The 226,404-nt window shown below is 63.7% G+C and carries 212 protein-coding genes, 1 tRNA gene and 1 other RNA gene (2 of these 214 only partly in view); 69 read left to right on the plus strand and 145 right to left on the minus strand.

The window, feature by feature from the left end:
* The 5 genes from prpR to CLU94_RS06530 all read left to right on the plus strand — a co-directional run.
* Nucleotides 1–9, plus strand: the final stretch of a protein-coding gene (prpR, locus tag CLU94_RS06510) for a propionate catabolism operon regulatory protein PrpR (protein WP_099665044.1). It extends 1,617 nt beyond the left edge of the window; 9 of the gene's 1,626 nt are visible here — the last part of the coding sequence; its start codon lies beyond the left edge, outside the window; the stop codon is at nt 7–9.
* Between the two features lie 25 nt (nt 10–34).
* Entirely contained in the window at nt 35–961 is a 927-nt protein-coding gene (locus CLU94_RS06515) for a phytanoyl-CoA dioxygenase family protein (protein ID WP_099665045.1), read from the plus strand.
* 90 nt (nt 962–1,051) lie between these two features.
* On the plus strand, nt 1,052–1,924 hold the full coding sequence (locus CLU94_RS06520; RefSeq protein ID WP_099665046.1) for an alpha/beta fold hydrolase: 873 nt from the start codon (nt 1,052–1,054) through the stop codon (nt 1,922–1,924).
* 3 nt (nt 1,925–1,927) lie between these two features.
* Entirely contained in the window at nt 1,928–2,992 is a 1,065-nt protein-coding gene (locus tag CLU94_RS06525; RefSeq protein WP_099665047.1) for a sensor histidine kinase, read from the plus strand.
* Nucleotides 2,989–3,708 (plus strand): LytR/AlgR family response regulator transcription factor, encoded by a 720-nt coding sequence (locus tag CLU94_RS06530; protein WP_099665048.1) that lies wholly within the window; start codon nt 2,989–2,991, stop codon nt 3,706–3,708. Before CLU94_RS06525 ends, CLU94_RS06530 begins: the two co-directional genes overlap by 4 nt.
* Before the next feature lie 5 nt (nt 3,709–3,713).
* Here the strand turns inward: CLU94_RS06530 and CLU94_RS06535 are convergent, their stop codons facing one another.
* From CLU94_RS06535 to clpS, 3 genes are all read right to left on the minus strand, one after another.
* A complete protein-coding gene (locus CLU94_RS06535) occupies nt 3,714–7,067 on the minus strand; it encodes a S41 family peptidase (RefSeq protein ID WP_099665049.1) in 3,354 nt (1,117 codons plus the stop codon).
* Nucleotides 7,068–7,274: 207 nt separating this feature from the next.
* Complete coding sequence (gene clpA / locus CLU94_RS06540; protein ID WP_035825884.1) at nt 7,275–9,575, minus strand: ATP-dependent Clp protease ATP-binding subunit ClpA; 2,301 nt, start codon at nt 9,573–9,575, stop codon at nt 7,275–7,277.
* Complete coding sequence (gene clpS, locus CLU94_RS06545; protein WP_034751577.1) at nt 9,572–9,874, minus strand: ATP-dependent Clp protease adapter ClpS; 303 nt, start codon at nt 9,872–9,874, stop codon at nt 9,572–9,574. The genes clpA and clpS overlap by 4 nt, the downstream gene beginning before the upstream one ends.
* Before the next feature lie 321 nt (nt 9,875–10,195).
* On the opposite strand from clpS, the gene cspE reads away from it, so the two are divergent.
* On the plus strand, nt 10,196–10,399 hold the full coding sequence (gene cspE, locus CLU94_RS06550) for a transcription antiterminator/RNA stability regulator CspE (RefSeq protein ID WP_010395943.1): 204 nt from the start codon (nt 10,196–10,198) through the stop codon (nt 10,397–10,399).
* A 92-nt stretch (nt 10,400–10,491) separates the two neighbouring features.
* Here the strand turns inward: cspE and icd are convergent, their stop codons facing one another.
* Nucleotides 10,492–11,745: an NADP-dependent isocitrate dehydrogenase gene (gene icd, locus CLU94_RS06555; protein ID WP_099665050.1), complete on the minus strand. Its 1,254-nt coding sequence runs from the start codon at nt 11,743–11,745 to the stop codon at nt 10,492–10,494.
* A 292-nt stretch (nt 11,746–12,037) separates the two neighbouring features.
* On the opposite strand from icd, the gene CLU94_RS06560 reads away from it, so the two are divergent.
* The 3 genes from CLU94_RS06560 (at nt 12,038) to CLU94_RS06570 (ending at nt 13,641) form a co-directional block, all read left to right on the plus strand.
* Nucleotides 12,038–12,601, plus strand: a complete 564-nt coding sequence (locus CLU94_RS06560; protein WP_099665051.1) for a pseudouridine synthase — start codon at nt 12,038–12,040, stop codon at nt 12,599–12,601.
* A 110-nt stretch (nt 12,602–12,711) separates the two neighbouring features.
* Nucleotides 12,712–13,035 carry a hypothetical protein gene (locus tag CLU94_RS06565; protein ID WP_099665052.1) on the plus strand — a complete coding sequence of 108 codons (324 nt, stop codon included), beginning with the start codon at nt 12,712–12,714 and terminating at the stop codon, nt 13,033–13,035.
* Between the two features lie 162 nt (nt 13,036–13,197).
* Nucleotides 13,198–13,641 carry a DUF192 domain-containing protein gene (locus tag CLU94_RS06570; protein WP_099665053.1) on the plus strand — a complete coding sequence of 148 codons (444 nt, stop codon included), beginning with the start codon at nt 13,198–13,200 and terminating at the stop codon, nt 13,639–13,641.
* 162 nt (nt 13,642–13,803) lie between these two features.
* Here CLU94_RS06570 and rpsT read toward each other — a convergent pair whose 3' ends face one another.
* A complete protein-coding gene (gene rpsT, locus CLU94_RS06575) occupies nt 13,804–14,070 on the minus strand; it encodes a 30S ribosomal protein S20 (RefSeq protein ID WP_010395935.1) in 267 nt (88 codons plus the stop codon).
* 308 nt (nt 14,071–14,378) lie between these two features.
* Between rpsT and murJ the strand changes: the two genes are divergently transcribed.
* The gene (gene murJ, locus CLU94_RS06580) at nt 14,379–15,926 is read left to right on the plus strand and encodes a murein biosynthesis integral membrane protein MurJ (RefSeq protein WP_099665054.1); all 1,548 of its coding nucleotides are present in this window, start codon (nt 14,379–14,381) and stop codon (nt 15,924–15,926) included.
* Between the two features lie 160 nt (nt 15,927–16,086).
* Here murJ and CLU94_RS06585 read toward each other — a convergent pair whose 3' ends face one another.
* From CLU94_RS06585 to gspG, 12 genes are all read right to left on the minus strand, one after another.
* Entirely contained in the window at nt 16,087–16,584 is a 498-nt protein-coding gene (locus CLU94_RS06585; protein WP_077401053.1) for an FxDxF family PEP-CTERM protein, read from the minus strand.
* A 222-nt stretch (nt 16,585–16,806) separates the two neighbouring features.
* Entirely contained in the window at nt 16,807–17,448 is a 642-nt protein-coding gene (locus CLU94_RS06590; RefSeq protein ID WP_099665055.1) for a type II secretion system protein, read from the minus strand.
* 5 nt (nt 17,449–17,453) lie between these two features.
* Nucleotides 17,454–17,837, minus strand: a complete 384-nt coding sequence (locus CLU94_RS06595; RefSeq protein WP_099665056.1) for a type II secretion system protein — start codon at nt 17,835–17,837, stop codon at nt 17,454–17,456.
* Between the two features lie 3 nt (nt 17,838–17,840).
* Nucleotides 17,841–18,332, minus strand: a complete 492-nt coding sequence (locus CLU94_RS06600; protein WP_099665057.1) for a type II secretion system protein — start codon at nt 18,330–18,332, stop codon at nt 17,841–17,843.
* Entirely contained in the window at nt 18,329–20,344 is a 2,016-nt protein-coding gene (locus CLU94_RS06605; protein ID WP_099665058.1) for a secretin N-terminal domain-containing protein, read from the minus strand. Before CLU94_RS06605 ends, CLU94_RS06600 begins: the two co-directional genes overlap by 4 nt.
* Complete coding sequence (locus tag CLU94_RS06610) at nt 20,344–20,865, minus strand: hypothetical protein (protein ID WP_099665059.1); 522 nt, start codon at nt 20,863–20,865, stop codon at nt 20,344–20,346. Before CLU94_RS06610 ends, CLU94_RS06605 begins: the two co-directional genes overlap by 1 nt.
* Entirely contained in the window at nt 20,862–21,458 is a 597-nt protein-coding gene (locus CLU94_RS06615) for a hypothetical protein (protein WP_099665060.1), read from the minus strand. The genes CLU94_RS06610 and CLU94_RS06615 overlap by 4 nt, the downstream gene beginning before the upstream one ends.
* Nucleotides 21,455–22,003, minus strand: coding sequence for a hypothetical protein (locus tag CLU94_RS06620; RefSeq protein WP_099665061.1), 549 nt, complete (start codon nt 22,001–22,003; stop codon nt 21,455–21,457). The genes CLU94_RS06615 and CLU94_RS06620 overlap by 4 nt, the downstream gene beginning before the upstream one ends.
* Nucleotides 22,000–22,833: a hypothetical protein gene (locus CLU94_RS06625; protein ID WP_143451358.1), complete on the minus strand. Its 834-nt coding sequence runs from the start codon at nt 22,831–22,833 to the stop codon at nt 22,000–22,002. The genes CLU94_RS06620 and CLU94_RS06625 overlap by 4 nt, the downstream gene beginning before the upstream one ends.
* Nucleotides 22,826–24,532, minus strand: coding sequence for a GspE/PulE family protein (locus CLU94_RS06630; RefSeq protein WP_257218701.1), 1,707 nt, complete (start codon nt 24,530–24,532; stop codon nt 22,826–22,828). The genes CLU94_RS06625 and CLU94_RS06630 overlap by 8 nt, the downstream gene beginning before the upstream one ends.
* Nucleotides 24,529–25,734: a type II secretion system F family protein gene (locus CLU94_RS06635; RefSeq protein ID WP_099665063.1), complete on the minus strand. Its 1,206-nt coding sequence runs from the start codon at nt 25,732–25,734 to the stop codon at nt 24,529–24,531. The genes CLU94_RS06630 and CLU94_RS06635 overlap by 4 nt, the downstream gene beginning before the upstream one ends.
* 36 nt (nt 25,735–25,770) lie before the next feature.
* Nucleotides 25,771–26,214: a type II secretion system major pseudopilin GspG gene (gene gspG / locus CLU94_RS06640; protein WP_034751618.1), complete on the minus strand. Its 444-nt coding sequence runs from the start codon at nt 26,212–26,214 to the stop codon at nt 25,771–25,773.
* Between the two features lie 262 nt (nt 26,215–26,476).
* Between gspG and CLU94_RS28335 the strand changes: the two genes are divergently transcribed.
* A complete protein-coding gene (locus tag CLU94_RS28335) occupies nt 26,477–26,842 on the plus strand; it encodes a protease inhibitor I9 family protein (protein WP_180278605.1) in 366 nt (121 codons plus the stop codon).
* A 6-nt stretch (nt 26,843–26,848) separates the two neighbouring features.
* Here CLU94_RS28335 and CLU94_RS06650 read toward each other — a convergent pair whose 3' ends face one another.
* From CLU94_RS06650 to CLU94_RS27950, 5 genes are all read right to left on the minus strand, one after another.
* Nucleotides 26,849–27,532, minus strand: coding sequence for a LuxR C-terminal-related transcriptional regulator (locus CLU94_RS06650; protein ID WP_099668189.1), 684 nt, complete (start codon nt 27,530–27,532; stop codon nt 26,849–26,851).
* On the minus strand, nt 27,532–28,242 hold the full coding sequence (locus tag CLU94_RS06655) for a winged helix-turn-helix domain-containing protein (protein ID WP_099665065.1): 711 nt from the start codon (nt 28,240–28,242) through the stop codon (nt 27,532–27,534). Before CLU94_RS06655 ends, CLU94_RS06650 begins: the two co-directional genes overlap by 1 nt.
* A gap of 194 nt (nt 28,243–28,436) precedes the next feature.
* Nucleotides 28,437–29,075, minus strand: a complete 639-nt coding sequence (locus tag CLU94_RS06660) for an NF038129 family PEP-CTERM protein (RefSeq protein ID WP_143451359.1) — start codon at nt 29,073–29,075, stop codon at nt 28,437–28,439.
* A 10-nt stretch (nt 29,076–29,085) separates the two neighbouring features.
* Nucleotides 29,086–32,100 carry an ExeM/NucH family extracellular endonuclease gene (locus CLU94_RS06665; protein WP_099665067.1) on the minus strand — a complete coding sequence of 1,005 codons (3,015 nt, stop codon included), beginning with the start codon at nt 32,098–32,100 and terminating at the stop codon, nt 29,086–29,088.
* 124 nt (nt 32,101–32,224) lie between these two features.
* Nucleotides 32,225–32,551: a hypothetical protein gene (locus CLU94_RS27950; RefSeq protein WP_143451360.1), complete on the minus strand. Its 327-nt coding sequence runs from the start codon at nt 32,549–32,551 to the stop codon at nt 32,225–32,227.
* On the opposite strand from CLU94_RS27950, the gene CLU94_RS28650 reads away from it, so the two are divergent.
* Nucleotides 32,550–33,272, plus strand: a complete 723-nt coding sequence (locus CLU94_RS28650) for a PEP-CTERM sorting domain-containing protein (protein WP_257218702.1) — start codon at nt 32,550–32,552, stop codon at nt 33,270–33,272. The two genes, CLU94_RS27950 and CLU94_RS28650, sit on opposite strands and share 2 nt — an antisense overlap.
* Nucleotides 33,273–33,337: 65 nt before the next feature.
* On the opposite strand, the gene CLU94_RS06675 is transcribed toward CLU94_RS28650, so the two are convergent.
* The 9 genes from CLU94_RS06675 to CLU94_RS06715 form a co-directional block, all read right to left on the minus strand.
* Nucleotides 33,338–34,378, minus strand: coding sequence for a TIGR03790 family protein (locus tag CLU94_RS06675; protein ID WP_257218703.1), 1,041 nt, complete (start codon nt 34,376–34,378; stop codon nt 33,338–33,340).
* A gap of 74 nt (nt 34,379–34,452) precedes the next feature.
* The gene (locus CLU94_RS06680; RefSeq protein WP_099665069.1) at nt 34,453–35,907 is read right to left on the minus strand and encodes a mannose-1-phosphate guanylyltransferase/mannose-6-phosphate isomerase; all 1,455 of its coding nucleotides are present in this window, start codon (nt 35,905–35,907) and stop codon (nt 34,453–34,455) included.
* Nucleotides 35,908–35,927: 20 nt separating this feature from the next.
* Complete coding sequence (locus CLU94_RS06685; RefSeq protein ID WP_099665070.1) at nt 35,928–37,082, minus strand: sugar phosphate nucleotidyltransferase; 1,155 nt, start codon at nt 37,080–37,082, stop codon at nt 35,928–35,930.
* A 49-nt stretch (nt 37,083–37,131) separates the two neighbouring features.
* Complete coding sequence (locus tag CLU94_RS06690) at nt 37,132–38,394, minus strand: glycosyltransferase family 4 protein (protein WP_099665071.1); 1,263 nt, start codon at nt 38,392–38,394, stop codon at nt 37,132–37,134.
* Nucleotides 38,375–39,685, minus strand: a complete 1,311-nt coding sequence (locus tag CLU94_RS06695) for a nucleotide sugar dehydrogenase (protein ID WP_077400992.1) — start codon at nt 39,683–39,685, stop codon at nt 38,375–38,377. Before CLU94_RS06695 ends, CLU94_RS06690 begins: the two co-directional genes overlap by 20 nt.
* Nucleotides 39,682–41,697, minus strand: a complete 2,016-nt coding sequence (locus CLU94_RS06700) for a heparinase II/III family protein (RefSeq protein ID WP_257218704.1) — start codon at nt 41,695–41,697, stop codon at nt 39,682–39,684. Before CLU94_RS06700 ends, CLU94_RS06695 begins: the two co-directional genes overlap by 4 nt.
* A gap of 7 nt (nt 41,698–41,704) precedes the next feature.
* Complete coding sequence (gene asnB, locus CLU94_RS06705; RefSeq protein ID WP_099665072.1) at nt 41,705–43,573, minus strand: asparagine synthase (glutamine-hydrolyzing); 1,869 nt, start codon at nt 43,571–43,573, stop codon at nt 41,705–41,707.
* 26 nt (nt 43,574–43,599) lie between these two features.
* Nucleotides 43,600–44,634, minus strand: a complete 1,035-nt coding sequence (locus CLU94_RS06710) for a glycosyltransferase family 4 protein (RefSeq protein ID WP_180278606.1) — start codon at nt 44,632–44,634, stop codon at nt 43,600–43,602.
* Between the two features lie 231 nt (nt 44,635–44,865).
* Nucleotides 44,866–46,077 carry a glycosyltransferase gene (locus tag CLU94_RS06715; protein ID WP_143451361.1) on the minus strand — a complete coding sequence of 404 codons (1,212 nt, stop codon included), beginning with the start codon at nt 46,075–46,077 and terminating at the stop codon, nt 44,866–44,868.
* 305 nt (nt 46,078–46,382) lie between these two features.
* On the opposite strand from CLU94_RS06715, the gene CLU94_RS06720 reads away from it, so the two are divergent.
* Nucleotides 46,383–47,369 (plus strand): glycosyltransferase, encoded by a 987-nt coding sequence (locus CLU94_RS06720; protein WP_099665075.1) that lies wholly within the window; start codon nt 46,383–46,385, stop codon nt 47,367–47,369.
* Between the two features lie 49 nt (nt 47,370–47,418).
* Here CLU94_RS06720 and CLU94_RS06725 read toward each other — a convergent pair whose 3' ends face one another.
* The 31 genes from CLU94_RS06725 to CLU94_RS06875 form a co-directional block, all read right to left on the minus strand.
* Nucleotides 47,419–49,650, minus strand: coding sequence for a heparinase II/III domain-containing protein (locus CLU94_RS06725; RefSeq protein ID WP_099665076.1), 2,232 nt, complete (start codon nt 49,648–49,650; stop codon nt 47,419–47,421).
* A gap of 205 nt (nt 49,651–49,855) precedes the next feature.
* A complete protein-coding gene (locus CLU94_RS28525; protein WP_218965277.1) occupies nt 49,856–50,800 on the minus strand; it encodes a glycosyltransferase family 2 protein in 945 nt (314 codons plus the stop codon).
* Nucleotides 50,800–52,218: an O-antigen ligase family protein gene (locus tag CLU94_RS06735; protein ID WP_099665077.1), complete on the minus strand. Its 1,419-nt coding sequence runs from the start codon at nt 52,216–52,218 to the stop codon at nt 50,800–50,802. The genes CLU94_RS28525 and CLU94_RS06735 overlap by 1 nt, the downstream gene beginning before the upstream one ends.
* Nucleotides 52,211–53,749, minus strand: a complete 1,539-nt coding sequence (locus CLU94_RS06740) for a lipopolysaccharide biosynthesis protein (protein WP_099665078.1) — start codon at nt 53,747–53,749, stop codon at nt 52,211–52,213. The genes CLU94_RS06735 and CLU94_RS06740 overlap by 8 nt, the downstream gene beginning before the upstream one ends.
* A 64-nt stretch (nt 53,750–53,813) precedes the next feature.
* The gene (gene epsI, locus CLU94_RS06745) at nt 53,814–54,500 is read right to left on the minus strand and encodes an exosortase-associated protein EpsI, B-type (protein ID WP_099665079.1); all 687 of its coding nucleotides are present in this window, start codon (nt 54,498–54,500) and stop codon (nt 53,814–53,816) included.
* On the minus strand, nt 54,497–55,405 hold the full coding sequence (xrtB, locus tag CLU94_RS06750) for an exosortase B (protein ID WP_218965278.1): 909 nt from the start codon (nt 55,403–55,405) through the stop codon (nt 54,497–54,499). The genes epsI and xrtB overlap by 4 nt, the downstream gene beginning before the upstream one ends.
* Nucleotides 55,405–56,283: a chain length determinant protein tyrosine kinase EpsG gene (epsG, locus tag CLU94_RS06755; RefSeq protein WP_077409017.1), complete on the minus strand. Its 879-nt coding sequence runs from the start codon at nt 56,281–56,283 to the stop codon at nt 55,405–55,407. Before epsG ends, xrtB begins: the two co-directional genes overlap by 1 nt.
* Nucleotides 56,284–56,296: 13 nt before the next feature.
* The gene (gene epsF / locus CLU94_RS06760; RefSeq protein ID WP_077400960.1) at nt 56,297–57,694 is read right to left on the minus strand and encodes a chain length determinant protein EpsF; all 1,398 of its coding nucleotides are present in this window, start codon (nt 57,692–57,694) and stop codon (nt 56,297–56,299) included.
* 41 nt (nt 57,695–57,735) lie between these two features.
* Nucleotides 57,736–58,524, minus strand: a complete 789-nt coding sequence (epsE, locus tag CLU94_RS06765) for a polysaccharide export protein EpsE (protein WP_077400957.1) — start codon at nt 58,522–58,524, stop codon at nt 57,736–57,738.
* Nucleotides 58,525–58,580: 56 nt separating this feature from the next.
* Entirely contained in the window at nt 58,581–59,519 is a 939-nt protein-coding gene (locus tag CLU94_RS06770) for an EpsD family peptidyl-prolyl cis-trans isomerase (RefSeq protein ID WP_257218705.1), read from the minus strand.
* Nucleotides 59,520–60,046: 527 nt separating this feature from the next.
* On the minus strand, nt 60,047–61,429 hold the full coding sequence (locus tag CLU94_RS06775; RefSeq protein WP_099665081.1) for an undecaprenyl-phosphate glucose phosphotransferase: 1,383 nt from the start codon (nt 61,427–61,429) through the stop codon (nt 60,047–60,049).
* A gap of 8 nt (nt 61,430–61,437) precedes the next feature.
* A complete protein-coding gene (gene epsL / locus CLU94_RS06780) occupies nt 61,438–62,676 on the minus strand; it encodes an XrtB/PEP-CTERM-associated polysaccharide biosynthesis outer membrane protein EpsL (protein WP_099665082.1) in 1,239 nt (412 codons plus the stop codon).
* A 40-nt stretch (nt 62,677–62,716) separates the two neighbouring features.
* Complete coding sequence (locus CLU94_RS06785; protein WP_180278607.1) at nt 62,717–63,379, minus strand: CAAX prenyl protease-related protein; 663 nt, start codon at nt 63,377–63,379, stop codon at nt 62,717–62,719.
* A gap of 176 nt (nt 63,380–63,555) precedes the next feature.
* Nucleotides 63,556–65,448, minus strand: a complete 1,893-nt coding sequence (locus CLU94_RS06790) for an ATP-binding cassette domain-containing protein (protein WP_077400945.1) — start codon at nt 65,446–65,448, stop codon at nt 63,556–63,558.
* Between the two features lie 172 nt (nt 65,449–65,620).
* Nucleotides 65,621–65,695 (minus strand) — tRNA-Arg (locus tag CLU94_RS06795).
* Between the two features lie 71 nt (nt 65,696–65,766).
* Complete coding sequence (locus CLU94_RS06800; protein WP_099665084.1) at nt 65,767–66,834, minus strand: hypothetical protein; 1,068 nt, start codon at nt 66,832–66,834, stop codon at nt 65,767–65,769.
* An 8-nt stretch (nt 66,835–66,842) separates the two neighbouring features.
* Complete coding sequence (locus CLU94_RS06805; RefSeq protein WP_306558296.1) at nt 66,843–68,210, minus strand: MBOAT family O-acyltransferase; 1,368 nt, start codon at nt 68,208–68,210, stop codon at nt 66,843–66,845.
* 340 nt (nt 68,211–68,550) lie between these two features.
* Nucleotides 68,551–69,324, minus strand: coding sequence for a PEP_CTERM-anchored TLD domain-containing protein (locus tag CLU94_RS06810; RefSeq protein WP_257218706.1), 774 nt, complete (start codon nt 69,322–69,324; stop codon nt 68,551–68,553).
* Between the two features lie 119 nt (nt 69,325–69,443).
* On the minus strand, nt 69,444–69,836 hold the full coding sequence (locus CLU94_RS06815) for a RidA family protein (RefSeq protein WP_099665086.1): 393 nt from the start codon (nt 69,834–69,836) through the stop codon (nt 69,444–69,446).
* Nucleotides 69,837–69,853: 17 nt separating this feature from the next.
* Entirely contained in the window at nt 69,854–71,014 is a 1,161-nt protein-coding gene (locus CLU94_RS06820) for an acyl-CoA dehydrogenase family protein (protein WP_099665087.1), read from the minus strand.
* 1 nt (nt 71,015) lies between these two features.
* Nucleotides 71,016–71,870 (minus strand): enoyl-CoA hydratase family protein, encoded by an 855-nt coding sequence (locus tag CLU94_RS06825; RefSeq protein ID WP_099665088.1) that lies wholly within the window; start codon nt 71,868–71,870, stop codon nt 71,016–71,018.
* A gap of 10 nt (nt 71,871–71,880) precedes the next feature.
* Nucleotides 71,881–72,384 (minus strand): MarR family winged helix-turn-helix transcriptional regulator, encoded by a 504-nt coding sequence (locus CLU94_RS06830; protein ID WP_099665089.1) that lies wholly within the window; start codon nt 72,382–72,384, stop codon nt 71,881–71,883.
* Between the two features lie 13 nt (nt 72,385–72,397).
* Entirely contained in the window at nt 72,398–73,186 is a 789-nt protein-coding gene (locus CLU94_RS06835; protein WP_099665090.1) for an SDR family NAD(P)-dependent oxidoreductase, read from the minus strand.
* A 1-nt stretch (nt 73,187) separates the two neighbouring features.
* The gene (locus CLU94_RS06840; protein WP_099665091.1) at nt 73,188–75,587 is read right to left on the minus strand and encodes a bifunctional salicylyl-CoA 5-hydroxylase/oxidoreductase; all 2,400 of its coding nucleotides are present in this window, start codon (nt 75,585–75,587) and stop codon (nt 73,188–73,190) included.
* The gene (locus tag CLU94_RS06845) at nt 75,584–77,203 is read right to left on the minus strand and encodes an AMP-binding protein (protein ID WP_099665092.1); all 1,620 of its coding nucleotides are present in this window, start codon (nt 77,201–77,203) and stop codon (nt 75,584–75,586) included. The genes CLU94_RS06840 and CLU94_RS06845 overlap by 4 nt, the downstream gene beginning before the upstream one ends.
* 93 nt (nt 77,204–77,296) lie before the next feature.
* Nucleotides 77,297–78,007 carry a response regulator gene (locus tag CLU94_RS06850; RefSeq protein WP_077400918.1) on the minus strand — a complete coding sequence of 237 codons (711 nt, stop codon included), beginning with the start codon at nt 78,005–78,007 and terminating at the stop codon, nt 77,297–77,299.
* Nucleotides 78,008–78,093: 86 nt separating this feature from the next.
* The gene (locus CLU94_RS06855) at nt 78,094–82,323 is read right to left on the minus strand and encodes a hybrid sensor histidine kinase/response regulator (RefSeq protein WP_257218707.1); all 4,230 of its coding nucleotides are present in this window, start codon (nt 82,321–82,323) and stop codon (nt 78,094–78,096) included.
* 54 nt (nt 82,324–82,377) lie between these two features.
* Entirely contained in the window at nt 82,378–83,547 is a 1,170-nt protein-coding gene (locus CLU94_RS06860; protein ID WP_034751717.1) for a patatin-like phospholipase family protein, read from the minus strand.
* A gap of 41 nt (nt 83,548–83,588) precedes the next feature.
* Nucleotides 83,589–85,364 carry a gamma-glutamyltransferase gene (gene ggt, locus CLU94_RS06865; RefSeq protein WP_099665093.1) on the minus strand — a complete coding sequence of 592 codons (1,776 nt, stop codon included), beginning with the start codon at nt 85,362–85,364 and terminating at the stop codon, nt 83,589–83,591.
* An 84-nt stretch (nt 85,365–85,448) separates the two neighbouring features.
* Entirely contained in the window at nt 85,449–86,207 is a 759-nt protein-coding gene (locus CLU94_RS06870) for a 3-hydroxyacyl-CoA dehydrogenase (protein WP_099665094.1), read from the minus strand.
* A gap of 152 nt (nt 86,208–86,359) precedes the next feature.
* On the minus strand, nt 86,360–86,797 hold the full coding sequence (locus CLU94_RS06875; protein WP_099665095.1) for a hypothetical protein: 438 nt from the start codon (nt 86,795–86,797) through the stop codon (nt 86,360–86,362).
* Nucleotides 86,798–87,075: 278 nt separating this feature from the next.
* Between CLU94_RS06875 and CLU94_RS06880 the strand changes: the two genes are divergently transcribed.
* A complete protein-coding gene (locus tag CLU94_RS06880) occupies nt 87,076–89,136 on the plus strand; it encodes a TonB-dependent receptor domain-containing protein (RefSeq protein ID WP_099665096.1) in 2,061 nt (686 codons plus the stop codon).
* A 4-nt stretch (nt 89,137–89,140) separates the two neighbouring features.
* Here CLU94_RS06880 and CLU94_RS06885 read toward each other — a convergent pair whose 3' ends face one another.
* The 10 genes from CLU94_RS06885 to CLU94_RS27955 all read right to left on the minus strand — a co-directional run bounded on the left by CLU94_RS06885 (nt 89,141) and on the right by CLU94_RS27955 (nt 97,366).
* The gene (locus CLU94_RS06885; protein ID WP_257218708.1) at nt 89,141–89,491 is read right to left on the minus strand and encodes a glycine zipper family protein; all 351 of its coding nucleotides are present in this window, start codon (nt 89,489–89,491) and stop codon (nt 89,141–89,143) included.
* 13 nt (nt 89,492–89,504) lie between these two features.
* Nucleotides 89,505–89,891 carry a hypothetical protein gene (locus CLU94_RS06890; protein WP_099665097.1) on the minus strand — a complete coding sequence of 129 codons (387 nt, stop codon included), beginning with the start codon at nt 89,889–89,891 and terminating at the stop codon, nt 89,505–89,507.
* 190 nt (nt 89,892–90,081) lie between these two features.
* Nucleotides 90,082–92,205, minus strand: a complete 2,124-nt coding sequence (locus CLU94_RS06895; protein WP_099665098.1) for a sodium-translocating pyrophosphatase — start codon at nt 92,203–92,205, stop codon at nt 90,082–90,084.
* 180 nt (nt 92,206–92,385) lie between these two features.
* Nucleotides 92,386–93,042 carry an adenylate kinase gene (gene adk / locus CLU94_RS06900; RefSeq protein WP_077400901.1) on the minus strand — a complete coding sequence of 219 codons (657 nt, stop codon included), beginning with the start codon at nt 93,040–93,042 and terminating at the stop codon, nt 92,386–92,388.
* A gap of 244 nt (nt 93,043–93,286) precedes the next feature.
* Entirely contained in the window at nt 93,287–94,042 is a 756-nt protein-coding gene (kdsB, locus tag CLU94_RS06905; RefSeq protein ID WP_099665099.1) for a 3-deoxy-manno-octulosonate cytidylyltransferase, read from the minus strand.
* A 2-nt stretch (nt 94,043–94,044) separates the two neighbouring features.
* Nucleotides 94,045–94,221, minus strand: a complete 177-nt coding sequence (locus CLU94_RS06910; protein ID WP_010395789.1) for a Trm112 family protein — start codon at nt 94,219–94,221, stop codon at nt 94,045–94,047.
* Nucleotides 94,202–95,257 (minus strand): tetraacyldisaccharide 4'-kinase, encoded by a 1,056-nt coding sequence (lpxK, locus tag CLU94_RS06915; protein ID WP_099665100.1) that lies wholly within the window; start codon nt 95,255–95,257, stop codon nt 94,202–94,204. Before lpxK ends, CLU94_RS06910 begins: the two co-directional genes overlap by 20 nt.
* A 74-nt stretch (nt 95,258–95,331) precedes the next feature.
* Entirely contained in the window at nt 95,332–95,772 is a 441-nt protein-coding gene (locus CLU94_RS06920; RefSeq protein WP_035825768.1) for an ExbD/TolR family protein, read from the minus strand.
* Entirely contained in the window at nt 95,769–96,371 is a 603-nt protein-coding gene (locus CLU94_RS06925) for a MotA/TolQ/ExbB proton channel family protein (RefSeq protein WP_099665101.1), read from the minus strand. Before CLU94_RS06925 ends, CLU94_RS06920 begins: the two co-directional genes overlap by 4 nt.
* A gap of 521 nt (nt 96,372–96,892) precedes the next feature.
* Nucleotides 96,893–97,366: a hypothetical protein gene (locus CLU94_RS27955; RefSeq protein WP_143451363.1), complete on the minus strand. Its 474-nt coding sequence runs from the start codon at nt 97,364–97,366 to the stop codon at nt 96,893–96,895.
* Nucleotides 97,367–97,700: 334 nt separating this feature from the next.
* On the opposite strand from CLU94_RS27955, the gene xseA reads away from it, so the two are divergent.
* Nucleotides 97,701–99,062, plus strand: coding sequence for an exodeoxyribonuclease VII large subunit (gene xseA, locus CLU94_RS06930; RefSeq protein WP_099665102.1), 1,362 nt, complete (start codon nt 97,701–97,703; stop codon nt 99,060–99,062).
* An 81-nt stretch (nt 99,063–99,143) separates the two neighbouring features.
* Here the strand turns inward: xseA and CLU94_RS06935 are convergent, their stop codons facing one another.
* The 6 genes from CLU94_RS06935 to CLU94_RS06960 form a co-directional block, all read right to left on the minus strand.
* Nucleotides 99,144–101,606, minus strand: a complete 2,463-nt coding sequence (locus tag CLU94_RS06935; RefSeq protein WP_099665103.1) for a TonB-dependent receptor — start codon at nt 101,604–101,606, stop codon at nt 99,144–99,146.
* A gap of 107 nt (nt 101,607–101,713) precedes the next feature.
* On the minus strand, nt 101,714–102,766 hold the full coding sequence (locus CLU94_RS06940; protein ID WP_099665104.1) for an ABC transporter ATP-binding protein: 1,053 nt from the start codon (nt 102,764–102,766) through the stop codon (nt 101,714–101,716).
* 1 nt (nt 102,767) lies between these two features.
* Nucleotides 102,768–104,141, minus strand: coding sequence for a GH1 family beta-glucosidase (locus CLU94_RS06945; RefSeq protein WP_099665105.1), 1,374 nt, complete (start codon nt 104,139–104,141; stop codon nt 102,768–102,770).
* Nucleotides 104,142–104,168: 27 nt separating this feature from the next.
* Nucleotides 104,169–104,987: a carbohydrate ABC transporter permease gene (locus CLU94_RS06950; protein WP_034751746.1), complete on the minus strand. Its 819-nt coding sequence runs from the start codon at nt 104,985–104,987 to the stop codon at nt 104,169–104,171.
* Nucleotides 104,984–105,973, minus strand: coding sequence for a carbohydrate ABC transporter permease (locus CLU94_RS06955; protein WP_251349986.1), 990 nt, complete (start codon nt 105,971–105,973; stop codon nt 104,984–104,986). Before CLU94_RS06955 ends, CLU94_RS06950 begins: the two co-directional genes overlap by 4 nt.
* A 7-nt stretch (nt 105,974–105,980) precedes the next feature.
* On the minus strand, nt 105,981–107,270 hold the full coding sequence (locus CLU94_RS06960) for an extracellular solute-binding protein (RefSeq protein ID WP_099665107.1): 1,290 nt from the start codon (nt 107,268–107,270) through the stop codon (nt 105,981–105,983).
* Nucleotides 107,271–107,691: 421 nt separating this feature from the next.
* On the opposite strand from CLU94_RS06960, the gene CLU94_RS06965 reads away from it, so the two are divergent.
* The 5 genes from CLU94_RS06965 (at nt 107,692) to CLU94_RS06985 (ending at nt 114,035) form a co-directional block, all read left to right on the plus strand.
* Nucleotides 107,692–108,711 (plus strand): LacI family DNA-binding transcriptional regulator, encoded by a 1,020-nt coding sequence (locus tag CLU94_RS06965; protein ID WP_099665108.1) that lies wholly within the window; start codon nt 107,692–107,694, stop codon nt 108,709–108,711.
* 212 nt (nt 108,712–108,923) lie between these two features.
* Nucleotides 108,924–109,502, plus strand: coding sequence for a superoxide dismutase (locus tag CLU94_RS06970; protein WP_099665109.1), 579 nt, complete (start codon nt 108,924–108,926; stop codon nt 109,500–109,502).
* 118 nt (nt 109,503–109,620) lie between these two features.
* On the plus strand, nt 109,621–112,593 hold the full coding sequence (locus CLU94_RS06975; RefSeq protein WP_099665110.1) for a sensor histidine kinase: 2,973 nt from the start codon (nt 109,621–109,623) through the stop codon (nt 112,591–112,593).
* A 116-nt stretch (nt 112,594–112,709) separates the two neighbouring features.
* Nucleotides 112,710–113,081: a lysozyme inhibitor LprI family protein gene (locus CLU94_RS06980; protein WP_099665111.1), complete on the plus strand. Its 372-nt coding sequence runs from the start codon at nt 112,710–112,712 to the stop codon at nt 113,079–113,081.
* Nucleotides 113,082–113,159: 78 nt separating this feature from the next.
* Nucleotides 113,160–114,035, plus strand: a complete 876-nt coding sequence (locus CLU94_RS06985; RefSeq protein ID WP_099665112.1) for a Kdo hydroxylase family protein — start codon at nt 113,160–113,162, stop codon at nt 114,033–114,035.
* Between the two features lie 49 nt (nt 114,036–114,084).
* On the opposite strand, the gene CLU94_RS06990 is transcribed toward CLU94_RS06985, so the two are convergent.
* Entirely contained in the window at nt 114,085–115,665 is a 1,581-nt protein-coding gene (locus CLU94_RS06990; protein ID WP_180278608.1) for a CYTH and CHAD domain-containing protein, read from the minus strand.
* Between the two features lie 121 nt (nt 115,666–115,786).
* Between CLU94_RS06990 and mgrA the strand changes: the two genes are divergently transcribed.
* Nucleotides 115,787–116,827 (plus strand): L-glyceraldehyde 3-phosphate reductase, encoded by a 1,041-nt coding sequence (gene mgrA, locus CLU94_RS06995; protein WP_099665114.1) that lies wholly within the window; start codon nt 115,787–115,789, stop codon nt 116,825–116,827.
* A gap of 84 nt (nt 116,828–116,911) precedes the next feature.
* Entirely contained in the window at nt 116,912–117,394 is a 483-nt protein-coding gene (locus CLU94_RS07000; RefSeq protein WP_099665115.1) for a hypothetical protein, read from the plus strand.
* A gap of 13 nt (nt 117,395–117,407) precedes the next feature.
* Here CLU94_RS07000 and CLU94_RS07005 read toward each other — a convergent pair whose 3' ends face one another.
* The 3 genes from CLU94_RS07005 to CLU94_RS07015 form a co-directional block, all read right to left on the minus strand.
* Nucleotides 117,408–117,872 carry a DUF2244 domain-containing protein gene (locus tag CLU94_RS07005; RefSeq protein WP_099665116.1) on the minus strand — a complete coding sequence of 155 codons (465 nt, stop codon included), beginning with the start codon at nt 117,870–117,872 and terminating at the stop codon, nt 117,408–117,410.
* Nucleotides 117,873–117,946: 74 nt separating this feature from the next.
* A complete protein-coding gene (locus CLU94_RS07010) occupies nt 117,947–118,264 on the minus strand; it encodes a hypothetical protein (protein ID WP_099665117.1) in 318 nt (105 codons plus the stop codon).
* 96 nt (nt 118,265–118,360) lie between these two features.
* Nucleotides 118,361–118,666, minus strand: a complete 306-nt coding sequence (locus tag CLU94_RS07015; protein ID WP_099665118.1) for a hypothetical protein — start codon at nt 118,664–118,666, stop codon at nt 118,361–118,363.
* Between the two features lie 284 nt (nt 118,667–118,950).
* Between CLU94_RS07015 and CLU94_RS28340 the strand changes: the two genes are divergently transcribed.
* The 7 genes from CLU94_RS28340 to CLU94_RS07050 all read left to right on the plus strand — a co-directional run bounded on the left by CLU94_RS28340 (nt 118,951) and on the right by CLU94_RS07050 (nt 125,595).
* On the plus strand, nt 118,951–119,268 hold the full coding sequence (locus tag CLU94_RS28340) for a DUF4148 domain-containing protein (protein ID WP_180278609.1): 318 nt from the start codon (nt 118,951–118,953) through the stop codon (nt 119,266–119,268).
* Between the two features lie 131 nt (nt 119,269–119,399).
* On the plus strand, nt 119,400–120,812 hold the full coding sequence (locus tag CLU94_RS07025) for an efflux transporter outer membrane subunit (RefSeq protein ID WP_099665120.1): 1,413 nt from the start codon (nt 119,400–119,402) through the stop codon (nt 120,810–120,812).
* Nucleotides 120,813–120,885: 73 nt separating this feature from the next.
* On the plus strand, nt 120,886–121,392 hold the full coding sequence (locus tag CLU94_RS07030) for a MarR family winged helix-turn-helix transcriptional regulator (RefSeq protein ID WP_034782299.1): 507 nt from the start codon (nt 120,886–120,888) through the stop codon (nt 121,390–121,392).
* Between the two features lie 10 nt (nt 121,393–121,402).
* Nucleotides 121,403–123,547 (plus strand): FUSC family protein, encoded by a 2,145-nt coding sequence (locus tag CLU94_RS07035; RefSeq protein ID WP_257218709.1) that lies wholly within the window; start codon nt 121,403–121,405, stop codon nt 123,545–123,547.
* Nucleotides 123,537–123,737: a DUF1656 domain-containing protein gene (locus CLU94_RS07040; RefSeq protein WP_070224633.1), complete on the plus strand. Its 201-nt coding sequence runs from the start codon at nt 123,537–123,539 to the stop codon at nt 123,735–123,737. The genes CLU94_RS07035 and CLU94_RS07040 overlap by 11 nt, the downstream gene beginning before the upstream one ends.
* Before the next feature lie 38 nt (nt 123,738–123,775).
* Entirely contained in the window at nt 123,776–124,681 is a 906-nt protein-coding gene (locus CLU94_RS07045) for an efflux RND transporter periplasmic adaptor subunit (RefSeq protein WP_099665121.1), read from the plus strand.
* Entirely contained in the window at nt 124,678–125,595 is a 918-nt protein-coding gene (locus CLU94_RS07050) for a LysR substrate-binding domain-containing protein (RefSeq protein ID WP_099665122.1), read from the plus strand. The genes CLU94_RS07045 and CLU94_RS07050 overlap by 4 nt, the downstream gene beginning before the upstream one ends.
* Before the next feature lie 10 nt (nt 125,596–125,605).
* Here CLU94_RS07050 and CLU94_RS07055 read toward each other — a convergent pair whose 3' ends face one another.
* The 5 genes from CLU94_RS07055 to CLU94_RS07075 all read right to left on the minus strand — a co-directional run bounded on the left by CLU94_RS07055 (nt 125,606) and on the right by CLU94_RS07075 (nt 129,696).
* Entirely contained in the window at nt 125,606–126,142 is a 537-nt protein-coding gene (locus tag CLU94_RS07055) for an ester cyclase (protein WP_099665123.1), read from the minus strand.
* Between the two features lie 121 nt (nt 126,143–126,263).
* Nucleotides 126,264–127,010, minus strand: coding sequence for an SDR family oxidoreductase (locus CLU94_RS07060; protein WP_099665124.1), 747 nt, complete (start codon nt 127,008–127,010; stop codon nt 126,264–126,266).
* 92 nt (nt 127,011–127,102) lie between these two features.
* Nucleotides 127,103–127,327 (minus strand): hypothetical protein, encoded by a 225-nt coding sequence (locus CLU94_RS07065; protein WP_099665125.1) that lies wholly within the window; start codon nt 127,325–127,327, stop codon nt 127,103–127,105.
* Nucleotides 127,328–127,341: 14 nt separating this feature from the next.
* The gene (locus CLU94_RS07070; RefSeq protein WP_099665126.1) at nt 127,342–128,013 is read right to left on the minus strand and encodes a thiol:disulfide interchange protein DsbA/DsbL; all 672 of its coding nucleotides are present in this window, start codon (nt 128,011–128,013) and stop codon (nt 127,342–127,344) included.
* Nucleotides 128,014–128,160: 147 nt separating this feature from the next.
* Nucleotides 128,161–129,696 (minus strand): TonB-dependent receptor domain-containing protein, encoded by a 1,536-nt coding sequence (locus tag CLU94_RS07075; protein ID WP_099665127.1) that lies wholly within the window; start codon nt 129,694–129,696, stop codon nt 128,161–128,163.
* Between the two features lie 245 nt (nt 129,697–129,941).
* Between CLU94_RS07075 and CLU94_RS07080 the strand changes: the two genes are divergently transcribed.
* Both CLU94_RS07080 and CLU94_RS07085 read left to right on the plus strand, forming a co-directional pair.
* On the plus strand, nt 129,942–132,230 hold the full coding sequence (locus CLU94_RS07080; protein ID WP_218965279.1) for a M1 family metallopeptidase: 2,289 nt from the start codon (nt 129,942–129,944) through the stop codon (nt 132,228–132,230).
* The gene (locus CLU94_RS07085) at nt 132,227–133,111 is read left to right on the plus strand and encodes a hypothetical protein (protein ID WP_099665129.1); all 885 of its coding nucleotides are present in this window, start codon (nt 132,227–132,229) and stop codon (nt 133,109–133,111) included. Before CLU94_RS07080 ends, CLU94_RS07085 begins: the two co-directional genes overlap by 4 nt.
* Here CLU94_RS07085 and CLU94_RS07090 read toward each other — a convergent pair whose 3' ends face one another.
* Nucleotides 133,112–134,002 carry a LysR family transcriptional regulator gene (locus CLU94_RS07090; protein ID WP_099665130.1) on the minus strand — a complete coding sequence of 297 codons (891 nt, stop codon included), beginning with the start codon at nt 134,000–134,002 and terminating at the stop codon, nt 133,112–133,114. It abuts the gene before it with no gap.
* A gap of 114 nt (nt 134,003–134,116) precedes the next feature.
* Here CLU94_RS07090 and CLU94_RS07095 point away from each other — a divergent pair, with 114 nt between their 5' ends.
* Complete coding sequence (locus tag CLU94_RS07095; RefSeq protein ID WP_099665131.1) at nt 134,117–134,920, plus strand: DODA-type extradiol aromatic ring-opening family dioxygenase; 804 nt, start codon at nt 134,117–134,119, stop codon at nt 134,918–134,920.
* A gap of 69 nt (nt 134,921–134,989) precedes the next feature.
* Here the strand turns inward: CLU94_RS07095 and ylqF are convergent, their stop codons facing one another.
* Nucleotides 134,990–135,910, minus strand: a complete 921-nt coding sequence (gene ylqF / locus CLU94_RS07100) for a ribosome biogenesis GTPase YlqF (protein ID WP_373609982.1) — start codon at nt 135,908–135,910, stop codon at nt 134,990–134,992.
* Nucleotides 135,911–136,137: 227 nt separating this feature from the next.
* On the opposite strand from ylqF, the gene CLU94_RS07105 reads away from it, so the two are divergent.
* On the plus strand, nt 136,138–136,935 hold the full coding sequence (locus CLU94_RS07105; protein WP_099665133.1) for a hypothetical protein: 798 nt from the start codon (nt 136,138–136,140) through the stop codon (nt 136,933–136,935).
* A 169-nt stretch (nt 136,936–137,104) separates the two neighbouring features.
* Nucleotides 137,105–137,491, plus strand: coding sequence for a hypothetical protein (locus CLU94_RS07110; RefSeq protein WP_143451364.1), 387 nt, complete (start codon nt 137,105–137,107; stop codon nt 137,489–137,491).
* A gap of 14 nt (nt 137,492–137,505) precedes the next feature.
* On the opposite strand, the gene CLU94_RS07115 is transcribed toward CLU94_RS07110, so the two are convergent.
* Entirely contained in the window at nt 137,506–138,432 is a 927-nt protein-coding gene (locus tag CLU94_RS07115) for a histone deacetylase family protein (RefSeq protein WP_099665135.1), read from the minus strand.
* Between the two features lie 244 nt (nt 138,433–138,676).
* Here CLU94_RS07115 and CLU94_RS07120 point away from each other — a divergent pair, with 244 nt between their 5' ends.
* The 5 genes from CLU94_RS07120 (at nt 138,677) to CLU94_RS07140 (ending at nt 144,556) form a co-directional block, all read left to right on the plus strand.
* Complete coding sequence (locus CLU94_RS07120; RefSeq protein ID WP_099665136.1) at nt 138,677–139,585, plus strand: AAA family ATPase; 909 nt, start codon at nt 138,677–138,679, stop codon at nt 139,583–139,585.
* Nucleotides 139,586–139,590: 5 nt separating this feature from the next.
* The gene (locus tag CLU94_RS07125) at nt 139,591–140,589 is read left to right on the plus strand and encodes a DUF58 domain-containing protein (RefSeq protein WP_099665137.1); all 999 of its coding nucleotides are present in this window, start codon (nt 139,591–139,593) and stop codon (nt 140,587–140,589) included.
* Nucleotides 140,586–142,616 carry a transglutaminase TgpA family protein gene (locus tag CLU94_RS07130; protein ID WP_099665138.1) on the plus strand — a complete coding sequence of 677 codons (2,031 nt, stop codon included), beginning with the start codon at nt 140,586–140,588 and terminating at the stop codon, nt 142,614–142,616. Before CLU94_RS07125 ends, CLU94_RS07130 begins: the two co-directional genes overlap by 4 nt.
* Nucleotides 142,607–143,785 (plus strand): lytic murein transglycosylase B, encoded by a 1,179-nt coding sequence (gene mltB / locus CLU94_RS07135; protein WP_099665139.1) that lies wholly within the window; start codon nt 142,607–142,609, stop codon nt 143,783–143,785. The genes CLU94_RS07130 and mltB overlap by 10 nt, the downstream gene beginning before the upstream one ends.
* Before the next feature lie 438 nt (nt 143,786–144,223).
* Nucleotides 144,224–144,556 carry a hypothetical protein gene (locus CLU94_RS07140; RefSeq protein ID WP_034751784.1) on the plus strand — a complete coding sequence of 111 codons (333 nt, stop codon included), beginning with the start codon at nt 144,224–144,226 and terminating at the stop codon, nt 144,554–144,556.
* 100 nt (nt 144,557–144,656) lie between these two features.
* On the opposite strand, the gene cysM is transcribed toward CLU94_RS07140, so the two are convergent.
* Nucleotides 144,657–145,559: a cysteine synthase CysM gene (gene cysM, locus CLU94_RS07145; protein WP_035825682.1), complete on the minus strand. Its 903-nt coding sequence runs from the start codon at nt 145,557–145,559 to the stop codon at nt 144,657–144,659.
* A 252-nt stretch (nt 145,560–145,811) separates the two neighbouring features.
* On the opposite strand from cysM, the gene CLU94_RS07150 reads away from it, so the two are divergent.
* The 4 genes from CLU94_RS07150 (at nt 145,812) to CLU94_RS07165 (ending at nt 151,188) form a co-directional block, all read left to right on the plus strand.
* Nucleotides 145,812–147,581 carry an FAD-dependent oxidoreductase gene (locus CLU94_RS07150; RefSeq protein ID WP_099665140.1) on the plus strand — a complete coding sequence of 590 codons (1,770 nt, stop codon included), beginning with the start codon at nt 145,812–145,814 and terminating at the stop codon, nt 147,579–147,581.
* A 125-nt stretch (nt 147,582–147,706) separates the two neighbouring features.
* Complete coding sequence (locus tag CLU94_RS07155) at nt 147,707–149,272, plus strand: phospholipase D family protein (protein WP_099665141.1); 1,566 nt, start codon at nt 147,707–147,709, stop codon at nt 149,270–149,272.
* A 232-nt stretch (nt 149,273–149,504) separates the two neighbouring features.
* Nucleotides 149,505–150,263: a PEPxxWA-CTERM sorting domain-containing protein gene (locus CLU94_RS07160; protein WP_099665142.1), complete on the plus strand. Its 759-nt coding sequence runs from the start codon at nt 149,505–149,507 to the stop codon at nt 150,261–150,263.
* 145 nt (nt 150,264–150,408) lie between these two features.
* The gene (locus tag CLU94_RS07165; RefSeq protein ID WP_257218711.1) at nt 150,409–151,188 is read left to right on the plus strand and encodes a sterol desaturase family protein; all 780 of its coding nucleotides are present in this window, start codon (nt 150,409–150,411) and stop codon (nt 151,186–151,188) included.
* An 86-nt stretch (nt 151,189–151,274) separates the two neighbouring features.
* Here the strand turns inward: CLU94_RS07165 and CLU94_RS07170 are convergent, their stop codons facing one another.
* From CLU94_RS07170 to gyrA, 15 genes are all read right to left on the minus strand, one after another.
* Complete coding sequence (locus CLU94_RS07170) at nt 151,275–151,982, minus strand: ComEA family DNA-binding protein (RefSeq protein WP_099665143.1); 708 nt, start codon at nt 151,980–151,982, stop codon at nt 151,275–151,277.
* Nucleotides 151,983–152,146: 164 nt separating this feature from the next.
* Entirely contained in the window at nt 152,147–153,100 is a 954-nt protein-coding gene (gene rfaE1, locus CLU94_RS07175) for a D-glycero-beta-D-manno-heptose-7-phosphate kinase (RefSeq protein WP_077400769.1), read from the minus strand.
* Complete coding sequence (locus tag CLU94_RS07180) at nt 153,097–154,464, minus strand: UDP-glucose dehydrogenase family protein (RefSeq protein WP_099665144.1); 1,368 nt, start codon at nt 154,462–154,464, stop codon at nt 153,097–153,099. The genes rfaE1 and CLU94_RS07180 overlap by 4 nt, the downstream gene beginning before the upstream one ends.
* A 102-nt stretch (nt 154,465–154,566) precedes the next feature.
* Nucleotides 154,567–155,742 carry a lipopolysaccharide assembly protein LapB gene (gene lapB, locus CLU94_RS07185; RefSeq protein ID WP_077400762.1) on the minus strand — a complete coding sequence of 392 codons (1,176 nt, stop codon included), beginning with the start codon at nt 155,740–155,742 and terminating at the stop codon, nt 154,567–154,569.
* A gap of 46 nt (nt 155,743–155,788) precedes the next feature.
* A complete protein-coding gene (locus tag CLU94_RS07190; RefSeq protein ID WP_077400759.1) occupies nt 155,789–156,091 on the minus strand; it encodes a LapA family protein in 303 nt (100 codons plus the stop codon).
* Nucleotides 156,092–156,339: 248 nt separating this feature from the next.
* Nucleotides 156,340–156,645, minus strand: coding sequence for an integration host factor subunit beta (locus CLU94_RS07195; protein ID WP_008446215.1), 306 nt, complete (start codon nt 156,643–156,645; stop codon nt 156,340–156,342).
* Between the two features lie 17 nt (nt 156,646–156,662).
* Nucleotides 156,663–158,375, minus strand: coding sequence for a 30S ribosomal protein S1 (gene rpsA, locus CLU94_RS07200; RefSeq protein ID WP_071650172.1), 1,713 nt, complete (start codon nt 158,373–158,375; stop codon nt 156,663–156,665).
* A 141-nt stretch (nt 158,376–158,516) separates the two neighbouring features.
* Complete coding sequence (cmk, locus tag CLU94_RS07205) at nt 158,517–159,185, minus strand: (d)CMP kinase (RefSeq protein ID WP_099665145.1); 669 nt, start codon at nt 159,183–159,185, stop codon at nt 158,517–158,519.
* Between the two features lie 15 nt (nt 159,186–159,200).
* Entirely contained in the window at nt 159,201–160,556 is a 1,356-nt protein-coding gene (aroA, locus tag CLU94_RS07210) for a 3-phosphoshikimate 1-carboxyvinyltransferase (RefSeq protein WP_099665146.1), read from the minus strand.
* An 18-nt stretch (nt 160,557–160,574) separates the two neighbouring features.
* Entirely contained in the window at nt 160,575–161,480 is a 906-nt protein-coding gene (locus CLU94_RS07215) for a prephenate dehydrogenase (RefSeq protein ID WP_180278610.1), read from the minus strand.
* 4 nt (nt 161,481–161,484) lie between these two features.
* Complete coding sequence (gene hisC, locus CLU94_RS07220; RefSeq protein ID WP_099665147.1) at nt 161,485–162,591, minus strand: histidinol-phosphate transaminase; 1,107 nt, start codon at nt 162,589–162,591, stop codon at nt 161,485–161,487.
* A gap of 44 nt (nt 162,592–162,635) precedes the next feature.
* Nucleotides 162,636–163,706, minus strand: a complete 1,071-nt coding sequence (gene pheA / locus CLU94_RS07225) for a prephenate dehydratase (protein ID WP_077400751.1) — start codon at nt 163,704–163,706, stop codon at nt 162,636–162,638.
* Nucleotides 163,707–163,789: 83 nt separating this feature from the next.
* Nucleotides 163,790–164,881, minus strand: a complete 1,092-nt coding sequence (serC, locus tag CLU94_RS07230) for a 3-phosphoserine/phosphohydroxythreonine transaminase (protein WP_099665148.1) — start codon at nt 164,879–164,881, stop codon at nt 163,790–163,792.
* 27 nt (nt 164,882–164,908) lie between these two features.
* Complete coding sequence (locus CLU94_RS07235) at nt 164,909–165,493, minus strand: DUF2059 domain-containing protein (RefSeq protein ID WP_099665149.1); 585 nt, start codon at nt 165,491–165,493, stop codon at nt 164,909–164,911.
* 107 nt (nt 165,494–165,600) lie between these two features.
* Entirely contained in the window at nt 165,601–168,285 is a 2,685-nt protein-coding gene (gyrA, locus tag CLU94_RS07240) for a DNA gyrase subunit A (protein WP_099665150.1), read from the minus strand.
* A 656-nt stretch (nt 168,286–168,941) separates the two neighbouring features.
* Here gyrA and ompA point away from each other — a divergent pair.
* The 5 genes from ompA (at nt 168,942) to CLU94_RS28655 (ending at nt 172,643) form a co-directional block, all read left to right on the plus strand.
* Nucleotides 168,942–169,652 (plus strand): outer membrane protein OmpA, encoded by a 711-nt coding sequence (gene ompA, locus CLU94_RS07245; protein ID WP_034782001.1) that lies wholly within the window; start codon nt 168,942–168,944, stop codon nt 169,650–169,652.
* A 127-nt stretch (nt 169,653–169,779) separates the two neighbouring features.
* Nucleotides 169,780–170,475, plus strand: coding sequence for a bifunctional 2-polyprenyl-6-hydroxyphenol methylase/3-demethylubiquinol 3-O-methyltransferase UbiG (gene ubiG, locus CLU94_RS07250; protein ID WP_077400739.1), 696 nt, complete (start codon nt 169,780–169,782; stop codon nt 170,473–170,475).
* A gap of 68 nt (nt 170,476–170,543) precedes the next feature.
* The gene (locus CLU94_RS07255; RefSeq protein ID WP_099665151.1) at nt 170,544–171,248 is read left to right on the plus strand and encodes an HAD family hydrolase; all 705 of its coding nucleotides are present in this window, start codon (nt 170,544–170,546) and stop codon (nt 171,246–171,248) included.
* A gap of 83 nt (nt 171,249–171,331) precedes the next feature.
* Nucleotides 171,332–171,692, plus strand: a transfer-messenger RNA (tmRNA) gene (ssrA, locus tag CLU94_RS07260).
* Between the two features lie 273 nt (nt 171,693–171,965).
* Entirely contained in the window at nt 171,966–172,643 is a 678-nt protein-coding gene (locus tag CLU94_RS28655; RefSeq protein ID WP_257218712.1) for a tyrosine-type recombinase/integrase, read from the plus strand.
* Nucleotides 172,644–172,843: 200 nt separating this feature from the next.
* Here CLU94_RS28655 and CLU94_RS07270 read toward each other — a convergent pair whose 3' ends face one another.
* Genes CLU94_RS07270 through CLU94_RS27960 form a run of 3 tightly spaced genes read right to left on the minus strand, consistent with a single transcriptional unit; the run spans nt 172,844 to nt 174,364 of the window.
* Nucleotides 172,844–173,320 carry a protein-export chaperone SecB gene (locus tag CLU94_RS07270; protein WP_099665152.1) on the minus strand — a complete coding sequence of 159 codons (477 nt, stop codon included), beginning with the start codon at nt 173,318–173,320 and terminating at the stop codon, nt 172,844–172,846.
* 11 nt (nt 173,321–173,331) lie between these two features.
* Nucleotides 173,332–173,952: a type II toxin-antitoxin system MqsA family antitoxin gene (locus tag CLU94_RS07275; RefSeq protein WP_180278611.1), complete on the minus strand. Its 621-nt coding sequence runs from the start codon at nt 173,950–173,952 to the stop codon at nt 173,332–173,334.
* A gap of 4 nt (nt 173,953–173,956) precedes the next feature.
* Nucleotides 173,957–174,364 carry a hypothetical protein gene (locus CLU94_RS27960; RefSeq protein WP_143451365.1) on the minus strand — a complete coding sequence of 136 codons (408 nt, stop codon included), beginning with the start codon at nt 174,362–174,364 and terminating at the stop codon, nt 173,957–173,959.
* A gap of 633 nt (nt 174,365–174,997) precedes the next feature.
* Between CLU94_RS27960 and CLU94_RS07280 the strand changes: the two genes are divergently transcribed.
* A complete protein-coding gene (locus tag CLU94_RS07280) occupies nt 174,998–175,711 on the plus strand; it encodes a site-specific integrase (RefSeq protein ID WP_257218713.1) in 714 nt (237 codons plus the stop codon).
* Between the two features lie 312 nt (nt 175,712–176,023).
* Here CLU94_RS07280 and CLU94_RS27965 read toward each other — a convergent pair whose 3' ends face one another.
* Nucleotides 176,024–176,932, minus strand: coding sequence for a hypothetical protein (locus CLU94_RS27965; RefSeq protein ID WP_143451366.1), 909 nt, complete (start codon nt 176,930–176,932; stop codon nt 176,024–176,026).
* 826 nt (nt 176,933–177,758) lie between these two features.
* On the opposite strand from CLU94_RS27965, the gene CLU94_RS07285 reads away from it, so the two are divergent.
* Nucleotides 177,759–178,178, plus strand: coding sequence for a hypothetical protein (locus CLU94_RS07285; protein ID WP_099665155.1), 420 nt, complete (start codon nt 177,759–177,761; stop codon nt 178,176–178,178).
* A gap of 13 nt (nt 178,179–178,191) precedes the next feature.
* On the opposite strand, the gene CLU94_RS07290 is transcribed toward CLU94_RS07285, so the two are convergent.
* The 6 genes from CLU94_RS07290 to CLU94_RS07315 all read right to left on the minus strand — a co-directional run bounded on the left by CLU94_RS07290 (nt 178,192) and on the right by CLU94_RS07315 (nt 182,774).
* On the minus strand, nt 178,192–178,578 hold the full coding sequence (locus CLU94_RS07290) for a hypothetical protein (RefSeq protein WP_099665156.1): 387 nt from the start codon (nt 178,576–178,578) through the stop codon (nt 178,192–178,194).
* A complete protein-coding gene (locus CLU94_RS07295) occupies nt 178,572–178,940 on the minus strand; it encodes a hypothetical protein (RefSeq protein ID WP_143451367.1) in 369 nt (122 codons plus the stop codon). The genes CLU94_RS07290 and CLU94_RS07295 overlap by 7 nt, the downstream gene beginning before the upstream one ends.
* Nucleotides 178,941–179,324: 384 nt before the next feature.
* Nucleotides 179,325–179,777 carry an HD domain-containing protein gene (locus CLU94_RS07300; protein ID WP_099665158.1) on the minus strand — a complete coding sequence of 151 codons (453 nt, stop codon included), beginning with the start codon at nt 179,775–179,777 and terminating at the stop codon, nt 179,325–179,327.
* Nucleotides 179,778–179,790: 13 nt separating this feature from the next.
* A complete protein-coding gene (locus CLU94_RS07305; RefSeq protein ID WP_143451368.1) occupies nt 179,791–180,627 on the minus strand; it encodes a hypothetical protein in 837 nt (278 codons plus the stop codon).
* A 105-nt stretch (nt 180,628–180,732) separates the two neighbouring features.
* Nucleotides 180,733–182,334, minus strand: a complete 1,602-nt coding sequence (locus CLU94_RS07310; RefSeq protein WP_099665160.1) for a sensor domain-containing diguanylate cyclase — start codon at nt 182,332–182,334, stop codon at nt 180,733–180,735.
* Nucleotides 182,335–182,531: 197 nt separating this feature from the next.
* Nucleotides 182,532–182,774: a hypothetical protein gene (locus CLU94_RS07315; RefSeq protein WP_099665161.1), complete on the minus strand. Its 243-nt coding sequence runs from the start codon at nt 182,772–182,774 to the stop codon at nt 182,532–182,534.
* Nucleotides 182,775–183,046: 272 nt separating this feature from the next.
* Here CLU94_RS07315 and CLU94_RS07320 point away from each other — a divergent pair, with 272 nt between their 5' ends.
* From CLU94_RS07320 to CLU94_RS07330, 3 genes are all read left to right on the plus strand, one after another.
* Nucleotides 183,047–183,805: a hypothetical protein gene (locus tag CLU94_RS07320; RefSeq protein ID WP_099665162.1), complete on the plus strand. Its 759-nt coding sequence runs from the start codon at nt 183,047–183,049 to the stop codon at nt 183,803–183,805.
* Nucleotides 183,802–184,044 carry an Imm32 family immunity protein gene (locus tag CLU94_RS07325; protein WP_099665163.1) on the plus strand — a complete coding sequence of 81 codons (243 nt, stop codon included), beginning with the start codon at nt 183,802–183,804 and terminating at the stop codon, nt 184,042–184,044. The genes CLU94_RS07320 and CLU94_RS07325 overlap by 4 nt, the downstream gene beginning before the upstream one ends.
* A gap of 76 nt (nt 184,045–184,120) precedes the next feature.
* Nucleotides 184,121–185,137 carry an SMP-30/gluconolactonase/LRE family protein gene (locus tag CLU94_RS07330; RefSeq protein WP_257218714.1) on the plus strand — a complete coding sequence of 339 codons (1,017 nt, stop codon included), beginning with the start codon at nt 184,121–184,123 and terminating at the stop codon, nt 185,135–185,137.
* Here the strand turns inward: CLU94_RS07330 and CLU94_RS07335 are convergent.
* Nucleotides 185,124–186,191, minus strand: a complete 1,068-nt coding sequence (locus CLU94_RS07335) for an SDR family oxidoreductase (protein WP_099665164.1) — start codon at nt 186,189–186,191, stop codon at nt 185,124–185,126. The genes CLU94_RS07330 and CLU94_RS07335 overlap by 14 nt on opposite strands.
* A gap of 97 nt (nt 186,192–186,288) precedes the next feature.
* On the opposite strand from CLU94_RS07335, the gene CLU94_RS07340 reads away from it, so the two are divergent.
* The 3 genes from CLU94_RS07340 to CLU94_RS07350 all read left to right on the plus strand — a co-directional run bounded on the left by CLU94_RS07340 (nt 186,289) and on the right by CLU94_RS07350 (nt 189,472).
* On the plus strand, nt 186,289–187,203 hold the full coding sequence (locus tag CLU94_RS07340) for a LysR family transcriptional regulator (protein ID WP_099665165.1): 915 nt from the start codon (nt 186,289–186,291) through the stop codon (nt 187,201–187,203).
* An 87-nt stretch (nt 187,204–187,290) separates the two neighbouring features.
* On the plus strand, nt 187,291–188,325 hold the full coding sequence (locus CLU94_RS07345) for a MerR family transcriptional regulator (protein WP_099665166.1): 1,035 nt from the start codon (nt 187,291–187,293) through the stop codon (nt 188,323–188,325).
* 67 nt (nt 188,326–188,392) lie between these two features.
* Nucleotides 188,393–189,472 carry a hypothetical protein gene (locus tag CLU94_RS07350; protein WP_099665167.1) on the plus strand — a complete coding sequence of 360 codons (1,080 nt, stop codon included), beginning with the start codon at nt 188,393–188,395 and terminating at the stop codon, nt 189,470–189,472.
* On the opposite strand, the gene CLU94_RS07355 is transcribed toward CLU94_RS07350, so the two are convergent.
* Together CLU94_RS07355 and CLU94_RS07360 are read right to left on the minus strand one after the other, a co-directional pair.
* Nucleotides 189,447–190,670, minus strand: a complete 1,224-nt coding sequence (locus CLU94_RS07355) for a D-amino acid dehydrogenase (RefSeq protein ID WP_099665168.1) — start codon at nt 190,668–190,670, stop codon at nt 189,447–189,449. The genes CLU94_RS07350 and CLU94_RS07355 overlap by 26 nt on opposite strands.
* Nucleotides 190,667–191,119, minus strand: a complete 453-nt coding sequence (locus tag CLU94_RS07360; RefSeq protein WP_099668197.1) for a winged helix-turn-helix transcriptional regulator — start codon at nt 191,117–191,119, stop codon at nt 190,667–190,669. The genes CLU94_RS07355 and CLU94_RS07360 overlap by 4 nt, the downstream gene beginning before the upstream one ends.
* A gap of 91 nt (nt 191,120–191,210) precedes the next feature.
* On the opposite strand from CLU94_RS07360, the gene CLU94_RS07365 reads away from it, so the two are divergent.
* A complete protein-coding gene (locus CLU94_RS07365) occupies nt 191,211–192,401 on the plus strand; it encodes an MFS transporter (protein ID WP_099665169.1) in 1,191 nt (396 codons plus the stop codon).
* On the opposite strand, the gene CLU94_RS07370 is transcribed toward CLU94_RS07365, so the two are convergent.
* The 4 genes from CLU94_RS07370 to CLU94_RS07385 form a co-directional block, all read right to left on the minus strand.
* Nucleotides 192,398–193,093, minus strand: coding sequence for a Crp/Fnr family transcriptional regulator (locus CLU94_RS07370; RefSeq protein WP_034781930.1), 696 nt, complete (start codon nt 193,091–193,093; stop codon nt 192,398–192,400). The genes CLU94_RS07365 and CLU94_RS07370 overlap by 4 nt on opposite strands.
* Before the next feature lie 155 nt (nt 193,094–193,248).
* Complete coding sequence (locus tag CLU94_RS07375; protein ID WP_170846465.1) at nt 193,249–193,926, minus strand: response regulator; 678 nt, start codon at nt 193,924–193,926, stop codon at nt 193,249–193,251.
* A 3-nt stretch (nt 193,927–193,929) separates the two neighbouring features.
* On the minus strand, nt 193,930–195,162 hold the full coding sequence (locus CLU94_RS07380) for a GAF domain-containing sensor histidine kinase (protein ID WP_099665170.1): 1,233 nt from the start codon (nt 195,160–195,162) through the stop codon (nt 193,930–193,932).
* A 64-nt stretch (nt 195,163–195,226) separates the two neighbouring features.
* Entirely contained in the window at nt 195,227–195,808 is a 582-nt protein-coding gene (locus CLU94_RS07385) for a DJ-1/PfpI family protein (protein ID WP_099665171.1), read from the minus strand.
* Between the two features lie 195 nt (nt 195,809–196,003).
* Between CLU94_RS07385 and CLU94_RS07390 the strand changes: the two genes are divergently transcribed.
* Together CLU94_RS07390 and CLU94_RS07395 are read left to right on the plus strand one after the other, a co-directional pair.
* Nucleotides 196,004–196,342, plus strand: coding sequence for a hypothetical protein (locus tag CLU94_RS07390; RefSeq protein WP_099665172.1), 339 nt, complete (start codon nt 196,004–196,006; stop codon nt 196,340–196,342).
* A 68-nt stretch (nt 196,343–196,410) separates the two neighbouring features.
* Nucleotides 196,411–196,710, plus strand: coding sequence for an antibiotic biosynthesis monooxygenase family protein (locus CLU94_RS07395; protein WP_099665173.1), 300 nt, complete (start codon nt 196,411–196,413; stop codon nt 196,708–196,710).
* Nucleotides 196,711–196,752: 42 nt separating this feature from the next.
* On the opposite strand, the gene pncB is transcribed toward CLU94_RS07395, so the two are convergent.
* From pncB to CLU94_RS07410, 3 genes are all read right to left on the minus strand, one after another.
* The gene (gene pncB, locus CLU94_RS07400; RefSeq protein ID WP_099665174.1) at nt 196,753–197,943 is read right to left on the minus strand and encodes a nicotinate phosphoribosyltransferase; all 1,191 of its coding nucleotides are present in this window, start codon (nt 197,941–197,943) and stop codon (nt 196,753–196,755) included.
* A gap of 77 nt (nt 197,944–198,020) precedes the next feature.
* Complete coding sequence (locus CLU94_RS07405; protein ID WP_099665175.1) at nt 198,021–198,884, minus strand: cysteine hydrolase; 864 nt, start codon at nt 198,882–198,884, stop codon at nt 198,021–198,023.
* Between the two features lie 122 nt (nt 198,885–199,006).
* Nucleotides 199,007–199,261: a hypothetical protein gene (locus tag CLU94_RS07410; RefSeq protein ID WP_099665176.1), complete on the minus strand. Its 255-nt coding sequence runs from the start codon at nt 199,259–199,261 to the stop codon at nt 199,007–199,009.
* A 139-nt stretch (nt 199,262–199,400) separates the two neighbouring features.
* Between CLU94_RS07410 and CLU94_RS07415 the strand changes: the two genes are divergently transcribed.
* Nucleotides 199,401–199,700: a hypothetical protein gene (locus CLU94_RS07415; RefSeq protein ID WP_099665177.1), complete on the plus strand. Its 300-nt coding sequence runs from the start codon at nt 199,401–199,403 to the stop codon at nt 199,698–199,700.
* Nucleotides 199,701–199,718: 18 nt separating this feature from the next.
* Here CLU94_RS07415 and CLU94_RS07420 read toward each other — a convergent pair whose 3' ends face one another.
* Nucleotides 199,719–200,225, minus strand: a complete 507-nt coding sequence (locus CLU94_RS07420) for a nuclear transport factor 2 family protein (RefSeq protein WP_099665178.1) — start codon at nt 200,223–200,225, stop codon at nt 199,719–199,721.
* 153 nt (nt 200,226–200,378) lie between these two features.
* A complete protein-coding gene (locus CLU94_RS07425; protein ID WP_099665179.1) occupies nt 200,379–200,984 on the minus strand; it encodes an FMN-dependent NADH-azoreductase in 606 nt (201 codons plus the stop codon).
* Nucleotides 200,985–201,118: 134 nt separating this feature from the next.
* Between CLU94_RS07425 and CLU94_RS07430 the strand changes: the two genes are divergently transcribed.
* Both CLU94_RS07430 and CLU94_RS07435 read left to right on the plus strand, forming a co-directional pair.
* The gene (locus tag CLU94_RS07430; protein WP_099665180.1) at nt 201,119–202,033 is read left to right on the plus strand and encodes a LysR family transcriptional regulator; all 915 of its coding nucleotides are present in this window, start codon (nt 201,119–201,121) and stop codon (nt 202,031–202,033) included.
* Nucleotides 202,034–202,207: 174 nt separating this feature from the next.
* A complete protein-coding gene (locus CLU94_RS07435) occupies nt 202,208–202,435 on the plus strand; it encodes a hypothetical protein (RefSeq protein WP_099665181.1) in 228 nt (75 codons plus the stop codon).
* A 3-nt stretch (nt 202,436–202,438) separates the two neighbouring features.
* Here the strand turns inward: CLU94_RS07435 and CLU94_RS07440 are convergent, their stop codons facing one another.
* From CLU94_RS07440 to CLU94_RS07465, 6 genes are all read right to left on the minus strand, one after another.
* Nucleotides 202,439–202,750 (minus strand): MerR family transcriptional regulator, encoded by a 312-nt coding sequence (locus CLU94_RS07440; protein WP_099665182.1) that lies wholly within the window; start codon nt 202,748–202,750, stop codon nt 202,439–202,441.
* A gap of 3 nt (nt 202,751–202,753) precedes the next feature.
* Nucleotides 202,754–203,680 (minus strand): DnaJ C-terminal domain-containing protein, encoded by a 927-nt coding sequence (locus CLU94_RS07445; protein ID WP_099665183.1) that lies wholly within the window; start codon nt 203,678–203,680, stop codon nt 202,754–202,756.
* A gap of 130 nt (nt 203,681–203,810) precedes the next feature.
* Nucleotides 203,811–204,494: a beta/gamma crystallin-related protein gene (locus CLU94_RS07450; protein ID WP_099665184.1), complete on the minus strand. Its 684-nt coding sequence runs from the start codon at nt 204,492–204,494 to the stop codon at nt 203,811–203,813.
* 159 nt (nt 204,495–204,653) lie between these two features.
* Nucleotides 204,654–205,649, minus strand: a complete 996-nt coding sequence (locus CLU94_RS07455; RefSeq protein ID WP_180278612.1) for a beta/gamma crystallin-related protein — start codon at nt 205,647–205,649, stop codon at nt 204,654–204,656.
* Nucleotides 205,650–205,751: 102 nt separating this feature from the next.
* Entirely contained in the window at nt 205,752–206,615 is an 864-nt protein-coding gene (locus tag CLU94_RS07460) for a beta/gamma crystallin-related protein (protein WP_099665186.1), read from the minus strand.
* Nucleotides 206,616–206,794: 179 nt separating this feature from the next.
* Nucleotides 206,795–207,460 carry a beta/gamma crystallin family protein gene (locus CLU94_RS07465; protein ID WP_099665187.1) on the minus strand — a complete coding sequence of 222 codons (666 nt, stop codon included), beginning with the start codon at nt 207,458–207,460 and terminating at the stop codon, nt 206,795–206,797.
* Between the two features lie 189 nt (nt 207,461–207,649).
* On the opposite strand from CLU94_RS07465, the gene CLU94_RS07470 reads away from it, so the two are divergent.
* Complete coding sequence (locus CLU94_RS07470; protein ID WP_099665188.1) at nt 207,650–209,044, plus strand: MATE family efflux transporter; 1,395 nt, start codon at nt 207,650–207,652, stop codon at nt 209,042–209,044.
* A gap of 214 nt (nt 209,045–209,258) precedes the next feature.
* Complete coding sequence (locus CLU94_RS07475; RefSeq protein ID WP_099665189.1) at nt 209,259–211,469, plus strand: S9 family peptidase; 2,211 nt, start codon at nt 209,259–209,261, stop codon at nt 211,467–211,469.
* A 72-nt stretch (nt 211,470–211,541) separates the two neighbouring features.
* Here CLU94_RS07475 and CLU94_RS07480 read toward each other — a convergent pair whose 3' ends face one another.
* From CLU94_RS07480 to CLU94_RS07490, 3 genes are all read right to left on the minus strand, one after another.
* Nucleotides 211,542–211,727: a CsbD family protein gene (locus CLU94_RS07480; RefSeq protein ID WP_077400637.1), complete on the minus strand. Its 186-nt coding sequence runs from the start codon at nt 211,725–211,727 to the stop codon at nt 211,542–211,544.
* A 174-nt stretch (nt 211,728–211,901) separates the two neighbouring features.
* Complete coding sequence (locus CLU94_RS07485; protein WP_099668198.1) at nt 211,902–212,534, minus strand: class I SAM-dependent methyltransferase; 633 nt, start codon at nt 212,532–212,534, stop codon at nt 211,902–211,904.
* A 73-nt stretch (nt 212,535–212,607) separates the two neighbouring features.
* On the minus strand, nt 212,608–214,677 hold the full coding sequence (locus CLU94_RS07490; protein ID WP_099668199.1) for a M13 family metallopeptidase: 2,070 nt from the start codon (nt 214,675–214,677) through the stop codon (nt 212,608–212,610).
* A 138-nt stretch (nt 214,678–214,815) separates the two neighbouring features.
* On the opposite strand from CLU94_RS07490, the gene CLU94_RS07495 reads away from it, so the two are divergent.
* Entirely contained in the window at nt 214,816–215,643 is an 828-nt protein-coding gene (locus tag CLU94_RS07495; protein WP_099668200.1) for an HDOD domain-containing protein, read from the plus strand.
* A gap of 223 nt (nt 215,644–215,866) precedes the next feature.
* Nucleotides 215,867–216,118, plus strand: a complete 252-nt coding sequence (locus CLU94_RS07500; protein ID WP_257218715.1) for a flagellar protein FliT — start codon at nt 215,867–215,869, stop codon at nt 216,116–216,118.
* A 431-nt stretch (nt 216,119–216,549) separates the two neighbouring features.
* Here the strand turns inward: CLU94_RS07500 and CLU94_RS07505 are convergent, their stop codons facing one another.
* On the minus strand, nt 216,550–217,692 hold the full coding sequence (locus CLU94_RS07505; protein ID WP_099665191.1) for a hypothetical protein: 1,143 nt from the start codon (nt 217,690–217,692) through the stop codon (nt 216,550–216,552).
* Nucleotides 217,693–217,864: 172 nt separating this feature from the next.
* Between CLU94_RS07505 and fumC the strand changes: the two genes are divergently transcribed.
* The 3 genes from fumC (at nt 217,865) to CLU94_RS07520 (ending at nt 219,987) form a co-directional block, all read left to right on the plus strand.
* Nucleotides 217,865–219,259, plus strand: a complete 1,395-nt coding sequence (fumC, locus tag CLU94_RS07510; protein ID WP_099665192.1) for a class II fumarate hydratase — start codon at nt 217,865–217,867, stop codon at nt 219,257–219,259.
* A gap of 96 nt (nt 219,260–219,355) precedes the next feature.
* The gene (locus CLU94_RS07515) at nt 219,356–219,577 is read left to right on the plus strand and encodes an RNA-binding S4 domain-containing protein (RefSeq protein ID WP_035825476.1); all 222 of its coding nucleotides are present in this window, start codon (nt 219,356–219,358) and stop codon (nt 219,575–219,577) included.
* 125 nt (nt 219,578–219,702) lie between these two features.
* Nucleotides 219,703–219,987: a hypothetical protein gene (locus CLU94_RS07520; protein WP_034759786.1), complete on the plus strand. Its 285-nt coding sequence runs from the start codon at nt 219,703–219,705 to the stop codon at nt 219,985–219,987.
* A 4-nt stretch (nt 219,988–219,991) separates the two neighbouring features.
* Here the strand turns inward: CLU94_RS07520 and bufB are convergent, their stop codons facing one another.
* The 7 genes from bufB to CLU94_RS07555 all read right to left on the minus strand — a co-directional run.
* Nucleotides 219,992–221,614, minus strand: a complete 1,623-nt coding sequence (bufB, locus tag CLU94_RS07525; RefSeq protein ID WP_099665193.1) for an MNIO family bufferin maturase — start codon at nt 221,612–221,614, stop codon at nt 219,992–219,994.
* 15 nt (nt 221,615–221,629) lie between these two features.
* Nucleotides 221,630–221,932, minus strand: a complete 303-nt coding sequence (locus CLU94_RS07530) for a BufA1 family periplasmic bufferin-type metallophore (protein ID WP_077400619.1) — start codon at nt 221,930–221,932, stop codon at nt 221,630–221,632.
* Nucleotides 221,933–222,186: 254 nt separating this feature from the next.
* Nucleotides 222,187–222,387: a YjfB family protein gene (locus CLU94_RS07535; RefSeq protein ID WP_034781856.1), complete on the minus strand. Its 201-nt coding sequence runs from the start codon at nt 222,385–222,387 to the stop codon at nt 222,187–222,189.
* A gap of 57 nt (nt 222,388–222,444) precedes the next feature.
* Nucleotides 222,445–222,969, minus strand: coding sequence for a molybdopterin-guanine dinucleotide biosynthesis protein B (gene mobB, locus CLU94_RS07540; protein WP_099665194.1), 525 nt, complete (start codon nt 222,967–222,969; stop codon nt 222,445–222,447).
* 106 nt (nt 222,970–223,075) lie between these two features.
* The gene (locus tag CLU94_RS07545; RefSeq protein WP_099665195.1) at nt 223,076–224,563 is read right to left on the minus strand and encodes an alkaline phosphatase family protein; all 1,488 of its coding nucleotides are present in this window, start codon (nt 224,561–224,563) and stop codon (nt 223,076–223,078) included.
* A gap of 100 nt (nt 224,564–224,663) precedes the next feature.
* Nucleotides 224,664–225,359 (minus strand): general secretion pathway protein GspB, encoded by a 696-nt coding sequence (locus CLU94_RS07550; RefSeq protein WP_099665196.1) that lies wholly within the window; start codon nt 225,357–225,359, stop codon nt 224,664–224,666.
* A 1-nt stretch (nt 225,360) separates the two neighbouring features.
* Nucleotides 225,361–226,404, minus strand: partial view of an AAA family ATPase gene (locus tag CLU94_RS07555; protein ID WP_099665197.1) — the 3' portion only. 591 nt of this gene lie beyond the right edge of the window; only the last 1,044 of its 1,635 coding nucleotides appear in the window; the start codon falls outside the window, past its right edge — the gene reads right to left on this strand; its stop codon occupies nt 225,361–225,363.

Consider the following 226,404-nt stretch of genomic DNA (forward strand, 5'->3'; position numbering starts at 1 on the left):
GCCGGCTGATTTTTCCAACCAGACAAAAAACACCATGGACGACTGGACTCACTTGCACGATTTATGGCAGCGCTGCACGGGACAAGGCGCCGCGAGCGGCAACCTGGGACTGGCGCGCGACCACAGCGACATCAAGGCGCTGTACGCACGCGGCATTTCGATGGAAGACGCGCTGCACTTCCTGTATCAGCAACGGCCGACCCTGCAAGCCTACACGGACTGGATCGCCGCACGCACGCGCCCACGCCCGGCCCATGCCGCCAGTCCGCACGAGGACGTGCTGTCCGCCGCCGAGCTGCGCCATTTCGAGGAACACGGCTACCTGGTGCTGCGCGGCGCCGTGCCGCGCGCGCAGTGCGCCGCCGCCCGGGCGGCCATCTGGGACTACCTGGGCGCCTCCCCGGACGATGCGGCATCGTGGTACCAGCCGCACCCGGGCAAGCGGGGCCTGATGCTGCAGTTTTCCGACCACCCGGCCCTCGAGGAAAACCGCCACGTCGCGCACATCCGCCACGCCTACCAGCAGCTATATGGCACTGGCGCCGGCATCTACGCCAGCATCGACAAGGTGAGCTTCAATGCTCCGGAAACGCCGCAGCACCGTTTCCTCGGCAGCGCCCTGCACTGGGACGTCAGCCTGCAGCAGCCGATTCCGTTCAAGCTGCAAGGCATGCTGTACCTGAGCGACTGTCCGGCGCAGCACGGCGCATTCCACTGCGTGCCCGGCTTCCAGCACCGCATGGCCGGCTGGCTGCGGCAAGTGCCGCCAGGGCGCCAGCCGCGCGAATGGGCCGTCGACGACTTGCGGCCCGTGCCCGTCGAAGGCATGGCCGGCGATTTCATCATCTGGCACCAGGCCCTGCCCCATTGCGCCACGCCCAACCGCGGCCCGGCGCCGCGCATGGTGCAATACCTGACCTACCATCCGGACCACTGCCAGGACCACGATGGGTGGATCTGAACCGCTCATCCCGTCCTGGCGCCGCTCATCCCGCGGCGCTGGCCGCGCGTTCCCGGCGCCGCTAGCATGGTCGTCAAGGAGGAGTACCCCATGAAACGAACACTGCAAACATTGATCTTGCTCAGTACCGCGCTGCTGGCGGGCGCCAGCCAGGCCGCCGCGCCCCAGGCCTTCACGGTCGAGGTCACCGGACAAGGCCGTCCCCTGATCCTGATTCCCGGCCTCGCATCCTCGGGCGAAGTGTGGCAAGCCACGGTGGCGCGCCTGTGCGGCCCGCAAGCCGCGCGCCAATGCCACGTGCTGACATTGGCCGGCTTTGCCGGCGTGGCGCCCATCGAAGGCGACTTGCTGGCGCAGGCGGAACAGCAGCTGGCCGACTACATCGGCACCCGCAAACTGGGCCAGCCAACCATCATCGGGCATAGCCTGGGAGGCTTCCTGGCCCTGAAAATGGCCATCGACCATCCGGCGCAAACGGGCAAGCTGGTGATCGTCGATTCGCTGCCGGCGCTGGGCGCGACGCAGCTGCCCACCATCACGCCGGAGCAGCTGCAAGCCATGTCGCAGCAGATGCAGGCGGCCATGCGGGCCCAGGATGCGGCGGCCGCCAGCGCCAGCCAGCGCCGCACCGTCACGGCCATGGCCAGCGCGCCGGCCGACGTGGAACGCATCATCGGCTGGGGCCAGCGCTCGGACCGCGAAACGGTGATCAGGGCCATGGGCGCCCTGATGGCCAGCGATTTGCGCCAGGACGTGGCAAAAGTGCAGTCGCCCACCCTGGTGCTGGGCACCTGGATCGCCTACAAGGACTACGCGCCGCGCGCCGCCATCGAGGCCACGTTCCAGCAGCAGTACCGCCAGCTGCCCGGCGTGCAGATCGCGCTGGCCGACACGGCGCGCCACTTCATCATGTACGACCAGCCGGACTGGATGTTCGGCCAGATCGAGCAATTCCTGCGTTGAGCCATGACGCCACCCCACCGCCCCCCGCTGCTGGCTAGGATCGACTGGTACTGGACCTTCCAGCTGGCCGGCTGGGGCGCGCTGGCCCTGTTCAACAGCGTGTACGGCGGCTCCTCGCAACTGCGCATCGTCGCGACCATCGCCTGCTGGGGATCGCTGGGCGGCTTGCTGCTGTCGCACCTGTGGCATGGCGTGCTGCGCCGGCGCGGCTGGGCGGCAAACGGCTTGCGCTGGAAACGCATCGTGCCGTCGCTGATCCTGCTGGCCACCATCCAGACGGCCAGCGTGACGGCCGCCTTCCACGTCATGTATCCGCCCGACATCCTGCGCGGCATCGCCTGGCTGCCTGGCGCGCTGCTGTTCTGGTTCGGGGTCTTCCTGACCTGGACGGTGTTCTACTTCACCGCGCTGTCGCTGCGCCGCGCCGCTCGCCTGGAAGCGGAAACCCTGCGCCTGCAGCTGCACGGACGGGAGGCCGAACTGCGCGCCCTGCAGGCGCAAGTCAATCCGCATTTTTTCTTCAACAGCCTCAATAGCGTGCGCGCCCTGATCTTCGAAGACCGCGAAGCGGCCGCGCACATGATCGACCAGCTGGCCGGCCTGATGCGCCACGCGCTGCAATCGGGCCAGCACGCCACGGTGCCGCTGGCGGCCGAACTGGACGCCGTGCGCGCCTACCTGGCCATCGAACAGATACGCTTCGAGGAACGCCTGCGCGTCAGCTTCGCGATCGAGATCGGCACTCCCGACGTGGAACACGTGCGCGTGCCGCCCATGGCCCTGCAGACGCTGGTGGAAAACGCCGTCAAATACGGCGTCGAAGCGAGCGCCGAGGGCGCCGACATCCGCATCGAGGCGCGCCGCACCAGCCCCGCCGACGGCGTGGCCATGCTGCAGATCGACGTGGCCAACACGGGCGCCTTGCGCGAACCGGGCAACTCCACCTGCGTCGGCCTGCGCAATGCGCGCCAGCGCCTGCAACTGGCTTGCGGCGAGCGCGCCAGCCTGGAATTGCGCGAACAGGCGGGCTGGGTGCATGCCACCATCCACCTGCCGGAGCAGGCATGAACGGCCAGCCGCTCAAGGTACTGCTGGTCGATGACGAACGCCTGGCGCGCGCCGAGCTGCGACGGCTGCTGGCGCCGCATGTGCAGCGCGGTGCCGTGGAGATCGTGGGCGAGGCGGCCAGCGCGGCCGACGCCGTCGCGCAGATCGGCAAGCTGCAGCCCGACCTGCTGCTGCTCGACGTGCAGATGCCGGGGGGCTCCGGCTTCGACCTGCTGGCCGCGCTCGATGATGCGCCCGACGTCATCTTTTGCACGGCCTTCGACCAGTACGCGCTGCAGGCATTCGAGGTCAGCGCCCTCGACTACCTGCAAAAACCCGTGCAGGCGGCACGCCTGGCCACGGCGCTGGCACGCGCCGGCGCGCGGGCGCAAGCCGTGCCGCCTCCCGCGCCGCGCAAAGTCTTCATCAAGGATGGGGAACGCTGCTGGTTCGTGGCGTTTGACGATATCCGCCTGCTGGAATCGGAAGGCAACTACACGCGCGTGCATTTCGGCGCGCAGCGTCCGCTGATGCTGCGCACCCTGAACCAGCTGGAAGAAAAGCTCGATCCCGCCCTGTTCCTGCGCGCCAACCGGCGCCAGATCGTCAACCTGGAGCAGGTGGCGCAAGTGGCGCCGAATGCGGCCGATGGCCTCGACCTGCACCTGCTGGACGGCAGCGTGGTCGAGGTGTCGCGCCGCCGCGCGCAACAGTTCAAGGCCGCCTGCGGCCTGTAGCGGGACTACTTCAGCGCGGGGATCGGCCGCGCCTGGAAGGCGGGGCGCGGCTGTTCCTTGAGCTTTTTCGCCAGCATGTCGAGCGCCACTTCCAGCTGGCGGTCGGCGCCATTGAAGGTGGCGTGCGGCGGATTTTCCACCTCCACGTCCGGCACCACGCCCACGCCTTCGATCAGCCACTGGCCGTCGATGCCGAACTGGCCGTTTTCCGCCACGCGCGCCATGCCATTGTCGGCCAGGCGCGTATTGTCGCTGAGCCAGACGCCCGCGCCGGCCGTGCGCTTGCCCACCAGCGGCGCCAGGCCCAGGGCCTTGATGCCGGCAGCGAAGGTCTCGCCATCCGAATACGTGAGTTCGTCGACCAGCACGACCAGGTGGCCGCGGAAGGTATTCTGCATGTTCGACGACGGCTGCACGCCCGGCGGCGCCCAGTAGGCCCAGGCCTTGCGCAGCAGTTTTTCGATGATCCAGCTGTCGATATTGCCGCCGTTATTGCGCCGCACGTCGATGACCAGGCCTTCGCGGTTGACGTTCGCATAAAAATCGCGCGCGAACGAGGCGATGTCGTTGGGCCCCATTGCACGCAAATGCAGGTAGCCGATGCGCCCCTGCGAGGCGGCCGCCACCTGCTCGGCGCGGCTCAATTCCCAGTCGCCATAGCGCAGCGCCGTCTGTTTCGCCATGTTGACGGGCGTGACGATGACGGCGCGCGGCGCGCCTTTTCCCCGCCTGACCTGCAGCAGCACCTGCTTGTCGGCCTGGTTCAGCAGCAGGTCGCTGATGTCGCGCGCGCCCAAGACGTCCTTGCCGTTGACGGCCGTGATCACGTCGCCCGCCTGCACCTCCACGTCGGGCCGCGACAGCGGGGCGCGCGCCGAGGGCAGCTCCGCTTCGCTGCGGTAGACATGCTCGACCCGGTAGCCGTCGCTGGTGCGCGCCAGCACGGCGCCCAGGCCCGCCGGCGTACCCTCCTGCTCCGTGCGGCGCAATTCGCCGGGACGGATCTGCGAATGCAGGGCGCCCACTTCGGCCACCATCATGCCGAGCACGTCATTGAGTTCGGCGCGGTCCGTGACCCGCTCGACCAGCGGCGCATATTTGTCGCGCGCCGCCTTCCAGTCCACGCCGCGCATCTTCGCGTCGTAGAGAAAATCGCGGTGCAAACGCCAGGCGTCGTTGAACATCTGCTTCCATTCCAGGCGCGGATTCGACACGAAAGTCCAGTCGTCGACCTTGACCTTGGCCTTCGACAGGTCGGCCGGCAGCTTGGCGCCCGCCTCGATCACCAGCATCTCGCCCGGTCCCGTGGCCGCCGCCGTGCGGTAGTACAAATGCTTCTTGTCCTGCGCCAGGTCGAATTCGCGCACATTGGCCACCAGCAATTCCGGCTTGGAGCCGGTGTTGCCAATTGCCAAGGTCTTCAGGCTGGACTTGTTTTCGCCGCTGTCCCGCTCGAGGAAATACAGGCGCTTGTCATCGGCGGCCAGCGCGCTGTAATTGCCCGCCGCCAGCGGCACTTCATACAGGCGTTCGGCCAGGCCCTGGCTGACGATGGCCGGCAATGCGGCCGGCGCCTTTTTCACAGCGCCCTTGCCGCCCGCCTTTTCCAGCGCTTTTTCCGCCGCCGATTCGGCCGCCTTTTCATCGTCCGTCTCGGGCGGTTTCACTCCCGGACGGCTCAGCTCATCGTCGGGCTGGAACGGGAAACGGTTGCCCGGCTGCAGCGCCAGCGCATACACGCCGGTGCGCTTGTCGAACACGGGACCCATGTTGCGGTCGCCCCATGGCGAACCGTTGGCCAGCTGAAAATTGCGCGCCGACAGGAAATACAACCACTTGCCGTCCGGCGAAAACACGGGCGAAGCGGACGTGTAGCGATCGCTGGTGACGAATTGCAGCTGCTTCGACGCGAGGTTGTACAAGCCGATCTGCTCGCGCTGCTCGTTGCTGGCCACGCGCACGATGGCCAGGTTGCGGCTGTCGGGCGACCATTGCACTTCGTCATGCTTGTCCACGCCCGCCTTGCCCGCGTCGTCGATCAGCGCGTTGCCCCTGGTCGCCAGGTCCAGCAGCCAGAAACGGCCCTTTTTATCCGTGTGGGCCAGCCAGCGACCATCCGGCGACGGATACAGTTTCCAGCGGTGATTATCGCCCTGCGTCGTCAGCTGCTCGCCCTTGCCCGAGCCATCGGCGGCGTACTTCCAGATTTCATTCTCGCCGCTCGTGTCGACGATGGCGAAGACGGATTTCTCGTCGCTGGAAAAGACGGCGTCGCGCGCCCGCGCCCCTTCCGGAATGGCGATGTCGACGCGGCGCAGGCTGCCCGTGCCGGCGACGCTGACACGGCCCCTTGCAGTAAGGATGATGCGCTCATCCTTGCCCGACACCTGGACATTGCTCAAGGTATCGAGCGGTGAGCGGATCTGGCGCGCGCGCTGCTGGTCGAAATCGGACACGAGGCTGATGGCCAGCGGCTGCGAGGCGCCCGTTGCCGGGACGTTCAGGTCCAGCACGTGCAAATCGGCACCCAGCTGGTAGACGATCTTGCCATCGCCCAGGGCAGCATTGCGCACGTCCCACTGCATGTGGCTGGTCAAGGCACGGCGGTCGGAGCCGTCGGGCAGCATGCTCCACAGATTATCGCTGCCGCCCGCGTCGCTGATATAGTAGACACGGCCCTGCCACCACATGGGGCGCTTGTTGTTGCCAGCCAACACAGCGGGTTCCGCGTGCATGCGCACGGCCTCGCCCTTGCCATCGAGGTCATAGCGCCACAGGACGGCATGCGCGCCGCCCCGGTAGTTGCGCACATTGTCGTTGGTCATGGCCAGGCCGAAACGCGTGAAGAACAGCGTCTTGCCGGCGTCATCGAGCACGGCATCGTTGGCGTCGGCCACGGGAAACACGCGGCGCGTCTGTTTCACGGGATCGATGGCGGCAACGATGCGGCGCGACGCGGGACCGTCCGTATTTTGCGTGCTGACCAGCACTTCGCCCTGCGCCGTCCAGCCCAGCACCAGCACGCCGCCATTGTCATATGAAATACGGCGCGGCAAGCCGCCGGCCAGCGGCATCACATACGCTTCCTGCGCCCCTTCATAGGCGGCGGAAAAGGCGATCCACTGGCCATCGCGCGAAATCGCCGCATTCGTTTCATAGCCGGGATGCGTGGTCAAACGCTGCGCGGCGCCACCGCGCAGATTGCTTTTCCACAAGTCGCCTTCGGCCGTGAAGACGACGGTATCGCCGCGCACGGCGGGAAAGCGGAAGTAGCTGCCGGCAGGCGCGGCAGCGGCGGCAGCGCTCCCCAGCAAGCCGGCGGAAAAAAAGAGGAAGGCGAGAGTACGGGAAATTTTCATGTAGGCAGTCTTTCAACGAGCAGTCAGCGGTCATGGAAACGATGCGGGGCATGGCCGACACCGGGATCCCGATTCTTGCATAGCTGATGCAAAAGCAATACCTTTTTTTAAACAAGGCAATTTGCATAATAGTTTCCATGAATCACTTATGGGCGTAAAAAAACCCGCGCCACTTGCGTGGGCGGGTTTTTATTGACGGCAGGAAGCTTATTCCACTTCCACCGTTTCCGGCGCAGCCGTCGGCGCCGCGTCTGGCGGTTCCGGGAATTCCAGCAAGACCTGGTCCTTGTCGTCGAGGTCGACCGTGACCCGTCCGCCCGTCACCAGGCGGCCGAACAGCAGTTCGTCGGCCAGGGCCTTGCGGATCATGTCCTGGATCAGGCGCGCCATCGGCCGCGCGCCCATCAGCGGATCGAAGCCTTTCTTGCCGAGGAAAGCGCGCAGCTTCTCGGTAAACACGGCTTCGACCTTTTTCTCGTGCAACTGCTCTTCCAGCTGCATCAGGAACTTGTCGACCACGCGCAGGATGATTTCCTGGTCCAGCGAACGGAAGCTGATGGTCGCGTCGATGCGGTTGCGGAACTCCGGCGTAAACATGCGCTTGATGTCAGCCATCTCGTCGCCAGCCTGCTTCGAGTTGGTGAAGCCGATCGACGTCTTTTGCAAGCTTTCCGCGCCCGCATTCGTCGTCATGATGATGATCACGTTGCGGAAATCGGCTTTGCGGCCATTGTTGTCCGTCAAGGTACCGTGATCCATCACTTGCAGCAGGATATTGAAAATGTCCGGATGGGCTTTTTCAATTTCATCGAGCAGCAAGACCGCATGCGGCTTCTTGGTGATCGCTTCCGTCAGCAAGCCGCCCTGGTCGAAACCGACATAGCCCGGTGGCGCGCCGATCAGACGGCTGACGGCGTGGCGTTCCATGTATTCCGACATATCGAAACGGATCAGCTCGATACCGAGGATGAAGGCCAGCTGTTTCGCCACCTCGGTCTTGCCCACGCCGGTCGGACCGGAGAACAGGAAGGAGCCGATCGGCTTGTCCGTCTTGCCCAGGCCAGCACGTGCCATCTTGATGGCCGAAGCCAGCGCGTCGATGGCGGGATCTTGCCCGAACACAACATTGCGCAAGTCGCGGTCGATCGTCTGCAGCTTGCTGCGGTCGTCCTGGTTGACCGTTTGCGGCGGAATGCGCGCGATCTTGGCGATGATGTCCTCGATCTCGGCCTTGCCGATGGTTTTCTTTTGCTTCGACTTCGGCAAGATGCGCTGCGCCGCGCCCGCTTCATCGATGACGTCGATCGCCTTGTCGGGCAAGTGGCGGTCGTTGATGAAGCGCGCCGCCAGTTCGGCCGCCGTCGACAGGGCCGAGGCCGAGTATTTCACGCCATGGTGCTCTTCGAAGCGCGATTTGAGGCCGCGCAAGATTTGCACGGTTTGCTCGACGGTTGGCTCGTTGACGTCCACTTTCTGGAAGCGGCGGCTCAAGGCATGATCTTTCTCAAACACGCCGCGGAATTCCGTGTACGTGGTCGCGCCGATGCACTTCAATTGACCGTTGGCCAGTGCCGGTTTCAGCAGGTTCGACGCATCCAGCGTACCGCCCGACGCCGAGCCCGCACCGATGATGGTGTGGATCTCGTCGATGAACAGGATGCCGTTCGGATTGTCCTTCAGCTGTTTCAGCACGGCTTTCAGGCGCTGTTCGAAGTCGCCGCGGTATTTGGTACCAGCCAGCAAGGCACCCATGTCCAGCGAATACACGACGGCATTCTGCAGGATTTCCGGCACGTCGCTTTGCGTGATGCGGTAGGCGAGGCCTTCGGCGATGGCCGTCTTGCCCACGCCCGCCTCGCCGACCAGCAGCGGATTGTTCTTGCGGCGGCGGCACAGGATCTGGATCACGCGGTCGACTTCTTCCTCGCGGCCGATCAGCGGGTCGATCTTGCCTTCGGCAGCGGCCTTGTTCAGGTTTTGCGTGAACTGGTCGAGCGGGCTTTCCTTCGGCTGGCCATCGACGGGTGCCTCTTCCACGCCTTCGGAGGCTTTCGCGCTTTCCGTCGACTGGTCCTTGCGCACGCCGTGCGAGATGAAATTGACCACGTCCAGGCGCGTCACGCCCTGCTGGTGCAGGTAGTAGACAGCATGCGAATCCTTTTCGCCGAAGATGGCCACCAGCACATTGGCGCCCGTGACTTCCTTCTTGCCATTCGAGGCGGACTGGACGTGCATGATGGCACGCTGGATCACGCGCTGGAAACCAAGCGTCGGCTGGGTGTCGACTTCGCCCGTGCCAGGCACGGTCGGCGTGTTATCGCCGATGAAATTGGTGAGGGTCTTGCGCAGGTCTTCAATATTGACCGCGCAGGCACGCAACACCTCGGCAGCGGAGGGATTGTCCAGCAGTGCCAGCAGTAAATGCTCAACCGTGATGAATTCGTGCCGTGCCTGCCGAGCTTCGACAAACGCCATGTGCAAACTTACTTCTAATTCCTGCGCAATCATACTTCCTCCATCACGCACTGCAGGGGGTGCCCCGCCTTGCGCGCATGCGTTAAAACGAACTCCACTTTGGTACACGCTATATCTTTAGAGAACACGCCGCACACTCCTTTGCCGTAGCGATGAACACTGAGCATGATTTGCGTCGCCGTTTCACGGTCCTTGTTGAAATACTCCTGAATGATGGCCACCACAAATTCCATGGGGGTGTAGTCGTCATTGAGCAAGGCTACCTGGTAGAGCGGTGGCGGCTTCAGCACTTGCCGCTCCAGCAGGGTTTCTGTGTCGTGCTTGGTTGCCATACGCTTATTCTAATGCTTTCACAGTGGTTGTCATGCGCAATATCTACGCCTTTCCAATTGTTTTCAATCTTACGCGTTTTCTTAATAGTGCGCAGATGGCGACCTTGCCGTCAAAATCAAGAGTTGCTTTTTTGGTTGTCGTGAAGAATTTGGCAATATCGATGGAAAAGCGCTTGACTTCATTATTTATTCCGCCAACAATGCTGTATCGACTGTTGCAGTAATGTACAGCTTGATAAGAAGTGAGACGTCGAGGAGGGGGCAAGAAGCTTCTTGCTTTTATGGCTCGTGTGATTTGTTTTAATTTTGAAAGTTCTTTTTATGGCAACAGGTACAGTTAAGTGGTTCAATGATTCCAAAGGTTTTGGCTTCATCACTCCAGATGATGGCGGCGAAGATTTGTTTGCTCATTTCTCCGCAATCAACATGAACGGTTTCAAGACCCTCAAAGAAGGTCAAAAAGTTCAATTCGAAGTCACGCAAGGCCCTAAAGGCAAGCAAGCTTCCAACATCCAAGCAGCCTAAGCATCGCCGGCCCTCAGATGTGAAAAACCCCGTTTCCTTGAAGCGGGGTTTTTTTTCGTTCGCAGGGCGCGCAGCACCCTGCCCCGTTTCCTTTACATGTGCTCGACCATCACCTGGCCGAAACCGGAGCACGACACTTGCGTGGCGCCTTCCATCAGGCGGGCGAAATCGTAGGTGACGCGCTTCGAGGCGATCGATTTTTGCATCGAGGAAATCACCAGGTCGGCCGCTTCCAGCCAGCCCATGTGGCGCAGCATCATTTCCGCGGACAAAATCAGCGAACCGGGGTTCACGTAATCCTTGCCCGCGTACTTCGGCGCCGTGCCGTGCGTCGCTTCGAACATGGCGACGGAGTCGGACAGGTTGGCGCCCGGTGCGATGCCGATGCCGCCCACTTGCGCCGCCAGCGCGTCGGAAATGTAATCGCCGTTCAAATTCAGGGTGGCGATGACGCTGTATTCGGCCGGACGCAGCAAAATCTGTTGCAGGAACGCGTCAGCGATGGAATCCTTGACGATGATGTCGCGGCCCGTCCGTGGGTTCTTGAACTTGCACCACGGGCCGCCATCGATCAGCTCGGCGCCGAATTCCTTTTGCGCCAGCGCATATGCCCAGTCGCGGAAGCCGCCTTCCGTGTATTTCATGATGTTGCCTTTGTGCACGATCGTCACGGATGGCTTGTCATTGTCGATCGCATACTGGATGGCCTTGCGCACCAGGCGCTGCGTACCTTCGATGGAGACGGGCTTGATGCCCAGGCCCGACGTGGCCGGGAAGCGTATCTTGGTCACGCCCATTTCATTGACGAGGAAATCCATCAGTTTCTTCGCTTCGGGCGAGCCTTGCTGGTATTCGATGCCGGCGTAGATATCTTCCGAGTTTTCGCGGAAAATCACCATGTCCGTCTTTTCCGGTTCTTTCACGGGCGATGGCACGCCCGTGAAGTAGCGCACGGGGCGCAGGCAGACGTACAGATCGAGCTGCTGGCGCAAGGCCACGTTCAGCGAGCGGATGCCGCCGCCGACGGGCGTGGTCAGCGGACCCTTGATGGAAACCACGTAATCTTTCAGCACGGCCAAGGTTTCTTCCGGCAGCCACACATCGGGGCCGTACACATTCGTCGCTTTTTCGCCCGCATAGATTTCCATCCAGCTGATCTTGCGCGCGCCGCCGTAGGCCTTGGCCACGGCCGCGTCGATCACCTTGATCATGACGGGGCTGATATCGATGCCCGTGCCATCGCCTTCAATGAAGGGAACGATGGGATTATCTGGTACATTCAGCGAAAAATCGGCGTTGACGGTGATTTTTTGGCCGTCAGCAGGTACAGTGATATGTTGATACATCGTGATCTCCGAAGTGGGACACACCGCTGGCGGGCAACACAGGCCGGCGACGCGCTCTGCGGTTGCAGAGTTTACAAAAACAAGTCCGAACAGGGCGGCAACAACGCACTTTAGCAGGGAAAGAACACCCGGGCCACCCGCGGCGCCAAAGAACCGCATTGCCATACCGCCTCAGGTCTTCTATAAGACATAAGACTAGCATTTCACATTATGCACCAGTATCTTACAGGGCGCCACGCTTTTGCGGCGCCGATCAGCAGCCACCATCGCTTACATCAATTCCCTTACCAGCATGCCACTCATCCTCTTCAATAAACCATTCCAGGTCCTGTGCCAGTTTTCGCCGCAGGAGGGCCGCGCCACCCTGGCCGACCACATCACCATCCCCGGCATCTACCCGGCCGGCCGGCTCGACGCCGACAGCGAAGGCTTGCTGCTGCTGACGGACGACGGCCGCCTGCAGCACGAGATCAGCCACCCGGACCGCAAGGAAGCGAAAACCTACCTGGTGCAGGTCGACGGCGTGCCCGATGCGGCCAGCCTGGCGCGCCTGCAGGCGCCGCTGGACCTGGGCGACTTCATCACCAAGCCGTGCAAGGCCGTGCGCATCGCCGAGCCGGACTGGCTGTGGCCGCGCAATCCACCGATCCGCGCGCGCGCCGACAAGCCTACCTCGTGGCTGGCGATCACCTTGAAAGAGGGGAAAAACCGGCAAGTGCGGCGCATGACGGCCGCCGTCGGCCTGCCCACGCTGCGTCTGGTGCGCAGCGCCATCGGCCCGTTTTCCCTGGCCAGCCACCCCTTGCTGCCCGGCGAATGGTGCGAAGTGCCGGCCGAAAACATCGGAAAAGCGTGAACCGGACAAGAAAAAACGTCCCCGGCGCCGAATTTTGCCAAGATGCACTATTTATTTTTAGATAATGCATTAAAATCATCCCACCTTAACATGATAGAAAAGGAAAGATGATGACAAAAGTAATCCTGGCCCTGGCCGCTTCCCTGCTTGCCGGCGCCGCACTGGCGCAATCGGGCGCCAAGGTGCACGCTTCCGCAGCGACCGATGCCGTCAAGCCGCCGCCCGCTTCGGCAGCCAGCCATGCGTCGGCCGCGACCGACGCCGTCAAGCCGGTGCCGCCGGCGTCGGCCACCGTCAACGCTTCGGCCGCGACGGATGCGGCGCGTTCGGGCGCATCGACCAAGGCCTCGGCCGCAACGGATGCCCCGCGCCTGGTTCCCCAGGCCCGCAAGGCGAAGCAGCCGGCCGCCGAGGCAGGCAAGCCCGTGAAGTAAGCAGCAAGAAGTAAGAAGTAGGAAGAAGCAAGGGTAATTCCCAGGGTTACGGCAGCAGCCATGTTGCTGTAACCCCACGCTTTCGGCGCGGACAGGCAGCATGCTTGACCAGGCAGCCGCCAGCATGGCTTAATCGCCGCTTCGCAGCCACCGTCCCGCCCCATGAAAAATTCCCTACGTCATCTCAGCCTGTCCATCGCCCTGCTGGCCGGCGCCAACATTGCTCAAGCTCAAACAAAGAGCGTGCAGCTGTCGGCTGGCATGCATTTGATCCAGGCGGAAGTGGCCGCCACGGAAGAGCAGCGCGAACAGGGCTTGATGTACCGTGAAAAGATGCCGGCCAATGCGGGCATGCTGTTCGTCTTCGGCAACCCATCGACGCAATGCATGTGGATGAAAAACACGCCGCTGCCCCTGTCGGTGGCCTTTATCGATGCCGGCGGCAAGATCGTCAACATCGAAGACATGCAGCCGCACACGCTCGACAGCCATTGCTCCACGAAGACCGTGCCCGTGCGCTATGCGCTGGAAATGAACCTGGGCTGGTTCAAGCAAAGGAATATCAAGCCGGGCATGAGCATCGGCAACTTGCCAGGGACACGCTAGGCCAGCGCGGCCGCGACCTGCCGCTGGTGGGCACGGCTGCAAAAAATCCTGAAAAAACGCGAAAAAACCCGCCAGAATGAATCTGCGGGTTTTTGCTTTTCAACCAGTGCCAGCGTACCGGCACAGGCAAGGCCGCCGTGGCGGCTTGCCTGCTGGCGAATATTAAGCGGACAGTGCTTTCAAAGCAGCTGCCAGACGGCTCTTATGGCGAGCTGCCTTGTTTTTGTGGATGATCTTCTTGTCAGCGATACGGTCGATGGTCGACACGGATGCTTGGAAGATTGCAGCAGCAGCTGCCTTGTCGCCGCCCTGGATCGCTTTGCGAGCAGCTTTGATAGCCGTGCGCAAGGTCGAACGTTGGGACGAATTGTGTGCGTTTTGCTTAACTGCTTGACGAGCGCGTTTGCGCGCTTGTGCGGTATTTGCCATGGAATTTCCTAAAACAGGGTCAAAGTGCGTTTGCAAACATTAGTGTTTGCCAACCGGTGCGTTCTGTGCGTCTGCCGAACCATGTGTGCCAAACCAGTGCCTGTCAAACATTAGTGTCTGCGTAACAGAATTCTGTACAGCCTTCGATTATAGCGATATTTTCAAGCGGGGGCAAATCAAAAAACCGTGTGTCACGCCAAAAACACGTGAAAATGAGCCTGGCAAGGGCGAATCGGCCCCGCTTGTTACCCGCTTGTTACCATATTTTAACCGTTTGCCGGTACCGCGCCCGGCTATAATCTGCCCCCATGAACTTGCTTAAAACCCTCGCCGCCATTTCCAGCATGACCATGCTGTCCCGTGTAACCGGATTATTGCGCGAAAGCCTGTTCGCGCGCGCCTTTGGCGCCGGCGCCTACACGGACGCCTTCATCGTTGCCTTCCGCATTCCCAACCTCTTGCGCCGCCTGTTTGCCGAAGGGGCCTTCTCGCAAGCCTTCGTGCCGATCTTGTCTGAATACAAGAACCAGCATGGCCAGGAAGCGAGCAAGCAACTGGCCGACCATGTGGCCACTACCCTCGTCTGGGCCACCTTGCTCGTGTCCGCCATCGGCATCGTCGGCGCGCCCTGGTTCGTGTACGCGATCGCCACGGGCCTGTCCAAGGATCCGGGCGCCTTCGACGCGGCCGTGTGGATGACGCGCCTGATGTTCCCTTATATTACTTGCATGTCTTTCGTGGCCCTGGCCGGCGGCATCCTGAATACCTGGCGCGAATTCAAGATACCCGCGTTCACCCCCGTCTTGCTGAACCTGTCGTTCATCGCCGCCTCGCTGTTCCTCGCGCCGCACTTGAAACAGCCGATCTACGCCATGGCCATTGCCGTGTTCGCCGGCGGCTTGCTGCAAGTGGCGATCCAGATTCCCGCGCTGATCAAGATCGGCATGCTGCCGCGCCTGTCGATCAATCCCGCCATCGGCCTGTCCGACGGCGGCGTGCGCCGCGTGCTGAAAAAGATGGGGCCGGCCGTGTTTGCCGTCTCGGCAGCGCAGATCAGCCTGATGATCAACACGAGTATCGCGTCGCGCCTGGCCGAGGGCAGCATTTCCTGGCTGTCGTATGCGGACCGCCTGATGGAGTTCCCCACCGCCATGCTGGGCGTGGCCCTGGGCACCATCTTGCTGCCCAGCCTGTCGAAGGCGAATGTCGATGGCGACAAGACGGAATACTCGGCCCTGCTGGACTGGGGCTTGCGCCTGACTTTCCTGCTGGCCCTGCCCGCCGCCGTCGGCATGGCGACCCTGGCCACGCCGCTGATCGCGACATTATTTCACTACGGCAAGTTCACGGCTGAATCCGTGACCATGTCGACGCAGCCGCTGGTGGCCTACAGCCTGGGCTTGATCGGCATCATCCTGGTGAAAACCCTGGCGCCCGCCTTCTATGCGCGCCAGGATATCCGCACGCCCGTGAAAATCGCCATCGGCGTGCTGATCGCCACGCAACTGATGAATCTGCTATTCGTGCCCTACATCGCCGTGGCCGGCCTGGCCCTGTCGATCGGCCTGGGCGCCTGCCTGAACGCCAGCTTCCTGTACTGGGGCTTGCGCAAGCGCGGCATCTACCAGCCGAAACCGGGCTGGGCCAAGTTCTTCCTGCGCCTGCTGCCGGCACTCGTCGTGATGGGCGGCGTGGCGTATGCTGGCGCCATGCGCATCGACTGGATCGCTATGCAAGCCCATCCGCTGTTGCGGGCCGGCGCGCTGGCCCTGGTGGTGGCCCTGTGCGGCGTGGCGTACTTTGCCACCCTCTTTTTGGTTGGCTTCCGCTTCCGCGACTTCAAGCGCCACGCTTGACAGCATGGGCAGGACGTTGTTGCCTGCGTCTCGCCGTACTGGCGTACTGCCTTCGACTGGGCGCCTACTCCTGCACATGTTGTCGCAATCGCACATGTAATCATGCAGTAGAAACAAAAAAACCCGCCTCGGCGGGTTTTGTCATTCTTGCCAGCAAAAATCAAACAGCTTTGCGGGCGCGGCGGCGGGCGGCGAAACCGACCAGCGCCAGGCCACCCAACAGCATGCCGTAGGTTTCCGGTTCCGGCACAGGCAAGGCCGAGACCGTGCCCACGTACTGGCCATTCTGCAAACCGGTCAAGCCCGAAACACGCACCTCATAGGTACCCGCCGCCAGGGAACCGGCCCAGCTCAGGCTCTGGATGCCGGCCACCGACGTCAGGGTCAGGTCGCCATAGCCTACCAGGGTGGCGGCGAAGTTGCTGATCGCGCCTTCGGCAACGGAAAACGTTTGCAATGCGCCAAACGAGGTCGACGACGGGGTCAGCAGTTTGAAGGTCCACAAATCATCGACCACCGAATTGGCGGCGAAATTGGTGGTGATCGATGCCCGCGTATCGAAGCCGCTTGGATCCAGGATGCCCAGATTGTAGGTGGCCGCCGATGCGCTGAACGATGCTGCAGCCAGAATGCCTGCCGCGATAAATTTCAATTTCATAAATTATCCCTTAAAAGTAATTTATGGCCGCCAGGTGGGCCAGCCATCGCTTTAGTACTGAAAGTACCAGGAAGGATGGTAGCATAAAGACATCAAATTACTTGTAATTATTTTATTGAAATTTCATTTATTGAAAGTATTTCCTCTATGAAATGGTTCCAGGTCAAGATGAATTTCCAGGTGAAAATAGTTATCCCTGTATTCTTCATCGTTGACTTATGGTTAAAGTGGATTGCGCGCTGGCGCGCCGGCCTCTTCCTCCGGCTCCGCCGCCTCGGGCGCCGACGGTTCGGATCCTGGCGCAGCCGGATGCGGCGGCGGGAACAAGGCGGGCGGCGCAGCGGAGGGCGGCGCGGCGGCGTCTGGCGGCGCCAGGACCAGTCCCGCCGGCGGCACGGGCCCGCCGGCGACGAACTGCCACTCGGACAGGTGCGACTTGCCTTCGAAACCGGTGAAGCGGGCGTCGAAATTGCCCACTTTTAAGGGCGCGGACGATGACAGGCTATGCACGCCGATGATGCCCTGGCCGCCGGGCTGGTATAGCAAGCCCCATTCGGCGCGTCCCGTAACGGGGTCCACATACAGCTTGCGCAAATGGCGGCGCACCTGCGGAAAGCGGGGGTCGCGCAGCAAGGCGGCCAGGGTCGGCGGATGCTGCGGCTGGCCGGCGGGCGTGGCGCCCGTGTAACTCTGCAGCGCATCGACAAACTCCGCCCCGATGTCGAGCAGCTCCTGCTCGGCCGCCTGGCGCTGCAGCAAGGAGCCCATCTTCAGCCCGGCCGCCCCCACGAGGCCCAGGATGGCGACCAGGATGATCAGGCCCAGATACGTAACACCGCGCTGGCGGTGCGCAGGACGGTGCATGGCCGCTACCAGTCGGCGAACGGCGTGCCGCTGCGGTCCTTGCCGGGCGCGCCGCTTTTCACGTCATACACCTGGCCCGGCGTATCGTCGGGCGGCGGCACGATCAGCCATGTCGATTCGCTGTCCGTGATGGGATCGATGGGCATGGCGCGCAGGTATTTCTTTTCGACCAGTTGCTCCAAAGTGTCGGGATAACGTCCCGTATCGCCGTGGAACTGGTCGATGGTCGTGCGCAGGTTGCGCAAGTTGTCCGCCAACACGGTTTCCTTCGCCTTGTCGAGGCTGGGAAAGTAGCGGGGCACGGCCAGCGTCAGCAACAGCGCCACGATGCCGAGCACCACCAGCAGCTCGATCAGCGTAAAACCGCGCGCGCGGTCAGGGACGGGCATGGTTCACCATAGACGGTAAGGCACGTTGTTCAGGCCGGTCTTGTTGGAAGTCGAGTACACATCGTACACATCGTCGCCCTCGCGCGGTTCGGCCGCTTCGCTGGCGTAGCTGCGCTTGCCCCAGGTTTGCGCATCGCTCAGGCCCGCATCCGCATTGAACGGGTCGCGCGGCACGCGGCGCAGGAAAAACAGCTTGCTGCGCTTCGGGTTGCGCTGGTCCGGCACGCCCTCGACCAGCAGGTCCAGGCTTTTCGGATAGCCGCTGGCGTCGGGCGTGCGCATGACGCGGCCTTCGTCGCCGGCCCGTTTATAGGCGTCGAGCCCCTGGCGGATCTCGCGCAGCGCGCGCCGCAATTCCTGCTCCTGGCGCCGCTGCACCGTCACCTGCGTGACGGGGATCACCAGGGTGGCCAGCACGCCCAGGATGGCCAGGGTCACCAGCAGCTCGATCAGGGTGAAGCCGCCTGGTCCGCCCTGCGCATGCGCCAGTCTCATTTGGCGGGCGCCACCGGCACCGGCTGGCTCGATGACAGCGGCAAGGGCGACGCCTGCAGCGGCACGGGCTGGCCAGCCGAGATCGGCAAGGGCGAGGCGGCCGGCTCGGGCGATGGCGCCACTTCCGGCGCGGGCACGCTCTGCGGCAAGGCGGGCGGCACCTGGCCCGGCGTCATCAGCTGCTGCGCCGGCGCCGGCTGCATGCCGACGGCCGACGGGCCGGAACGCACGATCACCGTGCCCGGCATCTGCGTGGGCGCTTTGGCCGCCATGTCGGGCCGGCGGCGGAAGCTGCCTTCCGTGCCGGCGGAAAATTCCGACTCCTTCGCTTCCGGACGCTGCACCGTGCGCACCAGGTGCGGCGTGATCGACAGCACGATTTCCGTCTTCTGGCTATCGTCCTTGCTACTGCCGAACAGGCGGCCCAGCACGGGTATGTCGCCCAGGCCCGGCACCTTGTTGCCCGAGCTGCGCTCTTCATTGTTGATCAGGCCCGCCAGCACCTGGTTTTCGCCATCCTTCAACTGCAGCATGGTCGACGCCTGGCGCGTGCCGATCTGGTACAGGGTCGAGCCGCTCCGGGTGGTGGTGGCCGCGCCCAGGTTGCTCACCTCGAGCGAGATGCGGATGCCCACTTCATTGTTCAAATAAATGGTCGGCTCGGCGTTCACCGTCAGGCCCACGTCCAGGTAGCTGATCGATTCGGAAGCGAAGCCGCCCGTGCCCGGCGAAATCGTGGTGGTCACCACGGGCACCCGGTCGCCGATGACGAATTTCGCCTTTTCCCGGTTGCGCACGCGGATGCGCGGGTTGGCCAGGATGTTCGCGTCGCCATCCGTCTTGTTGGCGTTCGCCGTCACGGCCAGATTGCTCACGCCGAGTGTACGCTGATTCAGATTATTCAAGTCGTTGATGGTCAACCCGATCCCGCCCGAGGTACTGAGCGGCGTCAAGGTCAGGCTCGATGGCCAGGCCACGCCCAGCTCCATCAGGCGGCTGCGCTTGACTTCGAGGATTTCCAGTTCCAGCACCACTTCCGCCTCCGGCACGTCCTGCAGCGCGATCAGGCGCTCGGCCAGGCGGATCGCCTCGGGCGTGTCGCGCACGATGACGAGGTTGAGTTTTTCATCGGCCACCACGTCGCGCGTCTTGAGGATGGTCTTGAGCGTGTTGGCCACCTGCTTGGCGTCCGCGTTCGCCAGGAAGAAGGTTTTCACCAGCACTTCCTGGTATTCCTTCAATTTCGCCGCCACATTGGGATAGATCAAAATGGTGTTCGCATCCATCACCTGCTGTTCCAGCTGGTTCGTCACCAGCAGGAAGTAGACGGCCGATTCCACCGTGCTGTTTTTCAGGAAGATCGACGTTTTCGCATCCGCCTTGACGTCCTTGTCGAAGACGAAATTGAGGCCTGAACGGCGCGCGATCAGCTCGAACACCTGTTTCAACGGCGCGTCGCGAAACTCGATCGTGATCGGCTGCTTGTACGACCTGGCCAGGCCCGATTCGACGATGGGCGGCGTCGTCTTTTCATCGACCTCGCGCAGCAGCGCGCGCGCGCCGGCGTGATTCGGCTGCTCCGTCAGGATGGCGTTCAGGCGCTGGCGCGCGGGGTCGTATTGTTTTGCCTCAAGGGCCGTGCGCGCATCGGCCAGCAATTTCCCCTGGCGCTGCTCGCGTTCGAGCGCGCGCAAGCCGCTGTTGGCCCGCTCGTTCTGCGCATCGATTTCCAGCACGCTCATGAAGGAGGCGCGCGCCAGTTCGCCCTGCCCCGCCTGCGCCTGGCGCTCGGCCTGCTGCAAGCGGCTGCCGGTGGCCCGCTCGCGCGCCTGCAGATAGGCGCTGCGGTATTGCGCGTTGCCGGGGTCTTGCTGCAGCGCTTCCTGCAGCTTTTGCAGGCCGGCCGGGACTTGATCTTGCGCAATCAGCTCGCGCCCGTCGCGGTAGGCTTGCTGCCCTGCGCAGCCGGACAGCAGCAAGAGCAGCAGCGCCGATGAAAAGGAACGAGACATCACTCGGAAACTCCAATGTTGAGCTGCTGAAGCTGGTTCAACGGCAGATAAGTGAGCGTCATGACGGGCGGCGCGATCGTCACGACCTTGTAGGCGCCATCGATGACGGTATTGGCGCGCACGATATACGTCTTGTCGGCGCGCGATAAAAACACTTCCCAGGCGCCGTCGGCGGCCGCCTTGCCCAGGTAGACGAAGGGCAGCGGCGGCGCCATCGGCGGCGGTGGCGGCGGCGCTGCCGTCACCGCCATTTTCGGCGGCGGCGGATTCCAGTTCTGGCTCTGGAAGACGCCGTCGGCGCCGCCAAAGGTCTCGCCCTCCTCGCCCGCCACTTCGCTGCGCGGCAGCAGGGCCAGGATGGCCGGCTGCGCGGCCGGCGCCTTGACGGCCGCATGGCGCGCGGGCGCGACGGCCCGCTCCACCGCTTCGGCCACGTCGGCCACGGGCTGGCGCTCGCCGAACAGCAGCAAGGCGCCCGCGCCCAGCACGCCGGCCAGCATCAGATAGTGGCGCGGCGTCATGGCGCGCCTCCCGCATCGCCCGGCGCATCGGCCTGCGTTTCGGCCTGCGTTTCGGTCAAATAAAACGTCAGGCGCAGGCGCGCTTCCAGTTGCGTATCGGCGATCTGCTCGCGGCGGAAACTCAGTTCGTCGAGCGAGGCGAAGGGCGCGGCGCGCAGCGCTTGTAGCGCGAACTGCCACACGGCCCCGTAACTGCCCTTCAGCGGCAAGGTCACCTGGTAGGTGGCGACCCTGCTGGCCTTGTCGTAGCCGCTCTTGTATTCGCCCTGCGCCAGCAGCAAGCCATTTTTCGCGGCCAGGTCGAACAGCTGCTTGACCTGCTGCTCCGCGTGGCGCTGCTGTCCCAGGGCCGCATAAAAACGCGCCAGGTTCTCGCTGGCCGTCGCCGGCGGCGCCGCGATGGTGACGGCCAGCGATGGCACGGGCAAGGGACGTGCTTCCAGCTGCGCCGCCACGGCCCGCTGCTGCCAGGCCCACGCCCAGGCGGCCACGCCCAGTGCGAGCAAGGCCACGGCGATGCAGGCGGGCGCGCCCAGGCGGCGCAGCAGCAGTTGCGCGCGCAGGCGCAGGATATTGATGTCGATGGCCATCATGGCGTGCCCCAGCGCGCTTCGAGCTGGAAGCGCAAGGGTTTGTTCGGGTCGAGCGCATTGATTTCATGGCGCAGCAGCTGCACCCTGGCGCCAAACAGCTCCTGCTGCTTCAGTTGCGCGATGTAGGCCACCATGGCGTCGCTGCCGGTCGTCTCGGCCGTGATCTTCAGCACGCGCTTGCGCGCATCCGGTTCCAGCGCCAGCAGCGCGATGGCGGGCGGCGTGGCGCTGGCCAGCGCATCCTGCAAGTCGCGCCACGGCAGGTTCAATTGCAGGATGGCCGCATTCACGGCCGCCGCCTGCGCGGGCGCGATGGCGATTTGCGGCGCAGGCGCGGGTCCCTGCATGGCGGCCATCATGCGCTGCTGCGCGCGATGCAACTGCCCCTCGCGCAGCTGCTGGCGCTGCAGCGCGGCGCTGCCGCTGCAGGCCGCCGTGACGGCCAGCGCCACGCCCAGCACCCCCGTCATCCACGCCCAGACGGGCACGCGGTGCAGGCTGCGGCGCCAGCCGGGGGGCGCGAAATCGATATCGAGGCGCGTCATGCCACGCCTCCGCTGCGGGCCAGCCGGGCGGCCGGCGACAGGGCGCCTTCCCCGTCCGGCGCGGAAAAAACCTGGCAGCGGAACGCTGCCGCCGGCGCCAGCCAGAGCGCTGGCGGCGCGCCGCACAGCTGCAGCAGCGCCGGTGCGGGCACGCCTTGCAGCAGCGCCTCGCGCGCCAGCGTGTGTTCCAGCCAATCCTGGCCCGCGCCGGGCGGCACGGGCAGCGCGCGCACGGCGCGCAGGCAGCCATCGTGCCGCACGCCCAGGGTCAAGGCATTCTCCTGCAGCTGGCCGAACCAGGCGCCCGGTTTCAGCGCGCCGTGCCAGCGGTTCCAGTGGCGCGCGAATTGCGGCGTAATGAAAATCAGGGCCAGCTTGCGCGCGGCCGCCACGCGCGTCAGCTGCGCCAGCAGGGCACGGGGCACGGCGCAAAAAAACGGCGCGCGCGCATCCCAGGCGCTGCTGCTGTGCCACAGGCCGGGAGGATCGCCATACAGCGACTGGAAGCGCAACGCGGCGGCCGCCTCGATGTCGGCCAGGCGCGCGGCGCCGTGCGGCATGTCCACTTGCCACAGGCGCGCCAAGCCATCGTCGAGCACCACGGACAGGGGCCAGCCCGCGTACTCGCCCGCCGGCAGAATCTGTTCCAACGCCTGGCCCAGGGCGGCAAAGTCGCCATGCAGCGTGTCGCCCGGCACATACGCGGCTTCGCCCAGCGGTGTCCAGGCGGGCGCGCGCCAGCGGCTGCTGCGCCACAGGCTCACCTTGCCCGCCGCCACGCCCAGGCGCAGGGCCTGTCCCAAGCTCAACTTCGAAAAACCTCTACGCATGCAGGGTGACCCTCTTGATTTCCGTGATGGTGGTGGCGCCCCGCTTGACCAGTTCCAGCGCCGCCAGGCGCAGGCTGCGCGTGCCGTTCGCATGCGCGGCCGCCTTGATCTGGCGGATCGGCTTCTTGTCGACGATCAGTTCGCGGATTTCATCGGTCAGCACGAGGATTTCGGCGATCGAGCGGCGCCCCTTGTAGCCCGTGCCGCGGCAGTCGCCGCAGCCCTTGCCCTGCTTGAATTGATACTGCGCCACGTCGGCGCGCGCCAGGCCCACGCTGGCCAGCTCACCATCGTCGGGCGTGTAGTCGGTGGCGCAATGGGGGCAGTTGGTGCGGATCAGCCGTTGCGCCCAGATGCCGTTCAGGGCCGAGACGAACGCATACGGATCGATGCCCATGTGGGTAAAACGGCCGAACACGTCGAAGACGTTATTCGCATGCACGGTGGTGAGCACCAGGTGGCCCGTGAGGGCCGACTGCACGGCGATTTCCGCCGTTTCGCGGTCGCGGATCTCGCCCACCATGATTTTATCGGGGTCGTGGCGCAGGATCGAGCGCAAGCCCTTGGCAAAGGTCAGCCCCTTCTTCTCATTCACGGGAATCTGCAGAATGCCGGGCAGCTGGTATTCGACGGGGTCTTCGATGGTGATGATCTTTTCGCGCCCGTTATGGATTTCCGTCAGCGCCGCGTACAGGGTCGTCGTCTTGCCCGAGCCCGTGGGACCCGTGACGAGCAGCATGCCGTAGGCTTCCCGCGCCAGCGCGCGCAAGGCTTCCAGCGACGGCGCGTCAAAGCCCAGCGCTTCGAGGGTCAGGGCGCCGTACGCCTCGATCATGGCGCGCTTGTCGAGGATGCGGATGACGGCGTCCTCGCCATGGATGCTGGGCATGATGGAGACGCGCAGATCGATTTCGCGCCCGCCCGATTCGACGCGGAAGCTGCCGTCCTGCGGCACGCGGCGCTCGGCGATATCGAGTTCGGCCAGCACTTTCAGGCGCGAGATGATGTGCTCCGCCACTTCGATGCCGTTGACGGACGTGGCGTGATCGAGCACGCCGTCGACGCGGTACTTGACGGCCAGGCCGCCGGCCGTGCTTTCCAGGTGGATGTCGGAGGCGCCCGCCTTCAGCGCGTCATACAAGGTCGAGTTGACCAGCTTGACGGCGGGGCTGGCCGCTTCCGACACGCTGGCGAACGACAGCACGGCGGCCGTCTTGCCGTCGCGCCGCGCATCGGTGGCGGCGCCGGGCAGCAGGCTGTCGACGGCGCGCGCCGACTCTTCCTGCTTCGACAGGTAGGCGCCGATGTCGGCCTGCAGCGCCAGGCGGATGCTCAAGGCGCCCTGCCCCGCGCGCGCGCCGAGCCAGGTCTGCAGGTCCAGGTCGAACGGGTCGGCGATCACGCCCACCAGCTGGCCGTCGGCGGCGCGCAGCAGCACGCTGTGGCGCGCCAGCGCCTGCGACAGGGGCAGCACGTCGAAGGCGGGAGACAACGCCAGCATGTCGGCCGTTTCCAGCACGTCCAGGCCGAACGGACGCGCCAGCGCACGCACCACGGCGCGCGCCTCGATGCCGCTCAACTGCTGCAATTCCTCGACCAGGCTGCGCTTCGATTGGCGGCACAGGAGGCGCGCGCGCTGCAGCAGCGCGGGATCGATGGCCACGCTGGCCACGGTGGATTCGGCTGCGCTCTGCATCATGAAATGTCGCCGGCAAGGTCGAAGATAGGCATGTACAGCAGGATCACGATGGCGCCCACGACGAGGCCGATGGCGGCCATCAGCAAGGGTTCGAAGGTGCGCGTGAAACGGTCGATCCAGCGACTGATTTCGCCGTCATAAAAGGCCGCCGACTGCGTCAGCATGGGGCCCATGTCACCCGTGCGCTCGCCCACGCGCAGCATGCGCAGGGAAATGGGCGTCGTCAGTTGATATTGCTCAAACGCGGACGACAGCGGCTGGCCCGCTTCGATGGCGCCGCGCGCCTGCTGCAACGACGCCTGCATGCCGGGCGACACCATCGCCTGCACGGTGGCGATCGCCTGCACGATGGTGATGCCGCCCTCGGCCAGCATGCCCAGCGTCAGGTACAGGCGCGACAATTCATAGATGCGCACGCGCTCGCCGATGCCGGGCAACTTCGCCAGCAGGCGCGCCACGCCGCCATGGCGCAGCACGCGCCGCACGGCCGACCATGCGACGCCGCCCGTGATCAGCAGCCCGAGCAACAGCAGCACGCCATGCTGCGTGACGAACTGGCCCCAGCTGAGCATGACTTGCGACATCCACGGCAAGTTGCGTCCCGCGCCCTGGTACACCTCGGCGAAACGGGGCACGACATAACTGATCAGGAAGGCGCTGACGCCGCCGCCCACGGCCAGCAAAATGGCGGGATAGATGGCGGCGCTGACGATCTTGCCGCGCACCGTATCGATGCGCTGCTGGTAAGCGATGTAGCGCGACAAGGCGCGCGGCAAGTCGCTCGTGCCTTCGGCCGCCTTGACGATGCCGATATACAAGGGAGGAAACAGTTCCGCCTGCTCCGCCAGGGCGGCGGAAAAGCGCTTGCCTTCGCGCAAGCCTTCCAGCAGGCGCGTGAGCACGCTGCGCGTGGCCGGCGACGCTTCCTTTTCCAGCAAGGCTTCCAGTCCTTCGACGATGCCCAGGCCCGCGTTCAGCAGCGCCAGCAACTCCTGGCTGAACAACAGCAAAGGCAGCGCCCGCGCGCGCTGGCGGCCGGCCGCGCTGAACGGCGTGGCGCGCAGCGGGCGGATGGCGCTGACGAACAGGCCGCGCGCCTCGGCCTGGCGGCGCGCGTCGGCTTCGTCGCGGCCGTCGATCACGCACGTATGCAAGGTTGCTACGGCCTGGTCCGTGGAAAGCGCGCGTACTTCGAACTGCATGATGGCTTGTCCGTAGGAAAAAGAATGGTGCTGGCGTTATTGCGAACTGATGTCGGCGTTCTCGCCGCTGCCGCCCGGCTGGCCATCCTTGCCCATCGAGACGATGTCATATTCGCCCTTGCTGCCCGGGGCGCGGTATTGATAGGCATGGCCCCACGGGTCGAGCGGCACGGCCTTTTTCAGGTAGGGGCCGTTCCAGCGCGTGCCGGCAGCGGGCGGCGCGACCAGCAGCGCGGCCAGGCCTTCTTCCGTGGTCGGGTAGCGCCCCACGTCGAGGCGATAGGTGTCGAGCGATTTTTCAAACGCCTCGATCTGCGCCTTGGCCACCGTCACTTCGGATTTGCCCAATTGGGCGAAATATTTGGGGCCGACATACGCCGCCAGCAAGCCGATGATGACGATGACGACCAGCAATTCGAGCAAGGTAAAGCCGCGCGCATGGCGCGTTGCTGCAAGGTTCTGCCTGTGTGCTGCATGCATCCGGTAACTCCTTATTGCCTACCTTCAATACATTGCCGCCATGTGCACCGCTGGTGGCCGCGCACAGGCGGCGCGCGCCTGCCTGATGCCTAGCAGGCTACCATGCCGCTTATGGTTAATACAATCTTTTGTTTGTACTGAAAACAACAAAATCCCAGGGGAAACCATCGCGTTTGCACTAACGCAAGTCGCGCGCCACCTGTGCCACGGCAGGCGTACAATCGGCGCATGTGCGGCCACGCCGCCTGCCTTGGGAGCTTGCATGTCTGCAATCCGTTTCAGCCTTGCCATCCTGGCCGCCGCCAGCGTACTGCCTGCCGGCGCGTCGGCGGCGCCACAGCGGCAGCCATATATTGTTGAAGTGCGCATGCAGTTGACGCCGCCTGACGCAATCCAGCGGGAAACCCCGCGGGAAGCGGGACGGCGCGCCGTGCTGGCGCTGGTGCCCGATGCCATCGTGCAATATCACTACACGGCCGCGCTGAACGGCTTTGCCGCCCTGCTGACGCCGGCCGAAGTCCAGCGCCTGCGCACCAGCCCCCTCGTCGCGCGGGTGGCGCCCGACACCGAGGATCAGTTCAACAGCGGCGGCATGCACCGGACCGCCGCACCCCGGCCGCAGCGCTAAGCGGCATCAGGCGGCCAGCAGGCGCAGCGCGATGCCGCGCGAGACGGCTTGCGTGCGATTGCTGACCCCCAATAATTTATAGATGCGCTGCAAATGGCTTTTCACGGTCCCCCCGCTGATGCCGAGGATTTGCCCCACCTCTTCATTGCTCTTGCCGATGCTGACCCAGTGCAGCACTTCCAGCTCGCGCGCACTGGCCGCGCGTGCCGCCCCGGCGGGAGCTGCCTGCGCGCCGTCCGGCAGCGCCAGCCAATGCAGATGCAGGCAGGGCAGCAGCAATTCCAGCACGTACGCCTGGCGCGCCGGGTCGGGCCAGGCAGCGCAGGGGGCACGGAACAGGGCAAAGAAACTGCCGCCGCCAGCGCCCGCGCTGCCATGCACGAGGACTCCGTCGATGAAGGCGACGCGCCGCCCGCCAGCGCGCCAGGCCTGCGCCAGCCGGGCCACCTGTCCGTGGCGCGGGTCGCTGAAGTCCCGCACCTCGGCTTCGGCCAGCACCGCGCTATGCCAGGCCGCGCTGCGCACCACGCCGCCATCGGCGCCCAATTGCGCGCAGACGAGGACGGCATGCGGCAGCAGCGCCTGCAGCGGCCCCTGGCTCCACAAAAAGAAATCGCCGGGCGCGGCGATGCCATGCGCGCCGAGTATGGCGTGCAGCAAGTATTCCTGTTCCCGCCCCGTCAGCAACATCAGGCGCACACGGCGGTGTCAAACGCCAGGTAGCGGTAGCCGCTGCCGCGCACGGTTTCGATGCGGTGGCCGCAGCCGCCCGGCAGCAAAGCCTGCCGCAAGCGTCCCACGTGGGCATCGACCGTGCGTTCGTCCAGATACGCGGCATGGCCCCACACCTGGTCCAGCAGTTGCGCGCGGCTATGCACCCTGCCCGGATGGTCCATCAAAAAATGCAGCAGCTTGAATTCCACGCGGCCCAGGCTGACAGGCACGCTGCCGGCCGTCACGCGCCGGGTGTGCGGATCGAGCCGCAAGGCGGCGCCGTCCGCGCTTGAGCCTGCGCGCAAGGCCGCTGGCGCGCGGCGGCGCAGCAAGGCATGCACGCGGGCCAGCATTTCACGGGGGCCGACGGGCTTGCACAGATAATCGTCGGCGCCGCTTTCCAGGGCCAGCACCTTGTCCTGTTCGCTGTCGCGCGCGCTGACCATAATGATGGGCAAGTCGCACAGCAGGCCATCCTGACGCATCTGGCGCAGCAGCGCGATGCCGGACGCATCGGGCAGCTCCCATTCCAGCAGCAGCACGTCGGGCGGATCGGCGGCCAGCAAGGCCAGCGCGCCGCGCGCATCCACGGCGCAGCTGACCCGGTAGCCGGCGCCTTGCAGGTTATGCACCAGCAAGGCTTGCGAGGCTGGCGCAGGATCCAGCAGCAGAATATGACGGCGCATCGATGCATCCTCCCGAAAAAAGTGGGCGGCCCTCCCTGAGAAACTAGACGGCACGACAAGTTTTTGACTATGCATCAAGCGTAAAACGGTGACTAATACAATTTAGTTTCCTGATTTATAGCTATTCCGAATAAATAGGCGAAAAAAAACACAGCGCACCGAGGCGCGCTGTGTTCAGGCGGGACAACGACTATTTATGCTGGCGTGACGAACTGGCGCCGACGCAGGGCAAAACCGATCAGCGCCAGGCCGCCCGTGAGCATCATCCATTCCGACGCTTCCGGCACGGCCGAGATCGTCGCGATGCTGGCGTAGGTGCTGCCGGCTATGCTGGCGGGCAAGCCGCCGTTCAGCGGGGTCAGTTCGAATTGCAGCAGGTTGCCATTCGCATTGCCCAGGTAAGCCATACCCGTGTAGTCAAGCAAGCCCACGCCAAACGTCGTGCCCGCGTTGCCGGCCGTGTTCAGGAAGTCGCCGCCGAAGACGACGTTGAAACCGAACTTGCCGCCCAGGGTCACGTTGTGGAACCAGTCGTTGTAGGCGCCGCTATTGCCGAAGGTCAAGGTACCGGGCACGCTGCCGCTGACATTGCCTTCCAGCGATTCCAGCGCGCCGAACGCGCCCGAAAAATTGCTGAGCACGGCGCTGGCGCCCGGCGCGGGGCTGTTGCCGGCGATAAAGGCGAAGTCGAGGAAGCCGGCGCCGGAAAAGGCGCTCGTGTCGATTTCCACGCGATAGGCCAGCGGGTCCGCCAGCGCCACGCTGGAGCTGGCGGCCAGCACGGCGGCCAGCACGGCGCGGCACAAGGCCCGATGGAGTTTTGTTGTCAACATGATGGTGTCCTTAGAAGTTGCCGGCGTAGATGCTGGCCGAGTAGGTGATCGTCACTTTCGACGGATTGGTGAAACTGACGGCAAACGAGGCCGTCGCGCCCGGCGCCAGGCTGGCGGCGTTGACGGTGACATATGCGGCGCCCGCATGGGTGCCCGTGGCATTGGCCAGGCTGACGCCGGCCGGCAAGCCGCCGAACGCCACCTGGAACGGGCCGCTCAAGGCGCTCGTACCCGTGTTGGTGAACGAGAACGTGCCCGTGTATTTTTGCGTCGCGCGGTTGTACGCGAGGCCCGAGCTGGCCGTCGAGACGGCGGCCGTGATGTCGCGGTAGGCGGGCTGCAAGTCCAGGCTGACGACGACGGGGTCGTGGTCCGAGGCGCGGTAAGGCAAGGCGTTGTACAAGTCTTGCGGCTTGGCCGAATCGATGTTGTAGTCGATCACTTCCGGTTCATCCGCATTCACATGCCATTCGGCCACGCCGGCCACTTGCGGGCTCAGCGACGCGCTGGCCAGCGCGTGGTCGAGGTAGCCGCTCTGGCCGCCGAACACGTACGAGTACGGCATGCCGGACGGCCGCACGTAACGCTCGAGTTCATTGACGAAGCCGGCGCCCGTGATGACCTGGATCGGGTCTTCCGCGCCATAGGAATTGAGGTCGCCGATGACCAGCACGTCAGCGTCGCCGGCTGCGGCCGCCACCTGCGGCAAGAAGCTGCCCACCAGGCGCTGGGCTTGCTGCACGCGGGTGGCGTTCCAGCAGCTCTGGCTATCGTTCTGGTCCGCGTCCAGCCCGCTCGAAGGGCAGCTGCCCTTCGATTTCAGGTGGTTGACGATCAGCGAGAATTTCTCGCCATTGCTCGCAAGAAAAGTTTGCGCCATCGGTGGCCGGTTGTTGATGGCGTTGGCGTCCGACAAGGCGCCGCCCACCAGGCCCAGCTTGCCCGGCTTGTAGATCATGGCCACGCGGATGGCGTCCGTGCCCGTGGCGGCCGGCTTCGGCACCACGGCATACGTGACGCCGCCGATGGCCGCGTTCAACTGCTCGACCAGATAGGTGACGGCGATTTCGCCATTGTTCTGGATTTCCATCAAGCCCACCACGTCCGCATCGATGGCTTTCAGTTCGGCCACGATCTTGTCGCGCTGGCGCTCGAATTCGGCCAGGTTGTCGGCGCCGCGGCAGTTCGACTTGGTGGTCGAGGCGCCCAAGGTGCAGCCCTGCCCCGTCTGCCCAAAGATATTGTTGCCATTCGTAAAGGTCGTGAAGAAATTCAGCACATTCGCGCTGGCCACCTTGACGTTGCCGGATGGCAGTTCCGGGCTGCCCGTGCGCGGGTTGTCGCGCGAAAACTGCGGCGTCTGCGTCGGCTGCAATTTATATGCGGCGCCGCCACCGCCGATGGCACCGAAATCGACCACGCCCGTCAGGTCGGCCACCGTGTCGCCGCTGCGCACGGTGTTGTCCTGGCCGATGTAGGGAATCGTGGGCGGCGTGACGAAAATGCCATCATCGAGCACAATCAGGTTGTTCGCATTGGCGGCGATCAAGGCTTGCGCCTCGGCGGAGCCGGCCGGATAACGGTTGGTCGGCACTTCGCGCCGGCCCGCCGACAGGGTCAGCTCGCCGCGCGCGCCCAGGTAGGCGTTTTGCGACACGGTCAGGGGCTGGGTGAAACGCACCAGCATGCCTTCCACGGCGGCCAGCTTGTCGTTCGGCAACGTCACATTCGTCGGCACGATGCCGTGGCCCGCACTTTGCGTGAGGATGGCCGTCACGTCCTTCAATTCCGTGTAGGAATTCTTGGCGCCCGTGGGCGTGTATTCGAACACCGTGCCCGTCACGCGCACCAGTTCGCCCGGCTGCACGGTGGTGGCCGTCGCGCCCGTGTACACGAAGATGCCGTCCGACGTCGATGGGTCGCCGTCGCCGGCGGCGTCCTGGATGAAGAAGCCCGTGCCCACTTTCAGGGTCACCACGCCTTCCGTCGTCTGCACGGAATTGGCGTAGGGGCTGGCCGCGCCACTGCCCTGGATTTGCGGAATCGTGTGGCTGACGGCGGCCAGGCCTTGCACGGCGACATCCACCTTGCAGGTAGCCGTCTGCTGCTGGTCATTGCTGAAGCTGACGATCACGGGATAATTGCCCACCGGCACGCCGGCGGCCACCAGCAGGCTGACCATGGCGCTCTCGCCCGCCACGCCGGCCGCGCTGAAGTTGGCCAGGCTGATGCCAGCCACGGCCGGCGAACTCAAGATAGCGGCGTTCACGACGCCATCCGCGTCGGACGCGCGCAGCACGGCGCTGCCGCCATTGCCCACGGCCAGGGCCAGGCTGGCAGGGCAACTGGTGATGATCTTGTGCACGACGGGGCCGTCGCACACATTCAGCGGCGAGGCCGTATTGCGCGGCGTCACGCTGCCGGTGGCAAAATCCACGCTGTTATCGTCCGTGTCGCCGCAGCCGCCATTCGCGCGCAGAATCGCCAGGGTATTCGAGGGTGCGGGCGCCACGGCGCCTTCGAAGCCGTTGGCCGTGCCGAAGCCGACCAGGTCGATGACGGCCGCACCCGTGGGGCTGGCGCCCACCTGGGCCGTCTTGCTATTACTCAACAGTACCTTGCCCGTCGTGCCGGACATGGCCAGGGTGCCCGTCGCGTCCGGCGTCGGCAAGTCTTGCGTGCCGCCCGTGCCCTTGGCTTGCTGGACCAGCAAATACTGGCCAGGTTGCAAATCGATAGCCGGCAAGGCCGTCACGGACCAGCTCGTGTTGGCGGCGGCGCCGTACTGCACGCTCCAGTTGCTCAGGTTGACGGGACTGGCGCCACGGTTGAACAGCTCGATGAAATCGTTGCGGTACACGGCGCCCGTATTGCCGCCGCCCCCATACACCTGGCTGATGACGATATCGGACACGGCCAGGGCTGGCAAGGACAGGCTGGCCAGCACGGCGGCCATGACCGTCAGGCGCAACGGTTTACGCAGGGACGAGAGCGGGACGGACGGGACGGCAAGGTGGACATTCATGGTTTTCCTGGTCGGTAAGATGACGCCAACCCGGACAGGCGCTGGCAGGCTGTTCTTGACAAAATGATGACGAACTTATGATTTGCATACTAAACAGTGTGCATGACGAGTTGATGACATTTCATTAAGCTGAACGGAGTAATGCGCAGCGCGGATCCAGGCTGGCGGCCGCCTGCCGAAAGTATCCTTTCAACAACGCCAGGCTGTACAAAGCAAGCCAGGTCGTTATGCCGCTGCACAATATGATATAATTCAAACAAATAAGTTTAATTCCTGATAAGAAATTGAACGGCAACACCAGACCCAGTAGTGCAGGCCCCATCCATGCCTGACCTTGAAACGCACTCCCTGCCTTGCTCGCAACAGTAGCCTGGACGGGAGCGGCAACAATCGCATGCGGACACACGCGCCCGGCGGCGCACCCTTCCATGCCTTTTGAGAGATCGATCATGCCAACACCAATTTTCACGCCAGCCTCTTCCCGTCCCTTGCTGCTGGCCGCGGCCTTGATATTCTTCGGCGCCAGCGCCCAGGCACAAACGGCCGCGCCTGCGCAAAAGAATGAAAAGAATTGCCAGGCCAGCACGCAATCGGCGAATGGCAATACGAAAGACGCCAACCTGGACGGCACCTACAGCGCCTGCAGCCTGGCCAATGGCTTCATCGGCTCCGGCACGCGTACCAACGACGGCTCGAACAAGACGCCGGAATTTGACGGCATCGTGTCCGACCAGGAATTCCGCAATTCGTCATCGGCCGAGAATAATCACCGCCTGACCGCGCGCCAGTTGCCTGACGGTGCCGGTGCCGGCGAACCGCGCAAGGTGCGTGCCAGCGACGACCGCGACTTCAGCTTTATCACGCGCGACTTCGTGGCCGCCGAAGAAAACCGTCCTTTCGATGACGCGGCCGGCTACCGTGGTCCGGGCCGTTCGTATCAGGCCCGCAGCGGCGACACCCGGGCGCCCTTGATCGTTTCGTCGTCGCTGGGTGAAAACTTGCCCACAGGCAGCAACGGTGTCGGCGGCGGCGGTTCGGGTGGCGGCTTCACGGGCGGCAGCATCCTCCCCGTGACGCCGGAAATCCCGGCCGTGCCGGAACCGGAAACCTATGCCATGCTGCTGGCCGGACTGGGCCTCGTCGCCCTGGCGCGCCGCCGCAAAAGCAAGTAACCGTCACGCCGCACCATGAAAAAAGGCCCGAAAGGGCCTTTTTTATTGTCTGGAAGAATCCGGTTTCAGCGCCGGAAACCCGCATACGGCGCCGCCAGCGGATCGCCGATGAACAGGCCCTGGGCCGGCCACAGCACGCTGCCCCAGTACGCTTCCAGCGCCGTGGCGCCGGACAGGTAGCGGCGCAGCAGCACGGTCGGATTGGGAAACTTTTGCCAATAACTGCACGGTTCGCTGACGGTGCCATAGCTGGCCGTCGCGCCCGCCTCCAGCCAGCGCTGGCTGCTCATCTGGCTACTGCCCTGCAAGTCGCCGCCAAACGAGGTCAGGTGGTCCGCCAGGGCGCCGGGCAGGAAATGCAGGGTCTCCAGCTTGGCCACCTTGGCCTGCCCCGTCTGGTACACCATGATGTCTTGCGCCCCTTCCAGGCTGTCCGCCTTGAGGTTCTTGACGGTCAGCTTGCGCTGGCGCACGACGCCAGCGGGTGGAAAGAAACCGGCCCGGCTGTTGCGCACCGCGTCGCTGGTGGTCAAATAATACGCGCTGGCGGCCGGCACTGAAAAGCCGCTGACGGCGCCGCGGTCCACCACGGCCTTGGCCTCTTCCACGAAATCGACAGGCAGCAGCATCGACAGGCGCAAGCCCAGCTGCGTGTAGGGTTGCGCCGCCTCGCTGTTGAAATACTTGCTGGGTTTACCGGGATCGCACGTCTTCGCGCATTGATCCCCGTCATATCCGAGGGTGAAGGCGGCGGTGATGGCATTGCATTCGACGGCATACGGCGCGCTCCACACCATCAGCACGGCCTGTATCTCGGGTTTCAGCTGCGCATTGATGCGTTCCTTCAACTGCGCGAACTGGTCGATGCTGAGCTTGCGGGGGCGGTTGGGAATATTCACGTGCGCCACATTCGCGGCAGGAATGCCGTGCGCCTTGCGGTAGTACTCGCCCACCTCGACACTGTTGGGTTCGGCGTCGTTGATGACGATGGCCAGCTGCGACGCCTGCAAGCCGGGCGGCGCCACGGCTGCGGCAGCGGCGGCTGGCGCGTCGGCATGGGCGGCGCCGGCGGCCAGCGCCAGCGAAAGACAAAGGAAGTTGCGCAAGGGTCGGTACACCGGTAAGTGAGGGATCGGAGGCAGCCGGCCAGGGGCGCGGCTGCCCTGCGATGAGAACGCCATCAGGCGCGCTGGTAGACATCCTCCAGGCGCACGATGTCGTCTTCGCCCAGGTAGCTGCCCGACTGCACTTCGATCAGGTGCAAGGGCAGCTTGCCCGGATTTTCCAGGCGGTGCGTCATGCCGATGGGAATATACGTCGATTCGTTTTCCGTCAGCAAGGTCACCTTCTCGCCGCACGTGACTTGCGCCGTGCCGCTGACCACCACCCAGTGTTCGGCGCGGTGATGGTGCATCTGCAGGGACAGCTTGCCGCCCGGATTGACGGTGATGCGCTTGACCTGGAAGCGTTCGCCGATATCGATGCCTTCATAACTGCCCCACGGGCGGTACACCTTGCGGTGCTGCACATGTTCGCTGCGTCCCGCCTGCTTCAAGTGGTCGACCACCTGCTTCACGCGCTGCACCTGGTCCTTGTGCGCGATCAATACCGCATCGTCCGTTTCCACCACGACCAGGTCCTGTACGCCCAGCACGGCCACCATGCGGCGCTCGGCGCGCACCAGGCAATTGCTCACGCCATCGAGATACACGTCGCCGCGCACCACGTTGCCGTTGGCGTCCCCCTGCTGCACTTCCCACAGGGCCGACCAGGAACCGACATCGCTCCAGCCTATGGCGGCCGGCAACACCACCGCATGCGCCGTATGCTCCATGACGGCATAGTCGATCGAATCGGATGGGCAGGCGGCGAAGGCCTGCTCTTGCAGGCGGCAGAAATCGAGGTCGCGGTAACCGTCGCGCACGGCCGTTTCGCAGGCGGCCAGCATGGCGGGCTGGAATTGCCCCAGCTCGCCCAGATAGCGTTCGGCGCGGAACATGAACATGCCGCTGTTCCAGAAATAATTACCGGCGGCAAGGAACGACTGCGCCGTGGCCAGGTCCGGCTTTTCCACGAAACGCTCGACCTTGCAGCCCGCGGCGCCCGGATTGACGGGCGCGCCGCTGCGGATGTAGCCATAGCCCGTTTCCGGCGCCGTCGGCACGATGCCGAAGGTGGCCAGCGCGCCATCGGCCGCCAGCAGGGCCGCCTCGGCGATCGCCTGGTGAAACGCGGCCACGTCGGTGATGACATGGTCGGCCGGCAAGACCAGCATCAGCGCCTGCGGGTCGATGGCCAGCAGGAATTGCGCGGCCACGGCCACGGCCGGCGCCGTGTTGCGCCCCACGGGCTCAAGCAAGATGCCCAGCGGCGGCAAGCCGATCTCGCGCAGTTGCTCGGCCACCATGAAGCGGTGCTCGTTGCCGCATACCACCAGCGGCGGCATGACGTCGAAACCGGCCAGTCCGCTATCGCCGGCACGGCGGTTGGGCAGGCTGGTCACGCGCAACGCCGTTTCCTGCAACATGGTCTTGTCCGTTACCAGCGGCAACAGTTGCTTGGGCAACACGGCGCGCGACAGCGGCCATAAACGGGTGCCCGAACCGCCGGACAGGATGACTGGATAAATTTTCATGGTTTCACTTCGCAAACAGTTTATTGGGCAGCATACAGGGCCGGCGGCGTTTCGTCGCGGCGCAGGCTGCGCCGGTCGCGCGCATTGCCCCAGGCATCTTTCTCATAGTCGGAGACATGGCGCATCTGGCCGGCACGGTCGACACTATAATCCTTGAAGACGATCATTTCATCCAGCACCACGCCAGGCAGCACGCGCGTGTACTCGAACAGCACGCTGCGCACCACTTCGGCGCCGCCGCAGACGTGGCTGCCATGGCCGATCCAGGCCGGCCCGATGATGGTCGTGCCCGCCTCGATGCGGCAACCCGAGCCGATGTAGACGGGGCCTTCGATGCGCGTGCCGCCGCTCCAGTCGATGCTCGTGTTCAGGCCGGCCCACACGCCATCGGCGATCTGGGTGCCAGGCACCTGCAAATGGGCCACTTTTCCCATCAGCACGCTTTGCAGCACTTCCCAGTAATCCTTGATGCTGCCGATATCGATCCAGTTGTACTGGCGTTTTTGCGCATGGAAGGGCAAGCCTTGCGCGACCAGCAGGGGAAACAGTTCCGAGCCGATATCGAAGGGCTGGCCGGCGGGAATCAGGTCCAGCACGGCCGGCTCGAACAGGTAGATGCCGGTGCTGACGCAATTGGACAGCGCATCGGCCTGCGCCGGCTTTTCCTGGAAGGCGCGCACGCGCCCATCGGCACCGCTGACCACCACGCCATAGCTCGACACCTTGTCCCACGGCACTTCCAGGGTGATGACGGACGCCAGCGCGCCCTTGCTGCGGTGCTCGCGCAGGGCCGCTGCCAGGTCGAGGTCGATCAAGGCGTCGCCGCACAGCACGATCGTCGTATCGTCGAAAAAGCCGCCGAACTCCTGGATCTTCTTCATGCCGCCAGCCGAGCCGAGCGGTTGCGGCACGACCTCGCCCGCATCGTTCGTATAGCCTTCGAAGGAATAGCCGATGCGCACCCCGAACTGGTGGCCTTCGCCGAAATACTCCTCGATCTTTTCATGCAGGTAACTGACGTTGACCATGATGTCGGTCACGCCATGCTGCGCCAGGTGTTCCACCAGGTAAGCCATCACGGGTTTGCCCAGGATGGGGATCATCGGCTTGGGCAAATCATAGGTCAGGGGCTGCACGCGCGTGCCCTTGCCTGCTGCCAATATCATCGCTTTCATCGTCAAACTGCTCCATCAGGGTTGGGGATGGCTGGCCAGGCGGCGCACTTCAGCGGCCATCCTTGCTCAAGGTCACGGGAGCGGCGGGCGCGGCGGCGGGAAACAGGCGCGCATACGCGGCCAGCAGCTTCGGCGCTTCATATTCCCACTCCAGTTCGTTGATCACGCGATGGCGGCCAAACGCCCCCATCTGCTCGCGGCGGGCCGGGTCGTCCAGCAAGTCGACGATCTTGCGCGCCATGTCGATGGGATCGTTCTTCAATGCATACAAGGATGCCTGCTGCGCAGAAACCTTGCCCTCGACCAGATCAAACTGCACGATCGGTTTGCCCAGCGCCATGTATTCCATGATCTTGTTCATGGTCGACTTGTCGTTCATGTCGTTGGCCACGTCCGGATTCACGCACACATCGGAGGTATTGAGCATTTCCAGCAATTGCTGGTCCGGCACGCGCCCCGTAAACGTCACGTAGTCGGCAATGCCCAGGTCCTGCGCCATCTGCTTCATCTGTTCCAGCGAGGTGCCGCCGCCCACCAGGCCGAACTGCACATCGTCGCGCTTCAGGGTTTGCACGATGTATTGCGCCGCCTGCAGCAGCAGGTCGATGCCTTCCTGCGCACCCATCACGCCCACGTAGCCGACCAGGTAGGCGCGGCCCTTCTTGAGTTCCGCCACGGGCGGCAGCACGCGCAGGCGGTCCAGCTTGGGTCCGCTGCGCACCACGTAGACATCCTCGGGCTTCATGCCGCCCCGCTCGATGGCGATCTTCTTGTACGACTCGTTGGTGGCGATCGACACGTCGGCGCTCTGGAACGACCAGCGCTCGAACAGCACCATCAGTTTATAAAAGAAATCGCGCCGGCCGAACTTGGCTTCGTACAGCTCCGGATTGATGTCATGGTGGTCAAACAGGAAACGCTTGCCCATCGTCAACTTGAAGAAGCCGCCGATGAGGAACAGCAGATCGGGCGGATTGCAGGCGTGGATGACGTCGAAGCCGCGCGCGAAATGCACTTTCCATGCAAGGCGGAAAGTGTGGAACAGCGCCAGCGAATACTCCACCAGATAGCCCTTCGCCCCTTCCGCTTCCAGCGGCAGGTGGTAGCGGTAGATATGGATGCCGTCGATGGCTTCGTAGCGCGATTCATAGCCCTTGCCCGTCGGGCAGATGATCGACACTTCATAGCCGTTCGCATGCAGCGTGGTCGCTTCCTGCCACACGCGCCGGTCGAACGGCGACGGCAGGTTTTCCACCAGGATCAGCACCCGGCGCGGCTGTCCTGCCACGGTATTACCAGCAGATGCCGTCATATTGCTCTCCACTTTGTTCTTTGCTGATGCGCACCAGGTCGACGATGTGCTGGTGCGGCTGCAGGCTGGCGGGCACGGTCTTGAATTCGGCCGCGCCATTGCCGATGACGATGGTGTCGGCAAAATCGAGCACGTCCTGCATGTTCGTCACCATCAGCTTGGAAATGTGCGGGATGTGATTGAGGATGTAATCCTGGTTGGCGCCCGTCAAGGCGGCCAGGTTGACGTTCTTGTCGTACAGCTTCAGCTCGTAGCCCTTGCCCAGCAGATACTCGATGACATCGACCAGCGGCGATTCGCGCAAGTCGTCCGTGCCGGCCTTGAACGAGAAGCCCAGGATGCCCACCTTGCGCGCACCTTTGTCGACGATCATCTTGATGCCTTTTTCCACTTGCCGCTGGTTCGACGGCAAGATAGAGTTCAGCAAGGGCAAATCGAGGTCCAGGCTGCGGGCCTTGTAAGTCAGCGCGCGCACGTCTTTCGGCAGGCACGAGCCGCCGAAGGCGAAGCCCGGCTTCATGTAGTACGGCGACAGGTTCAGCTTGGTGTCCTGGCAGAAAATTTCCATCACCTTGTGGCCATCGATGCCGACGGCCTTGCAGATGTTGCCGATTTCATTCGCGAACGCCACTTTCACGGCGTGCCAGGTGTTGTCCGTGTACTTGACCATCTCGGCCGTTTCCACGTCCGTGCGCACCAGCGGCGCATCCATCTTTTCATACAGCTGCACCAGCAGCGCGCCCGCCTTTTCGTCGGATTCGCCGATCACCGTCTTCGGCGGATTGTAGTAATCGTAGACGGCCGTGCCTTCGCGCAAGAATTCCGGGTTGTTGCACACGCCGAAATCGACGCCGGCCACCTTGCCCGACGCCGCTTCCAGGGTCGGGATGACGAGCGAACGCATGGAGCCGGGCAGCATGGTCGAGCGCGCCACAACGACGTGGAAGGTATCCTTTTCACGGATGGCGGCGCCGATTTCCTGGCACACCTTGCGCACGTGGCTCAGGTCCAGGTTGCCATTGAGCTGCGACGGCGTGCCCACGCAGATGAGCGACATGTCCGAGCCGAAAACGGCGTCGCGCACGTCGAAGGTGGCGCGCAAATGGCCGCTCTTCACGGTGGCGGCGATCATTTCGCCGATGTCTTTTTCAATGATGGGCGTGGTGCCCTGGTTGATCAGCTCCACCTTGGTCCTGTTCGGATCGACGCCGATGACTTCGTGTCCATCCGTTGCCAGGCAACCAGCCGAGACGGCACCCACATAACCCAAACCAAATATGCTAATTTTCATGTTTTCCTCGTATTTTCTGACAGATCAGGGGTAGCCAAACTCAGGTGAAACTCCGTGCGCAAGGTGGCTGCGCCTTGCAGCCGCCCGCGCCAGACCAACACAGGCGCAGCCTGTTTTTCATCGAAGCGGTGCGAAATCCAGCCCAGCGGCGGATGGTCGCTGCCGCATACCAATTGCACGGAAGCATCCGGCAACGGCGGTAAATGCATCTCCAGCGCGAAAGCGTCGCCCGCCACGCGCAACACCTGGCCATCCAGTTGCACGCGGCAGCGGGGATCAAAGTGCCAGAACAACTCCACCTCATGCGCGTCCTGGCATTCGAGCACGTCATCGACCACGATCAGCGCGGCGCCGGGCGCGACGCGCACGTCGCGCCGGTGCAGCACGCCATCTTTCAAGCCCAGGTAGCCGTCATGGCTGGCGCTCCAGAATTGCCCATCGGCATCGTCACGCCACGCCAGGCACGCTGCCCTGGCCTTGCGCAGCCACAGGAAGTTGCCGCCCGACTCGGACTGGTCGCGGCCATCGATGCGCACGGTGTTGTGCGCGCTGGTGCCACGGAAATAATCGCGCCACTGCTTTTGCGTATGGTAGGCATAGGTGCCCGGATCGACCAGCACCATCTGGCCCGCCACGGACAAGGTCAGCGCCAGCGCATCGGCGTGGCCGTGCGCGGCGATGCCCAGGTAGCCCAGTGGGCCGGCATCGGCAATCAGGCGCACTTCGTCGGGCGTGCCAAAGCCGGCGCCCATCACGTAATAGCCGCCATCGGGGAAGGCGCGCGGCAAGGTATCGGGCGCAGCATCCGGCAAGGCGTCAAACGCCTGGCTCCCCGCCTCGCCCAGCAGCCACGCGCTTTTCTCGTCGAACGTGCGCGCCTTGGCCTTGAAGTCCGCGCGGCCGAACAGGGCCGCGCCGCTGGCCAGCAGCGACGTGTAGGGATTGGCGCCCGGCGCCTTGTCCCAGTGCGCCAGCAGCGCATCGTCGGCGTCGCCGAACATCGGCACCTCGCCCGCCACGTTCGTCATGGCGGCGATAAATTCCAGCATGGCTTCCAGGCGCCGCAAGAAGGCGGCCGAGCGGGGGCGGCCATTGGCGCGGCCCGCCAGCACGCACAGCAGCATTTCATCGGCCACCGTGTGCTGGTAATAAATGGCTTGCTCGCGGTTCACGCCATCGGGGCCATTCTGCTGCAGCGCCTGCGCTTCCAGCTCGCGTTCCGTCTGCGCCAGCCAGCCGGCACTTTCCGGCCAGCAAGGCCACGTGAGCGCGGCGATATGCAAGCCCGTCAATTCGCCAAACAGGTGGTTGTTGGCCGACGAGTGGCGCGAAAAGTGTCCCGCGATGAAGTGGCAATGCTGGTAGATGCTGTCGAGCCAGCGCTGCAGGAAGGCTTGCCCCTGCGCGCCCTGGAACAGGGGGCTGTTAATGCCTCCGAGCAAGTGCCACGCATGCGACCAGCTGACCAGGCGCAAGGCCAGCTCCAGCGCGCTGCTCCAGTTCGGTCCCAGCGGATACGGACATTGCTGCCACCACGATTCAAGCAGGACTTGTACACCTTGCGCATGGCGCAAGTCGCCGCCGAGGCGGTAGGCCATCGCCAGGTCGGCCACGGCCAGGTGGCGGTTCGGTTCCCACAGGCATTTGATATCGCCCACCACGGTTTCGTCGCGGTAATTGAGCGTCTTGCCAAAATCCAAGGGCACGACGGTGCCCGTCTTCGGATCGCGGTTCCATTGCGGCGGGAAACCCAGCTCCGCATCGCGCAGGGCGAACACATCGAAGCGGCCCGCGAGGATGCGTTCGGCCGCCGCCAGGTGCGGCGCCGTGTCGATGGGCATGCCCAGCCAGGGTGCGCCGAAACGCTGGCGCACGGCGGGCGGCGGCACCTGCGCCAGGCCATAGCCGCGCGCCTGCAGCCGTTGCTGCAAGGCATCACGCACGCGATGCGCCACCTCGGGCGCCCCCATGGCGCGCAAGCGGTTCAGTTTCCAGGACAGGTTGCTCAGCATGGACGTCTCACAGATACTGGCGGTGCCAGATTTCCAGGGTGAGCAAGCTCCACAGCAGTTTCTCGTGGTTTTGCCGTCCAGCCACGTGTTCGGCCAGCACCTGCTGCAGGGCTTGTGTATGGTAATAGTGGCGCGTGCGCGACCCGGCGCCCGTCAAGTGTTCGTACAGATAATCCTTCATGGGGCCGCGGAACCATTCGTTGACGGGCACGCGGAAGCCCACTTTCGGCCGCTCCAGTATGGCTTGCGGCAACAGTTGCTTCATGGCTTCGCGCAAGATCCACTTGGTGGTGCGGCCGCGCACGCGGTACTCGTCCGGCAGGCTAGCCACATACGCCGCCAGTTCGTGGTCCATGAAGGGCATGCGCGCTTCCAGCGACGCGGCCATGGTCATGCGGTCGCCCCGCTCGAGCAGGTTGTCGGGCAGCCAGCTCAGCTGATCGAAACACAGGATGCGGCGCAAGGCGCTGTTGCCGGCGCTGCCGCAGCCCAGCGAGGGATCGCGCTGGCGCGCCGGCGCGGGCATGGCCACCAGGCGCGCGCGTTCCTGATCGGACATCATGCCGAACCAGCGCGGCATGCGTTCGTGGAACGCTTCCAGGCCCAGGTTGACGATGGCCGTCTTGGCGCGGCGGAAACGGTACGGCAAGGCGCCGATGGCCGGCTCGATCAAGCCCCGGCGCAGCAGGCCCGGCAGCATCTGGTAATTGCCCGCATAGCGCTCGTACACGTGCTTGGGGTAACCGCCGAGGATTTCATCGGAGCCTTCGCCCGTCAAGACCATCTTGACCGTCTTGCGCGATTCCTTCGCCAGCAGGTAGATGGGAATGTCGGATGGCTCGGCCACGGGGGCGTCGCGGAAGCGCACGAGGTCGGGCAGCAAGGCGATGACCTGGTCGACGGACACTTCCAGCTCATGGTGCTCCGTGGAAAATTGCCGGGCGATATCGGCAGCATACGCCAGCTCGCTGAAGCCGCCCTCCTTGAAACCGACGGAAAAAGTCTTCACGGGCACGCCCGCATGGCGCGACATCAGCGCCACCACGGCCGACGAATCGATGCCGCCGGACAGGAAGGCGCCGAAGGGCACGTCGGAAATCATGCGGATGCGCACCGATTCATCGAGCTTGTCGAGGAAGGTGGCGACGGGGTCGGCCGGCAGCGGGGCCGCCAGGCGGGGCCGGCTGTCGGGCGGCGTGTAATACACGCGCTCGCGCAGCACGCCGTTTTCCCACGTGGCCGTGGAACCGGGCGCCAGCTTGCGGATGCCCTGGAACAAGGTGGCCGGGCCCGGCACGTAGCGGTAGGCGAAATAATCCCAGATGGCGGCCTCGTCCGCTTGCGGCGCCACGTCCGGCAAGGCCAGCAGCGCCTTGATTTCCGAGCCGAAAGCCAGTTTTCCCTCGTGCTGCCACAGGAACAGGGGTTTCTTGCCGAACGGGTCGCGCGCCATGAACAGGCGGTCGTTGCGCGCATCCCAGATGGCAAACGCAAACATGCCGCGGAAATGCTGCACGCATTCCTCGCCCCATTGCACGTAGGCATGCACGATGGTTTCCGTGTCGGATGCCGTGCGGAAATGGTGGCCCAGCGCGATCAATTCGTCGCGCAGGGGCTGGAAATTGTAGATTTCGCCATTGAAGATGATTTGCACATCGCCCGTCTCATTGCCCAGCGGCTGGTGGCCCGTGGCGATGTCGATGATGGACAGGCGGCGGTGCAGCAAGCCCAGCTGCCAGGCGCCGTCGGCCGTGGCCGCGTTGAGCACGCCCGTGTCATCGGGACCGCGGTGCGCGATGGCGCGCCCCATGGCGTCGAGCGCCGCGGGCAAGCCGGCGACGGACGAGGGGAAGATCAAACCGGCAATACCGCACATATAGGCTCGCTTAAAAAAGGGTTCGGCTAGACTGCCGGCGGCGCCAGCAAGGCGCGGTAGACGCGGTGAAAATCCTGCGCCAGGCGCTCGACCGTATAGGCGCTTTCGATGCGCTCGCGGCACGCTTGCCCCATGCGCAGCAACAGGGCGCGGTCACCGTCGAGGCGCGCGATGGCGTCCGCCAGCGCCTGGGGATTGCTCCGCGGCAAGAACACGCCATGCACGCCATCCTGCATCACGTCGGCTATCGCGCCCACGGGGCACACCAGGACGGGCGTGCGCGCGGCCATGCTTTCCAGCAACGCATACGGCAAGCCTTCCTGGTGCAAGGTGGGAAAACCGAACAGGTCGGCCTGGCGCCACACGGCTTCCTTTTCGGCGCCAAAGACGGGACCGAGAAAGCGCACCGCCTCTTGCAAGCCGAGCCCGGCGACGCGCTCGCGCAGCGCCGCTTCCTGGGGGCCGCTGCCGGCCAGCGCCAGCGTGGCTTGCACGCCTGCGGCGCGCGCCAGGCGCAGCCCTTCGAGCAAGTCGAACAGACCCTTGCTTTCCGCCAGGCGCCCCACGTACACGAGTGACAGCGGACGCTGCGGCACGAGCGGCCTGTCGCCGGGGTCGCTGCCCGCATCGATGGCGTTGGGTATCACGTCGAGCGCCAGCGCGGGATCGAAATCGAGATAGCCCTGCAGTTCGCATTGCGCCAGCAGCACCACCACATCGGCCGCGCGCAGCACGCGCCGCAGCAAACCCGTCAGCAATGGCTTGCCGTTGAAAAACACCTGCGGCAAGGCGCCGCCATGCACCTGGTACACGACGCGCTTGCCCATGGCCTTGGCCAGCAGCAGATACACGATGTCGCGCCAGTAGCTGCGCCACTCCATGGACGTGTTGATATGCACGATCTGCGGACGCTGCCTGCGCATGGCCTGCACGAACTGCACGGGGCTCCAGGCGAAACGCAGCAGCTTGTGCAGGCGCGACTCGTTGCGGCCCTCGCTGCCGACCTGGAAGTGCACGAGCTTGTAGTCTTGCGACAAAGAACTGTGAAATAGTTGATTCAAATGGGTGGTTACCCCGCTCACCGCATTAAGTGCAGGTCCTAGCAGCATTATCGTAGTCATATTGGTATTATATGTTGTACTTTTGTAATTTAGACGCGAAGACAAATATATTTGCTGCATTGCGCTAACATCTACAACAATTTTCTTCCAGGGAACACCACCCATGGTGCATTCTGAGCGCCGTTTACGTGTTCGGCAACAACTTCTTGCCTGCGCTTCCAGCCACGGGCATCAACGGCGCGCGCCGGCCAGATCCAGGTAGCGCTGCGCCAGTGCCTGCGCCAGCACGCGGTAGCTGCGCCGCGCCTCGATATAGGCGACGCCGGCCTGGGCGCGGGCGCGCGCTGCGGGCACATCGGACAAGATGGCCGCCATCGCGGCAGCCATGGCGGCCGGTTCGCTGGCCGTCAGCCAGCCTGCGCCGCTGGCCGTCAGCACTTCGGCCTGGTCCGGGCTGTCATTGCCCACGGCCGGCATGCGCAAGGCCAGGTATTCGAGCAGCTTGGTGGGCGAACTGACGTCGAACAGGGCGCCACGGGGAATATACGACAGCGCGGCGTCGGCCCCGGCCAGCAGGGGCCACGCCTGGTCCGAGGGCAGCCAGCCCGTCACGCGCACAGCCCCGGCCAGGCCGGCACGCTGCGCATAGGCAAGCAAGTCATCGACGTCGGATGGCGTATCGGAAGCGCCGATCAGCAACAAACAGGCTGCGGGGATGCGCTGGCGCACGATCAGCAAGGCGTCCAGCAAGCGTTCCAGCTGGCGCGACTGGTCGAGCGTACCCAGGTAGGCCAGCAAGGGCACCTCCTCCCAGCCCTCCGGCCGGACGGGCGCGATGGCTTGCGCCTGCAACACTTCCATGTCGACACCCATGGGCACGGCAGTGAGGCGCTGCGCCGCGATGCCGCGCGCCTGCATCATGCGCAGCATCGCGTCGCTTTGCACGAACACATGATTGGCGCGCGGCAACACAATGCGGTACAACAACCATTGTTCGAGCAAGCCCTTGCACAGCACCAGGCGCGCGCGCAAGGTGGGGCGCTGCGCCAGGCTGCTGCGCGCCCGTTCGATGCGTCCCTCGCTGATCAGGTATGACACCCAGTAATAGAACGGTATGCCCTTCAGGCGCGCCACCAGCAGGGCAAGCAGGCCCGTGGGCACCATGTCGCGCACCTGGATCGCATCGCAACCGGCGCGGCGGGCACCCGCCAGGGCACGCAGGCAGAGCCACTGGAAAGCCAGTTCGCGCAACAGGCGGCTGCCCAGGAAACGCCCGTGGCGTACCGAACGGAAACCCTGCGCCTGCGGCGGCTGTTGCGACGGCATGCCGACGATATCGCATTCGACGCCGTGGCGCGGCAGGTACTTGCCGAACAGTACCGCGACATCGGGACGAAACGTGGGCAGGCTTTCCGGCACCAGTTGCAAAATCTTCAGGGACATAGGCGGTTCGACGGCAAAAAAAGGTTGAGGCAGATACAATACGCCATGCGCCGAAGCATATCATGCCCTTACGAAATAATTAATTATATTGCATTAGTAGCATCAAACCAAGCTTGCTCCATTGATGAGCGGCAAGCTGGCCGCAGCGTGACAGGTCTCGCGCTGAAACAATGCATAAACGTCCATTTTAATGCTATTGTAATAATGCAGTCGATTGCCAATCATTAATTGTGTGACAACGAGCGCCGGAACGGCCCTGGCTGTTGTTTTAATGTGATAATGTTCATTTTTAATAAGGCGCAACAATGATCCACGTGCTGCTGTCGGAAGCGGGAACCTACCACGACATCGTCGAGCATCTGGCGGCGGGCGGCGCGCGCGTGACGCATATCGGGCCGGACGCGCAGGCGCACATGCGCAGCAAACTGTCCATCCTGGCCGCCATGCTGTCGCCGTCGCTGTTGCGCACGCGCAAATTATGGCGCCAGCAAGACCGCCTGCTGGTCGTCGGCTGGCAGGCGCTGCCCGTGCTGGCGCTGATACGCCTGGGCCTGCTACCGCGCCCGCAGCGCCTGCTGGTGATGGCTTGTTTCATCCATGGCACGCGGGCCCGCAACGTGATCAACCGGGCCTGGCGCCTGCTCAATTTCCCCGGACTGGAATTCATTACTTTTTCCAGCGGCGAAACGCGCAACCTGACCGACAACGTCGGCATCGCGCCCGCCGCCGTGCATTTCCACCTGTGGCGCCAGCATCTCGACGGCGCCACCACGGCGTCCCAGCGGCAAGATGACGGCAGCATCTTCTCCGGCGGCTTTTCCAACCGCGATTACGACCTGCTGCTGGACGCGGCGCACGGGCTGGAAGCGCACCTGGTGATCGTGGCGTCGGCGCAAAACCAGATCCCCGCGCAAGACCCGGCGCAGACCACGGTCCATCTCGACTTGCCGGAAGCGCAGTTTGAAAAGCTGCTGGCAAGCAGCCGGGTGGTCGCCATGCCGCTGAAAAGCCAGGGCGAAGCCTGTGGCCAGAGCGTGCTGCTGCGGGTATTGCGCAATGGAAAACCACTGATCGCCACGCGCCACGAAGCCATCGAAGCGTACCTGGGACGCGATTACGCCGGCTTCGTTGCCGCCGGCGACAGCGGCGCCATGCGCGAAGGCTTGCGCCGCGCCCTGTCCGACGACGCCTTCCGCGCAGGCTTGGCCGCGCAGGTGTCGCGCGCCTGTGCCCGGATGGAGCAGCGCGGCGGACCGGGCCAGGAAATCGAACAATTTCTGCTCGCCAATTAAAAAAATCCACTGCCGCAACGACGACAGTGGATTTTCCTTGAAGCAGCGGTCAGTTCGGCAATGTCACCACTTGCTTGCCGACCGTCAGCGTGCGGGCCGTGCCGCTTTTTCCCAGCTTGATCAGCGGCTTCTTGCAGCCGACATCGAGCACCGTGAGGAATTCGCCGCTCAGCGCCGCGGCCGACTTGATGAACACCCCATGCTCTTCATAGGTACCGGGCTGCGGCGGAGGTCCCGTGCGCTTTTCGAAACGCGCGCCGGTGCTGACCGGCACCACGCACACCTTGCGTCCCTGATTCGTCACCGAGATGGCGCCGCCGGCGTCGACCACGATAGGCGCATACGTATGGAAGTTCCACTCGAACACGCGCGGCGTGGCCGAGGTCACCTGGTCCTGCACCACCACGGCATCCGTGGTGCGCAGGAACCACAGCTTGCGCAGCGCCGATGTCAGCTGGCCGCCATAGGCCAGCGTGGCGTCGCCCGCCACATAGTCGACGGTGGCCTTGGGAGCAAAGGCGGTGATGCGGCCGTTGCGCGCCATGGTCGTTTCATAGCCGTCGACCAGCTGGCCCTGGCCATTGTCGAACGTCAAGGCATTGTGGGCCTTGGTCTGGCGGTACCAGGAACTCCACAGCGGCGAATCGTACCAGTCGTACCAGCCGCTTTCCGTCAGCAGGGGCACGCCCGCGCTGGCCAGCACAAAGCCGTTCTGGTCACCGTGGCTGTGATTGAACGAACCGTAGGGACTCGATTTGAAATACACCGAGGTGCGTTGCAGATTGCCGATGTCGCTGTGCATGGCGGCCCAGCCGATGCTCGGGTAATACGCCGAGTTGCCTGGCGGCGCGGGCGTGGCCACCGTCGCCACCGGCAACGGGTACGGCGCCTGCAAGGTGGCCAGCGAATCGTCGGTGCGGATCAGGTTCTTGTAATACCACGCCGCGGCAGGCGTGGCGAAATGCGCGGCGAAACCCTTCATCATGCGGATTTCAGGCAGCGTCTCGTGCCCGTCGCCAAACACGTGGGTCTGCGAACCGGGTGGCACGAAATGCATCAGGTAATCGAGGAAGCCGCTGGCCCAGGGCTTGGTGAACAGGTCGACCTTGGTCGCGTAGGCAAGCGCCGGCCAGATCTGCAGCGCATAGTCGGCTTCATACTCGGCATACGCCGTGCCGTTGGCAAAACCGCCCTCCGGACCGCTCCACACGCTGTAGGAACTGACAAAGGCGCGGAACGAAAAATCGAACCAGTCCTTCGCCTCCGGGATATCGCCCAGGGACAGCGTTGAAATCAGCGTCAGGAAACCGATATTGCTGGCGGCGTGGGAATCGTAGGGATACTGGTCCAGGCGCCCCGTCTGCGCAGCCAGGTCGAGGTACATCGCATTCGTACGAACGCGTACCATTTCCAGCCACGCGGCGCGGCGCGGCGCATCGAGGGCGCTGCCCAGGTTGTCGACCGCCTTGATCAGGCTTTGCGCAATGGCGCGGTTGCCCTGGTCATGGTTGACAAAACTGGTACCGCCGTTCGGGCTGAGCGCGGCTTCCTGGTCGCCGCGCGCGATCGCCTCCACCAGATACTGGTTCTCGCCCGTCACGCGATACAGCAGCGAGGCCGCTTCGAGCTGGCGTGCGCTCTGATTCGTGCGCGAAATGACGCGCGCATTCTGCGCCTCGTTGGCGGCCGTGCGCACCTTGCCTGGCGACAATGGCCACTCGGCGTCGGAGACGGGCGCGATCGCCGTCATATTACGTATCACCTCGGTACTCAGCCAAGTCAGCACCTGGCTGCGGTCGGCGCGCTTGGCCGCGCTCCAGCTCGCAAAAAAGGTCGCGTTATCCTCCAGGCCGCGCGGACGCGGGCGCAAGACGATGGCAGCGCGCAAGGTGCTGCTTTCCGGCACTTCGAACACTTTCGACGTGGCGTCGATCACAAAGGTTCGCGGGCTCGACCATTCATTGCTCGTGCTGGGACGCACGCGCCAGCTATAGGTGCCTGCCGCAAATTTCTTGGATGGCAGATACCAGTTGCGCGCCGACGTGAAGGTGCTGACCACGGTGCCCGCCAATTTGACTTCAATGACATACGACGCCGGCGACAGCGGATGGCGCGACCAGGTAAAACTGGGGGGATTTTGCGGCTGGATCTGGCGGTTGTCCGGCAAGGTGCGGACGGCCAATGGGTCGGTCGCCAGGGCCCAGTCGGCCTGGGCCTGGCCGCAAGCTGAACAGACGAGCAGCAGCGCCACTTTGACCAGCGTATATTTAGCGAATTTCATAGATTACCTTCTTAACATCAACTATCGAGCAAGATACCGCCGCTGCGTGGGGCATATCATACGCCTCCTGTCGAGGCTGCTTGCGAGACACAGGACGGCCCGCCGTACAAAATCGGGCAAAAGGCGAAGACACTGCTGAAGGCACTGCGAATACCTGTAAGCATATACCTAAAGTATTCTTCCGAACATTAATATTAGTTGCAGCTCAGCTATTAATGTGCGTTTCGCGCCACATTTGCCATTTGACGGCGAGCCGGGTCGGCAGCAAACAAGACAAGGCCAGGGCCACCCACCAGTGGCGCGACATGCCGCCGCCGGCGGCGCGGCGCAGCCCGGCCAGCGCTTCGCCGCGGCGGCCCCGCGCCAGCGCCGCGCGCGCCACGCTGACGCGCGCATCGGACACCAGCCGCAAGGCGGAACGGCGCGCCGGATTGGCCGCCGGCCAGGCCAGGGCGCGCCGTTCCAGCCGTTCGAACGTGGGCGCCAGCACATCGGCCGACTCGATCGCGCACAGGCTGCCGGCCACCTCGACACGGTAGGCCACCAGCTGTGCCGGCGTAAACACCAGGGTCAGGCGCTCGGCCAGCCGGAACCACAGATCCTGGTCCTCGCCAGCCGACTCGCCTTCCGGGAAGCATGGTTGCAAGGGCAACAAATCGCTGCGCCGGATGGCCACCGAATTCGTGCAGAAAAACGGTCCGCCACGGCGGCGGCGCTCGAAAAAGTCGTCGAGCAGGCGCGTCTCGCGCACGGCCCCGCCCTGGTAGCTGAGCGCCGCGGCGCGGCTGTCCGGTATGCGTTCGAAGCCGCAGGCGAAAAACGAGCCCGACGGATGGGCGCGCGCCATGCCGACCATGGTTTCCAGATACACGGGGCCATACCAGTCGTCCGCATCGAGAAAACAGATCAAGTCGCCGCGCGCTTCGAGGATGCCGCGGTTGCGCGCGCGCGAGACGCCGCCATTGGCCTGGCTGACGAGGCGCACGCGCGCATCGGCGCAAGCCCGCACGCGCTGCGCGCCATCATCGCTGGAACCGTCATCGACCACCACCACTTCCCAGTCGGCATGGGTTTGCGCCAGCACCGAGGCCAGCGCCGCTTCGATATACGGCCCCTTGTTATACAGGGGAACAATGACCGAGCACAGCATCAAGCCATCCCCGGCACGCGCACCTTGCGCGCCCTGACGGCCTGCTTGTCGGCCACCGGGAAATACGCCGTCACGATAATGAGCAGCAGCAAATGCGTCATCGCCTCGGCGGCAAAGCCCGTCAGCGACAGCGGCACTTCGCTGATCGAGCGGATGGCGATGAGAACGAACAAGGCCATCGACAAGCCCTGGCTGGCCCGCGCCGTGCGCGCGCACGCATACAGCAGCGCCATGGCATACAGCACCAGGCCGATGGCGCCGATGGTGCCGGCGCTGGCCAGGCTCTGGTAAAACTGGCTGTGCGCATGGGTGGCGTATGGCATGCCGATGCTGATGCGGAACGCGTCATCCCACAGCGGCAAGCCGTAGCCGAACACGGGATTCTTGTGCCATTCCTGCAGCGCCACCTGCCAGATCACGTCGCGGCCCGTCAAGCTGATCAAGTCGGAGCCTTCGCTGCTGGTGGCAAAGTGCGCCAGCTTGGCATCGATATTGCCAAACATCACATACAACATGCCAAGCGTACACAGCAGGATGAAGCAGAAGATGCCGACGATCGACAATTGCGGGCGGCGGTAATCGAACAGCCGCTCCTTGATCTGTTCGCGGAAACCGAAATAGGCGACGCAGGCAAAGCACAGGAAGCAGGCGATCCAGCTGGTTTTCGATTGCGCCAGCAGCAGGCTGCCCAGGCCCAGGCCCCAGGCGAACAAATTCAGCGGGCGCCAGCCATAGGGCTTGCGCCACAGGCACAACAGGAACACCACCACCATCGGTCCCAGGCTGTTGGCGTGATTGGCCAGGCCCGTATAGCGGATGCTGAGGAAGGGAATCAGGCCGTGGTAATTCCGGTTGACGACCATGTTCGGCTTCCAGGCAAACACGGCTGCGCTGAGCACCAGGAACAGCAAGGTGGCGTTGCGCATCGAGATGACGCTCAGGTCGACCTCCTTGTGCGTCATCAGCAAGGCCGCATAGCCGGCCAGGAACATGTACAGGTATTCATGCGACACATTGGTATGGCGCCCCAGCACGGCCGGACTGACGATATTGCTGAGGAAATACACGAACAGCGCCCAGAACAGCAGCATCGGTATCGGCTGCAGCTTGTCGCGCGTAGTCAGGCGGTGCAGAATGCGCTCGCCGCAGGCAAAGATCACGAACAGGGACGTGAGCCGGCCAAACCAGGAGCTGGCCGGGTGCCGCGCCAGCGCCTGCATGCCCATCTGGAGTTCATCGCCCGAGACATCGCGGTTCGACAGGATGGCCGCCACGGCGATCGACAAGAAGACCGGATAGAACACGTACGGCACCAGTCCCGTCTCGCGCTTGCTGCCCCAATGGATGCTCAAGGCGATCACGAACACCACCACCAGCGCGGCGACCACGGCAAACAGGCCAAACAGTATTTCACTCATGTAGTTCTCGCGTATCCAGTAAGTTGTCGCGCGCGCCACAGCGGGCGCGCAAATAGGAGACCACCCTGGCCGGCAGCGGCGGGCTGAAGCGGGCAAGCATGCCCACCGCGCGCGTGCCCAGCAGTTCAGGCCAGGCCAGCACGGCCAGCAGCAGGGTCAGGCCGCCGAACAGCGCGCCGCCCAGGAATGCCGGCAGCGGATGGCTGCCGCCCAGGCTGCCCAGCATGGCGCCGCCCCAGCTGCCGGCGGCGGCCAGCAAGCCCATGGCCAGGCCGCGCGCGGCCAGCGGCGCCAGATCGCCCGGCCCCACCTGCAGGCGCAGGCACGCCACCGTGCCCACCACCAGCGCCCGCGCCAGCAAGGTGCCGGCGGCGATCATGGCGACCACCGCCCCGCCATGCCCCGCCCACAGCACCAGCGCCGCACCGGCCAGCACGATCAGCGGCAGCTGCAGCAGGCTTTCCAAATGCTTGCCGCCCGTATTCCACAAGATCGGCGTCGACATGCCCCACGTGATGTACGCGGGCATGGCCAGCGCCAGGATGCTCAGCACGATGCCCGATTCTTGCCACACCTTGCCGTACAACACGCCGATCAAGTCCGGCGCCGTCATCGCCAGCAGCACGAACAGGGGCAGGATGATGATCCAGATGGTCGCCAGCACCGACAGATACGTGTCGCGCAGGCGCGGCAAGTCGTCCTGCAGCTTGGCGCCCGTGGCCAGGAAGGCCGGCTGCAAGGCGCTCAGGAACAGCGAGTTGGGCGTATTGGCCAGGTTGTAGCCGACCGCATACACGCCCACCGCGTGGGCATTCAGGAAGCGGCCCAGGAACACGCGGTCCATATTGTTCAGGCACCAGTTGCACAGATTCGTCACGAACACCGTCACGCCCACATTCGTCGAGCGCCGCGCGCCCTCGTACCACAGCAGCGGCTTGAGCGAGAAACGCGTGCGCGCATACGTCAGCACCAGCGCCGTGGATGCCTGTCCCAGCCAGGCGCACACGAGGGTCCACACGCCGGCGCCCGCATACGCGAGCGGCAAGCCCACCAGCAGGTAGCCGACGATGTAGCTGATCACCTGGATGATGTTGAGCCAGCGGAAATCGAGGGCGCGCCGCAGCAGGCTGCTGCCCGGCGCCGTCAGCGCATTCAGCAGGCAAGTCAGGCTCATCCAGGCGATCACGGGCGCGATGCGCGGTTCCTTGAAGTACGCGGCGATCCACGGCGCCATGAAAAACAGCAAGCTCATGGCCGCCAGGCCCGTCAGCGCCTGCCACGTCACCGTGAAGCGCACGTCTTCCTCGCTGAGCGTGCGGTTTTGCACCAGCCCCCAGGAAAAACCGAAATCGGCCAGAAAGTTGCTAAATGTCAGCACAATCAGTCCCATCGCAAACAAGCCGTAGTTTTCCGGCCCCAGCAGGCGCGCCAGCACCACTTGCGTGACCAGCTGCAGGCCAAACATGAGGACCGTGCCCATCGCCGCCCACTTGACGGCGCTGACGCTTTTCTTGTTGATGTCGCTGCTCATGATTCTCGCTGTCCGCCACGCCGTGCCGCGCCCGCCGGCGCTTTGTCATCGTTCAAGCCATGCCTCATCCGGGCGGCGCGCCGATCAGGCGGCTGCGCTGCGCTGCCGGCATGCTGGCCAGCAAGCCGGTGACGAAATCGGCCTGCAAGCGGTAGGCGCGCGGCAAATCCGTATCGATGCTCGACACGCGGAACAGCATGGCGTCGGCCACGGTGCCCGTCAGGCCATAGCGCAATTGCTCCAGGCGCTGCTGCATGCCCACCTTGCTGATCTTGTCGCCGATGGTGATCCAGTACGTGATGGGCTCGCTGCGGTTGCCATTCACGGCCAGCAAGCGCTTCACGGGCAGGCTGCCGTAGGCCGAGGCCAGCTCGCCGTATTCGTCGCGCTCGACCTGGAAACCCTGCGCCGCGTAGCACACTTCCGGCTTGTGCACGCCCATGTTGTCGCTCTGGTCGCCGCCGTACGCGATCGACAGCATCACCCGTTCGCCGTGCCCATTGATGTAGGTGCGCGACAAGGTCTGGTTGTAGATCTTGTTCAGACGCTCCTGGGTTTCCGGATCCACCTGCAGCGGCACGATGGAACTGTCGACGCGCCAGTCGCCGAACGCTTGCGGTATCGCCGCTTCCAGCGAAAAACTCGGGCGCTGGTCGGCCATCTTCACGCCCGGCGCCACGCCGTGGCTGAGGACGGCTGCGCCCAGCAGCAAGGCGCCCAGCAGCATATTCATGCGCAGTGCCGCGTTCATGTCGACGCTCCCACGGTTGGCGCGCGGCCCGCCTGGCGCTTGCGCACGATCCACTGCAGCAAGCTGTCGACACTGAGGATCAGCAGCAGCGCGGAAATGAACAGCACCATGCCGGCGAAGCCATGCAGGAAGCCCTGCCCGGCCGCGTCGCCGAAGTAATACGTGATCAGGGTCAGCACCATCACGCGGATGACATTGGCGGTAAAGGAAATCGGCACGATCAGCAGGGCCAGCACGATGTTGCGGAACGGCGAAGTATGCCGCACCAGGTTCAGGTAGAACAGGCCCAGCGCTTCAAGCGTCAGCAGGGTCTGCAAGCCGGCGCAGGCGTCGGCCACCAGCAGCTGGTACTGGCCGATCTGCAGGATCACGCCATTGCGGGCGATCGGATAGCCGGCCAGGAAAAGCAGATGTTCGGTCACATACGAAACCGCCATTTTCATCGGCATGGTCAGGGTCGTCACCAGCGGCAGCGGCAGCGGCACCATGAACAGCATGAAAAAGAAGGGAAACCACAGAATGCGCGCGGCAATCCAGCCGCGCTTGAGCAGCAGCAGGGCCAGGCCGGTGCCGATCAGGGCGAGGATTTCCAGCGACAGGATATGCTGCGAACGGCCCAGCACATACAGCAGCAGCGAAACGGCCAGCAGCGGCCAGCCGACGCGGGCCGGACGGGCGCCGGCGCTCTGCGCCAGCATCTCGGGCCATTTGCGGTAGATCAACCACAGCGACAGGGCCAGGATGATGGGGCCGTGCGCCTGCTCTTCGGTGGACCAGATGCCGCGGAACAGGCCGACCAGGCTGGGCGCGAGCATGGCCAGGAAACCCAGCGCCAGCGGCAGCCAGTCCGGCACGGCGGAGCGGCCGGCCTGCGCCGGCGGCATGGCGTGGCCTGGCGCAGCCATCAAAAGTCGACCATCACGGAACCGACCACCTGGGCGCCGCTATGCGTCATTTGCTCGGCCATGGCCGCCACTTCCGCCATCGGCGTCTTGTTCTTGCGCGCCACCAGCAGCACGCCGCCCGCACGCGCCGCCACGGCCAGCGCATCGGAACCGGTGGCATACGCCGGCACGTCGTACAGCACCACGTCGTAGCGGCTTTCCAGCTGCTTGTTGAGCGTGACGAAGGAGGTACGGCTGAGCAGTTCCTGCGGATTCGGCGGCAAGGTGCCGGCGGACAGCACCGACAGCGCGACAAACGATTCCACCTTGGCGATGATATCGAGTTCGGCGCGGCCGGCCAGCACGTCGGACAGGCCCTGGCGTGTCTTCAGGTCGAAGATTTCCTGCTGGCGCGGCGCGCGCAGGTTGGCGTCGACCAGCAAGGTGTGCTCGCCCAGCTGGGAAAACACCACGGCCAGGTTGGCCGCGAACAGACTGGCGCCGTCGCCCGGCTCCATGCCCAGCACCACCAGCGACTTGCTGCCGCGGGCGAACCAGCGCAGCATCAGCTGGCTGCGCACGGCGCGCAGGGTTTCCACCTGGTGGCTGAAAGGCTGGTAGGCGGCCACCAGTTCCTGCGGATACTTGCCGGCGCCCGGCTGCAGGTAGGGATAGTCGAACTGGCGCGCCAGCACTTGCTCGATATCGGCTTCCGTGATCAGGCCCAGGCGCAAGGCCGCTTCGCCGAAGCGGATGCCCAGTTCCTTTTGCATGCGCAGCACGCGTTCGGCGTTTTCCGGCGTGATCTTGCCCGATTCGAGCAACAGGCCGCCAATGCTGGAATCGGTGCCGCGCGCCAGCGGCGCAGTGGTATTGAGGAGGTGTGGACTTGAAGTCATGATAGGTTCCATCTCAGTTCAGGCGCAAACGGCGCGGCAGCATGCCGCGCATGCGACGCTGTTTAGGTTTCCAGTCGACCACGCCGAACACGGGAATCTGCAGCACTTCGCTCAGATCCTGGTCGGAACGGATACGGCGGTCCAGCAATTCGGCCAGCAGCGCGATGCCGCAGCCCAGCATGAGGCCGAGGAAGATCGACAGCAGCACGTTGCGGAGAATCTTCGGGCTGTCCGGCTCGATCGGCGCCGTGGCCGGATTGAGCATGGCGATATCGGACTGCTCCGCCTGGCCTTCGATGCGCGTCTGCGACAGGCGCTGCGAAGTCACGTCGAAGGCGCGCTGGGCGCTTTCCACATCCTTGCTCAGCACGCCCATTTCATCGCGCGTCCGGTTCAGTTCCAGCACCTTGGCTTTTTGCGCCGCCAGTGCGGCGCGGATCGCGCCTTCGCGCTGCTGCAGGATCTGCGCATTGTTGCCCACGCTTTGCGAGGTGGCGCGCGTCTGCTCGGCCAGGTCGCGGCGCAGCTTGTCCACTTCCGCCTTGGCGCTCTGGTATTGCGGGTGATTGCGGTCCAGGCGCTGGCCCAGTTCGGCCAGCTTGCCCTCGGCATTGCCCAGGCCCAGCTTCAGGCTCTGGATCAGCGGATTCGACGCGACGTCCGGCGATTCGGACAGGTTGCCGCCCTGCGCCATGCGCTGGCGCGAATTGGCTTCCATGGCCTGGCCCTGCGCCAGCACGAGTTGCGCCGACAGGTCGTTCAAGCGGTTCGATTCCACATCGAGGCGGTTGTCGACGCTGACGATGCCATTGTCCTGCTGGTATTTCGACAGGCGGCTTTGCGCGCGCTCAACGTTGTCACGCAGCAATTTGGTCTGGTCATCGAAGTACGTCGTCGCCTTGCGCATCGGGTCGACCTTCAGCTGGATGCTGACCTTTTGATACTGTTCCGCAAAGGCGTTCGACACGGCCGCGACGAATTGCGGGTCGGCGCCCTTGAAGCTGACATCGACCACGCTGCTTTCGCGCGACGGCATCACTTCGAGTTTCTTCAGCAGCAAGTCGGCCAGCCAGTCGCGCACCGTGCCCTTGCCTTGCGCCGCGTCATTGAACTGGGCGATCACGGCGGGGCTGCGCGCCAGTTCCAGCTGGTCGACGACGCGCAAGGCCACGTTCTTGCTGCCGATAATATCGACCTGGGTTGCCATGTAGCCAGGCAGCAATTGCCCCGGCATGGTCATGCCCGTCAGGGGATCGACGCCCTTGTAGTTCAGCAGCAGGGTGCTGGTGGCCTTGTAGGTCTTCGGCAGCACCAGGCTGACGCCCAGCGCCAGCGCCACGGTGATCATCAAGGTCAGCAGCACAATCTTCTTGCGCGCCCGAAGGATCAGCAATAGTTGGGTGAGGTTCATTTGGAAACTTTCAATACAAAAAGGTAGGGAGCCAGTTGCTCTTAGAACAGGCTTTCCTGGACATACACGACATCGTCGACGCGCAGCAGGTCGTCATGCTTGACCGACAATACTTCCATCTGGCCTTCCGCATTGCGGCGCTTGACGCGCACGCCCCGTTCGGTGCCGCGCAAGGTCAGGCCACCGCCCACGGACAGGGCTTGCAGCACGGTCATGTTGCGTTCCAGGCGGAAAGCGCCCGGACGCTGGACTTCGCCATAGATGTAGAAGCGCGGCGCGCGTTCCACGTAGATGATGTCGTTGCCGCCCACTTCCATGTCGCCCTTCAGGTCGCCGTTGCGCACGATGTCGAGAATGTCGGCCACGTCGCGCGTGGCAGTGCCGCCGCGCTTGCGGATCACGGTGATCTGGTCGGCGCCGTCAGGACTGACGCCGCCGGCCATGGCCAGCATGTCCATCACGCTGCGCTTGCCTTCCACCGGGTAGCGGCCCGGACGGTTGACCTGGCCCAGCACGGACGCCTGCTGGCTTTGCAGGCTGGTGACGATGATGTTGACTTGCGCCTTGCGCAGGAAGCCGCCGCTCTCGAGCAAGCCGCCCAGTTTCTTTTCCGCTGCCGACGTGGACAGGCCGCCGACGGCCACCGCGCCCACCAGCGGGAAGGTGATTTCCCCCGCTTCGCTCACGCGCGTCTCCAGGCCCAGGTCCGGGTTGCCGTAGACGGAGATTTTCAGCACGTCACCAGCCCCAAGGGGGACATCGGCTGCACCGGCCATGCCTGCGGCGAGGGCCAGAAAGGCCGCCATCATCCAGTTTGCGAGTCGTTTCATGATTACAGATTCCCGTTGGTAGATTGCTGATGTTTAACTACTTGTCGATAAGTCACTTATTTCAAGCCCGCCACGCCGCGCTCGTTGGCTTCATGCGCGCTGTTCGCCGGCGCCGCTGCCGCAGGTGCGCTGGCCGTAGCCGAGGCCGCAGCCGCTGCATCCTTGTTGAAATACTCGATCTTGGCGCTGGCGCGCAGACGCTTCAGTTCCGCTTCGGCCGCATCCTTGTTCTTCTTGTTGGCCAGGAACTGCTCGATTTGCGGCGCCGCCGCGTCCAGGCCCACCGGGCTGTCCTTGATATCGGCCAGCGCGATGAGCAGGCTGCGCTCGCCTTCGCGCACGATGAACAGCTGGCCCTTCGGCATCGATTGCAGTTTGCTGCTCAGTTCGGGCGCCAGGTCGGCGCTGGTGCGCGACACCTGGGTGCGGCCGAACGCGATCTTGTGCTCCTCCAGCCATTGCGCCACGTCTTCCAGCGACTTGGCGCGGTCCATGACGGCTTTGAGCTCATCGTTCAGCGCCGCCGTCGGGATGACCAGCTCGCGCAGATCGAATTGCTTGCGCTGGCTGAAGAACAGCGGATTTTTCGCGAAATACTCTTCCACTTCGGCCTTGCTCGGGCGGGTAGCCGCGCCGATGCGCTTTTGCATGTATGCCTGAGCAACGATCAGCGCCTTGGCGCGCTCGATGGCCTGCATGACTTTCGGATCGCGGTCGACCTTTTCCTTGGCCGCTTCGTTCTGCAGCAACTGGCGGTCGATCAGCGACTCGAGCAACTGCTTGCTGGCCGCGGCCTGCTGCGGCGCCTGCACGCCAGCGCGCTGCAACTCTTCATTCAACTGCAAGACGGTGATTTCTTCGCCGTTCACGCTGGCCAGCGCCTGGCCAGCCTTTTTTTCCTTGTTGCCGCAAGCGGACAGGCCAGCAGCGGCCAGCAGGACCAGGGCGGCGCACAACAAACGTGGCGCGGGGCGGGAGTGAATAAAATGATTCAAGCGTGCTCCTTCGGATGACAGGTATGACGGGGGTGGAAAATCCGGCGCAGTATAACGGGCCATGGCCAGGCTGCACTGCACGGATGCCCCGAAAAATAGTTATTCGTCAAATAATTAACAATATTGTAAACATAATACACATAATGCATGACGACAAGCAAAATATTTGCTTAAAAATCTACTAATGAGATATAAAAACAACTATTTCCACAGTCTACTTGATTGCAAAAAATTATGTATTGCGTGGTTCAGACCGACTTTAAAATCGATAGTTGGCGCGTGCCGTCCCGGACGGCTTCCCGTCAGGGTGACGCACGTCCGGCAGGGGCAAGGCCGGATACTGCTCACATCGTGAACCCTTTCCAAGAGGAAAGTAATGGCGCATGGCCGGCACGACTCGTGGCAAGGTGAGCGCGGAGTGGTCGCGTAATGCGCTGGTGCTCTATAGATGCTCCATTTTAACGCGTATTGACTCCGTGCAAAGTATATTCAAACGCTATTTTTTCCTGAGGGCAGCATACTGGCGCTCAATGGGCGTTCTCGCGCGCCAGCACCACTTTGACCGTGCGCGCGATAATCCACAGATCCAGCCACAGCGACCAGTTGCGCAGGTAATCGAGGTCGAAATGGATGCGCGCCTCCATCTTGTCGAGCGTTTCCGTCTCGCCCCGCAAACCGTTGACCTGGGCCCAGCCCGTAATGCCGGGCTTGACCTTGTGGCGCAGCATGTAGCCCTTGATCAGCTTGCGGTACTGCTCGTTGTGCACGACGGCATGGGGGCGCGGTCCGACGATGCTCATGCGGCCCTGCAGGACGTTGAGGAATTGCGGCAGCTCGTCGAGCGAACTGCGGCGCAGGAAGGCGCCGACGCGCGTCACGCGCTGGTCGTTCTTGGTGGCCTGCACCACCGTGTCGCCATCTTCGCCCACCGTCATGGAGCGGAACTTGTAGACGACGATTTCCTCGCCATACAGGCCATAGCGGCGCTGGCGGAAAATCACGGGGCCTTTCGAAGTGGTCTTGACGGCGATGGCGATGACCAGCATCACCGGCAGCAGCAGGATCTGGATCATCAGCCCCAGCACGATATCGCTGCCCCGCTTGACCATGCTGTTAAAGCCCGTGAACGGCGATTCGCGGATGGCGATGACGGGCATGCCGCCCACGTTGTCGAAACGCGCCTGCATCAGGTCGAAGATATAAATATCCGGCAGGAAATACACGGAAGCCGTCGTATCTTCGAGCTCGTCGAGCATCTTGCGGATGCGCGGCTGGGCCGAAATCGGCTGGCTGATGAAGATCATCTTGATGTTGTGTTCGCGCACGTAGGAGGCGATATCATCCATGCGCCCCAGCATGGGTTCGCGCATCTTTTCCGGCCAGCGGTCGTCCGTGCGGTCATCGAAAAAGCCGTGCACGTGCATGAACAGGTTGGCATTGCGCTCGACGGTGGCGGCAAACTTCAGGCTGGCGTCGTTGGCGCCGATGATGACCACCGAGCGCACTTCGCTGTCGCCGTCCGGGCGCAGGCTGAACCTGCGCCCGGCCAGGTGCCCGGCCAGCAGCACGAAGGGCGTGAGGACAAACCAGGCCAGCACCACTTCGGTATCGAAATGATAGGCCAGGCCCGTGGCCGAGCCCAGGAAGGTGAGAATCAGCGCGACGATGGTCCAGCCGACGAGGATATCGCGCGCATACGCCAGCATGCGGCCGCTGCGCCAGGTACGGTAGGGGTCGACATGCTGGTATACCGTCGATGAAATGAAGACGGCCAGTATCATCAGCACCAGCGTATAGCCGGTGAAGGTCGAACCCGACAACACCGTCATCAGGTACAGCAAGCCCATGATGATGATCGGGTCGAGAACGCGCTGGAAAAACGAAATCAGGGGTATATCATTGACAGTCATGTTGATCTTTAAAACTGTACGCTGCCATTGAAGGAAATGCCCTTGGCCCGGTAGCTGCCGCTATCGATGATGGCGACGCCTTCGCGCCGCTCGTGGAACACGCGCACGCCAAGCTGGATTTTCCGGTGCGGCGCATACGTCGCGCCCAGCGAGGCCGTGCGCGTGGTGTCGCGCCCGTCGCCGGGCAGCACCAGGCCGCTGACGGCCTCGAAATCGCGCCGTTCCTGGCGCAGCTGCGCATCCACGCGCACTTTCGACGTGGCCGTCCAGGTCGCGCCCAGGCTGGCGCCCGTGTTCAGGCTGCTCGTCACCAGCGAATTGTCGACGGAACCGAATTCGCGCCAGACGATGCCCGTGAAATTGACCTTGCCCAACGGCTTCCAGTACACGCTCAGCCGGCCATTCGTGCCGCTGGTATCGCGCCCGGACAGCAAGTTGTTGCGGTGGCGCACCCAGCCACCGAGGAATTCCATCTGCGTGATATCGCTGAAATCCCAGAGAACATTGGCCTTGATCTCGTCCTGGCTATAGCCGTTGCCGTACACACTGGCGTCGAACGCGCCGCGGTTCGGATACTTGCCATTCAGGTGGCGCAGCTGCACGCCGACGCGGCTATTGCTGCGCGCCAGGTAGTCGACGCCAAATTCCGTCGCGTCTTCCACCCAGTTGGAAAACGCCTGCGACGGCAAGTCATACGAGTAGCGGTCGCGCGACAGGCCGCCGCGCACGCGCCAGCTGGGGTGGAAGCGCCACGCGCCATTCACGTACTCGCGGCGCTGCGTGCGCAGATTGCGCACCGAGCTCTGGAAGTCGCTGAACGGCGTCAGGGTCTGCGAATAACTGGCGCCCACATGGCCTTCCAGGTGGTTGGCGATGTGCCATTCCAGGTCGGCCAGGTAATCCTTGCCGTCGTAGTCGAACTGGCTGAAGCGGTTGAAGCTCACCTTCGACCACTTGGCCTGGCCCGTCAGTATCTGGCGGCCGATGGGACGGTTGAACAGGAAGCCCGCCTGCAGCATCCTCGACGTATCCGAACGGGGGCCGGAAAAACCCCGCACATCGTCCGGCAGGCGCATCAGGTTGTCGTCGTACGAATAGGACGTGGCAACGAAGGGCTTGATGGTGTCGCTGATATCGGCCACGGCGGCGCCGCTGGCCAGGGTGCCCAAGAGTAACAGAGCAACCGGCAAACGCGGGCTGGCCATGAAGGCGGCGGCAACGGCTTTTTTACGCAAGGAATTCAACATGGATTTTGTCTTTGAAAGATCACACAGTTGATAGGCAATACTACCAGTAAATCCAGTGCCCACCAGAAATAATCCAGAGGCCCAGCACGCCGTTCGTCACGCCGTGCGCGAGGATGGGCGACCACAGGGACTGGCTACGCATGTACAACAAACTATAGACCGCACCGGCCACCATGCCGGCCAGCCATAAATTATGCTCAAAGCCAAACAGCAACACGCTGATGCCGAAGGCCTTGGCGCTGGCTAGGCGCGGATCGGCCCGCAAAAAGTCCGGCTTGTCGATCCAGCGCAGCAGGAAGGAGCGCCAGAACAGCTCTTCCATCACGGGCACCACCAGCGCCGCGCCGGCGATGCGCAGCACCACCAGGCTCCACTCGATGCGGCCATCGGTGCGAGGGTCGAAACCGTCCGGCTTGCCGATGCTCATCCAGCTGGCGTCGAGATTGATCCACAGCAAAAAAACAACAACACCGCCTGCCAGCGCCCCGAGAATGGCACGCGCGCCCAACGGCGTCCACCGCAATTCCGTGTAACTGCGGCGCCAGTACAACAACAAGCCCAGCACGACGCCGATCTTGACGACATACAGCCAGCGCAAGTCCTGCGCGGCAACGCCCAGGCGGCCGAGCATGTCGGCAATGGCAATGAAGGAGAGATAGGCCAGGAATGGCGCTACCCGGGGCAAGGCGGCGCGGTCAAACATGCTGCCACGCATCGGAGGAGGAGCTGCGCGCCGGACGCGGTGGTCCGGCGCGCATGTTTTTCATGACAAACATGCATCCCCCGATGTAATAAATATAATTATATAATTATATCAAGCAGAACCGTTGCCGTGGCAAATAATCCTGACTTAATTACAACAGGGTATGCAAAAAAGCATCAGCTATTCGCGCGCGCCTCGATCTGCTCCCACTTTTCCAGCGCTTCCAGCAGTTCGCCTTCGATCTCGGCCACGCGCGCATTCAGGCGCTTGCCTTCGGCTGGCGTCTTCTTGTAGAAGTCCGGATGCGACAGTTCGGCGGCCAGCACCGATTGCTCGTCTTCCAGCTTGGCGATCAGTTTCGGCAACTCTTCCAGCTCGCGCTGTTCCTTGTAGCTGAGCTTTTTCTGCTTGGCGGCCGGCGCGGCAGCCTCGACCTTCACGGCCGGCTTGCTGGCTGGCGCCGTGGCGATCGGCAAGGTGCGCACGCGCTCCCAGTCCGTGTAGCCGCCGACGAATTCGCGCCACTTGCCCTCGCCTTCGGCGACGATCACCTGCGTGACCACGTTGTCGAGGAAGGTACGGTCATGGCTGACGAGGAAGACGGTGCCTGTGTATTCTTCCAGCAACTCTTCCAGCAATTCCAGGGTATCGATATCCAGGTCATTGGTCGGTTCATCGAGCACCAGCACGTTGGCCGGCTTGGCGAACAGACGCGCCAGCAGCAAACGGTTGCGCTCGCCGCCGGACAGCGACTTGACGGGCGAACGGGCGCGTTCCGGCGCGAACAGGAAGTCGTTCAGGTACGTCATCACGTGGCGGCGCTGGCCGTTGATCTCGACCCAGTCGCTGCCCGGCGCGATGGTTTCCATCAGGTTCGCCTCTTCGTTCAGCTGCGTGCGCATCTGGTCGAAATACGCCACTTGCAGCTTGGTACCCAGGCGGATGGTGCCCGTGTCCGACTGCTCTTCGCCGAGGATCATCTTCAGCAGGGTGGTCTTGCCGGCGCCGTTGGCGCCGATCAGGCCGACCTTGTCGCCGCGCAAGATGGTGGCGCTGAAATCCTTGACAATGACCTTGTCGCCGTAAATCTTGGAGACGTTTTCCAGGTCCGCCACGATCTTGCCCGAGCGTTCGCCGGCCGAGACGTCCAGCTTGACTTGTCCCTGCTGTTCACGGCGCGCATTGCGCGTCAGGCGCAGCGCTTCCAGGCGGCGCACGCGGCCTTCGTCGCGCACGCGGCGGGCCTTGACACCCTTGCGTATCCACACTTCTTCCTGCGCCAGGAACTTGTCGAACTTGGCGTTTTCCACTTCTTCGATTTCCAGCTGCTCCGCCTTGCGCACTTGATACGCCGTGAAGTTGCCCGGATACGACAGCAAACGGCCGCGGTCGAGCTCGATGATGCGCGTGGCAACGTTGTCGAGGAAGGAGCGGTCATGGGTAATGAACAGCACGCTGCCCTTGAAGTCGCGCAACAAGCCTTCCAGCCACAGGATGGAACTGAAGTCCAGATGGTTGGTGGGCTCATCGAGCAGCAGCACGTCGGGCGCCGACACCAGCGCGCGCGCCAGGGCCACGCGCTTCTGCATCCCGCCGGACAGGGTTTTCATGGCCATGTCGCCCGTCAAGTTCAGACGGTCGAGTACGGTTTCCACCTTGTTCGGCAAGCTCCACGCATCGGCCGCATCGAGTTTGACCTGGATGTCGTGCATGCGTTCCATCAGTTCGTCGTCATTGCCCTGGCCAAACTGGCCCGTCAACGCATCGTATTCCTTCAGCCACGCCTGCGATTCGCCCATGCCGGACGCGACGGCGTCGAACACGGACATTTCCGGGTCGAATTGCGGTTCCTGCTCCACATACGCGATCTTGATGCCTTGTTGCATTACCAACAAGCCGTCATCGAGCTTGAACTTGCCCGAAATAACCTTCAACAGCGACGATTTACCCGTGCCGTTGCGGCCGATCAAGCCGACCCGCTCCGAGGTTTCCAGTGAAAATTCCGCGTGATCGAGCAGCGCGACGTGACCGAACGCAAGTTGCGCCGATGAAAGAGAAATGACAGCCATAATGAGTAAGAGTGCTCGGGCGCCGTCTCGCGCACACCGCGTGGTGTGCAAAACAGCCGCCGATTGGATGAATGAAGCACGCATTGTACCGATAACTCGGACTTCAATCGCCATCGACCAGTAATTACCGCCTGGATGATCACAGGCTGCCGACGCGCGTTGCGTGGAAACGTGGTGTCGCCAGCAGGAATCGAACCTGCATTTAAGTCTTAGGAGGACCTTGTACTATCCATTGTACGATGGCGACACGCGCAGCGGCATTATACAGGCTAGTTCCTGCCATTGACAGTCCGGCAGCACGTGCGTGGGGCCGGCGCCTCAGTGCCCTGCCACCTGGCGCAATGGCGCCGGCAACGCAGGCGATGCCGAAGGCAACAAGGGCAGGATTTGCTGCGCCGCCAGATCGTGCGCCACCGGGTTCCAGTGGCCGTCCATCGGCAGAAAATCCATGCGCTCGCGCTGTTGCGCCCAATGGCGCGCGAATACCGGCTGCATGTCCACCACCTGATGGCCGTGTCGCAGGGCCGTCTGGATGAAAAATGCGCGATCGCCCGCTTTCCAGTTCGGTACCGCCTTCTGCGGCGCGTACAGCATGTTCCGGTCCGCGTCGACCAGGAAGATAAAGCGCGTATCGCCAGCGCCGCCCAGCGCGCGCAATTGCGTCATGTAGTACTCGAGCGCGGCGGCGCGGCGTGCATCAGGTGCGCTGGCGGCCGGCGCCTGCGCCGCGGCAGGAGGACTGCGGCGCAACTGGCTCATCAACCAGTCAGGAAATTTCAAGTTGTAATAGATGTAACGGGCCAGGGCCGAATAGGCGACCAGCCGCTTGGCCTTGGACTCGACATAGGGAACATGCACCATCCTGATATCGTTCCCTTCGCTGACAAACATGCTATGGCCCCGCTGCGCCGGCGCCAGGATGTCCTGCATGTCCATCGGCTCGACAAACATCACCACCGTGCGCGGATGCAGCTGTGCACGCGTATGACGGAACACTTCCAGCGCGTCGGCAAAGCCGTTGCCCGAGGCAGAGGCGGCATACACGCCGCCGCCCAGGGCTTGACTCAGCCGGCCTTGCAGGGTTTCCGGGTATTCCAGCATCAGGCTTTCGATAAAGCTGTCGCCGATGACAAGCACGGCCGCGCCATCCTTGAAATCGGGGGAATTGGTAAAGCCCTGCCGATTCGTGCGGCCATGCCGGGCATTCGCCAGGGCCCAGCCGTGCGAATACACGTAGTCCTGCTGCGGCAGATAACGGGCATACGGGCGCTGCTCGCTGCTCTGCTCCATGCGCAATCCGGACACCACCGGCATGCATTGCAGGAACGCTTCCAACGCCAGTGCCGTGACCAGCACACCCAGGCCTATCGCAAATATGGAGCGCATATGATTTGTCAGAAATTAAAGTACAAGAATTCAGAAACGCCACGCGTCTCGCTAATTGCCAGCAAGACCAGGCAAAGCATCAACATGGCCCCCAGCAAGACGCTGCCCCGGCCACTGTCCAGGCGCTGCTCCGTCGACAGGCGCAAGCCTCGCCCCAGCAGCTCATACACATTCGGCAGGAAGAAAACGATGGCGGCGCAGACGCCCAGCCACCACAGGCAGGAACTCAGCTGCATGATGCGGTTCACGCCCAGCATGCTTTCCCGCATGGCGGGCGTCAGCGTGCCGCCGCCCATGGCTTGCAGCACGTCCAGCGCCACCTCGAGGGAACTGGCGCGAAAAAACACCCAGGCCAGCACCACGGCAAAAAAAGTCGCCAGTGCGCCGCCGGCCCGTATCGCCAGGTTGCTGCGCTGGCCCAGCAGATGGCGCAAAGCATGGTTGACGATCAGATAAGCGCCGTGCAAGCAGCCCCAGACCACAAAGGTCCAGTTGGCGCCGTGCCACAGTCCGCCCAGCAGCATCGTGATCAGGAGGTTGCGGTAACGCAAGAATCCGCCCTTGCGGTTCCCGCCCAGGGGGATATACAGATAATCGCGCAGGAAATTGGACAGCGTGATGTGCCAGCGGCGCCAGAAATCGATGATGGAGGTCGCCTTGTATGGCGAGAGAAAGTTAATCGGCAAGATAATGCCGAACATATAGGACAAGCCATACGCCATGTCGCAATAGGCCGAAAAGTCGAAATACAGCTGGAACGTATAGGCCAGCGCACCGGCCCATGCCTCCAGCATGCTCAAATGGGCGTGATGGAGGTCGAAGACGGGTGCGACGTAGCGCGCGATGCCATCGGCCAAAATGACTTTCTTGAACAGGCCAATCGTGAAGAATGCAAGGCCGACGATCAGGCGCCCGCGGCTGAAGACATGCGATTCGGCCTGCACGAACTGCGGCATCATCTCCTTGTGATGCAGAATCGGACCGGCGATCAGGTGCGGAAAGTAGGTGACGAACAGACCATAGCTTTCTGGCTGGTAATCCTTGACCTTGCCCGCGTGGCAATCGACCAGGTAGGCGATTTGCGTGAAGGTGAAAAACGAGATGCCGATCGGCAGGGTAATCCCCAGCGGCTGGAATGTCGCCCCCGTCAGGGTGGCAATATTGCTGATAAAAAAATCAAAATACTTGAAAAACACCAGCAGCGACAAATTGAAGGCGAGTCCGAGCCACAGCCAGTGCTTTGCCTCGCGCTTGCGGCCCGTCTCTTGACGTTTCGAGACGACTCGGCCAATGCTGAAGTTGCAGCAGATTGACAGCAGCAGCAGCGGCAGGTAGGCGACATCCCAGTAACTATAGAATGCAAGCGATGCCAGCAACAGGAAAATTATGGATAGCCGCAGCGAGTATTTTGACAGGAGAAAGTATCCCAGCAACGCCAACGGCAAGAACACCAGAAAGAACGGAAATGAATTAAATAACACGGTGCAATTCCAAAAAGTTGCTTATACGTAACGCGTTGGCAGCCAGCAATGGCAAGTTTATGCTTTTAACGCTGAGTTTTGTTTATTATTATTCTGAACATGGTGACGAGACGAACTCATGCCCGCACAACGTGCGGGCATGCGCCGGACAGTCACGGCCAGGCGCGCCGTCGCCGTCAGCCATTCCTGCACACCATTTCCCGCCACGCTGCCGAACCCGTACCAGCGCCCTGCCTTATTTGACACCCATGGTGGCAAACGGCGGCACGCTGAATTTCCTGCGCCGCGCGACGCCTGCACCAACCAGCAACAAGCCGGCCAGCATGAGTTGCAACATCGCGGGCTCGGGCACGGCGCTGACGCTAAATACTTGCATGGCGCCAAACGTGACGTTCGGATAGGAGCCATACGGCGCGCCATCGAGCAAGCTTGCGCCAAAGATGCCATTGACCGGGTCGATGTACGAGTAGCGCGAAGAAATGCCATTGGTGCTCAGGTCCGCCGACATGCCCAGGTCGGCGCCGATGCCGAACGTGGGGCCGGCGTCGATATCATTGAAGGTTTGATACGCCCCCACCGAGTCCAGCGCATAGGTTTTCGGCGTCTGCCGGAAATACTGGCCCGACGTCAGGTTGAAGATGAAGGCCGTGCGGTCGCGGTCTTCCGGCGTCATGTTGTAGGTACCCGACGAATTCCAGCTTTGCGGGTTGTAGCCGCCCACCAGCCAGGTCTGGCCGGCGGCGTTGCTCGCCTGCATCACGGAAAACGTGCGTCCCTTGCCGTCGGCGGCCAGGTGGAAGTCGCGCGAAGTGTCGCCCGCCGACTTCGTATAGATGGCCGTCAGCGCCAGCGGCCCTTCGCCCAGCCAGGCGGACAGCTGTGCTTCCTGCGCGCCGTTGAGCAAGGATTGCGCCGAGGCGACAGGAACGCTGCCGATGCACAGCAGGGCACCGGCGAGCAAGGTGACGGGCCGCACCGCCTTGATTTTCAGCATGATTTGTTGTTGCATCGCTCCCCCTGTATATATGCCGTGAATTTTCAGCATATCAATATAGCACAGGGTGATATATTAATTGCATTAATTTATTTCAATTGAAATGCAGTTAAGGCAATAGTTTATTGCAGCCATCATGGCGGCAGCACGGCCGTCACCTCGATTTCCACCCTGGCGCGATCCTCGATCAGGCCGGCCACCTGCACGGCCGTCATGGCTGGAAAATGCTTGCCGATCAGCTCCCGGTACGCCACGCCGATTTGCGGATACGCCGCCACATACTCCTTCTTGTCGAGCACATACCAGTTCATGCGCACGATGTGCTCGGGCAAGGCGCCCGCCTCCGCCAGCACGGCGACGATATTCTGCAAGGCCTGGCGTACCTGCCCCGCAAAATCGTCCGTATGGAACCGGCCCTGCGCATCCCAGCCTATCATGCCGCTGACGTACACCGTGCGTCCGCTGGCGGCCACGCCGTTCGCATAGCCGCGCGGCCTGGCCCATCCCGGTGGTTGCAGCACTTGCATTGCGTTCTCCTGGTTATTCATGCATGTCCCGCCTCGCGCAGCAGTTCGCGCGCGATGATCAATTGCTGTACTTCGCTGGCGCCCTCGTAGATGCGCAAGGCGCGGATTTCACGGTACAGGCGCTCGACCGGATGGTCGCTGACCACGCCCATGCCGCCGAACAGCTGCACGGCCGCGTCGATCACCTGCTGCGCCGTTTCCGTGGCCGTCAGCTTGGCCATGGCCGCTTCCTTCGTCACCTTGCGGCCCTGGTCGCGCTGCCAGGCGGCGCGGTAGGTCAGCAAGGCTGCCGCCTCAATGCCGGTGGCCATCTGCGCTAATTTTGCCTGCGTCAGCTGGAAGTCCGCCAGGGTCTGGCCGAACATCTGGCGCGCCATGGCGTGACGCAGCGCCTCGTCAAAGGCGCGCCGCGCGAAGCCCAGCGCGGCGGCGGCCACCGACGTGCGGAACACGTCCAGCGTGGCCATCGCCACCTTGAAACCCTGTCCCGCCTCGCCCAGGCGCTGCGTGGCGGGCACGCGACAGGCATTGAAACGCAGGCGCGCCAGCGGGTGCGGCGCGATCACCGCGATGCGCTCGGCGATTTCCAGGCCGGGATTGTCCGCGTCGACGATGAAGGCGCTGATGCCGCGCGCGCCCGGCGCCTCGCCCGTACGCGCGAACACCACGTAAAAGTCGGCGATGCCGCCGTTCGAGATCCACGTCTTTTCGCCATCGAGCACGTAGTCGTCGCCATCGCGGCACGCCGCGCACGCCATCGCCGCCACGTCGGAGCCAGCCTGCGGCTCGGACAGGGCAAAGGCGGCGATGCGCTTGCCGCTGGCCACGTCCGGCAGATAGCGCGCCTTGTTGTCGGCGCTGCCGAACAGGCCGATGGCGCCGGAACCGAGTCCCTGCATGGCGAAGGCGAAATCGGCCAGGCCGTTATGGCGCGCCAGGGTTTCGCGCATCAGGCAAATGGCGCGCGTGTCGATCTTGCCATCGGTGCCCGTGGCGTATGCCAGCCAGCCGCCCTGCCCCAGTTGCGCCACCAGCGCGCGGCAGGCGGCATCGACGTCGGCGCCATGGGCTTCCTGCAGGTGCCGCGAAGCCCAGGCATCGAGTTCGCGTTCAAGTTCGGCATGCCGCGCTTCGAAAAACGGCCAGTCCAGGTAAGTCGTATCACGCGTGCTGCTCATGTCAGTCGCCCTCGAATTGCGGTTTTTCTTTCGCCACGAAGGCGTGATAGGCGCGGTGAAAATCGTTGGTGGCCATGCAAATGGCCTGCGCCTGCGCTTCCGCCTCGATGGCTTCATCGACGCCCATGTTCCACTCCTGCTGCAGCATTTTTTTCGTCATGCCGTGCGCGAAGGTGGGGCCGCCGGCCAGGCCGGCGGCGAACAGCTGCGCCGCCTCGGCCAGCTCCCCGGGTTCGACCAGGCGGTTGAGCCAGCCCCAGCGTTCGGCCTCGCTTCCAGGCAGGGAGCGCCCCGTGTACAGCAATTCGGCGGCGCGGCCCTGACCGATCACGCGCGGCAGCAAGGCGCAGGCACCCATGTCGCAGCCGGCCAGGCCCACGCGGGTAAACAAAAAGGCCGTCTTGCTGCGCGCCGTGCCGATGCGGATATCGGAGGCCAGCGCCAGCATGGCGCCAGCGCCCGCGCAAATGCCGTCGATGGCGGCGACGATAGGTTGCGGACAGGCGCGCATGGCTTTCACCACGTCGCCCGTCATGCGGGTAAACGCCAGCAGGCCGGGCATGTCGAGCTGCGTCAGGGGGCCGATGATGTCGTGCACGTCGCCGCCCGAACAGAAATTGTCGCCGCTGCCCGTGATGACCACGGCCTTCACATCGTCCGCATGCGCCAGCGCGCGGAACAGCTCGCGCAGCTCCGCATACGAATCGAAGGTGAGCGGATTCTTGCGCTCGGGCCGGTGCAAGGTCAATGTGGCGACGCCTGCGTCGACGGAAAACAGAAAATGCCGCGCGGCGTAGCCTGCCAGGCTGGCGCGGTTGCCTGGCAGGTCTTGCGGCTGGCCGGGTAGATGGCGCATGCTCAGTCCTTTAGGGGGTGTTATTCAACTGCTGCTTCATGTGCGACAGCAGGTCGATCAATCGGGTTTTGTCGTCCGGCGTCACGCCGTGCAGCAGTTCGGCGATCCAGCCTTCGTGCACGCGCGCCATTTCGTCGAACGCGCGCCGGCCCGCCGGCGTCAGCTTGACGCTGTACGAGCGGCGGTCCTTCGGGTCGACCACGCGCGCCACCAGTTTTTCCTGCTCCAGCTGGTCGGTGATGCCCGTGATATTGCCGCCAGTGACCATCATGCGCTTGGACAGTTCGCCCATGCGTAGACCTTCGGGAAAGCGTTCCAGCTGCGCCATCAAGTCGAAGCGGGGCAAGGTGATGCCGAAGGTGGCGCGCAGGCGCGTGCGCACCTCGTTTTCAATCTTGACCGTGCACGAGAGCATGCGCAGCCACAGCTTGAGCGACTGGTGGTGGTCCTGCGTCAACCGGCTGGCCAGATCCAGCACGGGTTCGTCCTGCACATTGTCGGGTTCTTTATCCATGGTCTTCATTCCGTTACATGACTTCGCCGCCGGCGACGGCGATCGATTGTCCATTCATGGCTGCCGACGCGGGCAGGCATAGCCACGCCACCGCATCGGCCACTTCGCGCGGCTGCACCAGCCGCTGCTGCGGATTGCTGGCCGCCAGTTCCGCGCGCGCCGCATCTTCGCCGCGCCCCGTCTTGCGCACGATATTCTGCACGGCCTGGGCCACCATGTCCGTTTCCGTGTAGCCGGGGCAGACGGCGTTGACGGTGACGCCGCGCGGCGCCACTTCCAGCGCCAGCGCGCGCGTCAGGCCGATCACGCCATGCTTGGCGGCGACGTAGGCGCTGACGTAGCGGTAGCCTTTCAAGCCCGCCGTCGACGCCACGTTGACGATGCGCCCCCAACCCGCTTCCAGCATGCCCGGCATGGCCGCCTGGCAGCAGTGGAACACGCCCGTCAGGTTCACGGCCAGCATCTGCTGCCAGATGGCGGTATCCGTCTTGCCGAAAGGCGCCGCATGCGCCTGGCCCGCGTTATTGATCAAGATATCGATGCGGCCGAAATGCGCGGCGGCCTGCGCGAAACCCGCCTGCACGGACGCTTCCACGGCCACATCGAGCACACAGATGGCCACCCTGCCCGCATGGCCCTCTTCTTCCAGCTGCATGCGCGCGCGCGCCAGCCGCGCGCCGTCGCGCCCGGCCAGGGTGACGCGGGCGCCCGCGTCCAGCAACGCGCCCGCGCAGGCCAGGCCGATGCCGCTGCCGGCGCCCGTCACCAACGCATGCCTGTCGATTATCGCTTGCGTCTTCATGTCATCCTTCCAGCAGCCGCGCGGCTACCTGTTGCGGGGTGAGACCCGTATTGGCGGCCGCCAGCTGGCGCTCGCGCTGCAGATTGCGTTCCAGCTGCTGCTGGCCCGGCCGGTACTGTTTCGGCCAGACAGCTCCGGCGCCGCTGTAGCCGATGCGCGCCGTCTCCGTCAGGGTCCAGGCCGGGTTGGCCAGGTGCGGCCGGCCCACGGCGCACAGGTCGGCGCGCCCGGCGGCGATGATGCTGTTGGCGTGGTCGGCTTCAAAGATCGAGCCGACGGCCATACTGGCGATGCCCGCCTCGTTGCGCACGCGGTCGGCGAACGGTGCCTGGAACATGCGCCCGTAGACTGGCTGTTCGAGCTTGCTGACCTGACCCGAGGAGCAGTCGATCAGGTCGGCGCCCGCCTGCTTGAACAGGCGCGCGATGACGACGGCGTCGTCAGGCGTGATGCCGCCATCGACCCAGTCGTGGGCCGAGATGCGCACGCTCATGGGTTTATCTTGCGGCCAGGCGGCCCGCATGGCGCGAAATACGCGCAGCGGATAGCGGCAGCGGTTTTCCAGGCTTCCGCCATATTCATCCGTGCGGCGGTTGGTCAGCGGCGAGATAAAACTCGACAGCAGATAGCCGTGCGCGCAATGCAGCTCCAGCCAGTCGAAACCGGCGACGGCCGCCGCCAGGGTGGCGCGCACGAAATCCTGCTCGATGCGCGCCAGGTCGCTTTCCGTGGCCGCACGCGCCACCTGCGACACGCCGGCCAGGTATTGCTGCTCCGAGGCCGAGATCAGCGGCCAGTTACCCTCTTTCAAGGGCAGGTCGATGCCATCCCACATGGGCCGCGTCGAGCCTTTCGCCCCCGCGTGGCCCAGCTGCAGGGCGATCTTCGCATCGCTGTTCGCATGCACGACATCGACGATGCGGCGCCAGGCCTGCGTGTGCGCTTCGCTGTACATGCCCGGGCAGGCGGGCGTGATGCGCGCATCGGCCGACACGCACGTCATCTCGGCAAATACCAGCCCCGCGCCGCCCATGGCGCGTGCACCCAGGTGCATCAGATGGTAGTCGCCCGCCACGCCATCGACGGCGCTGTATTGCGCCATCGGCGAGACGGCGATGCGGTTTTTCAGCAGCACGCTGCGCAAGCGGAATGGCGTGAGCATGGGCGGCAAGGCCTCGTCCAGCATCGCCACGCCAGCCTGCTCGCCCGCGCGCCACGCCAGCCATCGCTCGTAATCGGCCACGTAGGCAGGGTCGCGCAGGCGCAGGTTTTCATGCGAGATGCGCTGGCTGCGCGTGAGCATGGAGTAGGCAAACTGCGGCGCTTCCATGGCGCTGTAGCGCTCGACGTTTTCAAACCATTCCATGGAATTGCGCGCCGCGCTCTGGATTTTCAGCACCTCGATGGCGCGCAGCTGCTGGTAGGCGGTCAGCGCAGCATCCGTACCGGCAGCGGCAGCGGCAGCGGCAGCGGCATGCTGGCCGAAACAGCGCGCCAGTTCGATCGCGTCTTCCAGCGCCAGCTTGGTCCCCGAGCCTATGGAGTAATGCGCCGTGTGGGCCGCGTCGCCCATCAGCACGACGGGCACGCCATCCTGGCGGTGCACCCATTGGCGGCAGACGATGCGGGGGAAGGTGATCCACTGGGCCGAGCCGCGCAGGTGCGGCGAATTGCTCAGCAAGCCGTGGCCATCGAGTTCCTCGGCGAACAGGGCTGCGCAAAAGGCGATGCCCTCTTCCTGGCTCATGGCATCGAGGCCCGCCGCACGCCACACATGTTCGGGCGTTTCGACGATGAAGGTCGAGGTCTCGCCGTCATACTGGTAGATATGCGCCTGGAACCAGCCGTGCGGCGTCTGGCGGAAGGCGAACGTGAAGGCCTCGAATTTCTTGCGCGTGCCCAGCCAGACGAAGCGGCAATGGCGCTGGTCGATCTCGGGCTGGTAGCTGGCCGCATAGCGGGTGCGGATGCGGCTGTTCAAGCCGTCGCTGGCGATCACCAGGTCGGCGCCGTACTGGCGCGCGATGGCCTGGTCGTCCTGCACTTCCGTCTCGAACACCAGCTGCACGCCAAGTTCCTCGCAGCGCGCCTGCAGGATGTTGAGCAGGCGCTTGCGGCCGATGCCGCAAAAGCCATGGCCCCCGGAGCGCACGGTCTCGCCCTTGAAGTGGATCTCGATATCGTCCCAGTGGTTGAACGCCTGCAGGATGGCGCGCGCCGTCGGCTCGTCCGCGTTGGCCAGATTGCCCAGGGTCTGGTCGGAAAACACGACGCCCCAGCCAAACGTGTCATACGGGCGGTTGCGCTCGATGACAGTGATGCGGTGCGCGGGGTCCTGCTTTTTCATGAGCAGGCTGAAATACAGGCCGGCGGGGCCGCCGCCGATGCAGACAATATTCATGGAGTGTCCGTGCGAAGTTTGAAGCGCTGCAGCTTGCCCGTTTCCGTGCGCGGCAGGGAAGGCAGGAAATGGATGGCGCGCGGGTATTTATACGGGGCGATCTGCTGGCGCACGAAGTCCTGCAGTTCGGCCGCAAGCAGGTCGCTGGCCTGGCAGCCCTCCTTGAGCACCACGTGCGCTTCGACGATCTGGCCACGCTCGGCGTCGGCGCGCCCGACCACGCCGCATTCGGCCACGGCCGGGTGGCGCAGCAGCGCCTCTTCCACTTCCGGGCCGGCGATGTTGTAGCCGGCCGAAACGATCATGTCGTCGCTGCGCGAGCGGTAATAGAAATAGCCGTCGGCATCCATCTCGAAGGTGTCGCCCGTCAGGTTCCAGCCATTCTGCACATACTCGCGCTGGCGCGGGTCGGACAGGTAGCGGCAACCGGTAGGGCCTTTCACGGCCAGGCGGCCCGTCACGCCGGGCGGCTGCGGCACGCCGGCGTCATCGACGATGCATGCCTGGTAGCCGGGGATGGCCTTGCCGATGGTGCCACGGCGGATGCCCTCGCCCGTGGCGGAAATGAAGATGTGCAGCATCTCGGTGGCGCCGATGCCGTCCGTCATGGCCAGGCCCGTCGCCGCCTGCCAGGCGTCGCGCGTGGCCAGCGGCAGCGCTTCGCCGGCCGAGACGGACAGGCGCAGGCTGCGCAAGTCGTGGCTGGCCGCCAGGGGCGCCATCTGGCGGTAAAAGGTGGGCGCCGTGAAGCAGATGGTGGCGTGATAGGCCTCGATGGCGCGCAGCAGGCCGTCGGGCGTGAGTTTTTCCAGCAGCACGGCGCAAGCGCCAAAGCGCAGGGGGAACAGCAGCAAGCCACCGAGGCCGAAGGTGAACGCCAGCGGCGGCGTGCCGATGAAGATGTCGTCGGCGCGCACCTGCAGCATGGAGCGGGGAAAGCAGTCGCAGATGGCCAGCAGGTCGCGGTGCATGTGCATGGTGCCTTTGGGGACGCCCGTCGTGCCCGAGGTAAAGCTGATCAGGCAGACGTCGTCGGCCGCCGTATCGCATGCGGCAAATGGCGCATCGTGGGCCGCCATGCGCTGTTCCAGTTCGACGCCCTCGGCGCCAAAGCACAGCATGGCGGGCAAGCCGGGCACGCCATCGAGTTCCCCGCGCAAGCCTTGCGCGCACAGCACGGCGTTCACTTCCGCCTTGGCCAGGATGGTGGACAGTTCACGCGCGCGCAGCAGCGGCATGGTGGGCACGGCGATGCAGCCCGCTTTCAGCACGGCCAGCAGGCAGGCGGCCATCATGGGCGTATTCGCGCCGCGCAGCAGCACGCGGTTGCCGGGGATCAGGCGCAGGTCGCTGCGCAGCACGTGGGCGATGCGGTCGACCTGCCGCGCCAGCTGCGCGTACGTCCAGCGCTGGCCGTCGGCAAGGATGGCGGTGCGCCCGCCGCCGCCATTGGCCACGGCGGCATCGAGCAGCGCGGCGACGCAATTGAGGCGCACCGGATACTGCAGTTCCGGCAAGTCAAGGCACAGCTGCGGCCAGAGTGCGCGCGGCGGCAAATGCGCGCGCGCAAAGTCGTCCTGGGGAGATGCGGTGGTAGGCGAAGGGTCGCTGCTCATGCTCATCCTGGCTGGTAGCGGGCGCGTGCACAAGGCCCGGAAGCAGATACTTTAAACCTAAAGTATTTTCCCGGCAAGCAAAAAACAGCAGATTCAGTCGATCCCGTCCTGTTGCCGCAGCAGGCGCGCCTGCTGCGCCACGCTGCGCGCCAGCGCGGCCAGCGCCGTCTGCATCTGGTCGCCATCGAGCACCGAGGCCTGCAGCAGGGCCATCATCCCGGCTTCCGCGCCATGCAACCCCAGGGTGCGGCAACCGAGGTGCAGCCGTTCGAGCTGCTGGCGCGCCTGGGCCGGCTCGCCGCGCGCCAGCAAGGCGTCGACCTGTTCGCTGGCGGCGACTATCTGCCCCTGGAAGCCCGTCAGATACGCCAGCAGGCGTTCGCTGTCGATGCCCAGCCGCTGCAAGGTGTCGCGCGGCGCCTCGGCCGGCAAGGCCGAGACGTCGAAGCAGGCGTCGATATGCTGGCGCACCTGCTCCGGCTGGAAAGGCTTGACGATGTAGCCGGCGGCGCCGGCCTGCACGGCGTCGCGCACCGTATCCTGGTCATTGGCCGACGACACGAGCACCAGCGGCATGGCATCAAGCGCGCTGTCGGAGCGGATTTTCTGCAGCAGTTCCATACCGGACAGGCGCGGCATGCGCAAGTCGCAGAAGCACAGCGACGGGCGCAAGCCGCCTTCGAGCTGTTCCCACGCCGCCGCGCCATCTTCGGCTTCCACGATATCGTGCACGCCACAGCTGTCGATCAAATGCATCAATACCATGCGCGACACGACATCATCGTCAACCACCAGTACTTTCATTGCTTTCTCCATTGGCGGCAGCGTCTCGGTGCCTGGCCGTATTCTACCCAGTTTCGCCGCGCGCTCCATGGCCGGCATTGCCTATTTTACATTTCCTTGTCCAAAACAGCTATTTGCGCCAACAGTGCGCGCAATTGCGGCAAATGCAGGGCCACCTGCGTCCAGCGCCCGCCGTCCGCCGCTTCTTCCATTTCCGTGCACAGCATGTGCAGCTGCGTTTCATCGAGGTAGGCGGCGCTGCCCTTCAAACCGTGCAGCAGGCGCCCGGCGTTGTCCTTGTCCTGCGCCGCCAGGGCGTCGTCGAGTTCACGCAAACGCCCTTCCAGGTCGGCGACGAAGGCGACGCGGATGCGCCGTTGCAGTTCGCCGCTGCGGATGGACTGGGAAGGCGCCGCGACGGGAACTGCCGGCGCGATGCCGAACAGGGCGTCGAGTTCGGCCTGTCCCCGCACCGTGCCGCGCGGCGCGTTCGACGGCATGCGCGGCAACATGAAACCGCGCTGCAGCTGGCGCTCGATGGCGCGCGCCAGCAAGCCATGCAGCACCGCCTCGTCGACGGGCTTGCTGAGGAAATCATCCATGCCGACGCCAAGATAGCGGCTGCGGTCTTCTTCGCTGGCGTTCGCCGTCAGGGCCACGATCATCAATTCCTGGTCGCGCACGGGCTGGTCCGGCCAGCCGCCCACGCGGATCAGGCGCGTCGCCGTGGCGCCGTCCATCTCCGGCATGCGCCCATCCATCAGGATCAGGTCATAGCGCGTATGCACGCAAGCCGCCACCGCCAGCACGCCGTTGGCGACCACGTCGACCCGGTGCCCCAGCTCTTCGAGCATGACGCGGATGATGATCTGGTTGGTGGGGAAGTCTTCCGCGCACAGCACGCGCAACTGGTGGCTGTGCGGCGCCAGCGCCACCTGCGGCACCAGCGGTGGCGCCACGCCATCGGCCAGCGGCAAGGTGAAGGCAAAGGTACTGCCCTGCCCCGGCGTGCTGGCCACCTCGATCTGGCCATCCATCAGTTCAACCAGCTGGCGGCAAATCGCCAGGCCCAGTCCCGTGCCGCCGTAGCGCCGCGTGGTGCTGGCGTCAGCCTGCTCGAACTTCTGGAACAGCCGCGCCATGGCATCGGCATCGATGCCGATGCCGCTGTCGCTGACGGTAAAGCGGATCAGGTTGACCTTGCGTCCGCCGCTGCCGCTGGCCACGCCGGCCCGTTCGACGCTCAGGCTGACCCCACCGCGCTGGGTGAACTTGAACGCATTGCCGACCAGGTTGACCAGCACCTGGCGCAAGCGGGTCGGGTCGCCCACCACGAAGGGCGGCAGGTCGGGCGCGAAATCGATGGCGAAACCGATGCTGCGCGCGGCAGCCTGCTCCTCGAACAGGGTGACGACCGTCTCGATCGCCGCGCCGAGCGCGAAGTCGATGTTTTCGATACTCAGCTTGCCCGCCTCGATCTTGGAAAAATCGAGCAAGTCATTGATGATCACCAGCAGCGACTGGGCGTTGGCCTGGCCGCGCAGGATCTGCTCGCGCGTGGCGTCGTGCAGCTGCTCGTCGCGCAGGGCAAAGCCCAGCATGCCGATCACGCCGGCCAGCGGCGTGCGCATCTCGTGGCTCATGTTGGCCAGGAATTCCGACTTCTGGCGCGTCGCATCCTCGGCCTTGCGCTTGGCCTGGCGCAGGCTTTCTTCGTTTTTCGTCAGGCTGCTGTTGACTTGCGCCAGCTTTTCCGACTGCGCCAGCACTTCGATTTCCTTGCTCTGCAACTCCGCCGTGCGTTCGCTGACCTGCTTTTCCAGTTCATTCTGCTGATGCCGCAGCGCGCGCACGCGCTGGCGGTACGCGCCATATATGGCGCCCAGCAGCAGCGCCGCCATCAGGGTGCGGAACCACCAGGTTTTCCAGAACGGCGGCAGGATCGTGATGGCCAGGGTGGCACCGCTCTCGTTCCACACGCCGTCCTTGTTGGCCGCCTTGACGCGAAACACGTAGTTGCCGGCATCGAGGTTGGTGTAGGTGGCAAAGCGCCGCCCCGCATCCGTCATGACCCAGTCCTGGTCGAAGCCTTCGAGTCGGTAGGCGAACATGTTGCGCTGGGGCGCGGCGAAATGCAGGGCCGCGAATTCCAGCGAAAAGACGCTTTCGCGGCTGGTCAGCACCAAGTTGCGCGTATGGTCGATCGCCGCCTTGAGCACGTGCGCGAACTCGCCGCGGCCGATGGCCACCGGCTTGTTGAATATCTGCAGCTCCGTGATGGCCACCAGCGGCGGCACGCGGTTGTCGTGGATATCCTCCGGCACAAACGCCGTCATGCCGTTGAAGCCGCCGAAATACATGGTGCCATCGGCCGCGCGCAGGGCCGCGCCATCGAAGTACGAGCCTTCCACGGTGCCATCGGCGCTGTCGTAATTGCGGAACAGGCCGCTGCGCATGTCGAGCCGCGTGATGCCGCTGTTCGTGCTCAGCCACAGCTGCTCGTTGTCGTCGCCGAGGATGCTGGCGACGGCGTCGTCGGCCATGCCATCCTTGCGCACGAAGCGGCGGAAGCGGATCTCGCCCTTGGCGTCGACGTCCATGCGGTTCAAGCCATTGGCCGTGCCCACCCACAGCACGCCGCGCTTGTCTTCGTGCAGGAAATGCACTTCATCGTGGCTCAGGCTATGCGGGTTTTGCGGATCGTGGCGGAAATGGCGGAAGTGGCCGCTGGCGCGGTCCAGCAAGTCCAGGCCGTGGAAGGAACCTATCCACAAGCGCCCCTTGCCGTCTTCCAGCACGGGCCGCACCATGTTGTCGGACAGGCTGTTCGGGTTGGCCGGGTCGTGGCGGTAGGTGGTAAAGCGGCGGCTGACGGGGTCGAAGCGGTGCACGCCGCCCCGCGTCGAGACCCACAGCATGCCGCTGCGGTCGCTCACGATATTGCGGATCGTGTCGCTGTTCGGGTCGCCGGCGGCAAAGCGCATGGTAAAAAAACGCCCGAGGGCCGGATCGAAGCGGTGCAAGCCCGTCGAGCCGCCCACCCACAGCACGCCGTCCGGCGCCTTGTACAGGGTGGTGACCTGCTCGTCGCGCGACATGCCGGGCGAGCTGCGCAGATCGAACAGCCGCGAGCTGCCGTCGCGCGTGTCGTACAGTTTCAGGCCGCCCTTGGTGGCCAGCCACAGCTTGCCATCGCCCGCATCGGCCACGGCGCGCACTTTCTTGTCCGCCAGCGCGCCCACGTCGCCGGGCGCGCGCGCCATGCGCGAAAAGCCGCCACTACCCAGGTCGACCCGGCTCACGCCGCTGTACCAGGAGCCGACCCAGAAGGTGCCCGCGCGGTCGCGGTACAAGGACGACAGCTGGTTGTCGGCGACGCTGAATTTGTCGCCCGTCTGATGCCGGTATTGCAGGAAGGTGTCGCTCGCGGGCAGCCAGCGGAACAGGCCGTCGGCATTGCTGCCCAGCCAGACGGTGGCGTCGACATCCTGGTACAGGCTGGCGACGCGGATGGCGGAAAAGCCATGCTTCTCGCCGAAGCGCACGCGCGCCTGCGGCGGCTGGCCGGCGCCGCCCAGGCGCCAGCGCTCGGCGCCCGCCATTGTGCCGATCCACAGGTTCTGCTGGCGGTCGATCAGCAGCGACTGGATCACGTTGTATTTCGAGCCTGGCTCCGTGTCGACGGCAAAATGCTCGAAGCGCTCGCTGCCCGGCGCCAGCATGTCCAGGCCCGTTACCGTGCCGATCCACAGGCGCTGTTGCGCGTCCAGCGCCAGCGCCTTGATTTCATTGTCGCCCAGGCTGTGCGGATTGCCCTCTTCATGGTGCCAGGTGCGGAAGGTGCCCGTGGCGGGGTCGAAATGCTGCAAGCCGTCCGAGGTGGCGATCCAGAAGCCGCGCGCGCCATCGTCGAGGATGGCGTGGATATGCCGGTTGCCGTTGCCGCGCTTGCTCTTTTCGGCCGGGACGTAATGGATGAAGGTCTGGCTGGCGGCGTCGAAGCGGTCCAGGCCATTGTCGGTGCCGATCCACAGCTGGCCCTGGCTATCGACATGCAGCTCGCCCACCCAATTGTCGGCCAGGCTGGTCTTGTCGCCCTCGATATTTTTATAGACGACCATGCGGTAGCCATCGTAGCGGCTCAGGCCAGACTGGCTGCCGAACCACATATAGCCCTGCCGGTCCTGGGCGATGGCCAGCACCGATTCCTGCGCCAGGCCCTGGTCGACGCTGAGCTGGTCGAAACGCAGGGTGGGCGCAGGCGCCGCCGCGGCCGGGACGCCCAGCAGCAGAATTAACAGTAAAGCAACATCGTAAACACGTCGAAATACCAGCACAATCGTCCTGTCAAAAAAAACGCGAAAAACCCGCACACCGCTCCAGGGGCCGTCTCAGGAACCAAAGAACGCCAGGACATCATCCTTGCGGGCTTGCGTATCGCGCTGTCCAAGACGGATCAGCTCGTTAGTATACGTCGATTCGAACAATAAATACGATGCCAGCGCCGCGCCGCGCGCTTCGGCCGCGCCGATACCCGACAACATGGTGCGGATGGGACGGGGCAAACTGCCGATATGCCGGCTGGCGATGGCGTCGAGCCGCTCGGACGGCGCGATGACCAGCAATTCCACGGGCCGCAAGGCCGTCTTGCCCAGCAATTCGGGCGGCAGCATCGACAGGGTCAGGTTGATGCGGTTCAGACGCTCGATGTCGACGGCCAGCCCATCGAGGAAGATCGACGACAGCGCGTGGCCGGCAATCTGCGCCAGGCTTGGGTAGCGTGCCGCTTCGGACGCGGCGGGCGCCGGTTCCGTCATCCGTCCCGCCCCCACCACCAGCACCTTGTTCGCGCCCAGGTGGATCGCCGGCGAGATCGGCGCCAGCTGGCGCATGGAACCGTCGCCGCAGTATTCGCGCTGGCCGCCCACGTACAGGGGCACGGCGGGAAAGATGAAGGGGATGGCGGCCGAGGCGAGCAAGTGCTCCACGCCGATCTGGTCCGGCAGGGCCAGGCGCTGCGTGCGCACCCAGGGCGCGATATCCTCGGCCGTCTGGTAAAACGTCATGTGGCGGCTGCCCGAGTACGACGACGCCGTCACGGCCAGCGCATGCAGCAGGCCGTCGGCCAGGGCCGCGTCCAGGCGCGGCAGGTCGAGCATGCGGTGCAGCAGGCTGACCAGCGGCGTGTTGTCGAGCAGGGAACTGGGCGGCGATGCGTGCCACTGGCGCAGCAGCCAGCCGAACGACAGCAACGACAGCCAGCGCGCGCCCGAGCGGATCACGCCCAGCGAATCGGCCCGGTAGACTTGCTCGACTTCGATGTGCTGCCACACGTCGAGCAGCTTTTGCACGCCTTCGCCGAAGTTGTCAGCACGGCAGGCCAGCGCCGTGGCGTTGATGGCGCCGGCCGAGGTGCCGCAGATGATGTCGAACGGGTTGCGCGCCGGCGCCCAGCCCGCTTCCCACAAAATCGCCGAAATCGCCTGCAGCACGCCCACCTGGTAGGCGGCACGGGCGCCTCCTCCCGTGAGTATCAAGCCTGTTTTATTTTGCATTCCCATGCCGGCAGATTAGCAGGGTCTTGATACTTTGTGGAAAAGTTTCAATCTCCCTTGACCATGCCTTCACGACGCGGATCGGCGCCGCCAAACCAGAAATCCTTGCCGTGCGCATTCAGCCGCATGATGCCCTGCAAGCCCGAGTTCTGCTCGATCACGCGCACCTCGTGGCCCATCGCCTGCAGCGCCTCGACCTGGGCGGCGGGCGCGCGGCCCTTTTCCAGCTCCGTCGGGCCATTGCGGCTGCCGAAGTTCGGCAGGCTGATCGCCTGCTGCACGTTCAAGCCCCAGTCCATGGTGCCGACCAGCACCTTGGCGACATAGTTGATGATGGACGAGCCGCCGGGCGAACCCGTCGCCAGCACCAGCTTGTGCGTGCCCTTCTCGAACACGAGGGTGGGCGACATGGCGCTGCGCGGACGCTTGCCCGCTTCGACCCGGTTGGCGATGGGGCCGTCGGCATCGCGCGAATCGAACGAGAAATCCGTCAGCTGGTTATTCAGCAAAAAGCCGTCGACCATCTGGCGCGAACCGAACGCGTCTTCCACGCTGGTGGTCATCGACAGGCCGCCCCCAAAAGCGTCCACCGCCACCAGGTGCGAGGTCGACGGGCGCTGCAAGGCGTTGTCCATGCCCCACGCCACCTGCATGCCCGGCGGCGTGCCAGGCATGGCCTTGCCCATGGATTTGTCGCCGATCAGCGAGGCGCGCTGCGCCAGGTAGGTTTTATCCAGCATCGAAGCGACGCCATTGCCGGGCAGCGGCACGAAGTCCGTGTCGGCCACGTAGCGGTTCCGGTCCGCGTAGGCCAGGCGCCCCGCTTCCGAGAACAGGTGGATCGCCTGCGCATCGAGCACGCCGTCGACGGGCGCATACGGCCGGATATCCTTCACTTCCAGCATGCCCAGCATCTGCGCGATGGCGATGCCGCCCGACGATGGCGGCGGCATGCCGCACACGGTCCAGGCCTTGTAGTCGCTGCAGACGGGTTCGCGCACCTTGGCGCGGTAGCCGGCGATGTCCTGCGCCGTCAGCTTGCCCGGATTGGTCGGATGCGCTGCCACCTTGGCGGCGATGTCGCGCGCGATGCGGCCGTTGTAAAACGCGTCGGCGCCGCCACGGGCGATCTCGCGCAGGGTGCGCGCCAGCTGCGGGTTTTTCAGCACGTGGCCGACGGGCCAGGCCTTGCCGTCCGGATCATAGAAATACGCGGCGGCGACAGGGTCGCGCTTCAGGGCCTGGTCCCAGTTCAGCAAGCCGTTGAGGCGCTGGCTGACGGGAAAGCCGCCGTGCGCCAGCTTGATGGCGGGGCCGAACAGGGTCGCCCACGGCAGCTTGCCGTGCTCCTTGTGCGCCAGTTCCAGCATGCGCAGCACGCCCGGCGCGCCCACGGAACGCCCGCCCACCACGCCCGTGGCGCGCGAAACGGGGCTGCCGTCGGCATTCTGGAACAGGTGTTCATCGGCGCTGGCAGGCGCCGTTTCGCGCCCGTCGAACGCTTGCACGCCCTTGGCCGTGGAGTACAGCAAAAAGGCGCCGCCGCCGATGCCCGACGATTGCGGCTCGACCAGGGTGAGCACCAGCTGCGTGGCGATGGCCGCGTCGATGGCGCTGCCGCCCTTTTTCAGCATCTGATAGCCGGCATCGGCGGCCAGCGGATTGGCGGCGGCGACCATGAATTTCTGTGCCGCCCAACCCGATTTCTCCGCATACGCGGTGGCGATTTCCGGTGCCTTTTGCGGCACTTCGGCAAATGCGGGACTGGCAGCGAGGGCTCCCAGCAAGGTCAGGCTCAGCGCCAGCGGCTTCAATGTGATCATGGATTCTCCGATAAAAAAAGGGCGCACAGCCAGGCAAGGCTGTACGCCCCATACGGGGGTATCCTACATCAAATCACGCTAGGCTTATTTGGGCTGCATGCGGATCGCGCCGTCCAATCTAATTGTTTCGCCATTGAGCATGACGTTTTCCACGATGGCTTTCACCAGTTGCGCGTATTCGCCGGGCTTGCCCAGGCGCGATGGGAACGGCACCATCTTGCCCAGCGCGTCCTGCACTTCGGCCGGCATGCCCAGCAACATCGGCGTTTCGAAAATGCCGGGCGCCACCGTCATCACGCGGATGCCGTTGCGCGACAGGTCGCGCGCCATCGGCAGGGTCAGGCCCACCACGGCCGCCTTCGACGACGCATACGCGGCCTGGCCAATCTGGCCATCGTAGGCCGCCACGGAAGCCGTGTTGATGATGATGCCGCGCTCGCCTTCGGCCGTCGCATCCTGTTTTGCCATGGCGTCGGCGGCCAGGCGGCACATATTGAAGGTGCCCACCAGGTTGATGTTGACGACCTTCTGGAACAGGGCCAGCGGATGCGGGCCATCCTTGCCCACGGTTTTCACGGCAGGCGCCACGCCGGCGCAGTTGACCAGGCCGCGCAAGGTGCCCAGCTTCGTGGCTGCCGCCACCACGGCCAGGCCGTCCTCTTCCGACGTCACGTCGCACTGGACGAACACGCCACCGAGTTCAGCGGCCAGCGCCTGGCCCGCTTCCGTCTGCACGTCGGCCAGCACGACCTTGCCGCCGGCCGCCGTCAGCATGCGCGCCGTGGCGGCGCCCAAGCCCGATGCGCCGCCCGTGATGATGAATACATTGTCCTGAATCTGCATGAAATCTCCTGAGTGATAAGGGCCGTGTTCCCGGCGCCTGATGGTTGATACATGATGCCATCATTACGTTTACGTAAACGTAATGTCGGCGACAATTGTAGCCATTTTTATGGTCACCGAGCGAAAACTTGCAGCGCTGGCGAATGAGAAAGTTAAAAACACTGCATGAAAGCGCCATTGCGGTGGCAGATGCGCCCGTTGGCATCGAGCGTGGCGTTGCCCGCGCCGTTGTAGCGCGCGCCTGCCGCATCGCGGCAACCGCCTGAGTCGCATGAGCCGATGGGCTGCGGCGCGCGCGGCATCGGCACGGCCGGGCTGGGCGGCAGGGGCGCGATGGGCACGACCGGTGACGCAGGCTGCGCCGGCATGCGGCCGATCACTTGCGCCACGGAACGGCGCGGCTGCACGGGCGGCGCCGGGCGGCACGGCTCCACCGCCAGCTTGCCGCTGTCGCGCGGGTCGAGCTGGCACACGGGCAAAGGCTCAGTCAAGGACTCGGCAGGCGCCGCCTGCTCCTGCGCCCGGGCATGGCCGCCAGCGAGCAGCATGGAGCACGCCAGTGCCGATATCGTTTTTGCCAGCCTCTTCATGCTGCCTCCCAAGCATCCATCGCAACTTTCATTATTGGCACACGCCGCGCCAGATGCCAGCGCGGGTAACAATTTGTCACGCTTGTACCTGCCATGCGCACAGCGTAACGGTGTTTTATTTCCTTTCAGCACTTTCCTTCTTGCCAGTATGGCATTACAATAAGAACGATTCTTATTCTCATTCGCAGGATGGGAGCGCATTTTTTACTCTTTTCATTCATTCATACCCGAGCCACCCGGAAGGCAGCCAGGAAATAACAACATCCGGAAAGTTCACCATGACCAAGCGTAGTCCCGCCTTCGCAGCCCCCGTTTCCACTCCCGCCCGCTCCATGCATTCCGCCGCCCTGCTCCTGCCCTGCCTGCTCTCGCTGGCCGTCAGCAACGCCTGGGCCGAAGGCAATGTGGCCGCCGATCCCACCATGAACACGGTGGTCGTCACGGCGTCCGGCACGGCCATCGACATCAAGGATGCGCCGGCCAGCATCAGCGTCATCACGCGCGAGGAAATCGAGCGCCAGCCCGTGTATGACTTGAATACCTTGCTGCGCCGTATCCCCGGCGTGACGGGCGGCACCGGCCCCGAAGGCGAAGCGTCGAAGATCAAGCTGCGCGGTTTGCCCGACAAATACACCCTGATCCTGGTCGACGGCAAGCGCGTGGGCAGCTCGAGCGACACGGCTTACCGTCCCGACCTGGGCCGTCAGGACTTGAACTGGATCTCGCCCGACATGATCGAGCGCATCGAAGTGGTACGCGGACCCATGTCGTCGCTGTACGGTTCGGACGCCATGGGCGGCGTGATCAACATCATCACGCGCAAGGTGCCGGGCAAGTGGAACGGTTCGGCCACGGCCAACTACACGCAACCGCAGGAAAGCGACCGCGGCACGGCGCACCAGCTGGGCGTGAACCTGGCCGGTCCCCTGTCGGACACGGTGGGCATGCGCCTGGGCGTGAGCCAGACGCGCCAGAATCCCGATGAAAAATACTTCGAAAAAGCGGGCAGCATGGGTGGCGAACGCAACCAGACTGTCTCGGGCCAGCTGACCTGGGCGCTGGACAAGAAACAGAACCTGTCGCTGGACGCCAGCTATGGCAGGCAGGAAGCCAGCGGTTCGAGCACACGCGATGCGGACGGCGAGTCGCTGGTTCCCAGCTGGGGCGCCAACAAGCTGATACGCAAGAGCGTCAGCCTCGGCTACGAAGGCCGCTGGGACTTCGGCAAGACCACGGTCAACCTGTATCACAACGATTTCGACAACCAATTCGTCGGCACGGTGGCCAAATCCAAGGACAGCACGCTCGATGCCAGCCTGGAAAAACGGGTCGGCTGGGGCGGCATCGAGCAAATGCTGGTGATGGGCGGCCAGTGGAAGCACCAGGAATTGACGAACACGAACACCATCGGCACCGTACCCACCGATTACCTGGGCAACACCGTGAGCGGCGCGACCCTGTCCGGCACCACCTCGGCCCTGTTTGCGGAAGATCAATTGTTCCTGCGCGAGGACTTGACGGCCACGGCCGGCTTGCGCCTCGATCACCACAGCAAGTTCGGCAACCATTACAGTCCGCGCCTGTACCTGGTGTACCACCCTGCCCCCGCCTGGACCATCAAGGGCGGCATCTCGCAAGGCTTCCGCGCCCCGAGCCTGAAGGAAAACTCGCCAGCGGCAGCGACCAACTCGGCCGGACGCGGTTGCGGCAGCCTCAAGCCGCTGGGCTACATCAAGGGCGACTGCTACATGGCCGGCAATGCGGACTTGAAGCCGGAAACGAGCACGGCCGGCGAGATCGGCGTGGCGTGGGAACAGAATGGCTGGGATGTGGGCCTGACCTACTTCCACACGGATTTCAAGAACAAGATCGACTATGCGCCGCTGGGCTTTTACCAGCAGCGCTGGTGGACCAAGATGACGAATATCCAGAAGGCGCGCACCAGCGGCCTGGAAGCGACGGCCACCATCCCGCTGACGAAAAACCTGAACTGGCGTAACAACGTCACCTACATGGCGGAAGCGAAAAACCTGACCACGGGCGCCAACCTGCTGTCGACGCCAAAACTGTCGTGGTACTCGGCGCTGGGCTGGCAAGTCAACGACCAGCTGTTCGGCGAAGTATCGGCCCAGTACACGGGCAAGGAACTCGACGCCGGCAAGCTGGCCGACAAGGCCTACACCATCGTCGACACCGTCGTGTCGTACAAGGTCACGCCGCAATGGACCGTGCGCGGCGGCGTGCAAAACCTGTTCAAGAAGGGTCCGACGGCCGATGGACTGGTCGACTATTACGTGCCGGGACGGCGCATGTTCGTCGGCCTGACGTCGCGCTTCTAAGCGGCTAGTAACGGGGCGGCGGCGTATCGGGCGGCGGCGTGGCGGCATTCGCCGGCACGCCGCCCAGCATCCGCCCGGCCGCGGGCACCTTGTGGCCGCTCGCATACATGCACTTCTGATAAGAATCATCGTAGCTGCGCTGCATGCCATGCGAGGAACTATCGGCCGCGCCCAGGCCGGCCAGTTGCGCCTGCGCGTAGCCACGGCAACTGCCGTCAGCGACGCGGAATTGCTCGAGGCTCTTGCCCGTGCCGGGCAAGGCCGTGGCCGACGGCCCTTCCGGCATCACCGTGCAGGCGGCCAGCAGCAGGGGCACCAGCAGGCCGGCACGCCCCATCAACGATTTCGTGTTCATCTTCGCCTCCCCGTCAGCGCACGCTGGTCGGCAGCACGGCACGCCATGCCGTACTGCAATTTTTCACATAGGGATAATAGCCCTGCGGCCTCGCGCAGTAGTACCACATCTGCGCCGTCGGCTCGCCGCCCTGCTCGATGTACACGGGCGGCGGCTGCACGATCAGGGTGCGCCCATATGGATAGGGATAGCCATACCACGGGTCGCCATACCAGCCAGGCCCGTAGCCATACCACCAGGGATATCCCACCCAGACGCCCACGTGCGAACGACCATGGAAGTGGCCGTGGCCGCCGTGAAAGCCGCCATGCCGGCCCGGCGCCGCCTGGGCTACTCCCGCCGTGACCGCCAATACCAACAGCGCCGCCAGCGCGCCGCCCTTCCTGCTGATGCTGTCCATGACATCCTCCCGCCTTCATGCCCAACTGTGACACTCGTTTCATTATTGACAGAGAGCCAGCACAAGCAAAGGCGCCGTAACAATTGCTCACCTTTGATACGCCGAGGATATGGACGGCAGGAAAGTTTCATTTGCGCAAAATACAAACAGCCCCGCGGCGCTGGCCACGGGGCTGCGGGGATGGCGCAGTTTATTGCGCGGGCAAGCTTTGCACGGGTGTCGCCGGTGCCAGGATGGGCGGCGCGGGCGCGTGGATGGGCGCCGGCGCCTTGACGGCCAGCCAGCCCGTGGCCGGCAGCAGCGGCACCAGCAGCAGGGCCACGATATTGATGATCTTGATCAAGGGGTTCACTGCCGGCCCGGCCGTATCCTTGTACGGGTCGCCCACCGTGTCGCCCGTGACGGCCGCCTTGTGCGCGTCCGACCCCTTGCCGCCGAAATGGCCATCCTCGATGTATTTCTTCGCATTGTCCCAGGCGCCGCCGCCCGTGGTCATGGAAATGGCCACGAACAGGCCCGTGACGATCGTCCCCATCAGCAAGCCACCAAGCGCCGCAGGCCCCAGCAGCATGCCCACGACGATGGGCACCACCACGGGCAGCAGGGACGGCACGATCATTTCGCGGATGGCCGACGCCGTCAGCATGTCCACGGCCTTGTCGTATTCTGGCCGCGCCGTGCCTTCCATGATGCCCTTGATGTCGCGGAACTGGCGCCGCACCTCCACCACCACGGCGCCGGCCGCGCGGCCCACGGCTTCCATCGCCATGGCGCCGAACAGATACGGTATCAAGCCGCCGATGAACAGGCCGACGATGACCATGGGGTTCGACAAATCGAACGTGATGTGCTGGCCCACGGATTCGAGCGCATGCGTGTAGTCGGCGAACAGCACCAGCGCGGCCAGCCCGGCCGAGCCGATGGCGTAGCCCTTGGTGACGGCTTTGGTCGTGTTGCCGACGGCATCCAAAGGGTCGGTGATGGCGCGCACGGAGTCGGGCAAGCCCGACATTTCCGCGATGCCGCCCGCGTTATCCGTGATGGGGCCATACGCGTCAAGGGCGACGATGATGCCCGCCATCGACAGCATGGAAGTGGCCGCGATGGCGATGCCGTACAGGCCCGCCAATTGATACGATATCAGGATGGCGACGCAGACGGCCAGCACCGGATACGCCGTGGACTTCATCGACACGCCCAGGCCGGCGATGATGTTCGTGCCGTGGCCCGTCGTCGACGCTTCGGCGATGTGGCGCACGGGCTTGAAATCCGTGCCCGTGTAGTACTCGGTGATGTACACCATCAGGCCCGTGAGGACGATGCCGACGACGGTGGCGCCCAGCATCTTGTAGCGCATGGCGTCGTCGGGCCACAGCAGCCACGTCACCACGGCAAAGCCGACCAGCGACAGGCCGGCCGCCCACCACAGGCCCGTGTACAGGGCCGACATGATCTTCTTGCCGGGGGCCGTCTTCACCATCGAGCAGCCGACGATGGATGCGAGGATGGAGACGGCGCCCAGCAGCAGCGGGTAGATGATGGCCGTGCTGCTGGCCTCTGCCATCAGCAGTGCGCCCAGCAGCATGGTGGCGATCAGGGTCACGACATAGGTTTCGAACAGGTCGGCCGCCATGCCGGCGCAGTCGCCCACGTTGTCGCCCACGTTGTCGGCGATGACGGCCGGGTTGCGCGGATCGTCCTCGGGGATGCCCGCCTCCACCTTGCCCACCAGGTCCGCGCCCACGTCGGCGCCCTTGGTAAAGATGCCGCCGCCGAGCCGCGCGAAGATGGAAATGAGCGAGGCGCCGAAGGCCAGGCCGATCAGGGGCTTGATCAGGTCATGCTGCGTGAGGCCGGGCGCGCCCGTCGTCGCCAGCAGCCAGTAGAACAGGGTCACGCCCAGCAGGCCCAGTCCCACCACCAGCATGCCCGTGATCGCCCCGCCCTTGAAGGCCACGTTCAGCGCCTGGTTGATGCCCAGGGTGGCCGCCTGCGCCGTGCGCACATTGGCCCGCACGGAGACATTCATGCCGATGAAGCCGCAGGCGCCCGACAGCACGGCGCCGATCAAGAAGCCCAGCGCCGTGTGCAGGCCAAGCAGCGCATAGATGGCGATCAATAACACCACGCCGACGATGGCGATGGTGCGGTACTGGCGCGCCAGGTAGGCGGCCGCGCCCTGCTGGATGGCCAGGGCAATTTCCTGCATGCGCGCGTTGCCGGGATCCTGCCTCAGGATCCAGCTGCGCGACACCAAACCGTAAATGACTGCGACCACGCCGCAGGCTACCGCAAACCACAAGCTGGCTGCCATATCGTCCCCTTCTGTTTTTATCCGACGTCATTGCCAACAGCTGCAGACCGCACCGGGTAGGCACGCGCAGCCAGGAAAACACGACCTGCAAAAAACCTGAACTACGAAAACGATGCGGCACCGCTGGCGAAAAGCGGGCACAAAAAAAGCGGACACTCAGGTCCGCTTTTCATAAACTGCTTATTCCGCCAGGGCGGCAAATGCGCTGTCGCGGATTTGCTCGACCGGACCGACGCCGGCGATGCGGCGGTATTTCGGTGCGCCTGGCAGGCCGGACTTGGCCCAGTCATTGTAGTAGCCCAACAAGACCTTGGTCTGGTTGTGGTACACGTCCAGGCGCTTCTTGACCGTTTCCGCCTTGTCGTCGTCGCGCTGGATCAGCGGTTCGCCGGTGATGTCATCGACGCCGTCGACCTTGGGCGGGTTGAATTTGACGTGATACACGCGGCCCGAACCCGGGTGGCTGCGGCGGCCGTCCATGCGCTCGATGATCGAAGCGTCAGGCACGTCGATTTCCAGCACGTAGTCGACATTGATGCCGGCGTCTTTCATGGCGTCCGCTTGCGCGATGGTGCGCGGGAAGCCGTCGAACAGGTAGCCATTGGCGCAATCGGCTTCCTGCAGGCGATTCTTGACCAGGCCGATCATGATGTCGTCCGACACGAGGCCGCCCGCATCCATGACTTTTTTCGCGGCCAGGCCCAGTTCGGAGCCTTCCTTGATCGCCGCGCGCAGCATGTCGCCCGTGGAGATTTGTGGAATGTTGTATTTTTCTTTGATGAAATTAGCTTGGGTGCCCTTGCCGGCACCGGGTGCTCCTAAAAGTATCAGACGCATTGAAAAGTTCCTAAAAAACAGATTTTGGATGGTGGTATGTGTAATTTTTTTTAGATGGTGTTGCTAAGGCTATCTTTCCCTACGAAACTTACCACAAAAAATCCCCGGAACGCCAGTTTGCTATCGAATTGCTATGCCCTGATTGATCAAAGCCAGCAATTCGCGCGGCGCACGTTTCAAAATGTGGTTTTTACTGCAGGCGCACAAAATTATATTTGCACGCCTGCCGTTTTGCGGGTAGCGCTTACAGGGCGCCGTAGTGGGCTTGCACCCTGGCAAGATCTTCCGGCGTATCGACACCGGCGGCCGGGGCGCTATCGGTCACGTGGACGGCGATGGCAACACCGTGCCACAGCACGCGCAGCTGCTCCAGCGCTTCGATGGCTTCCAGCGGCGAGGCGGACAATTGCGGATATTCTTGCAAAAACGCATTGCTGTACGCATACAGGCCGATATGCCGCAGGGGCACGTAACCTGCCGGCAAGCTGTCTTTCGACTGCGCGAAGCCGTCGCGGTGCCACGGGATGGTGGCGCGCGAGAAATACAAGGCGCGGCCGTTCTTGTCCAGCACGACCTTCACCACGTTCGGATTGAACGCGTCGGCCACATCATGCAGCGGATGGGCGCAGGTAGCCATGGGGACGGCGGCGCTGATCTGCGCCGCGCAGGCGGCCAGCAGGGCCGGATCGATCAACGGTTCGTCGCCCTGCAGGTTGACGACGACGGCGTCCAGCGGCAGCCCGAGCGTGCGCGCCACTTCGGCGATGCGGTCCGTGCCCGACGGATGGTCGCTGCGCGTCATGCACACTTCCACGCCATGCGCGGCGCAGGCGGCACGGATGCTGTCATGGTCGGTGGCGACGATGACGCGCGCGGCACCCGAGAGCAGCGCCTGCTCGGCCACGCGCACCACCATGGGTTTGCCGCCCAGGTCGGCCAGCGGCTTGCCCGGCAGGCGCGTCGAGGCCAGGCGGGCCGGGATGATGACGATGAACGCCATCGTTATTCCACTGCGTCTTGCAGGGTGCGCGCTTCGTCCGCCCACATGATGGGGATGCCATCGCGGATAGGATAGGCCAGGCGGTCGGCGCGGCAAATCAGTTCCTGCGCCTTCTTATCGTGTTCAAGCGGACCCTTGCAAACAGGGCAGACCAGGATATCAAGCAGTCGAGCGTCCACGACATTTCTCCACAATTTGTTGGGCCAGCGCGCTATCGATGCGCGCACTGACGGGGACGACCCACAGTCTCGGGTCATCTTTGAGATGTTCAATTTGCGCACATTTTACTGCATCCTTCTCGGTGATCAAGATCACATCCGTGTCGAGGGCGGCAAATGGCTGGTCGAGGAAGTCGTGGTGGTCGGGCAGGGGCAGCTCCGTGAAGTCCAGTCCGGCCCCGCGCAGCATGGTAAAGAAGCGCTGAGGATTGCCGATGCCGGCCGCCGCCACGATGCGCTGGCCGCTGGCCGCCAGGTCTGCAAGGGCCATGCTTTCGCCGCGGTTCAGCAGGCGTTCGGCCACGCCGCCATCGAGCCGCATCTGCACCACCAGCCCGCCTTGCGGCGCGACCTGGCCCACCAGTGCCGGCGCCAGCTCGGGCGCATTGATCACCGTCACGTCGCGCCGCCGGCGCGGCGATTCGCGCAGCGGTCCAGCCGGCAGCAGCCAGCCATTGCCGGCGCCGCGGCCGTCGAACAGCACGATTTCCACGTCGCGCTGCAAGGCGTAATGCTGCAAGCCGTCGTCCGTCACCAGCACGTCGACGTCCGGGTGCGCGGCCAGCAGCGCCCTGCCCGCTTGCGCGCGGTCGCGCCCCACCATCACGGGGCAGCCGCCGCGCTGGAAGATCAGCAGCGGCTCGTCGCCCACCTGCTGCGGCGTGGAGGCAGCGCTGACGGCGCGCGGCAAGCGGTCGGCGCTGCCATGGCCGCGCGAAATGACGCCCGGGCGCATGCCCGCGTCGCGCAAGGCTTGCACCAGCCAGATCGTCAGCGGCGTCTTGCCCGTGCCGCCGATGAAAATATTGCCGACGACGACGACGGGCACGGGCAGGCGCGCCGATGTCAGGAGGTTGGCCCGGTACAGGCCGCGCCTGACGCTGCTCAAGGCGCCGAACAGCAGCGACACGGGCCACAGCGCGCACGCCAGCGGGCCGCGCGTCAGCCAGGCGCGGGTGAGAGTGGATTCAAGCTTGAGGGGTGAGGAAGTGGGCATGCGGTGAAGGGTAAAGGGCTGGGGTCTGACCCGGCGGGTCAGACCCCAATTTTGTTGCCGGTAACGGTAGGAACTTACTTGCCGCCCGCCTGCGCCGCAAACGTCAGCTTTTCATAGCCGGCCAGTCGCGCCGCTTCCATCACGTGGATGACCATCTGGTGCATGGCGAACTGGTCGGCGTTGACCACCACCACGGGCGTCTGCGCGGGCGCCTTGCCGCCATTGGCCGCCTTGGCCGCATCCTGCAAGGCGTCGGCCAGGCCGGCCACGTCGCGGAACGAGACGGGTTCGCGGTTGACCGTGTAGTTACCCTTGGCATCGATGGTGACGTCGAGCTGCTGCGGCTTGTCCTTCGCTTGCTCGGCATCGGCCGTCGGCAAGGTGATCTGCAGCTCCGTGAATTTGCTGTAGGTGGTGCTGACCATGAGGAAGATCAGGATCACCAGCAGCACGTCGATGAACGGGATCAGGTTGATTTCGGGGTCTTCACGCCCCTTGCCTTTGCGGAAGTTCATTGGCGGCCACTGTGGACGATGTCGACGAACTTGACCGCTTGTTGCTCCATGTCAATGACGAAGCTGTCGACGAGGGCGCGGAAGTGGCGGTAGAAAATCAGGGCCGGCATGGCGATGGCCAGGCCAAAGGCCGTGTTATACAAGGCGACGGAAATACCATGCGACAGCGCCGCGTTCGACGCGGTGGCGCCGGGCGAGGCAAAAATCTCGATCATGCCGATCACCGTGCCGAACAGCCCCATCAGCGGCGCCAGGGTGGCGATGGTGCCCAGGGTCGTCAAGAAACGTTCCAGCGTGTGAGCCACGCCGCTGCCTGCCTCTTCGATCGATTCCTTCATCACTTCGCGCGGCGCGTCGACGTTGCGCAGGGCGGCGGCCAGCACCACGCCCAGCGGCGAGTTGTCTTCCAGCTTGGCCACCGTGTCCGGCGTGATCTTGCCGCTGCGATACACCTGCACCACTTCATCAAACAGCTTGCGGGGCAGTATCTTGACGCGGCGCAAATACAGCAGGCGCTCGATGATCAGGGCCAGGGCGACGATGGAAGCGATCAACAACAGCCAGATGGGCCAGCCAGCGGCTTGAAATATAGCGAGCAAAAGAAACTCCTGATAGAGGAAAGGCGATGGACCGCCCGAACAGCCTGTATTGTACCGAGCGCCGAAGACCGATTGTACGTCCGCGCGGGAATGGCGCAATGTAGCGCGTTGCCGCGCCGGCGGCAAGTGGCGCCCGCATGGCACTTGTCCACACGGCTCGGCGGGCGTGCGCCAAGCACGCCCAGTTTTGCACACTTTGTGTGGATAAGATTGTGAGCAAGCATGAAGTCCAGCATGCAAGCCCTTGATTTACAAACGAATTATTGTACTGCGCAAAATACAGGCATAGCAGCTTATCGACAGTAGTCAATGTCATAAAATCAAGAATTCAAGAGTTCTGCACATTTACTGTGGACAAGATTGTGCGCAAAGCCGAGGAATTCAATTAAGTCATTGATTTTAAAAGAAATTAAATCAATGCACAAAAAAGTGGCAGCGAGCGTGAAATCGACGCCAGGGAGACCGTCAAAGTTCTGCACACAATCTGTGGACAAGATTGTGTGCAAGCGCAAGGATACGCGCTAAGTATATTGATTTATATCGTTTTTATTGCCATGCATAAAAATGTGGCAAGCGCTGAAAAGCGGGCTTTTATCGGCCCGATTGCGCTTCGAAACGGCAGTTTTCCACCGCAAAGGCAGTTTCGCACATAAAGTGTGGATAAGATTGTGAGCAAGCGGATTGACTCCATGCAAGAGCATTGATTTTAAAGGAGTTTTTTTCAATGCTGAAAAATAAGGCAGCGTAACGACCTGGCCGCGCGGTGGAAAAGCAAGCGAAAAAGCGAAATGATTTATGCAGTTTTGCACATATTCTGTGGATAAGATTGTGAGCAAGGCCCATGATGTGATGCTATACCATTGATTTATATGGCTATTTTTATGCTGCGCAAAATTCAGGCAAGCCATGCCATGAGCATTCCGGTGGATAAATCCGGCGCCACGCCAGAGTTCTGCACATTTTTTGTGGATAAGATTGTGCGCAAGGCCATGCATGGCATACTAAGCGATTGATTCCTATGCTCTTTATTTCCGTGCGCAAAAATGTAGCAAGGCATTTTTATCGGTCAATGCCGGCTTGCCGGGCCATGTTTGTCCAAGGCAAAAAGTTCCGCACACTTTCTGTGGATAACTTTGTGCGTAAGTGGCGGGGGCTATACTGATGTGCTTGATATTAAAGGTTTTTTTCCCTGTGCACGCAAATCAAGCATATGGGAATTCATCATGAAATCAAATACTTAGAAATAGAACTTGTTGTTTTGCACGATATATGACATAAGCATGACCTCGCCGATAATATGTGGACAGTTCCCTCACCTCCCCCAGCTTGATGATGACCGACACCCCGACTGACAGCGGCTTTGCCGCCCCGCCCGTGCTGACCGTCAGCGCCCTGAACCAGGCCGTCGCGCGCCTGCTCGAGCGCTCGTTTCCCCTGACCTGGATCGCCGGCGAGATTTCCAACTTCACGCGCGCCGCTTCCGGCCACTGGTATTTCACCCTGAAGGACGATGGCGCCCAGGTGCGCGCCGTGATGTTCCGCGGCCGCGCCCAGTTTGCCGGCTTCACGCCGCGCGAAGGCGACAAGGTCGAAGTGCGCGCCCTCGTCACCCTGTACGGCGCGCGCGGCGATTACCAGATCAACGTGGAAGCCATCCGCCGCGCCGGCGTGGGCGCCCTGTATGAAGCGTTTCAGCGCCTGAAGGAAAAGCTGGCCGCGCAAGGGCTGTTCGAGCAGGAGCGCAAGCGCGCCATCCCCATGTTCGCGCGCAGCATCGGCATCGTCACCAGCCCGCAGGCGGCCGCCCTGCGCGACGTCTTGATCGCGCTCAAGCGCCGCGCGCCGCACGTCAACATCATCCTCTACCCCACGCCAGTGCAGGGCCAGCAGGCGCCGGAAAAAATCGCGCACGCCATCCGCACGGCATCAACCAGGGCCGAGTGCGACGTGCTGCTGGTATGCCGCGGCGGCGGCAGCATCGAGGATCTGTGGTCGTTCAACGATGAAGCCGTGGCATACGCGATCGCCGATTGCTCCATGCCCGTGATCAGCGGCGTGGGCCACGAAACGGATTTCACCATCGCCGACTTCGCGGCCGACCTGCGTGCGGCCACGCCGACGGCGGCGGCCGAACTGGCGGCCACGCCGCGTGCCGACTGGATGGCGTCCCTGCGCGCCGATGCGGCGGACCTGCGCCGCGCCATGCGCCGCAGCCTCGACGATGCGGCGCAGACCCTGGACCGCCACAGCCGCCGCCTGCTCAACCCGAAGGCGCAGCTGCAGCAGCAGCGTTTGCAGCTGCTGGCCCTGTCGACGGCCATGACGCATGCGGCGCGCGCGCCCGTGAACCAGTCGCAATACGCACTGGAACGCCTGCGTGCGCGCTGGGCGGCCTTGCGGCCCGACGTCGCGGCGCCGCGCGCGCGCCTGGAGGAAATGCAGCGGCGCGGCGGCGCGGCCATGGCGCAGCAACTGACGCAGCGGCGCCACCGCCTCGACGGCCTGGCGGCGCAGCTGGAACTGCTCAATCCCCAGCGCACCCTGGAACGGGGCTACGCCATCCTGCGCGATGAAAAAGGCGCGATCGTGCGCTCGCCGGCGCAGCTGCAGGCGCGCCAGAACGTCAACGTGCGCCTGGCCGAAGGCAGCGCGCAGATCGGCATCGCCAGCGTGCAGGCGACATTGGAGTAAAAAAGGCCGGGGAAGAACCCCGGCCCAACACCTTCCCTACTGAGTGGACTGCTACTGCGACTGCTCTTTTCCCCTACGCCATCAGAACTTCATCGACACGCGCGCGCCAAAGGTGCGCGGCGCGTTGTAGAAGGCGCCGTAAATCTGCTGCGTGGGCTGGCATGGCATGCCCACGTCCGTGCAGATTTCATTGACGTCCAGCTTGACGGCCTTGTCGGTGGCATTCTGCACGAACGCTTCCACCGTATAGGCCTTGTTCGCCGGCTGGAAGCGCAGGCTCAGGTCCAGCGTCGTATACGCTTCCTGGCGCTTGACGCCGGCATGGCCCGGCACGTCGCCGTTGAACGCGCCCGCACCGACATACGACATGGTTTCGTAGTGCACCGAGGCGCGCGGCGTGAGCTGGCCGCCGGCGACATTGAAATCATGCTCGTACTGGACGGTCGTGGAAAACTTCGGCGCATGCTTCATGGTGCTGCCGCCCACGCTCACCAATGGCGCCGTCGAACCGCAGGACTGGCCATTCGCGCGCGCCGCATCGACGTCGCACGACATGAAGTCGTCATATACGGCTTTCAGCCAGGTAGCGTTGCCCGTCAGGCGGTCGACCTTCGTTGGCCGCCAGACCCATTCCGCTTCCAGGCCCTTGACGGTGGCGCCGGCCGCATTGAAGTTGGCCAGCACGCTGTTGACCACCTGCGACTCGAGCTTGTCCTTGTACTTCATCAGGAAGGCATCGAGGTTCAGGGTCAGTTCGCGGTTCAGCAAGTCCGACTTGAAGCCGATTTCATAGCTGGTCAGCTTTTCCGGCTTGGTGGTGGCGCCGCCGTCGCCGATGGCCGGCGAGTGGAAGCCCGTCGTCACGGAGCCGAACAGCAGGATATCCGGGCGCAGCTTGTACTCGATGCGGCCCAGCCAGGTGGCCTGGCCGTATTTCAGGTCCGCCGTATTGTCGCCCGGCGTATTGCCGCAGCTGGCGGCCGTGATGGCGCCGCCGGGGCCGATATTGTGCGTGTTGGCCAGGCCCGTGCCGGGCGTGACCAGCTGGCGCAGCTGGTCGGCAGTAAGGACCGTGGTGCCCAGCGGCGTATTCGCGGGCCAGTTCGGGCAAGCCCAGTTCTTGCCGCCGATATCGAATTTATGGTCTTTCGTATAGCGCGCGCCGGCCGTCAGCTTGATCTGGTCCGTCACTTGCTGGCTGACCTGGCCGAACACGGCTTTCGATTTGAGCTGGCGGTCGCCCTGGATGAAGGACATGGCCGAGGCATACTGGCCCACGGTGGGCTGCACGAAGATCACGGCGCCGTTGGCGATATCCTGCTGCACGGCCGCCTGCGAAATCTGGCTGCGGTCGATATCGAAGCGCACCTTGTTCTTTTCATTGAACAGGAACAGGCCCGCCACCCACTGGAACGGTGCATCGTCGTCCGAGCGCGCCTGCAGCTCGTGCGAATAGCTGTCGAACTGCGCCCAGTCGGTACGGTTTTCCGACTTGAAGCCGGGAAACAGTCCCGCATCGGAATCGTTGCTGTTCTGGCGCTTGTAGCGGCTCCAGCTGCCCAGGTAAGTGAAGTCGAGCGCATCGGTCGGCTTGTAATTGAGCTTGCCCTTGTAGGTCAGGATCGACTGGTCGAGGGTGCCCGGCGTGTCGATCAGGGCCGAGCGCAGCTTCTCGCCCGCTTTCGGTTCGGCCGCCAGGTAGACGTTGCCGGCGCCCTGGTCGAGGAAGTAATCGGCGATGAACGTGCCGCGCAACTGCGGCGTGAACTTCCACAGCAGGGAGGCGCGCACGCCCATCTGGTCGCCGGCGCCATACTTGGCCGTGACCGGCATGACGTTCGAGCCGCGGCGGAAGTCCACCGTGCCGTCATGGCTATCCTTGATGGCGGCGATGCGCAGCGCCACGTCGTCGGAAAACGGGATATTGATCATGCCCTGCGTCTGCAGATGGCGCTTGTCGCCCACGGTGATGCCGGCCGAGCCCATGAACTTGGCCGTGCTCGGCGCAGCCGACACGAGGTTGACGGCGCCGGCCGTCGAATTGCGGCCATTCAGGGTGCCCTGCGGTCCGCGCGCCACCTCCACGTGGCTCAAGTCATACATCAGCGCCGTGGCGCCCTGCGGACGCGGCGAATACACGCCGTCGACATAGAAGGCGACTGCCGGGTCGCCCAGCTCCGTGTGGTTGGCCGAGCCCACGCCGCGCATGTAGACATGCACGCCGCCCGAGTCGCCATGCTGCTCGACGACTAGGCTGGGCACCATGGTGGCCAGCGACGCCAGGTCCTTCACTTGATTGTTTTGCAGGGTGTCCTGGTTGAAGGCGGTGACGGCCAGCGGCGTCTCCTGCACGAAGGTATTGCGGCGCGTGGCCGTGACGACGATGCGGTCCATCTGCTCGGCGGCCGGTTTTGCCGCATCGGTGGCTGCCGCGGTGCTGGCCGCTTCCTGTGCCATGGCGGCGCCGCTGCCCAGCAAGATGAACTGGGCGAAGGTCGCATGCGCCAGGCTGAGGGCGATGGTATTGCGTTTGAGCTGTTGCATTGTTGTTGTCTCCTGTACCGCTGGTTGAATGATGATCACATAGCTCTTTGGCTACTGCTGCACATTTTTTGGGTGTCAATCTGAAGTCATGTCGCCTCCGTGCAGGGTCAATGGGTAGCCACGGCGCGCCCGGCCGTGTCGAATAGAAAGGCATGGCCTTCTTCCGGCGCGAAGCCGATGGTGCTGCCCTGCGCCAGCGCATGGCGCGCCTCGCCGTGCAGCTTGATGGCCACCGCGTGCGGACCGCCATCGATGCGGCCGTCAAGCGTCGCGTGGATGATTTGCGCATCGCCCAGCTGCTCGATCAGGGTGACCGTGGCGCCGTAGCCTTCATTGCGCGGCACCAGGCGCAGGTGTTCGGGGCGTATGCCGACCAGCATCCCCGCCTCGCCACCGAGCTGGATGGCCAGCGCGGGAACGGCGCCGCACGGCAAAAAGTTCATGCGCAGGGCGCCGATGAAGCCGGCCACGAACTGGCTGGCCGGATGGCGGTACAGCTCCAGGGGCGCACCCACCTGCTCCAGGTGGCCGCCGTGGAAGACCGCCACGCGGTCACCGAGGGTCATGGCTTCGACCTGGTCGTGCGTGACATAGATCATGGTGGTGCCCAGTTCCTGGTGCAGCTTGGCCAGCTCGATGCGCGTCTGCACGCGCAGCGAGGCATCGAGATTGGACAGCGGCTCGTCGAACAGGAACACCTTGGGCTGGCGCACGATGGAGCGGCCGATGGCCACGCGCTGGCGCTCGCCGCCGGACAAGGCCTTGGGTTTGCGGTCGAGCAGATGCGTGATCTGCAAAATCTCGGCCACCTTGCCGACCGCCGCGCGCACCTCGGCTTCCCCCTTGCCCGCCAATTTGAGGGCAAAGCCCATGTTGTCGCGCGCCGTCATGTGCGGATACAGGGCGTAGCTCTGGAAGACCATGGCGATGCCCCGCTCTGCCGGCGCCACGTCGTTGGCCAGCAAGTCGCCGATGCGCAGCTGGCCCGCGCTGATGTCTTCCAGTCCCGCGATCATGCGCAACAGGGTCGACTTGCCGCAGCCGGACGGTCCGACGAAGACCATGAATTCGCCGTCATGGATATCGAGGTCCAGGCCCTTGACGATTTCCGGGCCGTCGCCGTAGGTCTTGCGGATGCCGCGCAGGGAGATGGCCGCCATGTCAGTGCTCCCCTGCCAGGACGGCCGCATCGGCATGCGCGGCGCGCTGGGCGGCGATGAAGTCGCGGTACCACAGGGCGCTGTCCTTGAAGCTGCGCTGCTGCGTGGCGTAATCGACGTACAGCATGCCGAAGCGCTTGGCGTAGCCCGAATTCCACTCGAAGTTGTCCATCAGGCTCCAGTAGAAATAACCGCGCACGTCGATGCCCTGCGCGATCACGGCGCGCAAGGCGTCCAGGTGCAGCTGCACGTATTCGATGCGCGCCTCGTCGTGGATCTTGCCGCCGACGGGCTTGTCGGCGACGGCCATGCCGTTTTCCGTGATGTAGACGGGCGGCAGACGGTATTCGCGGTGCAGGCCCACGAGCAGCTCCGTCAAGCCTTGCGGATAGGTTTCCCAGCCCATGTCGTTGACGCCAAGCTTGCATTCGGGCTTGCGCGGCGGCGTCTCGGCGCTCATGAAAGCGCGCGTGTAGTAGTTCACGCCAAGGAAATCGATGGGCTGCCTGATATCTATGAAATCGTTTTCAAAGATGGACAAAGCGGAAGCATCGGCGTGTTTCAGGGCCAGGGCCGGGTAGCGGCCCTTGAAGATGGCGTCCATATACCACTGCACCGATCGCGCATATTCCAGTTCGGCCAGTTCGCGGTCCTGGGCGCTGTCGGTGGCCGGCGTGGCCGTCCACTGATTGAGCACGATGCCCAGTTTCGCAGGCGGATTGACGGCGCGCATGGCTTGCATGGCCAGGCCGTGCGACAGCAGCAGATGGTGCGACACTTGCACGGCGGCGGCCGGATCGGCCATGCCGGGCGCGAACTGGCCCGTGCCGTGGCCCAGCACGGCCGTGCACCACGGTTCGTTGTGCGTGGCGATGCTGGCGACCTTGTGGCCGAAGCGGCGCGCCACCTCGGCCGCATAGGCGGCGAAGTGGTAGCAGGTGGCGCGATTGAGCCAGCCGCCCTCGTCCTGCAAGGCTTGCGGCAAGTCCCAGTGGTACAGGGTCAGGTGGGCATCGAGGCCCTTGGCGGCCAGGGCGTCGAGCAGGCGCGCATAGAAGTCGAAGCCTGCCTCGTTCCAGGCGCCGGAACCCGTGGGCTGCACCCGCGACCAGGACATGGAAAAGCGGTAGGCGTTCACGCCCAGGCTGGCGATCAGCTCCACGTCCTCGGCATAGCGGTGATAGTGGTCGCAGGCCACGTCGCCATTGCTGCCGTCGATGATCTTGCCATCCGTGTGGCTGAAGGTATCCCAGATGGATGGGCCGCGGCCATCGATGGTGGCGGCGCCCTCGATCTGGTAGGCGCTGGTGGCCACGCCCCAGGTGAATGTGGCAGGGAAATTGCTGTCGGTGTCGTCGTTATGCATGGTGGTCATGTCAGTGTGAGTGGATTAAAGAGAGTGCTAGCCTTTGACGGCGCCCTGGGTCAGGCCCTCGATCAGGCGCTTCGAGGCGACAAAGAACATCAGCAGCAGCGGCAGCACGGCGATGGCGGCGCCCGTCATCAGCGCACCCCACTCCGTGTTGTTCGGCGCCTGCATGCTGCGCAGGGCCAGCGGGATCGTGTAGTTCTCGACCGAGCGCATGACGACCAGCGGCGTGATGAAATTGTTCCACGAGTTGATGAAGGTGATCAGGCCCAGGGTGCCCATGGCGGGGCCGATCAGCGGCAGCACGACCCGCCAGTAGATGGCGAATTCGCCGCAGCCGTCGATGCGCGCCGCCTCGATCAGGTCCTTCGGAATCGCCGTGCCGATGTACTGGCGCATGAGGAAAATCCCCAGCGCGCCGGCCGCTCCCGGCACGTACAGGGCGCGCGGCTGGTCCAGCCATCCCAGGAAATCCATCAGCATGAAGGTGGGGATCATGTTCATGAAGGACGGGATGATCATCGACGCCATCACCAGCGTAAACAGGGGCCGCTTGAAGCGGAATTCGTACATGGCGAAGGCATAGCCGCCCAGCGAGCAAAAGAACAAAGTCAGCGCTGTGGTCATCAGGGCCACGTACAGGCTGATGCCGATATTGCGCCAGAACGGCAGGCGCTCCTGCAGCAATTCCAGGTTGTTGAGCAGGGCCGTGCCGAACCAGCGTGGCGGCGGCAGGCTGTATATCTCGGCGCTCGTGTGCGTGGCGAAGACGAACATGAAGTAGAACGGCGCGACCATGATCAGGGCGCCGATGGCCACCATGGCGTAGGCCGTCCAGCGGGTGGTTTTCATCGGACCTCCTTGCGTTCATTGCGGCTGAAGATGCGGTTGTTGACCCAGGTGGTGCTGGCGATGATGAGGAACAGCAGCCAGGAAATGGCCGACGCCGTGCCGAAGTCGCCCGAGGAAAACGCCGTCTTGTAGACGAAGATGGCCGTCGTCATCACGGACTGGCTCACGCCGCTCGATTCGGCCACCAGCACGAAAGGCTCCTCGAACAGCTGCAGATTGCCCATGATGGTCAAGGTGACGGCCAGGTAGATCATGGGGCGCAGCTGCGGCAGGGTGATGTACCAGAATTGCTGGCGTTTCGAGGCGCCATCGATGGTGGCCGCCTCGTACAAGTCCTTGGGGATCACCTGCAGCGCGGACAGGTACAGCACCAGGTTCCAGCCCAGGTAGCGCCAGAAGATGACGAAGGCAACGGCCGGCTTGATGAACAGCGAGCTGCCCAGCCAGTCGATCGATTCTGCCGGGAACAGGCCGCCCACCAGCGGCAGGCTGGCGCACCATTCGATCAGCACATTGATCTGGCCGTAGTCGCGCGAAAACAGCGTGTTGAACACCATGGCGATGGCCACGCTGGAGGTGATGAACGGTAAAAAGTAAATGCCGATCACCAGGTTGCGCGAGCGCTTGAAGCTGTTGTGGATGAAGGCCGCCAGCGGAATGGCCACCAGGTGCTGCGGCACGCCCGAAGCCAGCGCCAGCCAGACCGTATTGCCCAGCGAGCGCAAGAACCACGGGTCGCTCAAGGCGTACTTGTAGTTATCCAGCCCCACCCACTGCATGGCTTCCACGCCGCTGGCCGCTTCCCACTGGTTGAACGACAAATAGATGGAAAACAGCAGCGGGAACAGGCTGAAGACGGCGAACAGGATGAAGAAGGGGCTGATGAAAATGTACGGCGCCCACTTCTTCATGTTGAAGCGTTTCCTGGCGGGCCGCGCTGCAGCGGCAGCGGGCGCGCCCTCGGTACAAGGCATGGAGGTAGTCATGCTGCTCCTAGCGCCGCGCGCGGTGGGTGATCAGGGCCTTGGCGTCGGCCAGCGCCGTCTTGATATCCTTGTTTTGCGCCAGCACGCTTTCCAGTTCCATGTTGACGATGTCGCGCGCCACGGCGTCGAACTTGTCGACGCGGATGACGGGGATCTTCGCCGCCGTGTCGCGCGCCAGCAAGCGCGTCTTCTGGCCGCCGAAGTACGGCTGCGGCTCGTCCATCATGGGGTCCGCATAGGCTGCCTTCAGGGCCGGGAAGGCACCGATCTCCTTCAGCGAGTGCAGCTGGATATCCTTGTTGACGGTCATGAACTTGATGAATTCCCAGGCCTGGGCTTTGTTCGTCGCCTTTTTCGGGATGCCGTAGAAGGAGCCGCCGTACGACGCCAGCGCACCGGCCGGCAGGTTCGCCGCGCGCCACTGGCCTTTCGAATCGGGCGCCAGCCACTTGGCCAGGTGGCCGCTGAGCCAGGAACCCATCATCTGGCTGGCCACCTTGTCGCGTTTGAAACCTTCGGCCCACTCGCCAGTCCAGGCCACGGTGCGCGCATCGATGCCGGCTACCCGCGCCGCCTTGGCCAGCTCGAAGGCCTTCACGAAGCGGGGCGAATCGACCAGCACCTGGCCCTTGTCGCCAAAGTAAATGCCTTCGCCATCTTTCAAATTGGCGCGGATGACGATGTCGGCCAGGTCGCTGGCGCCGGCCAGCAGGTAGGTGCCGGTGGCGGCCTTGAGCTTCTTGCCGGCGGCGATGTACGATTCCCACGATTGCGTCAGGTCGGCTTCCTTGATGCCCGCCTTGTCCATCAGGTCCTTGCGGTAGAACAAGGTGCCCGGTCCCAGGTCGGCCGGCATGGCGCCCAGGGTGCCGCGCGAACTGGTGGCCTGCACGAAGGTGAACGGCACGAACTGGGCGCGGTACTGCCCTGCCCCGTATGGGGCTTGCAGCAAATCTTCCATGCCCTTCGATTCGGCGAAGCTGCCGACGTAGCGGAAGTCGATGGCCATCACGTCGGGCAGGCGCGCACCGGCCGCCAGCGCCGTCGTCATCGAGTTATGGTGGTCGTCGATCTGCAGGCTGACCAACTTGACCTTCACTTGCGGGTACAGTTTTTCCCACAGGGGCAAGGCCGTCTTGACGGCGCGATCCAGGTCGGGGAACGAGGCGACGGTGATCGTGGCGGGGGCCAGCGTGGGCAACGGCGCCGCCGGCGGGACGACTGCGGGCGCGGCGGCCACGCCACAGGCCAGGGTCAGCGCTGCCAGCGGGGCGGCGCCAAGGATGCTTGACTTCATTATTTCATCTCCGATTATTGAGCGTCTTCTATCTTGAAAACGTTTTCACAACATGTGTCCATTTAACACCGCAAAGAAAATCAAGTCAACCGAAAAAGTTGTCATTTTTATTGAGGGAAGCGTGGCAAGCGGCTTGCCGCGGCGCGTGTTCCCCTATGACAGAGGCGAAAATACGGGCTGCCGGGGCAGCTGTTGTTTTTTGTGAAAACGTTTTCAAGCAATGTACTATCAGCAGGCCCGCCCAGGTAGCGCCGGCATCATCCGACGTGCACGGCCCAGAATCTGTCGGCTTGCGCCCTGCTGGCCAAGCCGCGCTGCGCCCGACCCGCTGCGCTATCAGCTATGGCCATTTATGGTAATCTTTCGATGAAAAGGTTTTCAGAGCACTGACAACCAGCCATCTTGATACCCAGGAATCACCTTGAACGATAGCGCCCACGCTGCTCCCCCTTCCACCCTGCTCGACGTGGCCCGCCAGGCCGGCGTGTCGCCCAGCACCGTCTCGCGCATCCTGAACGGCACGGCCAGGGTCTCCGACGACAAGCGCGACGCCGTGCTGGCGGCGATTGCGCAGATGAAATTCGCGCCCAACCAGATGGCGCAGGGCTTGAAGAAAGGCCGTTCGATGACCATCGGCATCGTGGTGCAGGATATTTCCAGTCCCTTCTTCGACGAAAGCCTGCGCGGCGTGGACGACGGCTTGAAAGACACGGGCTACGCGTCCGTCATCGTCAGCGGGCACTGGAATGCGCAGGAAGAAGCCGACCGCATCCGCCTGCTGCTGGCGCGCAAGGTCGACGGCATCATCTTGCTGTCGGGGCGTATTTCGGACGAGAGCGTGCTCGATTTCTCGCAGCAGCGGCCCATCGTCTCGACGGGCCGCCTGCTGGCCACGAAAAGCGCCATCGGCTTCAAGCTCGACAACGAATACGGCGCCTACCTGGCCGTGCGCCACCTAGTGGAACTGGGCCACCGCCGCATCGCCTTCGTGGCCGGCCCCGCCAACAACACGGATGCGGCCGAGCGCCTGACGGGCTACCAGCGCGCACTGCGCGAAGCGGACATACCCATTGACCCGAAGCTGATGGTGGAAGGTGATTTCCACGAAGCAAGCGGCATGCTGGCCATGAACCATTTGTTCGATACGCAGCAGCAATTCAGCGCCGTCTTCGCCGCCAACGACCTGTCCGCCTACGGCGTGCGCCTGTGCCTGTACCGCAAGGGCATCCGCGTGCCCGACGATATCTCGCTCGTCGGCTTCGATGACTTGCCCGGCTCGTCCTACACCACGCCGCCGCTGACGACCATCCACCAGCCCCTGTACGACATCGGCCGCATCGCCACCGAAGCGCTGCTGGGGCTGATCAATGGCGAAGCCGTGCAGGCGGCCATTCCGCCTTTGGAACTGATCGTCAGGGAAACCACCCGCCGCATCCGCTGAGGCTTGCGGCTGGGAACTTTTCCGCCCGATTCAGGCTGAACGAGAATCAATACGCTACCAGTATCCGCAACGCATGCGGGAATCTGCAGCAATGGCGCATCCGCTTTACAATAGTGGCTCGTTCAGCAAGAATGCCTGCTTCAAGCAAGCTTGGCTCAACCCTCCGGCCGCAGGCTGGAAGACTCCGAACACTCACCACAAAGGGACATCACATGGAACATACTCTGCCACCACTGCCGTATGAAATGGACGCTCTGGCGCCGCATATTTCGAAAGAAACCCTGGAATACCACTATGCCAAGCATCACCAGGCGTATGTCACCAACTTGAACAACCTGATCAAGGGTACCGAGTTCGAGAACCTGTCGCTGGAAGACATCATCAAGAAATCGTCGGGCGGCATCTTCAACAATGCAGCGCAAGTATGGAACCACACCTTCTACTGGAACGGCATGAAGCCGGCCGGCGGCGGTGCGCCTGCGGGTGCCGTGGCTGACGCGATCAACGCAAAATGGTCGTCGTTCGACAAGTTCAAGGAAGAATTCACCAAGTCGTGCGTGGGCAACTTCGGTTCGGGCTGGACCTGGCTGGTGCAAAAAGCCGACGGCTCCGTCGACATCGTCAACACCTCGAACGCCGGCTGCCCGCTGACCACCGGCGACAAGCCGCTGCTGACCTGCGACGTCTGGGAACACGCCTACTACATCGACTACCGCAACCTGCGCGCCAAGTACGTGGAAACGTTCTGGGGCCTGGTCAACTGGGACTTCGTTGCCAAGAACTTCGCGTAAGCAGTTCCTGTCAACGTAAGGAGAAAAAGCCTGCGCCGCCCCGCGCGGGCTTTTTTTTGCCTGCTGAAAGGCGAGGCGCTGCGCTACAATCAGCATCTTCCCACCCCACCCTGCCCCGATGTCCGCTCGCCTGCTGCGCCGCCTGTCGATTTTGCCCCTGCTGGCGCTGCACCTGCACGCATACGCTGCAGCCCCATCGCCCCTGCTGTCCGACTACACGCATAACGCCTGGGGCGCCCTGCAAGGCGCGCCCGTCGACGTGCTGAAATTCGCCCAGGGCCAGGATGGCTGGCTGTGGATCGCCACGGCCACCGGCTTGTACCGCTACGATGGCGTGCGCTTCGACCGCGTCGACGGCGTGTACGGCCACCGTCTGCCGTCGAGCAATGTGCTGGGCCTGGCCACGCCGCCGGACGGCGCCGTGTGGGTCGGCTACCGCTTGGGCGGCGTCAGCGTCTTTCGCCGGGATGGCGCGCGCACCTATGGCGAAGCCGATGGCTTGCCCACGGGCGCCGTATTTCACATCGAGGCAGCGCCCGACGGCAGCATCTGGGTCGGCACGCGCGATGGCGCGGCGCGCCTGGCGCCGGGCGCGGACCGCTTCGAAGCGCAAGCCGCCAACGTGGGCCTGCCCGACAAGCGCGTGTACCAGATCCTGTTCGGGCGCGATGGCACGCAGTGGATGGGGACCATGCATGGCGTGTTCTTCCGCAAGCCGGGCCAGGCGCGCTTTTCCCATGCCTGGCCGCGCACCATGCTCACCAGTATGGATGAAGCACCCGATGGCGCCATCTGGGCCGTCGACAACCAGAGCAATTACTACCGCGTGCGCACCAGCGCGCCGCACGGCGATGCGCCCATCCGTCCCGACGCCACGGGCAACGGCATCCGCTTCGACCGCGCCGGCACCATGTGGCTGATGCAGCCCGATGGCCTTGAGCGCAAGTTCAACCCTTCCGGCCCCAGCCTGCCGGCCCAGCGCCTGACGCGCCAGAACGGCATCAGCGGCCCGCTGCCGCAATCGTCGTTCCAGGACCGCGAAGGCAATCTGTGGTTCGGCACGTCGACGGGCCTGGACCGGCTGCGGCCGAACCGCCTGCAGACCCTGCCCGTCGCCGTGCCCTTCGACCATCCCGGCATGCTGCCAGGCCCCGATGGCGACGTGTGGATCGGCGACTATGTGGGCGACGTGCGCAGCTTTACCGCCGACGGGGTGAAAAAGGTGGAATTGAAAGGAGCGCTGGCGGCCAGCCACTGGGCGCCCGACGGCACGCTGTGGCTGGGCAACGAGCAGGAACTGCACCACCGCGCGCGCAATGGCGCCATGACGCGCGTGGTGCCGCCCGTGCTGGGACTCGATCCGCAGGCGCTGCAGCAAGACCGCTCCGGCGCCCTGTGGGCCTCGTTTTCCGGCGGCGGCCTGTTTCGCCTGAGCGAAGGGAAATGGATCGCCAATGGCGGCCTGTCCGGCCTGCCGGCGGTGCTGACCACGGCCATGGCGATCGATGGCGCCGGCACCGTCTGGCTGGGCCATGCCGACAATACAGTCAGCCTGGTGGCCGACGGCCAGCGCACAGGCGCCGTCAGGCGGCTCGGCGCGCCCGACGGCCTGCAGGTGGGCACTGTGCTGCAGCTGTACCGCGATGGCGACATGATGTGGGCCGGCGGCGAAAACGGCGTGGCCCTGTACCGCGCCGGACGCTTCCAGATGCTGCGCGGCGCGCGCGGCGCAGCGTTTCGCGGCGTGTCGGGCATCGTGCGCCTGCCGGACGGCGACCTGTGGCTGCATGGCGCGGACGGCATCGAGCATATCGCCGCGGCCAGCCTGGCCGCGTGGATGCGCGACGGCAGCGCCGTCGTCTCGGAACGCTTCGACGCGCTCGACGGCTTGCAGGGCCATGCCTCGCAGCTGCGCCCCGTGCCGTCGCTGATCCATGCGCCCGATGGCAAGCTGTGGTTCTCCACCTCGGCCACCATCGCCATGCTCGACCCGCTGCATATCCGCCGCAATCGCCTGCCGCCGCCCGTGCAAATCCACAGCTTGCTGGCCGATGGCGTGCGTTACACGCTGGACGACGGCAAGCCGCTGCACCTGCCGCAGGGCAGCCGGAACCTGCAGATCGGCTTCACGGCCCTGAGCCTGTCGATGCCGGAACGCGTGCGCCTGCGCTACCGGCTGGCGGGCGTGGACGCCGGCTGGCAGGAGGCGGTGGGTCGCCGCGAAGCGTACTACACCAACCTGGCGCCCGGCAGCTACCGCTTCGACGTCACGGCCGCCAACGAAGACGGCGTGTGGAACACGCAGGGGACAGGGCTCGACATCGTCATCGCGCCCGCCTTCGTGCAAACGCCGTGGTTCGCGCTGCTGCTGGCGCTGGGCGCCGCGCTGCTGCTGTATGGCGGCTATGTGCTGCGCATCCGCCACCTGACGCGCAATATGCAGGAACGGCTGCAGGAACGCTTGCAGGAGCGCCTGGCCGAACGCTCGCGCATCGCCCGTTCGCTGCACGACACCCTGCTGCAAAGCGTGCAGGGCCTGATCCTGTCGTTCCATGCGCATGCGGACATGCTGCCCAAGGGCACGCGCGAACGGGCGCGCCTCGATGGCACGCTCAACCTGGCCGACCAGTTGCTGATCGAAGGCCGCGACCAGATCATGGACTTGCGCGCCTCGGCCGAACCCGACGAACTGCGGCTGGCGCTGCAGCAATTCGGCAAGGGCCTGGCCGAACACCGCGCGCACGCCTTCACGGTGCATGTCAGCGGCATCTGCCGGCGCCTGCAGCCGCGCGTGCATGACGAAATCTACGCCATCGCGCGCGAAGCGCTGTTCAACGCCTCGCGCTATGCCGAGGCGGCAAACATCGTGCTGGAACTCGACTATGCGGAGCAGGCCTTCACCCTGCGCGTGCGCGACGACGGCTGCGGCCTCGATGACGCCGTGGCGCAAACGGGCCAGCGGCCCGGCCACTGGGGCCTGGTCGGCATGCGCGAGCGCGCCGCCGCCATCGATGCCAGCCTGCGCATCGACAGCCGCCCCGGCGCCGGCACGCAGGTCGAAGTGAGCGTGCCGGGCCGCCTGGCCTATTGACGGCACGGCGCCGGCGGACGGGCAAGCGTCTGCGGCCTCGATGAAAAATGTTATACGATACGCAAGAGCGCTGCCTGGCTCGCCTATCCCGCCACACCACTTCCTGAAAGCACTCCATGAAAAAATGCCTGCTCGCCCTGCTGCTCTGCGCCTCCGCTTCCGCCTTCGCCAACTCGGCCTGCGACACGCCGCGCAACGACTTCGACGGCCTGTATTGCCTCAACAAGGTGTACCAGGAAGCGGACCAGGAACTCAACGCCAACTACAAGAAACTCGCAGCACAGCTCGACGCCGGCGGCAAGCAAAAGCTGAAAGCGGGCCAGCTGGCGTGGATCAGCGCACGCAACCAGAATTGCTCGAAACGCGAATCCTCGGGCTTCTATGTGAACCTCGATTGCGCCACCCAGACCACCATCGAACGCGCGCAATTTTTGCAGGACCGCGTGCGCGAATGCGTGAGCGCCGGCTGCCAGAACAGCAAACTGTGAGCTGAAGCTGCGCCAGCGCAAACGCGAGCGGGCGGTAATCCCCCATACTGGCCACTCGGAGGTCTTTCCGTTTATGCCATGAGCAAACTCATCGATATTTCCCTGGATCAATGGGACGCCAGCGGCAGCGCCACGCAGCAGGCGGCGGCGCTGCAAGCCCTCGAAGACGGGCAAGTACTGCTGCTGCCCCGCCTGGGTTTCGCCCTGCACCCGGAAGAGCATGGGCTGCTGAACGGCGCGGCGGGTAGTGCCAGCGGCGCCAAGAACATCAGCTGGGAACCGGTACGCGGCGTGCGCGGCCAGGGCGACGCCTGCGATGCGGCCCTGCTGGCGGCGCTGATGCAGCGTTATGCACGGCACACGCGCAGCCTGCTGGCCGGCCTGCTGCCCAGCTACCAGGCGCATCTGCAGCAAGGCAAGGGCAGCTTTCGCCCCGTGGAAATCGCCGGCAGGGTAACGTCCTGGCGCAAGGACGATACGCGCCTGCATATCGACAGTTTCCCCTCCTCGCCCACGCAGGGCCGGCGTATCCTGCGCGTCTTCACCAACATCCACCCGCGCGACGCGCCCCGCGTGTGGAAACTGGGCCCGCCCTTCGAGCAGGTGGCGCAGCATTTTTTACCCGTCGCGCAGCGTCCGCAACCCGTGCTGGCGACCCTGCTGCAATGGCTGCACGTCACCAAGTCGCGGCGCACGGCCTACGATCACTACATGCTGCAGCTGCACGACGCAATGAAGGCTGACCTGGCCTACCAGGCGCAGGTGGAACAGCACACGCATGCCTTCGCGCCGGGCCAGACGTGGATCGTCTTCAGCGACGCCGTATCGCACGCGGCCCTGCGGGGACAGCATGCGCTGGAGCAAACCTGGCTGCTGCCCGTGCGCGCCATGGCCGCCCCCGACAAGTCGCCGCTGGCCATCCTCGAGCGCCAGTTGCAACGCCCGCTGGCCTAGCCTGGCCAGGCACTACGCCCCGGCAAAGCCAGGCTCAGGCAAACCGGGCTCAGGCCGGCAAACGGGCCGCCTTGAAGCGCCGCCAGGCCTTGTGCATGCGGCCATCGCTGCCCTGCGCCTGCGCGCGCGCCGCCAGGTAGCCGCGCACGAAGGCCGCGTGCTGCCGCAACCCGTCCTGGGCGGACTGGTCAGCCTGGCCAGTCTGAACATCGGGCAATTGCTGCAGCAGCCGGTCAGCCACCTGCACATCGTTGAGCCAGCCCAGTTCATCCTGCAGCACCGACAGCCGCCCCACATACGGTTGCACGGCGCGCGCGGCAAACAGCGAGGCAAAAAATTCCGTCGCATAGCGCGTCTTCTTGGCCGCGATGCGCACCCGGTGGCGCTGCAGCGGCGTGGCATGCAGCAGGCGCTTGCCGCGCTTCACCAGGCGGCGCTGGTCCTTGCGCAGGGTGGCGCGGGCAAACGGCGAGACGTGCGCGTCCAGGCGCCGCACCTGGCGCGCGGAACAGCTGTCGCGCCAGGCGCGCGCCTGCAGCCAGCGCTGCAAGCCCAGCATGCAAGCCGTGTAGCGCGCCGATGTAACGGCCTGGGCCGCTTGCGCATGCTTGAGGCGCGCCTGCGCGTGCGCCGCCTCTGCCAGCGCCGCCGCATCCGCCTGCGCCTCGCCATCGAGCTGCGCCAGGGTATTGCCAGCCAACACATCCCAGTCGCGCGCCTCGCCCAGCGCGCCGCCCAGCCAGTCGAGTTCGGCCTTCAAGGCCTCGGGCAGCGCCAGCAAGGACTTGAACATGCCCAGCGCCGAGCGCAGACGGCGCAGGCCCACGCGCATCTGGTGCACGCTTTCCACGTCCTCGCCCGCCGCCACGCCATCCTGGTTGCCGCTGACCTGCTCCAGGCAATTGCCGGCGATGGCCAGGAACACTTGCTCCACCGACATCGCCGCGTCCAGCGCCAGGGGCTGCGCCTTGACCGCCTGCAGAGGCTGTGACGCCGCGAGGCGGTAGCCACGTTCCGCCTTGCTCATGTGGCCCAGCTGCAGCGGCACGTCCTGCAGCAGGGCCAGCGCCACGTCGAACAGGCTGGCCGCTTGCCCCTGCTTCAATTCCAGTTCGATCTCGCTGACGGGCACGCTGCGGACGGCGCCATTCGCCCCATCCGCGCCGCTTTCGATGACACCCTGGTCCAGCACGCATTCGATCTCGTCGCCCTGCGGCGTGCGCAGCTGCCATACGGTGCGCTCCATGCGCGTGGTAAACACGGGCTGCAAGGCGTCGCGGACGGCGTCCTGGCGCAACAGCGCGCGGATGGGCTGCTTGCGGCCGATGGCCGAGTCCAGCGCGGCGAGGTCCGGTTGCGGCCCGGAAACTTCGCCCTCCCACTCGTGGCGGCTGTGCAAGCCGCTGTTGACGGTGCCACCGGCCTTCAGGGTCTGCACCCAGCGCCCGTCCACCTGGCGCACGCGCAAGCCCGCCTGGTGGCGGCACAGCTGCAAATCGGGCGTATCGACATAGATATCGTGCATCTGCAGCAGCTGCACCTCTCCTTGCGCCTGTTGCGCCAGCAACGGGTGCGCGCGCAGGCGCGCTACATCTTGCTGCGCCAGCAACAATTTCAATTCGATTTCCATGACCGCTCCTTGCGAGACTCCTGAACGCCCATTGTAAGGCGCCTCCGGCCACATACAAGGAGCACGCGCACCGACCTTGATTTTGCGCGAAAATAGGCGCTTCATTCAACCAGGAGATGCCATGACCTACCACGCCGCCGAAAACCGCTACGACACCATGCAATACCGCACGTGCGGGCGCAGCGGGCTGAAACTGCCGCTGTTGTCCCTGGGACTGTGGCACAATTTTGGCGACAGCAACAGCCTGGCCGCGCAGCGCGACATGCTGCGCACGGCCTTCGACCTGGGCATCACACATTTCGACCTGGCAAACAACTACGGCCCGCCGTATGGCAGCGCGGAAAGCAATTTCGGCAAGCTGCTGCGCGACGATTTTTTACCGTACCGCGATGAACTGATCATTTCCACCAAGGCAGGCTGGGACATGTGGCCGGGCCCGTACGGCCAGGGCGGCGGCTCGCGCAAATACGTGCTGGCCAGCCTGGACCAGAGCTTGCAGCGCCTGGGCCTCGACTACGTGGACATCTTTTACTCGCACCGCTACGACGCCGACACGCCGCTGGAAGAAACCATGGGCGCGCTGGCCACCGCCGTGCAGCAGGGCAAGGCGCTGTACGTGGGCCTGTCGTCGTATTCGCCGCAAAAGACGGCCGAGGCGGCCTCCCTGCTGAAAGAGTGGAAAGTGCCGTGTCTGATCCACCAGCCTGCCTACAATATGCTCAACCGCTGGATCGAGGAAGACGGCTTGCTCGATACCCTGCAGCAAGAAGGCATGGGCTGCATCACGTTCACGGCGCTGGCGCAGGGCTTGCTCAGCGACAAATACCTCGATGGCGTGCCGCAGGATGCCCGCGTCAACCGCCCCGGCGGCGGCTCGCTGCTGCAAAAACACCTGAGCGCGGAAAACCTGGCCCGCGTGCGCGCGCTGAACCAGATCGCCGCGCAGCGGGGGCAAACCCTGGCGCAGATGGCGCTGGCCTGGGTGCTGCGCGATCCGCGCGTCACCTCGACCCTGATCGGCGCCAGCAGCAGCGCGCAAATCCGCGAAAACGTGGCCGCGCTGCAGCAATTGTCGTTCACGGCCGACGAGCTGGCCGCCATCGACGTGCAGGCGCGCGAAGGCCATATCAATCTGTGGGAAGGTCCGTCGCGGGCCGTCTGAGCACGCGCTCCCCGGTGCTTGTGAAGCCGGCGGTCTGGCGCTAGACTGCCGGCTTCACAACATCCCTGCCAGCGACCAGACACCATGAAGACCATCACTGCCACGACCCTTTGCCTGCTGCTGTGCGCGGCCAACGCCGGCGCGGCCAATTATTGCGACGCGCCGTCGTGGTCGATTACCCATGGCAAGAGCTACGACGAGGTCATGCAGATCGCCACGAAGCGCGACAAGATCCGCGACGCCGAATGCAGCTTTACGGATGTGATCCTCAGGATCCAGAACGAGGAGGCGGGCATCAGCCGCTATCCGGGCATCCTGCTCATCGCCGACGAGCGCGATGAACGCTTCGTCGTCACCAGCCGCGTCGGCGCCTACACCATCTTCAGCTACCGCTACAACGACAAGCGCCTGCTGCAGTTTGCCATGAAGGATCACAGCTGGAAGGAAGGCGAAGCGTTCCAGGCCGGCGCCTACAAGATCACGGGCGCGAAGGAATTCAAGACGCTCACCGGCTTTCCCACCACCTTGCTGGTGGTACAAACGTTCCAGTTTTACGGCCCGAAGTAAAGGCCAGCTTCCCTCACGGTTCCAGCGGCGGCAGCCAGGCCAGCAACTCCTGCGCCACCTGCCGCCGCCGTTCCGGCGTGGCAAAGGCCCCCACCTCCACATGCGTGCTGCCGCAGCTGATGCATATCAGCTGGCGCGGCCCCTCCGGCACGACGATATGCGTGCACCAGGGACGAAAGCTGCTGCGCTGGCGCCGGCCGGCGCTCACCTGCTCGACGACCAGCACGCCGTCGCGCAGGGCCAGATGCTCGTAGTCGCGGGCATGGCGCAGGTAATACAGCAGGGAAATGGCCACCAAGACCAGTTCGGCAAATGAAAAGACGGGGATGTACCAGTAGCCGCGCAGCGCAAAGGCGGCGGCGATGGCGGTGGAAAACAGGCACAGTACACCATAGGCGCGCAGCAACTGGCGCACCGTCAAGGCACTGTGGCGCGTAAACAGCCATTGCGGCTGTTCCCGTGCAGTATCGCGTGGCATCTCGCCTCCCGCAACAGGAAGGGCGCCGGCGTCATCGCTGCAGCGGCGCGTCCTTCAGGATATGCTTGCGCCGCTCAGGCGCCCATCCGCACCAGCGCATGGCCCACGTGCTGCCACCAGTGATCGCGCGACTTGATCTGTTTCAGGCAAGACGTGTCGATTTCCGCGGGGAAGACACGATCCTGGCACACCTTCGTTTCCAGCGCGTAACGCTGGTTTTCCGCCGCCGCCAGGGCCACGACGAGCCAGAACGCCAGCGCCAGCAAGACCACCAGCGAACTCCAGGCCAGGTGATTGGTGTTACTTTTTTCGCCAAAAAACTCGCGCGGCCGCGTCTCGCGGTACATCGACATCAAGTCTTTTTCTTTCTCTTCCGACATCTGCGTTTGCATCCTCTGACATCCTATCCTGTACCGGCCGGCTGGCCATGGCGGCGCGCACGCCGCCTTGCCTACATTTTACGCCGATGGCGCAGGAGAGGCGGTAATTCATGGGGGCAATTCGCCATCACCACCCTGCGCCGGCTGCACGGGCGCCACGCTTTCCACATGATCGACGTCGATGTCGCCGCCAGCAGGCGCCGTATTGCGCGGCTCCACGCCGGCCCGCTCGCCCGTGCCGGCCGCATCGCTGTCGTTCTCCAGCGCTTCCGCATCCTGGCCCGGCACGCCCTGCATGTCGCTGCCGCTGTCGGAACTGTCGCTGGGACCGAGCGCCCCCTTGCCATGGCCGCTGCCCAGGACGCGGTCAGGCGTGACGGGCAAATTGTCCGGATCGAGTGTGCTACTGCTCATGGCGGCCTCCCGTTCATAAAAAATCAGCTTACTCCGCTGGCCTGGCCAGCGGCGCACGCCTGCACGGCATTTTCCCAGGAGAAATGCGGCGGCGCACAACTATTTTCAGAAATTACTTCACAAATGTACTATTCATTGCTATAGTTAATTCAAGTAAGCATCTTCTCATCCAGAAACTGCTTCATCGGCGGCACGGCGCCCACCAGCGCCATGCCGCCGAACCGACCGGTACGTGGCGAGCCGGCCCATCCACCCAGCCATCATGCACATATTGGAGTTTTATCATGCAAGCCAAATCACTCATCGCAGCATTGTTTGCCATCACCGCCGCCACGTCGGCTTTCGCCCAGAGCGCCGCGCCTGCCGCTGCCAGCCAGCAACTCACGCGCGCTGACGTCACGGCCGAATACATCCGTGCCCGCAACGCCGGCGAAATCGCCACCAGCGAAGTCGACTACCCGAAAACGCCGGCCACTGCCGCCAGCAAAGTGACGCGCGAAGAAGTCATGGCCGAGTTCTACGCCGCCCGCAAGGCTGGCCTGATCCCGCAAACGGAAGCGGACTTTGACGTCGCGCAAACGACCAAGCACGTCGTGAAATAAGAAACCAGTCAGCCGGTTTCAGTCAGTCAGTAACACACCTCAGTTGCGGCGCAGCGCTCGGGCCACTCCCGAAGCTCACCGCGGCGAGCTGTCAGCAGCACCCCCAACACGATCTTTCCCGGAGTCCCTGCATGTCCCTGCACCGCCGTTTGCTTGCCGCCAGCCTGATCCTTGCCTTGAGCGCCTGTGCCGACATGGGCCATATCGCGCCGCAATCGGCCATGCTCGATGCCAACAAGCTGCAGGCGAGCCAGGCCATGGATGCCGCCGCCAGCGCCGCCATACAATGGCCGCGCACGCAATGGTGGCAAGACTTGCACGACCCCCAATTGAACCGCCTGATGGAGCAGGCGCTGGCCGACAGCCCCACCCTGCGCGGGGCCCAGGCGCGCGTGCGCCAGGCCGAGGCGCTGGCCGGCGCGGCGGAAGACAAGACCCGCCCGCAAGCCGACGCGAATATCTCCATCAACCGCGAACTGTATTCGCAGCACGGCAGCACGCCGGCGCCCCTGGCCGGCAATTACGCCTGGCGCAACCAGGCCACCGTCACGGCGTCGTACGACCTGGACCTGTGGGGCCGCAACCGCGCCGCCCTGTCCGCCGCCCTGGGCGACGTGCAGATGGCCTCGGCCGAATCGCAGATGGCGCGCCTGGCCCTGGAAACGGCGCTGGTGCGCACCTACATCCAGCTGTCGTATGAATTCCAGCTGCAGGACGTGATCGAACGCAGCCTGGCGCAGCGCGCCCGCATCCTCGACATCACGCGCCAGCGCAAGCAAGCCGGCATCGGCACCGATATTGATGTAGCGCAAATAGAAACCACCTTGCCTGCCGGCCGGCGCCAGCTGGAACAGTCGGCCGAGTCGCTGGCCCTGCTGCGCAACCAGCTGGCGGCCCTGTCGGGCAAGGGTCCGGCGGCCGGTGCGGCGCTCACGCGGCCCGTGCTGCGCCTGGACCAGCCACTGGCCATTCCCGCCGCTCTGCCGGCCGACCTGATCGGCCGCCGCCCCGACATCGCCGCCCAGCGCTGGCGCGTGGAAGCGGCGGCGCAGCGCATCGACGCCGCCAAGGCCGAGTTCTACCCGAACGTCAACCTGGTGGCCTTTGCCGGCTTCCAGGCCTTCGGCTTCAGCCACTTTCTCGATGCCAACTCGGACATCCGCGGCGCCTCGCCCGCGCTGAGCCTGCCCATCTTCGCCGGCGCCCGCCTGCGCGCCCAGCTGGGCAGCCAGACGGCCGTGTACGACGGCGCCGTGGAGCAATACAACGCCACCGTCATCAACGCCATGTCGGACGTGGCCAACGCCGTCACGAAGGCCCAGTCGCTGGCCAAACAGCACCAGCTGACCGTGCAGGCGCTGGCCACGGCGCAGCGCGCGCGCGACCTGGCGGAAAAGGCCTACAAGGCGGGCATGAGCGACGCCATCAACATGCTCAACACGCAAGTGGCGCTGCTGGCGGAAGAACAGCAGCAGGCGCAAAATGGGGCGCGCGAGCTCGATCTGTACGTTTCCTTGATGAATGCACTGGGAGGCGGCATCTGAGCTTGCAATCCTGGCATTGCCCTAGCCCAACAAGATACAATCGGAACTTTATTCACACATGAAGGAATATGACATGACCGCTTTTGACGCCACCTCCAAGCGGCTGCAAAACATCCGCACGCGCATGCCAGGCTTCCCCATGGAACTGATGCGCCTGTTGCGCATGACGTACCACATTCAAAAAGGCATGAAGGATCTGACCAATGCCGCGCTGAAAAAGCACGACCTGGTCGATGCCAGCTACATGGTGCTGGCCGTGCTGTACGGCACGGACGACGAAACCTCGAACGCCTGCACCCTGGGCATGGCGTGCCATGAAAAGCCGGCCAACCTGACGCGCGTGTGCAACGACCTGGAAACGCGCGGCCTGATCCACCGCGGCACGCGCCCCGGCGACCGCCGCTCCGTGATGATCTCGCTGACGGACAAGGGCCGCGCCCTGATCGAAACGGCGCTGCCGGACGTGTACCAGGAAACCTCGGCCCTGTACGAAGGTTTCACGGACGAAGAGCTGCAAGTGCTGGACAAGCTGTACATGCGCCAGTTGCGCAACCTCAACAATCTCAACAACCAGAACTGATAGCCTATCGATGACGCCAGCCACAGCAACAAAACCTATATACGGCCCCCTGACCCGGGCGGCCCACTGGCTGGCGCTGGCGCTGCAGGACTGGCGCTCGACGGAAGGCGAACGCTGGATCTACGTCGGCAAGACCCTCATCGCCTCGTTCTGCGCGCTGTGGCTGGCCTACCGCCTGGGCCTCGATTCGCCCAGCACGGCGATGACCACGACCATCATCCTGGCCCTGCCCAGCAGCGGCATGGTGCTGGAAAAAAGCTTTTACCGCCTGTGCGGCACCCTGCTCGGATGCACGGCCGCGCTGACCCTGATCGGCCTGTTCCCGCAGCAGCCCGTGCTGCTGTTCGCCGGCCTGGCCCTGTGGGTGGGACTGTGCACGAGCGGCTCGGCCCTGCACCGCAACGCCCAATCGTATGTGTACGTGCTGGCCGGCTACACGGCTTGCATGATCGTGCTGCCCGCCATCGAGCAGCCGATGCAGGTGTTCGCGCTGGCCGTCACGCGCGTGGCCGAGGTCAGCCTGGGCATCATCTGCTCGGCGGCCGTCTCCAGCGTGCTGCTGCCGCGCCACCAGGGCACGCAGGTGATGCGCACGGTGCAAGCGCGCTACGGCAAATTCCTCGCCTTTTGCCAGGACGTGCTGCAGCAAAAACTCACGCCGGCGCAGGTGGAACTGACGCATTTGCAGTTTGCCGCCGACGTGGCGGCGCTGGAGCTGGGCCGCTCGGCCGCCCTGTTCGAAGTCACCAGCAAAGTGAGCCACGTGCGCGCGCAAAACCGCAAGCTGCACGCCTTCAACGCCACCTTCATGACGGCGCTGACCACTTTCTATACCTTCCACCGCCTGTTCGACCGCCTGCAGCGCGACGACGAGACACAAGTCATGCAGGCTTGCGCGCCCCTGTACGCCATCGTCGCCGAAGCGCTGCAAACGACGCCGTCGCAAGACTCGCTCGACACCATGCAGCGGCACCTGCAAACGGCGCTGGGTCAGGCGCGCGCGGACATCGACGGCGCCCCCATCGCGCATGCGCAGCGCATCGATTTCGACACCGTGTGCGAGCTGCTCGAGCGCTTCGCGCGCGACATGAGCCGCTTTCACGAAGTGTATTTCAGCCTGGCGCACGACACGCCACTGGAAATCAGCACGCCGCAAGCCTATGCGCCGAAGACGCCGCCCGCGCTGGTGATCGCCAGCGGCGCGCGTGCGGCCATCAGCCTGGCCCTGCTGGCGCTGGGCGCCTACTTCCTCGCCTGGCCCTATGCCAGCACGGCGATGCTGATGGCGGCCGTGTTCTGCGCGCTGGCCTCGTCCTCGCCGCGCCCCATCCTGATGATCCGGCAAGTGCTGGCGGGCTTCTTGATCGCCATGCCGCTGTCGCTCGTGTGCGTGTACTTCGTGCTGGTGCACGGCGACGGCTTCCCCATGCTGGTGCTCAGTTTTGCACCATTCCTCGCCGTGGGCCTGTATCTGATGACGAATCCGGCCAAGCTGGGCGTGGGCCTGGGCGTGTCGACCTTCATCACGCAGATGGCGCCGACGAATCTGATGCATGTCGACGGCGCCGCCTTCCTCAACACGGGCATGGCGCTGATCGTCGGCCTGATGCTGGCCGCCCTCGTGTTTGCCGTGCTGCTGCCCGAACACACGATGGGCCACAAGGACCATATCGGCCGCGCCCTGTGGCGCGAAGCGCTGCATGCGTGCACGGCGCCGGCGCGGCGCGTGAAACACCGTTTCGACAACCGCGTGCGCGACCTGCTCAGCCAGCTCAATGCGGCGGCCGGCCCGGCGCCTGGCGAGGCCACGCGTGCCGTCGTGCGCCAGGCATTGACGCTACTGGAAATCGGCCACTCGGTGATCGAATTGCGCGAACTGATCGCGACCGCCCGGCCAGGCGCCACGCGCCACGCGCTGCAGCAATGCGTCGACCACATCGCCGGCTGGCTGCGCACGCGCGGCGACACGGCACTGCAGGCGGCCCTGGCGGCCACCCTGCAGGCGGGCGCCGTGGTGCGCGCGGCGCAGAACGAAGCCGGCGTCACGCCCGAGCGCAGCGCGCGCCTGCAAACGGCGCTGGCCGACCTGCATTCGATCTACACCTCTTTACTCGACCACATGGCGCCTGGCGCCGGAGACCACCATGCCGCGTGAATTCGCCCTGTTCGGAATTCTGATTCCTACCCTGCTGCCCCTGTTCATCCTCAGCATAGGCCTGCAAACCCTGCTCGACCGCGTGCTGGGCTGGCTGGGCGTGTACCGCATGGTGTGGCACCCCTCGCTGGCGCGACTGTGCATCTTCATCGCCATCTTCGGCGCGCTGGCCTTATCGCTTTACAAATAAAAAAAACTGTTCAATCCAATCAAGGAAAGGCTGCCGACATGGTAAGCAAACTGACCCGCTATGCAATCACCCTGCTGCTATTGGCCGCAGCCCTGTGGATAGGCAAGACCGTCTGGGACCGCTACATGGAGTCGCCGTGGACGCGCGACGGCCGCATCAAGGCCGACATCGTCAACATCAGCGCCGACGTGGCCGGCACCGTCACGGACGTGCTGGTGCGCGACAACCAGGTGGTGCAAAAGGGCGACGTGCTGTTCGTCGTCGACAAGGAACGCTACACGAGCGCGCTGGCGCAAGCCGACGCCGTGCTGGCCGCGCAGAGGACGGAGCAAGGCCGCCGCGGCAAGGAAGCCCAGCGCCGCGCAGGCCTCGACGCCAGCATCATCTCGACGGAAAGCCGCGAAAGCGCCGCATTTGCCGCCAGCTCGGCCTCGTCGCAAGTGCAGGCCGCCGTGGCCGCCCGCGCGCTGGCGCAATTGAACCTGGAGCGCACCACCGTGCGCGCCCCCGTCAGCGGCTACGTGACGAACCTGAACGTGCACAAGGGCGATTTCGCCGCCGTCGGCGCGGCCAAGCTGGCCGTCATCGACAGCGCCTCGTACTACGTCGTCGGCTACTTCGAAGAGACCAAGCTGGGCATGCTGGCGCAGGACGACAAGGCAGAAATGAACCTGATGAGCGGCGGCACCCTGCATGGCCACATCGAGAGCATCGCGCGCGGCATCACCGACCGCGACGCCGCCACGGGCCGCGAATTGCTGGCCGACGTCAATCCCACCTTCAACTGGGTGCGCCTGGCGCAGCGCGTGCCCGTGCGCATCCACATCGACGAGCAGCCGAAGGGGCAATTGCTGGTAGCCGGCACCACTTGCACCGTGGTGATCACGCCCCACTCGGCGCATTCCGCACCGGCGCCGAAGCCAGCGGCCGCGCACCCGGCATGAGCCGCGGCGGCGCCGGGCGCCTGGCGGAAATCGCCCTGTTCCTCGACGCCGCGGCGCTGGGCAGCTTTTCCGCGGCCGGCCGCAAGCACGGCCTGTCGCCGGCCGCCGCCAGCGCCGCCATCGCGCGCCTGGAAACGGCGCTGGGCGTCACTCTGTTCGAGCGCACCACGCGCCAGCTGCGCCTGACGGAAGAGGGTGTGCACTACCGCCACTACAGCGAGCAGGCGCTGGACTTGCTGGCGCAGGCGGAAGACGGCTTGCCTGCAGGCGGCGCTGCCGTGCGCGGCGTGGTGCGCATCTCGGCGCCGTCCGACATCGGCCGCCAGCTGCTGCTGCCCATGCTCGACCGCTTTGCCGCGCTGCACCCGCAGGTGCGCCATGCGCTGACCCTGACGGACGCCACGGCCAGGCTGGTGCAGGACGATATCGACCTGGCCATCCGCTACGGCGAGCTGCCCGACAGCGACATGGTGGCGCGCCTGTTGCACCCGGGCCGGCGCGTCGTGTGCGTGGCGCCCGCGCTGGCCGCCAAGGTGGGCGTGCCGGCCACGCCGCGCGACCTGGCGCTGCTGCCGACGCTCGTGCTCACGGCGGGCGACGGCGCGCCGCAGGAGTGGCGCTACCGCGAAGACGGCAAGCGCCACAGCCTGCGCCCGCAAGGCGCCTGGCACAGCAACGATGGCGAAATCATCCGCCGCTGGGCCGTGGCCGGCCATGGCTATGCCTACAAATCCCTGCTCGACATCGGCGACGACCTGCGCGCAGGACGCCTGCACACGGTGCTCGACGATTACTTTGCCGACAGCGTCCCCCTGAACCTGCTGTACCGGCGCAGCCGCTTCCAGCCGCCGCGCGTGGCCCTGCTGGCCGACTTCCTGCTGCAGCAATTCGCCGCCCTGCCGGCGCAGCGCTAGCGGGCCACGGTCAGGGCGCCAGCACGCCCAGCTGGCGCAGCAGGGTCAGATTGTCTTCCAGGTGCCAGTTGTCGCTGATGCGCCCCTGCGCATTCACCCGGTACAAATCGAACGCGTAAAAGTCGATGGCCTGGCCCTGCCCCTGCAAGGGGCCCTGCGGCGTGGGGAAGACGCCCGTGAAGCGGCCCGTGAAATGCAGGCGCAAGGTGACACGGTCGCCCGCCACCAGCATGTCCTCGATGGCCACCTGCAAATCCGGCACGGCCGCATGAAAGACTTGCGAGGCCTGCAGCGGACCGGCCAATCCCTGCGGACGCCCGGCGGGCAAGCTGCGGTCGGTGAAATCGTCGGCCAGCGCCAGGCGCGCCAGGGCCGGATCGCCGCTCTGCCAGAACGCGGCGTAGCGGCGCGCGGCCAGCACCACCTTGTCGGTGGCGGCGGCGCCGGACAGGTGGGCCGGCATGGGCAGGAGCGTGGCGGATTGGGCGGGCGCGGCGGCCAGCAGAGAAAGGGCCAGGATGGCGGGGGCAAGAACAGGTGCGGGCATAATGAATCCAGGTGGGTTGATCGGCGTGCCTGCTGCATAGGGCACCCCGTCATTCTGGACTCGCTTGCCCTATTTGATAATTGGCCCCGCGCTTGAATCACTTGCTTGCAGTAGTTGAAAATTAGCGGCCGCCGGCCACGTCGAGGATGCTGCCCGTCACATACGTGGCGCCCGGTCCCAGCAGGTACAGGATGGCGTCGGCGATTTCTTCCGGCTGGCCGCCCCGCTGCATGGGCACGCCGGACGCCAGGCGCGCCACCCGTCCCGGTTCACCGCCCGACGCGTGGATGTCCGTGTAGATGATGCCGGGGCGCACGCCGTTGACGCGGATGCCCTCGGCCGCCACTTCCTTCGCCAGGCCCAGGGTCAAGGTATCGACGGCGCCTTTCGAGGCCGCGTAGTCGATGTATTCGCCCGGGGAACCGAGGCGCGCGGCGGCCGACGAGACGTTCACGATGCGCCCGCCCTGCCCGCCATTGGCCGTCGACATGCGCCGCACGGCTTGCTGGCAGCAGAGGAAATAACTGATCACGTTGGTGCGCAGCACGCGTTCGAGGCGCTGCACGGAAATGTCGGCCAGCCGGCATTTCTGCTCCAGCACGCCCACATTGTTGACCAGCGCCGTCAAGGTCCCCAGGCGCGCATCGACTTCCGCAAACAAGCGCTGCACGTCCGCTTCGTCGCTGACGTCGGCCTGCACGGCGATGGCCTCGCCTCCGCCGGCGACGATGCGCGCGCACAGCGCCTCGGCCGCCTGCGCATCGCGCACATAGTTGACGCAAACGGCATAGCCCTGGCGCGCCGCCAGCAGGGCCGTCGCCGCGCCGATGCCGCGGCTGCTACCGGTAATCAAGATCACTTCCTTCATCGCCCCTCCTGAATTGTTGTGGCTGCTTGTGGCTGCATCATACGCGGACGAAAAAAAAACCCGCGCATGGCGGGTTCTGTATGCAAAGACCTTCAGTTCCTGAAGTGCGTCATGGCGTACGTCAAGTGCTGCCACCAGTGCTCGCGCGACTGCACGGTCGCCAGGCATTTTGCGTCGACCTCGTTCTTGAACGCGGGGTCCACGCACGCCTTGGTGACCAGCGCATTGCGCTGGTTTTCCACGCTGACGACGGCAATCGCCAGCCAGGCCACGAGGGCGAGGGCCAGCGCGCACAGGGTCCAGGGCAGCTGTTTCATGACGTTCTCCAGTATTACTTCTTCGCAGGCGCCGGGGCGCGCTCTTTCAGCACGCGCGCCACCAGTTCATCCATCACGCGCAGGGTCGCTGTCTGGGTCTGCGGCTCGGACTGCCCCGGACGCGACAGCTGCGCCGGCGACGTCACGAAGCGGCCATCGATGACGATGGTCGGCGCGCTGTCGATCTTGCTGGCGGTGATCAGCTGTTCATTGCGTTTCAGCTTGGTCTGCACGCCGAAGGAATTGAACATGTCCAGGTATTTCGCCTTGTCGATGCCGTTCTTCACCAGCAGGTCGAGGATGGCGTCATCGCGGTTCAGGCGGTTGCGCTCGACGTGGATGGCGCGGAAGATCTTGTCGTGGAACTGGTCCAGCTGGCCCATCGCTTCCAGGGTGGCGTAGGCGTGCGCCTGCGCATCTTTCGGGCCATTGAAGGCCAGGTGGATGCGGCGGAAGGCGATCTTGTCGCCCTGCTTCTTGACCCAGTCGTGCATCAGCGGATCGAGCGCATAGCAATGCGGGCAGGAATACATGAAGTACTCCACCACTTCCACCTTCTTGCCCGTGTCCGTGCGCACTGGCGTCGGGAGCGTGGTAAAGCCGGTATCGGCCGCCATGGCGCCGCCGGTGGCCGCCACCAGGGTGACGGCGGCAAGCAGGGGACGCAAGAAACGCAGAAAACGCATAATAATCCTTCATCATAAAGTGGTCGTGAACGGGGCGAGATTACCACTTTTTGCGCCGGCCGATGAGGCCCGGGCGGAAAAAAGCCATGTTTATCGCCCCGGTTTGCGCCAGCTTAAGCCGTATTTAAGCCCCGCTGCACCCGCGCCTCAAAAATGGTAGCGCGCCGACACGCGCAGCTGGCGCGCATCCTTGAGGTAAATGCTGGAACGGCAGCCGGGCGCATCGCCGTAATGGCGGCGGTTGGCCAGGTTGCTGCCGGCCAGTTCCAGCTCCCAGGCGCCCAGCTTGTGCGCGTAGCGCCCGTCCACGGTGGCAAACGCGGGCACCTGCGCCAGGCAGCTGCCGGCGAAATCGGGGCCATAGCGCAGCGCGCGCAGCCATTGCACGCCCACGTCGGCACTGGCGCCGCCCTGCCCCGTCCAGTACAGGCGCAGGCTGGCCAGGGTTTTCGGCACGAGGGCGATATCCGGGCCGTCATAGGCGTAATCGTCGTAGCGCGCATGCACTTGCCGCAGTTGCCCGTCGAGGCGCCAGTCGCGCGCCAGCGCCATGCTGGCCTCGATGGCGATGCCGTCGCGGCGCGAGGGGTCGAGGTTGCCCGCAAAGCCCAGCTGGCCCAGGCTTTGGTCGAAAACGATCTGGTTGCTCAGGCGCTCGCTGAATACGCGCACGGAAGCGCTGCGCGCCGCGTCGCCGACGGTGGCGCCCACTTCCATTTCGCGCCGCAACTGGCCCGCCAGGGGGCGGTAGCCGGCGCGGGTATAGCCATCGTCGTCGATGCGGTAGCTGCGCGCGGCCTTGGCGTAGACGCTCAGTTGCGGGCGCAATTGCAGGCTGCCCTGCAAATCCCAGGCATTCTGGTTTTCCCAGTCGCTGCCGCCGGCGGGCAGGTCGGCCGGATCGAGCTGGAACTGCTCATGCCGCAGCCCCAGCAGCAGGCGCGGCGCATACGGGCCGCCGAAGGCCAGCTCTTCGCGCAGCAGCAGCGCGCGCGAATACTGGCGGCGCTGCCCGTCGCCATCGCGGTCCGAGCGCCGCTGCCACTGCATCAGGTCCAGGCCCACTTCCGTATCCGTGCCCACGCCGCCCACCTTGCCGTAATGGCGCAGGCGGGGCGCCAGCTGCCGGCGGCGGCTGCTGTACCTCGATTCGCTGCTGCCGTCCTCGCCCGCATAGTGGGCCGTGGCGCGCTTTTCCCGCTGCGACAGTTCCACGCCCAGCTCGAAACTGCCCACATAGCGCTGCACGAAGGCGCTGGCGCGCCGCACCTCATAGCGGTACAGGTCTTCCGGGCGGGCCGCCAGCAAGGCCAGGAACGGCGCCTCGGGCGCGGGATAGCGGGTCTCCTGCTTCAGCTGGTCGGCGCTGAAGCCGAAGCGGCCCTGGCGCGCCTTCCATTCCGCGCCGCCGTTGATGCCGCGCTGGTGAAACACGCTGCCATCGCGGTAATTGCCATTGCGCAGCCAGTCCATGGCCACATCGAGCGTCATGCCGTCCTGCTCGCGCGACAGGGCGCCGCGCACGCTGTGCTGGCCGCCCTGCGCCAGCTCGGCGGACACGTCGCCATGCGTGACGCCGGCCGCGCCGGCATCCACGCCTTCCTGCGCGCACGCCGGCATGGCCAGGGCGCACAGCAGCAAGGCACGCGTGGCGATGGTCAGGACGGGAGGGGCAGGCATCATGGCGGCAGGCTTGAGGCGTCACCGCGGCGCGGATGCGCGCTGGTGGAACGGAGGGATGGCAAAAGCGAATCATTATACGCACGGCGCACGGCGCCGCAAGCGCCAGCCCGGCGGTACTTTCCTTATGCCAATATTTTATTGGTGATTTGGCATTTTTGTAGGTATATTAAGGTGCGCCCGGCGATCCTGGGCGCAGCCGACTGCATTTAAAAATCAACAATAAGAAGTCACTGTGGGAGTCACGCATGGAAAGTCGTAGCACAACGCGCCGGGGGCCGCCAAGTCCCCGCGGCACGCGCCGCAGCATTGGTTTTTTCCCCATCTCGGGCAAGCTCAAAGCCCTTTCCATCACCGCCATGCTGCTGGCCGGCCTTGCTTTGCAGGCCGACCTGTTCGCCCAGCCGGGTCAAGGCAAGCCGGCCGGCGCGCCCACGCCGCTGGCGCCGTCCGCCGACGGCATCGCCCTGGCGTCGCCGCATGCGTCGGCCGTCAGCACGCCCAGCGCCAGCAATGCCTGGGGCGGTGCGCGCACGGGCGCGCAAGCGACCCTGTCGGACCGCGTCGTCGATTATCAGATCGAAGCGACGCTCGATCCCGTCAAGCACACGATCGACGGCCAGCAGAAACTGCGCTGGCGCAACCGCAGCGCGCAAGCCGTCAGCAGCGTGTACCTGCACCTGTACCTGAATGCCTTCGAAGGCGAACATTCGACCTTCTTCACCGAAAAGCGCAAGCTCGACACGGGCTTCCGCTCGGGCGTCGACACGCGCGACGGCGAGTGGGGCTACATCGAACTGCGCAGCATGACGCAGAACGGCGCCAAGGCGCCCTGGCACTTCGTCCAGCCGGACAACGGCCCGGCCACCGACCGCACGGTCGTGCGCGTCGATTTGCCGCAGGCCGTCGCGCCGGGCGCCGAGACGACGCTCGACATCCGCTTCTTCGACCAGTTGCCGCGCGTCATCGCGCGCACCGGCTATTTCGGCAGCTTCCACCTGGTGGGCCAGTGGTTCCCCAAGATCGCCGTGCTGGAACTGCCCGGCGAACGGGGCGCCACCGCGCCGCGCTGGAACGCGCATGAATTCCACCTCAATTCGGAGTTCTACGCCGATTTCGGCAACTACGACGTAAAGCTGACCGTGCCCAAGGAGTACACGGTGGGCGCCACGGGCGAACTGCAGGGCGCGCCGCAGGAAAAGAACGGCATGCTCACGCATCACTATGTGCAGGGCGACGTGCACGATTTCGCCTGGACGGCCGACAAGCGCAGCGCGCAGCCGTTGACGGGCAGCTGGAGCGGTCCTGGCAGCCCGCCGGTGGCCATCAAGGTGCTGTACCCGCCCGAATACGCGTCGAACGCGGCGCCCGCGCTGCAGGCGGCGAAGGATTCGCTCACGTATTTCTCGCGCACCCTGGGCCCGTATCCGTACAAGACGCTGACGGTGGTGATTCCGCCGTTTAACGCGGCCGAAGCAGGCGGCATGGAATACCCGACCTTCATCACGGCCTCGAGCTACGCCAACCTGCAGCCGAAGACCATTCCCGAATTCGGCCTCGATTTCGTCACCATCCATGAATTCGGCCATGGCTATTTCTATGGCATCCTGGCGTCGAACGAGTTCGAGGAACCCCTCCTCGACGAAGGCTTGAACGAATACTGGGACCAGCGCATGCTGCGCGCGCGCGGCCAGGATATCCACGCCACCACGCCCCTGCTCAAGCGCCTGGGCTTCGATCCCGTCTTCAAGGTCTTCGAATTCGAGCGCATGGCCGCGCCGCGCCAGGATGCGGCCGATCCGCTGGGCCAGAACGCGTGGAACCGCCTGCAGGGCGTGGGGCCCGTCTACAGCCGCACGGCCATCACCATGCGCGACCTGGAAGCGCGCATCGGCAGCGAAGCCATGGAACGGGGCTTCAAGGCCTATTACGAACAGTGGAAATTCCGCCACCCGAGCGTGGCCGACCTGCGTGAAACGCTGGCCGAGGCGACGGGCCAGCGCCGCATCGTGGAACAGGTCTTCGCGCAGCAGGTCTATGCCAGCGCGAATATCGACGACCGCATCGGCACCTTCACCAGCGAAGAACAGACGCCGCTGGCCGGCATGGCGGTGGTGAACGGCAAGCGCGTGGAACATACGGCCGAAGCGCTGGAAAAAGAGGAGAAAAAGGTGCGCGAGGCGTGGGACAAGGCGCATCCGGACGCCAAGCCCGGCACGGGACCGTATCCTTATCTCACCAGCGTGGTCTTGCGCCGCCGCGGCGCGCCCGTGCCGCAGGTGCTGCTGGTGAAATTCGCCGACGGCAGCTCCGAACGCGTGGTGTGGGATAACGAGCAGCTGTGGCAGCGCTACACCTGGAGCAAGCCCGTGAAGGCCGTCTCGGCCGAACTCGATCCCGACCGCGTGCACTACCTCGACGTCAACAAGCTCGATGACAGCCGCACCCTGAAAGCCGACACCTCGGCCGCGCGGCGCTGGAGCTTCGACCTTGCCGCCGTCTTCCAATACCTCCTTTCCCTGATTGCCACCGTATGAGCGCCACTTCCACGACACGGGCCAGCGGCCTGACCCTGACCACGCGCGCCAGCCGCGCCGCCCTGCAATGGCGCTTGCTGCTGCTGTGGGCGGGCCTGTTGCTGATCCCCGCCATCCTTGCCGTCATACCCCTCTGGCGCACCTTGAGCGCCAGCCTCGATAACGCCGTGCATGCGGCTGCCCTGGCGCACAAGCTCGACCTGATGACCCTGGCCGACCTGGTGGCCAATACGGGACGCAACGGCGCCGCCATCAGCCAGGCCGCCATCACCGGCGTCGTGCTGGCCCTGCTGCTGTCGCCGCTGCTGAGCGGCCTGGTGGTGACGGCCGCGCGCGCGCCTGCGCCACCCGGCTTCGGCCCCCTGCTGACGGGCGCCTTCAGCGAATACGGCCGCATGCTGCGCATGTTGCTGTGGAGCATCGTACCGCTGGGCGTGGCGCTGGCGATCGGCGCCGGCGCGCTGAAACTGGCCGACAAGCACGCGGCAAAGGCCATCCTGGAAGCGGACGCCGACCTGGCCCGCCACCTGGCCTTGCTGCTCACGGGCTTGCTGTTCCTGCTGGCCTGCGCCACGCTCGACGCGGGCCGCGCGGCGCTGGCCGTCGACCGCCGCCGCACGTCGGCCGTCAAGGCCTGGTGGCGGGGACTGGGCATGCTGCGTCGGCGTCCGCTGGCCAGCCTGGCCATCTACCTCGTCATCACCCTGCTGGGGCTGGCGCTGTATGCGCTGCTGGGCGTGGCGCGCCTGAACCTGGCAGCGCCCGGCCCGCTGGCCATCGTGGCCGGCTTGCTGGTGACGCAGCTGGCGGCGCTGGTGCTGGCGTGGATGCGCAGCGCGCGCCTGTTCGCCTTGATCGACGTCAAGCGCTCGCTCGCGTAGTCACGCCCCCAGGCGCCCTTCATCGGCCAGGAAGTCGATGAAGGTGCGCACTTTCGACGACAGGTAGCGGCGGCTCGTGTACACGGCGTACACGCTGCCGCCCGCCAGCCGGTAGCCGTTGAAGAGGCGCACCAGCCGCCCCGCCGCCAGGTCCGCATCCGTCTGCCACGACGGCAGCAGCGCGATGCCCATGCCGTCGAGCGCGGCCGCGTGCAACAGGCTTTCGTTATTGCATTGCAGGACGGGCGAGAACTTCACCGTCTCGCGCCCCTGTGCCCCGTCGAAGGCCAGTTCATTGCCGTTTGCCAACAAGGAATAGCTGATCATGGCGTGCTGCGCCAGGTCTTGCGGCAGGTCCGGGTGGCCCGCGCGCGCCAGATAGGAGGGCGCGGCCACCAGGTGGAATTCGATGCTGCCGATGGGCCGTGCGATCAGGGTCGGCGATGGCGCCTGGCTCACGCGCAGGGCCAGGTCGAAGCCCTCTTCCACCAGGTTCACCACGCGGCCGCTGAGGTCGATGTCGAAGGTCACTTCCGGAAAGCGCTCGCGGTAGGCGGCCAGGATGCGCGTAAAGATGGCGTTGGCGAACCAGACGGGCGCGCTCAGGCGCAGCATGCCGCGCGGCACCACCGTCGTGCGGCCGACGGTCGCTTCCACCTCGTCAAGATTGTCGAGCATGTCGCGGCACTGTTCGAAATACACCTTGCCGATTTCCGTCAGGCTCAGGTGGCGGCTGCTGCGGTTCAGCAGGCGCGCGCCCAGGTGGCGCTCCAGGTGCATCACATGCTTGCTGACCATGGCCGGCGACAGGTCCAGGCGCTCGCTGGCGCGCACAAAACTGTCCAGCTCCACCACGGCGCGAAACACGCGCATGCTGCGCAAGGTATCCATGACGCCCCAATCATCAACAAAATGGAAATGATATATCAATAATAGCGATCTTGATCAACTGACTGCGCATGACTATCATGGTTCCATCGTTAGCCATTCCCACCAGGAGCCGCCATGCAAGAGCACACCTTCCCCACTTACTTCCTGTCGCACGGCGGCGGCCCGTGGCCGTTCATGAAAGACCAGTTCGGCGGCCGCTACGACGTGCTGGAAGCGTCGCTGCAGGCTATCCCGCGCCAGGTCGGCGCGCGTCCCAAGGCCGTGCTGGTCGTCACGGCGCACTGGGAAGGGCCGCAATTCCTCGTTTCGGCCAGCCCCCGTCCGGGCATGATCTACGATTATTCAGGCTTTCCGCCGCATACGTACCAGATCCAGTACCCGGCGCCGGGCGCGCCGGAACTGGCGTCGCAAGTCAAACAGTTGCTCGACGCGGCCGGCCATCCGGCACGCCTGGACCACGAGCGGGGTTTCGACCACGGCACCTTCAGCGCCCTGTTCCCCATCTACCCGCAGGCGGACATGCCGCTGGTGCAGCTGTCGCTGAAACACGGCTACGACCCGCTCACGCACGTCGAGGTGGGCCGCGCGCTGGCCAGCCTGCGCCGCCAGGGCGTGCTGATACTCGGCAGCGGCCTCAGTTATCACAACCTGCGCCAGTTCGGCCAGGCGGGCGCCGTCGCCTCGCACCAGTTCGACGCCTGGCTGCGCCAGGCCATGGCCTTGCCGCCAGAACAAAGGCTGGAGCAGTTGCTGGCCTGGGACCAGGCGCCGGGCGCGCGCCAGGCCCATCCGCAGGAAGACCATCTGCTGCCGCTGATGGTGGCGCTGGGCGCGGCCGAGCAGGAAGCGGCGCACGTGGTGTACCACGAGGAGGATTTCTTTGGCGCGCTGGCCGTCACCAGCTTCAAATTCGGCTAATCGGCCAGCGCATGAAAAAAGCGCCGCGACATTGCTGTCGCGGCGCTTTTTGCATGGTGAAGCGGTAACTTACGTGCCGCGCTTGCCGCGCGCCGCATTCCTGGCCTTCTCGGCGGCGATTTCCGCCGCCTTGGCCGCTTTTTCCGCCATCTCGGCCGCGTGCTGGGCCAGCAGGGCCGCGCGCGTGTCCGGCGTTTCCAGCGAAATGCGTCCCAGGATGCCGCTGCGGTAGTCGAGCAGTAGGGTATGCGAGGCTTTCTCGAAATCGTAGTCGCCGCCCTTGATGCGGAAGCCGCGCTTGGCGGCGATGCCTTCGACCACGCCGATGGCGTCGACTTCATCGACCTTGGTGCCGTAGCGGGCCGCCAGCAAGTCCGGATAGCGCTTGAGCAATTCCTCGGCCAGGAACACGGCCACTTCCTCTTCGATCAGCGCGTTCGAGCCGATGGCGTGGCTGGCCGCCAGCATCAAGCCGTCGCTGGGGATGGCGATCTTCGGCCACAGCATGCCGGGCGTGTCGACCAAAATCGTGTTCTTGTCCAGGTACAACTTTTGCTGCATCTTGGTGACGGCCGGCTCGTCGCCCACCTTGGCCACGCGCTTTTTCAGCAGCGCGTTCATCAGGGTCGACTTGCCCACGTTGGGAATGCCCATGATCATGATGCGCAGCGGCTTCGTCGACACGCCGCGGTGCGGCGCCAGCGATTTCGCCAGTTCCGGAATGCGCGCCACGTCGCCCGGCTTCTTGGTCGTCATCGCATACGCGGTCACGCCTTCCTGGGCATTGAAATAGGCCACCCAGGCGGCGGTGGCGGCAGGATCGGCCAGGTCGGTCTTGTTGAGGATCTTCAGGCAAGGGCGCTGGCGGAACAGGCGCAGCTCGTCCACCATGGGATTGCAACTGGCTGCCGGCAGGCGCGCGTCCACCACTTCAATCACCAGATCGGTGTTTTCCATGGTCTCGGCCGCTTTCTTGCGGGCCGCGTTCATGTGTCCTGGGTACCATTGTATCGCCATGCTCTTGCTTTCAAAATCGTTCGGTCAATCCGCTATTTTACGTGGTTGCCGCCGCGACGTCCCATTTTCCGCCGCCAACGCCAGCCGTGCGACACGAACGAGACAATTGGTGATAATTTGGCAGTTACATGAATGATAAGATTCGCAGTCCGTCCAGCCTGGACGGTTTCCCATCGCAAGCTTAACCTGGCACGCAATCCATGCACTTTCCCCGCTTTTGCCTCCTCGCCTCCCTTTATGCCAGCCTGCTGCCCGCCATGGCCCAGGAACAAGCGGCGGCGCCGGGCGACGCGGCAAGCCAGGAAATGCAGCAGATTGTCGACGTGCAAAGCACGCGCGATCCCGACCTGCGCCCCTACCGCACCATGCTCAAGGGACTCGATGCGTATGCCGACCACCAGCGCCTGGCGCCGGGCGCGCCGCTGCGCTTCATGCTGATTCCCGCCACGCCGCAGGCCAGGCTCGATGGCGTGACCCTGCACCTGTCCGCCGACAACCTGTCGATCCCCGTGCCGCTGGCGGCGGACGGCGGCTTCACCTTGTCGCGCGACAAGACCGCCTACGATGCGAATGCCGACCTGGTCAGCAACAAGAAGCGCGACACCCTGCGCTGGCGCGCCGACATCCATACGCCGGGCTTGCCCCAGAACGTGCGCCGCCTGGGCGACTTGCGCCTGGAATGCGAAATCCGCTGGGCCGTCGAGCAGGATGAGTTGTCCTTTGTCCGGCGCAACCTGTTCCGCCTGGCAGGCGGGCCGTGCCACTCGTCGCTGATCCACGTGCCGTTTCCCGTGGTGCACAAGCTGCTTGCCGTGCAGGCGCGCTCGGGCGAGCGCACGCTGGACATCCGCGTCACGCAAGACCGGCAGCGCTTCGTGCCGCCGCTGCATGACCTGAACTGGGACGACAATACCCTGCTGACCCTGACCTACGCCGACGACGGAAAAATGGCGGGAGCCGCCCCGGCAGCGCCCTCGCAGGCAGCGCAGCGCCAATAAGGCGCCGCCCGCGCAGCCAGGTCAAATATTTCCATATGGATTCTTATATTTACTGAAAGAAATAAAGAAGTATGTTCTAATATCGCCTCTTAAATGAAAAGCAATTATTTTCCAGGCTGGCTAGCGCCGGGTGCAGGGAGATAGGCGATAGGGATGGCTCGATATGGTGATGGAACACACTGGCAAGGCGCCAGCGGCACACGTGGAATGCGAACGTGGCAGCGCGCGCCCGGCCAAGGCGGCGGCCAAGCGCGTGCCGCGCAATGGCAGCCTGTTGCAGTGGAAGAAGGAATGCCGGCAATTGCAGGGGCAAGTTGCGCAGCTGGAAGAGCGCCTGAAGCGCCAGAGCGCCGACAGCTATGGCTTGCAAGTGCTGTATGACCAATTGGTCAATGAAATCAAGCACCACCGCGACATGTTGCAGCTCGACAGTTTTGACGCGGATAAATCATCGCTCGTCTACACGCAAGCCTGGCGCCGCTTCATGGCTGGCGACGCGCTCGACTACCAGACGCACCGCCACACGAATTCCCGCAGCCGGCCCAGCCTGCTGTAGCTCCAGCTCCCCTCTTACAGCTCCGCCAGCGCCTTCACGTGCGCGGCCACGCTGCGGCCCAGCGACGACAGGTTGTAGCCCCCTTCGAGGCAGCTGACGATGCGGCCCTTGCCATACTGATGGGCCACGGCCATCATTTGCTGCGTCATCCACGTGTAGTCGGCCTCCACCAGGCCCATGCCGCCCACGTCGTCTTCGCGGTGGGCGTCGAAACCGGCGGAAATGAAAATCATCTGCGGCTGCTGCCGGTGCAGCGCGGGCAGCCAGTGGTCGAGCACCAGCTGGCGCACGGCATCGCCTTTCGAGCGGGCCGGCACGGGCACGTTGACGCGCGTGTCCGTGTACGATTCCACGTCGCTGTACGGATAGAACGGGTGCTGGAAAAAGCTGACCATCAGGATGCGCGGATCATGCGCCACGGATTCGGCCGTGCCATTGCCATGATGTACGTCAAAGTCGACGATGGCGACCCGTTCGAGCCCGCGCACGTCGAGCGCATGCTTGGCGGCGATGGCGATATTGTTGAACAGGCAAAAGCCCATGGGCTCGCTGGGCCGCGCATGGTGGCCGGGCGGGCGGATCGCGCAAAACGCGTTGCTGATCTCGCCGTCGATGACGGCGTCCGTGGCTGCCACGGCCGAGCCAGCGGCGGCCAGCGCCGCATCGTAGCTGTGCGCGTTGAGCAAGGTGTCGCCGTCGAGCGGGTAATAGTCGCCCGCGGGCGGCACGTTGTCGCGCACGAGGCCGATGGCCGTGGCGCTGTGGTTGCGCTCGATATCAGACAATTGCGCGCGCACGCCGTCGCGGTGCTCGACCAGGTCGCTGATGTGCGCCAGGATCAATTGATCGTTGATGGCCTGCAAGCGGGCCGGCGATTCGGGATGCCAGTCGCCCATTTCGTGGCGCTGGCAATCGGGATGGGTATAAATGGCTGTGCTCATGCGCTGTACTGGTTACCTCTGTCTCTGCTCTCTATCCATACCGGGAACGCGTGCCGGAATCACTGCAGAGCATTCCTGCCTGCCTGGCCCGTTCTCGCATAAAATCACTGGCTGGTCTGTGCCGCCCTTGCCGCCTTTGCTGTCACGCTAATCTACCACGAGCGCGCAGGCGGCGGGCGGCGCGGTTTGACCTGGCCAAAGCGATTGTAAATTAAATAATCCGTCTTACTGTGATAGAAATAGCATGTTTTCGAAAATACACCAGGCCGCACGGCAGATCGGCGAAGTTCTCGTCGGCAAACAGTTACAGATCCGCCAGACCCTCGCCTGCGTGCTGGCCGGCGGCCACCTGCTGATCGAAGACGTGCCCGGCGTGGGCAAGACGACCCTGGCGCATGCGCTGGCCATCTCGCTGGGCCTGCAATGGAAGCGCCAGCAATTTACCAGCGACCTGCTGCCCGCCGACGTGGCCGGCATGAGCGTGTATGACCGGGGCAGTGGCAGTTTCATCTTTCATCCAGGCCCCCTGTTTACCCAGGTGCTGCTGGCCGACGAGATCAACCGCGCCACGCCGAAGACGCAATCGGGCTTGCTGGAAGCGATGGAAGAGCGGCAAGTGACGCTCGATGGCGTCACGCGCGCGCTGCCGCAGCCGTTTTTCGTTATCGCCACGCAAAACTGCGCGCACCAGCTGGGCACCTTCCCCCTGCCCGAATCGCAGCTCGACCGTTTTCTCATGTGCGTCACCCTGGGCTACCCCGATGCGGCCGCCGAACGGGAGCTGCTGCTGGGCGCCGACCGCCGCGCCATGCTGCAAACCTTGCCGGCCGTCATGAACGCGGAAGAGTTGCTGCAGGCGCAAGCGGGCTTGCGCGCCATCCACGCCTCACCTGCCGTCGTCGACTACGTGCTGTCCCTCGTGCATGCCACCCGCGTGCCGGGCGTGTTTGCCGATGGCCTGAGCCCGCGCGCCGCGCTGGCCTTGCTGCAGGCGGCGCGCGCCTGGGCTGCCCTGGCCGGACGCGACCACGTCACGCCCGACGATGTGCAAGCCGTACTCATTCCCGTCTGCGCCCACCGCCTGCACGCCGCGCAAGGGGTCACGGACAGCCGCATGCTGCTGCAGCAATTGCTGCTGGCGACACCCGTCTGACAGCCGTGCGCCTGCGCACCATCCGCTGGCTGCCGGCGCGCCCCTGGCTGGGCGCGCAGCGCGTGCACATCCGTCCCTCGCGCGCGGGGCTGGCGTTTGCCGCGCTGCTGCTGGCGCTGTGGATCGCGGCCGTCAACTACCGCCTGGGCCTGGGCTACGCGCTGACCTGTTTCGCGGCCGCCTGCGCCATCGCCGACATGCTGTTTGCCAGCCGTAACCTGGCGGGCCTGGCGTTGGCCGCCACCCCGGGCAATCCCGTGTTCGCGAGCAACCAGGCCACGTTCACCTTGCGCCTGATCAACCGCAGCACGCGCCCGCGCCATGCGATCCACCTGGCCATGCGCGATTCGGCGGCGGCGCCCGGCCCGGTCGACATCGCCGCCCACGGGGAAACGGCCGTCAGCATCGTCGTGGCGGCGCGGCAACGTGGATGGGTGATTGCCCCGCCGGTGCGCCTGTCCGGCAGTTTCCCGCTGGGCCTGTTTATCGCCTGGTGCCATTGGCAGCCCGAGGCGCGCGTGCTCGTGTATCCGCAGCCCGAGCACAACGCGCCGCCGCTGCCCTTGCCGGCCGGCACAGTACAGCAGACACGGCAGAAAGCACGGCCACGCACGTCCGATGGCGCCCTGGAATTGGCAGTGGAACTGGCGGGTGTGCGCGCCTACCAAGCGGGCGACCCGTTGCGGCGCCTGGCCTGGCGCCAGATCGCCCGCCATGACGGCGAGCATTTATTCAGCAAGCAATTCCAGCCAGCCGCCGACGCGCCAACGGGAGCCGTCCCTGACAGCATCGTGCTCGAGCACGCCGCCCTGCACGCGCTGGCGCCGGAAGCGCGATTGTCGCGCCTGGCCGCCTGGGTGTTGCAGGCGGAACGCACGGGCCTGCCATACGGCTTGCGCCTGGGCACGCTGACCGTGGCGCCGGCCCTGGGCGCCAGCCAGCGCGACGCCTGCCTGCGCGCGCTGGCCCTGCACGATTTGCCACAGGATGAGGCCTTGGCATGAGGCAATGGCTAGCCAACTTGCCGCGCGACAAGGCCGACATCCTGCTGCTGTTGCTGGCCGCCGCCATGGTGCTGGCGCCGCACGCGCTGCACCTGCCTGTGTGGCTGTCGGCCGCCGCCGCCGCGCCCCTGCTGTGGCGCGCCTTCATCACCGTGCGGGGCCGGCGCCAGCCGCGGCTGGCCGTGCTCGCGCCGCTGGCCTTGCTCGGCATCGCCGCCGTCTATGTCAGCTACGGCACTGTGCTGGGACGCGATGCGGGCGTAGCCATGCTGGCCTTGCTGCTGGCCTTGAAATCGCTGGAAATGCATGGCCGGCGCGACATCTTCGTCTTTGTCTTCCTCAGTTTTTTCCTCCTGCTGGCAAACTTCTTTCATGCGCAAGGCATCGTCAGCGCCGCCTGGATGCTGGCTACCGTCATCGTCCTGCTGGCCGGCCTGCTGTCATCCCAGTATGGCGCCGTGCAACCACGGCTGGCGCACAGGCTGGGCTTGCTGGGGCGCATGCTGGCGCTGGCCCTCCCCCTGTCAGCCGTGATGTTTCTTGCCGTGCCACGCGTCGACGGTCCCCTGTGGGGCGCGGCACCAAAAGACACGCAGGGCACGCAGGCGCGCACGGGCTTGTCCGACAGCATGCAGCCGGGCGCCATCGCCTCGCTGGCCCTGTCAAGCGAACCCGTCTTCACAGCCCGTTTCAGCACCCCGCTCCCGCCGCAAGACCAGCTGTATTGGCGCGGCGTGGTGCTGGGCGACTTCGACGGCGCCACCTGGACACGCAGGGGCGCTGGCCAGCGCACGCCTGCCAGCGACAGCCGGATAGACATCGCCCTGGAAGGCCAGCCCAGCCAGTACGAAGTGACGTTGCAAGCGAGCGGCCAGCGGCGCATCTTCGCGCTCGACGTGCCGCGCAGCATCGAACGCTTGCCCGGCAATCCGTACGTCGTGTCGTCCGCGCTGGAAGTGCTGACCATACAGCCCATTACTTCGACCGTACGTTACCGCGTCAGTTCCCAACCCCGCTACCGCTTGCAGGCCAGCCTGTCTTTTGCCCAGCAGCAGCCCTGGCTAGCCTTGCCTGCCGGTAGCAATCCGCGCAGCGTGGCCTGGGCCCGCGCATTGCGCGGCCATGGCGCGCAAGCGCTGGCGCCCGCCGACGCCATCGCCGCCGTGCTCGAACACTTCCGCCGCGCGCCCTTCCGCTACACCCTGCAGCCGCCGCTGCTGGGCAAGCATGGCGTCGACGACTTCCTGTTTGTCACGCAAGCGGGCTTTTGCGAACATTACGCGGGCAGCTTTGTCGTGCTGATGCGCGCCATGGGCATTCCCGCGCGCGTCGTCACCGGTTACCAGGGTGGCCTGCATGGCGCGACGGACAACAGCCTGAGCGTGCGCCAGTCCGACGCCCATGCGTGGAGCGAAGTGTGGCTGGCGGGCCGGGGCTGGCTGCGCGTCGATCCCACCAGCGCCGTCGCGCCCCTGCGCACGGAGCGCAACCTCGATGCCGCCCTGCCGCCGGCCCCGTCGCCGCTGACGGCATGGCGCGCCTTGGCCGGCCTCGACGGCGGCGCGCACGGAGCGCTGGCCGCGTGGCGCCAGCAATGGCAGCAAGCCGAGCAAGCCTGGAGCCACTGGGTGCTCGACACCACGCCGCAACGCCGGCGCGCCATGCTCGATGGCTTGAAAAACCTGCCGGCAAAGAAGCTGGCAGCCGCTTGCGCCTTGCTGGCCCTGCTGTCCGCCCTGGCCGGCGCACTGGTCTGGTGGCGGCAGACGCGGCAAGGCGATCCGCTCGACGCCCTGTACGCGCAGTTTTGCCACCGGCAGGCGCGGCGCGGCTACAGCCGTGCGCCGCATGAAGGCCCGCACGGTTATGCTGCCCGGTTGGCCGCAGGCAAGGCCACGCCCGAAGCGCACGCCGCCATCGCACAGTTTCTGGCAATCTATGCCGCGATGAAGTATGGTAATGCCAACCCAGACGAACAACTCCGCGCGCGGCGCAGCTTGCGCCGCCTGTTAACCCAATGCCGATGAGACGCTCCTTGTTACCGATCAAAACCTCCGCCCTGTCCCTGCTCCTCTCCCTTCCCCTGTGCCTGTCCACCGCGCACGCAGGCGAAAACAGCAATATTTCCGACGCCGACCGCGCCCGTGCCGTGCGCGCGGCCAAGGCCCAGCCCGTCAAGAAGGTCGCCGGCAAGCCGGCGGCGAAGAAAGTACCGGCGAAATTCGACTTCGAAGGTGAATTTGTCGACTATGCCAACTGGAAAGAAGTACGCGCCTTCCTCGACGACATGTCCGCCAAGCATGGTTTTAACCGCGCCGAACTCGATACCCTGATCGGCAAGGTGCGCTATGTCGAATCGACCGTGCAACTGATGAAGCCGGCCCCGCCGGGCAAGCCGAAGAACTGGCAAGCGTACAGCGCCCGCTTCATCGAGCCGGTGCGCATCAATGCGGGTGTGAAATTCTGGGAAGAAAACGCGGAAGCGCTGGCGCGCGCCGAACGCGAGTATGGCGTGCCGGCCGAAATCATCGTCGGCATCATCGGTGTGGAAACGGTGTATGGACGCAACACGGGCCGCTTCCGCGTGCTCGACGCGCTGACCACCCTGGCGTTTTCCTATCCGGAAAGCCCGACCCGCGCCGCGCGCATGGAGTTTTTCAAGGGGGAACTGGAAAACGCGCTGCTGTATGCGCGCAAGGATGGCATCGATCCCTTGACCCTGCTCGGCTCGTATGCGGGCGCCATCGGCTTGCCCCAGTTCATGCCTAGCAGCATCATGAAATATGCGGTGGACTTCGATGGCGATAGTCACATCGACCTGCGCAATTCCACGGCCGACGCCATCGGCAGCGTCGCGCATTTCCTCGTCGAGCACGGCTGGCGGCGCGACGATCCCGTCATCAGCACCTATCCCGTCACCGTCTCTGCCAGCCGCGCCTGGGAAAAATTCATCGGCCAGGGCTTGCAAGCCAAGTACCGGCTGGCGGAATTGCAGGAGGCCGGCGTGAGCGCCGCCCCGTCCACGCCGCAAAACATGTTGTTCGGCCTGATCGATCTGCAAAATGGTTCAGAAGCAACTGAGTATCACTTGGCAACCAATAACTTCTTTGCTATAACTCAGTACAACAGAAGTTATTTTTATGCCATGTCAGTGATCGACTTGGGCAAGGCCATCAGTCAAGTGCGCGCACGCTAACTGAAAGTCGGTGTAAAGTTATAATATTACTTGTAAGAAAGCGTAAGGGATGTTGAAGCGACCAGAAAACAAGTCTATGGTAGGGCCGATAACATGTGCCAGCCTTGCTCGCCAGCCTTTGTGCGGCACGGAATACGGAAATGGTTTTATACTTAACTTTTGTCAAAGTACAATTTTTGTTCTATCATAGAGCATAATAAAGAATAAATAGGTGTTGCAACAAGACAACACCTATTTTGTACAAAGCAAGATTACTGGGCTTTCCGGCCTGAAATTGAATCCTGTTGTACAATTGTGTATATATTACGAAAAACTGTATCCCGGATCGTACCGTGTGTGAATTCGTTCCTTTTAGTAAAGAATGAACATGAACGCAGCAAGAGCGAGCTCCGAGTGTTTTTTACTTTGCAGTGCAACTACAGAAGGAACAATAACATCATGACAAACCAAGTCGGCATTGATATGAACAGCGATTCGGACTCCGACGATCTGCTTCAATACAACCCAAACAGATTGCTCGATACCCTGATCGAAAACCTGCGCCTGAAAAACGACGCAGCCCTGTCCCGCGCGCTGGAAGTAGCGCCGCCAGTCATCAGCAAAATCCGCCACCACCGCCTGCCGGTCGGCGCATCGCTGCTGATCCGCATGCACGAAGTTAGCGACCTGAGCATCCGCGACCTGCGTTACCTGATGGGTGACCGCCGCAACAAATTCCGCATCAGCGACAAGCAATTCAAGCCAAAAGAAGGCGAAACGCCACAAGGCTGATCCTGCCAGTTGCGCAGGTTTTCCCTCCCCGCCATGGGGAGGGGGTATTTCCAGCAGTTCTCAGGCCGTTCTGGCCGATATTATTTTCTCGTATCAACTATCAAGCAGGAAACACGCCGGTCGACAGGTAGCGGTCGCCACGGTCGCAGACGACGAACACGATCGTCGCGTTTTCCACCGTTTGCGAGATGCGCAGCGCGATTTCGCACGCGCCGGCAGCCGAGATGCCGCAGAACAAGCCCTCTTCCGCCGCCAAGCTGCGCGCCATGCGTTCGGCCACGCCCTGGCTCACGTATTCCACCTGGTCCACGCGCGACTTGTCATAGATTTTCGGCAAGTACGCTTCCGGCCACTTGCGGATGCCGGGAATCTGCGAACCTTCCTCGGGCTGGGCGCCGATGATCTGGATGGCGGGATTCTGCTCCTTCAAATAGCGCGACACGCCCATGATGGTGCCCGTCGTGCCCATGGCGCTGACGAAATGCGTGACCTGGCCATTGGTATCGCGCCAGATTTCCGGCCCCGTGCTTTCATAGTGGGCGCGCGAATTGTCTTCGTTGGCGAACTGGTCGAGGATCACGCCACGGCCATCCTTCTGCATCTGCTCGGCCAGGTCGCGCGCATATTCCATGCCGCCCGTCTTCGGCGTCAACAGGATGTCGGCGCCGTAGGCGGCCATGCTCTGGCGGCGCTCCACGCTGAGATTGTCCGGCATCAGGAGCAGCATCTTGTAGCCGCGCAAGGCGGCGGCCATGGCCAGCGCGATGCCCGTATTGCCGCTGGTCGCCTCGATCAGGGTATCGCCCGGCTTGATGACGCCGCGCTCTTCAGCGCGCTTGAGCATGGACATGGCGGCGCGATCCTTCACGGAGCCGGCCGGATTATTGCCCTCCAGCTTGCCAAGGATGACGTTGTTGCGCGCAAGCGCATCGGCACCCGGCAAGCGCGTCAGCTGCACCAGCGGGGTATTGCCTATCGTATCTTCAAGTGTCTTGTAAGCCATCGTGTCTGTTTGAGTAGATTCAACAAAGACCCATTCTAATATGAGATGCTGGGTGGCGTATCGCTCATCGGCACCTGCATCCGGGCCTGCGCGCGCGTCCGGCTGCGCCGCCGCATGCCGCACGGCGCCTGCCGCGCTGCCGTTTCCGGGCGTGTACAAGGGCGATTGCGGCAGGCGCGCGCCGCATGCGCTAGACTCGCCACTGTTAGTTATTTTTGTTATTTGCTTATTCAGCCTCCGAACGGACTCGCCATGGCCAGCAACACACCCGAATTCATTCCCGAAACGACGCAGGACGATCCCGTCCAGTTTGCCACGCTCGACTTGCAGGGCCGCAGCCACCAGATCTCGCCCGTCTTCACCGCGCTCGAACTGCAGCGCTTGCAGCGCTATGGCACGCGGCGGCGCTTTGCCGATGGCGATACGCTGTTCGAGGCGGGCAGCAGCAGCTTCGGCATGCTGGTGATATTGTCCGGGCGGGTCAGCATCAAGCGTCACGAGGTACTGGGGCAGGCGTCGCAGCTGCGCGAAGTGGGCGTCGGCCACTTCATTGCCGAAGTGGCGCAATTGTCCGGCCGCCCCACCCTCGTCAACGGCAGCGCCGTGGGCGCCGTGGAATTGCTCGACATCAGCTCGGAATCCTTGCGCGCGCTGATCGTGGCCGAGGCGGAGATGGGTGAACGCATCGTGCGCGCCCTGATCCTGCGCCGCGTGGCGCTGATCGAATCGAATTCGGGCGGCCCCGTGCTGGTGGGGCCGCGCGGCAACGGCAATCTGTTCCACCTGCAAAGTTTTCTGTCTAGCAATGGCCATCCGCACACGGTGCTCGATCCGGCCACGGATGCGGCCGCCGCCGCGCTGGCCGGGCGTTACCAGCCCACGCCGCAGGAGTGGCCGCTGGTGGTCTGTCCGGACGGCAAGATCATGAAGAATCCCGGCAATGCGGAACTGGGGCGCTGTCTGGGCATGCTGCCCGATTTGTCCGGCGACAAGATTTTTGACGTGCTGGTGGTGGGCGCCGGCCCGGCCGGCCTGGCCACGGCCGTGTATGCGGCGTCCGAAGGTCTCACCGTGCTGGCGCTGGAGCAGCGCGCGTATGGCGGCCAGGCGGGCGCCAGCGCGCGCATCGAAAATTACCTGGGTTTTCCCACCGGCATCTCTGGCCGCGCCTTGGCGGGGCGCGCCTATGTGCAGGCGCAAAAATTTGGCGTCGAGATCGCCACGCCGGCCAGCGCCGCCAACTTGCTGTGCGACACCTGGCCCCTGCGCGTCAACCTGTGCGACGGCACGCAGGTGCGGGCCCGCACGGTAGTGCTGTCGTGCGGCGCGCGCTATCGCCGCCCCTCGCTGGCCAACCTGAAAACGTATGAAGGACGGGGCGTGTATTACTGGGCCTCGCCCATCGAAGCCAAGCTGTGCCGGCAGGAAGAGATCATCCTGGTCGGCGGCGGCAATTCGGCCGGCCAGGCGGCCGTGTTTCTCTCCGGCCACGCCGCCAAGGTCCACATGGTGATCCGCGGCGAAGGGCTGGCGGCCAGCATGTCGAGCTATTTGATCGAGCGCATCGCCGCCACGCCCAACATCACCTTGCACACGCACACGGAAATCATCGCCCTCGAAGGCGACGACGATGGATTGACGGAGGTGCGCTGGCGCAACAACCGCACGGGCGAGGAAGCCGCTTGCGCCGTGCGCCGCGTGTTTCTCTTCGTCGGCGCCGATCCGAACACGGACTGGCTGCACGACTGCGCCGTGGCCGTCGATGAACAGGGCTTCATCCGCACGGGCTTCGACGTCACGCGCGCCGAATGCCGCGCGCACGGCCATGCGGCGCATTTAGCCTACCCGCCGCCGGACTTGCCGGAGCGGGCCGCCCTGGAAACGAGCGTGCCGGGCGTGTTCGCCATCGGCGACGTGCGGGCCGGTTCCACCAAGCGCGTGGCCGCCGCCGTCGGCGAAGGGGCGGCCGTGGTGTCGCAGATTCACGGCTTCCTGGCGCGGCTGCCGGCGGGCTCCGCCTGAAAATCGTGCATTGTAGAAACTGCTACAATCGGCTGTTGCCATCCAGCTGAAAGAGTCCGCATGTCCCACACCGCCAAGCTTTCCTCGCGCCGCAGCATGCCCGCGGTCCGCTGACGGTGCGCCGCATGCTCGTCAAACTGTTGCTGCTGGCCACCTTGTTTACCGTGCTCAGCATCGCCGCCCTGTACAGCTACGGGCGTTTCGCCGAGCGGTCGCTGGGTGTGCCAGGAATGGCCTTGCCCGTGGCGATGGATGCCACCCTGCTCGACCGCGTGCTGGCGCCGCAACTGGCGCAACGCCCGGGCCACAGCGGCACGGCGCTGATCGACGACAACCTGGAAGCGTTCGCCCTGCGCGCCCTGAGCGCGCGCGAAGCGGGCCGCAGCATCGACCTGCAATACTACATCTGGCATAACGACGTCATGGGACGCCTGCTCGTGCGCGAACTGCTGCGCGCGGCCGACCGTGGCGTGCGCGTGCGCGTGTTGCTCGACGATATCAACGCGCGGGGCCAGGACGCCGCCATCCTGGCGCTCGACAGCCACCCGCTGATCGACGTGCGCATCTTCAATCCGGGCCGCAACCGCGACGGCATCTGGTTGCGCGCCATGGAAATGGCCTTGCGCGCCGTCAGCCTGAACCGGCGCATGCACAACAAGGCCTGGATCGTCGACGGCAGGGTCGCCCTCGTCGGCGGGCGCAATATCGGCGACGAATACTTTGATGCCGCAGAACAAGTCAATTTCCAGGATGCCGACTTGCTGCTGGTGGGCCCCGCCGTGCAGCAGACGAGCGACATCTTCGACCGCTTCTGGAACAGCCGCGCCGTCATTCCCATCAGCGCCTTGCACGCTGGCAAGAACGCGGGCGCTCCCGAATTGCAGGCCGTGCGCGCCCGCCTCGACGCGCTGACCGGAGAACTGGGCGCCTCGCCCTACCTGCGGCAGCTGACCGATGCGGGCCAACTGCAAGCCCACCTCGATGGCCGCCTGCGCCTGCACTGGAGCACGCACGTGCAAGTATTGTCGGACCCGCCGGAAAAAGCCGCGCCCGTGGCCAGTTTGCAGCGCAGCGAGCACTGGCTCATGCACAGCTTGCTGCCCTTGCTGACGGACGCGCGCGAGGAAGCACTGCTGACTTCGCCATACTTCGTGCCCGGCGCGGAACTGACGCAGACTCTGGGTAAAAAAGTTGCCGCCGGCGTCCAGGTCCAGGTGCTGACCAACTCGCTGGCCGCCACCGACGTGGCCCTCGTGCATGCAGGCTATGCGCGCTACCGCCAGGCGCTGCTGGGCGGCGGCATCGAGCTGTATGAATTGAAGACCCTGCACCGCAAGCGCATCAGCCTGATGGGGTCGAGCCGCGCCAGCCTGCATACCAAGGCCGTCGTGGTGGATGGCCAGCGGGGTTTCGTCGGCTCCTTCAACCTCGATCCCCGCTCGGCCCAGCTGAATACGGAAATGGGCGTGCTGTTCGACGATGCCGCGCTGGCGGCCGACATGCGCGCGCTGTTCCAGCATTCGACGGCCAGCGACACCAGCTACCGCGTGTTCCTCGACAACGGCGCCCTGCGCTGGTCCGACGCTACCGAAGAGCCCGCCAAGGTGTGGACGCACGATCCCGAAGCTGGCTTCTGGCGCCGCACGCTGGTGTCCGTGATGCGCTGGCTGCCGATCGAATCGCAGCTGTAGGCGTGCGCGGTATGCAAAAACTTTTTAATCCTGGCAAAATTGCCATCTAAAAATATTTGTTGTTTTCGAGACATGTTAGATGCCGTTTTGCCAAACGCTGCTATAATCGCTTCGACGGGACACCACTGCTGTCCCTGAAGTACCCTTCTCGCCCCTTCCGCGATTGAATAAACGTTGGCCAAAAGCTCGCCGACAGACTGCAACACTACCCTGTCACTTTTGGAGCTTTATCATGCGTAAAACATCTACCTTGCTGGTGCTGGCCGCCGCTTCCCTGTGCGTCTCCGCCGCCCAGGCCGCCACGACCAACCTGGTCAAGAATGGCGATTTCGAACTGACCAGCAACGGCACCTCGAAACAGCTGAACGAAGGCACGTACGCGCGCGCGGACCGCACCTACCTGAGCGACTGGTCCAGCAAAGGCTATAACTTCGTCTTGAACGGCAACAACATCGACGACACCAACGCCGCGACGGCGCTGGCCTTGTGGGGTCCGAATTCGTACAGCGGCCACGGCCCGCAAAACGGCCTGGGCGCCAGCCCTACGGGCGGCAACGTACTGGCGGCCGACTGGGATTACTTTCCCGGCCCCGTCACGCAGCAAGTCAGCGGCCTGATCCCCGGCCAGGCCTACACCCTGAGCTTTTCCTACGGCGCGGCCCAGCAAGTGGGCTTCCGTGGCGATAACCTGGTCAATTACTGGGATGTGTCGCTGGGCAACAGCAAACAGCAGACCGCATCCCTGGCCAACGTCAGCCAGGGTTTCACGGGCTGGCACCAGGCCAGCATGACCTTCACGGCCACGGACAGCAGCGAATTGCTGTCGTTCATGGCCAAGGGCAGCCCGTCCGGCGCGCCGCCATTCATGCTGCTCGACGGCGTCTCGCTGGTGTCGGCCGTGCCGGAACCGTCGACCTGGGGCATGCTGATCGGCGGCCTGGGCCTTCTGGGGTTCATGGCACGCCGCCGCAAGGCTGCTGTAGCAGTCTGAGCCGCCAGCGCGCGTGACAGAATCCGGACCAGCCCAGCCTTGTCCGGATTTTTTTGCTTCTTACCTGACGGAATGAAATGAGCCTGCTGCACACCCTGCAAACCCACCTGCCCGGCATCGCCATCGATGTGCTGCGCCTGAGCCTGTGGCTGGTGCTGCTGGCCGTGATCTTCGTGCCGCTCGAGCGCTTCTTTGGCGAACGCCACGCGCGGGGCGCTCCCGCACGGAACTGTTCAGCGACCTGGGCTTTTATTTCATCAGCAGCCTGCTGCCGGCCGCCTTGCTGGCCGCGCCGCTGGCCCTGCTCGCCGTCGCCGGCCAGCACCTGTTGCCGGACGCCATCCCCGCCACCTTGTCTACCCTGCCCCTGTGGGGCAAGCTTCTGCTGGGCTTGCTGATCGGCGAAGTCGGCACTTACTGGGGGCATAGGCTCAGCCACGAAATTCCATGGCTGTGGCGCTACCATGCCGTGCACCACAGCACGGAACAGCTATATTTCCTCGCTAATACGCGCACCCATCCCGTCGACATGGTCGTCACGCGCCTGTTCGGCCTGACGCCGCTGTATCTGCTGGGCCTGGCCGGCCCCGGAGCGGCAGGCAGCGCGGCACCCGTGCTCTTGCTGCTGATCGGCACCGTCTGGGGTTTCTTCATCCACGCCAACCTGCGCTGGCGCTTCGGCCCGCTGGAATGGCTGGTGGCCACGCCCGCCTTCCACCACTGGCACCACAGCAAATTCGAACACATCAACCGCAACTATGCGTCGACCCTGCCCGTGCTGGACCGGGTGTTCGGCACCCATCACTTGCCGCGCGCCTGGCCAGCCGCCTGCGGCATCGAGGCGCACATGCCGAAGACGCTGGCAGGGCAACTGGCTGCGCCATTCCGGCCCACCGACAAGCGGGAAGTTCCGGCCGCGGAATAAAAAAAACCCCGCGCGGCCGGTACCACGCGGGGTTTTCTTCTCGTGCTGCGCGGCACCACCACGCAACACGCTTTACAGCAACACGCTTACTTTTTCTCGGCTTCTGCCTTCTTCGCGTCGGCAGCAGCCAGTTTGGCTTCCTTCTTCGCAGCCGCTTCCGCAGCCTTGGCTTCTTTCTTGGCCGCCGTTGCTGCTTTCTTCGCGGCAGCGGCTTCCTTCTTCGTTTCCGCAGCCGTTTTCACAGGGGCGGCATCGGCCGCGGCAGCAGCGGGAGCCGGCGCAGCAGCAGGCACTGCCTTGGCGGCGGCTTCTTTCTTGGCGGCAGCGGCGGCGGCCTTGGCTTCTTTCTTGGCTGCAGCAGCTTCCTTCTTCGCTTCAGCGGCCGACTTGGCTGGTGCCGCAGCGGTGTCGGTCGCAGCAGCTGGCTTCGGTGCGGCTTCTTTCGCTGCAACTTCCTTCACTGCAGCATCCTTTTTTGCCGGGGCAGCTTTCGCCGCCGGAGCGGGTGCCGCTGGCGCGCCGGACTTGGCCTGGCCATTCACTTGCAAGCCCGCTTCCGACAGTTTCACGGAACTTTTCGGGCCGATACCTTTTACGCGGCTTTCGAAATCGGCCCAATCCTTGAAGGCACCGCCCTTGGCGCGTTCATCGACGATGGCTTTCGACGTGACGGGGCCGATGCCCTTGACGCTGTCGAGTGCCGCCTGGTCCGCCTTGTTGACATCGACCTGGGCAAAGGCAAAGCCCATCGTCGCGATCAGGGTGGCGATGGCCAGCAGTATTTTTTTGAACATGGGTATCTCTCCGTGATGTGGTTTCAAGATGACTCGAACGCAAGGGAGGAACAGCGCCTTAACGGCTTAACGGCTGTAGCGTGATACGGTTGACAAGACAAGACTGCGGAACTGCGGGAAAACCTGCGCCAGATCAAACGATCCGGCGCAGGCGGTATCACATATTACTGCGAAAACAGCTCGTCGCGGGTGACGGTGGCAGTGCCCAGCTTGCCGACGACGATGCCGCCGGCGCGGTTGGCCGTGCGCACGGCGTCGCCCAGGGCCATGCCGGCCCCCAGCATGGCTGCCATGGTGGCGATCACCGTGTCGCCGGCGCCCGAGACGTCGAACACTTCGCGCGCATCGGTCGGCATGTGCAGCACCTCATCGGCCGTGTACAAGCTCATGCCTTCTTCGGAACGGGTCAGCAGCAAGGCGTCCAGCCCCAGTTGCGCGCGCATCTGCTGCGCGCGCTCCGTGAGTTGCTCCTCCGTATTCCAGCTGCCGATCACGCGGCGCAGTTCGGACTTGTTCGGAGTGAGTACTGACGCACCTGAATAGCGGCTGAAATCATCGCCTTTCGGGTCGACCATGACGATCTTGCCGGCGGCCCGGGCCGCCTTGATCATCTCGGCCACGTTCACCAGGCTGCCCTTGGCGTAGTCGGACAGGATCACCACGTCGTAATGGGGCAGCAGCGCGTTGAACTGCGCCAGCTTGTCGCGCAGCACCGTATCGCTGGGCGCATCCTCGAAGTCGATGCGCAGCATCTGCTGCTGGCGGCCGATCACGCGCAGCTTGATGATGGTGGAAATGGCCGCGTCGCGCTGCAGATAGCTGTGGATGCCGCCGCCTTCGAGCAGACGCTCGACCTGGCTGCCGGCCTCGTCGTCGCCCACCACGCCGAGCAAGCTCGTCTTCGCGCCCAGCGCGGCCGCGTTGCGCGCCACGTTGGCCGCGCCGCCCAGGCGTTCCTCGCGCTTCTCGATGCGCACGATGGGCACGGGCGCTTCCGGTGAAATACGGCTGACGTCACCGAACCAGTAGCGGTCCAACATCACATCGCCCACCACCAGCAGGCGTACCTGGGCCAATGCGGCCGGCGCCGTCAAGGCGACCACCTCTTGGGCGCTCATGCGCGCGTCAGGATCGAGCGGCCGATCCCGTGGTATTCAATGCCATTCTCGGCCATGACGGCCGGCTCGAACAGGTTGCGCCCGTCAAAGACGACGGCCTGCTTCAGGCGCGCCTTGACCTGCTCGAAGTCGGGGCTGCGGAAGGCTTTCCATTCGGTCACGATGACCAGCGCATCGGCATCCTGCAGCGCATCCTTCGGGCTGTCGGCAAAGCGTACCTTGGCCAGTTGCTCCGGCGTCAAGTCCAGTTGCAGCACGCGGCGCGCCTCGGCCATGGCGACGGGGTCGTACACGGCCACCGTGGCGCCGCGCCCCAGCAAGTCGGCCAGCAGCACGCGGGCCGACGCTTCGCGCATGTCGTCCGTATTCGGCTTGAAGGCCAGGCCCCACACCGCAAAATGCCGGCCCGTCAAGTCCTCGCCGAAGCGAGCGACCACTTTGCGGCCCAGCACCTGCTTTTGCTGGTCGTTGACGGCTTCGACGGCGCGCAGGATCAGCAATTCCTGGCCGTGGCCGCGCGCCGTGCGCTCGAGCGCCTGCACGTCTTTCGGGAAGCAGGAACCGCCGTAGCCGCAACCGGCATACAGGAAGCTGTGGCCGATGCGCGGGTCGGAACCAATGCCGTGGCGCACGGCTTCGATATCGACGCCCACCTTGTCGGCCAGGTTCGCCAGCTCATTCATGAACGAGATGCGCGTGGCCAGCATGGCGTTGGCCGCATATTTCGTGAATTCGGCCGAGCGCACGTCCATCCAGTAGGTGCGCTCGTGGTTGCGGTTGAACGGCGCGTACAGGCTTTTCAGCAATTCGCGCGCGCGTTCGCCGTCCGGCGTGGCGTCGACGCCGATGACGATGCGGTCAGGGCGCATGAAGTCTTCGACGGCCGCGCCTTCCTTGAGGAATTCCGGATTCGACGCCACCGAGAACGTGGCGGCCACGCCGCGCGCATCGAGTTCGCCCTGGATGGCGGCGCGCACTTTTTCGGCCGTGCCGACGGGCACGGTGGACTTGTCGACGATGACCTTGAAGTCCGTCATGTACTTGCCGATGCCGCGCGCGGCGGCCAGCACGTATTGCAGGTCGGCCGAGCCGTCTTCATCGGGCGGCGTGCCGACGGCGATGAATTGCATCACGCCGTGCGCGGCGGCAGCCTCGACGTCGGTGGAAAAGGTCATGCGGCCGGCGGCGCGGTTGCGCGCCACGACTTCTTCCAGGCCCGGTTCATGGATGGGGATGCCGCCGCTGTTGAGCAAGGCGACCTTCTGTACGTCGAGGTCGAGGCAAAAGACGTCATTGCCCAGCTCCGCCAGGCAGGCGCCCGTCACGAGGCCCACATAGCCCGTGCCGATAATGGTGATTTTCATGGTTGTGCCGTATTTGTAATATGGGTTCTGACCTGCAAGTGCACAGCACAGGGTTCAGGGCAAGGCGCTGCAACGCAGCCATGAGCCCTGTGCTGGGCACGACTAATTCATGACGTTGAGTTCTTCCGTGCGTCGTGGCGGATAGGTTTCCCACTTGTTGCAGCCCGGGCAATGCCAATAGAACTGGCGCGCCTTGAAGCCGCAGTGGCTGCACTGGTAGCGGGCCAGCTTTTGCGTATAGCCGTGCACGAGGTTTTTCACCATCGACAGCTCCGACCAGATGGCGGCCGGCGCATCCATCATGCGCGCTTCCAGCAGTTTATCCAGGCCCAGCAAGGTCGGCGTGCGGCGCAGCTCGGCGCTGACCAGCTGTTTCGCCGCTTCCACGCCGTCGAGCTCGATGACGGCCTTGAAGACGACTTCGATCAGGTCGATCGACGACGCCTCTTCCAGGTAGGAGCGCAGCAGGTTGACGCCTTCCTGTGGACGGCCCAGCTTGGTATAACCGTCCATCAGACGCTGCGCCACCAGGGCCACATGCGGCACGCTTTGCTGCTCCACGCGGCGCCAGGTGGTCAGCGCGCCTTCCACGTCGCCGCGCGCCAGCAGCACGTCGCCCGTCAGGATGGTGGCGCGCACGCTCTTGCGGTCCGTCTGCAAGGCTTTTTCCAGCAGCGGCATGGCTTCGTCCGGCTTCATGTGCACCAGCGCGTCATGCGCCAGTTCGCAATAGAACTGGGCGATTTCCTTCTGGCGCGCGCCGGCGCCCGATTCCTGCAAGCCCACGGCCGCTTCGATGGCGCGTGGCCACTCCTTTTCGCGCTGGTAGATTTCCAGCAGCGCGCGGCGCGCCTGGGCCGCATATTGCGTGTCGACCAGGCTGTTGAAGGTTTCTTCGGCGCGGTCCAGCAGACCCGCCTTCAGGTAATCCATGCCCAGCTCATAGGCGGCATGGCCCTGCTGCTCCAGCGGCAAGTCCGGGCGCGCCAGCAAATTCTGGTGCACGCGGATGGCGCGCTCCGTCTCGCCGCGGCGGCGGAACAGGTTACCCAGGGCAAAGTGCATATCGGCCGATTCCGGGTCCAGCTTGACGACTTCGATGAAGGCATCGATGGCCTTGTCATGCTGCTCATTGAGCAGGAAATTCAAGCCCTTGAAGTAATTGCGCGGCAGGCTGCGCGATTCGGACACCAGTTGATGAATGTCAACACGCGCGGCAATCCAGCCCAGCGCGAAAAACACGGGGATACCCAAGAGCCACCAGAGTTCAAAATCCATGCGATTGTTTTTATTCGAGTAAGAGAGATAGGAGCGATGGCGCCGCTTACTGCGCGCTCACGCTGTCCGGTTGCGGCTGGACATTACTGGCCACGCCAACGGTCTGCAGCGCGGCAATGGTGGTTTTTTGCTTGCTCGCTTCGCGGCGGTGACGGAACACGGTCGGCGTCAGGGCCAGTACGCCCAGGCTGGCGCCGGCGACAAAAAAGCCCAGCAGCATCAGGACCAGGGGGCCGCGAATTTCATAATTGAGGAAAACATGCAGGTCGACAACCTGCGCATTCTTCAGCGCAAAACTGAAGAACAGGACGAAGAGAACACAGCCAACGATGGTGGAGATGATTTTCATCGATACGCCCAGAAAGTACAAAAAATGCCCGTATGGCACAACCTTGGAATGCCTGACAGAAGCGTAGCGAGCGTCAGCGAGGCTCGGCGCCCCCTTTGGTCCGAGAAGCGCAACCGTACTGAAGTACGGTGAGCATCGCAGGCCGCAAAGCGCGACGCGCAGTAGCTTATGTCAGGCATTCTCAGCATATTAACAAAAAAAAGCGGCATCCAAGGACGCCGCTCTTTGTGTCGCCTTCCAGCAGACGATTAATCCTCGATGATCGGTTGTCCGACCATCGCGTCCACCCGCTCGCGCAACTGTTTGCCCGGCTTGAAGTGGGGTACCCGTTTTTCGGGAACCATCACCTTGTCGCCGGATTTCGGGTTGCGGCCGATGCGCGGGGGCCTGCTGTTCAGGGCAAAACTGCCAAAACCGCGGATCTCGATACGCTGACCGGTCGCCAGGGCGTTGGTCATCGCATCGAGAATGGTCTTGACGGCATACTCCGCATCTTTCGCCACCAGCTGAGAATAACGCTCAGCGAGGCGGTTGATCAGCTCGGACTTTGTCATCTGCCGTATCCGCAGTCTTAGTTCTTGTTATCGAACTTAGCTTTCAACAAGGCGCCCAGGCTGGTGGTGCCCGAAGCTGCGTTGTTGTCGGTAGCTGCCATCTTCTGCATGGCTTCCTGGGTTTCAACGTTGTCTTTCGCTTTGATCGACAGTTGGATACCACGGGCTTTGCGGTCGATGTTCAACACCATTGCTTCGACGGTGTCGCCGACTTTCAGGTGCGTACCAGCATCTTCAACGCGGTCGCGCGAGATTTCGGAAGCGCGCAGGTAGCCTTCAACTTCTTCGGACAGTTGGATCACGGCGCCTTTAGGCTCAACCGATTTAACGGTACCGGTTACCAGCGAGCCTTTGTCGTTCATGGCTGCGAAGTTGTTGAATGGGTCACCTTCCAGTTGCTTGACGCCCAGGGAAACGCGCTCGCGCTCAACGTCGATGGCCAGAACGATGGCTTCCAGTTCGTCACCTTTCTTGAAGCGACGCACGGCTTCTTCGCCGGTTTCGGTCCAGGACAGGTCGGACAGGTGCACCAGACCGTCGATGTTGCCGGCCAGGCCGATGAACACGCCGAAGTCGGTGATCGATTTGATCGCGCCGCGGACTTTGTCACCTTTCTTATGGGTAACACCGAAGTCGTCCCATGGGTTGGCTTTGCACTGTTTCATGCCCAGCGAAATACGACGACGCTCTTCGTCGATTTCCAGAACCATCACTTCTACTTCGTCGCCCAGTTGGACAACTTTGTTAGGAGCAACGTTTTTGTTCGTCCAGTCCATTTCGGAAACGTGTACCAGACCTTCGATACCCTGTTCCACTTCAACGAACGCGCCGTAGTCGGTCAGGTTCGTTACTTTACCGAACAGACGGGTGCTTTGTGGGTAACGACGGGACAGACCGGTCCAAGGATCGTCGCCCAGTTGTTTCACGCCCAGCGAAACACGGTTTTTCTCTTGATCGTATTTCAGGACTTTGGCGGTGATTTCCTGGCCAACCGTCAGAACTTCCGACGGGTGACGTACACGGCGCCATGCCAGGTCGGTGATGTGCAGCAGGCCATCGATACCGCCCAGATCCACGAACGCGCCGTAGTCGGTGATATTTTTGACGACGCCGGTCACGACCGTGCCTTCTTTCAGCGTTTCCATCAGTTTCTGACGCTCTTCGCCCATCGAAGCTTCGATGACGGCGCGGCGGGACAGAACCACGTTGTTACGCTTGCGATCCAGCTTGATCACTTTGAATTCGAGGGTTTTGCCTTCGAATGGGGTGGTGTCTTTGACAGGACGGGTATCAACCAGCGAGCCCGGCAGGAATGCGCGGATGCCGTTGGTCAACACGGTCAGACCGCCTTTGACTTTACCATTGACGGTACCGACGACGATTTCGCCCGATTCCATCGCTTTTTCCAGAGCCAGCCACGAAGCCAGACGCTTGGCTTTGTCGCGCGACAGGATGGTATCGCCGAAACCGTTTTCCAGCGATTCGATCGCCACGGAAACGAAGTCACCAACTTTGACTTCCAGTTCGCCGTGGTCGTTCTTGAATTCTTCGACAGGGATGAATGCTTCGGATTTGAGGCCAGCGTTCACGATCACGAAATTGTGGTCGAGGCGCACGACTTCAGCGGAAATAACTTCGCCGGAGCGCATATCTTGACGCGACAACGATTCCTCGAAGAGCGCAGCAAAACTTTCCATACCGGTAGATTCGTTAGTTGTAACAGTAGACATAGGGTTCACACAGGTTATCCAGCAGAGATCGCACGATGCGACTTAAACTGGGTTAGGTTTTTGACACACCCGGACAGGCCAGGAGCCGTCAACGGGCACCACATAGCATGCACTACACATCAATACACGCTATTTTGCTGCTTATTTTGCAACTGCGGCATACCATTTCAACACGGTTTCGACGGCATCATCTGCCGTCATGGCCGAGGTATCGAGGACATGCGCCCCTTCCGCGGGGACCAGCGGCGCAATCGCACGGTGAGTATCACGTTCGTCCCGCGCCTGCAAATCCATCAGAAGGTCTTCCATATTAGCAGAAAAACCCTTGTCTATCAATTGCTTGTAGCGCCGTTGCGCGCGCGCCTCGACGCTGGCGGTCAGGAACACCTTCAATGGGGCATGCGGGAAGATCACCGTGCCCATGTCGCGTCCGTCGGCCACCAGGCCCGGCGTCTTGCGAAAGCCCAGCTGCAAACCGACCAAGGCATGGCGAACAGTTGGCAAAACAGCAATTTTCGACGCCGTATTCCCCACTTCTTCGGCACGGATCTGCTCCGTGACATTTTCATGCGCCAGCAGGATCTCGCCGCCCGCAAAATGACAGGGCAAGTGTTCGGCCAGCTTGGCCAGCGCGTGCTCGTCGCGCAAGTCCGTGCCACGGCGCAGCGCGCTCAAGGCAGTCAGGCGGTACAGCGCGCCCGAGTCCAGGTAATGAAAGCCCAGCTTGTCGGCCACGCGGTGCGCCACCGTGCCCTTGCCGGAAGCGGTGGGGCCGTCAATGGCGATGACTGGGATGTTGGAGGTCGGCATAGTGTTGGCAATCAATTAAATCAAAGTGTCTTTGGCAATCCCCGCGAAGGCGGCGAAATACTCGGGGAAGGTCTTGGCCACGCATTTCGGGTCGTTGATGCGCATCTCGTTGCCGCGGCGCGCGGCGCCGTCCAGCGAAGCCAGCGAAAAGCACATGGCCATGCGGTGGTCGTCATACGTGTCGATGGTGGCGGCAAGAATCTGCGCCGGCGGCGTCACGCGCAGGTAATCGGCGCCCTCTTCCACTTCCGCGCCCAGCTTGCGCAACTCCGTGGCCATGGCGGCCAGGCGGTCCGTCTCTTTTACGCGCCAGCTGGCGATATTGCGCAAGGTGCTGGTGCCGTCCGCGTACAGGGCGGCCACGGCGATCGTCATGGCCGCGTCGGGGATGTGGTTAAAGTCCATGTCGACGGCTTTCAGGACGCCGTTCGAACGGGCTTCGATCCAGTTCTCGCCCATGGTGATGGTCGCGCCCATCTGCTGCAAGGCTTCGACGAAGCGCACGTCGCCCTGGATGCTGTCGCGCCCCACGCCTTCCACGCGCACGGGACCGCCGCCGATGGCGCCGGCCGCCAGGAAATACGAGGCCGACGAAGCGTCGCCTTCCACGTGGATGGTGCCCGGGCTTTGGTATTGCTGGCCCGGCTGCACGGTGAACGACTGCCAGCCGTCATGTTCGACCGTCACGCCGAAACGGCGCATCAGGTTCAGGGTGATCTCGATGTACGGCTTCGAAATCAGCTCGCCCGTGACATCGATGGTGACGGCATGGTCGCGCGCCATCAGCGGCGCCACCATCAAGAGGGCCGTCAGGAACTGGCTCGACACGTTGCCGCGCACGGCGATGCGCTGCGCGTGGATGTGGCCGCGGCGGATGCGCAGCGGCGGGAAGCCCTGCTCGCCCGTGTATTCGATCTGCGTGCCGACGGCGTTCAGCGCGTCGACCAGGTCGCCGATGGGGCGCTCGTGCATGCGCGACACGCCATGCAAGGTGTAGTCGCCGCCGATGACGGCCAGCGCCGCCGTCAGCGGGCGGATCGCCGTACCGGCATTGCCCATGAAGAGGTCAGCCTCGTGGTGCGGGAACACGCCGCCGCAGCCTTCCACGTGGTGGATCTGGTGCGCGGTGGCCGGGTCGCCCTGCAACTCGTCCTGCGTCCATTTGACGCCCAGCGACGTCAGGGCCGTCAGCATGACGAAGGTGTCGTCGGAGGCGAGCAGGTCGACGATCTTCGTCGTGCCCTTGGCCAGCGCGGCCAGCAGCAGCACGCGGTTGGAAATGCTTTTCGAGCCGGGCAAGCGCACCGTGCCCTCGGCGTGCATCACCGGTTTCAAGTCGATATGGTGGGGGTAGTGCTTGGTCTGGGTCATGCTGGAATCCTTGAGTATTTATTGTGCGGGCGCGGGAGCTTCCGCCGTCTCGATCGCCTCGATCCATTGCTGCCGCGCGTGCTGGGCGTTCGCGTACACGCCCTCGATGGCGGCGCCGTCGTTCGCGGCCAGGTGGGCGCGCAAGGTCGTCAACTGCGCCAGGTAGGCATCCAGTTCGTGCAGCAGCGCCGGCTGGTTGGCCAGGCTGATGTCGCGCCACATTTCCGGCGATGAGCCGGCGATGCGCGTAAAGTCGCGAAAGCCGCTGGCCGCGTATTGAAACAGCAGGCCCGCGTGCGGTTTGTTGGCGATGTCGTCGACCAGCGCAAAGGCCAGCAAATGCGGCAGATGGCTGACGGCGGCAAACACCTTGTCATGTTCTTCGGGGCTCAAGGTGTGCAGGATGGCGCCGCAGGCGCGCCACGCGGCCGCCACGCGCTCGACGTCGTCCGCGGCGTTTTCCGCCAGCGGCGTGAGCACCACTTTCTTGCCTTGATACAGATCAATGATGGCGGCGTCGGGACCATTCGTCTCGCGCCCCGCGATCGGGTGGCCGGGCACGAATTGCGCCACCTTGCCGCCAAGCGCCGCGCGCGCGACCGCCACCACGTCGCTCTTCGTGCTGCCCCCATCGGTGACGATGGTGCCGGGCTGCAGGTGCGGCGCGATGGATGCCAGGATGGGACCCGTCTGCGCCACGGGCGCGGCCAGCAGCACCAGGTCGGCGCCATGCAAGGCTTGCGCCATGTCGCCGCCGATCTCGTCGATGATACCCAGTTCGAGCGCGCGCACCATCGACGCGCGTGAGCGGCCCATGCCGACTACGGTTTGAACCGCGCCCGCGTGTTTCAAGGCGCGCGCGAACGATCCGCCGATCAGGCCTACGCCAAAAATGACGACCTTCTTCAGTGCAGGCGTCGTCATGGCGTCAAGCCAGCGCTTTCGTCAGCGCGGCGATGAAGATGGCGTTTTCCTGCGGCAGGCCGATGGAAATGCGCAGCCATTGCGGCAAACCATAGCTGCCCACGGGGCGCACGATCACGCCCTGTTTCAGCAGCGCCAGGTTCACGCGCGCGCCCGCTTCATCATCGTCGCCCACCTTCACCAGCACGAAATTGCCGTGCGACGGCACGTATTCCAGGCCCAGTTGCGCAAACGCTTCCGTAAACTGCTGGTAGCCGGCCGCGTTGTTGCGCGCGCTTTGCTCGAGGAAGGCCTTGTCGTTCAGGGCGGCGATCGCGGCCGCCTGCGCCAGCGAGTTGACGTTGAATGGCTGGCGGATGCGGTTCATCAAATCCGTCAGCACCGGCTGGGCGATGGCGAAGCCGATGCGCAGGCCGGCCAGGCCATACGCCTTCGACAGGGTGCGCGAGACCACCAGGTTCGGATACTGGCGCACCCACGCCGTCGACTCGTACTGGTCCTCGGCCGACAGGAATTCGTTGTAGGCCTCGTCCAGCACGACAACGACATGCGCCGGCACTTTCTGCAGGAAGGCTTCGAGCTGCGCCGCCGTCAGGAAGGTGCCGGTCGGGTTGTTCGGGTTGGCGATGAAAACCAGACGCGTGTCGTCGGCAATCGCCGCCGCCATGGCGTCCAGGTCATGGCCATAGGCTTGCGCCGGGACGACGATGTGGCGCGCGCCCAGGCCTTGCGTGGCCAGCGCGTACACGGCGAACGAATACTGCGAGTACACGACGGATTCGCCATGCTGCACAAACGCGTGCGCGGCGATTTCCAGGATGTCGTTGCTGCCATTGCCCAGGGTGATCCAGTCGGCCGGCACGTCATAGCGCTTCGACAGCACGGCTTTCAAGTCGAAGCCGTTGGCGTCCGGGTAGCGGCCCAGGTCATCGATGGCGGCGATCATCGCCTGCTTGGCCGATTCCGGCATGCCGTACGGGTTTTCATTCGACGCCAGCTTGACGATGGCTGCCTCGTCGAGGCCGAATTCGCGCGCGACTTCCGCGATCGGTTTGCCGCTCTGGTAAGGGGCGATGGCGCGGACGTATTCTGGACCGATATTTTTAGACATGGTGTTCTTTAAAAAAGTGGGTGATTGTAAGAATAGCTACAGCTTCACAGGCTGACAGGATATGACCCCAGCACCTTGAAAAACGCCGCATTGCTTTGCAGCTCGGCCAGCGCCTGGGCGACGGCTGCGTCGTGCACGTGACCCTCCACGTCGACATAGAAATAATACTCCCAGCTGCCCATGCGCGCCGGGCGCGACTCGAAGCGCGTCATCGACACGCCGTGTTTCGCCAGGGGCGCCAGCAGCTGGTACACGGCGCCCGCCTTGTTCGGCACGGCCAGCACCAGCGACGTCTGGTCCTTGCCCGACGGCGCCGTCTGCAAGGTGCCCACGACGGCAAAGCGCGTGCGGTTGTGCGGGTCGTCCTGGATATGGCCCTTGACCACGCCCAGCTTGTACTGCGCGCCCGCCAGTTCGCTGGCGATGGCCGCCACCGTGCCGTCTTCGCCGGCCATGCGGGCCGCCTCGGCGTTCGACGCCACGGCATGGCGCGCGATGTGCGGGTAATTCTGGTTCAGCCACACCTGGCACTGCGCCAGCGCCTGCGAATGGGCGCAGATGGCGGTGACGCCATCCATGTTGCCGCTCTTCGTCATCAGACTGTGGTGCACGGCGATCGCCACCTCGCCGCTGATGATGAGACTCGTCTGCAGCATCATGTCCAGGGTGCGGTTGACGGCGCCTTCCGAGGAATTTTCGATCGGCACCACGCCGAAATCCGCCGTTCCCGCCTCGGCGGAACGGAATACTTCGTCGATGGACGCGCATGGCAAGCCTTCCACGGCGCTGCCGAACTGCTGGTACACGGCCTGTTCGCTGAAAGTGCCGGCCGGGCCAAGGTACGCCACGGTGACCCGTTTTTCCAGCGAGCGGCAGGACGACATGATTTCGCGGAAGATGGTCTGCACTTCGCGGTCGCCCATGGGGCCGGGATTGCGTTCGGCCACGCCGCGCAGCACCTGCGCCTCGCGCTCGGGGCGGAACACGGGCGCCTGCGTTTCGGCCTTCACGTGGCCCACTTGCTGGGCGATTTGCGCGCGGCGGTTCAGCAGTTCGAGGATTTGCGCGTCGATCGCATCGATCTGTTCGCGCAGCGGTTTCAATTTATCGGTCATGGTTGGTTTGTTTCGTCAGCTGTACTTCAATCATGGCCGCGCGGCCTGCGCCGGCGGCGGGCCGGCGCGGTCGTCTAGGCGACTCAGCGTCCGGCAAACTCGTTCAAATAGTTGACCAGGGCTTGCACGCCCTCGATCGGCATCGCGTTATAAATCGATGCACGCATGCCGCCGACGGACTTGTGGCCCTTCAGTTGCAGCAGGCCGCGCTGTTTCGCGCCGGCCAGGAATGCGTCGTTCAGACTTTCATCGCGCAGATAGAACGGGATGGTCATGCGCGAGCGGTATTCTGGGGCGACCCGGTTCTGGTAAAAGTCGTCCGCATCGAGCGCCGCGTACAGCAGCGCCGCTTTCTCAATATTACGCTGTTCCATGGCTGCAACGCCACCCTGGCGTTTGAGCCACTGGAAAACCAGGCCGGCGATATAGATGCCGTAGGTGGGCGGCGTGTTGTACATCGACTCATGTTCGGCCACGATGCTCCAGTCGAAGGCCGACGGGCAGATAGGCAGCGCCTTGCCCAGCAAGTCTTCGCGCACGATGACCAGGGTCAGGCCGGCCGGGCCGATATTTTTCTGCGCGCCGCCGAAGATGACGCCATATTGCGATACATCAATAACGCGCGACAGAATGTGCGACGACATGTCGGCCACGATGGTGGTCCCTGCCGGCACGTTCGGCGCCTGCTGGAATTCCACGCCGTCGATGGTTTCATTGGTGCAGATGTGCAGGTAGGCGGCTCCCGGCGTCAGCTGCCATTCGGCGACCGGCGGCACGCCCGTGAAACGGGCGGCCTTGGACGACGCGGCCACGTTGACGTTGGCGTACTTGGCCGCTTCCTGGATCGACTTGCCGGACCACGAGCCCGTATGCACGAAGTCCACGGTGGCCGGCTGCTGCGCTGCCAGGCCCACCAGGTTCATGGGAATGATGGCGTTCTCGCCCAGGCCACCGCCCTGCAGGAACAGGATCTTGTAGTTGTCGGGCACGGCCAGCAGCTCGCGCAGGTCGGCCACTGCCTGCTGGTAGATGGAAATGAATTCGGGACCACGGTGGCTCATTTCCATCACCGACATGCCACTGCCATGCCAGTCCTGCATCTCGGCAGCCGCTTGCGCCAGCACTTCCTTGGGCAGGACGGCGGGGCCGGCGGAAAAATTGTAGATATGGGTCACGATACGGTCCTTGGCAAAATGGAAATCTTATTGGGGCGACTGCGTGGCCGCCCGCATGACCTGGTCCAGCACCGCATTCACGCGCGGGATCAGCACGCGCTGGCTGATGGCCATCGATTCGGCAGACAGTTGCGGCATGGTGGCCAGCATCTTGCGTCCCAGCGGCGTCTTGTAGAAGGTCGTCAGCTGCTCGACTTCGGGCACCGTGTAAAAGCGCGCGTACAGGGGCACCATTTCGGCGGCCAGTTCGTCGATCAGGGTCGGATCGGCCAGCACCTGTGTCAGGGTGGCGATGGCCAGGGGGATTTCTTCCTCGGCGCTGGCCAGCGCGCGCGCCTTGCGCTGCTCGTCCAGCTTCGGGTTGCTGCTGATTTGCTGCTGCGCCGACTGGCGGATCATGGCTGGCACCGATTGCAGCATCTGGTCGAAGATGTTGCGCGTCAGTTGCGGAAATTGCATCGCGTCGAGCATGCGCCGCACGGCCACATTCATGGCGGGGCTGGGCGCCGCCTGGCGGGCGGGCGTGGCTTGCGTGCTCTGGGCCAGGGCCGGCAGGGTCGCAAGGAAGGCCAGCGAAAACGCGGCGAAGAAGGTGGCGACGATTTTTCTCATGGCATGCGGAACTTTACAAAAGCGGGGAACTATCTGGGGATACGCAGGCTGGCGCCGCAACCGGCACGCCAACAGCAATTGGGGCTCCCGAAAGAGCCCCAATCATCTTACTCCGGCTGCGCCGGGTCGACAGGATCGGCCGGTTCAGCCGCTGCCGGCGCGGCCGCAGCCTCCTGGCCCGCCTCCGTCGTCAGCTCGACTTCGTCGATATCCGTCTCCACCACGCGCTGCAGGCCGGACAGCTTGGTGCCGTCTTCCACGGCGATCAGGGTCACGCCCTGCGTCGCGCGGCCCATCTCGCGGATTTCCGACACGCGGGTGCGGATCAATACGCCACCGGTGGTGATCAGCATGATTTCATCGCTGGTATCGACCAGGGTCGCGGCAACCACTTTACCGTTGCGCTCGCTGGTCTGGATGGCGATCATGCCTTTCGTGCCACGGCCATGGCGCGTGTACTCGGTTATCGGCGTACGCTTGCCGTAGCCGTTTTCCGTGGCCGTCAGCACCGACTGCTGCTCGTTCTCGGCCACCAGCAGGGCGATCACGTGCTGGCCTTCTTCCAGGTTCATGCCGCGCACGCCGCGCGCCGTACGGCCCATCGGACGCACGTCGTTTTCGTCGAAGCGCACTGCCTTGCCCGAATCGGAGAACAGCATCACGTCGTGCTGGCCGTCGGTCAGCGCCGCGCCGATCAGGAAGTCGCCGTCGTCCAGGTCGACCGCGATGATGCCGGCCTTGCGTGGATTGCTGAAGTCCTTCAGCGGCGTCTTCTTGACGGTACCGAGGCTGGTCGACATGAACACGTAATGGTCTTCCGGGAACGTGCGGTTCTCGCCCGACAGCGGCAGGATCACGGTGATCTTTTCGTTGTCCTGCAGCGGGAACATGTTGACGATCGGCTTGCCGCGCGAATTGCGCGAGCCTTGCGGCACTTCCCACACCTTCAGCCAGTACATGCGGCCACGATCCGAGAAGCACAGGATGTAGTCGTGCGTGTTGGCGATGAACAGCTGGTCGATCCAGTCTTCCTCTTTCGTCGCCATGGCCTGCTTGCCGCGGCCGCCGCGCTTCTGCGCGCGGTATTCGGTGATCGGCTGGGCCTTCATGTAGCCGGTGTGCGACAGGGTCACGACCATGTCCTGCGGCGTGATCAAATCTTCCGTTTCCAGGTCGGTCGCGTTCAATTCGATCTGCGAGCGGCGCACGTCCTTGTTGCCGGCGCCGTATTCGTTCTTCGCCGCCGTCATTTCGTCGGTGATGATGACGGTGACGCGTTCCGGCTTGGCCAGGATGTCGAGCAAGTCGGCGATATGTTCCATCACGTCCTTGTACTCGTTGACGATCTTGTCCTGTTCCAGGCCGGTCAGGCGCTGCAGGCGCATTTGCAGAATTTCCTGCGCCTGGTCGTCCGACAGCTTGTACAGGCCATCGCCCTGCATGCCATAGTGCTTCGGCAGGTTTTCCGGACGGTAGGCGTCGATGCCGCCTGGCGTCGAGCCGTCGCCCGTGCGGGCCAGCATTTCGCGCACGACGGACGAATCCCAGGCCTTGGCCATCAGTTCGACCTTGGCGATCGGCGGCGTCGGCGCGGCCTTGATGATGGCGATGAAGTCATCGATGTTGGCCAGCGCGACAGCCAGGCCTTCCAATACGTGACCGCGTTCGCGCGCCTTGCGCAGTTCGAACACGGTGCGGCGCGTCACCACTTCGCGGCGGTGCGACAGGAAGCATTGCAGCATCTGCTTGAGGTTCAGCAGCTTCGGCTGGCCATCGACCAGGGCCACCATGTTCATGCCGAAGGTGTCTTGCAACTGGGTCTGCTTGTACAGGTTGTTCAGCACCACTTCCGGCACTTCGCCCCGTTTCAGCTCGATCACCACGCGCATGCCCGACTTGTCGGATTCGTCGCGGATGTCGGAAATGCCGTCGAGCTTCTTGTCGCGCACGTTTTCAGCGATGCGTTCCAGCAAGGATTTCTTGTTGACCTGGAATGGCAGCTCGTCGACGATGATGGCGATGCGGCCGCCATCCTTGCCGTATTCTTCGAAGTGGGTCTTGGCGCGCATGACGACGCGGCCGCGGCCCGTGCGGTAGCCGTCGCGCACGCCGGACACGCCATAGATGATGCCGGCCGTCGGGAAGTCCGGCGCCGGGATCAGCTCGATCAATTCATCGATCGTGCAATCGGGGTTGCGCAGCACGTGCAGCGCGCCGTCGATGACTTCGGTGATGTTGTGTGGAGGAATGTTCGTCGCCATGCCGACCGCGATACCGGACGAGCCATTGATCAGCAGGTTCGGGATACGCGTCGGCAAGACCGTCGGTTCCTTTTCCTTGCCATCGTAGTTGGGCTGGAAGTCGACGGTGTCCTTGTCGATATCGGCCAGCAACTCGCTGGCGATCTTGTCCAGGCGGCACTCGGTGTAACGCATCGCCGCGGCGCCGTCGCCGTCGACGGAACCGAAGTTGCCCTGGCCATCGACGAGCATGTAGCGCAGCGAGAAATCCTGCGCCATGCGCACCAGCGTGTCGTAGATCGAGGCATCGCCGTGGGGATGGTATTTACCCATGGTTTCGCCGACCACGCGGGCGCACTTGACGTAAGGGCGGTTCCACACGTTGTTCATTTCATGCATCGCGAACAAGACGCGGCGGTGCACTGGCTTCAAGCCATCGCGCGCATCGGGCAAGGCGCGACCGACGATCACGCTCATGGCGTAATCGAGGTAGCTCTTGCGCATCTCTTCTTCGAGGGAAATAGGAATTGTTTCTTTTGCGAATTGATCCATTGGCGGTTCGACTGATCTCAGGCTGTGGTTAACTTATCTGTTACGCAATGTATGACGCAATACTGCATATCCTGGGTGGCTGTCGTCGTGGACGCCGCGCCGCGCGCTGCTGGCGCGGCCCGGCTTCCATGTCGCAGAGTGCCGGAACAAATCGGCGGGCTGGCGGCACGGCCAGTACGTGCACCGCAGTGGTACGCGCTGGCCATGCAGTGCCGCCGTGGGCATTTGCCCGACACTCTTAACAGTCAAGCGCACGATTTTAGCATGCGCGCCCAGCTACCTGTACAAATTGGCCATACCAACAAGATTGGCAGTTTGCACGGGAGCCGTGCAGCCTGACCTCTCGATAATGCACAATGGCAATACCAGTTCAAGATACCTGCCCTTAAAAGAGGCAAAAAAAGCGATCAATTGTTACAGACGCGTTACAAATGGGCATTTTCGTTGCGCAAAAACAACGCGCGGTCTAAAATCGGGCAAGCTTTGATTTAACCACGGTCGTGCGCCCCTGATGCGTGTGGCAAAATGACTGGGAAGTTAATTGCTAGTTTCGCAATCTGAAACGAGCGCATATGGTCTACATGATAAAATCTTGGCACGTAGCACCAGTAGCGCAGTGTTGTTCTGCGGATATCACCCCCCGAAAGGAAAAAAGAATGAATAAATTTGTAACGCTGTTTTTCGCTGCATCCGCAGTGATTGCTGGCTCGGCTTCGGCCCAAACCCCAACCTCCCCACCATTCGCGCCAGTTACCACTGACATCAAAGCACCAAGCCCAAAAAGCGCTTACGTGCAAGATGCCCGCGGCGTGATCGTGCGTGACCCATTCGGCCTGTGCTGGCGTACCGGCTACTGGACACCTGCTGACGCAGTGCCAGGTTGCGACGTGCCACTGTGCGTAGAGCCAGAAACCCTGCAAGACGGCAAATGCGTGGCTCCTCCAGCACCAGTCGTACCAGCACCGGCACCAGTCGTTGTCGTACCAGTACCAGTCGTAGTTGCTCCTACCTCGGAAAAAGTCAGCTTCGCTGCTGATGCATTCTTCGATTTCGACAAAGCTACGCTGAAGCCAGAAGGCAAAGCCAAGCTGGACGAGCTGTCCGCACAACTGGGCGGCATCAACCTGGAAGTCATCATCGCTGTGGGTCACACCGACTCCGTCGGCACCGATGCTTACAACCAAAAACTGTCGGTACGTCGTGCTGATGCTGTCAAAGCCTACCTGGTCACCAAAGGCGTTGAAAGCAACCGCGTGTACACCGAAGGCAAAGGCGAAAAACAACCTGTTGCTGATAACAAAACTGCCGAAGGCCGTGCGAAAAACCGTCGCGTGGAAATCGAAGTTGTTGGTACCCGCAACAAGTAATAGCTGAACCCCTGGACTTGCCGCAAGTCATCGCGCAAGTCAAGAACAGCATGAAAAACCCCGCCATGGCGGGGTTTTTTTTCGTCCGTGGCTGCCCAATTGTAAAATTGCCGCTATTATTCGACCTATGAACGCCGACCCTCTCGAAATCCAAAAATTCAGTGAGCTGGCCCACCGCTGGTGGGACCCCACTTCCGAGTTTCGTCCCCTGCACGAAATTAACCCCCTGCGCCTGGAATGGATCAATGCGAAAGTGCCGCTGGCCGGCAAGCGCGTGATCGACATCGGCTGCGGCGGCGGCATCCTGGCCGAATCGATGGCCCGCAAGGGTGCCGACGTGACGGGCATCGACCTGTCCGACAAGGCCTTGAAAGTGGCCGACCTGCACAGCCTGGAATCGGGCGCCAAGGTGCGCTACAAGCTGATCGCCGCCGAAGCCATGGCCGAGGAAGAGGCAGGCCAGTACGACGTCGTCACCTGCATGGAAATGCTCGAGCACGTGCCGGACCCCGCCGCCATCGTCAAGGCTTGCGCCGCGCTGGTGAAGCCGGGCGGCCACGTCTTCCTGTCGACCCTGAACCGCAACCCGAAAGCGTACCTGTTTGCCATCCTGGGCGCCGAATACCTGCTGCGCCTGCTGCCGAAAGGCACGCATGACTATGACAAATTCATCACCCCGTCCGAACTGTCGCAATACGTGCGCAGCGCCGGCCTGGACGTCAACAGCATGCGCGGCATGGGCTACAATCCGCTGACCAAGATTTACTCACTTAATAGCGATACCAGCGTCAATTATCTGGTGGCCTGCACCCGGCCGCTGTAACCATCACGCACAATATAAGGCGGCTGCGGCCGCCATTTTTCATTCCTACTTGACACACTTTGTCCGCCATGATCACTGACCATCTGCCAGCCCCGCGCGCCATCCTGTTCGACCTCGACGGCACCCTGGCCGACACCGCGCCCGACCTGGCGGCGGCCATCAACCTGCTGCGCGCGCGCGCCGGCCTGGCGCCGACCCCGTATGACATCCTGCGCCCCACGGCCTCGGCCGGCGCGCGCGGCATGATCGGTGCATCCTACGGCATCGGCCCCGGCGAAAGCGGCTACGAAGCCCTGAAAGACGGATTCCTGAACAATTACGAAGCTGCCCTGGCCGTGGAAAGCCGCCTGTTCGACGGCATCCCCGCCCTGCTGGAAGGCCTGCAAGCCCTGGGCCTGGCCTGGGGCGTGGTCACCAACAAGGCCGCCCGCTTTACCGACCCGCTGGTCGGCCAGATCGGCCTGGGCGCCGCCGGCTGCGTGATTTCGGGCGACACCATGGCGCACCCGAAGCCGCACCCCGCCCCCCTGCTGGAAGCGGCACGCCGCCTGGACCTGGCGCCGGCAGATTGCTGGTACGTGGGCGACGACCTGCGCGACATCCAGGCCGGCCGCGCCGCCGGCATGCGCACGGTGGCCTGCGCCTGGGGCTACTGCGGCCCCGTCGAACCGCAGCACTGGAACGCCGACCACCTGCTGGATACCCCGCATGCGCTGCTCGAGCTGGTCAGCGCGGTGGTGAAGGCGGCGCAGGCGCGGCAATTGGCGGCATAAACCGGCCTGCGCTTGATCTGGCACACCAGCAAGCGAATGCACCATGCAAGAGTGGACGGATTGCGCTACAATGAAGGTTCTGTGGGGACGACCTGGTTTCGACGTGGGTTGCAAAGCAGCGCAGGGCATACCGAGGGCGGGCTACCTCGTAAATACAACCTGAAAAAACTTAACTGCAAACGATAACTCGTACGCACTGGCAGCTTAATCGCTGTTAGCTCTAGAACACCTCGTCCCTGGGGTGGGCCGTCAAAAGCTCTAGAGTCATTTACAGGGACTCGTCGTATGCTGGGTTACTTAGCGTCCGACTAAATAATAGGTAACTCGCTTGCCCATAACGTGCACATCCGTGCTGGCTGAGTTAAATTAAATGATAGTGCTAAGTATGTAGAACTGTCTGTGGAGTGCTTGCGGACGCGGGTTCGATTCCCGCCGTCTCCACCACTGAATAAATAAAAGGGCTTCCCCGTTTTGGCGGGGAGGCCCTTTTTATTTATTCCATGCATGCAGAACGCGGGCGTCGAATCCGCGTCCGGTACGGACGCGGGGGTTTTGCGGGGCTTCGGCGAGCGCAGCTCGGCGCCGCAAAACCGGGTTGCGCTTGCAAGCGCAACCCTCTCCGATTCGTCTGACTAGGTTTTGCGCCGCGGGCGGTTTTTCCTAACGACAACATCAACTGCTCAGGCCGTGTACGAATGGCGGACCTGCCCCTCGCCCGTGCAAGATCGTCGTTGGCCAGCTGATCCCCTGGTTCGGCACCATCATGCTGTCGGCGTTGCGCAAGAAAGACGTGCGGGCGAAGCTGGAGCCCATGACCACGACCAACAAAACCATGGCGAACATCCAGAGCGTACTGCGCAAGGCACTGGACGACGCGATAGAGGACGAGCTGATCGAAGTCAATCACTGGCGCGCTGGTGCTATTCCAAGGTCGAGGCGCCCCTGTCAAGGGACGATATCGACCCGCTCACAAAGGAGGAACAGTCGGCAATTCTTGCGCAGACAAGCGGCCAGGGGCGCAACCTGCTGCAGTTTGCCTTCTGGACCGGCATGCGCACGTCCGAACTCGTGGCCCTGGATTGGGCCGACGTGGACTTCGTGCGTGGTGTAGTGATGGTAACGCGAGCCCTCACCCAGCACTCCAAAGCGGCAGAAAGCACGAAGACGAACGCCGGCCGCCGCGAAGTCAAGCTGCTGGCGCGCGCGATGCATGCGCTGCAGGAACAAAAGTCTTTCACTTGGGAGAAGGGCGGGGAGTCTTTCAAAATCCGCGTCTGGAGCGGCGCTGGGAGGGTGACCAGCCGATCCGCAAGACACTATGGACCGGCATTCTGCAAAACGCTGGCGTGCGGTATCGCAACCCTTATCAAACTCGGCATACCTATGCCAGCATGATGCTTTCGGCAGGTGAGCATCCTATGTGGGTGGCCAAGCAAATGGGGCATGCTGACTGGACAATGATTGCACGCGTCTATGGTCGCTGGATGCCTGATGCAGACATGTCCGCCGGAAGTAAAGCAGAGGAAATTTTTGGAACCACATTAAATTGAAAAAGCTACACTTTGGACGGCGTAGCTTTCTCATATTTACTAAACTTAGTCAGATTTCTCTGCTTGCTGTGACTCTGTTATAGATGGTTTATGATCTATAAAATTAAAACTTGGGAGCAAGAGGGAACCTGAAAGAGATCTTGATGTCACATTCAAAACCATTTCGCGGATAGAACCATAGAGAATTGATGCGCCATTGACAACTGTTAAGTCGCGCCTTTCATGGTCGGGGGTCTTCTTATCAAGCCAGGCAAAGATCCCCGTCGCTGCAACTTTGACGTTATATGGAGCCTTTTTTCCTTCCTGATTTGCAATTGTCAACGCTATAGACACCAGCATGCTTGCCTTATTATCCACATTGTTTTCATTGTCTGGATCAGCATATCCAACTTCACAGCTAATTTGGACTCCCGCAAAGTCAAAATTATTAGTTTCAACAGGGTTCTCGTTTTCATCAAGATTTACTTGAATAGAGACCTCTTGAAATACGATGCCTTTTGGCTGAAGTACGGCAACTTTCATAGTTTCAACTCTTAGGAAGCTTGAGCATATGCATGCGTGTCATTCGACGCACATGCACTCATATGCATTGTGGGAACTCCATACGTCCAGATCCGATGGCTATTAGAAATTGCACTGGACACTTTCTCGGAAAGATCACGTGCGCGCTCTTTTCCCATTTGCACCGATTTAATTAAGACTTCATAATCATTAAGCACCTCTGTAAAACTTAACGATTTGATATTTTTTCTCTCTGCCAAATCATGGGCAAGACATGGATATTTTTCAACGAGCCAAAGGAGGCTATCCATTGCATCAGTAGGAGCAAGATCATTTTTTTCGTATTTGCAAAATGCAATTGGCCCACCACCAAAAATCTGCCCAGCAGTTTCCTGGGTGATTTTCAGAGCTTTACGAATTAATCGAATTCTTTCGCCCGTCAAACGTCCATTTGCCTCCTGCTCCGCAGCGCGGGCACTTCTCGCATTAAATCGCATATCATCTGCTGTTGCGATCTCAGTTCCACATACTTCGCACGCATGAACATGCTGTACAGCGACAAATTCACCGCCTGCATAAGCCAGGCTTACCGAACGTGCTTCAGCAACAAGGTGTCCTTCGCAGCAGACAGGGCACAATTCTTGATTATTCATATATTTATCCATAATTAGACTCATGTAGTGAAACAAGTAGCAACATCTTCCCAGCGGAATTCAAACACAACTTAATGTAGTATTTTTTCGTTTGAAGATTGCCATGTTCATCAGCTTGATTGATCCTTACTACGTAAGCATCACAAGGGAGCCAGAGCAACTCTGGCCTACATTTTGTTTGCCTATCACCAACATTACACCAACGAGAGTTTTTGTAGTCTGACGGCGACAGCAGCAGCAAAAGATCAGCTGCATATTCGGGAGTGATCTGCTCGACATGCATATCATTAATGCAACCTTTAGTGACGGCTCGCATCACAGTCTCATCTCCGTTTTTCACTGCACTAGCAATGGTTTGCAGCACTTGCAGATCCCATATTTTGAAAGGGATGATACGACTCGCCTCGAACATGTCCCCACTCTGCGGCGGTGGCCAAGGTAGTTGAGGACGAAGGTTTACGTATGGATTCGGATGCATTGAAGACGTAGTATTTACCATTAAGGTAGTTCCCGCAAGTTTTTTTACAAATTGTATTGACTTTTCACAGACAGCAGGAGCGACAGTCCCTAGCGGCAACGGTATACAACGGTTGGTCGACCAAATTTGATGCTCTATCATCCAAGCATAGCGCTTTTACAACTTTCCTGCGAGCACTTTACGAAGGAATGTGCACATTATGACAGCATACTTTCGTAAGTGCCCAAGATGCCCTGCATGCGGCGGGTTCGATTCCCGCCGTCTCCACCACTGAATAAATAAAAAGGGCTTCCCCGTTTTGGCGGGGAGGCCCTTTTTATTTATTCCATGCATGCAGAACGCGGGCGTCGAATCCGCGTCCGGTACGGGCGCGGGGGTTTTGCGGGGCCTTCGGCGAGCGCAGCTCGGCGCCGCAAAACCGGGTTGCGCTTGCAAGCGCAACCCTCTCCGATTCGTCTGACTAGGTTTTGCGCCGCAGGCGGTTTTTCCTAACAACAACATGAGCTGCTCATCATGCCATGTACGAATGGCGGACCTGACCCTCGACCTGCTTGGTTCGGCACCATCATGCTGTCGGCGCTCCGAAAAAAGGACGTGCGGGCGAAGCTGGAGCCCATGAACGCGACCAACAAGACCATGGCCAACATCCAGAGCGTGCTGCGCAAGGCGCTGGACGACGCGATAGAGGACGAGCTGATCGAGGTCAATCCGCTGGCGCGCTGGTGCTATTCCAAGGTGGAGGCGCAGCAATCGAAGGAGGATATCCATCCGTTCACGAAGGAGGAACAGGCGGCGATCCTCACGCACGCAACCGGCCAGGGGCGCAACCTGTTGCAGTTTGCAATCTGGACCGGCCTGCGCACGTCGGAACTGGTGGCCCTGGATTGGACCGACGTCGACTTCGTGCGCGGTGTCGTAATGGTGACCCGTGCACTCACGCAGCATTCCAAAGCGGCAGAGAGCACGAAAACGAACGCCGGTCGCCGCGAGATCAAGCTGCTGGAGCGCGCCATGCACGCGCTGCAGGAACAAAAAATATTCACCTGGGCGAAGGGCGAAGAAGTCTTTCAGAATCCGCGCCTGGAGCGGCGCTGGGAGGGGGACCAGCCGATCCGTAAGACTTTATGGACCGGCATCCTGCAAAACGCTGGCGTGCGGTATCGCAACCCATATCAGACGCGGCACACCTACGCCAGCATGTTGCTCTCGGCAGGTAAACACCCTATGTGGGTGGCAAAACAGATAGGGCACGCTGACTGGACCCTGATCGCCAGAGTATAGGGGCGTTGGATGCCGGATGCAGACCAGGCAGCCGGATCAAAAGCGGAAATTGTGTTCGATCTTTAAGGATTTCATCGGGGCCAACAGGACTATGTTAACTGCAAAAAGGCCGGATATAGAACTGCAGCCTAGCCTGTCTGAAGCATACAAAAATACCTTGGAAAACGGGAGGCGTCCATATAGAAGCGCTGATTAATTCAAGCTCTAAAATTTCGCCCCCTTAAAAATCAAAGACTTACATACTGCATTTTGGCGAAAATTCGAATTAATCAGTAGTTCCTTAGTTTTAAAATTACCATATAAATGTAACACTTAAATTGCACTAGTTACTCTAGATAAAAACCGTCCAACATTCGATATATCGAACCCGTCATCTGTTTCACATTCTTCCCAGCCACATTCGAGGTCCTCACACATCTTCTCAGTAATGAACCAGCCAATCGGAAAAGGAGTATTCCATTTTCTAAGCACATATCCTTGTCGTCGGTAATCCTCGTCATCAATAATGCAATGTTTCCCTAAGTGATCATGATGTTCGATGAAGGAAAAGAACATAGCATCAATTTCTTCTTGATGAGCAGCATACTCATCGAAGCTCTTTCCAACTTTTTTCTCCCAAGCAAAATGAGACATATAAGATAATATGTCAGATATTTGCAGAATTGGCTTTATTTTTTCGCTAAGACGCAAAAACATAACATCAGCATTAAGATTTTCTCCCTCTCTAACAATCGAACCACCTAAAGGCAAATGATAACTATACAACTCCCTAGTAAGTCTAAGCTCATTTAAAAGGTCAATTAGTTCAACATCGTAAATTCCAAATCTTATGAAATAGTTTTCAATATAACTAAAAACTTTAGAGTGAGATATTTGCCTAACTTGGTCCAGCTTAAGAGAAGATGTTAAAATCAAATTAGATAATAATGCATTGAAAATCGAGTAGTAACACGTGTAGAATGTTAAATTCTTCAAGCACTTTCCATTCAATTCTTCTGTTTGAGTATAAAATAATGCACTGAGTGTCATTTTTTTTGATGCAAAATAATGTCTCAAAACCCATTCAACGTTTTTTATGTATCCAGCATTTTCATACTCCTTACAAAAACCAAGGTAAATTCTGTCACAAAAATCATCTAACTTAGCTTCGCCGACCATATTAATTGCTTCATGAAAACTGCTTTCGCCATATTTTTTTGTTAGCTTTTTCAAAAGTGCCATTTTATTATCAATTGGAAAAAATAAAAGATTTTCTTGGGATTACTTGGTATTTAAAATTAGTAATGCATATTTTATCGAAAATTGGGTAACCGGTAGCTCGACTTAGCGCACATTGCTGCAGGTCAAGCCACACTGATCGTCCACCAAAATTTGTTACAACTTCTGTGGTTGGGATGGCGGAGGGCGTGGCCTATATTTTCATTTCTGAGGGCCATTCGATATCTCTCAATCTTCCATTTCTAGTTAGACCATCCGTTATTGGCCGACAGCTGCCGTTGCGGGTTGATTGTCTGCATTTTGCCAGCAAAACCTTCAAGATGCCTAAAAAATCTAAGCTTACGGTGGGTTCGATTCCCGCCGTCTCCACCACTGAATAAATAAAAAGGCTTCCCCGTTTTGGCGGGGAGGCCCTTTTTATTTATTCCATGCATGCAGAGCGCGGGCGTCGAATCCGCGTCCGGTACGGGCGCGGGGGTTTTGCGGGGCTTCGGCGAGCGCAGCTCGGCGCCGCAAAACCGGGTTGCGCTTGCAAGCGCACCCTCTCCGATTCGTCTGACTAGGTTTTGCGCCGCAGGCGGTTTTTCCTAACAACAACATCAACTGCTCAGGCCGTGTACGAATGGCGGACCTGCCCCTCGCCCTTTAGCCGGTAAAATCATACGCAAAGGTGGCCTGGCAAGCCACGCCGGCGGCGAGAAAAATAACGAGCAAAACTACAAACACGGCCAGCGAGCCATATTCAGCAAAAACAGGACTATCCAAGTAACCAAACAGAAGGGCCAGCTGATCTGCGCTATCTCAAGGCCTTGGCAGAGAAACCCCAACCATGAAAATTGCTCGCCTCCTTTCCTCCAGTTTCCTCGTGCTAGCCGTAGCCCTCGTCGCCTATGGTCTTTTCGGCCTCTCCCGTTTTGCCTGGTACACCGGCGCATACTATGATGAGCGCATGATCTTGTTCGACCACGGCTTCTATCCTTTTGCGTGGGGTATCGCGCTGCTGCTGATGGGACAAATCGCCCGCTTGCACCATCGTCGACCGGCCATGCTTCTCGCCGCGGGTGCCGCACTGTTGCTCCTTGTCTGGAAACGAGCAACCGTGCCCGGTGCCATCACCAATCAGCAACTTTTCCCCGATCCAGCTTTACTGGAGGGAATGATTGTTACCGCTGTCGTGGTCTTCGTTTTGGCGCTGATAGACCGCCCCGTCGAACAAGCCATCCGCAAAGCTCTTGCTCGTACCCGGTGACCGGTCGCCCCCATTACTCCCCACACACCGCCCCACCCACCGCTCCCCCGATACTCAAGCCCGTCGACAAATCGAAACCAAAATCACAGCGATAGCCATCTTTCGGACGATGCCGGCACAGCAGCATGTCACGATTGCGAATGCGTATTTGCGGGTCGGGGCAGCCATCGCGCATATCCGGCCCGATGGCGTCGAACATGTCCTTTGCAGCGGCTCCCGTCAAACGAAACGCAACTTTGGTATCGCCCGCAACCGGTGCCACGGCATCGTCGAGATATGCGCCATAGATCGCGTACGCCCCTGAAAAATCCTTTTGCACAAACTCCCATACGGCCCTGGCCTGGTGCGCCAACAACAAGCACAGCAGCGCGACAAATAGCAGGCTGGCGCGTCTCAGCATACGGAGCCGCCGATGCTGCGCCCGGTCACCAGATCAAAGCCAAAGTCGCAATGATGGCCATCACGGGGATGATAGGAACAGCGCACTTCCGCCCGCTGGCGCAGGCGATATTCGCCATCCGCGCCGCACGCATTGCGCAAGTCCGGCCCCATCGCATCGAATAGTTGCTTTGCCGCCTTGCCATCGATCCAGAATGCAATGCGCTTGTCTTTACTGGTCGACGGTTGCGGATCGCTCAGGCCTCCGCTATAGATGGCATAGCGGCCTTTGAATGACTGGTAAGAAAATAACCATTTGGGAGCGGACTGAGCCATGGCCATAGCAACGACAAGGAGCGGAAAAACAGCGAGAAGGCGTTTCATGTCATCCGTCCCGCTATTTAGTCGTGACGTGAAAATGGTCGTCGTGATGTATGAGTGGTCTTATCCGGGGGATAGCAGGGTCATTAAAATAAATAACTTGGACAAAGCTGAATTCAAAAAATATGCGGATTAGCTTTGCATTGCATCGCATCGCGATGCATACTGCCTGTCAAACCTTGTAACGCATTTTATTGACGATGTCTCGCGCCGCAGTAATTGGCGAGAATCCTCGCATGATCGCCAAGAGATGCACGCTCGACAATTTTTGCCGTTATACATCTTCTGAGCATTGCGAAGGATCAAATCCCTGTACGTTAATGGCGTTATCGCTAATTACAGCCACGACATTGAACCAGCGCAAGATCGCGCAGTGCCACGTTGAGACTAAAGAACCTCCCCCAGCAAATATCCCATCGCCCTCCGATACTTCTCCACCCTCTCCAAATCCTTCTGCGTCGGCATATCTATCCTCGACAAATCGCTGTTCTCAGCCAAATCAGCCAGCTTGACGGCCTTGCCGACCGGATTCAGGGCCGCGCGGGCGATGAAATCGTCGTACGACTCGCCCTCGATCCTGGTCACGGCGCGCACGCCGTCGATGACTTCCCGGGAAAATCCTTCGCGCGCCAGGTCGTCGAAGGTGATTTTTCCATCGCTGTCTTCCACCACATCATGCAGCACGGCGACAATTTGCTGGTCGCCAGGGGCGACGCGCAGCATGACGCGCAAGGGGTGGAGTATGTATGGCGCGCCGCCCTTGTCCTTCTGGCCGGCATGGGTGGCGGCGGCGATTTCAATCGCGCGTTCCAGGGTGCCGCGTCTTGCGTGTTCACTCATGTTTATTCCTTGTTCACTCCACGTTGGTTGCTGACCCCGTTGTGCGCCAGCCGCGGCGCTGCAAATGGCAAACGCTGCTGCACAGCAAGGCTGGCACCAGTAAATTGAACACCGGTATCAGCATCAGCAAGCACAGCAGCAGGCCCAGGGCAGCAATCGCCGGACGCTGCGCGCGGCGCAACGCCGCTTGCTGTTCTGCGCCGAGCACGTCTTCGGCCGCTGCGCCGTAGATCATCCGGACATTCCAGGCCAGCAGGTACGAGACCAGCACGCACATGGCCCACACGGGGATCAGCAGGGAAAGCAGCAGCAACAGGCGCCGCCAGACGGGGCGCGGGGCGGACAGCTCCAGGCCGGCCGGAGGTTGCCACGGAGCATAGCGGCGTGCCGCCACAGCCTTGGCCCGTTCCAGCAACAGCCAGCGCAACGGCAAGCGCGCCGTGCCGATGGCGCCGACGATAAAGACCATGACATAGAACAAGGTGGCCAGCGCCAGCAAGGCCAGGGCGATCTGGCCTATCGACAGCAGGGCCTTGGCGGCGCTGCCCAGGCCGCCGGCGATATTGCCCATCTGCGAGAGCGTGGCAGGCCCGTTGGCCAGTGTCCCGACGCCATCCATCACGCCCAGGCCCAGCAAGCCGGTAACCGACACCAGCGCCAGCATGGCGCTCAGCTCGACAAAAAAACGGCCGAAGCAGCCATACAGTCCCAGCCATAGCGCCACGACCGCCATGCACCACAGCGCGGAGCGCCACCACAGCCCCGCATGACGCGCATCGCGCACTCCCAGGCCGATGCACGTGAAGGCTTCCCGCCAGGCCAGCAGCCAGGTTTGCAATGTTTGTGTCACGCTCAGGCGTACTCCGCAGTGAAGGGGCGGATACGTCGATCCGGATGTTGCCGATTGTACATGGACAAGGCTTGCGCACGCGCCCCCCTCCGCCGTCAGCAATCGCTATCGAAACGCAAAAGCAGTCGCGTCCTGCTCGGCCGGTTCGCAAGGCGAGGCATAACAGACCTGATTTCTGCCGGATGCCTTGGCCTTGTACAGTGCCGTATCAGCGAGTTCAACCAGTTCGACTGCCTGGTTTTCCAGGTGCGTCGGCATGAAAGCCGCCACGCCGACGCTGACCGTCACCACGCCCAGGGGATTGCCCCGATGTTCGACGCCCAGCGATTGCGCTGCCTGGCGAACACCTTCCGCCACCGCCAGGGCGCCCGGCAAATCCGTTCCAGGCAATAAAATGACCATTTCCTCGCCACCATAGCGTGCCGCCAGGTCGCCCGGCCTGCGCATGCTGTAGCCGACCACTTTGCCGATTTTTCTCAGGCACTCGTCGCCGGCCACATGGCCATAGATATCGTTGTATTGCTTGAAGAAGTCGACATCGATCAACACCAGCGCAAGCGAGCCGTCTTCACGCTGCGCACGGCTGAACTCGGCAAGCAGCGACTGGTCGAAGTGGCGCCGGTTCGCCAGCCCCGTCAAGCCATCCTGGTTGGCAAGGCGGGCCAGGGTTTCATTGATCAATTCCAGCTCATTGCGCGCCTCGAGCAATCCAGCCTCGCTCTTGACCCGCAAATCGATTTGCCGCACCACGCGGTATCCGATGAAGGCAATCAGCAGCACCAGCACGCCACCCACCGCGTTCTGTAAAATCGTGTCGAGACGCCACGAAGCGAGGACTTCATCCTGTGACAGTGCGGCAGAGACCACCAACGGATATTCCTCGACCCTTCGATAGCTATTGATACGCGTCACGCCATCGACGCCCGACTTGATCACGGCCGTGCCAACGGGACTTTTGGGCAAATAATCGTGGAACACGGGGAATTGCGAAATATCGCGCCCCAACAGGCTTTCATCGAAAGGCCTTCGCAATAAAAGAATGCCTTTTCCATTCGCAATGAAAATGGCGCCTTTTTCCCCTATCGAAAAACGTTCATAAAACAGCCTGAAATAATTCATGTCGATGGTCGCCAGCGCCACGCCGCCGAAACTTCCGTCAGGCATATTGATTCGCCGCGATACCGTGACTATCCATTGCCCCGTTGATTTGCTGCGCACTGGAGGTCCGACATATGGCCCCCGGTCCTCATGCGTTCGATGGTAGTTGAAATAATCCCGATCAGAATTATTCAGATTGCTCAACAGCGTTTTCTGCGAATTCACGAGCCAGCTGCCATCCCTCGCATAGATGAAGATGCCGTGCAACTGGCGCAGCTCGGCGACACGGGCGACCAGCAATTTGTGCATGCGGGCCAATTCGCTATCGGAAACACCGTCTGTTTCCACCCGTTCCACCAGTCCGACCAGCACCGTATCGGCTTCCTTGATGGTGTCATAGGCATGCTGCGCAACAGATTGCGCCAGATTGGCGCTTTCGCGGGCCGCCTCACTCAGCTGTACTTCCCGTGCGCGCAAGGTCATCCAGAACTGGATCGCCAGGAGCGACAGGCACACCAGCACGACAAATGAGATGGCCAGCGGCAGCAAGGAAAAACCACGGAAACCTGCTCCCAACAAGCGTGACGGCAAGCTGCGTGACCTGATCATGGCGACACTCCCGGATTGACATTCCGCAAAGTGTGCACCAAATAGGCAGCAACATACTCACACATCGTCACAAACAAGATACAAAAAAATTACCACTGCACTTGCCAGGGAGCATGGATGAAGAATCACTTTGCCTGCTGCGCCATTGTGCTCGCTCTATTCTCAACTGCACACGCGGCTGACAGGCAGCGCCCGCCCTACCGCCGGCTCAACGGCACGTATTCCCCCGGCAAGCTGGCCACCTCCAGCGCATCGGCAAACGCCAGCAAGAACTTCGCCGGGCCATGGTCCGACACCAGCAGGGAGGCGCCCTTGTGGCGCAGCAGTTTCAAGACTTCCTGCTGGTGCGCCTGGTATTCGCTGGAGTGGCCGTAAAACGTTTGATACATCTCAAGGGTTTCCATGGCCTTGGCGGCCAGGATGAATTCGGGTTTGTCCATGATGTCTCCTCGTTGTCAGTACTGCCAAAACCACGAAAAAAACCTGCAAGACGTGCGGCCCATGCCGGTCGCACTGCATTGCGGCAACCACATCCGTATTTCCATCATACGCCTCAACCCGGCCATTGCGCCGTCCTGTCGCGCATCTTTTTCCATTCCACCCGTCCTGCTACGTCACCGTGCATCCAGACCTGCGCCATTCCTCGCGTGCGCGCTAGCCGCACGCTCCCGCACATGGCATCATGCGCGTTACCCATTCACTCTGGCGACACATGGACCAATATCACTTCCTCGTTGGCGAATTCAAGAAAAATACCCCCTTCATTGCCGCCGCGGCCAGCGCGCAGCTGTTCGCCTGGTTCGCGCACATCGGCGAACCCGTCGAGCGCTACGGCAACAAGCGCGGCAAGATCGTCAAGTTCTCACAGCGAAATTACGAGAAGATGCTGTTCGCGCCAGAGACCGACGGCATCGGACTGCTTTCGCCGCGTCTCGTGCCGCCCGACGAAGCTGACGAGGCCGTCAACTGCGACGCGCAGGCCATGTACTCATCGGGCTCGGAGCTGGTTCTGTCCATACGCGCCAGCAAGCTTGCGCTGATGCCGTTGTTCGACGGTGCCCGGGCCATACCCGGCCTGTTTGAGCATTGCGAATATGTGTACTGCTACGCTGAAACGCAGGGCTATGGCACCGGCTACGCACTCGGCTACCGGCAGATCGATGAGGCCCATCCGATGACCTTTGGCACTCCTTGCCCCGCAAATAACTGGGCCGCCATCAAGCGGCGCGGGCTGCAAGATTCGCACCTGCGCGATGTATATCCCATCAATGGTTTCACGCAAGCCAGACTGGATGCGCTGCCGCCCGAGCGCCGGCAAGCGCTGCGCGACGCGATGCAGGCGTATGGCCGCTGCGAAGAGCATGCCGGCTTGACTTTCTGGTACCTGCCGCCCGAGGAACTGGACGCCGCCCGCACCGCGCTGAACGCACACGCCATGCTGGGCGCCTATATCAGCCACCGACACCCATGAGCACACATTTATCGCTGCACTGCTATCTGCAGGACGCCGCCGCCGAGCGGCCCCTGCCCTGCTCCGACGTGACCATCCACGCCGACCCGGCCACCCTGCGCGCCATCGCCCATTTTCTGCTGGCCAGCGCCGACACCTTTGAACAGGCGCAAGACCGGGCCGGCATGCACGCCCATCTGCAAGACGACTGGGACGGCTGGCAGGACGACTTCCCCGACCTCGTCGTGGTGGCGGCCTAGGTGGCAACCTAGCCAGGCGCCTGCGTCGGCGCGCGTCGGGTAACATACGCCACCTTTGCCATACAGAGAACACCCGATGCCCCATTCCCGATACGCCCTGCCGTCGCTGCGCACGGCCGTGCTGGCCGCCGCGCTGGCCAACCTGTCCGCCTGCGCCAGCCCGCCCGCGCACGAAACGCTGTTCCTCGCCACCACCCTCACGCCCGCGCACTCCTTCACCAAGGGCGTCGAAGGCCCGGCCGTGGATGCGGATGGCAATATCTATGCCGTCAACTTTGCGCGCCAGCAAACCATCGGCAAGGTCAGCCCGGGCGGCATGGGCGAGGTGTACCTGACCCTGCCTGGCACCAGCATCGCCAACGGCATCCGCTTCGGCAGCCGTGGGCAGATGTATTTGGCCGACTACATGGAACACACGATTTACCTGGTCGACCCGGCCACGCGCGCGCTCGCCATCCACGCGCGCGAACCGCGCATGACGCAGCCGAACGACATCGCCATCACGGCCGACGACGTACTGTATGCGAGCGACCCGAACTGGAAGGAAAACACGGGCCGCGTGTGGCGCATCGCGCAAGACGGCACGGTGTCCCTCGCGCTCGACACCATGGGCACGGCCAATGGCATCGAGGTCAGCCCCGACGGCAAGATCTTGTATGTGAATGAAAGCGTGCAGCGCAATATCTGGATGTATGACATTGCCGCGGACGGCAGCCTGAGCGGCAAGCGATTGCTGATCAAGTTCGACGATTTCGGCATGGACGGCATGCGCGTGGACGTCGACGGCAACCTGTACGTGACGCGCTACGGCAAGGGCAGCGTGGTCAAATTGTCGCCGCAGGGCCGCATCTTGCGCGAGATCAGCGTGCCCGGCGCCAAGCCGAGTAACATCACCTTCGGCGGTCCCGATGGCCGCACGGCGTACGTGACGGAAGTGGTGCAGGGGCGGCTGCTGCAATTTCGCGTCGACCGCCCGGGCCTGGAATGGCAGCGGGCGCAGCAGCATAAAGTAAATGCGGCCAATGCGGCGGCAGCGGCAGCAGCCGCGACAACCCCGCCACCGGCTGCCGCGGAGTCCGTCAGCGCGGAATGACGCGTTCCGCCTTCAACTTTTCGAACAGGCTGAAGAAGGCGTCTTGCGTATCCTGGTAATCAAGGAAGCCGGCCTTGCGGCTCTTGCCCATGTCCGTCATCACTTCCATCGGCCGGCCCAGGTCGGCATCCGTATGCCACCAGGAAGCGAGGCGGCCGACATCCAGCTCGGCCAGATCATGCTGCTGCGCGATGGCGCGCCACTGGGCGGGGGCATCCTGCATGCGCCCGGCCAGCGGCGCCATCACCTCGGGCAAACCGGCCGCCGCGACGCCGAAATAGGCGGCCAGGCGCGGCCACAGCCACTTCCAGCGGAAGACGTCGCCATTGACGATATTGAAGTCTTCGTTGCGCGCGGCGGGGCTGTCGGCCGCCCACGCCAGGTGGCGCGCGATCTGGCCCGCGTCCGTCATGTCGGACAAGCCGTGCCATTGCGCGGGCGAACCGGGAAACACGAAGGGCTGGCCGCCGGCCTTGCACAAATTCGCATACACGGCCAGGGTCAGGCCCATGTTCATGGCATTGCCCAGCGCGTAGCCGATGATGGTGTGCGGGCGGTGCACGCTCCACGTAAATCCGTACTGCGCGGCCGCTTCAAACAGCCGGTCTTCCTGAGCATAGTAGAAATTCTCGACCGCCTGCCGGCCCTGCTCTTCGCGAAATGGCGTGACGGGCACGCTGCCCTTGCCATACGCGTCGAACGGCCCCAGGTAATGCTTGAGGCCAGTGACCAGCGCCGCATGGCGCAAGTGGCCGGCCGGTCCCAGCGCGGCCAGCACATTGGCCACCATGGCGCCATTGACGCGGATGTTTTCCTGCTCGTTTGCCTGGCGTGCCCAGGCCGTGAAAAAGACGTGGCTGGCGTCCAGGCCCGCCAGGGCGGCGCTGACGGCCGCGCCATCCGTGGCATCCAATTGCAGGGAAGTGCAGCCTGCCGGCACGGGCGTGCGGCCGCGCGAAACGCCCGTCACCTGCCAGCCCTGCGCCAGCAAGTGCGTGGCCAGGTTGCTGCCGATGATGCCGCTGGCGCCGATGATGAGAGCGTGTTTTTGCATGAGAGAAAGCCTCCGAAAGAAAAAAACATCATATCCGCGACATCAATTCTTATCCGCGATACTATTTCCCCCTATTCATGAATAAAATTCGCGGATCATGTTTTCATCGGAACATCTCAAGGGCCTCACACCGTTTCTCGCCACGGCCGACGCGGGCAGTTTTACCAGGGCGGCCGAGCGCCTGCACCTGAGCAGCTCGGCCGTCAGCAAGAGCGTGGCGCGGCTGGAAGAACGGCTGGGCGTGCTGCTGTTCGAGCGCAGCACGCGCCGGCTGAAACTGAGCGACGCGGGCCGCGCCTACTACGCCACCTGCAAGCGCGTGCTGCAGGAACTGGCCGATGCGGAAGACGTGCTGGCCGAACACGCGACGGAGCTGGCGGGCAAGGTGCGCATCGGCGTACCCGCCTCGTACGGGCGCCTGCGCGTGATGCCTGCGCTGCTGGAGCTGTGCGCGCAGTATCCGCGCTTGCAGCCGTCGATCGCCTTCAGCGACCGCTTTGTCGACCTGTTCGAGGAGCGCATCGACATCGCCGTGCGCATCGGCGCGCCCTCGCACTGGCCCGCCGCGCTGGGCCAGATGCACCTGGGCGACGAACAGCTGATCCTGTGCGCGGCGCCCAGCTACCTGGCGCGGCGCGGCACGCCCGCGTCCATCGCGGATCTGGCTGGCCACGACTGCATCGCCTACGGACGCGGCGACGGTTCGCCCATGCCGTGGGTCTTCCCTGACGGCGCCACGGGCGGGCAGGTCGAGCACCGCCTGGCGTCTCCCCGCATGACGGTGGGCGACGCGGAAGCGCGCACGGCCGCCGTACTGGCCGGCCTGGGCGTGGCGCAGCTGGCCACGTGGCTGGTGCACGAGCACCTGGCCACGGGCGCCATCGTGGCGGTGCTGCCGGCACTGGCCACGCAAGGCTTGCCCCTGTACCTGGCGTGGCCGCTGGCGCGCCAGCTGACGCCGAAAACAGGCACCCTGCTGCAGGAACTGCGGCAGCGGCTGACGATCAGTTGATTCAGTTGATTCAGTTGAAAATTCCGCTTGACCCTGACGTTACGTCAGGTGCGATTCTGCTTGCACGCACCCGGAAAGGAGTACCCCATGCTGTTGAAAATCGGTGAACTGGCCAAGATGACAGGCTTGAGCATCCGCACCCTGCACCACTACGACAGCATCGGTCTGCTCTCGCCCTCGGCGCGCACGCAAGCTGGCTACCGCCTGTACCAGCACAGCGACATGGACCGGCTGCACCGGATCATGGCGCTGCGCAAGTTCGGGCTGTCGCTGGCCGATATCGCCAACGCCCTCGCCGGGCCGGACCTGCCCTTGCATTCCATCGTGGCGCAGCAGATCGCCATGCTGGAACGCCAGATCGCGCAAGCTTCCACCTTGCGCGAACGCCTGCGCACCCTGCAGGCGCAACTGGCGCAGGGGCAGGCGCCGGAACTGGCCGAGTGGCTCATCACTATGGAGTTAATGACCATGTACGATAAATACTTTAGTCCCGAAGAACTGCAACAGCTGCCGCTGCTGACAGATAGCGCCGTGGAACAGGAATGGAAAGCACTGGTAGCGAGGGTGCGCGCCGTCAAGGAGGCGGGCGCCGGCCCCGGCGATGCGCAAGCACAAGCGCTGGCCACGGAATGGATGGTCAAGCTGGTGCGCGACACAGGCGCCCACCCGGGCCTGTTCGCGCGCCTGAACAGCATGCACGAACAGGAACCATCGATGCAAGCGACGACCAGCGTCGATGCGGACGTGATGCAATTCATCATCGCCGCCTTCAATGCCTCGCGCATTGCGCTGTATCGACCTTTCCTCGATGAGCAGGAATATGCGTATCTACTCGCCAACTACGGCAGGCGCTCGGGCGAGTGGCCGGCCCTGATCGCCGCCGTGCGCGCCGCCATGGATGCGCGCACGCCGCCCACCGACCCGGCCGTGCTGCAGCTGGCGCGGCAGTGGCTGGAACTGTTCCGCTCGTATGCGGGCACGAACCCGGCCACGCAGCTGAAATTCCGCCAGGCGCACCAGCAGGAACCGCGTCTGATGGAAGGCAGCTTCGTCGACGGAGCCATGCTGCAATACCTGGGCGCGGCGATGGCCGTGGTGGCGCAGGAGCGTCCCGGCAAATAAGTTGACGTGTGGCATCTCGTGGGCGGGGCCATGTAGAATCGGCCTTCGCCCACGAGAGGAACAACCGATGCGCCGCTTTCTGTTTGCCTGCCTGACCCTGCCCGCCCTGCATGCCGCCATGGCGGCCGAGCCGCCCGTGCAAGGGGTATGGCAGGGCACCGTGGGCAAGGCCAATATCGTGGCTTGCTTCAACCAGCCCAGCCCCACGCAAGGCGCGGACCGCAGCGGCAACTATTACTACACGCGCTACAAGACGCCGATCATGCTGGCCAAGCCGAACGGCAAGACGCTGTGGCAGGAACTCGACGCCAAGGGCGACACGACGGGCACCTGGTCCCTGAATGCGCCGCAAGATGGCAAAGTCACCGGCACCTGGGCGGACCCGAAAAGCGGCAAGACCCTGCCCCTGGCCCTGACCCTGCTGGAAGCGGCGGGCGACCGCGAGCACCCATCCTGCGCCAGCGATGCCTACAACCTGGCGCTGGAAGATTTTCCCAATACCAAGACGAGCAAGCCGATCGCCTTCGAAGGCAAGCAATACCGCAACCTGCAAGTGGGCGACACCATCACCGTGGAATTGATCGCACCCGGCGATGGCGTGACAAAAATCAATGCTCAGCTACGCGCCGTGCTGGCAAAAAATAAAAAAGACCTGGCCGACTTCTATGCCACGCGCCGCGAATACCTGGGCCGCAACGGTTTCACAACGGAAGACGAAGTGTATGCGGAGCCGACCTACTGGTCGCCGCGCTGGGTGACGATCAAGTTCTACCGCTGGGCGGCAGGCTATGGCGCCAACGGCATCTCCATCAAATTCCGTACCTGGGACGTCAAAACGGGCCAGGAAACGGACGTGTGGAACTGGTTTGGCGCCAGCGCCAGCGATGGCGACGACAAGGCCGAATTGCCGGACCGCTTGCGCCAGGCCCTGTTCAAGGACGTGAAAATCGATGCCGAATGCAAGGGCACGGATTACGACGGCCGCGGCCGCTTCCACCTGTCCCTGAAGCCGGAAGGCGTGTCCTTCTGGGAAGACTCGAACGGCAGCGGCTGCGAAAACGACTTTTTACTGCCGTACAGCAAGGTCGGCCCCTTCCTCACCGTCAAGGGCCGCGCCGCGCTCAGCGATTTGCTGCCGAAGAACTAAGCAGCACCTCTGCCACCATCTCCGCCGTGGCGGCCGCCAGGGTCCAGCCCAGGTGGCCGTGGCCCGTGTTGTAATACACGCCAGGCGCCTTGCCCGGCCCCACTTTCGGCAGCATGTCGGGCAGCATGGGGCGCAAGCCCGCCCACGGGATCACCTTGCGCGTATTAACACCGGGAAAGCACTGCTCCACCCAGCGCACCAGCGGGCGGATGCGGTCGGCGCGGATGTCGTCATTGAAGCCATTGAATTCCGCCGTGCCCGCCACTCTGAGCCGGTCTTCGCCCAGGCGGCTGCTGACCAGCTTGGTCGCGTCGTCGAGCAGGCTGACCTTCGGCGCCGCCGCGCGGCTGGCTGCGTCGTCGAGCTGCACGGTAATCGAATAGCCTTTCACGGGATATACATTCACGTGGTCGCCCAGCATGGCCGCCATGGCGCGGCTGGCCGTGCCCGCGCAGATGACGACGGCATCGAACACGCTGCTGTCCTCGCCCACGCCCACGCTGATGAGCACCTTGCCGTGCTCGCGCGCCAGCGCGGTGACCTGCGCGCCGTAGCGGCAAGCCACGCCCAGGCGGACGCAGGCGTCGGCCAGGCCGCTGGTGAATTTGTGGATGTCGCCCGTGGAATCGCTGTCCGTGTAGTAGCCGCCGTAAAAGTCGCCCTGCAAGGTCGGCTCGATGGCGCGCATTTCCTGCCGCGTGACGGCGCGCCGCTCCAGTCCGCCCTGCGCCAGCAGGCGCGACACGCCGGCCGCCCGCTCGAAGCCGCGCCGGTCACGGTAGACGTGCAGGATGCCGGCGCGGCGATGATCGAAATCAATATGCTCTTCTTGCGCCCAGGCAAACAAGTGTGCGCGCGCGGCGATCGCCAGGCGCGCCGTGGCGATGGTGTTGCGCTCGTAGGCGGGCATGGCGGCAAGGAATTGCGCAAACCAGCTCAGCTTGTGCCAGCTGGGCCATGGATGCAGCAGCAGGGGCGCATCGCGCCGCGCCATCCATTTCAGGGCGTTCAAAATCGTTGCCTTGTGGTTCCACACTTCCGCGTGCGAGGCCGACAATTGCCCGCCGTTCGCATACGACGTTTCCATGGCGGCGTAGCGGTGGCGCTCGATCAGCGTCACATCCACGCCCCGTTTCGCCAGCGCGTAAGCGGTCGTGACGCCTGTGATGCCCCCGCCCAGCACGGCCACCCGCGTCATAGTGGCGACACCTTGAGCACGACGGTATCGCCCGCCTGCAAGACGCTGCCGTCCGGCGCCAGCACGTCCATCCTGCGCACGGGCAAGCCTGAACCGCGCTGCAGCAAGGTCGAATGCGCCTCGCCCGCTTCGAACAATTGCGCCTCGCTCCATTGGCGCAAACCGACGACGACGGGAAACAGCGCCAACCCCTTGGCCGTCAGCACGTATTCCTGGTAGGCCGTGCCGTCCGATGCGGGTGCGACCGTAAAGATGCCCTCTTCCACCAGCGTGTGCAGGCGGTCGGCCAGGATGTTCTTCGCCACGCCCAGGCTTTTCTGGAATTCCCCGAACCGGCGCATGCCGTCGAAGGCGTCGCGCACGATCAGGAGCGACCAGCGCTCGCCAATCGCATCGAGCGCGCGCGCCACGGGACAGGGATCGGTTTTCAGGCTCTTGCGCTTGGCCACGGGCATTCTCCAGGATTGAGTGGTTGCATTTTAAAACTTCCCGGCGTAGACTCCAACTGGTTTTAATTTGAAACCACTTACATACAAGCCCATGCGCGATACGACGACTCCCCTCATCACCACACTTCCCCCTTCCCTCGTCTGGCTGTTTGCCACGGCGGCCGGCCTCAGCGTGGCCAATGTGTATTACGCCCAGCCCTTGCTCGCCACCCTGGCGCAGGAATTCGGCATGACGGAAGCGGCCAGCGGCATGGTCATCACGGCCACGCAGCTCGGCTGCGCGCTGGCCCTGCTGCTGCTGGTGCCCCTGGGCGACATGCTGAACCGGCGCCGGCTGACCCTGTTCCAGCTGGGTTTGCTGGCCATCTCCCTGGCGGCGCTGGGTGGCGCCCGCTCCACGGCCGCCTTGCTGGGCGGCATGCTCCTGGTCGGCTTGCTGGGCACGGCCATGACGCAGGGCTTGATCGCCTATGCGGCCAGCGCGGCGGCCAGCCACGAGCGGGGCCGCGTGGTCGGCATGGCGCAGGGCGGCGTGGTGATCGGCTTGCTGCTGGCGCGCACCCTGTCCGGCGTGGTTGCCGATGTGGCCGACTGGCGCGCCGTGTACTTTGTGTCGGCGGCCATCGCCTGCGCCCTGCTGTTGCTGCTGTGGCGCAAGCTGCCGCCGGCGCAGTCGGCCAACCGACAACTGGCGTATGGCGCCCTGCTCGCCTCGATGGCGGGGATGTTGATGCACAACAAGGTCTTGCGCGTGCGGGGCACGCTGGCCCTGCTGATGTTTGCCGTGTTCAATATTTTTTGGAGCGCCCTGGTGCTGCCCCTGACGGCGCAAGGCTACAGCCATGCGGCCATCGGCGCGTTCGGCCTGGTGGGCGTGGTGGGGGCGCTGGGCGCGGCGCGCGCCGGGGCGCTGGCCGATAATGGCCGCGCGCAGTGGACGACGGGCGCAGCCCTGTTGCTGCTGCTGGCCGCGTGGCTGCCGCTCGGCTTTGCGGGCGCGTCCCTGTGGCCCTTGCTCGTCGGCATCATCGCGCTGGACCTGGCGGGCCAGGCCATCCACGTGACGAACCAGAGCCTGATTTTCAAGCAGGACAGCGACGCGCACAGCCGCCTGGTGGCGTGCTACATGCTGTTTTATGCGGTGGGAAGCGGACTCGGTGCGATTGCCGCCACCAGCGTGTATGCGCTGGCGGGCTGGCATGGGGTATGCGCGCTGGGCGCGGCGGTCAGCTTGCTCGCCCTGCTGTTCTGGCGACTGACCTTGCCTGCTGAAAAAGCTTAGTTCAGCATGGCCGCGGTAGAACCATGGCGGTAGGTTTTCAAGGCGTCCGGCTGGATCTGGATCAGCGAACCGCTGACTTTAATCAAATGCAAGTCCGTCAACTGGTGCAGCACGCGCGACAGGGTGGCGGGCGCCAGGTTCAGGAACGATGCCAGCAGGCTTTTCTTCAGGTCCAGCTTGACCTCGTTCGAACGCTGCTGGTCCGAAGCTTGCAGCAGGTATTCGACCACGCGCTGGGTGGCGTTCTGCACGGAGCAGCGCTCCACGTTGCGGATAAAACCCATCAGGTGATGCGACAGGCTGTTCATCATCTGGCGCGCGATACGCGGCGACTGGTCCAGCAGGCGCAGCAGCGCGTGCGGCGGAATGCGCAGCAGCAGGCAGTGCTCGAGCGCTTCGGCGCAGAACGGATACGGTTCATCGAGGAAAATCATGGCTTCGCCGAAACTCTGGCCCGGGCGGATCAGTTCCAGTACCTTGTCGGTACCTTCCATGGAAAACACGCTCAGCTTGACGAGGCCGAAGACCACCACATAGGCGCCTTCCGCCACTTCGCCCTTGCGGAACAGCACTTTGCCTTTTTCCACTTCGACGCGCACGACATCCTGGCGCAATTGCTCTAATTGCGAAGGGGAAATATGGCGAAACAGAGCCTGGCTCGATAGCAAGCCATCGACGTTGACCTTATGCATGACACTCTCTTATTAGATTAGCGAATGACTAAGAGTGTAATGCGCAGGCACGGTCAAGGCCATACGTCAAAGGAACTAGGGTTGTCTAGGCCGGAACGCCATGCAGATCAAACAATCGCGCATTCCTTGCGCACTATTTGCACTTTGTTTGATCTTTATTTGCTCAACTCGCGCTCGACGGCATACACGGCGATCTGCACGCGGCTGCTGAGCTTAAGCTTTTTGAGGATGTTTTGCACGTGGATTTTCACCGTGCTTTCGGCCACATCGAGCTGGCGCGCGATTTCCTTGTTGCTCAATCCTTGCGCCAGGCAAGCCATGGCTTCGCGTTCGCGCGGCGTCAGTTTGTCATAGTCGGCCTGGGGCGCGTTCTGCCCCGCGCGGAACTGCGACACGAGCTTGGCCGTCATGGCGTCGGCGATCACGGATTCGCCGGCGGCGGCGCGGCAAATGGCCTGGCCCAGCTGCTCGGCTTCGATATTCTTCAGCAGGTAGCCGCGCGCGCCCGCGCGCAGGGCCGCGCCCAGGTCGGCCGCGTTTTCCGACACGGTCAGCATCAGCACGACCATCTGCGGCAAGTCCTGCAAGATCAGCTGCAGCGCCTCGACGCCGGACACGCCGGGCATGTTCAAGTCCATCAGCACCACGTCGGGCCGCAGTTCGGCCGTCAGGCGCACGCCGTCCAGCCCGTTCGATGCCTCGCCCACCACCTGGAATTGAGGATTGCGCTGCAGCAGCAGCTTGACGCCGCTGCGCAGCAAGGTGTGGTCGTCGACCAGCAGGATTTTGATTGGTGCATTCACTATGTTTGTGGCCTGATAGGGATAAGTCATCTGTTACGCGGCCTGGCGCCGGGCTGCCGGCAAGGCCAGCGAGATCGTCGTGCCGCCGCCGGGCGTGCTGTCGATGGCAAATTGCGCACCGAGCCGCTCGGCTCTTTCCTGCATGATACGCAAGCCGATCTGCAATTCCGTTTTCTTGTCGCGCAGGTTGGCGGCGAAGCCTTCGCCATCGTCGCGCACCTGCAGCGCGAAATCGCGCCCGTTGACCACGCGCAACGCCACGTTGCTCGCCTGCGCGTGCTTGCGGATATTCGACAGCGCTTCCTGCACGATGAACAGGATCTGCAACTGTTGCTCGGGCGCCAGCGGCGCGCCATTGCCGCTCATGTCCAGGGTGCCGACGACGCCCGTCTGCAGCTCGAACTTGGCCAGCACTTCCGACAGCTTGCTTTCCAGGTCGCTGCCATGCCAGCGCGTGCGGAAATTGACCAGCAATTCGCGCACGTCCTGGTAGCTTTGCTCGACGCCCATGCGCATCAGCGGCAACACTTCGGCCGCTTCGTCGAGCTGGCCCCGGCGCACGGAATCGTCGAGCATCTGCACTTGCAGGCTGATGAAATTGAGGCTTTGCGCGATGCTGTCATGTAAGCCTTCAGCCAGCAGGCTGCGTTCGCGCGCCACGGCGAATTCCTTTTCGCGCGCGATCAGGCGCTGGTTTTCGATGGCGATGCCCAGGCTCTGGCCCAGCGTTTCCAGCCAGCCCTGCTGCTGCGCATGCACGGCTTGCGGGCGCGCAAAGTGCAGCGAAAAACTGCCCACCACCTGGTCGCGCGCGAGGATGGGAAAGACGGCGATGGCGATAAATCCTTCATCCTGGCAACGGTAGCGCTGCAAGGCATCGACCTGGCGGAAATCGCGGATCTGGATCACGCCCTGCGCCACGGCCGCGCCGCACAGGCAATCGTTGTTGCGGATGCAGTGTTCCTCTTCCACCATGGCATCGGAAATGCCCTCGTGCACGATGATGTGCACGGTATCGTGCTGCGGATCGAGGATGCGCACGGTGCCCCCTTCCGCCTGCGCGAATTGCATCACGTGGCGCAGGAAGCCGCGGCACAGCGCATCGATGGCGTGCTGTCCCGCCAGCAAGGTGGAAATCTCATGCAGGGTGGCCAGCTGGCGTTCCTGCGCGGCGCTCAGGCCCGATTCGGCTTGCGCCAGGCGGCGCTGGCGCCAGCGCGACGCTGGAAGTTGTTTGCGGGAAGATTGACTGCGCGGCGCATGCATGAAGAACTCGAATCTGAAAAGTGGTGCGCCCGGCAAGCGCTGCGGCTTGCCGGGCTGGTAAAGGTTACAAACGGATCTCGGTACCGAGCAGCTTGACGAACTGCGCCAGCCAGGCCGGATGCGCGGGCCACGCGGGCGCCGTGACGAACTGGCCATCCGTGACGGCGTCCGTGACGGCGATGTCGGCATACGTGCCGCCCGCCAGTTTCACTTCCGGCGCGCAGGCGGGATAGGCGGAAATGCGCTTGCCGCGGATGACGTCGGCGGCGGCCAGCAACTGCGCACCGTGGCAGACGGCCGCGACAGGCTTGCCCGCGTCGGCGAAATGGCGCACGGCGGCGATGACTTTCTCGTTCAGGCGCAGGTATTCGGGCGCGCGGCCGCCGGCGATCATCACGGCGTCATAGTGGGCCGGGTCGATGTCGTCGAAGCTGGCGTTCAGGGTGAACAAATGGCCCGGCTTTTCCGTGTAGGTCTGGTCGCCCTCGAAATCGTGGATGGCCGTCTTGATCGTCTCGCCGCTCTTCTTGCCGGGACACACGGCATGCACGGTATGGCCGAGCATCAGCAGGGCCTGGAACGGCACCATCGTTTCATAATCTTCTGCAAAATCGCCGGTCAAAAACAGAATTTTCTTCGCTGCCATTTAGTTCTCCTATGAAAGATTGATCCCGCATCCCTGCCAGCAAGACGCACCGCAAGGCGTATCTTAGCGCGACTTGGCAACCATACTGGATATTTATCAAACTTTTGCGCCTTGATCGAGGATTTTACAGGCTGAGGCAGAATTTTTTACAGGCTGGCAGGTCAAACTCGGACGCCCCCACTCGAAAGCCTGGCCATGCACACCGCCACCAGCCCCCTTGTTGCGTCCGCCCTGATCCGCATCTTCGACCATTTTTCCGATGCGCAGCAGGCCCGCAGCGCCCTGCTCGACGAAGGTTTCCCCGCGCACGCCGTGCAGCTCGACACGGTCGACGACGAGGCCGTCCCCACCGTCCCCATACAGGGCAAGGCCGCGTGGCGCGGCATGTTCCGCCTCGTCGTGGCCATCGGCAATGCGCAGGAACGGGAACGGGCGCACGCCATCGTGCAGGCGCATCACGGCTGCGATATCGACCAGCGCACGGCCAGCCACGCGGGCGGCCGGCGCGCAGGCGTCGCTACGCTCGCTGGCTGAGGCGCTCTCCCCCGCGCGGCCGAATTATGGCAAGATCAAGCTTCCTTCATTCCTCAGTGGAACTTGCCATGATTTTTGAAATTGCCCACATCCAGATCAAATCGGCCACGCACGCTGCCTTCGAAGCGGCCGTGACGAAAGCCATCCCCCTGTTCCAGCGCGCGCGCGGCTGCGAGTCGATGCGCCTGGAGCGCTCGATCGAAAACGGCGACGCCTACCGCCTCGTCGTGGGCTGGACGACGCTGGAAGACCATACCGTGCATTTCCGCGGCAGCGAGGACTTCCAGGCATGGCGCGGCCTGGTGGGCGAATTCTTCGCCGCCCCGCCCCAGGTCGAGCACATGAACACGGTGGTGACCGGTTTTTAATATCGGCAGGCGGCACGGGCTGTCAATGTCCGTGCCGGCGCCTTAAACGGCAGGGTGGTGAAACACTTGCCGCAAGTAAGCGAGGAAAGTTTCATCCTTGCACAGGGTCTTGCCCGGCGAATCCGACAGTTTCGCCACGGACTGGCCATTGCAGCGCACCAGTTTCATGACGATGTTGAGCGGCGTCAAACCGACATCGTTGGTGAGATTGGTGCCGATGCCGAAGCCCGTCATGATGCGGTCGGCGAAGTGCTGGTACAGGGCAAACGCCTTGTCCAGGTCCAGGCCGTCGGAAAACACGAGGCGCTTGGTATTGGCATCGATGCGCAGGGCCGCGTAGTGGGCCAGCGCCTTCTCGCCCCACTCGACGGGGTCGCCCGAATCGTGGCGCAAGCCGTCGAACAGCTTGGCGAAATACAGGTCGAAGTCGGCCAGGAAGGCGTCCATTCCCACCACGTCCGTCAGGGCGATGCCCAGGTCGCCCCGGTATTCCTGCACCCAGTCTTCCAGTGCCGCCTTTTGAAAGTCGCGCAGGCGCACGCCAAACGACTGGAACGATTGCATGTATTCATGGGCCATGGTGCCGATGGGCACGATGCCGAGCTTTTTCGCCAGGTAGACATTCGACGTGCCCTTGAAATACTCGGGCACTTCGCGCGCCAGGCGCTGCACCACCTCGTCATGCCAGGCGCCGGAAAAGCGCCGGCGCACGCCGAAATCGGAAAATTCGAATGGATGCTTGCGCCTTGGCAGCTTGCCGAATTCCTTGACGGCCGCCACTTTCAAGCCCAGGCGGTGGCGCCCTTCGCGCATGGCCGCGTCCAGGTCGAAACGGCGGAAATACAGTTCGTTGATGATGTACAACACGAAAATCTCGAAGCCCATCACGTGCACTTGCGGCCCGGCCGCGTGCACGAGCAAGGTGTCGCCATCCGTGCTCACTTCGATGAACTTGCGCTGGAAGCGGAACACCGTCAAAAAGTCGACGAAATCGCTCTTCATGAAGCGCAGGGTGCGCAAATAGGCCAGCTCGTCGTCGGCAAACGACATCGAGCATAAATGGTCGAGCTGCTCTTCCAGCTCGCCCTTCAGTTCGGCCAGGGGAAAGGCCGTGGCGTTGCGGCAGACAAATTCATATTCGGTATGGGTATTCGGATGACCGTGCAGCAATGCTTGCCACATTGTAAATTTATACAGATCGGTTTCCAGCAAACTGCGCACTATCGGGGTCATGTGTGTTTTCTCCAACTTCCTGAAGCCAGAATAGTACGCCACTGCAAGCATTTCAGCAGGACACAATCGACAATGGCTCAGGCAATCGCGTTCGCCTGCAGTTCGGGCAAGACGTCGGCGGAGGTCGCCAGCCGCGCGCCGCGCGCATGCATGGCGGCCAGGAAGTCGCGCTGCTGCGATGCAAAGCCCGTGACAGGGCTCATGCAGTCCGTCAGCAAGACCAGGCGCGCCAGCGCCTGCGGTCCCTGCTGCGCTTGCAGGTAGTCGGCGATGTGCTCCGTGCTGGCTTTCACGCAATGGCTGCCCGCTTCGCCGGTGACATAAATCTGCTGCGCCGGCAGCAAGGTATCGAGGAAGGCGCGGTTGAGCTGGGTGGCCGCATCCTGCGGATCGGGCACTTCCGCCATGACGGCCGAGTAATGCTCGGTCCATGGGTTCGAACCCTTGCTCAGCTTGGCCACCACTTGCAGCCGCTCCACTTCCCACGCGTTGTAGGCGGCGCGCACGGCCGCGTGGACATTCTGCCCCCAGCTGCCGATCTCGCAATGCACGGGCCACACCATCAATTGATAGCGCCCCGCTTGCTGCAAGGCATCCAGATAAGCCAGCGCGCGCGGCAAGGCGCCGCTGGCGGCGGGCAGGAACAGGCGGTCGCGCACCTGCTGCGCGCTGATCTGCGTAAATGGCGGCACGGCGCCGCCATCGCCCGTGCGCCAGAAGGCGGGGTGGGCGATGTCGTAACGGTGGTGCGCGTCGAGCGTGATACTGATCTGCGTCAAACCGCCGCCCCCTTCGCGAATCAGTTGCGCCACGCGCAGCATGTCGGCGTGGGCGCCGGGCACGGCCAGCGCCGGTGCGGCGTCTGGCGGCAGCCAGGCGGCGGGCAAGTCGCAAAAATCGTTTTGCGGATCGATGACGAGCAGGTGCAACTGGCGTTTCATGGCGGTCCTCTGGCGTGGCAATAGTTCGCATGATACGGGCAACTGCGCCGGCGCGCCTGCACCGGCTACGCCCGGACTGTGCTCATTCGCAATGACTTGCGCCGAAACAAGCCACGCGAGCTTCAGGGGTGGAAGACATAGCGGCGCTGGCGCCGCTCGACCAGCTTGACGGCCACCTCGCCCGCTTCCGCCACGGCGTCCGCTTCCGTTGTAAACTGGTGGTCGGCCGATACCCGGCGCTTTTTCACCAGGTTGACCCGGTGCATGGGGTTGCGCGACGGGGCATAGATGGCGACGTAGGCGCCCCATAGCTTGCAGCCCCGCAAGGGTTCCGCCGTGTAATTCACCTCATAAAAATCAACATACTTTATCGGCACGATGTTCGCTCCAAAAATGACATGGCCGGACAGCTTGTCTCTACGGACTGACGCGGTAAAAAGGTAAAACCATGCGTTCACGCCTGCTCGGGATACCCGATGCGGCTTTGTTTTTATAACGCGGCACAGGAGAAAATGGATGAATGACTACCTCATCTTCATGCACGACGACACGGAAACACCGGTGGACGTCGCCACGCCGGCCTGGGAAGATTACTTCGCCATGCTCAGGGCCAGCGGCCGCTTCTGCGGCGGCAGTTCCATCGGTCCCGGTATCTGCGTACACCGGTCCGGCCAGGCCAAACCGGTCACGCCACACTTGTCAGGTTATATACGTGTACAAGCTGAAAGTATAGACGATGCAAAAAAATTGTTAATCGGAAACCCCGTACTGAACGCAGGGGGGACGGTGGAAATCCGCGAGCTGCCGCGCGACTGACGCGGCGTCGCCGGCCCCCTACTTTCCGGCCTCGGCCGCGGAATGCATGGACCACACGACGCTGAGGATTTTCCATTCGCCATCGCGCTTGACCATTTGCCACGCTTCCACGCCATAGTTGGACAATTTATTGCCGACGAGGAATTCGTAGTCGAAGTTGACCCACGCGACATGGCGGTCCTGGGTGATCTTGACGTTGTAGAATTTTTCTTCCGTGCGCTGCGGTTCGCGCTTGATGAAGTTGGCGAAACCGACATAGCCGGCCGCCCCGACGCCGTCGAAGTGGACGTCCGTCGTGTCGCGCATTTTCTTGATGAAATCGTCGTCGGCAGGCGAGGCGAACAGGATGTTCGTATGCAGCAGCAGCGACGACAGCAGCTTGACATCCTTGGCGGTCAGGGCCGCCTGGAAGTCGGCGACGACTTTTTCAATGGCGCGGATATCTTCGGGCGTGGAAGCATGGCGGCCCACGTGGGGCGGCGCCACGGGCGCAGTTTGCGCCAGCGCAATGCCTGCTGAAAACAAAGAACATCCGAACAATATTGCGCTTGCCAACTTGTGCATGAGGGACTTTCATGGCGAACCGCTCGCCGGGCCGGCACGGGGCGTGCCGCCGGCAAGCTTATGTCAACCATGGCAGATTGGCAATCCCCCTTTGGAACTAGAGGCGAGCCTGATTCAGGCAGCCAGGGCCTCGATCGACGCGCGGCCCTTGGCGATTGCGCTGCTGACGGCTTCCTCGCCCATGGCCACGCCTTCGGCCTGCACGAACTCGATATCGGTGATGCCGATGAAGCCCAGCGCCGTGCGCAGATAAGTGCTCAGGTAGTCATACGCGGCGCCGGGGCCTTCGCTGTAGACGCCGCCGCTGGCCGTGAAAATGACCGCTTTCTTGCCCGTGGCCAGGCCGACCGGGCCCGTCGCCGTGTACTGGAAAGTGCGGCCCGCGCGCGCCACGTGGTCGATCCACGCCTTCAGGGTCGAGGGCACGGAAAAGTTGTACATGGGCGCGGCCAGCACCAGCACGTCGGCCGCCAGCAATTCGTCAACCAGGGTATCGGACAATTGCACGGCCGCTGCCGCCTGCGCGCTGCGCTGGTCGGCCGGGGTGAAGAAGGCGCCCATCACCTCTTCCGTCAAGTGCGGCACGGGCTGCGCCGCCAGGTCGCGTTCGACGACGCTGGCCCCTTGCGCGGCCAGTTTGGCGACGAATTCGCCGGACAATTGACGAGAAAGGGAACCGCTGTTGCGCACACTGCTATTAATGTATAAGACCTTGCTCATGAAGTGCTCCTGTGAAGATGGGTGACGGGAATGGCCGCATCGCAGCCCTTGCACACAGCATAGTTCGGGTCTACCATCGAGAAAACCGTGTAAATATAAATGATTAGCATCGAATTTCTAGATATGGAGTCAGCATGAGAGAACCGGGCCAGCCTTCGCTCGACCAGTTGCGCGTGTTTGTCGCCGTCATCGACGCGGGCGGTTTCGCCCACGCGGCGCGCCAGTTGCACCGCACGCAGTCGGTGATCAGCTACACCATCGCCAACCTGGAAGAACAACTGAACGTGGTGCTGCTCGATCGCGGCAAGCGCAAGCCCACCCTGACGGACGCGGGCAAGGCCCTGCTGGCCGACGCGCGCGCCGTGGCCCTGAAGGTCGACGGCATGCGCGCGCGTGCCAAGGCCTTGGCCGGCGGGCTGGAGGCGGAAGTGTCGGTGGTGGTCGACGTGATGTTTCCCACCTGCGTGCTGGTGCGCGTGCTCGAAGCGTTCCAGGCGCAGTTCCCCACCGTCGCCCTGCGCCTGCGCATCGAGGCGATGGGCGCCGTCGCGCAACTGGTGATGGATGGCAGTTGCCACATCGGCCTCGGTGGCTGGATGACGGCCACGGCCAGCGTCTTCGAGCGCCTGGCCGTGGGCCACGTGCGCCTGATTCCCGTGGCCGCGCCCAGCCACGCGCTGGCGCAGCTGGCAGGCCCGATCGCCTCCAACGTGGCGCGAGAACACGTGCAGCTGGTGCTCAGCGACCGCAGCGTGCTGACGGAAGGCCAGGATTTCGGCGTGCTGGGATTGCGCAACTGGCGCCTGGGCGACCTCGGTTCCAAGCACGCGCTGCTGCGCGCGGGCCTGGGCTGGGGCAACATGCCCGAAGCGATGGTGCGCGACGACCTGGCGGAAGGCCGCCTGGTGCACCTGCCGCTGGCCGTCGACAATGGCGAGAATTACCCGATTTACCTGATCCAGCGCGCCGACACGCCGCCGGGCCAGGCGGGCAAGTGGCTGACGGAGCGGTTTGCGGAGCAGTTGCCGCTGCTGGCCCAAGGGTTTTAAACGCCAAACAAAACCTACTGCGCGTCGCGCTTTGCGGCCTGCGATGCTCACCGTACTAAAGTACGGTTGCGCTTCTTAGCCACAAATCGCTGCCGCTCGCTACGGTTTTGTTAGGCGTTGTGAGTTCACAATTGACACAGGTATGATGCGGGTAACACTTTAATAAGGAACCACATGGCCGGCATCGACGACTTCGTCAACAAACAAAAACCTGGCGCGCGCTTCGTCATCACGGCGCAGATGCTGCGCATGACGCCGCAGCAATTCGATTCGCTGGCGCAGGAATGGATGGAAGACGGCGGCCCCGGCTTCGACGTGGCCGGCATCCCGCACCGGGTGGTCGTCGACGGGCAGTTCTATATTGCCCGGCTCACCGTGCAACGGCACGGCGAGCCGGCATAAGGCCTAATCGACGCCCAGCACGTGCAGGCGGCGCCGCAGGCGCGCCACTTCTTCCGACAGATCGACCACCAGCGCGGCCAGTTCGGCGTTCGCGTCGAACACGGATTCGATTTCGTGCAGGCGGCGCGCGCGCACCAGGTCCAGGCTGGTGAAGCGCCAGGCCGTGAGTTGCCCCGCCGGCGGGCCATTTTGCAGCAGCACGCCCGTCTGCACGTGCTGCACCACCCAGTCCGGCTCCACGGCGCAGGCGCGCGCCAGTTCTTCCAGGCTCAGGGCACGGTCTTCCAGCAATTCGCCAATTACCTTGTTTGTCATGATTTACCCTCCCAGCTTCTGGCGCGGATTGAAAGCCATCTCGCGCGCCATGGTTGCATACAGTTCGCGCGCCTTGTCATCGTTCGCCGGCGGCAGCACCACTTCCAGCAGCAGATACAGGTCGCCCGGCTGGGCGGCGGGGATGCCGCGCCCCTTCAGGCGCAGCTTGCGCCCCGTCTGCGAATTGGGCGGCACGCTGACGGACACCGTGCCCGATGGCGTGGGCACGTCGATCTCGCCGCCCAGCGCCGCTTCCCACGGCGTGACGGGCACCGTCTCGAAGACGTCGCGCCCTTCCACCTTGTAGCGCGCATCGGGCCGGAAGCGGATTTCCAGGTACAGGTCGCCGGCCGGCGCGCCGCCGCTGCCCGGATTGCCCTGCCCCTTCATGCGCAGCTGCTGGCCTTCCGTGACGCCTTTCGGTATCGTCACTTCCAGCGTGCGCTCGCGCGTCACCACGTGGCCTTGCGCATCCGCCTCGGGCACGCGCATGACAATATGGCGCTTGGCGCCCTGGTAGCTGTCCTGCAAATCGATGGTGATGGCGGCGTGGCTGTCCTCGCCCTGCATCTGGAACGTGCTGTTGGCGCGGCGCCGCCCGCCCACGTGGGCGAACAGGTCGGCAAAGAAGTCGCTGTCGTCGGCGCCCGACGATTCGTAGCCCGCACCCCAGTCCGGCGGCGGGCGGAAGGGCTCTCCCTTGGGATGGCCCTGCGCGCTGCGGCCCAGTTCATCGTAGGCGGCGCGCTTTTCCGCGTCGCCCAGCACGCCGTAGGCTTCGTTGAGGGCCTTGGTGCGCTTGTCGGCGTCCGGCTCCTTGCTCACGTCGGGATGGTATTTGCGTACCAGCTTGCGGTACGCCTTCTTGATCTCGGCCTCGGTCGCCGTCTTTTCGACGCCAAGTTCCTTGTAATAATCCTTATATTCCACCGTGCCTGCTCCCCATGGTTGAAGTGCCTATGGGAAGAGTACACGAATTGGCCGAAGGACAGCGGACGCACAAACCAAACCGCCCGCGGGACACGGGTCGCGCGGGCGGTGCAAGGGCAGCGGAAAAGGTCTAGCGCACGCGGCGCAGCGAGGAAATGCGGCGGTCCAGGCCATGGTGCAGGCGCCCGTAGCTGCCTGGCCCCATCACCACGCAGCGGCCGCGGAAGTTGGCGTCGACGCAGAATTCCCAGCGGCCGTAATTGACGACGATCGATTCGGCGCGGTCGTTGAAGCCATAGCGGCTCAAGTCATGCACTTCGCGGTCCAGGCGCACGGGCCGGCCGCGCATGCCCGCATCGGGGAACATCAGCACGGCGCCATTCATGTCGGGACGGTGGCCGCCGCCATGGCCGTGGCCAGGGTATGGGCGTTCCGGCTCCGGATACGGACGGTTCGGGCGCGGCGGGTAGGGACGGTGATCGCCGCCGCCATGGCCCGGCCGGCCCACTTCGCGCACCGAGGAAACGGCGTCGTTCATGCCCGGCATGGTGTCGTAGCGGCCCGGCCCCAGGGTGCGGCAATTGCCACGGTAATTGGCGTCCTTGCACACTTCCCAGGTGCCCGAGCGCACGATGATGCTGGAGGTCTTGTCGTTAAAGCCCATGCGCGACAGGTCGCCCGCATCAGAACGCAGGGTGACCGGGCGGCCGCGGAAACCGGCATCCTCGAACAGGGTGATTTCGCCCGCCGATGCGGCAAGGGGGGCGAGGAAGGTGGCGGCGCACAGCAGCGCGGGCCGGAAAGATCGAACCATGACAACTCCAATACTGAGACATTTTCGCCAGTGTAGTCCAGGCGGCAGGCGGCGAGTGTAACAAAGGGCAAGCAAATGTCAGCACACGGCAGGGAATGTAAAAACCGCCTGGCGGGATCAACCCGGCAGGCGGCCTGTCAGTACCGCGTCAAGGCGCGATCAGCGCACGCGGCGCAGCGAGGAAATCTGGTTTTCCATGCTGTTCAGGCGGCCGTATTCTCCCGGCCCGATCACTTCGCAGCGGCCGCGGAAGTTCGAATCGCTGCACACTTCCCACTGCCCCTCGTTGACGACGATGGACGAGGCGCGGTCGTTGAAGTTGTAGCGCACCAGGTCTTCCGCATTGCGGTCCAGCGCCAGCGGTTCGCCGCGCATGCCCGCTTCGGGGAACAGCAGGACGGCGCCGCGCTGCTGGTACTGCTGTTGCGGATATTGCTGTTGCGGATACTGCTGCTCGTATTGCGGCCGCTGGTACTGCTGTTCATACTGCTGCTGGCGGCGCGCTTCGCGCTCGTCGACCATGCGCGCCGACGAGACGCGCCCATCGAGGCCGCGCCCCAGGTCGTCGTGGCGGCCGGGGCCGAAGATGCGGCACACGCCGTTGTAGTTCGAATCGCTGCACAGCTGCCAGTAGCCGTTGTAGATGACGATGCTCGTGGTGCGGTCGTTGAAGCCGATACTGACGAAATCGTCCGTATCGCGGTTCAGGCGCGCCGAGCCGCCATTCTGCCCCGCGCCCGAATACACTTCCAGGGTGCCGCCACGGCCATAGCCGCCATGGCCGCGGTCCGGATCGCGCCCGGGGCGTCCCGGATTGTAGCCGTCGCCGCGCCCCGATTCGCGCACCGAACTGATGGCGTCGTTCATGCCCGGCATCGAGCGGTACTCGCCCGGCCCCAGGGTCTTGCAATTGCCGCGGAAGCCGGCATCGGTACACACGTCCCAGGTTCCTGAACGCACCAGGATGCTCGATGTCTTGTCGTTGAAGCCAAAGCGCGACAAATCGTCCGTCGTCTCGCGCAGGTTCACGGCGCGGCCCCGGAAATTATCATCCTCGAACAAGGTGATATCGCCCGCATGGGCGGTTGCATGCGCCCCCAGCGAGAGCAGCAAGGTCGCCGCGCATGCCAGCGCGTGTTTGAAAGGGCCCGTCATGATTAACTCCATTCTTCATTCTTTGGTGATGATTCGCCTGGCCAAAACGCCAGGGTGTTAGTGTAACAAATACAAGGCCTCGGCGAAGGCCCGGTCGCGCATTCAATACAGGCGACGCAGCGAGGAAATGCGCTTTTCCAGCGTCGCGCCCAGGGTTTCATACTTGCCCGGTCCCATGCGCTCGCAGGTGCCGCTGAACTGCGAGTCCGTGCACACTTCCCAGGTGCCTTCGTGGATGGTCATGGAGGCCGCCTGGTCGTTGAAGTTCAGGCGCACCAGGTCGCTGACGTCGCGGTTCACCTGCAGCCCGGGTCCATTCAGGAACGCGCGGCCGTACAGCACCACCAGTCCCTCGTTATTCTGCGGACGGTTCTCTTCGCGCGGATCGACGAGGCGCGCCGACGACACGCGCCCGCTCAGGCTGCCCAAGTCATCGTGGCTGCCAGGTCCGAACACGCGGCAGCTGCCGCGGTAGTTGGAATCGCTGCACAGCTGCCAGTAGCCATATTCGATGCGCGCGCTGCTGGCGCGGTCGTTGAAGCGGATGTCGACCAGGTCGTCGCGGTCCGCGTTGATGCCGGCAGACGCGCCGCGCTGGCCGCCGTCCGCATACAGTTCCAGCGCCGCGCGGCGCCCGCTGCTGCTGCCGCTGCCGCCGACTTCGCGCACGGATGAAATCTTGTCGTTCATGCCCGGCATCGAACGGTAGTCGCCGCGTTCCAGCGTCTTGCAATCGCCCTTGAAATCGGAATTCGTGCACACTTCCCAGCTGCCCGACTCGACCTGGATGCTCGACGCGGCGTCATTGAAATTGACGCGCGACAGGTCATCGGTCGTATCGCGCAAGACCACCACCCTGCCCTTGAAATTATCGTCGGTGTACAGGCGGATCTCGCCGGCCTGCGCCGCGAGGTGGACAAACAGCGAACTGGCGCACAGCAGGGCAAAAGCGAACGGGCGATTCATGGGGCGGTCTCCGGTGGCGGCAAAGGCAAGTGATCGACATGACAACTGATGCCAGTGTAGCCATCCGTAGAAAAAACGGTGTAACAAAGTATGAGAAAAGGACAACAAATTGTTACCAAAAGCAATAACCGGCCCTGCGGGAGCCGGTTATTGCCATTTCGCTGACGCGCTGCCCCGCGTCAGCGCACTTCGCGCACCGACGAGATGCGGTTGCTCAGGCGCTCCAGGCTCGCGTATTCACCGGGTTCCAGGGTGCGGCAGCGGCCGCGGAAATCCACGTCCTCGCACACTTCCCAATAGCCGGAACGCACGCGCACGCTTTGCACGGTGTCGTTGAAGTCGCGTTCGCGCAAATCGGCCGAGGCGTTGCGCACGGTCAAGCTGCGGCCGGCGAAATCGTCGCGCGTATAGAAGGTCAGTTCGCCGCCCAGCGAGCGCCCCGGCAAATGGCCGCGCTCGCGGTCGCGGTCACGGCGGCCGTCCCAGTCGCGCCCCCGGTCGCGGTCGCGGCCCGGATAACCATCCCAGCCGCCGCGCACTTCGCGCAGCGAGGTGATCTTGTTGGCATGGCCGTCCAGCGACGGATACTCGCCCGCCTCGAGCAGGAAGCAGGCGCCGCGGAAATCGGCTTCCTCGCACGCTTCCCAGCGGCCCGAGCGCACGCGGATGCTTTGCGTCGTGTCGTTGAAACGGACCTCTTCCAGGTCGGCCACGGCGTCGCGCACGGTGTGCGAGCGGCCGTGATAATCGTCGCGCGAATACAGGGTCAGTTCGCCGGCGCCGGCCAGTTCGGCCGTCATGGCGGCGCCCAGCAGCAGGGCGCAGTTCAAAGCTTTCTTCAACATGGTCTTACTCCATAGTCAAGGTACTGCGGTTGACTATTTGGTCATTTTGCCAAATAGAGCGCGCAGTCTATCCGCGACTGGCCCACTTAGCTGTAACAAATGATTACCGCGCGCCGCCCCCGGGGGCGGCACGGCGGACAAGCACGGCGAATGCCGGTAGAATCTTGTGTTTAGTCAAGCTTGCCGACCATGCCACACACTACCTCGTTCACCCTGCCCGCCGTCCGTACTGAAATTTCTTCGCTGTGGAAGCTGGCATGGCCCATCCTGATCGGCCAGCTGGCCACCGTCGGCATGGGCGCGGCCGACGTGGCGATGACGGGCCATACGAATCCCGAGGAACTGGCCGCCGTCTCGCTGGGCGCGGCCATCTGGTCCATCGTACTCGTCACCGTGAGCGGCATCATGATGGCGATCAATACGCTGGTGGCGCATGAAATCGGCGCCGCGCGCCACGACCGGGTGCCGCACATCGTGCGCCAGTCGCTGTGGAAGGCGCTGCTCGTGGGCCTCGTGGCTTGCCTGCTGACGAACATGGCGGCGCTGGTGTTCGACCACCTGATGCTGGAGCCAAACGTGGCAGCCAAGGCCAAGCTGTTCGTGCACATCATCAGCTGCGCGCTGCCGCCGTTCGCCGCCTACCGCGCGCTGTACGGCTACAGCACCAGCATCAACCAGACCAAGCCCGTGATGGTCATCGCGCTGGCCGCGCTGGGCCTCAATATCCTCGTCAACTACCTGCTGATCTACGGCCACTGGGGCATGCCGAAGATGGGCGGCGTGGGCTGCGCCGTGGCCACCACCTGCTGCGTGTGGATGATGCTGCTGGCCATGCTGGCCTGGATCAAGATCGCGCCCGCCTACCGCGCCACCTACCCGTTCACGCACTGGGAAGGGCCGCAGCTGTCGTCCATCGGCCCCATGCTGCGTCTGGGCCTGCCCATCGGCGTGACTTACTTTGCCGAAGTGAGCGCGTTTGGCGTCATCAGCCTGCTGGTGGCGCGCTTCGGCGTGATCCAGGTGTCGGCGCACCAGATCGCCCTGAATTTCTCGTCCGTCGTCTTCATGGTGCCGCTCACGTTCGGCATCGCGCTGGTCACGCGCGTGGGCCATGCCGTGGGCGAAGCCAACCTGCGCCGCGCGCGCTTCATTTCGTGGGTGGGCGTGGCCATGTCGCTGACGGCGGCCATCGTCTCGGCCACCGTCATCACCGTCTTCCGCCACCAGATCGCGCAAGCCTACACGTCCGACCCGCAAGTGCAGGCCCTGTGCGGGCAGCTGCTGCTGTTCGCCGCCCTGTTCCAGCTGTCCGACGCGACGCAGGTGGCGACGTCCTGCGCCATCCGCGGCTACAAGGTGACGCGCCAGCCGATGCTGATCCAGCTGCTGGCCTTCTGGGGCTTCTCGCTGCCGATCGGCTACGTGCTGGGCCTCGCGCCAGCCGGTTTCCCCTGGTCGCCGGCCGAGCCGATGGGCGCCGCCGGTTTCTGGATCGGCCTCGTCACGGGCTTGACGGTCGCCGCCGTGCTGCTGACCTGGTACTTGAACCGGCTGTCGCTGCAGCGCCTGCGCGCGGCGCATTGAAACAATGCATGGAACACAGGGCGGCGCGCAATTTATGCATGCCGCCCTCCCTGCTTCGCCATACAAAGCCCCAGCGCCGCACTCTTTCCGCCAAAGTAAAGAAGGCAATTGCCGGATTATTCCGTGGCTGGCCCTATCGCATTAAACGCCGTGCTCTGGTATCGTTTGCTGTCAAGCATCTTCTTGACATCCCTTTACAATCACCGAGACATCCATGCGTTTTATTCTTTGTTTTCTGGCCGCGATGGCCAGCGTTCCCGCATCGGCTGAAAAGCTGACCCTGGAACGCATCCACGCCGATCCGGCGCTGGCCGGCCCCGGCGTGCGCAACCTGAAGGTCTCGCCCGACGGCGAGCGCGTCACGTTCCTGCGCGGCCGCGCGGACAACCAGTTCCAGCTCGACCTGTGGGAATTCAAGCTGAAGGACAAGAGCACGCACCGCCTGGTCGACTCGAAGGCGCTGGTGCCGAATGAAACGATTTCGCCCGAAGAGCAGGCGCGCCGCGAACGCGAGCGCACGGCCAGCCTGAACGGCATTCTCAGCTACAGCTGGTCGCCGGACGGCAAGCAGTTGCTGGTGCCGCTGGCCGGCAATCTGTACCTGGTCGACGCGGCCCACCCGGACAAGGCGCGCCTGGTCGCCAAGGGCAATGTACTCGATCCGAAAATCTCGCCGAAAGGCCGCTACGTATCGTTTGTGCGCGATCAAAACATCTATGTGATCGACCTCAAGACGAACAAGGAACGCCAGCTGACCACCGATGGCAAGGGCACTATCCGCAACGGCGAAGCCGAATTCGTGGCGCAGGAAGAAATGGGTCAGCGCACCGGCTACTACTGGGCTCCCGACGATTCCGCCATCGCCTATAAACGCTATGACGAAGCGCCCGTGCCCGTCGTGCGCCGCTTCGAAATCTTCGCCGACCGCACCGACGTCGTCGAGCAGCGCTACCCTGCCGCGGGCGACCCGAACGTGCTGGTGCAGCTGCTGATCGTCTCGCCGGAAACGGGCGCGCAGCGCCAGGTGGACCTGGGCACGAACCCGGACATCTACCTGGTGCGCGCCGACTGGAGCGCGGACGGCAAGTCGCTCGTGTACCAGCGCCAGTCGCGCGACCAGAAGACCCTCGACCTGGTGGCCGTCGATGCGGCCACCCTGGCGCAGCGCACCCTGCTGACGGAAACGTCAAAGACCTGGGTCAGCATCCATGACGACCTGCGCTTCCTGCCGAACGGCCAGTTCCTGTGGTCGTCCGAGCGCACGGGCCGCAACCACCTGTACCTGTACGACATGGGCGGCAAGCTGCTGTACCCGGTCACTTCCGGCGAGTGGGGCATCGACAGCGTGCTGGCCGTGAACCAGAAGACGGGCAAGGTCTACGTATCGTCGAACCGCGATGCCGTCATCGACAAGCAGACCTACGCCCTGGCCCTCGATGGCAGCACGGCCGACAAGCCGCAGCGCGTCACCAAGGCCGATGGCTGGCACGACACGACGTTCTCGCGCAATGGCGAAGTGTTCGTCGACACGTATTCCGACCCGGCCACGCCGCCGCAAGTGAGCATCCGCCGTCCGGACGGCGCCATGGTGGGCTGGCTGGAAGAAAACGCGCTGAACGCCAGCCACCCGTACTACAAGTACAAGGCGGACCACCTGCCGACCGAATACGGCACCCTGAAGGCCAACGATGGCCAGACCTTGCACTATTCGATCGTCAAGCCGTCGAACTTCGACGCGGGCAAACGCTATCCCGTCTACCTGTCGACGTATGGCGGCCCGCACTCGCAGCACGTGGCTCGCCGCTGGGGCAACAACTTCGACCAGTACATGGCGCAGCAGGGCTTTGTCGTCTTCCGCCTCGATAACCGCGGTTCGTCGCGCCGCGAGCGCGCGTTCACGGACGCCATCTATCACAACCTGGGCGCGGCGGAAGTGGCGGACCAGCTGGTGGGCATCGACTGGCTGGGCAAGCAAAGCTTCGTGGACGCGAAACGCATCGGCGTGTTCGGCTGGAGCTACGGCGGCTTCATGACCCTGCGCTTGCTGTCGGCTGCGTCCGACAAGATCGCCATGGGCGTTTCGGTGGCGCCCGTGACCGACTGGTCGCTGTACGACACCCACTACACGGAGCAATTCCTCGGCATGCCGAAGGAAAACGTGGATGGCTACAAGGCCAGCACCGTGTTCGCCCATCTGGACGGCTTGAAGTCGCCGCTGCTGCTGGTGCACGGCATGGCCGACGATAACGTCTTGTTCAGCAACAGCACGCGCCTGATCGACGCGCTGGTGAACCGCGGCGTGCAATTCGACCTGATGACGTATCCTGGCGCCAAGCACGGCATCTCGTCGCGCGCGGGCCAGCGCCACGTGTACAAGAAAATCGAGCTGTTCTTCAAGCAGAACCTGGCCAATCCAGTGAAATAAGTTTGATCGGCATCAAATAAAAACCGCCGCCTGTCTCGCGACAGGCGGCGGTTTTTTTATGCGTGCGCCAGATTACGGCTTACGGGTAACGGTTTCCACCGCGTCCTTGACGTCGCCGACTTTCTTCTGCACTTTGCCTTCGACCTGGTTTGCCAGGCCCTTGGCTTGCTGTTCTTCGCTGCCGACGATCTTGCCAGCGGCTTCCTGGATTTTACCGCCGACTTCCTTCAGTTTACCTTCGACTTGATCTTTGTTCATGATGGATCCTCACTGTAGTTGGTACATCTGTTGTCCGGCCCCGAAGGGCCGGTACTGCGGCTCACACGCTGTTGCAAACTGCTTGCTGCGTGTCGATGTGTCCATACTACGGGGCGGGGGATCAATGCTCTGTACGGTTCCTAACACATGCTCAATTTGCGCCAATATCGGCGATCACGCGGGCTTGCGCCACACGGTGGCCAGCCACGGCTGCTGCTCGCGCGGCAAGCCCGGCGGGCGGTAGTACTGGTCGAGCAGGCTGAAACCGGCCGCCTGCACGTAGGCGGCCCACGTTTCCTCGTCGTGATAGCTGCCGTAGCGGGCGCCATTCCAGCCTTCCTGGTTCTGCCCGCGCGGATTCGAGCTGAACAGCACGCCACCGGGCTTCAGGCAAGCGTGCAAGGCGCGCAGCACGCCGGGCAAGACGGCGCTGGGCACGTGGAACAGCACGGCATTGGCGAACACGCCGTCGAAGTGCGCGGCCGGCAAATCGAGGTCGACGAAATCCTGCTGCCACACGGTGCAGCCGCTGTAGGCGCGCGCCATCTCGACGAAGCGTGGGCAGCCATCGACGCCCGTGGCCTGATGCCCCATGGCCGTGAACGCCTTCAGGTCGCGGCCCGGGCCGCAACCGAGGTCGAGGATGGCCAGCGGCGCCGGCTTGCCGATGGCGTCCAGCAGCGCGGCGATGTTCTGGCTGACGTCGTGGTCGCGCGTGCCTTCGAAAAACTGCTCGGCGCTGGCGTCGTAATAGGCCAGGGTGCGGCCCGTGATGGCGTGGATGGGGTCTTGCGGTGGGCTTGGCATCATGGCGGTCCTGTCGATATGTTCCGCCATTTTACGCTGCCGACCAGCTCCCCGGCCGGCAGCGTCAGCACTCTTACCAGACGCGCACGCGCTGCTCCGGCGCCAGGTACAGCTGCTGGCCCGGCTGGACGTCGAAGGCCGGGTACCAGGCGTCGAGGTTGCGCACGGTGGCGGCACGGTATTGCGCCGGCGCGTGGCCATCCGTGAGGATTTGCTGGCGCGCCGCCGCTTCGCGCGCCTTGCTGCGCCAGCTGACGCCATAGCCCGTGAAGAAATCGCGGTCGGCGCCCGCCTGCACCGGCTTGCCCTGCTGCGACAGGGTGAACGCATCATGCGCTGCCGCCACGCCGGCCAGGTCGGCCAGGTTTTCGCTCAGGGTCAGCTGGCCATTCACGGCCAGGTCGGGGAACGGTTTGTAGGCCGCGAACTGCGCCACCAATTGCTTGGATGCCGTCTGGAAATGCGCCAGGTCGGCCGGCGTCCACCAGTCGCGCAGCTTGCCCTGGGCGTCGAACTGCGCGCCCTGGTCATCGAAGCTGTGGCTGATCTCGTGGCCGATGGTGGCGCCGATGCCGCCGTAATTGGCCGCATCGGATGCCTGCGGGTCGAAGAATGGCGGCTGCAGGATGGCGGCCGGGAAGTTCAGCGCGTTTTGCAGCGGCAGGTTGACGGCGTTGACCAGCTGCGCCGGCATGGCCCAGGCCTTGCGGTCGGGCGACTGGCCCAGCTTGGCCAGTTCCTGGCGATAGTGGAACTGTTCCGCCCGCTGCACATTGCCCAGCGCATCGCCGCGCACCACGCGCAAGCCAGCATAACTGTCCCAGCGTTCCGGATAGCCCACGCCCACGTACAGGGTTTGCAGTTTTTCCTGCGCCTGCGCCTTGGTGGCGGGCGCCATCCAGTCCAGCTTGTCGATGCGGCGCGAGAAGGCGGCGACGATATTCGTCACCATCTCCTGCACGCGGGCTTTCGATTCCGGCGGGAAATAGCGTTCCACGTACAGCTTGCCGACGGCGTCGCTGAGGGCCGCATTCGTCGCGGCCAGCGCGCGCTTGCTGCGCGGCGACTGCTGCGGCGTACCGCTCAGGGCGCTGCCATAGAAGGCGAAGCGCTGGTCGGCGGCCGCCTTCGGCAAGGTAGTGCTGAAATGGTTGATGGCGTGGAAGGCCAGGAAATCCTTCCACGTAGCCAGCGGCACGCTCGCCACCAGCGCGGCACTGCCCGTCATGGCCGACGGATGCCAGACGATGAAATCCATCTGCTTGCCCAGGCCGGCCGCCTGGAAGAAGGCTTGCCAGTCCAGGCCCGGCGCCTTGCTGGCGAAGTCGGCGGCGCGCCACGCGTTGTTGCCCTTGGCGACATCGGCCGAATCCTCGCGACTGGCGTGGCTGGCGGCAATTTTCTGTTCCAGCGCAAACACGCGCGCGGCGCGGGCCGGCGCATCGCCGTAACCGGCCTGCTTGAGCATGGCGGCGATATGCGCCTGGTAGCCGGCGCGCAAGCCCTGCATGCGGGCGCTGTCGTCCTGGTAAAAGGCACGGTCAGGCAAGCCCAGTCCGCCCTGCAGCAGGTAGGCGACATTGCGCGTGGTGTCGTTCAAGTCTTGCGCCACCCACAGGCCGAACAGGTTTTCCGTATAAAAATTGGTGGAATTGAGCGGGTCGACATCGGCGCGCAAGCTCTCGCCCAGCGCGCGGGCCAGCCCTGCCTGGTCGCGTATGCCATTGATCTTGCTCAACAAGGGCTTGATCGGGGCCCAGCCTTTCGCTTCGATAGCCGATTCATCCATCCAGGAACGGTAAAAATCGCTGACCTGGCGCGCGGAGGCATCGGCCTGCGGCGCCGCCGCCAGGCCCTCGACGAGGGCGATGATGCGCTCGTTGGTCGCATTGGCGAGGATGGCGAACGAACCCCAGCTGCTGCGGTCGGCGGGAATCTCCGTGCCGCGCAGCCAGTCGCCATTCACGTAGTCATAGAAGTCGTCGCCGGGCAAGGCAGCGGGAACGGCGGCGCCAGCGACATCGGCGGCGGCCGGCTGGCCGTGCGCCCGGGCGGGCAAGCCGGTCAGCGAGACGCCGGCCAGGGCGAGGACGATGGCGGCCTGGACTGGCGTCCGGGACCAGGAAAAACGCAAACCGTGCATGGCGATCCTTTCGATGGAATAGTCAAAATCATAGCCTGTTTCCCATGCAAAAAGCATCCCGGAACTTTTTTGCATGCGGACAAAAAATCGGCCTATAGTTTTACGACCCCGTGCCGCGCGTACGCCAAGGAGATTGCCATGCAACTGGAAGCGCTGTTCCAGCAACCCCACGCCCTGCCTGCCGCCCCGAAGATCGTCGATGAACTGGTGCGCAGTTTCGACAACCCCGCCATCGCCACCGAAGACATCGCGCGCCAGCTGGGAGCGGACCCGGCCTTGAGCGCCAAGCTGCTGCGGCTGGCCAATTCAGCCTATTACCACGTCTCGCGCAGCATCGGCACGGTGGAAGACGCCGTGCTCATGCTCGGCTTTGTTACCGTGCGCACCCTCGTCATCAGCTCGGGCCTGGTCAGCGGCTTCAAGGCCGTGCCCGGCCTGAACCTGCCGCAATTCTGGCGCTACAGCCTGCACAGCGCCGTGTCGGCCCGCTGGATCGCCAGGCAGACGGGCGACAACCAGGACCTGGCGTTCACCATCGGCATGATGCATGCGATCGGACAACTGGTGATCCATGCCGCCATGCCCGAGCAAGCCATGCAGCTCGACAAGATCGCCCCACCGCTCGATGCGCGCCGGCTCGACGCGGAGCGGGTCTCGCTGGGCTATGACTATGCGCAGGTGGGCGCCGAACTGGCGCGCCGCTGGAAGTTCCCCGGCGCCTTTGCCGACGCCATCGCCGCCTTTCCCGACCCGCTGGCCAAGGCGCCGCTGAACCGCCTGGCCGCCATCATCCACCTGGCCGCCTGGCGCGCCCGCATCGATGAAAACGCCCTGAGCAATGAAGAAATCATCGCCTGCTACCCCGGCAACGTGGCCGAAGCGCTGGGTTTGCCGCCCTCGGTACTGGTCGACAAGATGCCGCCGCCAGCCGAACTGAGCGCGGGATTGGAAGAACTCGTCAAATAAATCCCCCACCGCCGGCATCGCCGACCCTGCATCCATGCGGGTTTGCGGGCGATTCCGGCGGATCGCCAAAATTATCCAAATTATTTTCACTTTTTTTTCAAAAACACCCTCAAGTTCCCGTCAAGCACGCCGTTAATCTAGACAAGCGGTAATCCATTCACTAGTTACGGGTGTGCTCATGACCTCCAACGACGTTCTCTCGATGTATGAAAATATTGCAGGAATGACCAATAAAATGGTCGTGGCCGCACGTTCGAGCGACTGGAATGACTTGGATGCCCTGGAAAACCAGTGCGCCAGCGCCGCCAGCACGGTCATGACGGGCAAGGTGCCCGCCCAGGCCGGCGCCTCGCGCCTGCGCAAGATCGACTTGCTCAAGCAAATCCTGGCCAACGACCGCGAAATCCGCACCATCACGGAACCGTGGATGACGCAGCTGCCGAACGCCATGCAAGGTTCGCGCGCCCGCATGTAAGTCATATGGCAGCACCAGAAACGACAAAAGCACCCGCGGGTGCTTTTTTTACGTCTGCCGCCTTGCCGGGGAGCGCGCCATCTGCGGCGCTCGGGAAACAAGGAGGGGGAATTTGGAAGGCGAGCCCCAGGTATCTCCTGGCGTCGCCTCGCTGCCGGTTGCATCCGGCGTTCGCGAGCACATCGTCGGCATCGCGAACCGCTTCCAGACCCAGGCGTTTATGCAACGCTACACCTGTTTGCCGCGCCACACTATCGTTGGTGACTGCGCCAGGCTGGGGCTGTTTTGTCGTAGAGCAAGTCCACTGAATTAATCATATCACCATATTTAAGAAACAGGCAACACGCGATACAAGCATTTTTCTGTCTTTTTTCAATATCTTTTTTTATATCAAATTCCGGCACCGCCTTGTCGCAGCCCTTGCAACATCATCAACGCGAGAACGGCTCCGGTTCCGGCTCGTCCGCCGCCCCCTCCTCCACCGCCTCCGTCAGCACGGGCGCCTCCTTCTTCTTGCGGCCGAATGGCTTGCGCAGCAAGACCCAGTATTTCGACGGCGCACCCGGCCCCGCCGCCTGCTTGCGCTTGCGCACGACGTACACGATGAGGGCCGTCAACAGCAGGAAGGCCAGGGTGCCGATACCCAGCCACAGCAAGCCGTTGCCGCCCGCCTTCTTCTCGGCTGCCGGTGCCGCGTGCAGGGGCTTGGGCTTGGCATGCGGCGCCTGCGCCTCGGCCGGCGCGGCAGCCGGCGCAGCGGCGGCAGCAGCGGTGGCAGGCTGAGCCAGCGCCTGCTGCAAGGCGCCGATCTTGCCTTCCAATTCGCCGAGCTTGTCATTCAAAGCCGCGTTTTTCTCGTCCAGCGCCACGCATGCTTGCGCCTGCTCCATATTGGCTTGCGGCGCGCAAGCGGCGACGGGCGCCGTGGCGCGGCGCAACGGCGCCGGACGCAGCGCGGCAGCGGCCGGCGCGGGCGCGGCGGGCGGCGGCACGAACACGCGCGCCGGGCGCACCAGGCCCTCGGCGCGCGCGCGGGCCGCCAGGGCGGCGGCATCGGGCAGCGGCGCGGCGGACACGGCACGCGGCAATGGCAACGGTTGCGGCACCGGCGCGGGCGCGGGCGCCGGAACGGCGGGCCTGGCTGGCGCGCTGACAGGGGCGACGGCGGCGGGCGGGGCCGGCGTCAGCCACAAGGTGCCCAGGCGCACGACGGCGCCATTGCCACTGCCCAGCAATAAATACAGGTGCACATGGCCTGCCTGGATCGCTTGCCGCGTTGTCACGCGCACATAGTGGCGCCCACCGCGCTCCAGCGGGCTGATGGTCAAGGTTTGCAGGGCCGGATCCATGCCGATGCCGCCGCCGCGGTACACATCGGGCGAAGCCAGGCGCACGGCCACGCCACTCGCTTCCTCGGGCGCCAGGGCCGTCAGTTCTATCTCGGCCAGCAGGGGCTGCCCCACGTGCGACAGCACGGCCATGTCACCCAGTTCGGCCGCCATGACGGGCGACAAGGCCAGGCTGGCGGCGGCGCACGCGATCAGGGACCAACGGGGAAAAATGCTGCTCTGCATGGACTGATCGCTTTGATAACAGGATAGATAAGGGGAACTCGCCTGTCTTTAACGGCAGGAAATCGCAAAAATATAGATGGGTCAGGGCAAAAATGATGCAATACAGCATCATCCTGTGCTTTTTTGACGCCTGGAGTACACTCGATCCACCTCTATCGATGAAAGGGATGCCATGAGTAGCAGAATCGAACGCGACAGTTTCGGCCCGATCGACGTACCCGCCGACCGGCTGTGGGGAGCGCAAACGCAGCGCTCGCTCGAGCACTTCCATATCTCCACGGAAAAGATGCCGCCCGAACTGATCGCCGCCCTGGCCACCGTCAAGCGCGCGGCCGCCCACGTCAACCTGGACCTGGGTCTATTGGATGGCAAGAAAGCCATCGCCATCACGCAGGCGGCCGACGAAGTACTGGCCGGCAAGCACGAGGCAGAATTCCCGCTGGCCGTCTGGCAGACGGGTTCTGGCACGCAAAGCAATATGAACATGAATGAAGTGCTGGCCAACCGCGGCTCCGAGCTGATCGGCGGCTTGCGGGGCGAGGGGCGCCTGCTGCACCCGAACGACGACGTCAACCTGGGCCAGTCCTCGAACGACATCTTTCCCACCGCCATCCACGTGGCGGCCGCACTGGCCGTCGCCAACACGGTCTTGCCGCCGCTGCGCCAGCTGCGCGCCACCTTGGACGCCAAGGCCACGGAATTTGCCGACATCGTCAAGATCGGCCGCACCCACTTGCAGGACGCGACCCCGCTGACCCTGGGCCAGGAATTTTCCGGCTACGTGGCGCAGCTGGACTTTGCCGAGCACATCATCACGGCATCGTTGCCGCCGCTGCTGCAGCTGGCCGCCGGCGGCACGGCCGTCGGCACGGGATTGAACGCCCACGTGGAATTTGCCGGCCGCATCGCGACGGAACTGGCGCGCCTGACGGGCCAGCCGTTCGCAACGGCCAGCAACAAGTTTGCCGCGCTGGCGGCCCACGACGCCTTGGTGGCCGCCCATGGCGCGCTGAAAACCCTGGCCACGGCCCTGATGAAAATCGCCAACGACGTGCGCTGGATGGCATCCGGCCCCCGCTCCGGCCTCGGTGAAGTCACCATCCCAGAAAACGAGCCGGGCAGCTCCATCATGCCGGGCAAGGTCAACCCCACCCAGTGCGAAGCGCTGACCATGCTGTGCTGCCAGGTATTCGGCAACGATGTCGCCATCACGGTGGGCGGCGCCTCGGGCAATTTCGAGCTGAACGTCTTCAAGCCCTTGATTGCGCACAACTTCCTGCAAAGCGCGCGCCTGCTGGGCGACGGCATGCGCAGCTTCGACGAGCATTGCGCGCACGGCATCGCGCCGAACCGTGAGCGCATCGCCGAACTGATGGAGCGCTCCCTGATGCTGGTCACGGCGCTGGCGCCGCACATCGGCTACGACAAGGCGGCGCAAATCGCCAAGCAGGCCCAGCATGAAGGCACGACCTTGAAGGAAGCGGCGCTGGCCCTGGGCTTTGTGACGGAAGAGCAATTCGGTGCGTGGATCGTGCCCCTGGACATGACGCGGCCCAACAAAAGTTAAGGCTCAGCCTGCATTCCTCCTGGCTTCATGTAAACTATGACCTTAGTTGACACCGTCATTAAGTGTTTAAAACACATCGTTGCAATAAGGGATACAATGCAAAAAGTAAGCTTTGATTTAACATCCGAGTTCGTCGAGCTGAACCAGCTGTTGAAGCTGGTCGGCCTGTGCGACAGCGGTGGCGCAGGCAAGGTCATGGTCGATAGCGGCGTGGTGAAGGTCGATGGCAAGAAGGAATTGCGCAAGACCGCCAAGATCCGCGCCGGCCAGGTCGTCAGCGTGGGCGATATCCGTATCACGGTCGTCGCTCCCGTCTGACCCCGGCATGGGGTGCGAAAGCAGCCCCATGCGTCCAGCCAGCGCCGCTGTCAGCCGGCTGCCTGGATCAAGCTGCAAACACGTCGTTATTGTCAGATAAATATCGATTGCAGAAGGGAAGCGCCATGGACCATCCCGAACAAGGTACGCGCAGCCAGGAACGCCTGATCGGCGACTTGCGCCAGGTAATAGAAAACGCGGAAGAATTGCTGCGTAACACAGACAAATACACCAGCAGCCTGTACCAGAGCGCGCGCGCCAGGCTGGAACTGGCCCTCGTCGCGGCCACGGCCGAACTCGCCCGCTTTGAAGAAGAGCAAGTCACGCGCATGATGGATGCCACCCTGGCCGCGAATGCCCTGTACCGCGATCAGACGGGCGAAGCGCGCCTGCTGCGGGCGTTCGAATAACCCCTCACGCCGCCAACACCGCATGCGCCAGCCACTGGCGCAAGTGCGGGGCCAGGTCGAATGCAGGGTCCAGCTCGAACGCCGCATCGAGCGCGGCGCCAAACGTCTGCCCCTGCCTTAACGCCAGCAAGGCGGCATGCGCAGCCGCATCCAGTAGCAGCACCTGCGCCTTCCAGCGCGTCCGGCATACGAGCGCGCAGCTCGCCACCCGCATATCCTGCGGAAACATCCCCTGCCCCTCTCCCTCCTGATGCGCCTGCCACAGGGCCGCCACTTGCCAATCCGATTCCAGCAAGGCGCAGGCGGGATGCAAGCTGAAACGCCGCGCTTCCAGCTGGTCGGGATGCAAGGCGGCCAGCGACTCGGGCGCCAGGCCCTGCGCATCGGGCGCGTAATGGGCCAGGTGCACGGCCCATTCCAGGCGCGCCATGTCCGGCAGATAGGGCAAATCGGCGACATGCGGGAAAGTGGCCAGAAAATCGGCGAAACGGGCGCCAAACTGGTTCAAATCGGCGCTATCGGATGGCATCTGCCGCCCATACGCGCGCGCCAGGCCGCCCAGGAATTCCTCGCCCACCAGCGCCAGCACGACGGGATAGGCGTGCGCCAGGGTGCGGCGCCAGGTGGCGCTCATATTGCCACGGTACAGTGCAAAACGCTGCGGCACCTGCTCGCCCGCGAACGGTGGCAATGTTGCCTCGGCATCCAGCAAGGCCGTGGCAAACGCTTGCTGGCCGGCCGCCAGCGCATCAAGCGACGCGGGCGGCGGCGGGGACGGCAGCGCTGCTCCCTGCCATGGCGTTGGCGGCGCATGCCGCGCCAGCATGGCTTGCGCCTTGTCCGCCTCGCCCAGCAAGACATCGAGGGCGGGCAAGTCCGTATCCCATTCGACGAGCGTGGGAATGGCGCCAAAGCGCTGCAAGGCGGCCGCATACAAGTCCCAGACGGGATCGGCCACGGCGGCGCCGTGATGGTCGATCACGGCATGCGGCGTTACCAGATGGCCGCCCAGGTGCAGCTCGCCCACGCTGCCCGGCGCGATGGACTGCATGGCCGTCAAGGCGTGTTCGCCGTGGTTGCACTGGTTCACATACAGGTTATTGATATCGAGCAGCAGCCCGCAGCCGCTGCGGCGCGCCAGCTCCGCCAGGAATTGCGCCTCGCTCATGGCATCGTCGGCAAAACGCAGGTAAGTGGAGACATTTTCCAGCAAGATCGGCCTTTTCAGCACATCCTGCACCCTCCCCACCCTGGCGCACAGCAAATCGAGGACGGCGCCGTTCAAGGCCAGCGGCAACAGATCATTGAGTTGCTGCTGCGCCACGGCGCCCCAGCTCAGGTGTTCCGACACGAGGACCGGCTCGACGCGCTCGACCACGGCGCGCACGTGCTGCAAGTGGCTCTCGGAAAAACCGCGCGCGGACCCCAGGCCCAGGCCCACGCCATGCAGGCTGATGGGGTAATCCTGGCGCAGGGTGTCTAATACATGGCTATCCCAGCCCGACGGCTGCAGATAGTTTTCGGTGTGTACTTCCAGCCAGCCCACCCGGGGGCGGCGCGCCAGGAAGTCGCGGTAGTGCGCGGCGCGCAAGCCGACGCCGGCAAGCGCTTGAACTGGCGGCGGCATGGGCTGGCGGCGTGCTTACGGCTGCGTGGCCGGTTTTGCCGCCTTGCCGGCCTTGATGGGCTTGACGGAACCGCCCGCCTGTTCGCACGTGCCCTTGGCAACATACGTCCATTCCGTCGGCAAGTTGTCCGCTTCCGCCTGGCCCGCGCAGGAGTGCGCGCCGTCGGACGAGGCGCAATCGTTCTGCCCTGCCTTGGCCACGCCATAACACTTTTCCTTGTCGCCGGGGGCGGGACCATCGTGCGCGGCCGCGTTGAGGGTGGTGCCGGCACAGATGCCCGCGAGGGCGGCGGCGATGAGAGCTTGACGTTTGTTCATGGGGAATCCTCTTGCATGGGTCAAAGTAATGGCACGCCCCGGGCTGCGCTGATGGGCAACGCGAGGTGATGGACGCCATTCTACTGAATCGGCCGTGCCATGGCGAACCATGGTCAATTAATCAACTTGACAGGGGCGGAGAGAAAAATGGAAGGAAAGCAGGAAGACAGACAAAAATGCCCACGCGCCACCGTCGATGACGGTGGTGTGGGCGTAAGTAATGCGAGCGCCAGACGGGCGCCGCGGGACTGCGCTCAGGCGGTCGTGTTGATGCGGTTGCCGAGGTGAGCCGGCAGACTTGGCGCCGACTGTACCGGTGGCAGCGCTGCCAGCAAGGCCGTGGCGGTCGAGCTTTGGATATCCTGGGCTTTTTTCAGGACAGTCAAGCCGACGGCTTGCCGCGTGCCTGTCTCCGCCATCGTGGTTGACAGTTGAGCAATGCTTCCGACGTCCATACGTTTCTCCAATGAGGTTCTACCCTTGTTAACGGATGCCGCCGGCAAACCTTTAGCTTATTTTTCCAGTCTTTGCAGCAGCCAGGCCAGCACGTGTTCGCGCGCATTCAAGTCCAGCCATTGCACGCCCTTGCGCAAGTCGGCCGGCGCAGGACTGTCCGACGCGACGGCGATCACATGCGGGTCATGCGGATACAGGGGCGCCTGCCCCACTGCCGGACGGAATACTTCCAGCTTCGGAATGGGGTCCGTCTTGAAGCCTTCGACCAGGGTCAGGTCTGCCGGCCCCATGCGGGCCAGTTGCTGCGCCAGGCTGGGTTCCGGCGCGCCGCGCAGTTCATGCACGATGGCAAAACGGTACGGTGACGCCACCAGCACTTCCGCCGCGCCGGCCAGGCGCAGGCGGGCGCTGTCCTTCTGTGGCGGTTCCAGCGCCAGGTCATGGTGGCTGTGCTTGACCAGGTTGACGCGCAAGCCGCGCGCCGCCATTTCCTTCACCACAAATTCCAGCAGGGTCGTCTTGCCACTACCGGAACGGCCGATCACACCGAGTACCGGGTGTGCGGGCATCGCATCGTGCATGGTCACTCCTTGATTGAGAAGGAATGATTATACGCAGCCCACCGGCGCTGCCGCCTGGCGCAGGCGCCGCGCATCGCCCGACTCATCGCGCAACTCATCGCGCAACTCAAGCGCCGCCGGATTTCCCGCCATTCCTGGCATTGGCGGGCCCCGGCTTGCCGCCCTGCCGCCGGCGCCTGCCCACCGGCTTCGGCGCTGCCGCTCCCGCCGCTTGACTTGCCGTTTTACTCGCCGTTCTACCATCCACCGCCTGCGCATTCCTCGCCCTGCGCGCCAATTGCCGGTGGGCGGCGATCGCGCCCGCCTCCACATCGGACTGGAAGGGGACGGCGGCAGCGGCGGCCAGCGCGCCATCCGGCGGGGAAGCAGGCGCCAGCAGGGCGAAATCCTGCGCCCGCACATCCGCTTCCCAGGCGGCCCGCTGCTCCTGCACGGCTGCGGGCACGGCAGGCGCCGCGCGCGGCTGCGCCAGGGTCAGCATGGCGCCCAGGCCGCTGGCGGCCGCCACGCGCGCGCCCATCTGGGGCAAGGCGCCATCGGCGGCGCGGCAAAAGCGCTGCAGGATGGTTTTGATGATCGACGCGTGATCGTAAACCTCGTGGCTGACGCTGCCAGGCGCGATCAGCGGCGACACGAGCAGCATGGGCACGCGCACGCCGTAGCGGCGAAACGCGGGGTCGTCGTCCACGGCGACGGGTGGCGGCACATGGTCGAAAAAGCCGCCGTGCTCGTCATAGGTGAGGATGAGCAAGGTGCGCGCCCAGGCGGGACCGCGCGACAGGGCCTGGTAGACCTGCGCCACCAGCGCCTGGCCGGCGCGGATATCGGCCGGCGGGTGGTCGTCATTGTCGAAGAAATGGGGATCGATCCAGCTGACCGAGGGCAAGGCGCCCGCCAGCGCATCGCCGATGAAGCCATAGCGGCGGGCGCTGGAGCCGAACGGTTCGTACATGTCGGACGAGCGGTAATGGTCGTCCGTCAGCGCCAGGCTCCAGGGCTTCCAGGCGGAATAGAACTTCCAGCTGACCTGGGCCCGCTCGAGGTGGCGCACGAAGGATTTGTTCGCATACAGGGGCACGCGCTTGCTGTCCTTGCTGCCGGCCGCCTTGCCGCTGACCGCATACAGGCGGTTGGGCCAGGTGGCGCCCGGCACGGAACTGTAGCAGCGGTCGCAGACGCAGAATTGCTGCGCCAGGAAATCGTACATGGGTAAGTCGGCCCCATTGTAGTAGCCCATGACTAGGTCGATGTCGGGGTCGCCCGGATGCGTTTGCACATAATCGTCGACGAAGCCACCGTTATTGTTTTGCAATTGCTGCGCCACCGACATGCCCGTATGCGACGGGTCTTGCTGCGGGCCAAAGGCCGTGCGCCGCAAATGGTGCACGGGGTAGCGCACGCCCGCATGCACGTTGGCATGACTTGCCTGCAAGCCATCGATATCGGTGCGCCCGCCTTCCAGGCTCAGGTAGCCAAGCATGTGGTCGAACGAGCGGTTTTCCATCATCAGCACGACGATATGGTCGATGCGCGCCAGGTTTCCCAAGCCCTGCGCATCAAGCACACCCTCGCCAGCAGTTGCGGCAGCAATCATCGGACCTCCCCGGCCGCGCACACGGTCGCAGCGACCCTGGTTCGACCAGGCCCCGCCAGTATGGTTCAGCTATGGCGGCCCGGCCTTGATGCACAACAACTCAATATGGCACACGGTAGCGGTAGCCCTTGAAACTGAAGATGGCCGCCTTCGGCTGCAACTTTTCCAGCACCAGGCCGGGCGCCAGTTCCTCACCCTCGTGGCGCAAGACCTTGTCGATCAGCAACAGGCGGTCGGCCGGATTCTTCGAATAGATATAGCCGCCGATGGCGATGGCGGGGATTTGCCGCTGTATCGGCTCGGGCAAGTCGCGCATGCCGGGCACGGTCTCTTCGGCCGACGGCGCGGACATGGCCGGCGCCGGCGCGGGAGCGGGAGCGGGGACAGGCGGAGCGGCCTGGCCTGGCGTCTCCTGCTTCGGTTCCGGCACGGCCCTCGCATGGTGCACGGGCGCGGCGGTGGCCGCCGGTGGTACGGGCACAGCCACAGGCGCGGGCGCGGGCACGGGGGCAGCAGGCGGCGGCGCTGCCGGCAGCGGTGCGGGCACGGCCTGGGCCAGCACGGCAGGGGCGACGGCCGCAGGCGCCGCCGCGCCCGCCTGCCAAGGCTGCCACAGCAGCAGCGCGGCAGCCACGGCCACCGTCACGCCGCCCAGCACCAGCCACACGGGCGCGCGCCGCGCGGCGCCGGATGCGGCGGCATCGTGCAGCTGCACTTGCGGTGCGTGGATCGACGGCAACTCGCCCAATTGGCGCTCGGCCTGCGATTTTTTCAGTGCTTCAAGTATGTAGGACATCTTATTTCCCCGCCACCATCGCCGTCGCAGCGGGCGCTGCCACGGCAGGAGCCGCGCTGCTCAGGCGCGGCTCCGAGTTGTCACCCAGCTGCATCAGGCGTATGAATGTTTTCGGGCCCGCCAGGCCATCGGCCCGCAAGTTCTGGCGTTGCTGGAAAGCACGCAGCAGACCTTGCATCTCGGCATCGAGCGGCAGATTGGCGGCCGGCGCAGGCAAGCCCTGCTGTTGCGCCAGGCGCTGCGCCAGCCAATCCACGTCGGCGCCGCGGGCGCCCAGCGGCACTTCGTCGCGCCAGCTGCGCGGGGCGCGCCAGAAGGTCGTGAAACTGCCATCGCTGCGCTGCGCCAGCTGGGCCAGCGGCACGCTTTGTGGCTTGCCATCGAGCAGGACGGTGGCGTTCTCGTCCTGCACGCGCGTCAGCAGCGCCAGTTGTTCCGTCCCCTCCCCGTCGCGCAAGGCCAGCAGGGCGGGACGGTCCAGCACGCGCAGCTCGGCGATACCGCCCCGGCTATGCAGGCAGCGCAGGCCGGCGCGGGCGCCCGCCTGGCAAGCGTCACCGGCCGGCAACTGCTCGCCCCACAGGCTGGCCAGCTGGCGCAGCACGGCGTTGCGGTCCGGCACGCTGGCCGGTGCGGGGGCGGATGCGGCGGCAGCCGCCACGGCGGAGGCGGCCGGCACAGAGGCGGCCACGGCAGGCACAGGGGGCACAACGGACGGGCGCGGCATGAAATGCCAGGCCAGCGCGGCCGTGACCACGGCGCCGGCCAGCACGCCGACCGCCACGTGCGGCCAGCGCAGACCCCGTCCGGCAGCCGACTTCCCCTCTTCCGCAAACACTTCCTCGGCGGCGCGGCGCAATATCTGGCGCGTCACCTGCGGCTGGTTTTCCACGTAGGCCCCCAGCAGCGCGCGGTCGCACAGCAGGTTGATGCGGCGCGGCACTCCCTTGCTCAAGGCATGGATCTGCGCCATCAAGCGCGGCGCGAACGGCGTCTGCGCCGTGCTGCCCGCCACGGCCAGGCGGTGGCGGATATAGCTGGCCGT

It is taken from the genome of Janthinobacterium sp. 13 (assembly GCF_002749695.1).
Lineage (GTDB): Bacteria > Pseudomonadota > Gammaproteobacteria > Burkholderiales > Burkholderiaceae_D > Janthinobacterium > Janthinobacterium kumbetense.

Excerpts from the sequence above, each read along its gene's own strand:
- CLU94_RS06515 (WP_099665045.1), top strand. The coding sequence starts at position 35 with ATGGACGACTGGACTCACTTGCACGATTTATGGCAGCGCTGCACGGGA.
- CLU94_RS06520 (WP_099665046.1), top strand. The coding sequence starts at position 1,052 with ATGAAACGAACACTGCAAACATTGATCTTGCTCAGTACCGCGCTGCTG.
- CLU94_RS06525 (WP_099665047.1), top strand. The coding sequence starts at position 1,928 with ATGACGCCACCCCACCGCCCCCCGCTGCTGGCTAGGATCGACTGGTAC.
- CLU94_RS06530 (WP_099665048.1), top strand. The coding sequence starts at position 2,989 with ATGAACGGCCAGCCGCTCAAGGTACTGCTGGTCGATGACGAACGCCTG.
- CLU94_RS06535 (WP_099665049.1), bottom strand. The coding sequence starts at position 7,067 with ATGAAAATTTCCCGTACTCTCGCCTTCCTCTTTTTTTCCGCCGGCTTG.
- clpA (WP_035825884.1), bottom strand. The coding sequence starts at position 9,575 with ATGATTGCGCAGGAATTAGAAGTAAGTTTGCACATGGCGTTTGTCGAA.
- clpS (WP_034751577.1), bottom strand. The coding sequence starts at position 9,874 with ATGGCAACCAAGCACGACACAGAAACCCTGCTGGAGCGGCAAGTGCTG.
- cspE (WP_010395943.1), top strand. The coding sequence starts at position 10,196 with ATGGCAACAGGTACAGTTAAGTGGTTCAATGATTCCAAAGGTTTTGGC.
- icd (WP_099665050.1), bottom strand. The coding sequence starts at position 11,745 with ATGTATCAACATATCACTGTACCTGCTGACGGCCAAAAAATCACCGTC.
- CLU94_RS06560 (WP_099665051.1), top strand. The coding sequence starts at position 12,038 with ATGCCACTCATCCTCTTCAATAAACCATTCCAGGTCCTGTGCCAGTTT.
- CLU94_RS06565 (WP_099665052.1), top strand. The coding sequence starts at position 12,712 with ATGACAAAAGTAATCCTGGCCCTGGCCGCTTCCCTGCTTGCCGGCGCC.
- CLU94_RS06570 (WP_099665053.1), top strand. The coding sequence starts at position 13,198 with ATGAAAAATTCCCTACGTCATCTCAGCCTGTCCATCGCCCTGCTGGCC.
- rpsT (WP_010395935.1), bottom strand. The coding sequence starts at position 14,070 with ATGGCAAATACCGCACAAGCGCGCAAACGCGCTCGTCAAGCAGTTAAG.
- murJ (WP_099665054.1), top strand. The coding sequence starts at position 14,379 with ATGAACTTGCTTAAAACCCTCGCCGCCATTTCCAGCATGACCATGCTG.
- CLU94_RS06585 (WP_077401053.1), bottom strand. The coding sequence starts at position 16,584 with ATGAAATTGAAATTTATCGCGGCAGGCATTCTGGCTGCAGCATCGTTC.
- CLU94_RS06590 (WP_099665055.1), bottom strand. The coding sequence starts at position 17,448 with ATGCACCGTCCTGCGCACCGCCAGCGCGGTGTTACGTATCTGGGCCTG.
- CLU94_RS06595 (WP_099665056.1), bottom strand. The coding sequence starts at position 17,837 with ATGCCCGTCCCTGACCGCGCGCGCGGTTTTACGCTGATCGAGCTGCTG.
- CLU94_RS06600 (WP_099665057.1), bottom strand. The coding sequence starts at position 18,332 with ATGAGACTGGCGCATGCGCAGGGCGGACCAGGCGGCTTCACCCTGATC.
- CLU94_RS06605 (WP_099665058.1), bottom strand. The coding sequence starts at position 20,344 with ATGTCTCGTTCCTTTTCATCGGCGCTGCTGCTCTTGCTGCTGTCCGGC.
- CLU94_RS06610 (WP_099665059.1), bottom strand. The coding sequence starts at position 20,865 with ATGACGCCGCGCCACTATCTGATGCTGGCCGGCGTGCTGGGCGCGGGC.
- CLU94_RS06615 (WP_099665060.1), bottom strand. The coding sequence starts at position 21,458 with ATGATGGCCATCGACATCAATATCCTGCGCCTGCGCGCGCAACTGCTG.
- CLU94_RS06620 (WP_099665061.1), bottom strand. The coding sequence starts at position 22,003 with ATGACGCGCCTCGATATCGATTTCGCGCCCCCCGGCTGGCGCCGCAGC.
- CLU94_RS06625 (WP_143451358.1), bottom strand. The coding sequence starts at position 22,833 with ATGCGTAGAGGTTTTTCGAAGTTGAGCTTGGGACAGGCCCTGCGCCTG.
- CLU94_RS06630 (WP_257218701.1), bottom strand. The coding sequence starts at position 24,532 with ATGATGCAGAGCGCAGCCGAATCCACCGTGGCCAGCGTGGCCATCGAT.
- CLU94_RS06635 (WP_099665063.1), bottom strand. The coding sequence starts at position 25,734 with ATGCAGTTCGAAGTACGCGCGCTTTCCACGGACCAGGCCGTAGCAACC.
- gspG (WP_034751618.1), bottom strand. The coding sequence starts at position 26,214 with ATGCATGCAGCACACAGGCAGAACCTTGCAGCAACGCGCCATGCGCGC.
- CLU94_RS28335 (WP_180278605.1), top strand. The coding sequence starts at position 26,477 with ATGTCTGCAATCCGTTTCAGCCTTGCCATCCTGGCCGCCGCCAGCGTA.
- CLU94_RS06650 (WP_099668189.1), bottom strand. The coding sequence starts at position 27,532 with ATGTTGCTGACGGGGCGGGAACAGGAATACTTGCTGCACGCCATACTC.
- CLU94_RS06655 (WP_099665065.1), bottom strand. The coding sequence starts at position 28,242 with ATGCGCCGTCATATTCTGCTGCTGGATCCTGCGCCAGCCTCGCAAGCC.
- CLU94_RS06660 (WP_143451359.1), bottom strand. The coding sequence starts at position 29,075 with ATGTTGACAACAAAACTCCATCGGGCCTTGTGCCGCGCCGTGCTGGCC.
- CLU94_RS06665 (WP_099665067.1), bottom strand. The coding sequence starts at position 32,100 with ATGAATGTCCACCTTGCCGTCCCGTCCGTCCCGCTCTCGTCCCTGCGT.
- CLU94_RS28650 (WP_257218702.1), top strand. The coding sequence starts at position 32,550 with ATGCCAACACCAATTTTCACGCCAGCCTCTTCCCGTCCCTTGCTGCTG.
- CLU94_RS27950 (WP_143451360.1), bottom strand. The coding sequence starts at position 32,551 with ATGATCGATCTCTCAAAAGGCATGGAAGGGTGCGCCGCCGGGCGCGTG.
- CLU94_RS06680 (WP_099665069.1), bottom strand. The coding sequence starts at position 35,907 with ATGAAAATTTATCCAGTCATCCTGTCCGGCGGTTCGGGCACCCGTTTA.
- CLU94_RS06685 (WP_099665070.1), bottom strand. The coding sequence starts at position 37,082 with ATGAAAGCGATGATATTGGCAGCAGGCAAGGGCACGCGCGTGCAGCCC.
- CLU94_RS06690 (WP_099665071.1), bottom strand. The coding sequence starts at position 38,394 with ATGACGGCATCTGCTGGTAATACCGTGGCAGGACAGCCGCGCCGGGTG.
- CLU94_RS06695 (WP_077400992.1), bottom strand. The coding sequence starts at position 39,685 with ATGAAAATTAGCATATTTGGTTTGGGTTATGTGGGTGCCGTCTCGGCT.
- CLU94_RS06700 (WP_257218704.1), bottom strand. The coding sequence starts at position 41,697 with ATGCTGAGCAACCTGTCCTGGAAACTGAACCGCTTGCGCGCCATGGGG.
- asnB (WP_099665072.1), bottom strand. The coding sequence starts at position 43,573 with ATGTGCGGTATTGCCGGTTTGATCTTCCCCTCGTCCGTCGCCGGCTTG.
- CLU94_RS06715 (WP_143451361.1), bottom strand. The coding sequence starts at position 46,077 with ATGTCCCTGAAGATTTTGCAACTGGTGCCGGAAAGCCTGCCCACGTTT.
- CLU94_RS06720 (WP_099665075.1), top strand. The coding sequence starts at position 46,383 with ATGATCCACGTGCTGCTGTCGGAAGCGGGAACCTACCACGACATCGTC.
- CLU94_RS06725 (WP_099665076.1), bottom strand. The coding sequence starts at position 49,650 with ATGAAATTCGCTAAATATACGCTGGTCAAAGTGGCGCTGCTGCTCGTC.
- CLU94_RS28525 (WP_218965277.1), bottom strand. The coding sequence starts at position 50,800 with ATGCTGTGCTCGGTCATTGTTCCCCTGTATAACAAGGGGCCGTATATC.
- CLU94_RS06735 (WP_099665077.1), bottom strand. The coding sequence starts at position 52,218 with ATGAGTGAAATACTGTTTGGCCTGTTTGCCGTGGTCGCCGCGCTGGTG.
- CLU94_RS06740 (WP_099665078.1), bottom strand. The coding sequence starts at position 53,749 with ATGAGCAGCGACATCAACAAGAAAAGCGTCAGCGCCGTCAAGTGGGCG.
- epsI (WP_099665079.1), bottom strand. The coding sequence starts at position 54,500 with ATGAACGCGGCACTGCGCATGAATATGCTGCTGGGCGCCTTGCTGCTG.
- xrtB (WP_218965278.1), bottom strand. The coding sequence starts at position 55,405 with ATGGCTGCGCCAGGCCACGCCATGCCGCCGGCGCAGGCCGGCCGCTCC.
- epsG (WP_077409017.1), bottom strand. The coding sequence starts at position 56,283 with ATGACTTCAAGTCCACACCTCCTCAATACCACTGCGCCGCTGGCGCGC.
- epsF (WP_077400960.1), bottom strand. The coding sequence starts at position 57,694 with ATGAACCTCACCCAACTATTGCTGATCCTTCGGGCGCGCAAGAAGATT.
- epsE (WP_077400957.1), bottom strand. The coding sequence starts at position 58,524 with ATGAAACGACTCGCAAACTGGATGATGGCGGCCTTTCTGGCCCTCGCC.
- CLU94_RS06775 (WP_099665081.1), bottom strand. The coding sequence starts at position 61,429 with ATGACTGTCAATGATATACCCCTGATTTCGTTTTTCCAGCGCGTTCTC.
- epsL (WP_099665082.1), bottom strand. The coding sequence starts at position 62,676 with ATGTTGAATTCCTTGCGTAAAAAAGCCGTTGCCGCCGCCTTCATGGCC.
- CLU94_RS06785 (WP_180278607.1), bottom strand. The coding sequence starts at position 63,379 with ATGTTTGACCGCGCCGCCTTGCCCCGGGTAGCGCCATTCCTGGCCTAT.
- CLU94_RS06790 (WP_077400945.1), bottom strand. The coding sequence starts at position 65,448 with ATGGCTGTCATTTCTCTTTCATCGGCGCAACTTGCGTTCGGTCACGTC.
- CLU94_RS06800 (WP_099665084.1), bottom strand. The coding sequence starts at position 66,834 with ATGCGCTCCATATTTGCGATAGGCCTGGGTGTGCTGGTCACGGCACTG.
- CLU94_RS06810 (WP_257218706.1), bottom strand. The coding sequence starts at position 69,324 with ATGCAACAACAAATCATGCTGAAAATCAAGGCGGTGCGGCCCGTCACC.
- CLU94_RS06815 (WP_099665086.1), bottom strand. The coding sequence starts at position 69,836 with ATGCAAGTGCTGCAACCACCGGGATGGGCCAGGCCGCGCGGCTATGCG.
- CLU94_RS06820 (WP_099665087.1), bottom strand. The coding sequence starts at position 71,014 with ATGAGCAGCACGCGTGATACGACTTACCTGGACTGGCCGTTTTTCGAA.
- CLU94_RS06825 (WP_099665088.1), bottom strand. The coding sequence starts at position 71,870 with ATGCGCCATCTACCCGGCCAGCCGCAAGACCTGCCAGGCAACCGCGCC.
- CLU94_RS06830 (WP_099665089.1), bottom strand. The coding sequence starts at position 72,384 with ATGGATAAAGAACCCGACAATGTGCAGGACGAACCCGTGCTGGATCTG.
- CLU94_RS06835 (WP_099665090.1), bottom strand. The coding sequence starts at position 73,186 with ATGAAGACGCAAGCGATAATCGACAGGCATGCGTTGGTGACGGGCGCC.
- CLU94_RS06840 (WP_099665091.1), bottom strand. The coding sequence starts at position 75,587 with ATGAATATTGTCTGCATCGGCGGCGGCCCCGCCGGCCTGTATTTCAGC.
- CLU94_RS06845 (WP_099665092.1), bottom strand. The coding sequence starts at position 77,203 with ATGAGCAGCGACCCTTCGCCTACCACCGCATCTCCCCAGGACGACTTT.
- CLU94_RS06850 (WP_077400918.1), bottom strand. The coding sequence starts at position 78,007 with ATGAAAGTACTGGTGGTTGACGATGATGTCGTGTCGCGCATGGTATTG.
- CLU94_RS06860 (WP_034751717.1), bottom strand. The coding sequence starts at position 83,547 with ATGGGAATGCAAAATAAAACAGGCTTGATACTCACGGGAGGAGGCGCC.
- ggt (WP_099665093.1), bottom strand. The coding sequence starts at position 85,364 with ATGATCACATTGAAGCCGCTGGCGCTGAGCCTGACCTTGCTGGGAGCC.
- CLU94_RS06870 (WP_099665094.1), bottom strand. The coding sequence starts at position 86,207 with ATGCAGATTCAGGACAATGTATTCATCATCACGGGCGGCGCATCGGGC.
- CLU94_RS06875 (WP_099665095.1), bottom strand. The coding sequence starts at position 86,797 with ATGAAGAGGCTGGCAAAAACGATATCGGCACTGGCGTGCTCCATGCTG.
- CLU94_RS06880 (WP_099665096.1), top strand. The coding sequence starts at position 87,076 with ATGACCAAGCGTAGTCCCGCCTTCGCAGCCCCCGTTTCCACTCCCGCC.
- CLU94_RS06885 (WP_257218708.1), bottom strand. The coding sequence starts at position 89,491 with ATGAACACGAAATCGTTGATGGGGCGTGCCGGCCTGCTGGTGCCCCTG.
- CLU94_RS06890 (WP_099665097.1), bottom strand. The coding sequence starts at position 89,891 with ATGGACAGCATCAGCAGGAAGGGCGGCGCGCTGGCGGCGCTGTTGGTA.
- CLU94_RS06895 (WP_099665098.1), bottom strand. The coding sequence starts at position 92,205 with ATGGCAGCCAGCTTGTGGTTTGCGGTAGCCTGCGGCGTGGTCGCAGTC.
- adk (WP_077400901.1), bottom strand. The coding sequence starts at position 93,042 with ATGCGTCTGATACTTTTAGGAGCACCCGGTGCCGGCAAGGGCACCCAA.
- kdsB (WP_099665099.1), bottom strand. The coding sequence starts at position 94,042 with ATGGCGTTCATCGTCATCATCCCGGCCCGCCTGGCCTCGACGCGCCTG.
- lpxK (WP_099665100.1), bottom strand. The coding sequence starts at position 95,257 with ATGCCCACTTCCTCACCCCTCAAGCTTGAATCCACTCTCACCCGCGCC.
- CLU94_RS06920 (WP_035825768.1), bottom strand. The coding sequence starts at position 95,772 with ATGAACTTCCGCAAAGGCAAGGGGCGTGAAGACCCCGAAATCAACCTG.
- CLU94_RS27955 (WP_143451363.1), bottom strand. The coding sequence starts at position 97,366 with ATGCATGGCCTTGCGCACAATCTTATCCACAAAAAATGTGCAGAACTC.
- xseA (WP_099665102.1), top strand. The coding sequence starts at position 97,701 with ATGATGACCGACACCCCGACTGACAGCGGCTTTGCCGCCCCGCCCGTG.
- CLU94_RS06935 (WP_099665103.1), bottom strand. The coding sequence starts at position 101,606 with ATGCAACAGCTCAAACGCAATACCATCGCCCTCAGCCTGGCGCATGCG.
- CLU94_RS06940 (WP_099665104.1), bottom strand. The coding sequence starts at position 102,766 with ATGGCGGCCATCTCCCTGCGCGGCATCCGCAAGACCTACGGCGACGGC.
- CLU94_RS06945 (WP_099665105.1), bottom strand. The coding sequence starts at position 104,141 with ATGACCACCATGCATAACGACGACACCGACAGCAATTTCCCTGCCACA.
- CLU94_RS06950 (WP_034751746.1), bottom strand. The coding sequence starts at position 104,987 with ATGAAAACCACCCGCTGGACGGCCTACGCCATGGTGGCCATCGGCGCC.
- CLU94_RS06955 (WP_251349986.1), bottom strand. The coding sequence starts at position 105,973 with ATGACTACCTCCATGCCTTGTACCGAGGGCGCGCCCGCTGCCGCTGCA.
- CLU94_RS06960 (WP_099665107.1), bottom strand. The coding sequence starts at position 107,270 with ATGAAGTCAAGCATCCTTGGCGCCGCCCCGCTGGCAGCGCTGACCCTG.
- CLU94_RS06970 (WP_099665109.1), top strand. The coding sequence starts at position 108,924 with ATGGAACATACTCTGCCACCACTGCCGTATGAAATGGACGCTCTGGCG.
- CLU94_RS06975 (WP_099665110.1), top strand. The coding sequence starts at position 109,621 with ATGTCCGCTCGCCTGCTGCGCCGCCTGTCGATTTTGCCCCTGCTGGCG.
- CLU94_RS06980 (WP_099665111.1), top strand. The coding sequence starts at position 112,710 with ATGAAAAAATGCCTGCTCGCCCTGCTGCTCTGCGCCTCCGCTTCCGCC.
- CLU94_RS06985 (WP_099665112.1), top strand. The coding sequence starts at position 113,160 with ATGAGCAAACTCATCGATATTTCCCTGGATCAATGGGACGCCAGCGGC.
- CLU94_RS06990 (WP_180278608.1), bottom strand. The coding sequence starts at position 115,665 with ATGGAAATCGAATTGAAATTGTTGCTGGCGCAGCAAGATGTAGCGCGC.
- mgrA (WP_099665114.1), top strand. The coding sequence starts at position 115,787 with ATGACCTACCACGCCGCCGAAAACCGCTACGACACCATGCAATACCGC.
- CLU94_RS07000 (WP_099665115.1), top strand. The coding sequence starts at position 116,912 with ATGAAGACCATCACTGCCACGACCCTTTGCCTGCTGCTGTGCGCGGCC.
- CLU94_RS07005 (WP_099665116.1), bottom strand. The coding sequence starts at position 117,872 with ATGCCACGCGATACTGCACGGGAACAGCCGCAATGGCTGTTTACGCGC.
- CLU94_RS07010 (WP_099665117.1), bottom strand. The coding sequence starts at position 118,264 with ATGCAAACGCAGATGTCGGAAGAGAAAGAAAAAGACTTGATGTCGATG.
- CLU94_RS07015 (WP_099665118.1), bottom strand. The coding sequence starts at position 118,666 with ATGAGCAGTAGCACACTCGATCCGGACAATTTGCCCGTCACGCCTGAC.
- CLU94_RS28340 (WP_180278609.1), top strand. The coding sequence starts at position 118,951 with ATGCAAGCCAAATCACTCATCGCAGCATTGTTTGCCATCACCGCCGCC.
- CLU94_RS07025 (WP_099665120.1), top strand. The coding sequence starts at position 119,400 with ATGTCCCTGCACCGCCGTTTGCTTGCCGCCAGCCTGATCCTTGCCTTG.
- CLU94_RS07030 (WP_034782299.1), top strand. The coding sequence starts at position 120,886 with ATGACCGCTTTTGACGCCACCTCCAAGCGGCTGCAAAACATCCGCACG.
- CLU94_RS07035 (WP_257218709.1), top strand. The coding sequence starts at position 121,403 with ATGACGCCAGCCACAGCAACAAAACCTATATACGGCCCCCTGACCCGG.
- CLU94_RS07040 (WP_070224633.1), top strand. The coding sequence starts at position 123,537 with ATGCCGCGTGAATTCGCCCTGTTCGGAATTCTGATTCCTACCCTGCTG.
- CLU94_RS07045 (WP_099665121.1), top strand. The coding sequence starts at position 123,776 with ATGGTAAGCAAACTGACCCGCTATGCAATCACCCTGCTGCTATTGGCC.
- CLU94_RS07050 (WP_099665122.1), top strand. The coding sequence starts at position 124,678 with ATGAGCCGCGGCGGCGCCGGGCGCCTGGCGGAAATCGCCCTGTTCCTC.
- CLU94_RS07055 (WP_099665123.1), bottom strand. The coding sequence starts at position 126,142 with ATGCCCGCACCTGTTCTTGCCCCCGCCATCCTGGCCCTTTCTCTGCTG.
- CLU94_RS07060 (WP_099665124.1), bottom strand. The coding sequence starts at position 127,010 with ATGAAGGAAGTGATCTTGATTACCGGTAGCAGCCGCGGCATCGGCGCG.
- CLU94_RS07065 (WP_099665125.1), bottom strand. The coding sequence starts at position 127,327 with ATGAAACAGCTGCCCTGGACCCTGTGCGCGCTGGCCCTCGCCCTCGTG.
- CLU94_RS07070 (WP_099665126.1), bottom strand. The coding sequence starts at position 128,013 with ATGCGTTTTCTGCGTTTCTTGCGTCCCCTGCTTGCCGCCGTCACCCTG.
- CLU94_RS07075 (WP_099665127.1), bottom strand. The coding sequence starts at position 129,696 with ATGATGCCTGCCCCTCCCGTCCTGACCATCGCCACGCGTGCCTTGCTG.
- CLU94_RS07080 (WP_218965279.1), top strand. The coding sequence starts at position 129,942 with ATGGAAAGTCGTAGCACAACGCGCCGGGGGCCGCCAAGTCCCCGCGGC.
- CLU94_RS07085 (WP_099665129.1), top strand. The coding sequence starts at position 132,227 with ATGAGCGCCACTTCCACGACACGGGCCAGCGGCCTGACCCTGACCACG.
- CLU94_RS07090 (WP_099665130.1), bottom strand. The coding sequence starts at position 134,002 with ATGGATACCTTGCGCAGCATGCGCGTGTTTCGCGCCGTGGTGGAGCTG.
- CLU94_RS07095 (WP_099665131.1), top strand. The coding sequence starts at position 134,117 with ATGCAAGAGCACACCTTCCCCACTTACTTCCTGTCGCACGGCGGCGGC.
- ylqF (WP_373609982.1), bottom strand. The coding sequence starts at position 135,910 with ATGAACGCGGCCCGCAAGAAAGCGGCCGAGACCATGGAAAACACCGAT.
- CLU94_RS07105 (WP_099665133.1), top strand. The coding sequence starts at position 136,138 with ATGCACTTTCCCCGCTTTTGCCTCCTCGCCTCCCTTTATGCCAGCCTG.
- CLU94_RS07110 (WP_143451364.1), top strand. The coding sequence starts at position 137,105 with ATGGAACACACTGGCAAGGCGCCAGCGGCACACGTGGAATGCGAACGT.
- CLU94_RS07115 (WP_099665135.1), bottom strand. The coding sequence starts at position 138,432 with ATGAGCACAGCCATTTATACCCATCCCGATTGCCAGCGCCACGAAATG.
- CLU94_RS07120 (WP_099665136.1), top strand. The coding sequence starts at position 138,677 with ATGTTTTCGAAAATACACCAGGCCGCACGGCAGATCGGCGAAGTTCTC.
- CLU94_RS07130 (WP_099665138.1), top strand. The coding sequence starts at position 140,586 with ATGAGGCAATGGCTAGCCAACTTGCCGCGCGACAAGGCCGACATCCTG.
- mltB (WP_099665139.1), top strand. The coding sequence starts at position 142,607 with ATGCCGATGAGACGCTCCTTGTTACCGATCAAAACCTCCGCCCTGTCC.
- CLU94_RS07140 (WP_034751784.1), top strand. The coding sequence starts at position 144,224 with ATGACAAACCAAGTCGGCATTGATATGAACAGCGATTCGGACTCCGAC.
- cysM (WP_035825682.1), bottom strand. The coding sequence starts at position 145,559 with ATGGCTTACAAGACACTTGAAGATACGATAGGCAATACCCCGCTGGTG.
- CLU94_RS07150 (WP_099665140.1), top strand. The coding sequence starts at position 145,812 with ATGGCCAGCAACACACCCGAATTCATTCCCGAAACGACGCAGGACGAT.
- CLU94_RS07155 (WP_099665141.1), top strand. The coding sequence starts at position 147,707 with ATGCTCGTCAAACTGTTGCTGCTGGCCACCTTGTTTACCGTGCTCAGC.
- CLU94_RS07160 (WP_099665142.1), top strand. The coding sequence starts at position 149,505 with ATGCGTAAAACATCTACCTTGCTGGTGCTGGCCGCCGCTTCCCTGTGC.
- CLU94_RS07170 (WP_099665143.1), bottom strand. The coding sequence starts at position 151,982 with ATGTTCAAAAAAATACTGCTGGCCATCGCCACCCTGATCGCGACGATG.
- rfaE1 (WP_077400769.1), bottom strand. The coding sequence starts at position 153,100 with ATGAGCGCCCAAGAGGTGGTCGCCTTGACGGCGCCGGCCGCATTGGCC.
- CLU94_RS07180 (WP_099665144.1), bottom strand. The coding sequence starts at position 154,464 with ATGAAAATCACCATTATCGGCACGGGCTATGTGGGCCTCGTGACGGGC.
- lapB (WP_077400762.1), bottom strand. The coding sequence starts at position 155,742 with ATGGATTTTGAACTCTGGTGGCTCTTGGGTATCCCCGTGTTTTTCGCG.
- CLU94_RS07190 (WP_077400759.1), bottom strand. The coding sequence starts at position 156,091 with ATGAAAATCATCTCCACCATCGTTGGCTGTGTTCTCTTCGTCCTGTTC.
- CLU94_RS07195 (WP_008446215.1), bottom strand. The coding sequence starts at position 156,645 with ATGACAAAGTCCGAGCTGATCAACCGCCTCGCTGAGCGTTATTCTCAG.
- rpsA (WP_071650172.1), bottom strand. The coding sequence starts at position 158,375 with ATGTCTACTGTTACAACTAACGAATCTACCGGTATGGAAAGTTTTGCT.
- cmk (WP_099665145.1), bottom strand. The coding sequence starts at position 159,185 with ATGCCGACCTCCAACATCCCAGTCATCGCCATTGACGGCCCCACCGCT.
- aroA (WP_099665146.1), bottom strand. The coding sequence starts at position 160,556 with ATGACCCAGACCAAGCACTACCCCCACCATATCGACTTGAAACCGGTG.
- CLU94_RS07215 (WP_180278610.1), bottom strand. The coding sequence starts at position 161,480 with ATGACGACGCCTGCACTGAAGAAGGTCGTCATTTTTGGCGTAGGCCTG.
- hisC (WP_099665147.1), bottom strand. The coding sequence starts at position 162,591 with ATGTCTAAAAATATCGGTCCAGAATACGTCCGCGCCATCGCCCCTTAC.
- pheA (WP_077400751.1), bottom strand. The coding sequence starts at position 163,706 with ATGACCGATAAATTGAAACCGCTGCGCGAACAGATCGATGCGATCGAC.
- CLU94_RS07235 (WP_099665149.1), bottom strand. The coding sequence starts at position 165,493 with ATGAGAAAAATCGTCGCCACCTTCTTCGCCGCGTTTTCGCTGGCCTTC.
- gyrA (WP_099665150.1), bottom strand. The coding sequence starts at position 168,285 with ATGGATCAATTCGCAAAAGAAACAATTCCTATTTCCCTCGAAGAAGAG.
- ompA (WP_034782001.1), top strand. The coding sequence starts at position 168,942 with ATGAATAAATTTGTAACGCTGTTTTTCGCTGCATCCGCAGTGATTGCT.
- ubiG (WP_077400739.1), top strand. The coding sequence starts at position 169,780 with ATGAACGCCGACCCTCTCGAAATCCAAAAATTCAGTGAGCTGGCCCAC.
- CLU94_RS07255 (WP_099665151.1), top strand. The coding sequence starts at position 170,544 with ATGATCACTGACCATCTGCCAGCCCCGCGCGCCATCCTGTTCGACCTC.
- CLU94_RS07270 (WP_099665152.1), bottom strand. The coding sequence starts at position 173,320 with ATGAAAGTTGCCGTACTTCAGCCAAAAGGCATCGTATTTCAAGAGGTC.
- CLU94_RS07275 (WP_180278611.1), bottom strand. The coding sequence starts at position 173,952 with ATGAATAATCAAGAATTGTGCCCTGTCTGCTGCGAAGGACACCTTGTT.
- CLU94_RS27960 (WP_143451365.1), bottom strand. The coding sequence starts at position 174,364 with ATGTTCGAGGCGAGTCGTATCATCCCTTTCAAAATATGGGATCTGCAA.
- CLU94_RS07280 (WP_257218713.1), top strand. The coding sequence starts at position 174,998 with ATGCTGTCGGCGCTCCGAAAAAAGGACGTGCGGGCGAAGCTGGAGCCC.
- CLU94_RS27965 (WP_143451366.1), bottom strand. The coding sequence starts at position 176,932 with ATGGCACTTTTGAAAAAGCTAACAAAAAAATATGGCGAAAGCAGTTTT.
- CLU94_RS07285 (WP_099665155.1), top strand. The coding sequence starts at position 177,759 with ATGAAAATTGCTCGCCTCCTTTCCTCCAGTTTCCTCGTGCTAGCCGTA.
- CLU94_RS07290 (WP_099665156.1), bottom strand. The coding sequence starts at position 178,578 with ATGCTGAGACGCGCCAGCCTGCTATTTGTCGCGCTGCTGTGCTTGTTG.
- CLU94_RS07295 (WP_143451367.1), bottom strand. The coding sequence starts at position 178,940 with ATGAAACGCCTTCTCGCTGTTTTTCCGCTCCTTGTCGTTGCTATGGCC.
- CLU94_RS07300 (WP_099665158.1), bottom strand. The coding sequence starts at position 179,777 with ATGAGTGAACACGCAAGACGCGGCACCCTGGAACGCGCGATTGAAATC.
- CLU94_RS07310 (WP_099665160.1), bottom strand. The coding sequence starts at position 182,334 with ATGATCAGGTCACGCAGCTTGCCGTCACGCTTGTTGGGAGCAGGTTTC.
- CLU94_RS07315 (WP_099665161.1), bottom strand. The coding sequence starts at position 182,774 with ATGGACAAACCCGAATTCATCCTGGCCGCCAAGGCCATGGAAACCCTT.
- CLU94_RS07320 (WP_099665162.1), top strand. The coding sequence starts at position 183,047 with ATGGACCAATATCACTTCCTCGTTGGCGAATTCAAGAAAAATACCCCC.
- CLU94_RS07325 (WP_099665163.1), top strand. The coding sequence starts at position 183,802 with ATGAGCACACATTTATCGCTGCACTGCTATCTGCAGGACGCCGCCGCC.
- CLU94_RS07330 (WP_257218714.1), top strand. The coding sequence starts at position 184,121 with ATGCCCCATTCCCGATACGCCCTGCCGTCGCTGCGCACGGCCGTGCTG.
- CLU94_RS07335 (WP_099665164.1), bottom strand. The coding sequence starts at position 186,191 with ATGCAAAAACACGCTCTCATCATCGGCGCCAGCGGCATCATCGGCAGC.
- CLU94_RS07340 (WP_099665165.1), top strand. The coding sequence starts at position 186,289 with ATGTTTTCATCGGAACATCTCAAGGGCCTCACACCGTTTCTCGCCACG.
- CLU94_RS07345 (WP_099665166.1), top strand. The coding sequence starts at position 187,291 with ATGCTGTTGAAAATCGGTGAACTGGCCAAGATGACAGGCTTGAGCATC.
- CLU94_RS07350 (WP_099665167.1), top strand. The coding sequence starts at position 188,393 with ATGCGCCGCTTTCTGTTTGCCTGCCTGACCCTGCCCGCCCTGCATGCC.
- CLU94_RS07355 (WP_099665168.1), bottom strand. The coding sequence starts at position 190,670 with ATGACGCGGGTGGCCGTGCTGGGCGGGGGCATCACAGGCGTCACGACC.
- CLU94_RS07365 (WP_099665169.1), top strand. The coding sequence starts at position 191,211 with ATGCGCGATACGACGACTCCCCTCATCACCACACTTCCCCCTTCCCTC.
- CLU94_RS07370 (WP_034781930.1), bottom strand. The coding sequence starts at position 193,093 with ATGCATAAGGTCAACGTCGATGGCTTGCTATCGAGCCAGGCTCTGTTT.
- CLU94_RS07375 (WP_170846465.1), bottom strand. The coding sequence starts at position 193,926 with ATGACTTATCCCTATCAGGCCACAAACATAGTGAATGCACCAATCAAA.
- CLU94_RS07380 (WP_099665170.1), bottom strand. The coding sequence starts at position 195,162 with ATGCATGCGCCGCGCAGTCAATCTTCCCGCAAACAACTTCCAGCGTCG.
- CLU94_RS07385 (WP_099665171.1), bottom strand. The coding sequence starts at position 195,808 with ATGGCAGCGAAGAAAATTCTGTTTTTGACCGGCGATTTTGCAGAAGAT.
- CLU94_RS07390 (WP_099665172.1), top strand. The coding sequence starts at position 196,004 with ATGCACACCGCCACCAGCCCCCTTGTTGCGTCCGCCCTGATCCGCATC.
- CLU94_RS07395 (WP_099665173.1), top strand. The coding sequence starts at position 196,411 with ATGATTTTTGAAATTGCCCACATCCAGATCAAATCGGCCACGCACGCT.
- pncB (WP_099665174.1), bottom strand. The coding sequence starts at position 197,943 with ATGACCCCGATAGTGCGCAGTTTGCTGGAAACCGATCTGTATAAATTT.
- CLU94_RS07405 (WP_099665175.1), bottom strand. The coding sequence starts at position 198,884 with ATGAAACGCCAGTTGCACCTGCTCGTCATCGATCCGCAAAACGATTTT.
- CLU94_RS07415 (WP_099665177.1), top strand. The coding sequence starts at position 199,401 with ATGAATGACTACCTCATCTTCATGCACGACGACACGGAAACACCGGTG.
- CLU94_RS07425 (WP_099665179.1), bottom strand. The coding sequence starts at position 200,984 with ATGAGCAAGGTCTTATACATTAATAGCAGTGTGCGCAACAGCGGTTCC.
- CLU94_RS07430 (WP_099665180.1), top strand. The coding sequence starts at position 201,119 with ATGAGAGAACCGGGCCAGCCTTCGCTCGACCAGTTGCGCGTGTTTGTC.
- CLU94_RS07435 (WP_099665181.1), top strand. The coding sequence starts at position 202,208 with ATGGCCGGCATCGACGACTTCGTCAACAAACAAAAACCTGGCGCGCGC.
- CLU94_RS07440 (WP_099665182.1), bottom strand. The coding sequence starts at position 202,750 with ATGACAAACAAGGTAATTGGCGAATTGCTGGAAGACCGTGCCCTGAGC.
- CLU94_RS07450 (WP_099665184.1), bottom strand. The coding sequence starts at position 204,494 with ATGGTTCGATCTTTCCGGCCCGCGCTGCTGTGCGCCGCCACCTTCCTC.
- CLU94_RS07455 (WP_180278612.1), bottom strand. The coding sequence starts at position 205,649 with ATGACGGGCCCTTTCAAACACGCGCTGGCATGCGCGGCGACCTTGCTG.
- CLU94_RS07460 (WP_099665186.1), bottom strand. The coding sequence starts at position 206,615 with ATGAATCGCCCGTTCGCTTTTGCCCTGCTGTGCGCCAGTTCGCTGTTT.
- CLU94_RS07465 (WP_099665187.1), bottom strand. The coding sequence starts at position 207,460 with ATGTTGAAGAAAGCTTTGAACTGCGCCCTGCTGCTGGGCGCCGCCATG.
- CLU94_RS07470 (WP_099665188.1), top strand. The coding sequence starts at position 207,650 with ATGCCACACACTACCTCGTTCACCCTGCCCGCCGTCCGTACTGAAATT.
- CLU94_RS07475 (WP_099665189.1), top strand. The coding sequence starts at position 209,259 with ATGCGTTTTATTCTTTGTTTTCTGGCCGCGATGGCCAGCGTTCCCGCA.
- CLU94_RS07480 (WP_077400637.1), bottom strand. The coding sequence starts at position 211,727 with ATGAACAAAGATCAAGTCGAAGGTAAACTGAAGGAAGTCGGCGGTAAA.
- CLU94_RS07485 (WP_099668198.1), bottom strand. The coding sequence starts at position 212,534 with ATGCCAAGCCCACCGCAAGACCCCATCCACGCCATCACGGGCCGCACC.
- CLU94_RS07490 (WP_099668199.1), bottom strand. The coding sequence starts at position 214,677 with ATGCACGGTTTGCGTTTTTCCTGGTCCCGGACGCCAGTCCAGGCCGCC.
- CLU94_RS07495 (WP_099668200.1), top strand. The coding sequence starts at position 214,816 with ATGCAACTGGAAGCGCTGTTCCAGCAACCCCACGCCCTGCCTGCCGCC.
- CLU94_RS07500 (WP_257218715.1), top strand. The coding sequence starts at position 215,867 with ATGACCAATAAAATGGTCGTGGCCGCACGTTCGAGCGACTGGAATGAC.
- CLU94_RS07505 (WP_099665191.1), bottom strand. The coding sequence starts at position 217,692 with ATGCAGAGCAGCATTTTTCCCCGTTGGTCCCTGATCGCGTGCGCCGCC.
- fumC (WP_099665192.1), top strand. The coding sequence starts at position 217,865 with ATGAGTAGCAGAATCGAACGCGACAGTTTCGGCCCGATCGACGTACCC.
- CLU94_RS07515 (WP_035825476.1), top strand. The coding sequence starts at position 219,356 with ATGCAAAAAGTAAGCTTTGATTTAACATCCGAGTTCGTCGAGCTGAAC.
- CLU94_RS07520 (WP_034759786.1), top strand. The coding sequence starts at position 219,703 with ATGGACCATCCCGAACAAGGTACGCGCAGCCAGGAACGCCTGATCGGC.
- bufB (WP_099665193.1), bottom strand. The coding sequence starts at position 221,614 with ATGCCGCCGCCAGTTCAAGCGCTTGCCGGCGTCGGCTTGCGCGCCGCG.
- CLU94_RS07530 (WP_077400619.1), bottom strand. The coding sequence starts at position 221,932 with ATGAACAAACGTCAAGCTCTCATCGCCGCCGCCCTCGCGGGCATCTGT.
- CLU94_RS07535 (WP_034781856.1), bottom strand. The coding sequence starts at position 222,387 with ATGGACGTCGGAAGCATTGCTCAACTGTCAACCACGATGGCGGAGACA.
- mobB (WP_099665194.1), bottom strand. The coding sequence starts at position 222,969 with ATGCACGATGCGATGCCCGCACACCCGGTACTCGGTGTGATCGGCCGT.
- CLU94_RS07545 (WP_099665195.1), bottom strand. The coding sequence starts at position 224,563 with ATGATTGCTGCCGCAACTGCTGGCGAGGGTGTGCTTGATGCGCAGGGC.
- CLU94_RS07550 (WP_099665196.1), bottom strand. The coding sequence starts at position 225,359 with ATGTCCTACATACTTGAAGCACTGAAAAAATCGCAGGCCGAGCGCCAA.